200 protein-coding genes, 1 other RNA gene and 2 riboswitches (2 of these 203 only partly in view) are annotated in these 227,842 nt (G+C 67.0%); of the genes, 78 read left to right on the top strand and 123 right to left on the bottom strand.

Features of this window, described 5'->3' with window-relative positions; translation table 11 throughout:
* Both rsmH and ACSYS9_RS03200 read right to left on the bottom strand, forming a co-directional pair.
* A protein-coding gene (gene rsmH / locus ACSYS9_RS03205) for a 16S rRNA (cytosine(1402)-N(4))-methyltransferase RsmH (RefSeq protein WP_012510046.1) crosses the window boundary here: on the bottom strand, window positions 1-839 show its 5' portion. The gene continues 130 nt to the left of window position 1, outside the view; only the first 839 of its 969 coding nucleotides appear in the window; its start codon is at window positions 837-839; its stop codon lies off the left edge, out of view.
* A 14-nt stretch (window positions 840-853) separates the two neighbouring features.
* Window positions 854-1,255: a division/cell wall cluster transcriptional repressor MraZ gene (locus ACSYS9_RS03200; protein WP_008266948.1), complete on the bottom strand. Its 402-nt coding sequence runs from the start codon at window positions 1,253-1,255 to the stop codon at window positions 854-856.
* 368 nt (window positions 1,256-1,623) lie between these two features.
* Between ACSYS9_RS03200 and ACSYS9_RS03195 the strand changes: the two genes are divergently transcribed.
* Window positions 1,624-2,412, top strand: coding sequence for an NRDE family protein (locus tag ACSYS9_RS03195; protein WP_049461626.1), 789 nt, complete (start codon window positions 1,624-1,626; stop codon window positions 2,410-2,412).
* Window positions 2,413-2,773: 361 nt separating this feature from the next.
* Entirely contained in the window at window positions 2,774-3,253 is a 480-nt protein-coding gene (locus ACSYS9_RS03190) for a DM13 domain-containing protein (protein WP_049461627.1), read from the top strand.
* 123 nt (window positions 3,254-3,376) lie between these two features.
* Here ACSYS9_RS03190 and rnpB read toward each other — a convergent pair.
* Window positions 3,377-3,728, bottom strand: an RNA gene (gene rnpB / locus ACSYS9_RS03185) — RNase P RNA component class A.
* A 178-nt stretch (window positions 3,729-3,906) separates the two neighbouring features.
* Here rnpB and ACSYS9_RS03180 point away from each other — a divergent pair.
* A complete protein-coding gene (locus ACSYS9_RS03180) occupies window positions 3,907-4,566 on the top strand; it encodes a type IV toxin-antitoxin system AbiEi family antitoxin domain-containing protein (protein ID WP_177179501.1) in 660 nt (219 codons plus the stop codon).
* Entirely contained in the window at window positions 4,563-5,432 is an 870-nt protein-coding gene (locus ACSYS9_RS03175) for a nucleotidyl transferase AbiEii/AbiGii toxin family protein (RefSeq protein WP_197573250.1), read from the top strand. Before ACSYS9_RS03180 ends, ACSYS9_RS03175 begins: the two co-directional genes overlap by 4 nt.
* Window positions 5,433-5,584: 152 nt before the next feature.
* Here the strand turns inward: ACSYS9_RS03175 and rsmI are convergent, their stop codons facing one another.
* Complete coding sequence (gene rsmI / locus ACSYS9_RS03170) at window positions 5,585-6,403, bottom strand: 16S rRNA (cytidine(1402)-2'-O)-methyltransferase (RefSeq protein ID WP_005412235.1); 819 nt, start codon at window positions 6,401-6,403, stop codon at window positions 5,585-5,587.
* 81 nt (window positions 6,404-6,484) lie between these two features.
* Here rsmI and ACSYS9_RS03165 point away from each other — a divergent pair, with 81 nt between their 5' ends.
* From ACSYS9_RS03165 to ACSYS9_RS03145, 5 genes are all read left to right on the top strand, one after another.
* On the top strand, window positions 6,485-8,206 hold the full coding sequence (locus ACSYS9_RS03165; RefSeq protein WP_049462856.1) for a penicillin-binding protein activator: 1,722 nt from the start codon (window positions 6,485-6,487) through the stop codon (window positions 8,204-8,206).
* Window positions 8,196-8,564 (top strand): YraN family protein, encoded by a 369-nt coding sequence (locus ACSYS9_RS03160; protein ID WP_177179500.1) that lies wholly within the window; start codon window positions 8,196-8,198, stop codon window positions 8,562-8,564. Before ACSYS9_RS03165 ends, ACSYS9_RS03160 begins: the two co-directional genes overlap by 11 nt.
* A gap of 110 nt (window positions 8,565-8,674) precedes the next feature.
* A complete protein-coding gene (locus tag ACSYS9_RS03155) occupies window positions 8,675-9,394 on the top strand; it encodes a metal-dependent hydrolase (protein WP_049462854.1) in 720 nt (239 codons plus the stop codon).
* Entirely contained in the window at window positions 9,391-10,776 is a 1,386-nt protein-coding gene (locus tag ACSYS9_RS03150) for an FAD-binding oxidoreductase (protein WP_049462853.1), read from the top strand. Before ACSYS9_RS03155 ends, ACSYS9_RS03150 begins: the two co-directional genes overlap by 4 nt.
* 341 nt (window positions 10,777-11,117) lie before the next feature.
* On the top strand, window positions 11,118-11,303 hold the full coding sequence (locus ACSYS9_RS03145) for a hypothetical protein (protein WP_032128040.1): 186 nt from the start codon (window positions 11,118-11,120) through the stop codon (window positions 11,301-11,303).
* Between the two features lie 230 nt (window positions 11,304-11,533).
* On the opposite strand, the gene thiL is transcribed toward ACSYS9_RS03145, so the two are convergent.
* The 5 genes from thiL to ACSYS9_RS03120 form a co-directional block, all read right to left on the bottom strand.
* Window positions 11,534-12,496, bottom strand: a complete 963-nt coding sequence (gene thiL / locus ACSYS9_RS03140) for a thiamine-phosphate kinase (protein WP_080355242.1) — start codon at window positions 12,494-12,496, stop codon at window positions 11,534-11,536.
* Window positions 12,497-12,616: 120 nt separating this feature from the next.
* Window positions 12,617-13,096 (bottom strand): transcription antitermination factor NusB, encoded by a 480-nt coding sequence (nusB, locus tag ACSYS9_RS03135; RefSeq protein WP_049462852.1) that lies wholly within the window; start codon window positions 13,094-13,096, stop codon window positions 12,617-12,619.
* Window positions 13,093-13,560 (bottom strand): 6,7-dimethyl-8-ribityllumazine synthase, encoded by a 468-nt coding sequence (gene ribH / locus ACSYS9_RS03130; RefSeq protein WP_005408061.1) that lies wholly within the window; start codon window positions 13,558-13,560, stop codon window positions 13,093-13,095. Before ribH ends, nusB begins: the two co-directional genes overlap by 4 nt.
* Window positions 13,561-13,730: 170 nt before the next feature.
* Window positions 13,731-14,831, bottom strand: a complete 1,101-nt coding sequence (gene ribB / locus ACSYS9_RS03125; RefSeq protein ID WP_049425006.1) for a 3,4-dihydroxy-2-butanone-4-phosphate synthase — start codon at window positions 14,829-14,831, stop codon at window positions 13,731-13,733.
* Window positions 14,828-15,454 (bottom strand): riboflavin synthase, encoded by a 627-nt coding sequence (locus ACSYS9_RS03120; RefSeq protein WP_049462851.1) that lies wholly within the window; start codon window positions 15,452-15,454, stop codon window positions 14,828-14,830. Before ACSYS9_RS03120 ends, ribB begins: the two co-directional genes overlap by 4 nt.
* Window positions 15,455-15,528: 74 nt before the next feature.
* Window positions 15,529-15,674: riboswitch (FMN riboswitch) on the bottom strand.
* Window positions 15,675-15,861: 187 nt separating this feature from the next.
* Between ACSYS9_RS03120 and ACSYS9_RS03115 the strand changes: the two genes are divergently transcribed.
* The 3 genes from ACSYS9_RS03115 (at window position 15,862) to ACSYS9_RS03105 (ending at window position 18,049) form a co-directional block, all read left to right on the top strand.
* Window positions 15,862-16,482 (top strand): hypothetical protein, encoded by a 621-nt coding sequence (locus ACSYS9_RS03115; RefSeq protein WP_032128042.1) that lies wholly within the window; start codon window positions 15,862-15,864, stop codon window positions 16,480-16,482.
* Between the two features lie 152 nt (window positions 16,483-16,634).
* Window positions 16,635-17,519: a hypothetical protein gene (locus ACSYS9_RS03110; protein ID WP_049462850.1), complete on the top strand. Its 885-nt coding sequence runs from the start codon at window positions 16,635-16,637 to the stop codon at window positions 17,517-17,519.
* A 134-nt stretch (window positions 17,520-17,653) separates the two neighbouring features.
* On the top strand, window positions 17,654-18,049 hold the full coding sequence (locus ACSYS9_RS03105; protein WP_049462857.1) for a hypothetical protein: 396 nt from the start codon (window positions 17,654-17,656) through the stop codon (window positions 18,047-18,049).
* Window positions 18,050-18,084: 35 nt separating this feature from the next.
* Here the strand turns inward: ACSYS9_RS03105 and ribD are convergent, their stop codons facing one another.
* The 6 genes from ribD to ACSYS9_RS03075 form a co-directional block, all read right to left on the bottom strand.
* Window positions 18,085-19,170: a bifunctional diaminohydroxyphosphoribosylaminopyrimidine deaminase/5-amino-6-(5-phosphoribosylamino)uracil reductase RibD gene (ribD, locus tag ACSYS9_RS03100; protein WP_049462849.1), complete on the bottom strand. Its 1,086-nt coding sequence runs from the start codon at window positions 19,168-19,170 to the stop codon at window positions 18,085-18,087.
* A 131-nt stretch (window positions 19,171-19,301) separates the two neighbouring features.
* On the bottom strand, window positions 19,302-19,823 hold the full coding sequence (gene nrdR, locus ACSYS9_RS03095; RefSeq protein ID WP_004143350.1) for a transcriptional regulator NrdR: 522 nt from the start codon (window positions 19,821-19,823) through the stop codon (window positions 19,302-19,304).
* Window positions 19,824-19,972: 149 nt separating this feature from the next.
* Window positions 19,973-20,422 carry a hypothetical protein gene (locus ACSYS9_RS03090; RefSeq protein ID WP_049462848.1) on the bottom strand — a complete coding sequence of 150 codons (450 nt, stop codon included), beginning with the start codon at window positions 20,420-20,422 and terminating at the stop codon, window positions 19,973-19,975.
* 27 nt (window positions 20,423-20,449) lie between these two features.
* Window positions 20,450-20,869 (bottom strand): hypothetical protein, encoded by a 420-nt coding sequence (locus ACSYS9_RS03085; RefSeq protein ID WP_049462847.1) that lies wholly within the window; start codon window positions 20,867-20,869, stop codon window positions 20,450-20,452.
* A 123-nt stretch (window positions 20,870-20,992) separates the two neighbouring features.
* The gene (gene glyA, locus ACSYS9_RS03080) at window positions 20,993-22,246 is read right to left on the bottom strand and encodes a serine hydroxymethyltransferase (protein WP_010481990.1); all 1,254 of its coding nucleotides are present in this window, start codon (window positions 22,244-22,246) and stop codon (window positions 20,993-20,995) included.
* A gap of 189 nt (window positions 22,247-22,435) precedes the next feature.
* On the bottom strand, window positions 22,436-22,882 hold the full coding sequence (locus ACSYS9_RS03075; RefSeq protein ID WP_049462846.1) for an RcnB family protein: 447 nt from the start codon (window positions 22,880-22,882) through the stop codon (window positions 22,436-22,438).
* Between the two features lie 253 nt (window positions 22,883-23,135).
* Between ACSYS9_RS03075 and ettA the strand changes: the two genes are divergently transcribed.
* The 3 genes from ettA (at window position 23,136) to ACSYS9_RS03060 (ending at window position 27,319) form a co-directional block, all read left to right on the top strand.
* On the top strand, window positions 23,136-24,800 hold the full coding sequence (ettA, locus tag ACSYS9_RS03070) for an energy-dependent translational throttle protein EttA (RefSeq protein WP_005412220.1): 1,665 nt from the start codon (window positions 23,136-23,138) through the stop codon (window positions 24,798-24,800).
* A gap of 83 nt (window positions 24,801-24,883) precedes the next feature.
* The gene (locus ACSYS9_RS03065) at window positions 24,884-26,200 is read left to right on the top strand and encodes an NCS2 family permease (RefSeq protein ID WP_005408048.1); all 1,317 of its coding nucleotides are present in this window, start codon (window positions 24,884-24,886) and stop codon (window positions 26,198-26,200) included.
* Window positions 26,201-26,314: 114 nt separating this feature from the next.
* Window positions 26,315-27,319 carry a DUF4434 domain-containing protein gene (locus ACSYS9_RS03060; protein WP_177179499.1) on the top strand — a complete coding sequence of 335 codons (1,005 nt, stop codon included), beginning with the start codon at window positions 26,315-26,317 and terminating at the stop codon, window positions 27,317-27,319.
* Here the strand turns inward: ACSYS9_RS03060 and ACSYS9_RS03055 are convergent.
* The 8 genes from ACSYS9_RS03055 to ACSYS9_RS03020 all read right to left on the bottom strand — a co-directional run bounded on the left by ACSYS9_RS03055 (window position 27,313) and on the right by ACSYS9_RS03020 (window position 40,982).
* Window positions 27,313-30,147 carry an NfrA family protein gene (locus ACSYS9_RS03055; RefSeq protein WP_440568797.1) on the bottom strand — a complete coding sequence of 945 codons (2,835 nt, stop codon included), beginning with the start codon at window positions 30,145-30,147 and terminating at the stop codon, window positions 27,313-27,315. The genes ACSYS9_RS03060 and ACSYS9_RS03055 overlap by 7 nt on opposite strands.
* Window positions 30,144-32,291 (bottom strand): glycosyl transferase family protein, encoded by a 2,148-nt coding sequence (locus tag ACSYS9_RS03050; RefSeq protein WP_049462844.1) that lies wholly within the window; start codon window positions 32,289-32,291, stop codon window positions 30,144-30,146. Before ACSYS9_RS03050 ends, ACSYS9_RS03055 begins: the two co-directional genes overlap by 4 nt.
* A 6-nt stretch (window positions 32,292-32,297) precedes the next feature.
* Entirely contained in the window at window positions 32,298-34,499 is a 2,202-nt protein-coding gene (locus ACSYS9_RS03045) for a hypothetical protein (protein ID WP_440568795.1), read from the bottom strand.
* Window positions 34,496-35,680: a non-hydrolyzing UDP-N-acetylglucosamine 2-epimerase gene (gene wecB / locus ACSYS9_RS03040; RefSeq protein ID WP_049462842.1), complete on the bottom strand. Its 1,185-nt coding sequence runs from the start codon at window positions 35,678-35,680 to the stop codon at window positions 34,496-34,498. Before wecB ends, ACSYS9_RS03045 begins: the two co-directional genes overlap by 4 nt.
* Before the next feature lie 266 nt (window positions 35,681-35,946).
* Window positions 35,947-36,981, bottom strand: coding sequence for a fimbrial protein (locus tag ACSYS9_RS03035; protein WP_049462841.1), 1,035 nt, complete (start codon window positions 36,979-36,981; stop codon window positions 35,947-35,949).
* The gene (locus ACSYS9_RS03030; protein ID WP_049462840.1) at window positions 36,972-39,536 is read right to left on the bottom strand and encodes a fimbria/pilus outer membrane usher protein; all 2,565 of its coding nucleotides are present in this window, start codon (window positions 39,534-39,536) and stop codon (window positions 36,972-36,974) included. The genes ACSYS9_RS03035 and ACSYS9_RS03030 overlap by 10 nt, the downstream gene beginning before the upstream one ends.
* Before the next feature lie 92 nt (window positions 39,537-39,628).
* Window positions 39,629-40,357 (bottom strand): fimbrial biogenesis chaperone, encoded by a 729-nt coding sequence (locus tag ACSYS9_RS03025; protein WP_032128056.1) that lies wholly within the window; start codon window positions 40,355-40,357, stop codon window positions 39,629-39,631.
* A gap of 85 nt (window positions 40,358-40,442) precedes the next feature.
* Complete coding sequence (locus tag ACSYS9_RS03020) at window positions 40,443-40,982, bottom strand: fimbrial protein (RefSeq protein WP_049462839.1); 540 nt, start codon at window positions 40,980-40,982, stop codon at window positions 40,443-40,445.
* 459 nt (window positions 40,983-41,441) lie between these two features.
* Between ACSYS9_RS03020 and ACSYS9_RS03015 the strand changes: the two genes are divergently transcribed.
* Complete coding sequence (locus ACSYS9_RS03015; RefSeq protein ID WP_014645902.1) at window positions 41,442-41,807, top strand: hypothetical protein; 366 nt, start codon at window positions 41,442-41,444, stop codon at window positions 41,805-41,807.
* Between the two features lie 10 nt (window positions 41,808-41,817).
* Here the strand turns inward: ACSYS9_RS03015 and pncB are convergent, their stop codons facing one another.
* The 17 genes from pncB to purL form a co-directional block, all read right to left on the bottom strand.
* Window positions 41,818-42,996 (bottom strand): nicotinate phosphoribosyltransferase, encoded by a 1,179-nt coding sequence (gene pncB / locus ACSYS9_RS03010; protein WP_010482009.1) that lies wholly within the window; start codon window positions 42,994-42,996, stop codon window positions 41,818-41,820.
* Window positions 42,997-43,104: 108 nt separating this feature from the next.
* Window positions 43,105-43,944, bottom strand: a complete 840-nt coding sequence (locus tag ACSYS9_RS03005) for a glycosyltransferase family 2 protein (RefSeq protein WP_049462838.1) — start codon at window positions 43,942-43,944, stop codon at window positions 43,105-43,107.
* Complete coding sequence (locus ACSYS9_RS03000; RefSeq protein ID WP_049462837.1) at window positions 43,941-44,795, bottom strand: glycosyltransferase family 2 protein; 855 nt, start codon at window positions 44,793-44,795, stop codon at window positions 43,941-43,943. The genes ACSYS9_RS03005 and ACSYS9_RS03000 overlap by 4 nt, the downstream gene beginning before the upstream one ends.
* Before the next feature lie 760 nt (window positions 44,796-45,555).
* Complete coding sequence (gspD, locus tag ACSYS9_RS02995; protein ID WP_049461668.1) at window positions 45,556-47,757, bottom strand: type II secretion system secretin GspD; 2,202 nt, start codon at window positions 47,755-47,757, stop codon at window positions 45,556-45,558.
* A gap of 9 nt (window positions 47,758-47,766) precedes the next feature.
* Window positions 47,767-48,561 carry a hypothetical protein gene (locus tag ACSYS9_RS02990; protein ID WP_049461667.1) on the bottom strand — a complete coding sequence of 265 codons (795 nt, stop codon included), beginning with the start codon at window positions 48,559-48,561 and terminating at the stop codon, window positions 47,767-47,769.
* A complete protein-coding gene (gene gspM / locus ACSYS9_RS02985; RefSeq protein ID WP_032130127.1) occupies window positions 48,551-49,270 on the bottom strand; it encodes a type II secretion system protein GspM in 720 nt (239 codons plus the stop codon). The genes ACSYS9_RS02990 and gspM overlap by 11 nt, the downstream gene beginning before the upstream one ends.
* Window positions 49,245-50,390 (bottom strand): PilN domain-containing protein, encoded by a 1,146-nt coding sequence (locus ACSYS9_RS02980; RefSeq protein ID WP_049461666.1) that lies wholly within the window; start codon window positions 50,388-50,390, stop codon window positions 49,245-49,247. The genes gspM and ACSYS9_RS02980 overlap by 26 nt, the downstream gene beginning before the upstream one ends.
* The gene (locus ACSYS9_RS02975) at window positions 50,387-51,250 is read right to left on the bottom strand and encodes a general secretion pathway protein GspK (protein ID WP_049424963.1); all 864 of its coding nucleotides are present in this window, start codon (window positions 51,248-51,250) and stop codon (window positions 50,387-50,389) included. Before ACSYS9_RS02975 ends, ACSYS9_RS02980 begins: the two co-directional genes overlap by 4 nt.
* Complete coding sequence (locus ACSYS9_RS02970; RefSeq protein ID WP_071228220.1) at window positions 51,247-51,879, bottom strand: type II secretion system protein J; 633 nt, start codon at window positions 51,877-51,879, stop codon at window positions 51,247-51,249. The genes ACSYS9_RS02975 and ACSYS9_RS02970 overlap by 4 nt, the downstream gene beginning before the upstream one ends.
* Complete coding sequence (gene xpsI / locus ACSYS9_RS02965) at window positions 51,876-52,295, bottom strand: type II secretion system protein XpsI (protein ID WP_049461664.1); 420 nt, start codon at window positions 52,293-52,295, stop codon at window positions 51,876-51,878. Before xpsI ends, ACSYS9_RS02970 begins: the two co-directional genes overlap by 4 nt.
* Window positions 52,292-52,786 (bottom strand): type II secretion system protein XpsH, encoded by a 495-nt coding sequence (xpsH, locus tag ACSYS9_RS02960; RefSeq protein WP_032130132.1) that lies wholly within the window; start codon window positions 52,784-52,786, stop codon window positions 52,292-52,294. Before xpsH ends, xpsI begins: the two co-directional genes overlap by 4 nt.
* Before the next feature lie 6 nt (window positions 52,787-52,792).
* Window positions 52,793-53,236 (bottom strand): type II secretion system major pseudopilin GspG, encoded by a 444-nt coding sequence (gene gspG / locus ACSYS9_RS02955; protein ID WP_004142831.1) that lies wholly within the window; start codon window positions 53,234-53,236, stop codon window positions 52,793-52,795.
* A gap of 49 nt (window positions 53,237-53,285) precedes the next feature.
* Window positions 53,286-54,506: a type II secretion system protein XpsF gene (gene xpsF, locus ACSYS9_RS02950; RefSeq protein ID WP_032130133.1), complete on the bottom strand. Its 1,221-nt coding sequence runs from the start codon at window positions 54,504-54,506 to the stop codon at window positions 53,286-53,288.
* A gap of 24 nt (window positions 54,507-54,530) precedes the next feature.
* Window positions 54,531-56,255: a type II secretion system ATPase GspE gene (gene gspE, locus ACSYS9_RS02945; RefSeq protein ID WP_049424954.1), complete on the bottom strand. Its 1,725-nt coding sequence runs from the start codon at window positions 56,253-56,255 to the stop codon at window positions 54,531-54,533.
* A 136-nt stretch (window positions 56,256-56,391) separates the two neighbouring features.
* The gene (locus ACSYS9_RS02940; protein WP_049461663.1) at window positions 56,392-58,245 is read right to left on the bottom strand and encodes a S8 family peptidase; all 1,854 of its coding nucleotides are present in this window, start codon (window positions 58,243-58,245) and stop codon (window positions 56,392-56,394) included.
* A gap of 157 nt (window positions 58,246-58,402) precedes the next feature.
* Complete coding sequence (locus ACSYS9_RS02935) at window positions 58,403-65,581, bottom strand: ESPR-type extended signal peptide-containing protein (protein WP_049461662.1); 7,179 nt, start codon at window positions 65,579-65,581, stop codon at window positions 58,403-58,405.
* Between the two features lie 438 nt (window positions 65,582-66,019).
* A complete protein-coding gene (gene purL, locus ACSYS9_RS02930) occupies window positions 66,020-69,904 on the bottom strand; it encodes a phosphoribosylformylglycinamidine synthase (protein WP_143048192.1) in 3,885 nt (1,294 codons plus the stop codon).
* An 816-nt stretch (window positions 69,905-70,720) separates the two neighbouring features.
* Between purL and ACSYS9_RS02925 the strand changes: the two genes are divergently transcribed.
* The gene (locus ACSYS9_RS02925; RefSeq protein ID WP_049461831.1) at window positions 70,721-72,820 is read left to right on the top strand and encodes a glycosyl hydrolase family 18 protein; all 2,100 of its coding nucleotides are present in this window, start codon (window positions 70,721-70,723) and stop codon (window positions 72,818-72,820) included.
* 60 nt (window positions 72,821-72,880) lie between these two features.
* On the opposite strand, the gene ACSYS9_RS02920 is transcribed toward ACSYS9_RS02925, so the two are convergent.
* Window positions 72,881-73,666 carry a DsbC family protein gene (locus tag ACSYS9_RS02920; RefSeq protein WP_049461830.1) on the bottom strand — a complete coding sequence of 262 codons (786 nt, stop codon included), beginning with the start codon at window positions 73,664-73,666 and terminating at the stop codon, window positions 72,881-72,883.
* Window positions 73,667-73,766: 100 nt separating this feature from the next.
* Entirely contained in the window at window positions 73,767-74,744 is a 978-nt protein-coding gene (gene xerD, locus ACSYS9_RS02915) for a site-specific tyrosine recombinase XerD (protein WP_032128012.1), read from the bottom strand.
* A 56-nt stretch (window positions 74,745-74,800) separates the two neighbouring features.
* On the opposite strand from xerD, the gene ACSYS9_RS02910 reads away from it, so the two are divergent.
* A complete protein-coding gene (locus tag ACSYS9_RS02910) occupies window positions 74,801-75,292 on the top strand; it encodes an RDD family protein (protein WP_049461829.1) in 492 nt (163 codons plus the stop codon).
* A gap of 54 nt (window positions 75,293-75,346) precedes the next feature.
* Here ACSYS9_RS02910 and ACSYS9_RS02905 read toward each other — a convergent pair whose 3' ends face one another.
* From ACSYS9_RS02905 to lptF, 3 genes are read right to left on the bottom strand one after another with little or no spacing between them, the layout of a single operon-like run.
* Window positions 75,347-76,219 (bottom strand): hypothetical protein, encoded by an 873-nt coding sequence (locus ACSYS9_RS02905; protein ID WP_049461828.1) that lies wholly within the window; start codon window positions 76,217-76,219, stop codon window positions 75,347-75,349.
* Between the two features lie 54 nt (window positions 76,220-76,273).
* Window positions 76,274-77,380: an LPS export ABC transporter permease LptG gene (lptG, locus tag ACSYS9_RS02900; protein WP_032128009.1), complete on the bottom strand. Its 1,107-nt coding sequence runs from the start codon at window positions 77,378-77,380 to the stop codon at window positions 76,274-76,276.
* The gene (lptF, locus tag ACSYS9_RS02895; protein WP_032128008.1) at window positions 77,377-78,459 is read right to left on the bottom strand and encodes an LPS export ABC transporter permease LptF; all 1,083 of its coding nucleotides are present in this window, start codon (window positions 78,457-78,459) and stop codon (window positions 77,377-77,379) included. The genes lptG and lptF overlap by 4 nt, the downstream gene beginning before the upstream one ends.
* A 104-nt stretch (window positions 78,460-78,563) precedes the next feature.
* On the opposite strand from lptF, the gene ACSYS9_RS02890 reads away from it, so the two are divergent.
* The 5 genes from ACSYS9_RS02890 (at window position 78,564) to ACSYS9_RS02870 (ending at window position 84,566) form a co-directional block, all read left to right on the top strand.
* Complete coding sequence (locus tag ACSYS9_RS02890) at window positions 78,564-80,042, top strand: leucyl aminopeptidase (protein WP_049461827.1); 1,479 nt, start codon at window positions 78,564-78,566, stop codon at window positions 80,040-80,042.
* Window positions 80,043-80,124: 82 nt separating this feature from the next.
* Window positions 80,125-80,550 carry a DNA polymerase III subunit chi gene (locus ACSYS9_RS02885; protein WP_032128006.1) on the top strand — a complete coding sequence of 142 codons (426 nt, stop codon included), beginning with the start codon at window positions 80,125-80,127 and terminating at the stop codon, window positions 80,548-80,550.
* A 19-nt stretch (window positions 80,551-80,569) separates the two neighbouring features.
* Entirely contained in the window at window positions 80,570-80,761 is a 192-nt protein-coding gene (locus ACSYS9_RS02880; protein WP_012510005.1) for a YqaE/Pmp3 family membrane protein, read from the top strand.
* 33 nt (window positions 80,762-80,794) lie between these two features.
* Entirely contained in the window at window positions 80,795-83,623 is a 2,829-nt protein-coding gene (locus ACSYS9_RS02875; protein ID WP_049461826.1) for a valine--tRNA ligase, read from the top strand.
* Between the two features lie 121 nt (window positions 83,624-83,744).
* On the top strand, window positions 83,745-84,566 hold the full coding sequence (locus ACSYS9_RS02870) for an EamA family transporter (RefSeq protein WP_049461825.1): 822 nt from the start codon (window positions 83,745-83,747) through the stop codon (window positions 84,564-84,566).
* A gap of 104 nt (window positions 84,567-84,670) precedes the next feature.
* On the opposite strand, the gene rimI is transcribed toward ACSYS9_RS02870, so the two are convergent.
* From rimI to pssA, 3 genes are read right to left on the bottom strand one after another with little or no spacing between them, the layout of a single operon-like run.
* Complete coding sequence (gene rimI, locus ACSYS9_RS02865) at window positions 84,671-85,168, bottom strand: ribosomal protein S18-alanine N-acetyltransferase (RefSeq protein ID WP_049461824.1); 498 nt, start codon at window positions 85,166-85,168, stop codon at window positions 84,671-84,673.
* Complete coding sequence (locus ACSYS9_RS02860; protein ID WP_049461823.1) at window positions 85,165-85,674, bottom strand: hypothetical protein; 510 nt, start codon at window positions 85,672-85,674, stop codon at window positions 85,165-85,167. The genes rimI and ACSYS9_RS02860 overlap by 4 nt, the downstream gene beginning before the upstream one ends.
* Window positions 85,671-86,447 (bottom strand): CDP-diacylglycerol--serine O-phosphatidyltransferase, encoded by a 777-nt coding sequence (pssA, locus tag ACSYS9_RS02855; RefSeq protein ID WP_049461822.1) that lies wholly within the window; start codon window positions 86,445-86,447, stop codon window positions 85,671-85,673. Before pssA ends, ACSYS9_RS02860 begins: the two co-directional genes overlap by 4 nt.
* An 80-nt stretch (window positions 86,448-86,527) precedes the next feature.
* Here pssA and ACSYS9_RS02850 point away from each other — a divergent pair, with 80 nt between their 5' ends.
* The 3 genes from ACSYS9_RS02850 (at window position 86,528) to ACSYS9_RS02840 (ending at window position 89,776) form a co-directional block, all read left to right on the top strand.
* Window positions 86,528-86,902, top strand: coding sequence for a DUF4124 domain-containing protein (locus ACSYS9_RS02850; RefSeq protein ID WP_049461832.1), 375 nt, complete (start codon window positions 86,528-86,530; stop codon window positions 86,900-86,902).
* 564 nt (window positions 86,903-87,466) lie between these two features.
* A complete protein-coding gene (locus ACSYS9_RS02845; RefSeq protein ID WP_032128001.1) occupies window positions 87,467-89,170 on the top strand; it encodes a proline--tRNA ligase in 1,704 nt (567 codons plus the stop codon).
* 222 nt (window positions 89,171-89,392) lie between these two features.
* Window positions 89,393-89,776, top strand: a complete 384-nt coding sequence (locus ACSYS9_RS02840; RefSeq protein WP_005415203.1) for an H-NS histone family protein — start codon at window positions 89,393-89,395, stop codon at window positions 89,774-89,776.
* Between the two features lie 116 nt (window positions 89,777-89,892).
* Here the strand turns inward: ACSYS9_RS02840 and ACSYS9_RS02835 are convergent, their stop codons facing one another.
* Window positions 89,893-91,152 (bottom strand): threonine/serine ThrE exporter family protein, encoded by a 1,260-nt coding sequence (locus ACSYS9_RS02835; protein ID WP_049398420.1) that lies wholly within the window; start codon window positions 91,150-91,152, stop codon window positions 89,893-89,895.
* 92 nt (window positions 91,153-91,244) lie between these two features.
* Between ACSYS9_RS02835 and ACSYS9_RS02830 the strand changes: the two genes are divergently transcribed.
* The 4 genes from ACSYS9_RS02830 to ACSYS9_RS02815 are packed head-to-tail and all read left to right on the top strand — an operon-like array spanning window position 91,245 to window position 94,763.
* On the top strand, window positions 91,245-92,366 hold the full coding sequence (locus ACSYS9_RS02830) for an ABC transporter permease (protein ID WP_032127999.1): 1,122 nt from the start codon (window positions 91,245-91,247) through the stop codon (window positions 92,364-92,366).
* A gap of 1 nt (window position 92,367) precedes the next feature.
* Window positions 92,368-93,195 carry an ABC transporter ATP-binding protein gene (locus ACSYS9_RS02825; protein WP_049461378.1) on the top strand — a complete coding sequence of 276 codons (828 nt, stop codon included), beginning with the start codon at window positions 92,368-92,370 and terminating at the stop codon, window positions 93,193-93,195.
* A 3-nt stretch (window positions 93,196-93,198) separates the two neighbouring features.
* A complete protein-coding gene (locus tag ACSYS9_RS02820; RefSeq protein WP_014035909.1) occupies window positions 93,199-94,125 on the top strand; it encodes an MlaD family protein in 927 nt (308 codons plus the stop codon).
* Window positions 94,122-94,763, top strand: a complete 642-nt coding sequence (locus ACSYS9_RS02815) for an ABC-type transport auxiliary lipoprotein family protein (protein ID WP_049424921.1) — start codon at window positions 94,122-94,124, stop codon at window positions 94,761-94,763. The genes ACSYS9_RS02820 and ACSYS9_RS02815 overlap by 4 nt, the downstream gene beginning before the upstream one ends.
* Window positions 94,764-94,767: 4 nt before the next feature.
* Here the strand turns inward: ACSYS9_RS02815 and ACSYS9_RS02810 are convergent, their stop codons facing one another.
* From ACSYS9_RS02810 to ACSYS9_RS02800, 3 genes are read right to left on the bottom strand one after another with little or no spacing between them, the layout of a single operon-like run.
* Entirely contained in the window at window positions 94,768-95,355 is a 588-nt protein-coding gene (locus tag ACSYS9_RS02810; protein ID WP_049461376.1) for an alpha-ketoglutarate-dependent dioxygenase AlkB family protein, read from the bottom strand.
* A gap of 48 nt (window positions 95,356-95,403) precedes the next feature.
* Window positions 95,404-96,036 carry a CoA transferase subunit B gene (locus tag ACSYS9_RS02805; RefSeq protein WP_049461374.1) on the bottom strand — a complete coding sequence of 211 codons (633 nt, stop codon included), beginning with the start codon at window positions 96,034-96,036 and terminating at the stop codon, window positions 95,404-95,406.
* Window position 96,037: 1 nt separating this feature from the next.
* Window positions 96,038-96,769: a CoA transferase subunit A gene (locus ACSYS9_RS02800; protein ID WP_049461372.1), complete on the bottom strand. Its 732-nt coding sequence runs from the start codon at window positions 96,767-96,769 to the stop codon at window positions 96,038-96,040.
* A gap of 160 nt (window positions 96,770-96,929) precedes the next feature.
* On the opposite strand from ACSYS9_RS02800, the gene ACSYS9_RS02795 reads away from it, so the two are divergent.
* From ACSYS9_RS02795 to ACSYS9_RS02785, 3 genes are all read left to right on the top strand, one after another.
* A complete protein-coding gene (locus ACSYS9_RS02795) occupies window positions 96,930-100,247 on the top strand; it encodes a DEAD/DEAH box helicase (protein WP_049461370.1) in 3,318 nt (1,105 codons plus the stop codon).
* A gap of 96 nt (window positions 100,248-100,343) precedes the next feature.
* The gene (locus tag ACSYS9_RS02790; protein WP_049461368.1) at window positions 100,344-101,690 is read left to right on the top strand and encodes a phosphomannomutase/phosphoglucomutase; all 1,347 of its coding nucleotides are present in this window, start codon (window positions 100,344-100,346) and stop codon (window positions 101,688-101,690) included.
* A 12-nt stretch (window positions 101,691-101,702) separates the two neighbouring features.
* On the top strand, window positions 101,703-103,106 hold the full coding sequence (locus ACSYS9_RS02785; protein ID WP_049461366.1) for a mannose-1-phosphate guanylyltransferase/mannose-6-phosphate isomerase: 1,404 nt from the start codon (window positions 101,703-101,705) through the stop codon (window positions 103,104-103,106).
* 52 nt (window positions 103,107-103,158) lie between these two features.
* On the opposite strand, the gene rfbD is transcribed toward ACSYS9_RS02785, so the two are convergent.
* The 4 genes from rfbD to rfbB are packed head-to-tail and all read right to left on the bottom strand — an operon-like array spanning window position 103,159 to window position 106,560.
* Complete coding sequence (rfbD, locus tag ACSYS9_RS02780; protein WP_049461364.1) at window positions 103,159-104,052, bottom strand: dTDP-4-dehydrorhamnose reductase; 894 nt, start codon at window positions 104,050-104,052, stop codon at window positions 103,159-103,161.
* The gene (gene rfbC / locus ACSYS9_RS02775; protein ID WP_049461362.1) at window positions 104,049-104,606 is read right to left on the bottom strand and encodes a dTDP-4-dehydrorhamnose 3,5-epimerase; all 558 of its coding nucleotides are present in this window, start codon (window positions 104,604-104,606) and stop codon (window positions 104,049-104,051) included. Before rfbC ends, rfbD begins: the two co-directional genes overlap by 4 nt.
* Entirely contained in the window at window positions 104,603-105,490 is an 888-nt protein-coding gene (gene rfbA, locus ACSYS9_RS02770) for a glucose-1-phosphate thymidylyltransferase RfbA (protein WP_049461360.1), read from the bottom strand. The genes rfbC and rfbA overlap by 4 nt, the downstream gene beginning before the upstream one ends.
* A gap of 14 nt (window positions 105,491-105,504) precedes the next feature.
* Entirely contained in the window at window positions 105,505-106,560 is a 1,056-nt protein-coding gene (gene rfbB, locus ACSYS9_RS02765) for a dTDP-glucose 4,6-dehydratase (RefSeq protein ID WP_049461358.1), read from the bottom strand.
* A gap of 264 nt (window positions 106,561-106,824) precedes the next feature.
* Here rfbB and ACSYS9_RS02760 point away from each other — a divergent pair, with 264 nt between their 5' ends.
* Both ACSYS9_RS02760 and ACSYS9_RS02755 read left to right on the top strand, forming a co-directional pair.
* Window positions 106,825-107,571, top strand: a complete 747-nt coding sequence (locus ACSYS9_RS02760; protein WP_012509979.1) for an electron transfer flavoprotein subunit beta/FixA family protein — start codon at window positions 106,825-106,827, stop codon at window positions 107,569-107,571.
* On the top strand, window positions 107,571-108,512 hold the full coding sequence (locus ACSYS9_RS02755) for an electron transfer flavoprotein subunit alpha/FixB family protein (RefSeq protein ID WP_049461356.1): 942 nt from the start codon (window positions 107,571-107,573) through the stop codon (window positions 108,510-108,512). The genes ACSYS9_RS02760 and ACSYS9_RS02755 overlap by 1 nt, the downstream gene beginning before the upstream one ends.
* 50 nt (window positions 108,513-108,562) lie before the next feature.
* Here the strand turns inward: ACSYS9_RS02755 and ACSYS9_RS02750 are convergent, their stop codons facing one another.
* The 15 genes from ACSYS9_RS02750 to ACSYS9_RS02680 form a co-directional block, all read right to left on the bottom strand.
* Window positions 108,563-109,729, bottom strand: coding sequence for a nucleotide sugar dehydrogenase (locus ACSYS9_RS02750; RefSeq protein WP_049461354.1), 1,167 nt, complete (start codon window positions 109,727-109,729; stop codon window positions 108,563-108,565).
* Window positions 109,730-109,757: 28 nt separating this feature from the next.
* Window positions 109,758-111,791, bottom strand: a complete 2,034-nt coding sequence (locus tag ACSYS9_RS02745; RefSeq protein ID WP_049461352.1) for a hypothetical protein — start codon at window positions 111,789-111,791, stop codon at window positions 109,758-109,760.
* Complete coding sequence (locus ACSYS9_RS02740; protein WP_049461350.1) at window positions 111,778-112,377, bottom strand: hypothetical protein; 600 nt, start codon at window positions 112,375-112,377, stop codon at window positions 111,778-111,780. The genes ACSYS9_RS02745 and ACSYS9_RS02740 overlap by 14 nt, the downstream gene beginning before the upstream one ends.
* Entirely contained in the window at window positions 112,374-112,772 is a 399-nt protein-coding gene (locus ACSYS9_RS02735; protein WP_049461348.1) for a GtrA family protein, read from the bottom strand. Before ACSYS9_RS02735 ends, ACSYS9_RS02740 begins: the two co-directional genes overlap by 4 nt.
* Entirely contained in the window at window positions 112,756-113,703 is a 948-nt protein-coding gene (locus tag ACSYS9_RS02730; protein WP_049461346.1) for a glycosyltransferase, read from the bottom strand. The genes ACSYS9_RS02735 and ACSYS9_RS02730 overlap by 17 nt, the downstream gene beginning before the upstream one ends.
* A gap of 5 nt (window positions 113,704-113,708) precedes the next feature.
* Complete coding sequence (locus ACSYS9_RS02725; protein ID WP_049461344.1) at window positions 113,709-114,647, bottom strand: UDP-glucuronic acid decarboxylase family protein; 939 nt, start codon at window positions 114,645-114,647, stop codon at window positions 113,709-113,711.
* A gap of 21 nt (window positions 114,648-114,668) precedes the next feature.
* Complete coding sequence (locus tag ACSYS9_RS02720; protein ID WP_049461342.1) at window positions 114,669-115,868, bottom strand: glycosyltransferase family 4 protein; 1,200 nt, start codon at window positions 115,866-115,868, stop codon at window positions 114,669-114,671.
* A complete protein-coding gene (locus ACSYS9_RS02715) occupies window positions 115,865-118,384 on the bottom strand; it encodes a glycosyltransferase (RefSeq protein ID WP_049461339.1) in 2,520 nt (839 codons plus the stop codon). Before ACSYS9_RS02715 ends, ACSYS9_RS02720 begins: the two co-directional genes overlap by 4 nt.
* Window positions 118,381-119,808, bottom strand: coding sequence for an ABC transporter ATP-binding protein (locus ACSYS9_RS02710; protein ID WP_049461337.1), 1,428 nt, complete (start codon window positions 119,806-119,808; stop codon window positions 118,381-118,383). The genes ACSYS9_RS02715 and ACSYS9_RS02710 overlap by 4 nt, the downstream gene beginning before the upstream one ends.
* Window positions 119,798-120,613 carry an ABC transporter permease gene (locus ACSYS9_RS02705; RefSeq protein WP_049461335.1) on the bottom strand — a complete coding sequence of 272 codons (816 nt, stop codon included), beginning with the start codon at window positions 120,611-120,613 and terminating at the stop codon, window positions 119,798-119,800. Before ACSYS9_RS02705 ends, ACSYS9_RS02710 begins: the two co-directional genes overlap by 11 nt.
* 53 nt (window positions 120,614-120,666) lie before the next feature.
* Window positions 120,667-121,854, bottom strand: coding sequence for a cystathionine gamma-synthase (locus ACSYS9_RS02700; RefSeq protein WP_049461333.1), 1,188 nt, complete (start codon window positions 121,852-121,854; stop codon window positions 120,667-120,669).
* Window positions 121,855-121,977: 123 nt separating this feature from the next.
* Complete coding sequence (locus ACSYS9_RS02695) at window positions 121,978-123,348, bottom strand: pyridoxal-phosphate dependent enzyme (protein ID WP_049461332.1); 1,371 nt, start codon at window positions 123,346-123,348, stop codon at window positions 121,978-121,980.
* Between the two features lie 299 nt (window positions 123,349-123,647).
* A complete protein-coding gene (locus tag ACSYS9_RS02690; protein ID WP_004154075.1) occupies window positions 123,648-123,884 on the bottom strand; it encodes a YdcH family protein in 237 nt (78 codons plus the stop codon).
* Between the two features lie 324 nt (window positions 123,885-124,208).
* Window positions 124,209-125,093, bottom strand: coding sequence for a hypothetical protein (locus ACSYS9_RS02685; protein ID WP_440568792.1), 885 nt, complete (start codon window positions 125,091-125,093; stop codon window positions 124,209-124,211).
* On the bottom strand, window positions 125,090-125,455 hold the full coding sequence (locus ACSYS9_RS02680; protein WP_049398394.1) for a DUF4398 domain-containing protein: 366 nt from the start codon (window positions 125,453-125,455) through the stop codon (window positions 125,090-125,092). Before ACSYS9_RS02680 ends, ACSYS9_RS02685 begins: the two co-directional genes overlap by 4 nt.
* A gap of 121 nt (window positions 125,456-125,576) precedes the next feature.
* On the opposite strand from ACSYS9_RS02680, the gene ACSYS9_RS02675 reads away from it, so the two are divergent.
* The 3 genes from ACSYS9_RS02675 to ACSYS9_RS02665 all read left to right on the top strand — a co-directional run bounded on the left by ACSYS9_RS02675 (window position 125,577) and on the right by ACSYS9_RS02665 (window position 129,553).
* Window positions 125,577-126,704: a PilT/PilU family type 4a pilus ATPase gene (locus tag ACSYS9_RS02675; protein ID WP_032127971.1), complete on the top strand. Its 1,128-nt coding sequence runs from the start codon at window positions 125,577-125,579 to the stop codon at window positions 126,702-126,704.
* Between the two features lie 130 nt (window positions 126,705-126,834).
* Window positions 126,835-128,112: a putative DNA modification/repair radical SAM protein gene (locus tag ACSYS9_RS02670; protein WP_049461330.1), complete on the top strand. Its 1,278-nt coding sequence runs from the start codon at window positions 126,835-126,837 to the stop codon at window positions 128,110-128,112.
* Window positions 128,093-129,553 (top strand): UdgX family uracil-DNA binding protein, encoded by a 1,461-nt coding sequence (locus tag ACSYS9_RS02665; RefSeq protein ID WP_071227723.1) that lies wholly within the window; start codon window positions 128,093-128,095, stop codon window positions 129,551-129,553. The genes ACSYS9_RS02670 and ACSYS9_RS02665 overlap by 20 nt, the downstream gene beginning before the upstream one ends.
* 45 nt (window positions 129,554-129,598) lie before the next feature.
* Here the strand turns inward: ACSYS9_RS02665 and maiA are convergent, their stop codons facing one another.
* Together maiA and ACSYS9_RS02655 are read right to left on the bottom strand one after the other, a co-directional pair.
* Entirely contained in the window at window positions 129,599-130,267 is a 669-nt protein-coding gene (gene maiA, locus ACSYS9_RS02660; RefSeq protein WP_049461325.1) for a maleylacetoacetate isomerase, read from the bottom strand.
* 14 nt (window positions 130,268-130,281) lie between these two features.
* Entirely contained in the window at window positions 130,282-131,271 is a 990-nt protein-coding gene (locus ACSYS9_RS02655) for a fumarylacetoacetate hydrolase family protein (protein ID WP_032127967.1), read from the bottom strand.
* A 949-nt stretch (window positions 131,272-132,220) separates the two neighbouring features.
* Here ACSYS9_RS02655 and ACSYS9_RS02650 point away from each other — a divergent pair.
* A complete protein-coding gene (locus ACSYS9_RS02650; protein WP_049461652.1) occupies window positions 132,221-133,636 on the top strand; it encodes a DEAD/DEAH box helicase in 1,416 nt (471 codons plus the stop codon).
* Between the two features lie 539 nt (window positions 133,637-134,175).
* Here the strand turns inward: ACSYS9_RS02650 and ACSYS9_RS02645 are convergent.
* On the bottom strand, window positions 134,176-136,770 hold the full coding sequence (locus ACSYS9_RS02645) for a M14 family zinc carboxypeptidase (protein ID WP_049461653.1): 2,595 nt from the start codon (window positions 136,768-136,770) through the stop codon (window positions 134,176-134,178).
* A 74-nt stretch (window positions 136,771-136,844) separates the two neighbouring features.
* The gene (locus ACSYS9_RS02640) at window positions 136,845-139,484 is read right to left on the bottom strand and encodes a TonB-dependent receptor plug domain-containing protein (RefSeq protein ID WP_049461654.1); all 2,640 of its coding nucleotides are present in this window, start codon (window positions 139,482-139,484) and stop codon (window positions 136,845-136,847) included.
* A gap of 192 nt (window positions 139,485-139,676) precedes the next feature.
* Here ACSYS9_RS02640 and queD point away from each other — a divergent pair, with 192 nt between their 5' ends.
* The gene (queD, locus tag ACSYS9_RS02635; RefSeq protein ID WP_005407953.1) at window positions 139,677-140,039 is read left to right on the top strand and encodes a 6-carboxytetrahydropterin synthase QueD; all 363 of its coding nucleotides are present in this window, start codon (window positions 139,677-139,679) and stop codon (window positions 140,037-140,039) included.
* A gap of 116 nt (window positions 140,040-140,155) precedes the next feature.
* Window positions 140,156-140,503, top strand: coding sequence for a phasin family protein (locus tag ACSYS9_RS02630; protein ID WP_014035870.1), 348 nt, complete (start codon window positions 140,156-140,158; stop codon window positions 140,501-140,503).
* A 373-nt stretch (window positions 140,504-140,876) separates the two neighbouring features.
* On the opposite strand, the gene asnB is transcribed toward ACSYS9_RS02630, so the two are convergent.
* Window positions 140,877-142,778: an asparagine synthase (glutamine-hydrolyzing) gene (gene asnB / locus ACSYS9_RS02625; protein WP_049461655.1), complete on the bottom strand. Its 1,902-nt coding sequence runs from the start codon at window positions 142,776-142,778 to the stop codon at window positions 140,877-140,879.
* 350 nt (window positions 142,779-143,128) lie between these two features.
* Here asnB and ACSYS9_RS02620 point away from each other — a divergent pair, with 350 nt between their 5' ends.
* Window positions 143,129-143,818 carry a winged helix-turn-helix domain-containing protein gene (locus ACSYS9_RS02620; RefSeq protein WP_049461656.1) on the top strand — a complete coding sequence of 230 codons (690 nt, stop codon included), beginning with the start codon at window positions 143,129-143,131 and terminating at the stop codon, window positions 143,816-143,818.
* A complete protein-coding gene (locus ACSYS9_RS02615; RefSeq protein WP_049461657.1) occupies window positions 143,815-145,161 on the top strand; it encodes an ATP-binding protein in 1,347 nt (448 codons plus the stop codon). The genes ACSYS9_RS02620 and ACSYS9_RS02615 overlap by 4 nt, the downstream gene beginning before the upstream one ends.
* Here the strand turns inward: ACSYS9_RS02615 and ACSYS9_RS02610 are convergent.
* Both ACSYS9_RS02610 and ACSYS9_RS02605 read right to left on the bottom strand, forming a co-directional pair.
* On the bottom strand, window positions 145,158-146,627 hold the full coding sequence (locus ACSYS9_RS02610) for a sensor histidine kinase (RefSeq protein ID WP_049461658.1): 1,470 nt from the start codon (window positions 146,625-146,627) through the stop codon (window positions 145,158-145,160). The genes ACSYS9_RS02615 and ACSYS9_RS02610 overlap by 4 nt on opposite strands.
* On the bottom strand, window positions 146,624-147,343 hold the full coding sequence (locus ACSYS9_RS02605) for a response regulator transcription factor (RefSeq protein ID WP_012509950.1): 720 nt from the start codon (window positions 147,341-147,343) through the stop codon (window positions 146,624-146,626). The genes ACSYS9_RS02610 and ACSYS9_RS02605 overlap by 4 nt, the downstream gene beginning before the upstream one ends.
* Before the next feature lie 144 nt (window positions 147,344-147,487).
* Between ACSYS9_RS02605 and msrB (ACSYS9_RS02600) the strand changes: the two genes are divergently transcribed.
* The 6 genes from msrB (ACSYS9_RS02600) (at window position 147,488) to ACSYS9_RS02575 (ending at window position 152,711) form a co-directional block, all read left to right on the top strand.
* Window positions 147,488-148,060 carry a peptide-methionine (R)-S-oxide reductase MsrB gene (msrB, locus tag ACSYS9_RS02600; protein WP_049424854.1) on the top strand — a complete coding sequence of 191 codons (573 nt, stop codon included), beginning with the start codon at window positions 147,488-147,490 and terminating at the stop codon, window positions 148,058-148,060.
* A gap of 2 nt (window positions 148,061-148,062) precedes the next feature.
* The gene (locus ACSYS9_RS02595; RefSeq protein ID WP_049461659.1) at window positions 148,063-149,832 is read left to right on the top strand and encodes a cytochrome c biogenesis protein DipZ; all 1,770 of its coding nucleotides are present in this window, start codon (window positions 148,063-148,065) and stop codon (window positions 149,830-149,832) included.
* A 14-nt stretch (window positions 149,833-149,846) separates the two neighbouring features.
* Window positions 149,847-150,584: a peptide-methionine (S)-S-oxide reductase MsrA gene (msrA, locus tag ACSYS9_RS02590; RefSeq protein ID WP_049424850.1), complete on the top strand. Its 738-nt coding sequence runs from the start codon at window positions 149,847-149,849 to the stop codon at window positions 150,582-150,584.
* Between the two features lie 204 nt (window positions 150,585-150,788).
* On the top strand, window positions 150,789-152,237 hold the full coding sequence (locus ACSYS9_RS02585; protein WP_071227724.1) for an aminotransferase-like domain-containing protein: 1,449 nt from the start codon (window positions 150,789-150,791) through the stop codon (window positions 152,235-152,237).
* 39 nt (window positions 152,238-152,276) lie between these two features.
* On the top strand, window positions 152,277-152,474 hold the full coding sequence (locus ACSYS9_RS02580; protein ID WP_049461855.1) for a hypothetical protein: 198 nt from the start codon (window positions 152,277-152,279) through the stop codon (window positions 152,472-152,474).
* Between the two features lie 87 nt (window positions 152,475-152,561).
* Window positions 152,562-152,711, top strand: a complete 150-nt coding sequence (locus tag ACSYS9_RS02575) for a hypothetical protein (protein ID WP_177179489.1) — start codon at window positions 152,562-152,564, stop codon at window positions 152,709-152,711.
* Between the two features lie 75 nt (window positions 152,712-152,786).
* On the opposite strand, the gene bioD is transcribed toward ACSYS9_RS02575, so the two are convergent.
* A complete protein-coding gene (bioD, locus tag ACSYS9_RS02570; RefSeq protein WP_049463380.1) occupies window positions 152,787-153,470 on the bottom strand; it encodes a dethiobiotin synthase in 684 nt (227 codons plus the stop codon).
* Window positions 153,471-153,538: 68 nt separating this feature from the next.
* Between bioD and ACSYS9_RS02565 the strand changes: the two genes are divergently transcribed.
* Both ACSYS9_RS02565 and ACSYS9_RS02560 read left to right on the top strand, forming a co-directional pair.
* Window positions 153,539-154,021: a GAF domain-containing protein gene (locus ACSYS9_RS02565; protein ID WP_005407940.1), complete on the top strand. Its 483-nt coding sequence runs from the start codon at window positions 153,539-153,541 to the stop codon at window positions 154,019-154,021.
* Window positions 154,018-154,380 carry a TfoX/Sxy family protein gene (locus ACSYS9_RS02560; RefSeq protein WP_032128727.1) on the top strand — a complete coding sequence of 121 codons (363 nt, stop codon included), beginning with the start codon at window positions 154,018-154,020 and terminating at the stop codon, window positions 154,378-154,380. The genes ACSYS9_RS02565 and ACSYS9_RS02560 overlap by 4 nt, the downstream gene beginning before the upstream one ends.
* Before the next feature lie 91 nt (window positions 154,381-154,471).
* Here the strand turns inward: ACSYS9_RS02560 and ACSYS9_RS02555 are convergent, their stop codons facing one another.
* Window positions 154,472-155,050, bottom strand: a complete 579-nt coding sequence (locus ACSYS9_RS02555) for a histidine phosphatase family protein (protein WP_049462421.1) — start codon at window positions 155,048-155,050, stop codon at window positions 154,472-154,474.
* A gap of 142 nt (window positions 155,051-155,192) precedes the next feature.
* Window positions 155,193-155,415: riboswitch (cobalamin riboswitch) on the top strand.
* Between the two features lie 115 nt (window positions 155,416-155,530).
* Between ACSYS9_RS02555 and btuB the strand changes: the two genes are divergently transcribed.
* A complete protein-coding gene (gene btuB / locus ACSYS9_RS02550) occupies window positions 155,531-157,375 on the top strand; it encodes a TonB-dependent vitamin B12 receptor (protein ID WP_049462423.1) in 1,845 nt (614 codons plus the stop codon).
* A gap of 128 nt (window positions 157,376-157,503) precedes the next feature.
* Here the strand turns inward: btuB and gph are convergent, their stop codons facing one another.
* From gph to ACSYS9_RS02535, 3 genes are all read right to left on the bottom strand, one after another.
* Window positions 157,504-158,172: a phosphoglycolate phosphatase gene (gene gph / locus ACSYS9_RS02545; protein ID WP_049462426.1), complete on the bottom strand. Its 669-nt coding sequence runs from the start codon at window positions 158,170-158,172 to the stop codon at window positions 157,504-157,506.
* Window positions 158,173-158,236: 64 nt separating this feature from the next.
* Complete coding sequence (locus ACSYS9_RS02540; RefSeq protein ID WP_032128731.1) at window positions 158,237-159,028, bottom strand: class I SAM-dependent methyltransferase; 792 nt, start codon at window positions 159,026-159,028, stop codon at window positions 158,237-158,239.
* Window positions 159,025-159,954 (bottom strand): LysR family transcriptional regulator, encoded by a 930-nt coding sequence (locus ACSYS9_RS02535; protein ID WP_032128732.1) that lies wholly within the window; start codon window positions 159,952-159,954, stop codon window positions 159,025-159,027. The genes ACSYS9_RS02540 and ACSYS9_RS02535 overlap by 4 nt, the downstream gene beginning before the upstream one ends.
* Window positions 159,955-160,062: 108 nt before the next feature.
* Here ACSYS9_RS02535 and ACSYS9_RS02530 point away from each other — a divergent pair, with 108 nt between their 5' ends.
* Together ACSYS9_RS02530 and ACSYS9_RS02525 are read left to right on the top strand one after the other, a co-directional pair.
* A complete protein-coding gene (locus ACSYS9_RS02530; RefSeq protein WP_049462428.1) occupies window positions 160,063-160,701 on the top strand; it encodes an NAD(P)-dependent oxidoreductase in 639 nt (212 codons plus the stop codon).
* Window positions 160,702-160,786: 85 nt separating this feature from the next.
* Window positions 160,787-161,698, top strand: a complete 912-nt coding sequence (locus ACSYS9_RS02525; protein WP_049462430.1) for an MBL fold metallo-hydrolase — start codon at window positions 160,787-160,789, stop codon at window positions 161,696-161,698.
* Between the two features lie 291 nt (window positions 161,699-161,989).
* On the opposite strand, the gene dinB is transcribed toward ACSYS9_RS02525, so the two are convergent.
* The gene (gene dinB, locus ACSYS9_RS02520; RefSeq protein WP_049463455.1) at window positions 161,990-163,084 is read right to left on the bottom strand and encodes a DNA polymerase IV; all 1,095 of its coding nucleotides are present in this window, start codon (window positions 163,082-163,084) and stop codon (window positions 161,990-161,992) included.
* Between the two features lie 191 nt (window positions 163,085-163,275).
* Between dinB and fabA the strand changes: the two genes are divergently transcribed.
* Complete coding sequence (gene fabA / locus ACSYS9_RS02515; RefSeq protein ID WP_049463456.1) at window positions 163,276-163,791, top strand: 3-hydroxyacyl-[acyl-carrier-protein] dehydratase FabA; 516 nt, start codon at window positions 163,276-163,278, stop codon at window positions 163,789-163,791.
* The gene (fabB, locus tag ACSYS9_RS02510) at window positions 163,791-164,999 is read left to right on the top strand and encodes a beta-ketoacyl-ACP synthase I (RefSeq protein ID WP_049424825.1); all 1,209 of its coding nucleotides are present in this window, start codon (window positions 163,791-163,793) and stop codon (window positions 164,997-164,999) included. The genes fabA and fabB overlap by 1 nt, the downstream gene beginning before the upstream one ends.
* A gap of 207 nt (window positions 165,000-165,206) precedes the next feature.
* On the opposite strand, the gene ACSYS9_RS02505 is transcribed toward fabB, so the two are convergent.
* The 3 genes from ACSYS9_RS02505 to ACSYS9_RS02495 are packed head-to-tail and all read right to left on the bottom strand — an operon-like array spanning window position 165,207 to window position 167,649.
* Entirely contained in the window at window positions 165,207-165,890 is a 684-nt protein-coding gene (locus ACSYS9_RS02505) for an HAD family hydrolase (RefSeq protein WP_049463457.1), read from the bottom strand.
* On the bottom strand, window positions 165,887-166,588 hold the full coding sequence (locus ACSYS9_RS02500) for a pseudouridine synthase (protein ID WP_049463458.1): 702 nt from the start codon (window positions 166,586-166,588) through the stop codon (window positions 165,887-165,889). Before ACSYS9_RS02500 ends, ACSYS9_RS02505 begins: the two co-directional genes overlap by 4 nt.
* On the bottom strand, window positions 166,585-167,649 hold the full coding sequence (locus tag ACSYS9_RS02495; protein WP_032128737.1) for a class I SAM-dependent methyltransferase: 1,065 nt from the start codon (window positions 167,647-167,649) through the stop codon (window positions 166,585-166,587). Before ACSYS9_RS02495 ends, ACSYS9_RS02500 begins: the two co-directional genes overlap by 4 nt.
* A gap of 156 nt (window positions 167,650-167,805) precedes the next feature.
* Between ACSYS9_RS02495 and ACSYS9_RS02490 the strand changes: the two genes are divergently transcribed.
* On the top strand, window positions 167,806-168,069 hold the full coding sequence (locus ACSYS9_RS02490) for a hypothetical protein (protein WP_005407925.1): 264 nt from the start codon (window positions 167,806-167,808) through the stop codon (window positions 168,067-168,069).
* A 160-nt stretch (window positions 168,070-168,229) separates the two neighbouring features.
* Here the strand turns inward: ACSYS9_RS02490 and ACSYS9_RS02485 are convergent, their stop codons facing one another.
* The gene (locus ACSYS9_RS02485) at window positions 168,230-168,520 is read right to left on the bottom strand and encodes a DUF3247 family protein (RefSeq protein ID WP_049463459.1); all 291 of its coding nucleotides are present in this window, start codon (window positions 168,518-168,520) and stop codon (window positions 168,230-168,232) included.
* 43 nt (window positions 168,521-168,563) lie between these two features.
* Entirely contained in the window at window positions 168,564-170,552 is a 1,989-nt protein-coding gene (locus ACSYS9_RS02480; protein WP_032128739.1) for a hybrid sensor histidine kinase/response regulator, read from the bottom strand.
* A 244-nt stretch (window positions 170,553-170,796) separates the two neighbouring features.
* Here ACSYS9_RS02480 and ACSYS9_RS02475 point away from each other — a divergent pair, with 244 nt between their 5' ends.
* Window positions 170,797-171,360: a DUF3016 domain-containing protein gene (locus ACSYS9_RS02475; protein WP_049463461.1), complete on the top strand. Its 564-nt coding sequence runs from the start codon at window positions 170,797-170,799 to the stop codon at window positions 171,358-171,360.
* A 281-nt stretch (window positions 171,361-171,641) separates the two neighbouring features.
* Here the strand turns inward: ACSYS9_RS02475 and alr are convergent, their stop codons facing one another.
* The gene (alr, locus tag ACSYS9_RS02470; RefSeq protein ID WP_049463462.1) at window positions 171,642-172,712 is read right to left on the bottom strand and encodes an alanine racemase; all 1,071 of its coding nucleotides are present in this window, start codon (window positions 172,710-172,712) and stop codon (window positions 171,642-171,644) included.
* Window positions 172,691-173,995, bottom strand: a complete 1,305-nt coding sequence (locus ACSYS9_RS02465; RefSeq protein ID WP_032128742.1) for a D-amino acid dehydrogenase — start codon at window positions 173,993-173,995, stop codon at window positions 172,691-172,693. The genes alr and ACSYS9_RS02465 overlap by 22 nt, the downstream gene beginning before the upstream one ends.
* 149 nt (window positions 173,996-174,144) lie before the next feature.
* On the opposite strand from ACSYS9_RS02465, the gene ACSYS9_RS02460 reads away from it, so the two are divergent.
* Window positions 174,145-174,624 (top strand): winged helix-turn-helix transcriptional regulator, encoded by a 480-nt coding sequence (locus tag ACSYS9_RS02460; protein WP_005407919.1) that lies wholly within the window; start codon window positions 174,145-174,147, stop codon window positions 174,622-174,624.
* Between the two features lie 56 nt (window positions 174,625-174,680).
* Here the strand turns inward: ACSYS9_RS02460 and ACSYS9_RS02455 are convergent, their stop codons facing one another.
* Together ACSYS9_RS02455 and ACSYS9_RS02450 are read right to left on the bottom strand one after the other, a co-directional pair.
* Window positions 174,681-174,881: a hypothetical protein gene (locus ACSYS9_RS02455; RefSeq protein WP_049463463.1), complete on the bottom strand. Its 201-nt coding sequence runs from the start codon at window positions 174,879-174,881 to the stop codon at window positions 174,681-174,683.
* A gap of 144 nt (window positions 174,882-175,025) precedes the next feature.
* Window positions 175,026-175,403 carry a hypothetical protein gene (locus ACSYS9_RS02450; RefSeq protein ID WP_049398340.1) on the bottom strand — a complete coding sequence of 126 codons (378 nt, stop codon included), beginning with the start codon at window positions 175,401-175,403 and terminating at the stop codon, window positions 175,026-175,028.
* 141 nt (window positions 175,404-175,544) lie between these two features.
* Here ACSYS9_RS02450 and msrB (ACSYS9_RS02445) point away from each other — a divergent pair, with 141 nt between their 5' ends.
* The 5 genes from msrB (ACSYS9_RS02445) to ACSYS9_RS02425 all read left to right on the top strand — a co-directional run bounded on the left by msrB (ACSYS9_RS02445) (window position 175,545) and on the right by ACSYS9_RS02425 (window position 178,806).
* Window positions 175,545-176,012 (top strand): peptide-methionine (R)-S-oxide reductase MsrB, encoded by a 468-nt coding sequence (msrB, locus tag ACSYS9_RS02445; protein WP_049463465.1) that lies wholly within the window; start codon window positions 175,545-175,547, stop codon window positions 176,010-176,012.
* Window positions 176,013-176,103: 91 nt separating this feature from the next.
* Window positions 176,104-176,958 carry a flagellar motor stator protein MotA gene (gene motA / locus ACSYS9_RS02440; RefSeq protein WP_032128746.1) on the top strand — a complete coding sequence of 285 codons (855 nt, stop codon included), beginning with the start codon at window positions 176,104-176,106 and terminating at the stop codon, window positions 176,956-176,958.
* 3 nt (window positions 176,959-176,961) lie between these two features.
* On the top strand, window positions 176,962-177,900 hold the full coding sequence (motB, locus tag ACSYS9_RS02435; protein WP_049398339.1) for a flagellar motor protein MotB: 939 nt from the start codon (window positions 176,962-176,964) through the stop codon (window positions 177,898-177,900).
* Between the two features lie 128 nt (window positions 177,901-178,028).
* On the top strand, window positions 178,029-178,517 hold the full coding sequence (locus ACSYS9_RS02430) for a hypothetical protein (protein WP_049463467.1): 489 nt from the start codon (window positions 178,029-178,031) through the stop codon (window positions 178,515-178,517).
* A 13-nt stretch (window positions 178,518-178,530) separates the two neighbouring features.
* Window positions 178,531-178,806, top strand: coding sequence for a DUF4031 domain-containing protein (locus tag ACSYS9_RS02425; protein ID WP_049463469.1), 276 nt, complete (start codon window positions 178,531-178,533; stop codon window positions 178,804-178,806).
* A 39-nt stretch (window positions 178,807-178,845) separates the two neighbouring features.
* Here the strand turns inward: ACSYS9_RS02425 and ACSYS9_RS02420 are convergent, their stop codons facing one another.
* Window positions 178,846-179,388 (bottom strand): DUF6630 family protein, encoded by a 543-nt coding sequence (locus tag ACSYS9_RS02420; protein ID WP_005407911.1) that lies wholly within the window; start codon window positions 179,386-179,388, stop codon window positions 178,846-178,848.
* Between the two features lie 90 nt (window positions 179,389-179,478).
* Here ACSYS9_RS02420 and ACSYS9_RS02415 point away from each other — a divergent pair, with 90 nt between their 5' ends.
* Window positions 179,479-179,727 carry a DUF3297 family protein gene (locus ACSYS9_RS02415; protein ID WP_032128750.1) on the top strand — a complete coding sequence of 83 codons (249 nt, stop codon included), beginning with the start codon at window positions 179,479-179,481 and terminating at the stop codon, window positions 179,725-179,727.
* A 90-nt stretch (window positions 179,728-179,817) separates the two neighbouring features.
* On the opposite strand, the gene ACSYS9_RS02410 is transcribed toward ACSYS9_RS02415, so the two are convergent.
* The 3 genes from ACSYS9_RS02410 to ACSYS9_RS02400 all read right to left on the bottom strand — a co-directional run bounded on the left by ACSYS9_RS02410 (window position 179,818) and on the right by ACSYS9_RS02400 (window position 182,815).
* On the bottom strand, window positions 179,818-181,467 hold the full coding sequence (locus tag ACSYS9_RS02410) for a Na+/H+ antiporter (protein ID WP_032128751.1): 1,650 nt from the start codon (window positions 181,465-181,467) through the stop codon (window positions 179,818-179,820).
* A gap of 117 nt (window positions 181,468-181,584) precedes the next feature.
* Window positions 181,585-182,373: a dioxygenase family protein gene (locus tag ACSYS9_RS02405; protein WP_049463471.1), complete on the bottom strand. Its 789-nt coding sequence runs from the start codon at window positions 182,371-182,373 to the stop codon at window positions 181,585-181,587.
* Window positions 182,374-182,404: 31 nt separating this feature from the next.
* Window positions 182,405-182,815 carry a DoxX family protein gene (locus ACSYS9_RS02400; RefSeq protein WP_049424804.1) on the bottom strand — a complete coding sequence of 137 codons (411 nt, stop codon included), beginning with the start codon at window positions 182,813-182,815 and terminating at the stop codon, window positions 182,405-182,407.
* 96 nt (window positions 182,816-182,911) lie between these two features.
* Here ACSYS9_RS02400 and ACSYS9_RS02395 point away from each other — a divergent pair, with 96 nt between their 5' ends.
* Entirely contained in the window at window positions 182,912-183,793 is an 882-nt protein-coding gene (locus ACSYS9_RS02395) for a LysR family transcriptional regulator (protein ID WP_049424802.1), read from the top strand.
* 95 nt (window positions 183,794-183,888) lie between these two features.
* On the opposite strand, the gene ACSYS9_RS02390 is transcribed toward ACSYS9_RS02395, so the two are convergent.
* Complete coding sequence (locus ACSYS9_RS02390; protein WP_049463473.1) at window positions 183,889-186,951, bottom strand: bifunctional diguanylate cyclase/phosphodiesterase; 3,063 nt, start codon at window positions 186,949-186,951, stop codon at window positions 183,889-183,891.
* A gap of 176 nt (window positions 186,952-187,127) precedes the next feature.
* Here ACSYS9_RS02390 and ACSYS9_RS02385 point away from each other — a divergent pair, with 176 nt between their 5' ends.
* On the top strand, window positions 187,128-189,239 hold the full coding sequence (locus tag ACSYS9_RS02385) for a M13 family metallopeptidase (RefSeq protein WP_032128756.1): 2,112 nt from the start codon (window positions 187,128-187,130) through the stop codon (window positions 189,237-189,239).
* A gap of 354 nt (window positions 189,240-189,593) precedes the next feature.
* Here ACSYS9_RS02385 and ACSYS9_RS02380 read toward each other — a convergent pair whose 3' ends face one another.
* Complete coding sequence (locus ACSYS9_RS02380; protein ID WP_049460662.1) at window positions 189,594-190,766, bottom strand: MFS transporter; 1,173 nt, start codon at window positions 190,764-190,766, stop codon at window positions 189,594-189,596.
* Window positions 190,763-191,977: an MFS transporter gene (locus ACSYS9_RS02375; protein ID WP_049460663.1), complete on the bottom strand. Its 1,215-nt coding sequence runs from the start codon at window positions 191,975-191,977 to the stop codon at window positions 190,763-190,765. The genes ACSYS9_RS02380 and ACSYS9_RS02375 overlap by 4 nt, the downstream gene beginning before the upstream one ends.
* 133 nt (window positions 191,978-192,110) lie before the next feature.
* Between ACSYS9_RS02375 and ACSYS9_RS02370 the strand changes: the two genes are divergently transcribed.
* Entirely contained in the window at window positions 192,111-192,698 is a 588-nt protein-coding gene (locus ACSYS9_RS02370; protein WP_049460665.1) for a TetR/AcrR family transcriptional regulator, read from the top strand.
* A 228-nt stretch (window positions 192,699-192,926) separates the two neighbouring features.
* Here the strand turns inward: ACSYS9_RS02370 and ACSYS9_RS02365 are convergent, their stop codons facing one another.
* A complete protein-coding gene (locus tag ACSYS9_RS02365) occupies window positions 192,927-193,856 on the bottom strand; it encodes an oxygenase MpaB family protein (protein ID WP_049460666.1) in 930 nt (309 codons plus the stop codon).
* Between the two features lie 309 nt (window positions 193,857-194,165).
* On the opposite strand from ACSYS9_RS02365, the gene ACSYS9_RS02360 reads away from it, so the two are divergent.
* Window positions 194,166-194,780 (top strand): hypothetical protein, encoded by a 615-nt coding sequence (locus ACSYS9_RS02360; protein WP_032128761.1) that lies wholly within the window; start codon window positions 194,166-194,168, stop codon window positions 194,778-194,780.
* Between the two features lie 39 nt (window positions 194,781-194,819).
* Here ACSYS9_RS02360 and ACSYS9_RS02355 read toward each other — a convergent pair whose 3' ends face one another.
* From ACSYS9_RS02355 to ACSYS9_RS02295, 13 genes are all read right to left on the bottom strand, one after another.
* A complete protein-coding gene (locus tag ACSYS9_RS02355) occupies window positions 194,820-195,164 on the bottom strand; it encodes a hypothetical protein (protein ID WP_032128762.1) in 345 nt (114 codons plus the stop codon).
* Window positions 195,165-195,182: 18 nt separating this feature from the next.
* Entirely contained in the window at window positions 195,183-195,953 is a 771-nt protein-coding gene (locus ACSYS9_RS02350) for a LytR/AlgR family response regulator transcription factor (protein ID WP_032128763.1), read from the bottom strand.
* Window positions 195,943-197,202 (bottom strand): sensor histidine kinase, encoded by a 1,260-nt coding sequence (locus ACSYS9_RS02345; RefSeq protein WP_010484138.1) that lies wholly within the window; start codon window positions 197,200-197,202, stop codon window positions 195,943-195,945. The genes ACSYS9_RS02350 and ACSYS9_RS02345 overlap by 11 nt, the downstream gene beginning before the upstream one ends.
* Before the next feature lie 212 nt (window positions 197,203-197,414).
* Window positions 197,415-199,064: a M28 family metallopeptidase gene (locus ACSYS9_RS02340; RefSeq protein WP_049460669.1), complete on the bottom strand. Its 1,650-nt coding sequence runs from the start codon at window positions 199,062-199,064 to the stop codon at window positions 197,415-197,417.
* A gap of 551 nt (window positions 199,065-199,615) precedes the next feature.
* Complete coding sequence (locus ACSYS9_RS02335; RefSeq protein WP_049463530.1) at window positions 199,616-201,262, bottom strand: CsgG/HfaB family protein; 1,647 nt, start codon at window positions 201,260-201,262, stop codon at window positions 199,616-199,618.
* A gap of 16 nt (window positions 201,263-201,278) precedes the next feature.
* A complete protein-coding gene (locus ACSYS9_RS02330) occupies window positions 201,279-201,956 on the bottom strand; it encodes a hypothetical protein (RefSeq protein WP_049398327.1) in 678 nt (225 codons plus the stop codon).
* A gap of 99 nt (window positions 201,957-202,055) precedes the next feature.
* Window positions 202,056-203,156: a hypothetical protein gene (locus tag ACSYS9_RS02325; RefSeq protein WP_032128768.1), complete on the bottom strand. Its 1,101-nt coding sequence runs from the start codon at window positions 203,154-203,156 to the stop codon at window positions 202,056-202,058.
* Window positions 203,147-204,343, bottom strand: a complete 1,197-nt coding sequence (locus tag ACSYS9_RS02320; protein WP_049463531.1) for a hypothetical protein — start codon at window positions 204,341-204,343, stop codon at window positions 203,147-203,149. Before ACSYS9_RS02320 ends, ACSYS9_RS02325 begins: the two co-directional genes overlap by 10 nt.
* A gap of 107 nt (window positions 204,344-204,450) precedes the next feature.
* The gene (locus ACSYS9_RS02315; protein ID WP_032128770.1) at window positions 204,451-205,713 is read right to left on the bottom strand and encodes an RNA polymerase sigma factor; all 1,263 of its coding nucleotides are present in this window, start codon (window positions 205,711-205,713) and stop codon (window positions 204,451-204,453) included.
* A 45-nt stretch (window positions 205,714-205,758) separates the two neighbouring features.
* Window positions 205,759-206,115, bottom strand: coding sequence for a DUF1428 domain-containing protein (locus ACSYS9_RS02310; RefSeq protein WP_049463532.1), 357 nt, complete (start codon window positions 206,113-206,115; stop codon window positions 205,759-205,761).
* A gap of 23 nt (window positions 206,116-206,138) precedes the next feature.
* Window positions 206,139-206,549: a VOC family protein gene (locus tag ACSYS9_RS02305; RefSeq protein WP_032128772.1), complete on the bottom strand. Its 411-nt coding sequence runs from the start codon at window positions 206,547-206,549 to the stop codon at window positions 206,139-206,141.
* Between the two features lie 34 nt (window positions 206,550-206,583).
* Window positions 206,584-207,006 carry a VOC family protein gene (locus ACSYS9_RS02300; RefSeq protein ID WP_012509913.1) on the bottom strand — a complete coding sequence of 141 codons (423 nt, stop codon included), beginning with the start codon at window positions 207,004-207,006 and terminating at the stop codon, window positions 206,584-206,586.
* A 68-nt stretch (window positions 207,007-207,074) separates the two neighbouring features.
* Window positions 207,075-207,488: a YciI family protein gene (locus ACSYS9_RS02295; RefSeq protein WP_049463533.1), complete on the bottom strand. Its 414-nt coding sequence runs from the start codon at window positions 207,486-207,488 to the stop codon at window positions 207,075-207,077.
* A gap of 716 nt (window positions 207,489-208,204) precedes the next feature.
* On the opposite strand from ACSYS9_RS02295, the gene ACSYS9_RS02290 reads away from it, so the two are divergent.
* Complete coding sequence (locus tag ACSYS9_RS02290) at window positions 208,205-208,612, top strand: YciI family protein (RefSeq protein ID WP_049461400.1); 408 nt, start codon at window positions 208,205-208,207, stop codon at window positions 208,610-208,612.
* On the opposite strand, the gene ACSYS9_RS02285 is transcribed toward ACSYS9_RS02290, so the two are convergent.
* On the bottom strand, window positions 208,590-210,671 hold the full coding sequence (locus tag ACSYS9_RS02285; RefSeq protein ID WP_049461402.1) for a gluconolaconase: 2,082 nt from the start codon (window positions 210,669-210,671) through the stop codon (window positions 208,590-208,592). The genes ACSYS9_RS02290 and ACSYS9_RS02285 overlap by 23 nt on opposite strands.
* A gap of 165 nt (window positions 210,672-210,836) precedes the next feature.
* On the opposite strand from ACSYS9_RS02285, the gene ACSYS9_RS02280 reads away from it, so the two are divergent.
* Window positions 210,837-212,357, top strand: a complete 1,521-nt coding sequence (locus ACSYS9_RS02280) for a tetratricopeptide repeat protein (protein WP_049461404.1) — start codon at window positions 210,837-210,839, stop codon at window positions 212,355-212,357.
* Window positions 212,358-212,399: 42 nt separating this feature from the next.
* Here the strand turns inward: ACSYS9_RS02280 and ACSYS9_RS02275 are convergent, their stop codons facing one another.
* Together ACSYS9_RS02275 and cycA are read right to left on the bottom strand one after the other, a co-directional pair.
* Complete coding sequence (locus ACSYS9_RS02275; RefSeq protein ID WP_049461406.1) at window positions 212,400-213,176, bottom strand: lytic transglycosylase domain-containing protein; 777 nt, start codon at window positions 213,174-213,176, stop codon at window positions 212,400-212,402.
* Between the two features lie 218 nt (window positions 213,177-213,394).
* Window positions 213,395-214,768: a D-serine/D-alanine/glycine transporter gene (gene cycA, locus ACSYS9_RS02270; protein WP_049399140.1), complete on the bottom strand. Its 1,374-nt coding sequence runs from the start codon at window positions 214,766-214,768 to the stop codon at window positions 213,395-213,397.
* 228 nt (window positions 214,769-214,996) lie between these two features.
* Between cycA and ACSYS9_RS02265 the strand changes: the two genes are divergently transcribed.
* Entirely contained in the window at window positions 214,997-216,613 is a 1,617-nt protein-coding gene (locus tag ACSYS9_RS02265) for an EAL domain-containing protein (protein WP_049461408.1), read from the top strand.
* 324 nt (window positions 216,614-216,937) lie between these two features.
* On the opposite strand, the gene ACSYS9_RS02260 is transcribed toward ACSYS9_RS02265, so the two are convergent.
* Both ACSYS9_RS02260 and ACSYS9_RS02255 read right to left on the bottom strand, forming a co-directional pair.
* The gene (locus ACSYS9_RS02260) at window positions 216,938-218,122 is read right to left on the bottom strand and encodes an MFS transporter (RefSeq protein WP_049461436.1); all 1,185 of its coding nucleotides are present in this window, start codon (window positions 218,120-218,122) and stop codon (window positions 216,938-216,940) included.
* On the bottom strand, window positions 218,119-219,297 hold the full coding sequence (locus tag ACSYS9_RS02255) for a serine hydrolase domain-containing protein (RefSeq protein WP_049461438.1): 1,179 nt from the start codon (window positions 219,295-219,297) through the stop codon (window positions 218,119-218,121). The genes ACSYS9_RS02260 and ACSYS9_RS02255 overlap by 4 nt, the downstream gene beginning before the upstream one ends.
* Before the next feature lie 228 nt (window positions 219,298-219,525).
* On the opposite strand from ACSYS9_RS02255, the gene ACSYS9_RS02250 reads away from it, so the two are divergent.
* Both ACSYS9_RS02250 and ACSYS9_RS02245 read left to right on the top strand, forming a co-directional pair.
* Entirely contained in the window at window positions 219,526-220,425 is a 900-nt protein-coding gene (locus ACSYS9_RS02250; protein ID WP_049461440.1) for a LysR family transcriptional regulator, read from the top strand.
* 240 nt (window positions 220,426-220,665) lie between these two features.
* Entirely contained in the window at window positions 220,666-222,273 is a 1,608-nt protein-coding gene (locus tag ACSYS9_RS02245) for an ATP-binding cassette domain-containing protein (protein ID WP_049461442.1), read from the top strand.
* Between the two features lie 72 nt (window positions 222,274-222,345).
* Here the strand turns inward: ACSYS9_RS02245 and ACSYS9_RS02240 are convergent, their stop codons facing one another.
* Entirely contained in the window at window positions 222,346-223,671 is a 1,326-nt protein-coding gene (locus ACSYS9_RS02240; protein ID WP_049461444.1) for a GTP-binding protein, read from the bottom strand.
* A 69-nt stretch (window positions 223,672-223,740) separates the two neighbouring features.
* Between ACSYS9_RS02240 and ACSYS9_RS02235 the strand changes: the two genes are divergently transcribed.
* Window positions 223,741-224,112 carry a MerC domain-containing protein gene (locus ACSYS9_RS02235; protein ID WP_014645760.1) on the top strand — a complete coding sequence of 124 codons (372 nt, stop codon included), beginning with the start codon at window positions 223,741-223,743 and terminating at the stop codon, window positions 224,110-224,112.
* Window positions 224,113-224,237: 125 nt separating this feature from the next.
* Here ACSYS9_RS02235 and ACSYS9_RS02230 read toward each other — a convergent pair whose 3' ends face one another.
* Window positions 224,238-224,522 (bottom strand): metal-sensing transcriptional repressor, encoded by a 285-nt coding sequence (locus ACSYS9_RS02230; RefSeq protein ID WP_049461446.1) that lies wholly within the window; start codon window positions 224,520-224,522, stop codon window positions 224,238-224,240.
* Between the two features lie 48 nt (window positions 224,523-224,570).
* Here ACSYS9_RS02230 and dmeF point away from each other — a divergent pair, with 48 nt between their 5' ends.
* The gene (gene dmeF / locus ACSYS9_RS02225; RefSeq protein ID WP_049461449.1) at window positions 224,571-225,536 is read left to right on the top strand and encodes a CDF family Co(II)/Ni(II) efflux transporter DmeF; all 966 of its coding nucleotides are present in this window, start codon (window positions 224,571-224,573) and stop codon (window positions 225,534-225,536) included.
* A gap of 116 nt (window positions 225,537-225,652) precedes the next feature.
* On the opposite strand, the gene ACSYS9_RS02220 is transcribed toward dmeF, so the two are convergent.
* Entirely contained in the window at window positions 225,653-226,615 is a 963-nt protein-coding gene (locus ACSYS9_RS02220) for an IS110 family transposase (protein WP_132809226.1), read from the bottom strand.
* Window positions 226,616-226,859: 244 nt separating this feature from the next.
* A complete protein-coding gene (locus ACSYS9_RS02215) occupies window positions 226,860-227,144 on the bottom strand; it encodes a hypothetical protein (protein ID WP_032130412.1) in 285 nt (94 codons plus the stop codon).
* Window positions 227,145-227,234: 90 nt separating this feature from the next.
* On the opposite strand from ACSYS9_RS02215, the gene ACSYS9_RS02210 reads away from it, so the two are divergent.
* Window positions 227,235-227,651, top strand: a complete 417-nt coding sequence (locus tag ACSYS9_RS02210) for a hypothetical protein (protein ID WP_049399133.1) — start codon at window positions 227,235-227,237, stop codon at window positions 227,649-227,651.
* 69 nt (window positions 227,652-227,720) lie between these two features.
* Window positions 227,721-227,842 carry the start of a hypothetical protein gene (locus ACSYS9_RS02205; protein WP_049462916.1) on the top strand. The gene runs 202 nt beyond the window's last position, so 122 of the gene's 324 nt are visible here — the first part of the coding sequence; its start codon is at window positions 227,721-227,723; its stop codon lies beyond the right edge, outside the window.

Raw genomic sequence — 227,842 nt, 5'->3', positions numbered from 1 at the left:
GCCTCGGGCAGGCGGCGGTTGGCCGGCGGCGCCTTGGCCAGGCGGTTCATGTACTGCTTGACGATTCGATCTTCCAGCGAGTGGAAGCTGATGATCGCCAGGCGGCCGCCGGGCTTGAGCCGTTCCACGGCCGCATCGAGCCCGGCTTCCAGATCGGCCAGCTCGCGGTTGATGTGGATGCGGATGGCCTGGAAGCTGCGCGTGGCCGGGTGGATCTTGTCCTTGCCGCGCGGCATCACCGAGGCGATCAGCTCAGCCAGTTCGGCGGTGCGGGAGAACGGCTGTTTCTCGCGGCGGGCCACGATGGCACGGGCGATACGGCGGCTCTGACGCTCTTCGCCGTAGGTCCACAGCACGTCGGCAATCTCGCGATCTTCGACGCGGTTGATCCACTGCGCGGCGCTTTCACCGCTGTCCGGGTCCATGCGCATGTCCAGCGGGCCGTCCTTGCCGAAGCTGAAGCCACGCTCGGCCACGTCCAGCTGCGGCGACGACACGCCCAGGTCGAACAGCACGCCGTCCAGGCCTTCAGCCGTCGCATCCCACTGCAGCAGCTGGGCGAAGCTGCCACGGAAGATGGACACGCGCGGGTCCGGCGCGAAATCGCGCTCGGCTACGGCGATGGCTTCCGGATCCTTGTCCATGACCAGCAGGCGCCCCTCGGGACCGAGCTGGGTGAGCACGCCACGTGCATGACCGCCACGACCGAACGTGCCATCCAGATAACGTCCGTTTTCGATCACCCTCAGGCCTTCAAGGACCTGGGTGTACAGGACCGGCAGGTGCACCGCCGGCGACTGCGACACCGGAAGGTGACCGGCCTGCGCTTCTGGGCGCATCCGGGCACCCCGGCTCACAACTTCAGGTCGAGCAACCCATCACCCAGATCCTCGTCAGACAATGTCTGCTGGATCAGGGCCCGATGCGCCTGCTCGCTCCACAATTCGAACTTGTCGCCCATACCGAGCAATACCGCCTTCTTCTCAATGCCCACCGCACCGCGGTGGCTGGCGGGGATGCTGATGCGACCGTTGCCGTCCAGCTCAAGATGGGCGGCCGAGCCGACCAGCTTCTGCTGCAACAGGCGCACGACGCGCTGGGTGTTGGGCTTGGACATCACGTCGTCGCGGACCCGCTCCCATTCCGACTCTGCATACAGCCACAGGCAGCCGGCTTCGAACGGGTTGTAGGTCAGCACGAGACGGTTGTTGCTGGCGCGCGCGACGAGGTCGCGGTAAGCGGTGGGAACCGCCATGCGCCCTTTATCGTCAACTGTGATGGCCGTCTCGCCCTGGAACACGACGCGTGCACCTATCCTTCGCCCGGTGAAACATTGAACCACGAAAACCCACAAAACACCCGGATTTCCCTCTGATGCCCACCTTAGCAGCGGCCGAAGGGTTGTCAACAACTTTTCAGCGGGGAAATCGCCAGCCACATCAATGGCTTGCAACAACCTTTAGAGAATTGTTCAAGGCTTATCCACAAGTTGCTGATCCGTCTCAATTTTTGAGATTGAACGGAAGTTCAGGGCTGTGGACAGCGCGTGAAACATCGGCCGCGCATTCATCCAAAACGGGCCGGAAGCGGCGCCAGACTGCGCAAACCGTGCACAATGAGGCCATGTGCCTGCTCGCTCTTGGCTGGATGCACCACCCGCGCTGGCGGCTGGTGATGACCGGCAACCGTGATGAGTTCCACGCCCGCCCGACGGCGGCGCTGGCCGCCTGGCAAGATGAGACCTCCGTCATCGGGGGGCGCGACCTGCGCTCCGGCGGCGGCTGGGCGGGCGTCGGTGCCGTAGGCCGGATGGCAGTGGTCACCAATGTGCGTGATCCGCTGGCCGCCCAGACCGGCCCTTCACGGGGCGCGCTGGTGGCCGACTTCCTGCGCGGCCGCGACCCGGCCGCCGTGCATATCGACCGGTTGGCAACGGTGGCCGGCGCCTACGCGCCGTTCAACCTGTTGCTGGCCGACGGCCACAGCCTGGAGTTCCTGGGCAACCACCCCGCCGAGCGGCAGAGCCTGGGCCCGGGCGTGCATGGCATGTCCAACGGTGCGCTGGACGCGCCCTGGCCGAAGACCCGGCGGCTGATGGCGGCCCTTGAAGCCTGGCTGCAGGAAGACCGGGTCAGATCCCTTTCGCAAAGCGAAAAGGATCTGACCCCGGACCTGACCCCGCTCTGGGCCGCCCTGGCCGACGAACATCGCCCCGCCGACAGCGACCTGCCCGACACCGGCATCGGCCTGGAACGCGAGCGCTGGCTGAGCCCCGCCTTCATCCGCGGCGACGACTACGGCACCCGCGCCAGCACCGTGCTGCTGATCGACGCCGACGGCCACGGCCAGATCCACGAGCGCCGCTTTGGCCCACAGGGCGCAGCCAACGGACAGAGTCACGTCATTTTCTGACCGGGTCGTGCCGGCCGCTGGCCGGAATCTCTCTCCAGCAGGGGTATTGCCTACCGTTGGCCGGAATCTCTTTCCAGCAGGGTAGTGCCGGCCGCTGGCCGGCAACCTCCGGATCTTCGGGCAGGCCACGCCGCTGCCGGCCAGCGGCCGGCACTACCCGTCACTGCGATCCAAGGCTGCCAACGTCATTCAGCTTCCGGACGCAGCGCCTTTCCGCCCGCGCCACAGGGCCTGCGTTGCCGCAGCCACCCCACTGTGCCCTTTTTGCGCTTGGCACTGTGTCTATAAATGCCGCCCGCAACCTCCCAAGGTGGTCATGCCCGGCACCATGCCGCGCGATCCACATCCACATGGAGGCCCCATGCGCCGCACCCTCATCCTGCTCGCCACCCATCTGCTCACTCTCGGCCTCGGCTTCGGCCTGGGCGTCTACTTCCTGCCGATCCTGATCGCTCCTGATGATCCGCCCGCAGCACAGGTGCAGGCCGCCATGAACGACGCCACCCATCACACCACGTTCCGCCGCGACCTCAAGGGCAGCGACGCGGTGCACTGGGCGGAAGGCAAGGTCAGCGTCAGCGCACGCCAGGTGGCCTTCGACGGGAAGATGGGACCGGGACCGGACTACAAGGTCTACCTGGTCCGCGATTTCGTCGACAACAAAGCGGACTTCCTGAAGATCAAGGCGCAGGCCCGGCGCATCGGCGAGGTGAAGACCTTCAACCGTTTCCTGGTCGATGTACCCGATGACGTCAACGTCGACGACTACACCACGGTGGTGGTGTGGTGCGAGCGCTTCTCGCAGTTCATTTCCGCAGGGCAGTACCGTACGCCGGGCTGACGAACGCGCGACGTCGAGGTAGTGCCGGCCGCTGGCCGGCACTCTGTCCGCCCTGCAGGCATCGTGAAGCTGCCGGCCAGCGGCCGGCACTACCGATGCGCGGTTCACGCATATGGAAGAAAGAGGCGGAGCCGGCCGATAAGCCGGGTTCTGTCGTGGACAGTCATTCCTCTAGGCGTTACGTCACCGCAACGCTCAAGCAACCTACCCGGATCCAACGCGGGCCGCGCCAAAGGATCCCTATTTGGTCTTGCTCCAGGTGGGGTTTGCCGTGCCGGTCTGTTGCCAGACTCGCGGTGCGCTCTTACCGCACCATTTCACCCTTACCGGCCTTCCGAAGAAGACGTAGGCGGTATCTTTCTGTTGCACTTTCCGTCGGCTTGCGCCGCCCAGGCGTTACCTGGCACCTTGCCCTATGGAGCCCGGACTTTCCTCGGCATCCCCGAAGGGATGACGCGACTGTCTGGCCGGCTCCGCCAACGCACATTCTAGCCTACGAACGCCCTTCCTGCCGTGCTGATCGCGGCATCCGGTTCATCCATCCACGCATGGCGTGGATCTACCGATTCCGCTGCTCTGGTGGGTGCGGATTCCGCTCTGGTGGGTGCGGACCTTGGTCCGCACCATTTACTCGTCACTCGCCGCAGCCAACGATGTTCCTTTTTGTCGGTCGATATTCAAAACACCCGACGTTATGGAACAATGCCGTCATGGGAAACGCCGAGGCCAAGGCACGAAAGCTATTGCGACGCGCAGGCACCCTGCGCGCCCGCGAACTGGTGACTGCCGGGATCGCCCGCGCCCAACTGACCCGCCTGGTCGAGGCAGGCGCACTCATCCGGCTGTCCCGTGGCGTCTACGCGTTGGCGGAAAGAAAGAGCGACGACACCGATGATGGACTGCGGATCATTGCAGAACGCCTGCCACACCCCCGTCTATGCCTGTTGAGTGCCCTGCGCCTGCATGGCCTGACCACTCAGGCACCATTCGAACGCTGGGTCTCCATCGGCAACAGCGACCGCGTTCCGCGGATCGACTGGCCGCCCCTCCGTGTGGTCCGCATGTCGGCAACGACCCTCAATGCGGGGCTGGAAGAACGTCGCGTAGGCGGACGTCTCATATACGTCAGCAACGTAGCCAAAACCGTCGTCGATTGCTTCAAGTTCCGCAATCTCGTAGGGCTTGATGTCGCACTTGAAGCCCTGCGTGACGCGCTTCACAGCCGTGCAACCACGCCGGATGCGTTGATGGAGTATGCGCGGATCTGCCGCGTTGCCAGACTGATGAGACCGTACCTCGATGCCCTGGCTTGATCCCCTCTCCAACACCTCCCCACCGCGTTGCTTCCATCCGGCAACGGCTGCTCGATCTCGCACGCAAGCAGGGTGAGGACTTTCAGTTCGTGCTGGACAGGTTCGCCGTTGAGCGCCTGCTCTACCGGCTCTCCGCTTCTCGATACCGCAACCAGTTCCTGCTGAAGGGTGCCATGCTGTTCGCAGTGTGGTTCGACGCGCCGCACCGCCCTACACGGGATGCCGATTTCCTGGGATCCGGCAGCGCTGAGCCCGATCGCCTGCTACATATCGCACTTTCGCTCTGTGGAATGCCCGGGGACGACGGCCTGCGCTTCGATCCAGGCAGCATCGTCATCGAGGCCATACGTGAAGAAGCCACGTACGAGGGGCTGCGCATGCGCCTGATCGCACATCTGGGCCGGGCACGCTGCCATGTGCAGTGGGACGTCGGGTTTGGCGACGCGGTGATCACCCCGCCGCCGGAAATCACCTATCCGGTGATTCTGGAAGGATTCCCTCCAGCCTGCCTGCGCGTCTATCCACGCGAAACCGTGTTTGCCGAAAAGCTCGAGGCTATAGCGGCACTGGGCATCGCTAACAGCAGGATGAAGGACTTCTTCGACTTGCTGGCACTGATCCGCGAAGACGCCATGGATCGCCCGCACCTTGTTGCGGCCATTGGCGCGACGTTTGATCGACGAAGGACCCCGGCGCCAACGCCCCTGCCCTACGGACTGACTCAGTCATTCGCCGCAGATACCCAGAAGCAGACCCAGTGGCGCGCCTTCCTGCGCAGGAATCGCCTGATCGCGCCGGACCTCTCTTCGGTGATTGCCGAGATTGCCAACTATCTGGACACCCTCGACACACCCGTACAGTCCTGACGTCGCAAGGCCTGGCGCTATCGGTCCGCCCGGGTGGGTGCAGACCCCGGCGCGGCCCGTTCATCCACGCATGGCGTGGATCTACCGATTCCGCTGCTCTGGTGGGTGCGGATTCCGCTCTGGTGGGTGCGGACCTTGGTCCGCACGATCCATCAACTCCCGTACAACGCCTTGCGCGGTGCGCCGGTCAGCTCGGCAGCCAGCTTGGCGGCGGTCGACGGCGGCAGATGCTCGCTCAATTTGGCGTAGACACGGCGGCCATGCGCCAGCTGCGCTTCCTCATCGTCGCCAGCACCCTGCACCATCACCACGAACTCGCCCTTGCGCTGGTTCTCGTCAGCTTCCACCTTCGCCAGCAGGCCGGCCAGGTCACCATCAAGCACGGTCTCGAACAGCTTGGTCAGCTCGCGGGCCAACACCGCCGGGCGCTCACCGCCGAAGATCGCCGCCATGTCGGCCAGCGATTCGGCGATGCGGTGCGAGGATTCGTAGAACACCATGGTGCGTACTTCACCGGCCAGCGCCTGCAGGCGGTCGCGGCGGCCGCTGGCCTTGGCCGGCAGGAAACCCTCGAAACTGAAACGGTCGCTGGGCAGGCCGGCCACGCTCAGCGCAGCGATGGCGGCACAGGCGCCGGGAATCGGGCTGACCTTGATGCCCGCCGCGCGCGCAGCACGCACCAGGCGGAAACCGGGGTCACTGACCAGCGGGGTGCCGGCATCACTGACCAGCGCCAGCGATTCACCGGCCTGCAGGCGCGAGACCAGGCGCTGGGCCAGGGCCTCTTCATTGTGTTCGTGCAGGGCCACCAACGGCTGCTGGATGCCGAAATGGGACAGCAGCTGGCCACTGCGGCGGGTGTCTTCAGCACAGATGGCCGCCACCGACCGCAGCACCTCCTGCGCGCGCGGGCTCAGATCGGCCAGGTTGCCGATCGGGGTGGCGACGACGTACAGGGTTGGCACACTCATTTCAGCGGTACTCACGGGGCAAGGGTAGAATCGTAGCGTGTACCCGGCCAAGGCCGCTGCCCTCATCGCATGGACCCGATCATGAACAAGCCCGCCGCACGGATCTCCGCCCTGTCGCTGTCGCTGATGCTGCTGGCCGGTTGCGCCACCACCAGCCTGACCAGCACGCCCGATTCGCCGGCCCAGAGCCAGGCGCTGGCGCTGATCGAACAGGGCAAGCCCCGCGACGCCGCGCTGCAGCTGGAAGGCCTGGCCGCCACCCTGCGCGGCGGCGCTCGCAGCAATGCGCTGGCCGACGCGGCCTGGGCCTGGCACCTGGCCGGTGACAGTGCGCGCGCGCGCAGCCTGCTGGGCCAGCTCACCGCCCGCCAGCTGTCCGGCGCCAGCCTGCAGCGCTACCAGCTGACCGGCGCCGAGCTGGCACTGGCCGACAAGCAGCCGGCGCAGGCCCTGGCCCTGCTGAAGGACCACGGCGACAACGTGCTGCCGGCGCTGCGTACGCGCTGGTATCTGGCCCGCGCCAACGCGCTGCAGGGCACCGGCGATGCCTTCGGCGCCGCCACCGAACGTGCACGCGCCCATGCCAGCCTGACCGGCAGTGCGCGCAGCGAGAACCAGGCCGCCATCTCCGGCCTGCTCGGTACCCTCGACGACGCCACTTTGCGCAGCCGTGCCGCTGCCCTGCCGGCCAACGATCCTCTGTACAACTTCGCCGGCCGTGCGCTGATCGCGCGCGGCCTGCCGCTGCCGCGCCCGTTCGACCGCGATGGCGCGGCCCAGTTTGATACCAGCAAGCGTCCGCCGGCGATGAGCGACGGCTACCGACCGCCGGCCAAGCTGGCCGTGCTGCTGCCGCTCAGCGGCCGCCTGGCCACCGCCGCGCAGCCGGTGCGCGACGGCCTGTTGAGCGCCTACTACGGTGAAAGCCGTCGCCGCCCGGACATCAATTTCTTCGACACCGCTGGCACCCCGGCTGGTGCCCTCGCCGCCTACGACAAGGCCGTCGCCTCCGGTGCCGACTTCGTGGTCGGCCCGCTGGGCCGCGACGGAGTGGACGCCGTGTACGGCCGCCAGCAGCTACAGGTACCGGTGCTGGCCCTGAACCGCGGCAAGGATGCACCGCCGGCCGGCAGCGCTGGTTTCTCGCTGGCACCGGAAGACGACGGCATCGTCGCCGCCGAGTACCTGCGTGGCCGCGAGCGCAACCGCGCGCTGGTGATCAGCAGCAACGACGACACCGGCCGCCGTTCCGCCGCCGCCTTTGCCCAGCGCTTCGCACAGCGCGGCGGCCAGGTGGTGGCCACGGTCAATGTCAGCGAAGCCGTCGGCGATGTCGGCGCGCAGGTGCGCAATGCCGGTCAGGTCGATGCCGTGTTCCTCGCCGTGCGCGCCCCGCAGGCCCGACTGCTGGCGCCGCAGCTTGCGCTGGCCGGTGCCGGTGGCGCGACCCGCGTCGGCACCTCGCAGCTGACCGTCGGCAGCGGCAAGGTGGAAGAAGACGTGGCGCTGGACGGCATCGTCTACCCGAACGAAGCCTGGAATGTGCGCAGCGTGTCCGGCCTGCCGTCGGCCAGCCAGGTGGCCAGCGCGCTGCCCAGCGCTCGCGGCGCCGCTGGCCGCCTGTTCGCTTTCGGTGCCGATGCCTGGAAGATCACCGCCTATCTGGACAAGCTGTCCAACGAGGGCGGCCTGGACGGTGCCACCGGCACCCTGTTCCTGGACAGCAACGGCAACATCCTGCGCCAGCCGGCATGGTCCACCTTCAATGGCGGCCGGCCGATGCCGATCGTCGGTGGTCGCTGAGCGCAGCCAACGTGGCTCGGCGGTGGAAGCCGCCGCCGAGCAGCACCTGCAACAGGCCGGGCTGCTGCCGCGTGCGCGCAACGTGCGTTATCGCGGCGGTGAACTGGACCTGGTGATGGATGACGCCGGTACCGTGGTGTTCGTGGAAGTGCGCTATCGCGCGCGCTCCGATTTCGGTGGCGGCGCCGCTTCGGTGGATGCGCGCAAATGCCGGCGCCTGGCGCATGCCGCGCAGCTGTACCTGCAGGACAACCCGGCACTGGCCAATGCGCCCTGCCGTTTCGATGTGGTTGAAGCCAGTGGTGAACCGCCGCAGCTGCGGTGGCTGCGTGATGCGTTCCGGCTGGATGACTGCTGATGGTTAACGTCCGCTCTGGTAGAGGCCGAACTTGGTCGGCGCCTCTGTGCCAACCATGGTTGGCACCTACCAGAGCGCAGCCTGGCCGGCACGACCACGGTGCGTGACTGATGCCTTCGATCATCACCCATGCCGCTGTGCCGTTGGCGCTCTGGTGCGCCGCTGACCGTGGCCGCATCCCACCGCGCCTGCTGGCGGCCGGTGTGATCGCTGCGATGCTGCCCGATGCCGACGTGCTGGCCTTTGCACTGCATATTCCCTACGCCGATGCGTTCGGACATCGTGGTGCCAGCCATTCGTTGCTGTTTGCGTTCGTGCTGGCGGCGTTGGCCGCGGTGTTGGCGTTCTTCGGTAGCCGCCGGCCTTGGTCGGCGCCCCGCAACTCCGGTAGTCGCCGACCTTGGTCGGCGCTTCGGTGCCAACCAAGGTTGGCACCTACCGAAGAGGCAATGGCACGCTCTGGTAGTGGCCGACCTTGGTCGGCGGTTTCGTGCCAACCAAGGTTGGCACCTGCCAAGGCAGGGCCAACGATGGCATCGACCCTACAAGCGGCGGTGTTCGTCTTCGTCTGCGCCGCCAGCCACCCGCTGCTGGATGCGATGACCTCCGGCGGCCTCGGTGTCGCCCTGGCCTGGCCATGGAGTGAGCAGCGCTTCTTCGCGCCGTGGCGACCCATCCGCGTTTCTCCGTTCGCGCCACAGTTCTTCAGCGCGCGTGGCCTCGCCACCGTAATGTCGGAACTGCGCTGGGTGTGGCTGCCACTAGCCGGCGCCGTTGTTGCCTGGAAACTGATCCAACCCGCTCCCGTTGCCCCACGAGATCCGTCATGAGTCCTGCCCTGCCTGCTGCCCTGGTTGCCGAACTGTCCGCCCTGCTGGGCGCGGAGGGCTGGCGCATGGATGACGGCGCGCTGGAGGCGAACGCGCAGGACAACTCATGGCGTCACCAGCGCCCGGCGGCGGTGGCGCTGCCAGCCGACATCGAACAGGTGCAGGCTTTGGTGCGGGCCTGCCGTGCGCATGGCGTGGCCCTGGTCGCACGTGGCGCTGGTACCGGCACCACCGGCGCGGCGGTGCCGCTGCCCGGCAGTATCGTGCTGTCGTTCACCCGCATGGACCGCATCGTCGAGATCCGCGCCGGTGACCGTTGCGCGGTGGTGCAACCGGGCGTACTCAACGGCGCCCTGCAGCAGGCGCTGGCCCCGCATGGCCTGTTCTGGGCGCCGGATCCATCCAGCGCCGAGATCTGCAGCATCGGCGGCAACCTGGCCTGCAACGCCGGTGGCCCGCGCGCGGTGAAGTACGGCACCAGCCGCGACAACGTGCTGGGCCTGGTTGCCGTTACCGGCACCGGCGACGTGATCCGCTGCGGCGGTGCCTACACCAAGGACGCCACCGGCTATGACCTCACGCATCTGCTGGTAGGCAGCGAAGGCACGCTGGCATTGATCGTGGAAGCCACGCTGAAACTGACCCCGCTGCCGGTCAGCCAGGCCGGCCTGCGCGTGCTGTACCGCGATGCCGATGCCGCCGCGGCCGCCGTATCGCGATTGATGTCGCAACCGGTGGTGCCCACGCGCCTGGAATTCATGGACGCACGCAGCCTGGAGCTGCTGCGGCTGAATGGTGCCGACGTGCCGGAGGCCGGTGCGATGCTGCTGGTCGAAGCCGATGGTGACCACGACACCCTGCCCTACCTGCTGCAGGCACTGGCCAGCGCTGCCGAAGGCGACGGCATGATCGAGCTGGACGTCGCGATGGAAGGCCGCGCGCGTGACCAGCTATGGGCCGCACGCAAGGCGCTGTCGCCGGCGCTGCGCAGCGTTGCCCCGGGCAAGATCAACGAAGACGTGGTGGTACCGGTATCGCGCATTCCGGAACTGGTGGCCGGCGTGCAGGCATTGGCACGCGACTACGCGCTGACCATCGTCACCTTTGGCCATGCCGGCAACGGCAACCTGCACGTCAACATCCTGTACCACCCGGACGATGCCGACGAGAACGCGCGCGCCCATGCCGCGCTGCCAAAGATCTTCGAGCTGACGCTGGCGTTGGGCGGCACGCTGTCGGGAGAACACGGCATTGGCCTGGCCAAGCGAGATTTCATGGCGAAGGCCTTCACCGCAGAAACGCTGACGACGATGCGAGCGATCAAGGCCGCGCTGGACCCGGACGGCATCCTCAACCCCGGCAAGGTGCTGCCGCCGGTGTAGTGCCACTGCCAATGTGTTGACGACGACCCGCAGGAGCCCTCCCCAGCTGGAGGCGTCGCACTGTACCCGCTACGGACCTTCACGCTGCCAGCCGTCAACTGAAGCTCCATCCGGTGTCCAGTGTGCTTTGCAACTTGTTGCATGGGAAAACTGCTCCTTTGCCAGGAACATATCGCCAACAGCACCACACAGCTCTGACCCACACCCGTCGTGAGCGCCAGCTGCCTGGTCCAGCGAGCCTGCAGTGACAGCACCATCGGCATCTCTGTGAGCCGTTGGCAACCGCCGAACGGGTTGGGTCGAAGCAACAGCGCCCACGCCCTGCGAACAAGGATGCCGAGATGTACAAGCCTCTCTATCCCCATGTCATCACCACTCTTGGCGAAGCCGCTGCGCGCCTGCCACATGACCTCGCGCCGATCCTGGAGCAGGCCCTGGCCGCGGTCAACGATGCGCGGTCGCTGGCAACGGTCACGTGTGAGTCCTGCCTGCAGCAGCGTCGCGGCAGGCAGCCGCAGGCTGACTGAGTACTGGATGTGCAGTTGCAGGCAGCTTAGCGACATCTGCAGAGCCGAGCCCATGCTCGGCTGCCATGGGGCACATCGCGATGAAAGCCGCGCTTCGCGCGTGAGCCGAGCGTAGGCTCGGCTCTGCAGCGTCGATGTCATCCAGCAACCGCGCACCGATACGGCAGCACCCGGTCATGCCCGGCGGTTTCAGTCGCGTGGCAGCGCCGGGCCATGCCCGGCGTCATCAATCAGACGAAGTGCTGGTATCCGCCGTCGGCGGCTTCGCCATCCACGTGCACGCCCTGCCCTTCGGCAATGCGACCGATGCGGGTGAGCGGCACGTCCAGCGATTCGGCCAGGTAGTGCAGCGCGTCGCGCTGGTCGGCGGCGGCGGTGAAGCACAGTTCGTAGTCGTCGCCACCGCGCAGAGCGCAGTCGCGCGCGCCATCGCGGCCGAGCAGCTCACGCAGCGCGTGGGAGATCGGCAACGAATCGGCATCGACATGTGCGGCCACGTTGCTGCGCGTGGTGATGTGACCCAGATCGGCCAGCAGGCCATCGGACACATCCACCGCCGCGTGTGCGAACGCACGCAGGCGCAGGCCCAGGGTCACACGCGGAGTCGGCCGCAGCAGACGCAGGCGCAGGCTTTCGTAGTCGGCCAGCAGCGTGGCGGTGGCGATGCTCAGCGCAGCTTGCTGCCACAGGCGCAGCGCACCGGCGGCATCGCCGAGCGTGCCGCTCACCCAGATGTCATCGCCCACCTGCGCGCGGTCGCGACGCAGCGCCTGGCCACGTCCCACCTGGCCCATCGCGGTCACCGACAGCGACAACGGACCACGCGTGGTGTCACCGCCGATCAACGCGATGTCGTGCTGATCGGCCAGGGCGAAAAAGCCATCGGCGAACGCATCGATCCAGTCTTCGGAGGCTTCCGGCAGCGACAACGCCAGCGTGCACCACGCCGGGCGCGCGCCCATCGCGGCCAGGTCCGACAGGTTGACCGCCAGGGTCTTCCAGCCGATATCGAAGGCCGGGGTTTCCACCGGGAAGTGCACGCCGCTGTTGAGCGTGTCGGCAGTGACCACCAGTTGCTCATTGGCACGCGGCTGCAGCAGCGCAGCGTCGTCGCCGATGCCGAGCAGGATGTCGTCGCGCTCGAGGGTACGGGCGCGGATGCGGTCAATGAGGGCGAATTCGGCCAGGGACATGGGGCGTTCCCGCTGTTGTACGTGCCGCGCGGTGCGCGGTGGGCGGTAGTGCCGGCCGCTGGCCGGCAACCTCAGGATCCCTGCAGCTGCCGGCCAGCGGCCGGCACTACCACAGGTGGGTCAGTGACCCGATTCGACCTTGCGCCATTCCACGGCGGCACGATCCAGCACGCCGTTGACGTAGGTATGGCCATGCTCGGAACCGAAGCGCTTGGCCGATTCGATGGCTTCGTTGATCACCACGCGGTACGGCACGTCCAAGCGGTAGCGCAGCTCGTACGCCGCCAGGCGCAGCACCGCGCGTTCGATCGCGTCCACTTCTTCGATGCCACGGTCCAGGTACGGGCCGAGCGCTTCGTCGATGTCGCGGCGGTTGTCGAGCACGCCGTGCAGCAGTGCTTCGAAGTACGCCAGGTCGGCGATTTCGCGGGCCTGCTCGTGGGCGAACTGGGCGATCAGCGACTGGGCGTTGCCGCCGGAGATCTGCCAGGCGTAGACGGCCTGCACAGCACGACGGCGCGCGCGCGAGCGCAGCACCGGATCGACGCCATCACGGCGGACGGGTTTACCGGAGGGCTTGCCCTGGGTGTTCTTGTTCATGGCAGCTGCTCCAGAAGATTGACCATTTCCAATGCGGCGAGTGCGACTTCCTCGCCCTTGTTGCCGTGGCTGCCGCCTGCGCGGGCCTCGGCGTCTTCAACGCGTTCCACCGCCAGCACGCCGTTCAGCACCGGCACGCCGAAGTCCAGCTGCACGCGCATCAGGCCTTCGGCGCAGCGATCGGCCACGTGCTCGTAGTGGCGGGTATCGCCACGGATCACGCAGCCCAGGGTAAGGATGGCGGCGTGTTCGTGGGCGGCGGCCAGGCGCGCGGCCACCAGCGGCAGTTCCCAGGCACCCGGCACGCGGATCACGTCGATGTTGGCTTCGGTGATGCCGTTGCCAGCCAGGCTCTGGCGGGCGCCAGCGACCAGCGTGTCGGTGATGCGGGCGTTCCAGCGGCTGGCCAGGATGGCGAAGCGCGCCGATTCGGGAGTGCGAAGATCGCCTTCGAAGTGGCTCATATGCGGCTTGGGGGACTCGATAAGGGGGTAATTCTAGCGTGGATGGGCCCCGGCCGTGGCCGATGGGGGCCCGGGGCGTGCCGACCAACGGTCGCCACCCACCGGTAGTGCCGGCCGCTGGCCGGCAATCACGGGGACTGCGGTTGCCGGCCAGCGGCCGGCACTACCCATTACAGGGTCACCGTCTCCACCACTTCCAGGCCGTAGCCGGCCAGGCCGATCTGGCGGCGCGGGGTGCCCAGTACGCGCAGCTTGCCCAGGCCCAGGTCGGACAGGATCTGTGCGCCAGCACCATTGCGGCGCCACTGGCTCACGTCCTTGTCCTTGCCCGGTACCACCGGCGCCGGCTGCTGCCGCAGGCGGGCCAGCAGGGCCTCGCCGTCGCGCGGGGCCGACAGCACCACCATCACGCCGGCGCCTTCGGCATCGATCGCGCGCAGGGCATCGGTGGCAGCCACGCCGAAGTCATCACGGCGCCAGTGCAGCAGGTCGGCCAGCGGGTTTTCCACCTGCACGCGCACCAGGGTCGGCGTTTCGGCATCCGGGGTGCCGCGCACCAGGGCGAAATGCACGTCGTGGGCGATGCGATCGCGGTAGGTGACCAGCTTGAACGGGCCGAACTCGGTCTCGATCTCGCGCTCGTCCACACGCTCGACGGTCTTTTCGGTGGCCAGGCGGTAGGCGATCAGGTCGGCGATGGAGCCCATCTTCAGACCGTGCTCGCGGGCGAACACTTCCAGTTCCGGGCGGCGTGCCATGCTGCCATCCGGGTTCAGGATCTCCACCAGCACGCCGGCCGGTTCCAGCCCGGCCAGCATGGCCATGTCCACGGCCGCCTCGGTGTGGCCGGCGCGGGTCAGCACGCCGCCCGGCTGAGCGATCAGCGGGAAGATGTGGCCCGGCTGGTGCAGGTCCGACGGCTTGGCGTTGGGCTTCACCGCGGTACGGATGGTGTGCGCGCGGTCATGCGCCGAGATGCCGGTGGTGACGCCCTCGGCGGCCTCGATGCTGACCGTGAAATTGGTCTGGAACTGCGCGGTATTGGCCTGCACCATCGGCGCCAGGCCGAGATCGGCGGCGCGGGTGCGGTTCAGCGGCAGGCACACCAGGCCACGGCCATGGGTGACCATGAAGTTGATGTCGCTGGCCTTGACCAGCTCGGCGGCCATGATCAGGTCGCCTTCGTTCTCGCGGTCTTCGTCATCGACGATGACGACCATGCGGCCCAGGCGGATGTCTTCCAGGATTTCCGGAATCGGGGCGAAATTCATGCTGCATCTCCATGCGGGTGCTGGCCGTTGGCCGGCACGCTGATCAGGCGTTCGACGTAGCGGGCGACCAGATCGATTTCAAGATTGACCGCGCTGCCCACGCCTGCGGCGGAGAAGGCGGTGTTGGCCACCGTGTGCGGGATCAGGGCGACTTCAAAACCTTCATCGTCCACTTCGTTGACGGTGAGGCTGACGCCGTCCACGCAGATCGAGCCCTTCTTGGCGATGTAGCGGCGCAGCGAGGCCGGCGCTGCGAAACGCCAACGCTGGGCACGCGCGTCTTCGTGGATGGACAGCACCCGGCCGAGGCCGTCGACGTGGCCGCTGACCAGATGGCCGCCGAGGCGGTCGGTCGGGCGCATGGCGCGTTCCAGGTTGATGACCGCACCCTCGCCCAGCTGGCCCAGCGTGGTCAGGCCCAGGGTCTCGGTGGAGGCATCGGCCTGGAAGCTGCTGGCGTCGAATGCGATGACGGTGAGGCAGACGCCGTTGATGGCAATGCTCTCGCCCATCTGCACGTTGTCGAACGGCAGAGTCCCGACATTGAAGGTGAAGCGGACATCGCCGCCGATGGATTCGCGTGCGGCCAGACGGCCGACGCCTTCGATGATTCCAGTAAACAAGTAACGTTCTCCGCGAAAAGTGAGCGAAAAACGCCGCAAGGCAAACAGGCGCACGCAGGGCATGAGCCCTGTGGCACCGTCTTCTTTCATCCGGACTATGACCGTCGGCTCCGGCATTGGACCGGATCTGCTGACCCCCGGCCGTGGGCCGGGGCGCTCGCGGGCTCGTGCTTGCGCACCTACCGCCGGTGGGGAATTGCACCCCGCCCTGAAGACGTTTGTGTACCGGCGAACCGGCGTGGCTAGTGTACCAGCCCGTGCTGAACGGGGTCGGATGCCACAGCTGTGACGGCCGTCGCTCGCAATTTGTAAAACTTTCATTAAAATTCTGCCCCGGACGACATGAGGTCGCCACGGGCAGCCCGCTGGGCATGCCCGCCAAAGGACTGAAATTCACAGGAATTCCCATGCGCAAGATGCTGATCGTGGCCGCCCTGCTGGCCGCCGCCCCGCTCTCGGCTTCGGCCGACGCCCTGAGCTACACCTACGTTGAAGGCGGTTGGACGCAGGTCAAGGTTGACGACAACGCACTGGACGACCCGAAGGTCGACGGCGGCTACCTGCGTGGCTCCGTGGCCATCGCCGAACAGGTCTACGTGTTCGGTGGCTGGTCGCGCACCAGCAAGACCTATCACTACAGCGACGGTTCGCTGAAGGTTGAACTGAATCAGCCGGAGCTGGGCATCGGCTACCACATGCCGTGGACCGACCGCGTCGACTTCACCGCCGACATCGCCTGGGTGCGCCAGAACGCCGAGCTGACCGATCGTTATGACGGCTACAGCGACCGCTACAAGGACCACACCAACCTGGCCCGCGCCACCATGGGCATCCGCGGCAAGCCGTCGCGCATGACCGAAGCCTGGGCCAAGGCCGGTTACATGGACGGCGGCAACAACTACAAGGGCACCTGGGTCGGCACCATCGGTGGCCAGATCAACTTCACCAGGACCTGGGGTCTGGTGGGCGAGATCTCCGGCTACCGCGACGTCACCCAGTACTCGGCCGGCGTCCGCGCCAGCTTCTGATCCAGCGATCGCTTCTCGTGGTGCGATCGAACGGGCCCCGCAAGGGGCCCGTTTTTTTGGCCGGCATACACGACCACGTGACCCCATAGCGCCATCGAAAGCCCACGCAGATGCGCTAGGCTTGCGCGCCTCTGGAACAGGAAAACACCGTCATGAAGACCCCCACCCGTACTCTGCTGGCCAGCATGCTGCTGTGCGCCCCGCTGATCGCCACGGCCGCCCCGGCCACGCTGTCGCCCGAACAGGCGTTCGACCTGTATGCACGCACCCTGCTGGAAGACGACGCGGCCGCCACGCGCACGCTCAACGACGCACTGAAACCGGCATTCGAAGGCCAGGACGCCGTGACCCCGAACCCGGGTGCGCTGGCCAAGGCGCTGGCCGAACCCTGGCAGACCGTCCTCGCCAGCACCGGCGCCAAGGTCGACGCTGCGGCCACCGAAGCGCTGTATGCCAAGGCGCTGCGTGATTCGAAGTGCCGCGCGACCAAGAGCGTGATCGAAGACAACGAATACGTTGAAGACCAGAAGCTGGCACGGATCACCTTCAGCTGCCAGCTGCCCGACCTGGGCAAGGTGCGCCCGCTGTTCGCCGCCAGCCTCGCATCCGATGCCAGCCCGGCCTCGCGCAAGCAGTTCACCGATGCCTACACCCAAGCGCTGCAGAGTGGCGCGCGCGTGCCGGTCATCGGCACCTTCACCCTGTACCCGGCCAAGGACAACGGCTACTGGTACAGCGGCAACTTCGATGACCTGGTGGGCACCGTGGCCGGTGCGCTGGCACCGTTCGAGGACTGGATGCAGGACGCGCAGGCGGCCAACGCGCCGAAGGTGACCGGCGTACCGGGCTGCGACCTGTTGCTGCAGCAGCATCGTGCCTGCGTGGCGAAGGTCGCACCGGACCAGATCAGCGGCGTGGACGCCATGGCCGAGGAGCTGAAGGCCAAGGCACAGGTGCAGTCGGCCGATGAGATGACGCAGGAGTGCAAGGCACTGCGCCCGATCGCCGAGATGATGTGGACCGACGAGTGCGCGTGAGCCTCGTGTAGAGCCGAGCCCACGCTCGGCTCATTGTCGCCGACGACGAGGGCGGCCGCACTTTCAGAACCGTTGCATGGCCCTGCGTGGCCTGCATGGTCAATGCTGTTGCCCTCTTCCATCGGGGCAACCGCATGAAACACCGCACGACGTCGACCATGGTCATGTTGCTGACGCTGCTGGCGCTTGTGGCGTGCGGGCAAGCCAAAGCTCCCAAGTCCAGGATTACGACCTTCTCGGTCATCCCAGCGGTTGCCTTCGAGTCAACCCTGCTGAGCGACAGGCAGCTGGATGCGTGGATGAGCGAAGACGACGACTGCCACGCGTTCCTGATGTATCACGATCAGTGCGCAGTGCTGGTATTGCCGCATGAGTACGACGACGGTTTTACCCGTCACCAGCTGCGATTGAAGGCGAGGAAACTGCCGGGCGAGGCACTGGGCGCGTACTGCCGCAACCTGCATGGGCTGTGGAAGCAGCAGTGGAAGGGCCAGTGCCCCGTCGGCGAAGAAGACGACGAGGAAGCCTGACGACAAGGGCATCGCCCCTGCTTCGCGTCATTCCCTCACGGGCGCAGCAGCAGCCTGATGTCCTCACCGACCTGACGCTGGTCAACCACGCGCAGGCGGCGCTGCTGGTCCATGGCATCGATGCCGAGGCCAGCCAGCAGCGGGCGACCGGTATCGCCCAGCAGCGTGGGCGCCTGATACAGCAGCAGTTCGTCCACCCAGCCGCCGTGCAGCAAGGCACCGGCCAGCGTCGCGCCGGCTTCGGTATGCACCTCGTTGATGCCGCGTTCGGCCAGCAGTGCCAACACCGCGCCAAGATCGAGACGGCCGTCAACACTGGGCACGCTGGCGAATTCGGCATCGGCCGCATCCGGTGCACTCACTGCAGCATCGTGCAGGTACAGCGTCGGTGCCCCGCCCTCGCGCACGCGGCTGCATTCGAGCGAACGCAGGCGCGAATCGAGCACCACGCGCAGTGGCGGCATCACTTCGGTGTCCGCCAGGCGCACGGTCAGCATCGGATCGTCGGCCAGCACGGTTTCGGCGCCGGTCAGGATCGCACCTGCGCGCGCGCGCCAGTGCTGCACGTCTTCGCGCGCGGCCGGGCCGGTGATCCACTTGGAGCTACCATCGGCCATCGCGGTGCGACCGTCGAGGCTGACCGCCAGCTTCACCCGCAGCCACGGCCGGTTGCGCTCCACACGCGACAGGAAGCCCTTGTTGAGCTCACGTGCCTGCGTCGCCATCAGCCCTTCAGCGACTTCGATGCCGGCATTGCGCAGCAGATCGAAGCCACCCCCATCGACCTTCGGGAACGGATCGCGCATCGCGGCAACGACGCGCGACACACCCGCTTCGATCAAGGCCAGCGCACACGGCGGTGTGCGCCCGTAGTGCGCACAAGGCTCCAGGGTGACGTAGGCGGTGGCACCGCGCGCCTCGCTTCCTGCCTCGCGCAGCGCGAACACTTCGGCGTGCGGTCCACCGGCACGCTGGTGCCAGCCCTGCCCGACCACGCGTTCGCCGTGGGCGATCACGCAGCCGACCATCGGGTTGGGGCGGGTGGTGTAGGCGGCACGCTCGGCCAGACGCAGTGCGTTGGCCATGTGCAGGTGGTCGAGAACGGAGAACGGGGCGGTCATGCGGCCATGGTAGCGCCGTTGGTGGCGGTGTAGATCCACGCCATGCGTGGATGGGCGCCACTGTGCCAACCAAGGTTGGCACCCACCGAAGCAGATATCTGTGCCAACCAAGGTTGGCATCTACCGGGGCGTCAGCCCTTCTTCTTCTTGGTCAGGGCGATCACGTCGCCCAGCAGCTGCAGCTGTTCGGTACTGGATGGCAGGTCGCGCTCCAGCTTCTCGATCTCCTCGCGGAAATCGGCCACGTCCTCGAAGCTGCGGTAGACCGACGCGAAGCGCACATAGCCGACATGGTCGAGCTTGCGCAGTTCGTTCATGACGAACTCGCCGACCTTGATCGAGGGTACTTCGCGCTCACCGCTGATGCGCAGCTGATGGACCACGGCGCGTACCGCCGCTTCGATCTTGTCTTCGGCCACCGCACGCTTCTGCAGCGCGCGGTCGAAGCCAGCGCGGACCTTCCGCTGGTCGAATGCTTCACGGGTGCCATCGCTCTTGACGATGGCGGGCAGTTTCAACTCCACCGTTTCCATGGTGCTGAAGCGCTCGCCACAGGCTTCGCATTCACGCCGACGACGGATCGTCGCGCCGTCTTCGGAGACGCGCGAGTCGATGACCCGGGTATCGGCATGTTGGCAGAAGGGGCAGTGCATGGAACGCCTGGCTCAGGAAAGTACCTATTGCCACGGTCATGGCAGCGTCGCAAAGGTACCTGAGAAAGGGCCCCGCAGCAAATGCTGTCTGCGCGGAAGTGCCTGCATTTCGGCCGAACAGAACCGCCAGCGCGGTCAGCGCTGCGCGTTCAACCGGGTGCCGGCGGCGCCGAGGCCGCGCGCGCCCAACGCAGCCACGCCAGATGCCCTGCCATCACCAACAGCGGCGGGCCGAACCCGAAGAAGGCCAGGGTCGAGATCTCCCCGCGCTTGAAGGTGAAGTACAGCGTGGCGGCGACCACGCCCAGCGCGGCCAGGCTTCCCAGCGCCAGGCCTATCCAGGCGACAACCGGCGATTGGCGCAGGCCGGTAACACCGCGCCACAGGAACAGGCCGCTCAGCCACAACCACGACAGCAGGCCGATGATCCCGGCCGACGACCACAGCAGCAGGATCCTGTACTCGTCACCGGTCAGGTACTTGCCATCCCATACGACCATCAGACCCAGCACGGCACCCGTGCCTCCGGCGGCCACCGTGGGCAGGCCCACCAATAGGCCGGCAATGGCCATCCAGCGTTTGTGCAGACGCTCATCCATGCGTTCGGTTTCCTTCCCTGGGCCGCATCATCCGCAGCGTTTGATCCACACCAGCATCGCAGCCGGCACCAGCATCGACGGGCCCAGCAGCAACAAGCCGAGGCCTTCGCCGTGCACGGCGATGCCCCACCACAGCGCCAGCCCCAGCGGGGGCAAGGCGGCGAGACCGCCCGCCAGCAGCATCCACCACCAGAGGCGGTGCACGTGCAGCCCGGCACGCCCCTGCAACAGAAAACCCGCGCTCAGCCACAACCAGGCCAGGCAGCCGGCAATGCCGGCCAGGCCCCACAGCGGCATCACCGTTACCGAGACCAGCGTGCCATGACCAAACTGGCCCAGCCCCATCAGCAACAGCATCGTCGCCGCCGCGCCGCCCATCGCCAGGCTGGGCAGGCCGAACAGCACCGCCAGCGCGGCGTAGAGGTACTTGAGGTGGCGCTCATCCATGCGCGGTTGCTCCGATACCGGGGTCAGAGCCCTTCCCTGCGGGAAGGGATCCGACCCCTGCTTCGATCCGGGCTTCGGGGTCGGAGCCCTTCCCGGCGGGAAGGGATCCGACCCCTGCTGCGATCAGCCGTAGACCGGGTACTTGCGGCACTGCGCGCTGACGGCGTCGCGCACGCGGGCGATGACGGCGTCATCGTTCGGTGCGTCGAGCACGTCGGCGATCCAGTTGGCCAGGTCCACGCAATCCTGTTCGACGTAACCACGGGTGGTCACCGCCGGGGTGCCCAGGCGCAGGCCCGAGGTCACGAACGGCGAACGCGGATCGTTCGGCACCGAGTTCTTGTTGACGGTGATGTGGGCCTTGCCCAGCGCGGCTTCCGCGTCCTTGCCGGACACGTCCTTGCCGATCATGTCGACCAGCATCAGGTGGTTCTGGGTGCCGCCGGAGACGATCTTGTAGCCGCGCGCGATCAGCGTGTTGGCCATCGCCTGGGCGTTCTTCACCACCTGCTGCTGGTAGGCCTTGAAGCCCGGTTCCAGCGCTTCCTTGAAGGCCACGGCCTTGCCGGCGATGACGTGCATCAGCGGACCGCCCTGGATGCCCGGGAACACGATCGACTGCAGCTTCTTGACCAGGTCTTCGTCGGCGCCCTTGGCGACGATGATGCCGCCACGCGGGCCGCGCAGGGTCTTGTGGGTGGTCGAGGTGACCACGTGCGCGTGTTCCAGCGGGCTGGGATAGACGCCAGCAGCAACCAGGCCGGCGACGTGGGCCATGTCGACGAACAGGTAGGCACCGACCTTGTCGGCGATGGCGCGGAAGCGCGCCCAGTCGATCACCTGCGAGTAGGCCGAGAAGCCGGCCACGACCATCTTCGGCTTGTGCTCCAGGGCCAGGCGCTCGACTTCGTCGTAATCGATCAGGCCCTGGTCGTTCACACCATACTGCACGGCGTTGAACAGCTTGCCCGAGGCGTTGACCTTGGCACCGTGGGTGAGGTGGCCGCCGTGGGCCAGGCTCATGCCGAGGATGGTGTCACCCGGCTGCAGCAGGGCGAAGTACACGGCCTGGTTGGCCTGCGAGCCGCTGTGCGGCTGCACGTTGGCGTAGTCGGCGCCGAACAGCTGCTTCAAGCGGTCGATCGCCAGCTGCTCGGCGATGTCCACGTATTCGCAGCCACCGTAGTAGCGCTTGCCCGGGTAGCCTTCGGCGTACTTGTTGGTCAGCTGGCTGCCCTGCGCTTCCATCACCGCCGGGCTGGTGTAGTTCTCGCTGGCGATCAGCTCGACGTGGTCTTCCTGGCGCTGGGTTTCAGCGGCGATGGCCTTGGCCAGTTCGGGATCGTAGGATTCGATGCGGACGTCACGCGGGAACATCGGGTACTCCAGCAGGCAGGGAAAAGGGGGTACGGCTCAGCCCCCGATTGTAGCCCCGCACCGGGCCTGCCGGGGCCGAAACGGACGGGGCCGGCATCCCCGAAGGAATCCGGCCCCGTATGGTTTCGAGTGGCGTTGCGGGGGCAGAGCCCTTTGCGCTGCAAAGGGATCCGACCCCGACTGCGATCCTCAGCGGCTGCTGAGCACGTACTGGGCGATCACACCGGTGGCGATGGCCACCAGCAGCATGTTGCCGCGGTCATCGCGGATCCAGTGGTGGCCATATGGCGGGCGACGCAGGTGATAGCGCGGGTAGTCGTTCACCACATAGACCGGGCCACGGTAGTAGTCGCGGTAGCGATGGCCGACCTTCCAGCCGTAGCCCGGGCCATAGGCCGGGCGGTACACCACACGCGGCGGTGCCGGGCGGTAGTAGCGGTCATGGTCGCGGTGCCACTCGCGGCGATCCTGGCGGTAGTCGCGCCGGGCCTCGCGGCGGTCGCGTTCCCAGTCACGACGGTCCTGGCGCCATTCGCGGCGGTCCTCGCGCCACTCGCGGCGGTCGTGGTCGCGGCGGTGGTCGTTGTCGGCGAAGGCCGGGGCCACGGCGCCGGCCATTACTCGATTGATGCGCATGTCAGACCTCTGCTCGGGTGGGTGGTGAGCCCATATTGCGCACCCGATCTGAACCGTTTCCGGCTGGAAACGCTTCCCGCTACAGGACTGTGACCGGGTATTCAGGCCGCGGCCAGCCCGGCGCCCCTGCCCGGGCGCGGCCCGGAACCGGTTCCGGCTATAATTGGCGGTATTCCATTTCAGTCTGTGCCCGCTGCCGCAACGGGATGTTCCCGTGACGGGTCGGGCGCAGGGCCGCGCCTACGGAGACCGCATGTCCTCGCAATACATCTACACCATGAACCGCGTGTCCAAGGTGGTCCCGCCCAAGCGGCAGATCATCAAGGACATCTCGCTGTCCTTCTTCCCGGGCGCGAAGATCGGCCTGCTGGGCCTGAACGGCGCCGGCAAGTCCACCGTGCTGAAGATCATGGCCGGCGTGGACACCGATTTCGAGGGCGAAGCCCGCCCGCAGCCGGGCATCAAGGTCGGCTACCTGGCGCAGGAACCGGAACTGGACCCGACCAAGACCGTGCGTGAAGCGGTCGAGGAAGGCGTGGGCGAAGTGCTGCAGGCCCAGGCCGCGCTGGACGCGGTGTACCTGGCCTACGCCGAGGAAGGCGCCGACTTCGACGCGCTGGCCAAGGAACAGGAGCGCCTGGAGGCGATCCTGGCCGCTGGCGACGCGCACACCCTGGAGAACCAGCTGGACGTGGCCGCCGATGCGCTGCGCCTGCCGCCGTGGGATGCCGTGGTCGGCAAGCTGTCCGGTGGTGAAAAGCGCCGCGTGGCGCTGTGCCGCCTGCTGCTGCAGAAGCCGGACATGCTACTGCTCGACGAACCGACCAACCACCTCGACGCCGAGTCGGTGGAATGGCTGGAACAGTTCCTGGCGCGCTACACCGGCACCGTGGTGGCGGTCACCCACGATCGCTACTTCCTGGACAACGCCGCCGAGTGGATCCTGGAACTGGACCGCGGCCGCGGCATTCCGTGGAAGGGCAACTACACCGACTGGCTGACCCAGAAGGATGAGCGCCTGAAGCAGGAAGACAACCAGGAAAAGGCTCGCCAGAAGGCGATCCAGAAGGAACTGGAGTGGTCGCGCCAGAACGCCAAGGGCGGCCGCACCAAGGGCAAGGCCCGTCTGGCCCGCCTGGAAGAGCTGCAGTCGGTCGATTACCAGAAGCGCAACGAGACCAATGAAATCTTCATTCCGCCGGGCGAGCGCCTGGGCAATGCGGTGATGGAGTTCAAGAACGTCTCCAAGAAGTTCGGCGACCGCCTGCTGTTCGACAACCTGAGCTTCCTGGTGCCGGCCGGCGCCATCGTCGGCATCATCGGCCCGAACGGTGCCGGTAAGTCGACCCTGTTCAAGATGATCACCGGCCAGGAAAAGCCGGATACCGGCGAGATCGTGGTCGGCCCGACCGTGAAGCTGTCCTACGTGGACCAGAGCCGCGACGCGCTGGAAGGCAACCACAACGTCTTCCAGGAAATCGCTGGCGGCCTGGACATCCTCAACATCAACGGCATCGAGATCCAGTCGCGCGCCTACATCGGCCGCTTCAACTTCAAGGGCCAGGACCAGCAGAAGATGGTTGGTTCGCTGTCCGGTGGTGAGCGTGGCCGCCTGCACATGGCCAAGACCCTGCTGCAGGGTGGCAACGTGCTGCTGCTCGACGAACCGTCCAACGATCTGGACATCGAAACCCTGCGTGCGCTGGAAGATGCGCTGCTGGAGTTCCCGGGCAACACCTTCGTCATTTCGCATGACCGCTGGTTCCTGGATCGCATCGCGACCCACATCCTGGCGTTCGAAGGCGACTCGCACGTGGAGTTCTTCCAGGGCAACTACCGCGAGTACGAAGAAGACAAGCGCCGCCGCATGGGCGACGACGCTGCGCCGAAGCGCCTGCGCTTCAAGGCGCTGAAGTAAGGCAACAGGAAAGGCCGCGCTCGCGCGGCCTTTCTCCTTCTGTGGGTCGCCCGCTTGCTGGCGACACCTTCGCGAGAAGCCCCATGTCCCTGTTCGAGCGCCTGTTCCAGCTGCAGCAGCACGGCACCACCGTGCGCACCGAGCTGCTGGCCGGTGTCACCACCTTCCTGACGATGTCCTACATCGTCTTCGTCAATCCCGAGATCCTTGGCACCACCGGCATGGATGCGGGCGCGGTGTTCGTGGCCACCTGCCTGGCTGCTGCACTGGGTTCGGCGGTGATGGCGCTGGCCGCCAACTTCCCGGTCGGCATGGCGCCCGGCATGGGCCTGAACGCGTTCTTCGCCTTCACCGTGGTCGGCGCTGCCGGCCTGCCGTGGCAGCAGGCACTGGGCGCGGTGTTCATCTCCGGCCTGGTGTTCCTGGTGCTGTCGCTGACCGGTGTGCGTGCATGGCTGGTGTCGGGCATTCCTTCGTCGCTGCGCTCGGCCATCGTGGCCGGCATCGGCCTGTTCCTGGCGATCATCGCGCTGCAGAAGTCCGGCGTGATCGTCGGCAATGAAGACACGCTGGTGGCGCTGGGCCCGTTGAACACGGCGCCGCCGCTGCTGGCGCTGGCCGGCTTTCTGCTGATCGCGGTACTGGAAGCGCGCCGCATCCGTGGCGCGATCCTGATCGGCATCCTGGCCGTGACCGGCGCTGGTTGGGCATTGGGCGACGTGCAGTACCAGGGTCTGGTCTCGCTGCCGCCGAGCCTGGCACCCACCTTCCTGCAGCTGGACCTGCCGGGCCTGCTGCACCATGACGGCGGTGCGCCGATCGCGGTGCTGCTGCAGGTGGTGCTGGTGTTCGTGCTGGTGGAAGTGTTCGATGCCACCGGCACGCTGTACGGCGTGGTCGGTCGCGCCGGCCTGCTGAAACTTCCAGGCGCGCAGAAGCGCTTCGGCCGTGCGCTGCTGGCCGACAGCACCGCGATCGTGGCCGGCTCGATGCTCGGTACCAGCAGTACCACCGCGTTTGCCGAAAGCGCCTCGGGCGTGCAGGTAGGTGGCCGTACCGGCCTGACAGCACTGGTGGTATCGGCACTGTTCCTGGCCGCGCTGCTGTTCTCGCCGCTGGCGGCGATGGTGCCCAGCTATGCCACCGCACCGGCGTTGCTGTTCGTGGCCGGGCTGATGCTGCGTGAGCTGGTGGAAGTGGACTGGAGCGACCTGACCGAATCGGTGCCGGCGGCACTGTGTGCGCTGGCGATGCCGTTCACCTACTCCATCGCCAATGGCCTGGCGTTCGGCTTCATCGCCTATGCCGCGCTGAAGGCCGGTACCGGCCGCTGGCGCGAAGTGCATCCGGCGGTGTGGCTGGTGGCGGTGCTGTTCACCCTGCGCTACGCGTTGGAATAAGCGGTAGGTGATGCCGGCCAGCGGCCGGCACTACCGGAGCACGCTTCGGCCAGCGGCCGGCGCTACCGGGCGCTGGTTCACCTGCCGCGCACGGTGCTTTGGGATGATGCGGGCATGCCACCGCCAGTCCTTCCTGCTGATCCGTCCTCGCCGTTGCGCCGCCGGCTGCTGCGTGCGGCAGTGCTGGCGCCATTGGCCGGTACGCTCGCCACCCTGCCCGGCTGCTCGCTGCCGGTGCAGGTGGATGGCACCTTCCTGCAGCCCTGGCGCAGCCACCTGCAGTGGGGCCTGGCCGACTGGCAGCGATCCTTGAAGCTTGCACGTACGCTGGGCTGCAGGCAGCTGGTGCTGCAATGGACCGGCATCGTCGGTGGCAGTGACGGCGACTGGTCATTGCCCGACGGCAGCCTGCAGCAGCTGTTCACCGCTGCCAGCGAGAACGACATCCGCATCCGCGTCGGCCTGCCCTTCCAGCAGCGCTGGTGGCAGGCCATCGGCGCAGACGACGCAACGCTGCAGGCCTTCCTGGCCGAGAGCCTGGCGCACGCACGCAGCTGGTTGGCACAGGCACCCTGGGCGCAGCAGCCGGCCTTCGGGGGCTGGTACCTGCCCTACGAGCTGGAGCAGTACCACTGGGCCGATCCGGCCCGCCAGCAATGGCTGGCGCAGTGGCTGCACGGGCTGGTGCAGGCCGCCAGCGCACGCGGTGGCGACTGCGCGATGTCCTGCTACTTCAGCCGCCTGCAGACCGATGGCAACTTGGTCACGCTGTGGCAGGCGGTGTTGGCACAGACCGCGCTGCGGCCAATGGTGCAGGACGGCGTGGGGGTGGCCGGCGCCGGCAACGTGCAGCAGCTGCAACCGCTGCTCGATCATCTCCATGCCAACGGCATCGGTTTCGATGCGATCGTTGAACTGTTCCGCGAACTGCCCGGCGGCCCCGCCGACGGCAGCGGATTCAAGGGCGAAACGGCCGATGCCGCACGCATCCAGCGGCAGTTGGCATGGGCACGCGACAGCGGCGCACAGCACGTGCTGGTCTATGCATTGGAGCCATGGCTGACCCAGGACACACCGCAGGCCGCAGCGCTGCGGCGACGCTGGGGCCTTCCTCAGTAGTAGAGGATGGCGGTGGCGAACAGGCCCTTGGCACGCTGCGTATCACCACCGCCGATCGCGATGCGGTACTGCACGGTCAGGTCCAGGTAGGAACGCGGCGTGTTGTAGTGGTCCTCCCGGAACCAGTAACGCACGCCCACGCCTGGCCCTGCGCCAAGTGACCAGCTGCGCTGCGTATCGTTGAGCGCGAACGACTGCGCCGGGAACGGCGGATAACGGATGTCACGCACGCGCGAGCGCTGGTCCAGCCAATCGGCGCCAACCACGACATAGGGTGTCACCACCCAGTGCGTCTGCCCGGCACCGAAACGGAAGCTGCGCCCGGCACGCAGTTCACCGGCAGCGAACCACTGTTCGCGATGCAGGCGGCCATTGGCCTCGCCAAGGCGCCGCACCGGCGTGCCGTTGGCATCGAGCGCGTCGAGGGTGAAGGTGGCACCGTTGTCGTCCCAGGTATATCCCCCCTGCGCATAGCCACTGACCATCCACCACTGGTTCACATCGGTGCGCAGATCAGTGCCGTGGTAATAGCCGTAGGTCAGGTAGGACATCCATCCACCGGAACCGCTGGCCAAGCGGTAGCGCGCCAGCGTGCTGGCTTCCAGTGGCCGGTTCAGGGCCAGCTGCAGGCGGCACTGCACCGCTGCCGATGCGGGGTAGACCTCGCCCTGGCGGGTGGCACTGCCCAGGAACTGGCGGCGCTCGATGCCGGCGCTCAAACCGGTCTGGCCAAAGGCGTAGCGCAGGCCGAAAGAGGCGATGGTGGACGGCCAGCCGGTGGTCGAGCGCGAATGACTGAGGCGCTCGGCGCGTGCACGCGCATCCGGCGTTGATTCGCCGGTGCACGGATCCACCGCACGGATCGATTCATAGGTGCCGCCTTCGTCGTACAGCGTATTGAGCAGGCGTGCGTAGAGCTCCAGCGTGCCATGCTGGTCATTGAACGCTGGTGGCCGCCAGAACGCCTCCAGCGTGCTGAACACCGAATCGCCCGGCGTGCTGATCGCCGCACCGCCGACATTGGTTGCGGCCTGGCGCGCACCCCGGAAACCCGCCGAGGCGACCACGCCCCACTCGCGTGAATAGTTGGCGATGGCATTGCGCACGTTGTAGCGCTGATGCTCATCCAGCGGCAGCTCACCGACGTCGGCGCGATCAATGGCGCTACGCAGCAGCGTCACCGCCTGTGGATGATCGCCGTTGGCCGCACTCGCGTACGCCTGGTCCAGCACCACGCTCTTCGGCGCCTTGCCGGTGGCCTCGGCGGCACGGAAGTCGGCCAGTGCCTGTGCCGGATCCCTGGCCTTCTGGTTGAGGTAGCCGCGCTGCATCAGTGCTCCTGCGTCATCAGGGTGCTGTGCCAGCGCCGTATCCAGCCGCCGCCGCGCTTCGTCCTGCTGGGCACGGTTGCCCGCTGCCAGCGTGGTGGTCAGCAGGCCTTGCAGGTTCGCGTCGTCCGGTGCGTGCTGCACGGCCTGCCGTCCCTCATCGATGGCGTCAGCGTAGTCCCGCCGCGCATAGGCAGCGTAGGCGCGCTGTGCGGCACCGCCATCCCCCTGCAGGTCGGCCGGCATCAGCTCGCAGACATTGCCTGTGTCGCCGGACTGGCAGTGCTGGACCGGTGCCGGGTAGGCCTCGGCGCTGATGCGGGGAAGCGCGCGACTGGAGCGAATCGCCTTGGCGCGCTGCTCGATGCCCTGCTGCAACAGCAGCTGTGCCCGTGCGTCTCTCTCATCTGCTGGCACTGGCGCCTGCAACGGTGCCAGCAGTGCAGCCGCACGCACCCGATCGCCGGCAGCCAGTGCCGCATCCACCGCGAGCAGGCGCACGTTGCGCTGCTGCGCGGTTGATCCCGGCGTGGCAAGCGCGGCGTCGAAATCTTCATTGGCCCGCAACGTGCTGCCCTGGCGCTGGCGCAGGTAACCGCGCATGACCCGTGCATTGAGGTCGTTGGCATCTACCTGCAATGCCTGATCAGCACTGTGCTCAGCGTCGGCCAGCTGATCGCCCTGCAGCTGCGCGGTGATCAATAGCAGCCGGTATGAAGCCACGTCGGGGGCCAGTTCCACGGCAGCGTGTGCCTGCTCAATGGCGGCGGCATCCTCGCCTGCGGACAGCGATTGATAGGCCTGCTGGGCCTGCAGCAGGGCGCGTTGGCGACCCAGTGCCACGCGGCGCGCGCGCAGTTCCTCGACGTTGGGTGCCCCCAGCTGCAGCGCGGTGCCGATGGCGGCGTCGGCCTGTTCGGGCTGTTGCTGTGCCTCCAGTGCCGCCACCCACAGCAGGGCCCATGCGCTCTGTTTCGGCTGCTGCCGGAACGCCTGCTCGGCCTTGCTGGCCGCCTCTCCCATCCGCCCGGCGTCATAGGCCGCGTACGCCTCGGTGGCCAGCGCGTAGGCCTGCTGCCTGCTGCGGTCTGCGGCGCTGCCGACCGGACGCGATGGGGATGTCGTGCGCGCACCTTCGCCTCCGGTTGCCGCGCTACGTGCAGCGGTGGCAGCCGCCAGCGCCGGCAAGGCGGGATCCTTCAACCCCGCATCCAGCGCACGCCGCGCCTGCTGCTGCGCTTCTGCGCCACGCCCGAGCTTCTGCAGCGCATAGATCTGCAGCAGGCGCAGCCGCACCACATCCGGGCGCAGCCGGATCGCTTCAGTGGACTGCTGGTACGCCGCTCGGTAGTCACCACGCTCATAGGCGGCAAACGCCTGTTCGGCGATACGGTAGGCAGCTCCAGACAATGGCAGCTGCGCATCGGCCTGGGCCTGTACCGATACGCTGGCCGTGGCCAACGCGACGGCAATGACGGTGGACAGCAGCGTGGTCTTCATGCCGGCAAGGCTCCGGGAGGCGGTGACTGCAGCGCGGCCGCACGTCGACGCTGCTCCTGCATGGCCTGGGCCACGGCCTCCTCGGTGGTGATGCCCTGCTTGACCAGGTAATCGCCGATGCGGCCGTCGCGCTGCGGCATGTAGTCATCCAGTGCGATCTCGAAGCGCGCGTGGTCGATCAGGCGCATCTCCACCAGCAGGTCGCCCAGCAGCGGCACGTTGTCCAGGTGCCACTGCCGGTCGCCACCGATCAGGCGCAGGCCCGCGTTGATTTCGCTTTCGCGGGCGATGCTCTGTTCGACGTGCTCACTGCGGGTTTCCTGCTTCAGCAGTGCCAACGCCTCTTCGGGCAATGGGCTGGCCACGGCCAGCCGCAGGGTGCCTTGCTGGCGCGGTGGCAGCGGCAGCATGCGCCATTGCACACATGCATCGGCACTGACCGGGAACTGGCAGGCGCGCAGGTAGTCCACGTCGATGACCGCGCGTGGCAGGTCGCCCTGGAAGGCGATCGCCTCGGCCAGCGTTTCATCATCCAGCCAGCCCTGGGTGAGCAGGATGCGACCCAGCGGCTGCTGGCGCCCTGCCTGCTGCTGATCCAGCGCCTGCTGCAGGCGTTCGGGTTCCACCGCCTGCCAGGTGGTCAACAGCTCACCGAGCTGCTTGCGGGTCTGCACCAGCTGCGCCGCATCCGGGAAGTCGTGCATGGTCTTGTCCCAGACCATGCGCTTGCCGAACAGCAGGTAGGCCAGGAACACCTTCCACGCGCGTGCGGTGGCCATGAAATTGATCATGTTGCCGACCACCATGCGCGGGATCGACATCAGCGCGTGTTCCCAGCCATACAGCCGGTTGACGAAGTAGAAGCGCTGCACGACGCGGGTCGCCAGCGCCGCCGTGGTCAGCAGCGCCACGTTCATCTGCCAGGTACCGGCCTGGAACACGCTGGGAAACTGCATCGTCCACAGCCCGGTCATTTTCAGCAGCCAGAACAGCAGCAGCTGCAGGAAGATGAGGTAGGCGATGATGCTGACGAACGAGGTGATGATGCCCTTGCGGTCGCGCGCCAGCAGGTACTTGGTGGCCAGCGAGCCGCGCCAGCCCAGCGACTCCCAGCTCTGCAGCCCGATGCCCAGCACCCACCGCGCCTTCTGCCGGTACGACGCGCGGAAGTTGTCGGGGAAGTACTCGCGCACGCACAGCGCCATCTGCTGGGTGCGCTCGCGCACCGGTCCCCAACCGAACCAGGACGGGCGGCGCACGCGGAACTGCACCGGGAAGCGCGCGAAGATCGACTGCATGCCCATCGCCGCCAGCCGCGCACCGACGTCGTAGTCCTCGGTGAGGCTGTCGGTGTTGAAGGGCTGGTTGTCGGTCTGCGCGCTCAGCGCCAGCAGCGCGCGCCGCGAGAAGCAGGTACCGACGCCCGCCGACGGCACCATGCCGGAAACACTTTCGCGCACCACCAGATCCTTGGCATGCCATTCGGCGAACTCGTCCATGTAGACGCCGGCCACCAGTTCGTACCACTCGCGGTCCAGCGAGGTGACCGGCAACTGGATCATGTCCTTGCGCGGCAGCAGGTAGTTGTAGAAGCGCAGTTCCATCGGGTGCAGCACGTCCTCGCTGTCGTGCAGGATCACCCCGGCGAACTCGATGTCGTGGCGTTTCTCGTAATCGAAGATGGCCAGGATCAGCCAGTTCAGGCAGTCGGCCTTGCTGGTCGGCCCGTCATGCGGCACTTCCACGCGGCGCAGGCGCTTGTAGCGGCGGCGCATGCGCTCCACTTCGTCGATGGTCTGCTGGTCGTTGGGATAGGTGCCGACGAACACCACGTACTCGCGGTAGTCGAGCACGTTGATCATGTTCTCCACCATCTGCGCGATGACGTCGTAATCCATCCACGCCGGCACCATGATCGCCAGCGGCTGTTGCGGCCGCTGCAGCAGGTCTTCCTGGCTCAGTGGCCGGTACGCCGCGCGACGCTTGATGGTGAGCGCCCGCCAGCTCTCGCGCACCCAGTACCAGACATCGATGAACAGGTCATCGAGGCTGGAGATCAGGATCAGCACGGCCACCGCCGCCGCCGTGGTTTCCAGGGCAGCGTAGTAGTTGGCCAGCTGGATGTTCCAGAACAGACCGTCCACGGTGGATCAGTGCCCTGTGTTGGCGGACTTGCGGCGGCGCACCTGGGTGACGCGGGCGGCCAGCAGCGCGAACACGATCACGCCGACCAGCAGCAGCAACCAGATCATGTACCGTTCCCACTTCGATTGCGGATTGCCATCCTGGGCAACGCGACTCCCGTAAGGATCCTGGCGGTCGAACTCGCGCACGGCATCACTGCCGTCGAGCACGGCGAGATCACCGCGCAGCAGCCGGAACGGTGCGCCGAATGACGGTGCCTGTGCGCCCAGGTCGCTGTACAGCACGCCGAGCTGGCCGCCGGAGGTGCCGACCTGCACCACCGCGGCGCGGTCCAGGCCGCTGACATCCAGCAGCGGCTGCGGCTTCCCGCCGATCAGCAGATGACCGTCCTTCAGGCCGGCCACATCGACACCCGATGGCGCCACACCGAATGCCAGCCACGGTACGCCCGGGCTGACCGCCGCACCGGCATCGACCACCTTCAGTTCCGACGCCTCCGGCGAGGCACCCACTGCACTGGCCACCGCAATCACCTTGCGCAGCGATGCCGGTGCATCCTGCAGCCACGTGGCCGGCACGAACACCTGGTTGCCGCGCGACAGCTGACTGCTGGCGCCGACGAAATCACTGCCCAGCGACCGCTTGGCCAGGGTCAGGTGGCTGCTGGGCAGGATCGAGACCGGATAGGCGGTGGCCGGATCGTGGCAATAAGGTCGTGCCGGCTGGCGCAGGAAGCTGACGCGGATCTCGTTGCGCGCCGACAGCGCGTAGGCCGGCACCTTGGCCACCAGCCGTTGCGGCTGGCCATTGGCCGACAGCACCTTGCCGCCCAGCAGGTAATCGTTGAAATGGATCGTGGCCACCGCGCCCTGCCCGGCGGCGTTGGGCGCCGCCGAGACATCGATCACCACTTCCTCGGGCAGGCGCCCATCGGCCGACAGCACGCCGAGGTCGAAGGTGGCACTGCGGTCCGCGCGGGTGACCACATCCATCGTGCCGGCGATGTTGCCGAGCCGGCTCAGCAGCACCTGGTCTCCGTCCAGCTTCGGTGTTCCCGCCGCGCTGACCTGCAGGCTGCGGCCCAACGCGTAGCTGCGCCACTGTTCGGCGAACAACCCGGCGACCTTGCCCGCCGCCGCCGGGTCGACCACCAGCGTCGGACGGCCAGCAACGGCGACCACGCTGACCGATGCGTTGGCCGTGGGCTTTTCCAGGCCACCCATATCGGTACCGCGCCACGCGGCGAAGGCAGCGCCCGCATCGGCACCCGTAGCCGCAACCTGTACGGCCAGCGCGTCCAGTGCCGCGCGTACGCCGGCCCGCAGCGCATCACTGCCGATCATCACGTCAGCGGCCAAGGGCCCGCTGTCACGCAGCGACAGCAGCGCGCCAACTTCGGCCAGATCCTTGATCACATGCGCACGCTCGCCCGTCGCCAGCGCAGCGTAGGCCGGCACGCCCTGCAGGCTGGCCGGGATGCTGATGCCGGTCAGGTCGACACTGTCACCGACCTTGGGTAGCGCCACCACCTGCACCTGCTTGCCACCGCCCTGCAACGCGGTACCGACGCGCCAGGCGGCGTCGTAGGCGGGCGCCTGCAGCGCCTTGCCATCCACCAGCAGGCGCACCTGCGGTGGCAGCGCGCCCCAGGCCTTGGCCACGGTGTCCACGGCCCGGCCATCGAAGCGGTAGCTGAAACGCGAGTCCGGCGACAGCCGCAACACGTTGGCCGGCGCGCTCTGGTCGGCACATTGGTAGTCGGAGACGATCGACCACCAGCCGACGCCGACCCGCACGAAGCCGTTCTGGCGAGGTTCGCCATCGATGGCCAGCAGCTGGCTGGCGTCGCCCTGCGCGTCGGTAATCGAGCGCGCGGCGATCGGATCGCCATCGACCGACCACAGGCCCGAGGTGCGCCCGGCGTGACCGCGCACATAACGCCCATCCAGCTGCAGCTGCGCATCGCGGGTGGCGACGCCGGCCGGCACCGGCAGGTAGACCTCGCGCTGGCTCTCCTGCCCGCTCAGCACCAGCGGTTGGCGGAAACCAAGTTCGCGCAGGGTCATCTGCCGGTTCACCGTGCTGTCGCCGCTCCATTCGGCGAACTGGCCGGCGACGTTGTCGGCGGCATGGGCAGTGCCGACCACGCCCGACAGGACGAACGCGGCGGCGGAAACAAACAGGGCAGAGCGGCCGGTCTGGGTCATGGCGTCACTTCATGCGGATGGGGGTGGGCGGCACCGCCGCTGCGGAGACCGGGCGAGAATTCGGGAAGCGGCGTGCCGCGCAGGGCAGCGACGATGCGGGCGCTGGCGCGGCCGTCCCCGTAGGGGCTGGCATCAGGATCGAAGCGGGTCGGCTGCGGTGGCTGGGCCAGTGCCGCATTGACCCCCTCGACGATGCGCGAGGGCGTGGTGCCGACCAGCGTCACCACTCCGGCCTCGACCGCCTCCGGGCGTTCGGTGACGTCGCGCATGACCAGCACTGGCTTGGCCAGCGCAGGCGCTTCTTCCTGCACGCCACCGGAGTCGGTGAGGATGACGTCCGCACGCTGCATCAGGCGCACGAAGCGCAGGTAATCCTGCGGTGGCACCAGGTGCACGTTGTCGAGATGGCCGAGGTGGGCGTTGACCGGTCCCTGCACGTTCGGGTTGAGGTGCACCGGGTACAGCACCTGCAGGTCCGGCCGCCGCGCCAGCTCAGCCAGCGCACGGCAGATGTCCTCGAAGCCCTGGCCGAAGCTCTCGCGGCGATGGCCGGTGACCAGCAGCAGGCGACGATCGGGGTCAAGCATGTGGAAGGGTTCGTCAGCCCGCGCACGCAGCGCCGGGTCGGCATCCAGCCGCTCTACGGTCTGCTGCAGGGCATCGATGACGGTATTGCCGGTGACCAGGATCTGCCCGCCCAGGTGTTCACCGGCCAGGTTGGCGCGCGAGCTGGGCGTGGGCGCGTACAGCTGGTGGCCGACCACATCGATCACCCGCCGGTTCATTTCCTCCGGCCACGGCCGGTTGATGTCGCCGGTGCGCAGGCCGGCCTCGACGTGACCGATCGGAATGCGGTGGTGGAACGCGGCCAGTGCGGCGGTCATCGCCGTGGTGGTATCGCCGTGCACCAGTACCCGGTCCGGGCGAACCTGCGTGTAGAGCGCGTCAAGCCGTTCGAACAGCTTGGAACACAGGCCATTGAGGGTCTGGTTAGGCACCATGACATCGAGGTCATGGTCGGCGGTGATCGCGAACAGCGACATCACCTGGTCCAGCATCGCCCGGTGCTGGCCGGTGATGCAGACCACCGATTCGATGTCCGCAGCCTCCGCCAAGGCCCTTACCAGCGGCCCCATCTTGATCGCTTCCGGTCGCGTGCCGAACACCGACAGGACCTTCATCGCAGCGCTCCGAAAGGCCGGCGCGAGGGAATGCCAGGAGCTGTAGCCACGTCTGGATCCTTTCGGCGTTCCCGTCCAACACCCGCAGGCAGGAGACGGTCACCTCATGAGGAAACTCCAAAATCGCGACGTACATCACATTCGAATGATGGTACGCGCGTCGTGGCATTGATCTTCATCGTTGGAAGATCAAGACGCAGTCAACGCCGCCCGTGGAACGGGCGACGTTGCGGTGGAACGCAGCAGTGGCGCGGCCTGCGGCCGCCTTACTCGTACTGGATGGTGAAGGTGGCCTGGCCGTTTGCGACACCTGCACCCACAGTGCCGGCCTGGGTCTGCACATAGCGGGCACGCAGCGGCAGCGCCATGACACTGGTACCCGGCACGGTGGTACCGACGTTGACGGTCTGGCCGAAACGCACTTCGCGCTCGGTGCTGCCATCACGCTGGACCATCTGGATGCCGATGCGGGTGGCACTGTTGGTGGCCGCGCTGAGCTTCAGCACGCCCGGCATGTTCGAGCTGTCCTGGTCGGCGTCGAGGCGGATGCCGATCTTGCTCTGGTAGGCAGCAACGTTGCTGCCCTGGCAGTTCAGGCGGATCTCGAAATCGCGATCTACAGCCTTGGAACCGACACCGGTGAACGTGGTGTTGGGCACGCTGCCGAAATCGACGGCAATGTTGCGACTGCCCGCCTGCACTTCGCAGGTCGGGCTGACCACGGTGGTGCCCGAGCCCTTGAAGGTGGAGGTCAACACCGGGCGACGGCTGCCATCACCATCAAAATAGTATGTAGTGAAACGACCGTTCGGCGCGATCACGCCGGAACCGGTCTGCGCGGCTGTCTTGATCAGCTGGATACGGAATCGACCGCCATTGAGATTGATCCTCGCCCCACCGTTGAATGGAATGCTGTGCGGATAGTAGGCCTGGATCGCCCCTGAATCGCGGAATAGCTTGATGCCAACGCCAGGGACATCGGTTTCATAGGTATTGGCAAAACCGGGCACCGGGCGCTGCTGCGCCGCGTTGACATACTCGCCGCGCGAGTAGCCGCCACTCCAATCACAGCTGGCCACGCTATCACGCTGAGTGATCGATTCACTGATCTCCTTGATCACGCCGCCGACCGGCGTGCTGGGCAGGATCACGATCTGGCCCATGTCCATGGTGACGTCCTGTGCGGTGAACCACGAAGAGTTCAGGCTGCACGCGGCGCTGGCTTGCTGGGCCAGCAGCACGCCGCCCAGCAATGCAAGGGCACTCAGCGCCTTGCGGCCACGGGAAGAAATCATCGGCATGCTGCCTCCAGCGGGATGAAGCCGGTCTTGGACGCATCGGCGCCCGCCGGAACCTGGTAATCGACCGTGCAGCGCTGGTCGGCGCCGGCGCCCCACTCCACCAGCAGGCTGCCCTGGTTCTTGTCACTGCGCACGTACAGGCGGCCGCCCTGGCTGACCATGCCCACCGGCTGGCCCTGCTCGTCCTTGACCTGCGCACCGAACGGCATGGTGCGGCCATCGGTGTTGCGCACCTGGATCAGCAGCGCGTTGCCCTTGCGGGTATCGAAGCGCAGGTAGCTGATGGCACCGGCGAACGGCGCGATCGACTGGCTGGTGCTTTCCAGCTCGACGTCGTGAGCCATGCCCTGCGGGTCGAGGGTGACGGTGTTGAGGCGGTACGGCGACACGTACGGGACCACCGCGTAGCCGCGGCCGTCGACGCGCAGGCCCGGGGCGTTGCTGACGATCGCATCGCGCGCGCCCGGTGCTTCGACCAGCACCATGGTGTCGCCACGCTGCGGGGTGAAGGTGAAACCGCCCGGATGCACGACCACGCTGCCATTGGCACCCACCGACGCCTGGCGGAAGTCACGCGAGTGGCTGTAGCTGGCGTTCAATGCGGAATAACGGCTGCGGTATTCGACGTTGCCGATCGCGGTGGTGCTGCCCTCGCGGGAATCGGACAGGGCCGCGCCATAGCTGAAGTTGTTGTCGACACCGGCCGAACCGGTGATGCCAACGCGGCTGTTGTCGTAGCCCCCGCGGTCGCGCACGCCAAGATCAGCACTGAATGACACAGGGTGGGTACCACGGCCCAGCGGCACACTCATCGACAGCAGGTACTGGGTATCCGAGCGACCGAGTACGCCCTCTTCGGTGCGCAGCGCCGAGAAACCGTAGTTCACCGAACGCCAGGCGTTGTTGTAGCCGACCTGGTACTGCTTGGAGGTGCCGGAACGGTCGTAGAAGTCACGCACCGAACCGGTCACGTACAGCGCGCCGCCACGACGGCCCAGCGGCTGGTTCAGCGTTACCTGGAACTGGCTGCGCTGACGGCCACGTGTGGTCGGATCGATGCCGCGCTTGTCCGAATCACGGCCATACAGCGCGTCCTGCAGGCTGTAGAAGCCTTCGGTCGAATAGCGGTAGGCGGCCAGGGTCAGATTGGTCCCGGTCTCGCCGATCATGTTGCTGTAGCTCAAGCGCACGCTGGCACCGGTGTGGTTGCCGTAGTGGTCGAACGTCGTACGTGCATGGGTGACGTCGGCGGCGAACGCGCCAACCGGCGTGGACAGGCCGACGCCGTACAGCAGCGACAGGTAGCCGTCGCTCAGTGCACTGCCGCCATACAGCGTCAGCTGGTTGCCGATACCGCGCTGGTAGGTGCCCTGCACCAGCCACGGCTCATCGGCCAGCAGCTTGTTGCGCACCTGGCCGGCGGTCAGCGAGTAACGCGACACGCCTTCGCGCAGCATCTGCGGCACCGAACCGAACGGCACCTTGAATTCGCGGCGGCGGCCATCGGCCTCGATCACGCTCACTTCCAGGTCGCCGCCGTAGCCGGTCGGGTACAGGTCGTCGATGACGAAGCTGCCCGGCGACACGGTGGAGGAGTAGATCAGCTGCTCGTTCTGGCGCACTTCGATGCGTGCGTTGGTCTCGGCGATGCCGCGCACGACCGGCGCGTAACCGCGCAGCGAATCGGGCAGCATGCGGTCGTCGCTGGCCAGGCTGGCACCGCGGTAACCGATCGAGTCGAACAGTTCACCGGTGGTGTAGGCCTCACCGATGGTAAGCATGCCGCGCACCTGCGGGATGCCGCGCTGCGCATAGGTGGCGATGCTCTGCCAATGGCGGCCATCGCCCTCGGACCAGGTCAGGTTCGAATCGTGGCGGAACTGCCAGCCACCCAGGTTCATGCCGGCGTTGAGGCCGAGGTAGGCACTGCGGTTGCGCTGGCCACCTTCGACACGGCTGTCGCTGTCGATGGCATTGAAGCTGTAGCCGACGAAGCCGGCATTGATGCCGCGGTCCCACAGCGCCGGGTTGACGTAGCCGCGTGCCTCACGACGCAGGAACACCTGCGGGATGCTCAGGTCGTAGCGCAGGTTGCCGCTGTCATAGACACCATAGGCATTGGCCATGCGCTGCTGAACCGGCACGCAGCTGGTCTTGTCGGTCGGCACGGACGGATCCTGCTGCAGCAGCACGGCTTCGCTGTCCACGCCCATTTCTTCCAGCATCGGCAGCGGCAGGCAGGCGTCGACACGGCCCTGCGCATCGGCCTTGAACTGCAGATCGCGACGGCCCTGCCAGGCACCGTTGACGTAGACGTCGACACGGTAGTTGCCGGCCACCATCGGGTTGCCGTTGCTGAAGGCCGCCAGATCGACCTGCTTGGCCTGGCCAGACAGGAAGCTGGAGTTGAACTGGGCCGATTCCGGTGCACGCGCATTGGCCGCACCACTCTGCGCCATCAGCGCCTGTTCGCCGAGATTGGCCGGGGCAGCCAGCGCCCATCCTGGGCAGGCCACGCCAGCAACCAACAGGCAAAGCGCCTGATGGATCGACAATGTCAATCTGTTTCCGATCACACTGACATTCCTTCAATTCGCCGCACAGCGGCGGTGGCGGGATGCGCAGGCCCAAGGCCGGCGCGGCGCGTTCAGCCCCCGGTGCTGCCGAGGCGGATGGTGTGTTCCACCCGGCCGCCGTAGTCGTTGATGGTGATGAAGCGGACCTGGTCGGTGCCCGCCGGTGCGGCGAACTCCAGGCTCTGCTTGGGCGCGACCATCGCGCCCTTGTCCTCGACGGCCTTTTCACTGCTGCCGGTCACGGCATGTACTTCGGCCAGAGTGACGTGGAAGGGGCTCGGGTTTTCCACCCGCAGACGGTCGCCCGTGCGGGTCCAGCGCAGCGCTGCGGGCGCGTCGTTGGCGACGCCCTTCAGGCCCTGCGGCCGGTAGAAAAGCTTCAGGCGCGAACGGAACGCGACCTGCAGGTAATTCTGTTCGCCGCTGTCGGCGTTGTCCGGGGACGGCGGAACATCCAGCACATTGAGCCAGAACACCGACTCACGGTCGGTCGGCAGCTGCGCGCCGGAGAAGATCAGTCGCAGCGCCTGGCTGCGGCCCGGCTCGACGCGCGCGATCGGCGGCGTCAGCACGAACGGGGCATCGCTGGTATCAGCGGTCTGGTTGGCGTCGCCGCTGTCGATCCAGGCCTGCACCAGCGCCGGCGAATCGCCCACGTTGTCGACCTGCACGGTGACTTCGCGCGCCTGCGCCGGATAGATCACTCGCGTGCCATTGACCACCACGCCGGCCAGAGCGTTCTGGCAGAAGGGCAGCGTGAACGCTGCCAGCAGCAGCGCCCGGGGAAAGAATGCTTTCATCGGAAGTACTACGCTCGAGGTATGTGGCCAGGGGCCGCGATGCACTGGCCGGCGCGTACGCCGGCCAGCGCGGGTACGACTACGATCAGTTGTAGATGATCGTGTACTTGACGCTGCTGGTGACGTCGCCCGGGGTGGCGGCGTTAGTGGCGTAGTACTCAGCGTAATAGTTCAGATTGGCCGAGCCGTCGGTGCCGACGGTGACCCACTGCGAGTTCTCCTGGGCCAGACCGAGGCCAGCCGCCTTGATCGGCAGGAACGTGTTGTTCGAGCCCAGCAGCTGCAGCTGCACGTTGGTGGCAGCGTTGGCCGAAGCCTGATTGACCAGGCGGCCGCTGTTGAAGTCAACAGTGGAACCCGGCTCGAAGTAGGTGGCGACGTTGCCGGCGCTGCACTTGCTCAGGTTGATGGCGAACGGGGTACGGCCCGCAACGGCACCGGCGGTGGCCAGGGTGTTCTTGGACACGGTCGGCAGGTTGACGGCGAAGTCCTTGCCGCCCGGGGTCGAGATGGTGCAGGTCTTGTCGGTCACCTTGCCGTTGAAGGTGATGGTGCCGTCGGCGGCGTTGGCGGCCAGCGGAGCGGCGGCCAGCATCAGAGCGGCGATGATATTGATCTTGTGCATTCGCTTTTACCTAACCCTACTGAAGAGATGAGAAGTAGAGGAGGAAGCAAGGAGCACTGCCGGGCTATCAAGACCCATCCTTGCGTCTCACCTGTGGCCGGACTCGGACATACCTTCCCCTGAATCCGTGACGCAAGTATAGGCACAACTGTGATGAAAGTCTCATTATTTTTCTGAACGCCAATTCATTGACGCCTCAAATGTGACGTGGTAGGCGGAATGAGAGCCCGGCGGGCGTAGGGGATTTGACGGCAAGGCGATCAGGTCACAAACGACCCTGCATGACGCTTCCCGTGGCGCGTTCGGCATGCGCGAAAACAGGCTTTTTTCAGGTGGAAATCGCCTTATTTGATGCGCATCACTCTTTCTTGGTGATGGCCCTAGCAGATTCGGATTTGTCCTATTAAAGACGGATCGAACCTGTCGCTAACTAGGACACACCGAACCAGAGAACGTGTCATGAGGAACTCCATTCTGCTGTGTGTGGCCCTGATGTCCGTCAGTGCGCTGGCCCAGGCCAGCAGCGGCAGCATCCGTTTCAGCGGCCGTATCGCCGAGCCGGGCTGCACGACGAACCTGTCCCAGGGTGAGCTGAGCCTGGCCGCCTGCCCGCCCTCGGCCAAGGGCTCGACGGTGGCCGTGACGGCGCTGGCCGATGGCCAGGCCGCGACGCTGCGCGACGGCAAGCGCCAGGGCCAGAAGCTGTCGGTGTCGGCCAGCGCGATGCGCGCCGGCGATATCGCCTTCTCCGAGCGTTACAGCGTGCAGGCTTCGAAGCAGCAGCCGCTGCAGGGCGCCTACCTGGTGGTGGTCGACTACCTGTAAGCCGGCGTGTTTACGCCGGCGGCAGCTCGAAGACCTGGCGCAGATAGGCCAGGTAGCCCGGGTCGTCGCACATGCTCTTGCCCGGCGAATCGCTGAGCTTGGCCACCGGCTGGCCGTTGCAGCGGACCATCTTGATGACGATGTTGAGCGGCGTTGGCCCCAGATCATTGGTCAGGTGGGTGCCGACGCCGAAGGCGACCTGGCAGCGACCACGGAAGTAGTCGTACAGGCGCATCACCTTGGCGATGTCGAGCCCATCGCTGAACACCAGCACCTTGCTGCGTGCATCCACCCGGCGCTGCTGGAAGTGCGCCAGCATGCGGTCGCCCCAGTCGAACGGATCGCCGGAGTCATGGCGGACGCCGTCGAACAGCTTGCAGAAGTACATGTCGAAGTCGCGCAGGAACGCATCCAGGCCGACCACGTCGGACAGCGCGATGCCGAGGTCGCCGCGATACTCGCGTGCCCACGACTCCAGTGCCGCCACCTGCGAATCGCGCAGGCGCGGGCCCAGCGCCTGGAACGCCTGCAGGTACTCATGGGCCATGGTGCCGTGCGGGGTCATGCCGTACAGGCGGGCGAAATGCACGTTGCTGGTGCCGACCAGCTGCGGCCCGAGGGCGTCGCGCAGCAACGGCAGCAGGCGGGCATGCCAGTCGCGCGAGTAGCGGCGGCGGCTGCCGTAGTCGGCGATGCGGCACTGCTCGAAGCCGGGGGTATCACGCAGCAGCGCGGCCTTGGCCTGCAGGCGGCGCTCGCCCTCGGCGAAGTCGGCGGTGGTGGTGTTGCGGAACCAGACTTCGTTGATGATCGCCAGCAGCGGCACTTCGAACAGAATGGTGTGCAGCCAGGGCCCGGTGATGTCCAGTTCGATCTCGCCGGGCACGGTCTTCGACGCGCGCAGCTGGATGTACTTGCGGTCGAGGTGGAACAGGCCGAGGAAATCGGCGAAGTCCGGCTTCACGAAGCGCAGGCCACGCATGTAGTCCAGCTCCGCGTCGCTGAAACGCAGGCTGCACAGGTGGTCGATCTCTTCGTCGATCTGGTCGATGTAATGGGCCAGGTCGATGCCGGGCGTGCGGCACTTGAACCGGTACTGCACCTGGGCGCCGGGGTGCTGGTGGAGCACCGCCTGCATCATGGTGAACTTGTACAGGTCGGTGTCGAGCAGGGACTGGATGATAGGCATGGGGCGGATTATGCGCCCGGCAGGGTGAACCGGGGTGCCTGCGGCCACACTCAGCTCACGGGAAACAACATTGGTAGATCCACGCCATGCGTGGATGCTCTTGCGGCGCTACAGCGCCTTGCGCAGCAGCTTCGGCACCAGCATCAGCGCGTGCGCCCAGATCGCGCCCCACACCGCTACCCGCACCGGCAGCGAACGCTGCCTGGCCTCGAACTTCTGGAAATAGCGCCACAGGCCCTTGTGCTTGTGCCATTCAACGAAGAACGGCCGCGAGCGGCTGGAGACGCCACGAACGTGGGTGACCTGCAGGTCATTGGCGATCGCCACCACTGCTCCGGCTTCGCGTGCACGCCGGCACAGGTCCAGGTCTTCGGCATGCAGACGATAGCCGGCGTCCCAACCTCCGATGCAGTTGAACAATGCACGCGGCATCATCAGCAGCGCACCGGACAGCGCCGGCACCCGCTGCAGCGCCTGCTGCGGGTCACGCGGCACCGCCAGCTTCGAGCCCTTGCCCGGCGAGCGCAGCATCATCAGGAAATCCGGGTCGCGGCGGCGCACGGCTTCGTCGGCATGGCCCTGCTCGTCCACCTGCTCGACACCGAGCAGGCAGTCGCCCAGTCCTTCCGCGCGGCTGCGCAGTGCGGCCAACGTCTCCGGTTCAACCATCAGGTCCGGGTTGATGAAGGCCAGCCATGGACTGTGCGAATCGGCCACGCCCTGGTTGTTGGCGGCGGCAAAGCCGGGATTGTCCGGATTGCCGACGAGACGCACGCGCGGGTCGTGGCTGGCATGGCGCTGCACGATATCCAGCGTGCCATCCATCGAGCCATTGTCGATCACCCGGATCTCGGCCACGTCCTGCGCCTGGCGCAGACGCGAGAGGCAGGCGTCGATGGTGCTGCCGCTCTGGTAGGTGACGACGATGGCGGCAATGGCAACATTCAAGCAGGAGGCTCCGGCGCGGAAGACGAGACGAACAGGTCACCCTGTTCCTTCGGCATTATCGCCTGCCGCATGCGCTGCTGCAGATCGGCACGCAGGCCATGCAGCGGATCGTGCATGAGGAAGTCAGCCAACCGTGGCACCCACCCCGGCCAGCGCGCGGCCAGGGCCTCGAGATCGCCATCACGGCTGACCGCCTCCCCTTCCCGGCTGACGAAGGCGGTCTCGCACAGCACGTTGCGCCATCCCAGGCCAGCCATGCGCAGGCTCAGGTCCACCAGTGCCGCGTTCCAGCCGGCGTAGCTGTCCACGTCCAGGCCGCCGGCGCGGCGACGCGCGTTGCCGCGCACCAGTACCGCGTGGGTGACCGCCGAGGGCAGCTCCGGATGCAGCACCGGCAGCGTGGCACAGGTGTGTGCCAGCAGCGCCGGGTCCTCCGGTTCCGGATTGATCTCGCCCAGCCGCGGCCATGCAGCGGTTTCGCCGGCATTGCACCACGGGGTTGCGGTGGCGATGGCGGCGTCGCGGGCGAAGGCATCCTGCAGCTGCTGCAGCCAGCCCGGCGCGGGCACGCTGTCCGGCGCCAGCACCGCCACGTCCATGCCCTCGCAGGCGCGCAGCATCTCATCCAGATGGGCGACCTCGCCCAACGGCCGCGCGCGGCGGGTGTATTCGGCCTGCAACGGCGTATGCGCCAACCAATGCTCCACCACCGCCTGCGCACGCGGGCCGGTCTGCGCGTCATCGGCCAGCCAGACCGCGGTTCCCGGCGCGGTGCCGGCATCCAGCGCGGCCAGGCAGCGGTCGAGCGCGGCATCGTCCACGCACAGCGGCAACAACACGATCGCCCCCATCCCGCCTCCGTGGTTGTCGGTAGCCACAGCCTAGCACTGGGAGGGTATCGGCCGGGTTGCACCCGGCGCCTGCAGAGGCCAGAGCCAGAGCCGAAGCAACAGCCGGAGCAAAAGCTGGGTTCCTGGGGGATGGCGGGGTGGGTCCGGTTGCGGGGGCCGCTGCAAGTCCCCCTCCGGGGCCCGGCCCAGCCGCTGGCGGCTGTGCGTTCGGGCGCTTGCGAAGCAATGCTTCGCAAGCAAAGCGCCCTCACCCATGTAAGCTCGGTCGCCGCTTGCTCGTGTGCGCAGTCCTGCGCACACGGCAAGACCGGGGTTGGGCGTCCTGCTCAACCCGCCCGAGGCATGCCTCGGGCCCATGCGGCTCACGCCCCCACAACCGGACCCACCCCGCCTTCGACAGATCTCTGCGATCTGCAGTAGATCCACGCCATGCGTGGATGAATCTCCATCGGAATCGAATATTTCGAATTGGAATCGAAAAGCATCCACGCATGGCGTGGATCCAGCGTGTCGACCAAGGTCGACACCTACCAACAGCCGCGGGAATCTGTCAGAGGCGGGGCGGTGTGGGTTGGCAGGACCGTTGGCGCCATGGATGGCGCCATCGAGCCCCCATGGAAGGGTTTACGGCGTGTCCTGACAACCCACACCGCCCCGCCATCCCCCAGAAACCCGCTGTTGCTGTTGCTGTTGCTGTTGCTGTTGCTGTTGCTCCAGCTCTGGCCTCTGCGGGTGCCGGGCGCAGCCCGGCCGTAACCCCTTACTTCTTTGCGCGCGGCTGGTTCAGCGGTTCCATCGCGCGGAAGCGCTGGCTGTACTCGTCGGTCAGGGTGCGTGCCTCCTGCCCGTTGCGCACGATGCTCGGCGTCAGCAGCACGATCACCTCCGAACGGCGGCTGGTGCGGCTCTTCTGCCCGAACAGTGCGCCCACCACCGGAATCCGGCTCAGGCCGGGGATGCCGCTGCTGCCATCGGTGCCCGTGTCGGTGATCAGGCCGGCCAGCATGATGGTGTCCCCGCTCTGCACCGCCGCTTCGGTCGACAGCTTCTTGGTGGAAATACGCGGGTTGCAGTTGCGCTCCGTCGGATTGCAATTGTCCGGCACGTTGGAGGCACTGCTCACTTCCTGCACGATGTCGAGGAACACGGTGCCATCACGGGTCACGCGCGGCCGCACCTTCAGGATCACGCCGGTGTCGATGTACTGCACCGAACTGTAGGTGCCGGCGCCGATACCGGTGTTCACCGTGGTGGTGTTGATCGGCACCTTGTCACCCACGTTGAGCGTGGCCTCGGCGTTGTTGCGCACGAACACCGAGGGGGTCTGCAGCAGGCGCACATCGGTGACCTTGTCCAGCGCGCTGACCACCGCCGCGCCATTGTGGCCGGTGAACGCCCAGCCAAGGCCTTCGCCACCGGTCGCGGCACCGGCAAAGCTGCTCCAGGAGCCGCCGGCGGCGGCCGGCAGGGTCACGCCGGCCAATGCGCCGGTCAGCGCGCGCCCGGCCACCGCGTTGTCGAAGAACCAGTTCACGCCGTACTTCAGGTCACCCTCCAGTGCGACCTCGGCCACCTGCGCTTCGATATGCACCTGCAGCGGCATCACGTCCAGCTTCTCGATCACTTCGCGGATCGAGCGCCAGGCCTGCGGGGTCGAGCGCACCAGCAGGGTGTTGGTTTCCTCCACCGCCGACACGCCCACGCGATCGCCTTCCACTTCCAGGCTGACGCTGACGTTGCCGGACTGGCGCTGCGGCAGGTTCATGCTGCCGTTGCCGGTGCCACTGGAGCCACTGCCCGGCGTCGAACCGAAATTGCTGCTGTTGTTGCTGTCCATGCCACGCTCACCGTCGCTGCCCAGCTGCGACGGCATTGCACCCGGTGCCAGCGAGGCCGGGCTGGAGCCGCCGCGATTGCCGCTGCTGGCGAAGGCTTCACTGAGGCGTTCGGCCAGATCCCGCGCCTTGATGTAGCGCAGCTCATAGGAGAACAGGCGGGCGCTGCCACCGGCGGTATCGATGCGGTCCAGCCACTGCTGGATCTGGTCCAGGTAACGCACCTGCGGGGTGATCACCAGCACCGCGTTGGCGTTTTCCAGCGGCAGGAAGCGGAACATGCCGGCGCTGGGCGTCTTGCTCTCCTCGCCGAACACCTTCTCCAGATCGGCGGCCACCTGCTCGGCCTTCCCCGACTGGATCGGGAACACGCCCACCGACATGCCCGACAGCCAGTCGACGTCGAAGATCTCGACAGTGCGCATGTAGTTTTCCAGCTCGGCGCGGGTACCGCCCAGGGTGATCACGTTGCGGCCGCTGTCGACGTTGACGATGGCGTTGGGGCGCGCGTACGGCTCCAGCACCTTCTTCATTTCAGTTGCGGAGATGAACTGCAGCGGGATCACCCGCACCTCGAAACCGCGTGCGCTGGCCGCCGGCGCCGTACTCGGTGCGACGGTGCCGGCCAATGCCTGATCGGCGGCGACGATGTTGTAGCGGCCGCCGCTGTAGACCATGCGGGCATTGTTCCAGCCCAGCACCATCTCCAGCAGGTTCAACGCCTGCGCCGGCGACACCGGCTTGGGCGTGGCCAGGGTGACTGTGCCCTGCACCCCCGGTGCGATCACGTAGTTCTGGCCCAGCATGTCACCGAGGATGGCCTTGACCACCGCATGCACCGATTCGCCTTCGAAATTGAAGGTTGCTTCACCGGTGCTGGCGCCATGCAGTGCCGGAGCCGGTGCGCGTGCTGCTTCGCGGTTGATCATGGTGCCGGTGCCACGGCGGATCACCGCCTGCGGAGCGCCCTGGGCGTCACGGGCAGCATCAGCGGCGACTTCGGCCGCCTGGCCGGCCTCGGCAGTGGGCGACAGATTGCCCTTGCGCTGCACATGCGGTGCGGACACGGTGCTGCAGCCGACCAGCAGCGCGAGGGCAAAGGACCAGGGAAGGAAACGCAGGCTCATGCATTCACTCTATCGGTTGGTGCCATCGCCCGGGGGCGGCGACGGTTGTTGCTGCTGTTGTTGTTGCTGCAGCTGGCGGCGACGGGCCTGGATGCGTTCGCGAATGGCCTGCATCTGCGCTTCGCTGGGGCCGTTGTTGTTGGCAGGCGGTGTGGCGGCCGCCGCAGCCGAGGATGCCGGCGCACTGCCAGCAGGCGACGGCGATGCGGTTGCCGCAGCCGGCGGCGGTGCCGGCGGAGCGCCTGCCGGGGGCGGCACAACGATCGCACCGGCCGGTGGCGCACCGTTGGCGCCGCGCAGCACGGTCGGCGGTTCCCCCCCCTGCCCGTTGAATACCGCCAGTTCCAGCACCTGGTTGCCACCGGGGCCGATCACGGTGGCCTGGCGCGGCTGCAGTGCGACCAGCTGCCAGCCGTCGACGGCTTCACCGTTGAGGCGCAGGCGCAGCGAGCGGTTCTGTTCGGTGGTGAAGGTGGCCATGCCGAAGTCGCCGGTCAGCAGCACGCCGGTCAGGCGCAGCGCGGCGCTGGCGGCGGGCTCGCTGCCGCCGAGCAGGTAGGGCTTCGGCCTGCGGTCCTCGGCGAACAGCGGTCGCTCGCCGATCGCGCTGTAGCTGTCGGCACTGGCCATGCGTTCTGCAACCAACGGCGGCAGCACCGGCAACGAAGGCACCGCATCGGCATCACCGTCCGCACCTGGCAGCTGGCTGCCCAGACCGAAGCCGGTGGCCAGCCAGACCGCTGCCGCCCAGCCGGCCAGTGCCAGCAGGAAGCCGGTGCGAAGGCTGATCTGCTCAAGCTTCATCGGCCACCTCCTGCCCTTCTTCCGGCGCAGCCGGTGCGGCGGCCGGTGCAGGTGTGGCCGAAGGCGGTTGCGGCGCCGCGCCCGGTTCGGCTGCAGGTGCCGGCGCAGCGCCATCGGCCGCAGCACCGGGCAGCAGGTAACCGGCCAGTTCGAACGACACGTCCAGGCCGAGCCCGGACTCGTTGGGCGACTGCTGGAAGCGCTGCGCGATCAGGTTGAGGTTGTCGACGAACAGGCGCGGGCTGCCGGTTTCCAGGCTGTGCAGCACCGTGGCCAGTTCGGCCACACCGCAACGCAGGCGCACCTGCATGGCCACGCGCACGAATTCGGCGTCACGGCGGTTGTCGGTCAGTGGCGTGCGGTTGCTGATGGTGCAGCTGCGGTTGCCCGGGCTGGCCATCGCCACCGCATCCTGCAGCTTCGCGCCCAGCGCAGCGGCCGCAGCTTCGGCGGTGGCTTCGCGCAGGAAGCCCGGCCGCTGCTGCAGTGCCTCGCGGGTGGCGCGCAGGCGCTGTTCGATCTGCGGCTGCTGCTGCAGCTGCGCCTGCACGCGCTGCTCGCGCTCGCGCAGGGCAGCCACGTCGGCGTCGATTTCGCGCAGTGGCTGGGTGAACCAGGGGTGCACCAGCAGCAGGTACGCCAGACCCAGCACTGCCAGCAGCAGCGCCAGTGCCAGCCAGCGGTCACGGCGTGCGCTTGGCATCGGCATCGGCCGCCTCCCGTGTCGGGGCCGCAGCCGGCAACGGCTGCAGTTCGGCGGTCATGGTGAAGCGGTCACGGCCACTGGCTGCGCCATCGGCCTGCAGTACGCCGGTCAGGTTGACCTTGCGCCACTGCGGTGCGTCCTGCAGCAGCTGCACCAGCTGCGAGGCCTCGCGGCTCAGGCCGATCAGCTGCAGGTTGTTGTTCTCGATGGCCAGCTTTTCCAGGTAAGTGCCCTCCGGCAGGCGCCGGGTCAGTTCATTCCAGATTTCCACCGTTCCGGCGCGCTGGCTGCGCTGCTTTTCCAGGAATGCGGCACCATCGATCAGCGCCTGCAGCTGCGCGCGTTCGCTGGCGACACCACGCGCACTGCGTGCACTGCGCTCGACCTGCGCACGCAGTTCGTCGGCGGCGGCGCGGCGGTTGTCGAGCAGCTGCAGGGCCGCCAGCACCAGCATCACCAGCGCGGCCACGGCCAGCAGCACATTCCAGCGCCGCGTCGGGTCTGCCCGCAGCTGGCGCTGCCCCGGTGGCAGCAGATTCACCTGCAGGGATTCACCCTCGGTGTCGATGGCATCGACACCGGCCAGTGCATCGGCCCATTCGCCTACGCTGGCCCGCCACGCCTCAAGCTGGCGCAGTGGCCAGGCGATCAGTTCGACCTGCAGCTGGCCCTCGGCGGCGCCCCCGAGTTCACGCACGTCATAGCTGACCTGGCTGGATTCGAACGGCGTCTGGCGGTCGATCTCGAAACCGACCACGGCGCGCAGCCGGTCGGCCGCAGCCGCAGGTAGGCGCAGATGACGACGCAGTACCTCGCTGGCCGGCAGCAGCCACACCCGCGGCAGGCTGCGCAGTCGCGGTTCCAGCACGCGGTCCAGTTCGGCCGGCGACAGCGGCCATGGCACGCTGGCAACTGCTTCGCGGCGTTCTCCGGCCTCTCGCCAGACCTGCAGCTGCTCACCCTGGCGCTGCAGCAGCAGGCGCGCCTGTGCCCAGCCCAGTGCCCACTGCCAACGTGCCGGCACCCAGGCCAGCAGCGATTGCCGCCACCAGCGCAGGAAACGGCCGGCGCCAGGGCCGATCCGGCCCTGCACCTGCCGCACACTGTCCTGCCATGCCGTCATCTTGCTGTCATTCCCTGCTCCCAGCGAAGCACTGTGTAGGACCGCCCGGGAACCCCGCCCGAGCCATTGCGTACCACTGCCTGCAACACCGACCGGCGTCCACTGCCGTCGGTTGCACGAGACTCGATACTATAGGTGCCGCTGCTGCTGGCAAGCGTTGTCGCACCGCCAGCGGTATCTGCGTCACGCTCCTGCTGTGCGCGCTGCGCCAGCACGGTATCCGCATCCAGGCCCAGTGCGGTCAGCACCGGCGCGCTGGCGAACTGGGGATCCGGGCGTGCCTGGCGGCTGTACAGGGTCAGGTGCGGCAGCATGGCCTTGTACAGCGGGCCGCGCATGCCCAGTACCCGCTGCAGTTCACCGAGCGTCTCGAAACGCTTGTTGCGTGGGCCATACGGCAACCCCGCCGCCGCATAGTCCGGGGCTTCGGCACCGCCGCCCGGCTGCAGCAGGCTGTCTTCATCACGCCAGTCGACAATGGCACCGGCCAGCTGCCGGGCTGCCCCTTCGTCTTCGCCGAGCGCCTTGAGGAACGCGGTCAGCAAGGTCACGTCGACCAGGTTCAGGTTGATCTTGCCGTTCTCGTCCAGCACCTTGATCTCGATGCTGGCGTCATCGAACTGCCAGCGGTAGGTTCGGCCATCAGCGCGCCAGGGCGCCCGCAGCGGATCGGCGGACAGGCGCAGCAGCGCGTACTCCAGGCCGGCGCGCGCCCGTTCCTGGCCGCGTGCATCGTCATCCAGCACCCGCTGCTGCAGATGCTCGACCCGTGCGCTCAGCGCGAACGCACCGACCAGCGCGGTCATCAATGCGATCAACCACAGCACCAGTACCAGTGCCGCACCGTGTTGCCGGTTCATCGCGCGCCTCCGCTGCCACCGTTGCGCGGCGCCACCACCAGCGTCGGCCAGGGCGCGCCCCTGGCCGGGACGATCTTGATCTCCACCAGCATCGGCAGGCGGCGGGTATCGTCCCAGCGCGGCATCCAGTCGCTCACCTGGCCGGTACTGGCATCGATGCCGCGATAGCGAAGTTGTACCGACTTCAGGTTTTCCACCAGCACTTCCGGCGGGCGCGGCGGGTTCTCGGCGATGCGCTCGCCTTCCTGCAGCAGCACCAGGTCCAGCAGCAAGCGCTGCTGGCCATCGCGGCCGTCCACCTGCAGCGCGTGCAGGTAGGGTCCGCCGCGGCCGAGGTAGCCCGGCAGATCGGCGGCGAACAACATGCGCTGCTCTTCGCCCTGGAAGAAGATCGGTTCGCGGGTGGGATCGGGTACTTCCAGCGGCGCGCGCAGCGCACCGGCCAGCTGCCGCCGCAACAGCGCCTGCACCGCGCGCATGCGCTCACTCTCGGCCGCGATCTGCTCGCCACGCTGACTGACCGCCATTGCCGAGCGGACGCTGGCGAACGCCAGCGCCAGGCCACCGGCCAGCAGCACCGTGGCCAGCATCACTTCAACCAGCGTGAAACCCGCGGCGCGGCGCTTCATCGCGCGCTCTCCAGGTCCGGCGGCAGCAGGCGCAGGCTGCGCCAGCGCAGCTGCTCGCGTTCGCTGTCGCCCCAACGCACCTGCAGCTGCAGTTCGGCCAGCCAGGGGGCACCGGCCGACTGTGACTGCACGGCGTTGCCGGCACGTGGCTCCACCCACGGCTGCACCTGCAGCTCCCAGTGGTAGCGTCCCTGTTCCCAGTCGCCCTGCTGGCTACCCACCTGCAGTGGCGTGGCGACACCGGTTTCGGCCAGCAGCGACTGCGCATGCAGTATCGCGCGCGTGCGCAGCTCGGCCTCGCGCACCTGCCTGGCACCACCGGACAGACTGCCCAGCAGCAGGGTCAGCGCCAGCCCGAGCAGGGCAAAGGCGATGATCACTTCCAGCAAGGTAAAGCCGCGAATGTGCCGCTTCATTGTGCCCGCCAGGGGCCGGAGCGGACCTCACCGGTCAGCCAGCCCACGTCGATGCGCCATTCGGCATCGTCACGCTGCAGCCGGATGCGGCCACCGCTGGAGCCACCATCGGGATGGAACTCGATCACGCCCTGCCCTGGCGCGGTGGCCAGCTGCGCGGCGCCTTCGAACTGCACCTGCAGCTGTGCCGGCACGTCACCATGGCGCTGGTTGGCGCCTTCCCAGCGCCGCTTTGCCGGTTCGATGACAAAGCGCTGCGGCTCGCCGCGGGCGATCGCCTGCGCGCGTACTACCCGCAGCTGGTTGGCGATGTCCTTGCCGGCGCTGCGCAGCTGCATGCCGGCGAAGCCGCGCGACAGGCCGGCGGCGGTAATCAGGCCGATCGCTGCGATCAGCGCGATCACCAGCAGCATTTCCAGCAGCGACAGGCCTGCTGCGCGCCTGCCGTGCAGGCGCGGGCGAGGCAGCCGGCGCGGCAGGAAATACGTCATGCAGGATTACGGCTGGTAGCGGATGTCGGCATCGACGCTGCTGCCGCCGGCCTTGCCATCCTTGCCGAGGCTGATCAGCTCGTACGGCTGGCCTTCGCCCGGCGCACGGTACTCCAGCGCGTGGCCCCACGGGTCGTTCAGGTCAGCCGGCTTGGCATACGGCCCCAGCCAGCCACCGACACCCGCCGGTGCGGTCACCAGATCGTTGAGCGAGCCGGGCAGCTTGCCGGTATCGATCTGGTAATTGTCGACCTTGGACGCAACGGTCTGCACCTGCGCCTTGGCGATGTTGGCCTTGCCGCGATCGGCGCCGCCCAGCACGCGGCTGGCGACCAGGGTCAGCACCGCACCGATCAGCACGATGACGATGATGATTTCCAGCAGGCTCATGCCCGACTGGTTGCGCGCGGCGGTGAAGGAAAGGCGGATCGGTCGACGGGAAGCAATCATGGTCGGTCCTTTCAGTTGCGGAGTGTCGGGGTTGCGTAGGGATCCATCGTCAACCGATGGCATTGGTCAGGTCGTACAGCGGTACCAGCACGGCAACGATCACCGCACCGACCACCGAGGCCAGCACCAGGGTGATCGCCGGCACCATCGCCGCCAGCAGGCGGTCGATGCGCCGGGCGCTGTCCTGTTCGAAGGTATCGGCGGCTTTCAGCAGCATGGTATCGAGTGCACCGGATTCCTCGCCGACCTGGATCATCTGCAGCGCCAGGCGCGGGAAACGCTTGCCGCGCGACAGCGCCAGCGACAGGCCGGTACCGTTCTTCACTTCATCCGCGGCGGCTTCCACATCGGCGGCCAGCGCGCGGTTGCCCAGCACGTTGCGGGCGATGCCCAAGGCACCCAGCAACGGCACGCCATTGCGCAGCAGGGTGCCCAGCGTGCGGGCCAGCCGCGCGGTTTCCAGTTCGCCGAGCAGGCGGCCGATGCCGCGACGCTGCAGCAGCCAGCCATCCAGCGCCAGCCGGAAGGCCGGTTGCCGCGCCTTGCGTTCGAAGAACAGCGCAAGTATCCCTGGCACCACCAGCAGCAACACCCACCAGTCGCGCACGAACAGGCCCAGCTGCAGCACCGCGTTGGTGAACCACGGCAGCGCCACATCCAGGCTTTCGTACATCTGCGCGAACTGCGGCACCACGTAGCCGAGCAGGAACAGCAGCGCGCCACCCACCACCACCAGCAGGATGGCCGGGTACACCAGCGCGTTGATCACCTTGCCCTGCAACGCGCGGCTGCGTTCGAGGTAGTCGGCCAGGCGCTGCAGGGTTTCGTGCAGGCTGCCGCCGGCTTCACCGGCCCGCACCATGTTCACGTACAGGCGCGAGAACAACCCATGCTGGCGCTCCAGTGCGGTCGACAGCGGCGCGCCACCGCGCACCACATCGCGGATGTCGGTGATCGCGCGGCGCGAGCGTTCGTCTTCGGGCAACCCGAGCAGGATCGACAGCGCGCGATCCAGCGGCTGGCCTGCACCGAGCAGTGTCGCCAGCTGCTGGGTGAACTGCAGCAATGCCGCACCCTGCAGCGGCCGTTGGCGGAACAGGTTGCGCCAGGTACTGCCACCGATCGCACCGCCATCGGCCAGCTGGGTCTCCATCGGCAGATGGCCCTGGTCCTGCAGGCGCGCGACCAGCTCGGCCTCGCTTGCCGCTTCCATCTGCCCGTCGAAGATCTCGCCGTGCGGATTCAGTGCCTTGTAACGGTAGGTCGGCATGTCAGCCCCGGCGTCCTGCGCGCATCAGCTTTCCTCGGTGACACGCAGCACTTCCTCGATGGTCGTCTGACCACTGAGGGCCTTGGACAGACCATCTTCGTACATCGTGCGCATACCGGCTTCGCGGGCAATGCGTTCGATCTCGCCCATGCCGTCGCGGCGCATCACCGCGCGCCGCAGCGCGTCGTTCATCACCAGGAATTCCATGATGGTGGTCCGGCCGAGGTAACCGGTCGGCGCCAGCGCGGAGGGCTTCGGGCGGTACAGGTGGATCGGTCCTTCCGGCTGCAGGCGGCGCAGCTCGAAGCGTTCGATCTCCTCCGGCGAGGCTTCATAGCGCTCGGCATGGGTCGGCTCCAGCCGACGCACCAGGCGCTGGGCCAGGATGCCGTTGATGGTGGAGGTAAGCAGGTAGTCTTCCACGCCCATGTCGAGCAGGCGGGTGATGCCGCCGGCTGCGTTGTTGGTATGCAGGGTGGACAGCACCAGGTGGCCGGTCAGCGCCGACTGGATCGCGATGCGCGCGGTTTCCAGGTCGCGCATTTCGCCGATCATGATGATGTCCGGGTCCTGGCGCACGATGCTGCGCAGGGCGTTGGCGAAGTCCAGGCCGATCTGCGGCTTGGCCTGGATCTGGTTGATGCCTTCGATCTGGTATTCCACCGGGTCTTCGACCGTGATGATCTTGACGTCGGCAGTGTTCAGCTGGCTCAGCGCGGTGTACAGCGTGGTGGTCTTGCCTGAACCGGTCGGGCCGGTCACCAGCAGGATGCCGTGCGGCTGTTCCAGCACCTTGCGGAACTGCGGCAGGAAGGCGTCAGTGAAACCGAGACGATGGAAATCGAACACCACCGTTTCGCGGTCCAGCAATCGCATCACCACGCTTTCGCCGTGCGCGGTCGGCACCGTGCTCACGCGCAGGTCCAGCTCCTTGCCCTGCACGCGCAGCATGATGCGGCCGTCCTGCGGCAGGCGGCGCTCGGCGATGTTGAGCCGGGCCATGATCTTGATGCGGCTGATCACCGCAGCAGTGAGGTTGGCCGGCGGGCTTTCGCCTTCCACCAGCACGCCATCGACGCGGTAACGCACCTTCAACCGGCTTTCGAACGGTTCGACATGGATGTCCGAAGCGCGCAGCTCCACTGCACGCTGGATCACCAGGTTGACCAGGCGGATCACCGGCGCTTCCGAGGCGAGGTCACGCAGATGCTCGATGTCATCGACCGCACCGCCCTCGCCATCGGCGGTTTCGACGATCGCGCCCATCGCGCTGCGGCCCTGGCCGAACCAGCGTTCGACCAGGTCATCAATTTCTGCGCGCATGCCCAGCACCGGTGTCACCGGTACACCCAGTGCCAGCTGCACGGCCTGCTGCGGATAAGGATCATGGGCATCGGCCAGCCACAGCCGGACCCCCTGTTCATCCAGCGCCAGCGGGCAGACATGGAACTGCTTGAGGAAGCGCAGCGACAACGGCAAGCCTTCCGCCAGCCCTTGTGGCGGTGCTTCCGGCAGCTGTTTGCCTTCCAGCAGCGGCAGCCCCAGCACTTCGGCGCTGGCCTGGGCCTGGTCACGCTCGGAGACCAGCCCCAGCCGCACCAGCAGGCCCAGCAGGCTGCCGCCGGCCTCTGCGTGCAGCGGCCGCGCACGTGCCAGATCGCCTTCCTTCAGCCGGCCGCGCGCCAGCAGCGCATCCAGGATGCGGCCTTCAGCGTCGTCGGCAGCGGCGGTAGCAGCAAGCGCGTTCACATGACTCTCCTGTCAATCGGCTCGACTTTAACAGTTAAGCCATGATTTCCGCCGCCCCTGCGCCACCTTTCGTAAAAAGACGAAGCCCGTCACATGGGATGACGGGCTTCGGCCATTCAACTACGACAGTTCAAGCTTACTGCGTGGCGAGAATGCTCACCCCGTTGTAGGCCGCTTCACCCACCACCTTGATGTAGTAGGTGGCCGCCACCGGCTTGGTCACCCGCACCGTCTCGGAGGTGCCCGGACGGGTCGACTTGGCGTCGTTGTCGCTGGCACTGGGCTCACGGCCTTCAGCCACGTAGACCGAAACGTTGCCGGTGCCACCGTAGGTGATCACGCTGAACTGCTTGCCGGCAGCCGCTTCGAAGCTGTAGAGCTTGCTGCTGCCGGCCGCACCGGACAGGCCACCGACGGCGGCCTTGTTGGTCAGCGGCGTGGCCACCGGCCCGCAGTTCTCGGTGCACGGTTCTTCCAGTGCCTTGGCCAGCGCGGCCTTGGCATCGAGGATGCCGGTACCGATCGGCGTGGCTGCCGGGATGGCGACCGGGAACGGACGTGCGGTTTCCTTCAGCAGGGTACGCATCGCGGCCGGGGTCAGCGGATCCTTGCCCTTGGCGATCAGTGCGCTCTGCACCAGTGCAGCAACGGCGGCCACATGCGGCGAGGCCATCGAGGTACCGCCCATGCCCATGTAGCCCGGCGTGCCCGATTCCGGCGTGGTCGCCGCATTGGAGCCGGTCTGCCAGATGTAGCCACCCGGGTTGCCGTCGACACTGCCGCCGCCACCCGGACCGGACAGGTCCACGCGGGTGCCGTAGTTGGAGTAGTAGGTGATGCCGCCGGTGATGCGCGTGGCACCCACGGTCACCACGCCTTCGCAGCTGGCCGGACGGTACTTGGATGCGTTGTCGGCTTCATTGCCCGCCGCGACCACCACCGTGGTGCCACGCGAGATCGCGCCGTTGATGGCGTCCTGGTAGGTGCTGCCGCAGGTACCGCTGCCGCCCAGGCTCATGTTGATGATCTCGGCCGGGTTGGTGTTGGCCGGGATGCCGGTCACCGTGCCACCCGATGCCCAGACCACCGCGTCGGCGATGTCGGACAGGTAGCCGCCGCACTTGCCCAGCACACGTACCGGCAGCACCTTGGCCTTGTAGGCGACACCGGCCATGCCGACGCCGTTGTTGGTCTGCTCGGCCACGGTGCCAGCGACGTGGGTGCCGTGCCAGGAACTGTCCTCGGCCAGCGAGCCGTCATAGCACTCGTTGTCGTTCTCGACCCAGTCACCGTAGTCCTGCGCACCCGGCACACGATCGTTGGTCGGGCGCCGCGAGGTCTCCGCATCGCTGATGAAGTCGTAACCCTCCAGCAGGTTGCCGACCAGGTCCGGATGCTGCGGCAGGATGCCGGTATCGATCACCGCCACCACGATGCCCTCACCCTGCGAGACATCCCATGCCGCCGGTGCGTTGATGCCGCCGACCGCATTGTGCAGATGCCACTGGTTCTGCTGGTAGAAGGGATCGTTCGGCACCAGCGCCGGCTGTACGTTGCCGGCACGCAGTTCGGTGCGGCGCAGCTTCACGTCGGCTTCGGCGTACTGCACCGACGGGTCGGCCTGCAGTTCCTTCAGCACACGCTGCAGTTCGGCCGGGGCCAGGCGGCCCTGCACGCGGATCAGGTCCGCACCGGTAGCGAGCTTGCGTACCACCTGCGGGCCGAGGGTACTGGCACGTGAGGTACCGCCGGACAGGCTGGCCCGGGTCAGCGCCGACTGCACGGTGGACAGCTTCGCCGAGCGGTCGGTGGCGGCGGCAGCGCCGGCCCGGTACTTGACGATGATGCGCTCGGTGCCCGGCTGGGCGGTGCTGGCCTGGCGCACCGGTTCGCGGGTCGGCAGGCCGGCGGCGTGGACGGCACCGACGGCCGTCATCGACAGCACGGCGGCGGCAAGCACATTGATGCGAAGGTTCTGCTTCTTGATCACGTCGAATTCCTCTTCTGGGTCATGGATCGAACCAACACTGCGGCCATCATTCCTTGACGACTCCCGGCCGGCCCAGCCGGGATTGCCGTGACCTCCCCCCAGGCCCTCACTGCAGGTGCTGCGCCGGCGTGGGTGGCCGCCGGCGCGATGGAGTGGCTTACCAGCCGAAGCCGGCACCGACGCCAACCGAGCTGTCGTCGCTGCTGAAAGCACCGCCGAAGGTCACCGTGGCGCGATCGCTGATCGCACGCTGGTAGCCCAGCGACAACGCCGACTCGCCGCCCTGGAAACCAATGCCGACGCCGACCCGGTTCTGGGTGCGGATACCGGCGGCACTGGTGGCCATGTTGAGCATCGCCGCGCTCATCGCACCCTGGCGGTCGATGCGGCGATCCATGTGGCGCAGGCGTCCGTCGATCTCGCCCTTGAACACATCGAAGCTGTCGGCGACGGCCTGGACGCGGCTGTCGGTGTAGCTGTTGGCCGTGGCCATGCCACGGTCGAGCTGGCCCTTGTTGACCGCATCGGTGGCCGTGGTACCCGCCGCCACATTGGTGACCTGGCGCTCGTTGCCTTCACTGCCCACCGAGACCGTGTTGGCACGATCGGCAACCGAGCCCTGGCCCAGCGCCACGGCATTTGCCGCAGTGGCATTGGCGCCCTGGCCGATGGCCGTGGACGAAGCGCCACTGGCGACGGCGCCCTCGCCCATGGCGACGGCATTGAAGCCCGTCGCGGGAGTGCCAACCGGAATCCCGGCACCGGCGGCAGCAGCGGTCGGCGTGCCCTGCACACGCGCGGTGCTGGCCGGTGCCGCGTCGGCCGTTGCAGGTGCATCAGCGGTGCTTGCCAGCGGGCTCTCATCCAGCGAGGCACTCATCGCGCGCAGGTTGGCAGTCCCGGCACGCGAGCCACCGGCGGTTCTGCGGTCGATCTCGCTGACCTTGCGGTCCAGCGCGCCGAGCGCATCGCCGACGTTGCTGTAGGTGGCGCCCTGGATCACGTAGTTCGGGGCCACGAACACCCCCTGCATGCCGACGCTGGCACCACCGCCGAGGAAGCTGGCGGCATCGCTGAGCGACTGGAACAGCTGGCCGCCGTTGATCGCCTGGCGACTGCCCGCAGCGATGCTGCCGGCACCGACGTTGTCGATGGTGGTGCCCTGGAAGCCGGACAGGGTCAGGCGGTCACGGCTGGCGTCGTCGTAGCCGACCGCGCTGGCCGCGGTGGTTTCCACGGTGGCGATGCGCGAATCGAAATCGCCCACGCGCGTTTCCACCGCACCCACCCGCTGGTTGGTGACGTTGAGCTGGGAGCCGGTGATGGCATCGCTGCTGCCGGCGGCGATGCGGCCATCGGCCACATTGACGATGCGGCGCGTGGCCGGACCCTCGGTGCCGTTGCCACCGCCGACCGACACCACGTTGGCATCGAGCGCACGCGAACCTGCGCCCAGTGCCACCGAGTTGGCACCGGATGCGCCGGCGCTGGTACCCAGCGCAAGTGCACCATTGCCGATCGCCATCGCATTGGCACCCAGTGCATTGCTGCGTGCGCCGCTGGCGCTGGCCGCCGAACCGATCGCGGCGGCATCACTGCCGCTGGCGCTGGCGATACCTGCGCCGGTGGCCTTGACGTAACGCGCCGTGCCATCAGCGGTTGCGGCGACCGCATCAAGCTGGCCGCGATTGACCGCATCGGTGCGCTCGGTACCGGCGGCGACGCGGGTGATCTGACGATCACTGGTGCTGCTGCCCACCGACACGGTGTTGGCACGGTCGGCCACCGAGCCTGCGCCCAGTGCGATGCTGCCGGCCGCCGACGCGTTGGCACTGACACCCACCGCAGTGGCATTGGCGCCGGTGGCCTTGCTGCCGTAACCCACTGCAGTGCCAAGGCGACCACTGGCTTCGGCATAGCTGCCCAGCGCCGAAGCGCCGTCGGCCGAAGCATTGGCGCGGAAACCACTGGCCTGCGACTGGGTGCCGCTGGCCGTGGCCTGCGCGCCGCTGGCAGTGCTGTAAGCGCCCTTGGCCTGGGCGCCGGCGCCGGTAGCACTGGCGCCGAGTTCGCTGGCGCTGGCGCCACTGCCCACGGCTACGCTGTCGACACCAGCAGCCTGCGCCGCGTTGCCGAGCGCCGCCGCATTGTTGCCGGTGGCGAGCGCATCGAAGCCCACGGCCGTGGCATTGCCGGCCATGGCATTGGCACCACTGCCCAGCGCGGTGGCGCCGTTGCCGATGGCGTTGGCCGCGTTGCCGGCGGCCAGTGCGTTGTCACCGTCCACCAGGGCACCGGCCTCGCCATCGGCATTGCCGCTGGCCTGGAACTGCCGGCTGGTCTTGTCGGCGACGCTGGCGACTGCATCCAACTGGCCTTTGTTCACCGCATCGGTGGCTTCGGTACCGCCTGCGACATGGGTGACCTGGCGCTCACCGCCCGCCTTGCCGACGGCCACAGTGTTGTCACGGTCGGCCTTGGATCCGGCGCCGAGCGCGACGCTGTTGTTGCCATTGGCGGTGGCGTTGGCACCCAGCGCGGTGGCGCTGCTGCCCGCCGCCCACGAATTCCAGCCGATCGCCGTGGCGTAGTCTTCGGTGGCCCACGCGCCCGCACCGAATGCCGCGGCACCGGTGCCACTGGCACGCGACGGGATCAGGCCGAAGAAGGTGCTGCCACCGATCGCCACGCTTTCTTCGCCACTGGCTTCGCTGGACTGACCGACCGCTACTGCACCGGTACCGGCGGCGGCGGCACCGAAGCCGACCGCCGTGGTGTTGGCGCCACTGGCCGCCGAACCGTAGCCCAGTGCCGTGCCGAGCCGACCGCTGGCTTCGGCATAACCGCCGACAGCGGTAGTGCCATCGGCGGACGCGGCGCTGCGGAAGCCGCTGGCCAATGCCTGGGTGCCGCTGGCATTGGCTTCGGCGCCGCTGGCGGTGCTGTACGCACCACTGGCCTGCGCACGCGCACCGGTGGCTGTGGCGCCCAGTTCACTGGCGCTGGCGCCGGTACCGAGCGCCAGGCTGTCTTCGCCGGTGGCCTGTGCCGTGCTGCCCAGGGCAGCCGCGTTGCTACCGGTGGCCAGCGCATCGATGCCCACGGCGGTGGCGTTGGCGGCCAGCGCATTGGCACCACTGCCAAGCGCGGTGGCACCGTTGCCGATCGCATTGGCCGCGTCACCGGCCGCCAGCGCGTTGTCACCCTCGACCAGCGCCCCGGTTTCGCCATCGGCATTGCCACTGGCCTGGAACTGCCGGCTGGTCTTTTCCGCTGCCGCGGCTACGGCATCGAGCTGATTCCTGTTGACCGCATCATTGCCCTGGATGCCGTCGGCCACATTGGTGATCTGGCGGGTATTGCCACCGCCGCCCACCGATACGGTGTTGTCACGGTCGGCAATCGAGTCCGCACCCAGCGCCACGCTGTTGGCACCACGCGATTCGGCGGCGTTGCCCAGTGCGGTGCTGTTGATGCCCCCCGACCAGGCGCCACCACCCACCGCAGTGGAGTAGTTGCCCGATGCCTCGGTGGCCAGCAGACCGAACAGCGAGCCGCCAACGGCGACACTGTTGGTGCCGGTGGCCAGGCTGCCCTGGCCGGTGGCGGTGCTGTAGGCGCCGGACGCTTCCGAGTCGCCACCCACTGCCACGCTGTTGGAGCCGGAGGCGTTGGCGAAGTTGCCGAACGCGGTGGCATTGAACGCCGAGGCCTGCGCGTAGCCACCGATGGCGGTGCTGTAACCGCCGCTGGCTTCGGCACCGATACCGAAGGCCGCCGACGCCGTACCACTGGCTACGCTCTCGCTACCGACAGCGGTGGCCGCGTCACCACTGGCATTGCTGAAGTAGCCCACGGCCACGGCCTCTTCGCCGGACGCTTCGGACAGCACGCCATTGGCAGTGCTACCGGCGCCGCTGGCGATGCTGGCCGCACCGAACGCCGCGCTCTGCTCGCCGCTGGCTTCGCTTTCCGCGCCATGCGCGGTGGCGTACTCGCCCGTGGCCTGTGCGTTGGCACCAACAGCGCTGGCGTTGGCTGCGGTCGCCAACGCATTGAAGCCCAGCGCCTGTGCGTTGCTGGCCAGCGCGTTGGCGCCGCTACCCAGTGCGGTGGCGCCATTGCCGATGGCGTTGGCGGCATCACCGGCCGCCAGTGCGTTGTCACCTTCCACCAGCGCACCGGCTACGTCATCACCGTTGCCGCTGGCCTGGAAGAAGCGGCTGGTGGTGGTGGCCGTGGTCGCCACCGCATCCAGCTGCGCCTTGTTCACCGCATCGGTGGCCTGGGTGCCGGCGGCGACGTTGGTGACCTGGCGTTCGTTGCCGGCGCTGCCCACCGACACCGTGCGCGCTCGGTTGGCGACCGAACCGGCACCCAGCGCGACCGTATTGCTGGCGCTGGCATTGCTGCCCGCACCCAGCGCGATCGCGCTTTCACCACCGGCTACCGTGTTGGTGCCGATGGCGATGCTGTTGATGCTGTTGCCCAGCGCCTGGAAGCCCAGCGCCACGCTGTTGTCGCCATAGCCGAAGGCACCACGGCCGACCGCTGTGGAGCTGGCGCCGTTGGCCCAGCTGTTGTAACCGATGGACGTTGCGCCGCTGCCACTGGCCCAGGCCGCGTTGCCGAACGCCGAGGCATTGGTGGCAGTGGCCCATGCACCCGAACCGAATGCTGCTGCGCCACTGGCAGTCGCCCAGCTGTAACCGCCTACTGCAGTGCTGTCATCGCTGCTGGCGAATGCGCTGTCGCCGACCGCAACCGCATAGCTGCCGGTGGCGCGCGACTTGCCGCCTGCGGCGAAGCTGTTGTCACCACTGGCCTTGGCCGCGTTGCCGAAGGCGCTGCTGGCAGCCCCGGTGGCCTGCGCGCCGCTGCCGACTGCGGTGGCATCGGCAACAGCGGTGGTGCCCACCTGCTGCGCCGTGCCATCGGCACCGATGATCGGCTGGTTGAACTCGTCGTAGGCCTGGCCGAGGCCACCGATGGCGACACCGCCATTACCGGTGGCCGCGCTGTTGCGGCCCACGGCCACGCTGTCATCGCCGATGGCCGACGCGGCAGCACCATGTGCAATGGCACCTGCGCCGATCGCATTGCTCGACGAACCCACAGCGATGGAGCCTTCGCCATCAGCCAGTGCGCCAGCATCACTGCCCGCCTCCGGCTGTGCCTGGAAGAAACGCGCGGTGGTGTCGGCAGTGCTGGCCACGGCGTCGAGCTGGGCTTTGTTCACCGCATCGGTGGCTTCGCTGCCTGCAGCAACACTGGTGATCTGCCGCTCGTTGCCGGCGCTGCCGACGGCCACGCTGTTGGCGCGCACCGCTTCGGAATTCGCGCCGAGTGCCACACTGTTCGCGCCGCGTGCGGTGGCGTAGTAACCCACGGCCGTGCTCTGCGCACCGCTCGCCCAGGTCTGCGCGCCGAGGGCACTGGCGTTCTCGCCCGGTGCATAGGCGAAGTAGCCGACCGCGGTCGCTTCGGCGCCGGAGGCTTCGCTGAGGCTGCCGTTGGCCACGGCACGGTCGCCACTGGCGATGGCACCGGCACCGACGGCGGTGGCGGCTTCGCCACTGGCCTGGGTCTGCACGAAGAAGCCCAGGCCGGGGATCAGGTCAGCCGGACCACCGATGGCGACGCTGCTGGTGCCCGTCGCGTTGCTCTGCGTACCCAGCGCGGTGGAATAATCGCCGATGGCATTGGCCACGGCGCCGAAGGCCGACGCCTGCGCACCGGCCGCATAGGCGCCGACGCCGTAGGACGACGCCGCAAAACCACTGGCTTCGGCACTGGCGCCGACCGCAGTGCCGCCGACGCCTGCGCTGGTTGCGCCGGTTTCCACCGGCACGCCGCCGCTGGTGATCAGCGGGTTGCCGTCGGCATCCACCGCAGCGCCACCCACGGCAACGCTGCCCGGACCGTTGGCCTGCGCGTTGTTGCCGAACGCGGCACTGTTCTGGCCCGAGGCCAGCGCGTTGTTGCCAACGGCAGTGGCGTTCTGCGCGACGGCGGTGGCGCCGGCACCGACTGCAGTGGTGCCGTTGCCGATGGCATTGGCGGCCTCGCCGGCCGCCAGCGCCTCGTCGCCCTCGGCCAGTGCACCGGCATCGCTGTTGCTGCTGCCATTGGCCTGGAAGCGCTTGGCGGTGGAATCGGCCACGGCGGCGACGTCCTTCAGCTGACCGACATTGACTGCATCGTTGTCTTCGGTGCCTGCGGCCACGCTGGTGATCTGCCGGGTCAGCCCGTATTCGGCGGCACCAACGGACACGGTATCGACGCGGTCGGCCAGCGAGCCCGCGCCGAGCGCCACGCTGCCGGTGGCAACCGCAGCGGAATTCGAGCCCAGCGCGGTGCTGTATTCACCAACGGCGGTGCTGAATGCACCCACCGCAATCGACGCTTCGTTGGCGGCGGTAGCGCCGCGGCCCAATGCGGTGCTGCCCGGGCCCATCGCCACGGCACCGCCGCCCACAGCCGTGGCGCCATCGGCAGTCGCTTCGGACAGCGCACCCAGTGCGGTGGCCGCGCCGTTCTCGCTGGCGGCGGTCGCGCTTGCGCCAACCGCGGTGTCGCCAAGACCGAAGGCCGCAGCGCTCTGCCCGACCACCACGCTGGCATCGCCGATTGCCAAGGCGCCCTGGCCGAACGCGCTTGCGCCCAGGCCCGCGGCAATGGCCTGGGTACCGATGGCAGTGGTGGCATTGGCCAGCGACTGCGCGCCGGCACCGGCCGCGACTGCGCCCTGCCCGTCGATCTTCGCCGCGTCGCTGTCATCGCCTGCGCCATCGGCCTTGAAATAGCGGTTGCCATCTGCGGCAACGTCGGCCAGCGCAGCCTGGGTGGCGCGCGCCTGCGCGTCCAACTGCGCCTTGTTCACCGCATCGGTCGCCTGGGTGCCCGCCGCAACGTTGGCGATCTGCCGTTCCTTGCCGGCATCGCCGACGGACACGGTGTTGGCCCGCGTGGCCTTGGAGCCAGCGCCCAGCGCAACGCTGTTGGCGGCACTGGCATTGCTGTTGCTGCCGATCGCCACCGCGTTGCTGCCCTTGGCCGTGGCCGAGCCTTCGATCAGGCACTTTTCGAGCAGCTTGCCGCTGAATGCAACGCAGGTGGCGCTGCCGCCGATCTGCACCGACTGTGCTGCGGCGCTGCCGCTCATGCCCAACCCCATTGCCAGGCCCAGTGCCACTGCCAACAGTGCGGGCGTGGCCTGTGTCGCATCGCGGCGCTGGTCGACGACCCCGCCGCCGCTGTCGGAGGAGGCCAGTTCCGAGGCCACCACCAACTGACCCAATGCTTTGTTCCAGACCTTGCGATAAATCCGATTCATCGGTACGGCTCCTGATTGGACTGGTTTTGGGCAAAGCAACGCCACCGCTGGGCTTTCCGGCCCAACGTCCCCTGGGGGCGTTTATTCGCGTGATTTACTGCGGGGTATTGCCGAACGGCGCGCAGCGACAGAAAACCGAGCGCGTGCGCCAAGCGGTTACTGCGAAATGAATGATTCTGAAACGGGGCTCAAGTGTTAACGGCAACTTTGCAGATCGTCAAGACTTTGACACAGCAAATCCTATTGCCGTGAAGCACATCACTATTTCACGTGTTTATGAAAGTATTTTGTTATACATGCGTGACGATTCCTCGACGCATGAAAATGCATGTAACTAGCGGTCGCGACTGGAGTTTCAAGCGCGCAAAGAAAAACCCGCCGATCAACGGCGGGTTTTTCCATACGCGATGGCATTGAGGCCTGCGCGATGCAGTGCGATCAGCCGCACCACACCCGCGCGTTGCGGAACATGCGCATCCACGGCGAGTCACCCTGCCACTCGGTCGGAGCCCAGCTCAGGTTGAGCGCGCGCGGGGTGCGTTCCGGGTGCGGCATCATGATGGTGACGCGGCCGTCACTGCTGGTCAGGCCGGTGATGCCGTCCGGCGAACCGTTCGGGTTCAGCGGGTACTGGCTGGCGACGTTGCCATTGCCGTCGATGTAGCGCAGCGAGACGCGTGCGGCGGCCTGGTCAACGGCGTTGTCGAACACCGCCTGGCCTTCACCATGCGCCACCGCCACCTGCAGGCGTGATCCGGCCATGCCACGCAGCAGGATCGACGGCGATTCCACCACCTCCAGCAGCGCGGTACGGGCTTCGAACTGCTCGCTGGCGTTGCGGCGGAACTGCGGCCAGTGCTCGGCCCCCGGAATGATGCCCTTCAGCTGGCTCATCATCTGGCAGCCATTGCACACGCCCAGCGCGAAGCTGTCCTCGCGCGCGAAGAATGCGGCGAAGGCATCACGCAGCGCACTGCGCTCCAGGATCGAGGTGGCCCAGCCACGGCCGGCACCGAGCACGTCGCCGTAGCTGAAGCCACCACAGGCGACCAGGCCGGTGAAGTCCTGCAGGGCCACGCGGCCTTCGATCAGGTCGCTCATATGCACGTCGAACGCGCGGAAGCCGGCACGTTCGAAGGCGTTGGCCATTTCAATCTGGCCGTTCACGCCCTGCTCGCGCAGCACGGCCACGCGCGGGCGCGCACCGGTGCTGATGAACGGCGCCGCCACGTCTTCGTTGAGGTCGAAGCTGAGCTTGGGCTTCAGGCCCGGCGCCGTGAAGGAACGCGCAATCTCGCGCTCGGCGTCGGCGTTGGCCGGGTTGTCGCGGCGCTTCTGCATCGCGTGGGTGACCGACCACCAGGCGTCGAACAGCGCGTCCCAGCGCCACTCGGCCAGGTTCTCGCCGCCCAGCGACACGCGCACCACCGGCGCGGTGGTCGGCTTGGCGATGCGCTGTGCGCATTCGGTCAGTGCGTGGCGTTCGACCAGATCGGCGAACGCAGCACGGTCTTCGCGCGCGATCTGCACCACCGCACCCAGTTCTTCATTGAACAGGCTGCGGAACGGATCATCGCCCCAGGCATCGAGGGTGATGTCCAGGCCCAGGCGCGAGGTGAAGGCCATTTCGCACAGCGCAGCGAAGGCACCGCCGTCGCTGCGGTCGTGGTAGGCCAGCAGCAGCCCGGACTGGCGCGCATCGCGGATCAGTTCGAAGAAGCCACGCAGGCGCTGCGGGTCGTCCAGGTCCGGAGCGGCACCGGCGAAAGCCGGCAGTTCGCCGTGGTCGGCATGCACCTGGGCCAGGATCGAACCGCCCAGGCGCTGCTTGCCGGCGCCCAGGCCGATCAGCCACAGCTCGCTTTCCACGTCGCGGTCGAGCAGCGGCGTCAGCTGCTGGCGCACGTCGGCCACCGGCGCAAACGCCGAGATCACCAGTGACACCGGCGACACGCTCTTGTGCGCTTCGCCCTGGTCGTGCCACTGCGCCTGCATCGACAGCGAGTCCTTGCCCACCGGGATGCTGATGTCCAGCTGCGGGCACAGTTCCATGCCCACCGCCTTCACTGCGTCGTACAGCAGCGCGTCTTCGCCCGGGTGGCCGGCCGCGGCCATCCAGTTCGCCGACAGCTTGATCTCATCCAGCGCATCGACCGGGGCCGCGCACAGGTTGGTCAACGCTTCGCCCACCGCCATGCGTGCCGAAGCAGCGGCGTCGAGCAGGGCCAGCGGGGTGCGCTCGCCGATCGACATCGCTTCACCGGACACGCCTTCGAAGTCGGCCAGGGTGATCGCCACGTCGGCCACCGGCAGCTGCCACGGGCCGACCATCTGTTCGCGTGCGGTCAGGCCACCGACGCTGCGGTCACCGATGGTGACCAGGAAATTCTTTGACGCCACCGTCGGGTGCGCGAGCACGCGAAGGCCGGCTTCCTGCAGGTCCAGGCCGCCGGTCTTCAGCGCCGGCCAGCGCGGGGCCGACGGATGCGCGGTGTCGCGGTGCATCTTCGGCGGCTTGCCGAACAGCACATCCATCGGCAGGTCGATCGGCGCATCGGCCGGGGTGTGGCCCGGCACCGCACCGTAGGCCACCACCAGGTGTTCCTCGGCAGTCGCCACGCCAACCGCGGCGAACGGGCAGCGCTCGCGGGCACACAGTGCGGCGAACTCGGCCAGGCGCTCCTGGGCCACGCCCAGCACGTAGCGTTCCTGCGACTCGTTGCACCACAGCTGCATCGGCGACAGCGACGGATCATCGGTGGGCACCTTGCCCAGGTCGATGACACCGCCGACCTTGGAGTCGTGCAGCAGTTCGGGGATGGCATTGGACAGGCCACCGGCACCAACGTCGTGGAAGAATTTGATCGGGTTGTTGGCGCCCATCGCCACGCAGCGGTCGATGACCTCCTGGCAGCGGCGTTCCATTTCCGGGTTGTCGCGCTGCACGCTGGCGAAGTCCAGGTCCTCGGCGCTCTCGCCGGAGGCCACCGAACTGGCGGCACCGCCGCCCAGGCCGATCAGCATCGCCGGACCGCCGAGCACAATGACCGCATCACCGGCCTGCAGCTGGATCTTGTCGACCTGCACGCGGTCGATCGCGCCGAGGCCACCGGCCAGCATGATCGGCTTGTCGTACGCGCGCACCAGATCGGCGCCTTCCGGCAGCTCGAAGCTGCGGAAGTAGCCGAGCAGGTTCGGGCGGCCGAACTCGTTGTTGAACGCAGCGCCGCCAAGCGGGCCGTCGGTCATGATTTCCAGCGCCGGTGCCATGCGCGGGTTCAGCGCGCGCGGCGCTTCCCACGGCTGCGGCAGCTCCGGAATGCGCAGGTGCGAGACCGAGAACCCGGACAGGCCCGCCTTCGGCTTGCCGCCGCGGCCGGTCGCGCCTTCGTCGCGGATCTCGCCACCGTTGCCGGTCGAGGCACCCGGGAACGGCGCGATCGCGGTCGGATGGTTATGCGTTTCCACCTTGATCTGGAACGCGCTGGGCACCTGCGGCTCGCGGCGGTATTCGCCGCTGGCCGGATCCGGGCGGTAACGCGACGCCGGATGGCCTTCGATCACCGCGGCGTTGTCGCTGTACGCGCTGAGCGTGTGCTGCGGGGTCTGCTGGTGGGTGTTCTTGATCATCCGGAACAGCGAGCGGTCCTGCTCCTGGCCGTCGATGGTCCAGCTGGCGTTGAAGATCTTGTGCCGGCAGTGCTCGGAGTTGGCCTGCGCGAACATCATCAGCTCGACGTCGGACGGCGCGCGGCCGAGCGCGGTGAAGCGTTCGCGCAGGTAGTCGATCTCGTCCTGGGCCATGGCCAGGCCGAGGCGCTGGTTGGCAGCCTCCAGCTGGTCCACCGGCACGCGTTCCAGTTCACCGCGGGCCGGCGCCGAGAACAGCGCCTGGCCCTGTTCCACGGTCTCCAGCACCGACTGCGTCATCGGGTCGTGCAGCGCCTTGACCAGCGCCTGCTGGGCGGCGGCATCGGCCGGCCACCCCTGCACGTCGATGCGCAGGCCACGCTCGACCCGGCTGACCGGCTGCCCGGCACCACGGACCAGTTCGGTGGCCTTGCTCGACCACGGCGACAGCGTGCCCAGGCGCGGCACCACGATGCGGCTGACCGCGCCGTCGGCCACGGCCTCGGCCTGCGGCGCGGCTTCGAGGATGCGGCACAGGGTGGTCAGGTCGGGGGCGGCGCTGCCTTCGGGCTGCACGAAGTAGACGTGCCAGGCACCGCTGATACGCAGGGAGGGAGCGATGGACTGCAGGCGGGATTCAAGACGTTCGCGGCGGAACGGCGACAGGGCGGGCGCGCCCTCGAGGACCATCATGTCCGGGGAACCGTAGTTGGGAAACGGGCCCGACATTGTACCGGAAGCGGGGGAAGGGCTTTGGCCGGGCGGCGCCCGGCACCCGCCGAGGCCAAGGCAACGGCAACTGCCAAAGCAAAAGCGGGGTTCCCGTGGGATGGCGGGGTGGGTCCGGTTGCGGGGGACGCCGTGAATCCGTCCATGGAGGCTCGATCGCCGCATCCATGCGGCTCACGCCCCCGCAACCGGACCCACCCCGCCTTCGACAGATTTCCGAGATCTGCAGTAGATCCACGCCATGCGTGGATGCTCCCCGGTAATGCCGGCCGCTGGCCGGCAACCAGGGAAATCTCAGAAGTCAGGCATTGAAGAGCGAAGCGATCGGCTTCTGCTTTTGATTTTTTGTTCTGTCTTCCGTGGCTGGCCGCGCAGGAACCTGTCCGTGGCCGGGCGGGTGGGCTGCGCAGGGGCGTAAGCGCCATGGATGGCGCGCCCGAGCCTCCAGGGATGGATTCACGGCGTCCCCTGCGCAGCCCACCCGCACGGCCACCCCCCAGAAATCCGCTGTTCGCGGAAAGCCCCAGCCACGAGGGGGCTCCGCCGATGGCCGCCGACCGCGCACCAGCGCCGCTCTCCGCCAAATCCCCGAACCATGCACTCGCTCACGGATTGACCACACGATTGATGACAACGTTGTCCCTACCTGGTGCCGGACTCTCTCCCCGGCCTCCCAGGTACCTCCGTCCGCCCCCTCCGTCGCCTTCCCGGGCGACGCCCGGACCTGCGTCACGCGCGGCGCCATCGGGGCCCGCGCGCCCTTTGATCGGAGACTTACCCATGTACGACCCGATTGTGCGCAGTGCCGAACGTTCGACCCGAAGCTGTCGTCCCCGCCGCCTGGCCTGGCTGCTTGCCCTGGCCGCCGGTACCGCCGCCCTGCCCGGCCTGGCGCAGGCCGCCAGCTGTGCCGGCGTGGCCCAGTGGGACCAGGCCAAGATCTACCGGGCCGGCGATACCCTGCAGAAAGGAGGCGTCCTCTATCGGGCGAACCAGGACATCTGGAACGCGCCGCCGGACCATCCGGCCGGTGCGCCCTACTACACCAACCTCGGTGCCTGCGATGGCAGCGGCAGCAACCAGCCGCCGGTGGTCAGCCTGACCTCGCCGGCCAACGGCGCCACCTTCAGCGCCGGCAGCACGGTCAACGTGACCGCCAACGCCAGTGATCCGGACGGCAGCGTCGCCAAGGTCGAGTTCTTCCGCGATGGCAGCACGCTGGGCGTGGCCACCAGTGCGCCGTACGCGGCCAGCTGGGCCAATGCCAGCGCCGGCAGCCACACCCTGCGTGCAGTCGCGACCGACAACAACAACGCCACCACCAGCACCGCGACCATCACCATCACCGTCAATGCCGCCGGTGGCGATACCACCGCACCGAGCGTGCCGGGCGGGCTGGCGGTCGGCACCCGCACCGCCAACAGCATCGCGCTCAGCTGGAGCCCGTCCACCGACAACACCGGTGGCAGCGGCGTGGCCGGCTACGACGTGTACCGCAACGGCAGCCTGGTCGGTTCACCGTCCAGCGCCAGCTACATCGATGGCGGGCTGACTGCCTCCACCACCTACCGCTACCGGGTTCGTGCCCGCGACAACGCCGGCAACGCCTCGGCCCAGGGCACCGAGATCAGCGCCACTACGCTGGCCGGCGACGGCGGCACCACCGGCAAGCGGGTGATCGGTTACTTCACCCAGTGGGGCATCTACGGCCGCAATTACCGGGTCAAGAACATCGACAGCAGTGGCTCGGCCGCACGCCTGACCCACATCAACTACGCGTTCGGCAACGTGCGCAACAACCGTTGCGAAGTGGGCATCACCCAGCCGTCGGATCCGAACAGCGGTGCCGGTGGCGATGCCTTCGCCGACTACACCAAGGCCTTCAGTGCCGCCGAGAGCGTCAGCGGCAGTGCCGATACTTGGGACCAGCCGTTGCGTGGCAACTGGAACCAGCTCAAGCAGCTCAAGGCCAAGTACCCGGGCATGAAGGTGCTGATCTCGCTGGGTGGCTGGACCTGGTCGCGTGGTTTCTCCAGCGCGGCGCGCCCGGAAAACCGCCAGGCCTTCGTCGCCTCGTGCATCGACGCCTACATCAAGGGCAACCTGCCGGTGACCGACGGTGCCGGTGGCGCCGGTGCCGCACTGGGTGTGTTCGACGGCATCGACGTCGACTGGGAATACCCGGTGGCGTGTGGCATCGAATGCGGCAAGCCGGAGGACAACGCCAACTTCACCGCGCTGATGGCCGAGTTCCGCCGCCAGCTCGATGCGGTGCGTCCGGGCCTGCTGCTGACGGTGGCGGTGGGTGCCGGCATCGACAAGATCCGCGTCACCGATCCGGCCGCGTACCACCCGTACCTGGACTACATCAACGTGATGACCTACGACTTCCACGGCGCGTGGGATGCGAAGACCAATCACCAGTCGGCGCTGTTCGATTCGCCGAATGATCCGTCCACCGGCGACCAGAAGCTCTACAACAGCAACGACGCCATCGAGGCCTTCATCAGCCGTGGCGTGCCTGCCGCCAAGCTCAACCTGGGCATCGGCTACTACGGGCGTGGCTGGACCGGTGTGGCCAACGCCAACAACGGCCTGTACCAGACCGCGACCGGCGCTGCCCCGGGCACGTATGAAGCCGGCATCGAGGACTGGAAGGTGCTGAAGAACCTGGCGTGGCCGAGCTACACCGACAACACCGCCGGTGCCACCTGGATCTACAACGGCAGCACGCTGTGGAGCTTCGACACCCCGGCCAACATCACCCGCAAGATGGGTTACGTGAAGACCCAGGGCCTGGGCGGCGCGTTCGTCTGGGAGTTCAGTGGTGACGATGCACAGGGCACGCTGACCAAGGCGGTCAGTGATGGCCTGAAGTAAGAAAAAAGCCGGGGATGCGGCACGCATCCCCGGCCTCCCACCTGTAGAGGTCGGCGGCGATCAGCGCTTGGCCGACAGCTTTTCCAGCGCCGCACGCAGCTGCGCCGGCGGCAGGTAACCGCCCAGCTGGGTGCCATCCGGCGCGAAGATCGCCGGCGTGCCGTTCACGCCCAACTGCTGGCCCAGCGCGTACTGCATCGCCACCGGGTTGGTGCAGTTCTTGGCCGGCACACTGCCACCGCGCTTGGCGTTGGTCAGGGCCTGGCGGCGATCCGCTGCACACCAGACCGAAATCATGTCGGTGTAGTCCTTGCTGCCCAGGCCCATGCGCGGGAATGCCAGGTACTCGACCGAGATGCCGTTGCGGTTGAGCTCCGCGATGTCCTGATGCAGCTTGCGGCAGTAGCCGCACTCGATGTCGGTGAACACGCTGATGGTGTACTTGGCGTTGGGCGCAGCGAATACGATGCGGTCGCCGTGGTTGGCCTTGGCCAGCAGATCGCGGCGGTAGCCGAGCAGGCCTTCGCTGTTGGCCGGGCCCTTGGCACGCGTGTCGTAGGGCTGCGACTGGAACAGGTAGCGGCCATCGTCGGACACGTACAGCAACTGGCCGGAGACCACGACCTCGCGGAAGCCGGGGAACGGCGCAGCGCCGATGTAGTCCACCTGGAAGCCGGGATTCAGGGCGGTCAGCACGGCGCGTACGGCCTGGTCGGCCGAAGCGTTGGCGGCCGGGACGGCCTTGGCCGCGGCCGCGGCGGGTGCCTTGGCGGCCGGCGGAGCCGGCTGGGCGCAGGCGGTCAGGCTGAGCGCACCGAACACGGCGGCGATGGCAAATCGGAGCATGGAGCGGTCCGCGACAGAAGAAGACCCCGGATTCTGACACAGCCGCCGCTACCGGGCCGCGACACCGCCCACCGTCCGAGGCCGGGGTTCAGGCCGCTGCTCAGCCGCGCGGATGGTGGCGCGCGTGCAGCTTCTGCAGGTGTTCGCGGGCCACCAGGGTGTAGATCTGGGTGGTCGACAGCGAGCTGTGGCCGAGCAGCATCTGCAGCGCGCGCAGGTCGGCGCCGCGGTTGAGCAGATGCGTGGCGAAGCTGTGGCGCAGGCCATGCGGGCTGATCCGCACCGGATCGATACCGGCCACCTGCGCGTGGCGCTTGACCAGATGCCAGAACGCCTGGCGGGTCAGCGCATGCAGCGTCGGCTCGACAAACAATGGGGTCTGCCCATCGGCCAGCGCCTGCACCTTGCCCTTGCCGACCAGCTGCGGGCGCGACGCCTGCAGATAGCGCTCCAGCCAGTGCTGCGATTCCTCGCCCAGCGGCACCAGCCGCTCCTTGCTGCCCTTGCCCGTGACCCTCAGCACGCCCTGGCGCAGGTTGACTGCCGTGGCCGGTAGCAGCACCAGCTCGCTCACGCGCAGGCCGGCCGCATACATCAGCTCCAGCATGGCACGGTCGCGCAGGCCCAGCGGACTGTCGATGTCCGGCGCCGCCAGCAGTGCGTCGATCTGGCTTTCGGCCAACGCCTTCGGCAACAGCCGCGGCAGCTTCGGCGGGTCCAGCAGGGCACTGGGGTCCTCGCTGCGTTCACCACGGCGCACGCCATCGGCGAAGAACGCGCGCAGCGCCGACAGCAGGCGCGCATTGCTGCGCGGTGACCAGCCATGCCGGGTGCGCCAGGCCAGGTAATCGAACAACCCCGGGCGCTCGATGCCGGCCAGGCCACCGTCGCGTCCATCCATCCAGCGCGCCAGCCCTTCCAGGTCGCGCCGGTAGCTGTCGAGGGTGGCGCGGGCCAGGCCGTTCTCGGCCCAGATCGCATCGAGGAAGCGCTGGATGCGCGCGCTGTCGTCGGCGCGCAGCTCGGGCAGTTGCTGCACCAGCTGGCGGCGTTCGGCGGGGGTGGAAACAAGGGCCATGGGTGCAGGATACGAGGGCCACTGCGGACGCGGCCAGCTTTGCGTATGCTCGGCGCATGTCCCGCCCCGCCACCGACACGGCCCCTGCGGCCGCTACCGAAATGCCCCGCCCACGTGCCTTGTTGGCCTGGCGCGTGCTGGCGATGGTCTACGACGCACTGCCGGTGCTGGCGCTGTGGATGCTGGCCGGCACGCTGTTCACCCTCGCCTACACCTTCAGCGGCCACGCGCAGCGCGAGAACATCGCACCGTTCAGTGCCTGGCAATGGCTGCTGTGGGCGGTGTGCTGGGGAATCACGGGGTGGTACGCCACGGCCAGCTGGCGCCGTGGCGGACAGACGCTGGGCATGCGACCGTGGCGGCTGAAACTGCAATCGAGCGATGGCACGCCGCTGCGGCGCGGCCAACTGTGGCTGCGCTTCGCGGTGGGCTCACTGTCGCTGCTGCTGGGTGGACTGGGGTTCTGGTGGGCATGGGTCGACCGCGACCGCCTGACCTGGCACGACCGCGCCAGCGGCACCCGCCTGATGCGCATGCCGAAGCGGTGATGCACCACGTGTAGAGCCGAGCATGGGCTCGGCTCCACACGATCAACGCAGCGATCAGCCAGCAGGTGCCGGATCCGGCAGGATCACCGCCGGCTGCGTCCAGAGGTCGAAAAAGGCGGACGCAAACGCATTGGCCTGCACATCGTCAGCCGCCGGCGACTGTCCGCTCAACTGCGCACGGGTCTTCACGAACTCCTGCCACAGTTTCAGGCTGGCCTTCTTCAGGCGCTTCTGCTCGCCTGCATCGGTTGCGGCAAGGTACTGCGCGTACAGCTCGCGCATCGGTTTGCCCTGGGCCTCATAGGCCGCCGGAAGCGGCGGCAGCTGGGCGGCAGTGAAAGCCACCGATGCTGCCGGCGGCCGGTAGCCATCCGGCCCGAAAGCCTCCTTCAGCTCGTCCCCGGCATCCAGGTATTCGAAGAAGCCAGGCACGTTGTAGAGCTTGGTCCGGTAGTCGGACGAGGTATCCGGGCTGCTGGAGACCACCGTGTCAGGCAGTTCGCCCTTCAGTCCTGCGTCCCAACGGCGCGGAATGAAGAAGCCGGTCGCCTTCACGTAGGGACCCTCGATCTCCACATCGTTCAGTTCGATCTTCGACGCCAGGTTGCCGGTATTGGTTTTGCTGGTGACGTACTGCTCGGTGACGATCACGTACTCGGCCATGGCCGGGTTGATCAGCCCGCCGATCCCGTCGGCGTAGACAACCATGCGTACGCTGCCGATCTTCTCGCTCTGCAGCCGGTACTGGCCCGGCTCCAGGACCAGGGGCATGGAGGTGTGCGGCGGCAGGGTATGCACCTGCTGGTCGACCGACAAGGTCAGCGGTGCATCCGTCGGGTTGTCGATCTCGAAGTCGACGGTGGACCGGCTGCAGCCGGCAGAAAGCAGCACGGCCGCGATGTACGGCAGAAAGCGTTGGAAGCTCATGTTCGTCCTTGAAGTGAAACGGAAACAGCCGGGCCTTGCCCGGCTCCCTGGGAATCAACCTGATTTGCGCCGGAACAGCAATCCGGACACTGCCAGCATCACGATCGGTGGCAGCGCATAGGCAATGCGGTAATCGAACTTCAGCGCGCCGGCCATGCGCCCGAAGAACAGCTGCAGCAGCCAGAAGCCCAGCGCGAACAGGATGCCCAGGAACAGGCGCTTGCCCATGCCGCCGCTGCGCAGCGAGCCGAACGCGAACGGCACCGCCGCCAGGCACAGCGCCAGCACGTTCAACGGGTAGAACCAGCGGCTCCAGTACACGTCCTCGAAGTCACGCGCGTCCAGCCCGTTGCGCTGCCGGTAGGTGATGCTGGTGCTCAGTTCGGCGAGGCTGAGGTTGCGCGGCTTGGCGATGCCGGTGGCCAATGCGGCCGCATCCAGCTTCGAATTCCACGGTTCGCGCGCGATTTCCTGGCGGGTCGCCGAGCGCTCGCCGAAGGTATCGCGACGTACCCCTGTCAGCACCCAGCCATCCTTGTCATGCTCGGCGGTGTCGGCATGGGTCAATGAGGCGATGCCCCCGTTCTCGGCGATGCGGTACAGGCGCACGTCTCGCAGGATCAGGCGCGTGCCCTTGTCGCCGACCAGCTGCTCCTCGCCGCTCTGCGCGTTGAGGAAGGTATCGCCCTCGCGTGCCCACAGGCCCGAGTAGCGGCTGGTGGCGATATCCCGCCCCCACTTGGCGCTGGACTTCAACGCATCGGCGCGGTCCTGGCCCCAGGGGCCCAGGGTCTCCGCGCTGAACACCATCACCGCGGTCAGCAGCGACAGCGCGATCGCCACCGAAACGCTCAGGCGCTTGCGCGACAGGCCCAGCGCTCGCAGCGCGGTCAGCTCCGAGGTCGCCGCCAGCTGGCCCAGGCCCATCAGTGCACCGATCACCGCGGCGGTGGGGAACATGGTGTAGGCGCGGCGTGGCACCGTGTACAGCACCCAGGCGGCGGCATGGCCCAGCGTGTAGCCATTCTTGCCGATGTCCTTGAACTCGCCGGAGAACGCCATCACCACGTCCAGGCCGACCAGCACGGCCCAGGTCAGCAGCACCGTGGTGAACACCGACCGGCCCAGGTACAGGTCGAAACGCATCGGGCGCAGCCTCATGCGCGGGCTCCCTTCGGGCGGCCCAGGCGGCCATCACGTGCATACATCCAGATTGCCAGCGCCAGCAACGGCAGGGTCAACCACCACAGGCCGAGCGCTGGGGGGATCTTGCCGTTGGCGATCCAGCCGCTGCCGATGAACATCAGATTGGTACCGACCATGTAGGCCATCAGCGCCAGCATCATGCGGCCGTAGCGCTGCTGGCGCGGCGAGCTGCGGCCCAGCGGCACGGTCAGCAGGGCGAACGCCAGCGCGATCAGCGGCGGCGCCAGGCGGCGGTGCAGCTGCGCCTGCGCCTGCGGACGCTCATCGCCGATCAGCTGCAGGGTCGGCATCAGTTCCGGGTCATCCTCGGTGCGGGTCTGCGCGCCATCGGGCAGGGCCACGTCATTGCGGGCGAAGGTCGCCAGGCGGTAGTCCAGGCCACCGGCCACCGGCCCTTCCACCTGGTGGCCGTCATCCAGCTCCAGGAAGCGCTGGCGGGTACCTTCGAAGAACATGCGGCCGCCATTGGCCGACACCACCTCCAGGCGGTCATCCTTCTGGCGCTGCAGGAACACCTTGCCCAGCTGGGTGCCATCGGGCGAGATCGAGGACAGGTAGACCACGCCGCCGTTGGGCAGGGGGGTGAAGCGGCCCGGCTCCAGACCGGCCATCAGCACGCTGCGGTTGGCCTCGATGATCATCTGCTCGGCCACCCGGCCGGCCCACGGGCCCAGCCACAGCGAGCAGGCGCCCACCAGGGCCACCACCGGCACCACCAGCATCAGCAGTGGCCGCAGCAGTCGCTTGGGGCCGACACCAATGGCGGTGATCACTGCCATTTCCGAGTCGCGGTACAGGCGCGCGATGGCCAGCAGCAGGCCCAGCATCAGCGCCAGCGGCAGGATCAGCGGCAGGTAGGCGATGAACTGCAGGCCCAGCTGCGAGAACAGCAGCTTGGCCGGCAGGCGCCCGTCGGCGATGTTGCCGAGGATGTCCACCAGCACGCCGCCCACGCTGACCACCAGCAGGACGATCAGGGTAGCCAGGAAACTCTGGACGAAATCGCCCAGCAGGTATCGGTCGAGCTTCAGCATGGGGCGGTGGTTTAAACTCTGGGGTTCGTTCGCGGTGCCGCCCAGTCTACTGTCTGGGCGTAAACGGCCTGCGATTGTACGGACTCGCCAATGGAATCTGCTCAATGGCCCTCGAATTCACCCTGAACCACGTTGCTCCGGCCGCCGCCACCGTCGATTGCCTGGTGGTTGGCGCGTATGCCGACCATACCCTGACCCCGGCCGCACAGACCCTGGACGCCGCCAGCGGTGGCCGCCTGGCCGCCCTGGCCCAGCGCGGCGACCTGTCCGGCAAGACCGGCGCCACCACCCTGCTGCATGACCTGCCGGGCGTGACCGCCCCGCGCGTGCTGGTGGTCGGCCTCGGCGAAGTCGCCCGTTTCGGCGTGCCGCAGTACCTGAAGGCCGTCGGCGACGCCGTGCGCGCGCTGAAGGCCGGTGCTGCCCGCAGCGCACTGTTCACCCTGTCCGAAGTGGCGGTGAAGGACCGCGACGCGGCTTGGGCGATCCGCCAGGCGGTGATCGCCGCCGATCATGCCGCGTACCGCTACACCGCCACCCTGGGCAAGAAGAAGGCCGACGACGCCGGCCTGGCCCAGCTGGCCATCGCCGGTGACGACGCGCAGGCCCTGGCCCAGGGCCAGGCCATCGCCGCCGGTGTCGAGTTCGCCCGCGAGCTGGGCAACCTGCCGCCGAACTACTGCACCCCGGCCCATCTGGCCGAGGTCGGCGTGAAGTTCGCCGGCGAGCACGACGGTGCCGAAGCCGAGATCCTCGACGAGCACCAGATGGAAGCGCTGGGCATGGGCTCGCTGCTGGCCGTGGCCCGTGGTTCGGCCAACCGCCCGCGCCTGGTCGTACTGAAGTGGAACAATGGCGGCGACGCCAAGCCGTACGTGCTGGTCGGCAAGGGCATCACCTTCGATACCGGTGGCGTCAACCTGAAGACCCAGGGCGGCATCGAAGAGATGAAGTACGACATGTGCGGTGGCGCCAACGTCATCGGCACCTTCGTCGCTGCGGTCAAGGCCAAGCTGCCGCTGAACCTGGTGGTGGTGGTGCCGGCGGTGGAAAACGCCATCGATGGCAACGCCTACCGCCCGTCCGACGTGATCACCTCGATGTCGGGCAAGACCATCGAAGTGGGCAACACCGACGCCGAAGGCCGCCTGATCCTGTGCGACGCGCTGACCTACGCGCAGCGCTTCGAGCCGGCCGCGCTGGTCGACGTCGCCACCCTGACCGGTGCCTGCATGGTCGCCCTCGGCCACCAGACCGCCGGCCTGATGAGCAAGCACGACGACCTGGCCAACGAGCTGCTGGCCGCCGGCGAGCAGGTGTTCGACCGCGCCTGGCGCCTGCCGCTGTGGGACGAGTACCAGCCGATGCTGGATTCGACCTTCGCCGACGTCTACAACATCGGCGGCCGCTGGGCCGGCGCGATCACCGCTGGCTGCTTCCTGTCGCGCTTCGCCGAAGGCCAGCGCTGGGCCCACCTGGACATCGCCGGCGTGGCCAGCGATGAAGGCAAGCGTGGCATGGCCACCGGCCGCCCGGTCGGCCTGCTGAGCCAGTGGCTGCTGGACCAGGCCGCCCGCGCCTGATGCCGTACCCGACCCTGGCCGGCGCCCGCCGGCCAGGGCCTCGCCCGGCACTGCCGGGCCCCTGCCTGACCCGGACCCTGCCATGCCCCGCGCCGACTTCTACCTGATCGCCAAGCCCCGCTTCCTGACCGAGCCGTTGCGCCTGGTCTGCGAGCTGGCGCGCAAGGCCAACGACGCCGGGTTGTTCACCCTGGTGCTGGCCCGCGACCAGGCCCAGGCCGAGGAGCTGGACGAACTGCTGTGGGCGTTCGACAACGATGCCTACATCCCGCACCAGATCGCCGGCGAGGACATGGACGAGGAAGAAGCCCTGGTGCTGATCGCCGTGCCGGGCACCGAGGCACCGGCGCGCCCGCTGGTGATCAACCTGCGCGATGAACCCTGGCTGGGCGAGTGCGAGCGCGTGCTGGAAGTGGTTCCGGCCGACCCGGAAGCGCGCGAACCGCTGCGCGAACGCTGGCGCCAGTACAAGACCGCCGGTTACGACCTGAACAAGCACGACATGTAAGTCCAGCGAGGACCCCTTGATGCGCCTGTTGATCGCCCTGATTCTTCCCTGGCTGTCCTTCTTCACCATCGGCCGGCCGTTTGCCGGCATTGTCTGCCTGATCCTGCAGATCACCCTGATCGGCTGGCTGCCCGCCGCCATCTGGGCCGCCTACGCGGTCAGCCAGTACCACACCGACCAGAAGATCCGGCGCGCCCTCGGGCCGCGCTGATCTCCCTTCCGCCTTGATTACCGGTTCCCCCGCATGACCCAACTCGCCTCCAGTTACGACCCGAAGTCCTTCGAGACCGACCTCTACGAGGCCTGGGAGAAGGCCGGCCACTTCAAGCCGTCCGGCACGGGCGAGCCTTACACCATCCTGCTGCCGCCGCCGAACGTGACCGGCACCCTGCACATGGGCCACGCCTTCCAGCAGACCCTGATGGACGCGCTGGTGCGCTACCACCGCATGCGTGGCTACGACACGCTGTGGCAGGTCGGTACCGATCATGCCGGCATCGCCACCGAAATGGTGGTCAGCCGCAACCTGGCGCTGGAAGGCAAGGGCGAGACCCGCGATTCGCTGGGCCGCGAAGGCTTCATCGGCAAGGTCTGGGAGTGGAAGCAGCAGTCCGGCGACACCATCGAACGCCAGATGCGCCGCCTCGGCACCTCCGCCGACTGGTCGCGCAGCACCTTCACCATGGACCCGCAGCCGTCGGCGGCGGTCAACGAGGCCTTCGTGCGCTGGTACGAGCAGGGCCTGATCTACCGCGGCCAGCGCCTGGTCAACTGGGACCCGGTGCTGAAGACCGCCATTTCCGACCTGGAGGTGGAGAGCGCCGAGGAAGACGGCTTCCTGTGGTCGATCGCCTACACGCTGGATGAGGGCCTGAGCTACGAACACGTCGAGCGCGATGCCGACGGCGTGGAAACCCTGCGCGAAACCCGCGACTACCTGGTCGTCGCCACCACCCGCCCGGAAACCCTGCTGGGCGATACCGCGGTGATGGTGCACCCGGAAGACGAGCGCTATGCACATCTGATCGGCAAGAGCGTGGTGCTGCCGCTGACCGGCCGCCGCGTCCCGGTGATCGCCGACGACTACGTGGACCGTGCCTTCGGCACCGGCGTGGTCAAGGTCACCCCGGCGCACGATTTCAACGACTATGAAGTGGGCGTGCGCCACAGCCTGCCGATGATCAACCTGTTCACCCCGGTGGCGGCGCTGAACGAGAACGCGCCGGAGCGTTTCCAGGGTCTGGACCGCTACGCCGCGCGCAAGGCCGTGCTGGCCGAGCTGGAAGACCTGGGCATCCTGGTCGAGACCAAGGCGCACAAGCTGCAGGTGCCGCGCGGCGACCGTACCGGCCAGGTGATCGAGCCGTACCTGACCGACCAGTGGTTCGTGAAGATGGACGACCTGGCCAAGCGCGGCCTGGAACTGGTCGAGGATGGAAGCATTTCCTTCGTGCCGCCGAACTGGATCAACACCTACCGCCACTGGATGAACAACATCCAGGACTGGTGCATCAGCCGCCAGCTGTGGTGGGGCCACCGCATTCCGGCGTGGTTCGACGAAGCCACCGGCAGCTGCTACGTCGGTCGCAGCGAAGAGGAAGTGCGGGCGAAGCACAACCTGGGCAGCGACGTGGTGCTGAACCAGGAAAGCGACGTGCTGGAGACCTGGTTCTCCTCGCAGCTATGGCCGTTCTCCACCCTGGGCTGGCCCAACGAGCAGGCCATGGCCGAGCGCGGCTTCGACCGCTACCTGCCGTCGTCGGTGCTGATCACTGGCTTCGACATCATCTTCTTCTGGGTGGCGCGCATGATCATGGCCACCGACAACCTGGTCGGGAAGATCCCGTTCAAGGACGTCTACTTCACCGGCCTGATCCGCGACGGCCAGGGCCAGAAGATGTCCAAGAGCAAGGGCAACGTGCTCGATCCGCTGGACATCATCGACGGCATCACCATCGACGATCTGGTCGCCAAGCGCACCGGCGGCCTGATGCAGCCGAAGATGGTGGAGAAGATCGAGAAGGCCACCCGCAAGGAATTCCCGGACGGCATTGCTGCCCACGGTGCCGATGCGCTGCGCTTCACCATCGCCGCGCTGGCCACCCACGGCCGCGACATCAAGTTCGACATGAACCGCGCCGAGGGCTACAAGAACTTCTGCAACAAGCTGTGGAACGCCAGCCGCTTCACCCTGATGAACACCGAGGGTGCAACGTTCACCGGCGTGCCGACGCCGCGCACCGATGCCGAGCGCTGGATCCTTGCGCGCCTGGCGGCGGTGTCCACCGAGGCGCAGGGCCACTACGCCAACTACCGCTTCGACCTGCTGGCGCAGTGCCTGTACGAGTTCGCCTGGAACGAGTTCTGCGACTGGTTCCTGGAGCTGAGCAAGCCGGCACTGAATGGTGCCGATGCCGCCGACGCCGAAAGCACCCGCCACACTCTGCTGTACGTGCTGGAAGCGCTGCTGCGCCTGCTGCACCCGCTCACGCCGTTCATCACCGAACAGCTGTGGCAGCAACTGGCCCCGCGCCTGGGCTTGGCCGAAACCACGCTGTCGCTGCGTCCGTACCCGACCGCCGCCGAGTTCGAAGGCGATTTCGCCCAGGCCGAGGCCGACGTGGAATGGCTGAAGGCCGTGATCAGTGCCGTGCGCCGCGTGCGCAGTGAGCTGAACGTGGCCCCGTCCAAGCTGGTGCCGCTGCGCCTGCAGGCCGGTCTGGAGCAGGACCGCGTGCGCATCGAACGTTTCAGCGCCTCGCTGTCGTTCCTGCTCAAGCTGGACAGCATCCAGTGGCTGGCTGAAGGCGAAAGTGCACCGCCGGCTGCCGCCGCGATTGTCGGTGAGCTGAAGCTGCTGGTGCCGCTGGAAGGCCTGGTTGATCTCGACGCCGAGCGTGCGCGCCTGGACAAGGAGATCAAGCGCGTGGAAGGCGAGCAGGAGAAGAGCGAAACCAAGCTCGCCAAGTTCACCGACAAGGTGCCCCCGGCGGTGGTCGAGCAGGAACGCGTGCGCTTGGTCGACTGGAACACCCAGCTGGCCGGCCTGCGCGAGCAGCGCGCGAAGCTGTAAGTGCAGGGAAACGCCGGGTACTGCCCGGCGTTTCCTTTTGTAGAGTCGAGCCGTGCTCGACTCATGACAGCAGTCGAGCATGGCTCGACTCTACATTTCCCGCGCATGGCATCATCGCTGGATGCCGCTTTCCATCTTCCTGCTGGTTCTCGCCGCTGCCGCGCTGCATGCCAGCTGGAACGCAATCGTCAAGCGCGGGCCGGACAAGTTCCTCGGCACCGTACTGGTGACCGGCAGTGCCGCGCTGCTGTCGGCTGCCGGCCTGCCCTTCCTGCCATTTCCCGCCGCGCACAGCTGGCCGTGGCTGGGCGCGTCGGTGCTGCTGCAGGTGACCTACTACGGCCTGGTCGCACGCTGTTACCAGCAGGTCGACATGAGCCTGGCCTACCCGCTGATGCGTGGCAGCGCGCCGATCCTGGTCGCGCTGGCGGGCACTCTGCTCGGTGAGCAGCTGCCGCCTGCGGCGTGGCTGGGCGTGGTGCTGGTCAGCACCGGCATCCTGTGCATGGCGCTGGGCGCGCGTGGCGGTCAGCTGCGCCTGCCGCTGCTGACCGCGGCGATGATCGCCACCTACACGCTGGTCGATGCGCAGGGCGCGCGTCAGTCCGGCAGCGCACTCAGCTATACGTTGTGGCTGTTCCTGCTGTCGGGCATTCCACTGCCACTGTGGGCGCTGTACACGCGCCGCGGCGCGGTGCTGGACTATGCGCGGCAGCACTGGCCGCTGGGGCTGGCCGGTGGCGTCGGCACCACCACCTCGTATGCGATGGCGTTGTGGGCAATGACCCAGGCGCCGGTGGCGATGGTCTCGGCGTTGCGCGAATCGTCGATCCTGTTCGCGTTGCTGATCTCGGTGTTCCTGCTGCGCGAACGGATTCCGCGCGCGCGCTGGCTGGCGGCGGCGTTGATCGTCGGGGGTGTGTTGGCACTGCGGCTGGCGTGAGGAAAGCGTGCCAACCAAGGCTGGCACCTACCACGGTAGGTGATGTGTCGATGACAGCGGAGATCCATCGGTAGTGCCGGCCGCTGGCCGGCCCCCCTTCTCCGTTACAGCGGCGGCATCGCCTGCAGGTCGCCGTCGACCAGTTCGATCGCCATCACCACCGCGTCTTCGCGGCCCTGTGCGGCCGGGTAGTAACGCGGGCGGCGACCGATCTCGTTGAAGCCTTCTCTGTGGTACAAGGCCAGCGCGGGTGTGTTGGACGGACGCACTTCCAGGAACACACGCTGCGCACCCCGGTCGCCGGCCAGCTGTACCAGCGCGCGCAGCAGCTGGCGCCCGAGCCCACGCGACTGCGTCAGCGGGTCGATGCAGACGTTCAGCACATGGGCTTCGTCGGCCGCGATGCTGAGTACGCCATAGCCGATCAACTGGCCATCGCGCTCCATGGCCAGGCCCGGATAGCCCGCACGCAGACAGTCGACGAAGATGCCGCGGGTCCAGGGAAACGGATAGCCGCGTACTTCAATCGCCATCACCGCGTTGAGGTCGCTCTCGCGCAGCGCGCGCAGGCTGACCGGACCGGGCTGGCTGACCGCACTCATGGCGCGCCCCGCTTGCGCAGGGCGCGCAGCTGCGGCCACAGCGCGCGCTTGGCGGCCGGGTCCTGACGCAGCTGGTCCAGCGGCCAGCTGTCCATCAGCGCCTGCGTGGCCGGATCATTGGGATTGCAGCCGGACGCGCGCAGCAAGGCGATCTGCAGGCGATCCGGCAGGCGCACCACCGGCTGCCGGGCATTGCCGCCAGGCAGCGGCCGGGCAGCCGCGGGCGCGGTGTCCGGTGCGCTGATCGGGGTCTCGCGACGCGCTGGCGCCGGGCGTTCCTGGCGGGAAACCGGTGCGGCCGCAGCCAGAGGTTCGCGCGCGGGTGCGGTCGACGCCCGCGCCTGCTCCGCCGCTGGTGTGGCAGCCGCCTCGGCTTCGGCCACGCTCAGCTGCAGCGCGGCATCCAGCTCGGCGGCCAGCTGGCCGTCGTGATAGACGGTGTAGCCCATGGCCTGCAGCCAGGCCTGCTGGGCCGGTGACCACAGCACGGGCAGGTCCTCGCTCACGCGGCCTCGGGCTTCTTGCTCAGGCGCTGCACGGCCCACATCACCGGGCCCGACAAGGCGTACAGGATGCCCACCGCGAACAGCACGCGCGGCAGGTCGATGACCGCAATGGCGATCGCCACTGGCACCAGGGCCAGTACCAGGAACGGCACGCGGTCGGAGCGGGTGCCCTTGGCGCCGCCGCCCTTGAAGCTCCAGAAGCGGATGCGGCTGACCATCAGCAGCGCCGCGATGATCGTCACCGCCAGCGCCACGTAGCGCAGCTGGTTGCCGTCCCAGCCCAGGTTGCCATCGGCGAACGCCCAGACGAAGGACATCATCAGGCCGGCCGCGGCCGGGCTGGCAAGGCCGACGAACCAGCGCTTGTCGACCACCGCTACCTGGGTATTGAAGCGGGCCAGGCGCAGCGCCGCGCAGGCGGCATACAGGAAGGCCACGGCCCAGCCGACGCGACCCAGCAGCGGGTCGTCGAACTTCAGCCACGACAGCGACCAGTGGTACATCACCAGCGCCGGGGCCATGCCGAAGCTGACCAGGTCGGCCAGCGAGTCGTACTGCACGCCGAATTCGCTGCTGGTGCCGGTCAGGCGCGCCACGCGCCCATCCAGGCCATCCATCACCGCCGCCACGAACACGGCGATGCTGGCGTTGACGAAGTCCCCGTTGGCCGCGGCGATGATCGCGTAGAAGCCGGCAAACAGGCCGGCGGTGGTGAACAGGTTGGGCAGCAGGTAAATCGTGCGCGAACGCGGCGGCGGTGTGATCGGGTCCATGGAATCCAGTTTAATCGACTTGCCAGTGCTCGGCGCCAATGCTGCAATCGGCGTTCTACGCCCATTCCGTGGAGTTTGCCATGCGTGCCCTGTCCTGCCTTGGATGCCTGCTGTTGTTGGCCAGTGCCAACGCCGTGGCCGGCCCGGTCTATAAATGGAAGGACGCCAATGGCGTGACCCAGTATTCGGAGACCCCGCCGGCGGGCAGGAAGTTCGAGACCCGGGCGCAGGCGCGCAGTCCCCAGGCGGCGGCCAGCGCCGAGACCCCGGCCGCGCCGGTGCCCGAGCAGTGCAGCACCGCCCGCGCCAACCTGGCCCTGCTGGAGGGCGGCGGCCAGGTGATGCAGGACACCGATGGTGATGGCAAGGCCGATACCCCGTTGGCTCCGGAGCAGCGCAGCGCGCAGAAGGGATTGGCTGAAGCCGCCATCAAGGCCTACTGCCCGGCGGAGTGAGGGTTATCGGCAGGGCTTGCAGCCCTGCACCGACAGAGGCGGTAGCAAGGGCAACGTCAAAAGCGGGCATTCCGTGGAATGGCGGGGCGGTGTCGGAGTGCGGGGACGCCGCAAGTACGTCCCTGTAGGCTTGGCAGCCGCATCCATGCGGCTGACACCCCGCAATCCGACACCGCCCCACCCCCGACAGATTCCCGGTGGTCAGTAGATCCACGCCATGCGTGGATGAATCTCCATGGAAATCGAATAGTTCGAGAATTGATCGAACAGCAGCCGAGCATGGCTCGGCCCTACAAAAGGGCGACAGATCGCGGAAAACTGTCGAAGGCGGGGTGGGTCCGGTTGCGAGGGCGTGAGCGCCATGGATGGCGCGACCGAGCCACAGGGACGTATTTACGGCGTCCCCCGCAACCGCCCCCCCCGCCATCCCACGGGAAGCCCGCTGTTGCAGTTGCAGTTGCAGTTGACGTTGCTTGAGGCGGGTGCAGGGCGCAGCCCTGCCGATACCCCTCCCCCCGGCCGGGCTGGCAGAATAGGCGTCTCTGCCGTTATCCGAAGCCGACGATGCGCCTCTCCCAGTTCCACCTGCACACCACCAAGGAAACCCCCAGCGACGCCGAGCTGACCAGCCACCGGCTGATGCTGCGCGCGGGCATGATCCGCAAGCTGGCATCGGGCCTGTACACCTGGTCGCCGCTGGGCCTGCGCGTGCTGCGCAAGGTCGAGCGCATCGTGCGCGAGGAAATGGACCGCGCCGGTGCCGTGGAATTCCAGATCCCGACCATCCAGCCGAAGGAACTGTGGGAGCAGACCGGGCGCTGGCAGAAGTTCGGCCCGCAGCTGCTGAAGATCAAGGACCGCAAGGACCAGGTGTTCTGCTACAGCCCGACCGCCGAAGAAGCCGCCTGCGACTTCGCGCGCAGCGAGCTGTCCAGCTACAAGCAGCTGCCGGTCAACTTCTACCAGGTGCAGACCAAGTTCCGCGACGAGATCCGTCCGCGCTTCGGCGTGATGCGTTCGCGCGAGTTCCTGATGAAGGACGCCTATTCGTTCCACCTGCACGATGAGTGCCTGGTGCGCGAGTACGAGAACATGAAGTCGGCCTACAGCCGTATCTTCACCCGCCTCGGCCTGGATTTCCGCATGGTGCAGGCCGACTCCGGCGCGATCGGCGGTGATGCCTCTCAGGAATTCCACGTCATCGCCGATTCCGGCGAAGACGCGCTGGTGTTCTCCACCGGTTCGGACTACGCGGCCAACATGGAAGCGGCGATCGCTGCCGATCCGGCACCGCGTGCGGCCGCCAGCGAAGCCATGCGCAAGGTCGATACCCCCACCCAGAAGACCTGCGAGGATGTCGCGGCGCTGCTCGGCATCGACCTGCAGCGCACGGTGAAATCGGTGGCGCTGATCGCCGGCGAAGGCAAGGCACAGCAGTTCGTGCTGCTGCTGGTACGCGGCGACCATGAGGTCAACGAGATCAAGCTGGCCAAGGTTGCCGGCCTGGACGAACAGCGCTTCGCCAGTGAGGCGGAAATCGCCGAGCACCTGGGCAGCGTGCCGGGCTTCCTCGGCCCGGTCGCCCCGGCCAAGGCCATCCGCGTGGTGGCCGATCGCGAAGTGGCGGCGATGTCCGACTTCGTCGTCGGCGCCAACGAAGCCGGTTTCCACCTGGCTGGCGTCAACTGGGGCCGCGACCTGCCGGAACCGGAAGTGGCCGACATCCGCAACGTGCGTGCCGGTGACCGCGCGCTGGACGGTGGTGAACTGAAGATCGCCCGTGGCATCGAAGTCGGCCACGTGTTCCAGCTCGGCCGCAAGTATGCCGAAGCGCTGGATGCCACCGTTCTGGACGAGAACGGCAAGGCCGCGGTGATGGCGATGGGCTGCTATGGCATCGGTATCTCGCGCGTGGTGGCTGCCGCGATCGAACAGAACCATGACGATGCCGGCATCATCTGGCCGGACGCGATGGCGCCGTGGCAGGTGGTGGTATGCGTGATCAATCCGAAGGGCGACGCCGCCGTGGCCGACGCCGCGGCCAACCTGCTGCAGGAGCTGCGCGATGCGGGCCTGGACGCGGCACTCGACGACCGTGGCCTGCGCCCGGGCGCGATGTTCGCCGACATGGAACTGATCGGCATCCCGCACCGCGTGGTGGTCAGCGAACGTGGCCTGGCCGCCGGCACCTACGAGTACCGTTCGCGCCGCGCCAGCGAAGCGGAAAGCCTGGACAAGGCCACCCTGCTTCAGCGCCTGCAGGGTTGATCAGGAAAAGACCGGGGCATGCCCCGGTCTTTTTTTGCCTGACGCCCATTTGAGCAATATTGCAGCGGACATAATCCGGTCAAAATCGACGCAATGCAGCCGGGATGCTGCCAGGCCATGACCGGTCTGCATTTGTGCTGCGATTAATTCATCTTTATTCTGTCCCGCGACGCCAGGGACTGGCTCGTCCCGTCCACTTATTAGTTTCCGGAGTAACCGTAAATGAGCATTGACCTGACCGGCCTGTCGGCACGCGAGCTGGGCGCCCTGATCCGCACCGCCAAGAAACAGCAGACCATCGTCGCCAAGCGCCGGCCGATCACCAAGGTCCGGGCACAGCTGACCAAGCTGGCCAAGACCGAGGGTTACACCATCGAGGAACTGTTCGGCGACGCCCCGGCCCCGCGCGCGCGCAAGGTGGCCAAGGTTGCCAAGGCACCGTCGAAGACCGCTGGCCGCAAGCTGGGCAAGGTTGCGCCGAAGTACCGCAACCCGGCCAATCCGAAGGAAACCTGGACCGGCCGTGGCAAGCAGCCGCGCTGGATGGCCGAGCTGACCGCCAAGGGCAACAAGAAGCCGGAAGATTTCCTGATCAAGAAGGCCTGAGGCCGGATCGGGATGCAATGAAAAACGCCGGCGAAAGCCGGCGTTTTTTCATTCCCCGGAAAGGAAAGGTGTGTGGACCAACGGTCCACACCCACAGGAAGCAGCCCAGAGGGCGATTACAGGGTTTTGCGGGCCGGCATCAGCAGGTTGCCGAACAGCAGGCCAGCGACCAGCGCCATCACCACGTTGAGCACGGTGAGGAACACGCTCTGGCCGGCGCCCACGTCCTGCTGCTGGACCAGGGTCAGCACGCCGCGCAGGCTGGTGCTGCCGGGCACCATCATGATGATGCCGGGCAGGCGGATGATTGCGCCCGGGCGGCCGACGAGGCGGCCGAACAGATTGCCACCGGCGGTCAGCAGCATCGCCGACAGGAAGATGCCAGCCGGCGCTCCCCAGGCGTGGCCACCGAACTTGGAGATCGCATAACCAGCGACCGAGGCCGCGATCACCCACGGATAATCGCGGCGGTTGGCCTTGAACAGCATCGCGAAGGCAAACGCCGCGGTCAGCAGTGAGCCCCACTCCACCCACGGCCCCTGCGGCCGCGTGGCGCGGATCACCGGATCGAGGCCGAGCACATCGGCCAGGGTCACCGCGATCATCGCGCCGACGCTGAGCTTCATGATGGTGGTCAGCGCACCGGCAAAGCGCGCGGTACCCGACACCCAGTGCTGGCTGGCCAGCTCATTGACCGCATTCGTCAGCGACATGCCGGGCAGCAGCACCACCAGCGAGGCGATGATCACCGTGTTGAGGTTGAGCGCGCCGATGAAGGACGCCACCAGGGTGGCGACCAGGCCGGCCAGCAGCGCAGCCAGTGCCTCGGCGGCTTCGCGGGTGGCCGGGCGACGGTCGGTGACCATGCCGAGCAGGCCGATCATCAGGCCGATGACACCGGCGGTGGCAATGTCCAGCCACGGCAGCTTCCACATGCCGGCCACGCCGGCCGCGCCGAGGGTGAACGAAAGGATGGTGCGCAGCTTGCCGCGCCGGCCCGGATCCTTGTCCAGCTGGCGCAGCGCGGTGTGGCCCTGGGCGATGCTCATCCGCCCGTTGGCCACTTCCTCGGCGATATGATCGGCCACGCTGAGCTTGTGCAGGTCGTTCTCGCCGGGGGCCAGGCGGATCACGCGGGTGATGTCACTGGAGCCGATCGCCTGCGCAGGGTCGCTGAAGCTGAGGATGATACCGGTGGGATTCGACCACGGTTCACAATCCAGATCGAGCTGGCGGGCCAGTGCCACCACTGCCGTTTCCAGGCGCTGGGCCGTTGTGCCGTAGCTGTGCAGGCGTCCGGCGATCTCGGAAACGAAGGCCACGCGCTGCGCGTAGGTGGCCTGGGGCGTGGGGATCGTGTGAGCGTCTGCGGACATGCGCCGTAGTATTACCTAGGCTGGGCCTTACCGGAGAAATTCATCCGAGTTCGACGCGATGCCCAATACAGAACGGTTATGCTGCGACCCGAATGGCCCAAGTGACCCCGAACCACGCCCCCCAGCTCGAACAGGATGCCCATGACCCGGGCGTGATCCGCCTGTCCGGCACCTGGACCTTGAAGACCGCGCTGGCCGCGGCCGAAGTCCTGCGCGGCGTTCCCGACACGCTGACCGGCATCGATGCCACCGCCATCGAGAAGATGGATTCGGCCGGCGTGCTGCAGGTGCTGCGCGTAGCCCACCGTGCCGACCTCGGCGAGGACGCACTGAAGTTCCGCCCGGACCACCAGGCGCTGGTGTGCACCATCGAGGAAGTGGCCGACGACCGGCCCAAGCCCAAGCGCGACTTCGGCGTGCTGGCTGCACTGGAACGGCTGGGTGTCAGCGTCCATGCCACCGGCCACAACATCAAGGCGCTGTGTAGTTTCCTCGGCGAGAACCTGGTCAAGGCCGCGCGCCTGGTCAAGGAACCCCGCCGTTTCCGCCTGACCGCCACCGTGCACCAGATGGAGCAGGTCGGGCTGGATGCGGTACCGCTGGTGGCACTGCTGTCCTACCTGGTTGGCGCGGTGATCGCCTTCCTCGGCTCGACCATCCTGCGCGACTTCGGCGCCGAGATCTATGTGGTCGAACTGGTCAACATTGCCTTCCTGCGCGAATTCGCGGTACTGCTGACCGCGATCGTGCTGGCCGGCCGCACCGCCAGCGCCTTCACCGCGCAGATCGGTGCGATGAAGGCGCGCGAGGAAATCGATGCGATGCGCACTCTGGGCCTGGACCCGATCGACCTGCTGGTGCTGCCACGGCTGCTGGCCCTGCTGGTCACCCTGCCCCTGCTGACCTTCATCGCCATGGTCGCCGGCCTGGCCGGCGGCATCACGGTGGGTGCGTTCGACCTGGATATTCCGCCGCAGATGTACATCGCACGCATGCACGAGACGATGGAAGTGCGCCACATGCTGGTCGGCCTGTCGAAGGCGCCGGTGTTCGCGCTGGTGATCGGCCTGATCGGCTGCCTGGAAGGCCTGAAGGTCGAAGGCACGGCGCAGTCGGTCGGCGAACGCACCACCTCCAGCGTGGTGCAGACCATCTCGCTGGTGATCATCATCGACGCCTTCGCGGCGTTGTGGTTCATGCACATGGACTGGTGACATGAGCACGCATCCGACCCCCGAAGAAGTTCCCATGCAGGACGACAACGGCCACGAGCTGGCCATCCGCGTGCGCGGGCTGGTCAACCGTTTCGGCAGCCAGACCGTGCATGAGGACCTGGACCTGGACGTGCGCCGCGGCGAGATCCTGGGCGTGGTGGGTGGTTCGGGTACCGGCAAATCGGTGCTGATGCGTTCGATCCTCGGCCTGCGCGTGCCCGATGCCGGGCAGATCCAAGTGCTCGGCCGCGACGCGCGTGCCGACGATGCTGAGAGCCGCCTGCACATCGAGCGCAACACCGGCGTGCTGTTCCAGGACGGCGCCCTGTTCTCCTCGCTGACCGTGGGCGAGAACGTGCAGGTGCCACTGAAGGAGCACCATCGCGAACTGCCCGAGCGCTGGCACTACGAGCTGGCGCTGCTGAAGGTGAAGCTGGCCGGCCTGCCCGCCGATGCGATCAACAAGCTGCCCTCGCAGTTGTCCGGTGGCATGCGCAAGCGCGCCGGCCTGGCCCGAGCGCTGGCGCTGGATCCGCCGCTGCTGTTCCTGGACGAACCGACCGCAGGCCTCGACCCGATCGGTGCGGCTGCATTCGACCGCCTGATCAAGACCCTGCAGGAAGCGCTGGGGCTGACCGTGTTCCTGATCACCCACGACCTGGACACGCTGTACGCGATCTGCGACCGGGTCGCGGTGATCGCCGACCGCAGGGTGGTGGCCAACGCACCCTTGCCTGACATCGAGAAACTGGATCATCCGTGGATCCAGGAATACTTCCACGGACCCCGCGCGCGCGCCGCGCGTGGCGAACAGATCGAGAGTGCCTGAGCCATGGAAACCAAAGCCAACTACGTGCTGATCGGCGCGTTCACCCTGATCACCGGCCTGGCCCTGCTGGCCTTCGGCCTGTGGGCCGCCAAGTACTCTTCCGACCGCACCTGGCAGGAATACCGCGTGGTGTTCCGCGAAGCGGTGACCGGGCTGTCGGTGGGCAGCCCGGTGCAGTACAACGGCATCGCGGTGGGCTCGATCACCGAACTGAACCTGGTACCGGACGACCCGCGCCAGGTGGTCGCGCGCATCCGCCTGAACTCCAACACGCCGGTCAAGACCGATACCCGCGCCAAGCTGGCGATCACCAGCCTGACCGGCCCGTCGATCATCCAGCTCAGCGGTGGCACGCCGCAGTCGCCGGCGCTGACCACGGTCAACAAGGACCCGGCGCCGATCATCCCGACCACGCCCTCCGCGCTGCAGAACATCACCGACGTCGCCAACCGCATCGTCGAGCGCATGGACCAGATTCTCAGCGACCGCAACGTGGCTTCGATCAACGCGACACTGGCCAACCTGGAAACCATCAGCGGTGGTCTGGCCGACCGTGACCAGGGCACGCAGGCGCTGCTGCTCAGCGCGCGCGACGCCGCCCGCAGCCTGGACACCACGCTGAAGACCACCAACGGCACCATCGAGCGCCTGGACAAGAACCTGGTGCAGCAGCTGCCGGGCATCATCGACAAGCTCGACGGCACTCTGGCCAAGCTTGATTCGGCCGCAGGCAACGCCGATTCGATCCTTGGCGAGAACCGCGCTGCCATCAACAGCTTCGCCAACGATGGCCTCGGCCAGCTCGGCCCGACGCTGACCGAACTGCGCGGCCTGATCCGCGACCTGCGCCGGGTCAGCGACCGCCTCGAGAACAACCCCGCGCGCTACCTGCTGGGCCGCGACGCACCGAAGGAGTTCGAACCCAAATGAGCCCGACCACCCTTCCGCGCCTGCTGCTGGCCGCTTCGATGGTCACCCTGCTGGGCGGCTGCTCCATCCTTGGCAGCAGCGAGAAAACCGCAGTGACGCTGTACTCGCCGTCCGTGCAGGTCAAGGCGGACCCGGCGTGGCCACAGGCCAGCTGGCAGCTGGTACTGGCCAAACCCAGCGCCGCGCGCATGGTCGACAGCCCGCGCATCAACGTGCGGCCGACGCCGTCGCAGCTGGAGATCTACAAGGGCGCCAGCTGGGCGCAGCCGGCCACCGACATGATCGAGGACACCCTGCTGCGCGGCTTCGAGGATTCCGGCCGCATCCGCGGCGTGGCGCGCAGCACCGCCGGCATCCGCGCCGACTACAAGCTGTCCACCGACGTGCGCCGCTTCGAATCGGACTACCAGGGACAGGCCACGCCGACGGTGGTGATCGAGGTCAACGCCAAGCTGATCCACGTCGCCGACCAGCGCGTGGTCGCCGACCGCACCTTCCGCCAGGCGCAGCCGGTCGGCAGCACCGATGTTCCTGCCGTCACCGCCGCCTTCGAACGTGGCCTGCAGCAGCTGGCGCAGGACGTGGTGGGCTGGACGCTGACCAGCGGACAGGCCGACCAGCCGACCGTCGCGCGCTGATCGATCAGCGCGGCGTGATCCAGCGGAACGTCAGGTTGATCCGCTCCCCCTGCACGCGTGCCATCTTCGGCAGCGCGTGCTGATAGAACTGTTGGGTCTGACCGGCCATCACCAGCAGATCGCCATGGCCGAGCAGATACTCGGCCTTCCGCGCCGGGTCATCGCGCCGGCGCAGCAGGAAGCGCCGCGCCGCGCCCAGGCTCAGCGAAGCAATCACCGGGGCCGGCCCCAGTTCCGGCTCGTCATCGCTGTGCCAGCCCATGTAATCACCGCCGCCGCGATAGCGGTTCAGCAGCACGCTGTTGAAGCGGCCGAGGCCCTCCACCTGCAGGCGATCACGCATGGCCTGCAACGCGGGTGGCCAGGGGTGCGGCACGAATTCAGCCCCGGAATAGCGGTAGCGCGCCTGCGGATCGCCGATCCAGCAGCTCAGCCGCGGCGAATCCACCCAGTTGCCGAACATGCGGATGCGGTGGACTTCCCAGAGGACTTCGGCCTGCAGCACGGACAGGAGCCGGTCTGCATCGGTCGCGGCCAGCCAGCCCGGCAGGTGCTGGACATCGGCATCGGGCAGGTCGTGAGGGAAAAGCATGGCGCTACCTGAGAATGGGGCGTCCCTGAGCCGGGCCGCCCCAGACCTTCAACCGCGAACGAACGCCACGCCCGTCTTTTCCTTCAACTCGTCATCGCTGACACCCGGCGCGGCTTCCACCAGCAGCAGGCCCTTGTCAGTCACGTCGAACACGGCCAGATCGGTGATGATGCGGTCGACCACGCCCACACCGGTCAGCGGCAACGTGCATTCGGGCAGGATCTTCTGCTCGCCGTTCTTGGCGGTGTGCTCCATCAGCACCACCACGCGCTGCACGCCGGCCACCAGGTCCATCGCGCCGCCCATGCCCTTGACCATCTTGCCGGGCACCATCCAGTTGGCCAGGTCACCCTTGTCGGTGACCTGCATGGCGCCGAGGATGGCCAGGTTGACATGGCCGCCGCGGATCATCGCAAAGCTGTCGTGGCTGCCGAAGTAGCTGGCACCGGCACGTGCGGTCACGGTCTGCTTGCCGGCGTTGATCAGGTCGGCATCGACTTCGGCATCGGTCGGGAACGGGCCGATACCGAGCAGGCCGTTTTCCGACTGCAGCCACACATCCACGCCTTCGGGGATGTGGTTGGCAACCAGGGTCGGCAGGCCGATGCCCAGGTTCACGTAGGCACCATCGGTCAGTTCGCGGGCGGCGCGTGCCGCCATCTCATCGCGGGTCCACGCCATGTCAGTTGCCCTCCGCGCGGATGGTGCGCTGTTCGATACGCTTTTCAGGATGCGGGTTGTGCACGATACGGTGCACGTAGATGCCCGGCAGGTGCACCTGGTCGGGATCGATCGTGCCGACCGGCACCACCTCTTCAACTTCCACGATGCAGACCTTGCCGGCCATCGCGCAGGCCGGGTTGAAGTTGCGTGCGGTCTTGCGGAACACCAGATTGCCAGCCTCGTCGGCCTTCCACGCCTTGACCAGCGCCACGTCGGCACGCAGCGCGGTCTCCATCACGTAGTGCTTGCCGTCGAACTCGCGGGTTTCCTTGCCCTCGGCCACCACCGTGCCGTAGCCAGTGGCAGTGAAGAACGCCGGGATGCCCGCGCCACCGGCACGCAGGCGCTCGGCCAGGGTGCCCTGCGGGTTGAATTCCAGCTCCAGCTCGCCGGCCAGAAACTGGCGCTCGAATTCCTTGTTCTCGCCCACGTAGGACGAAATCATCTTCTTGATCTGGCGGGTTTCCAGCAGCTGGCCCAGGCCGAAACCATCGACGCCGGCATTGTTGGAGATCACGGTCAGGCCCTTGGCGCCACTGTCACGCAGCGCGGCGATCAGGGCCTCGGGAATGCCACACAGGCCGAAGCCGCCCACGGCCAGCGTCTGGCCATCGGCGACCACCCCTTGCAGGGCCTCCGCCGCACTGGCGAAGCGCTTGCCGCGCTTGCCGGTGGAAGTCGATTGCTGCATTGCTGTACTACCCTGCACGTTGAGGATGACCGCATTCTAGCTGGAGGGCGGCGAAGGGCCTGGATGCGCCGCAGCATTGACGGAGGACCAGGCGGGCATTGGGTAGAATGGGCGATTCCACGCAGAAGGGTGCTTCAGCGCCTACGCCCCTCGATCTACGATGACGCCGACCTTCACAGACGAAGACCTGTTCCGCTGGATCGACGAATGGACACTGCAGAAAAGCGAGCAGTGCCTGGGTGGCGTGCGCAACCGGCAACTCCGCGATGGCCTGCTGACGGCCGAGGTACAGGGTTCGGCCAGGCATCCCTACTACGTGGAGATCGATCTGACGGCCAGTACGCGCACCGCGCGCAGCCGCCTGCAGAGTGCCTGTTCCTGCCCCGTCGGCCGCACCTGCAAGCATGTGGCGGCGGTGCTGGTCTCGTACATGCTGGATTCGCTTGCCATGGACGACGAGAGCCCCCTGACCGAACAGGACCTGACGCAACCGCCGCGTCCTGAACTGCTGGCAGAGCTTTCGCGTTGGCAGAGCGCGCGGATCCGGCCGGCCCAGCCACGCCGAAACGGTGTCATCTTCGAACTGTCCACCTACAACCACCACCCCGCCGTGCTGGTCCGGCGCGTCAAGTACGGGACCGATGGTGCGATCAGCACGGGCAAGTGGATGGATATCACTGCGGACCTGCTGCTGGATCCTCCGGCCTATCTCACGCCGACTGATCTGGCGGTGATGATCCAGCTACGCACCCAGCGGCAGCCCGCGACGAAGGACGAATGGATCGACTTCGCGGCCACCCTGCAGTTGATCGTCTCCAGCGGCCATGGCTGGGTCTCCTGCGGTACGCACGGCGACGTGCCGGCCCGGTCAGGAGCTCCACGCCGCGGCGAACTGGGCTGGACCGTTGGCATGACGCAGGGCGCAACGCTGCTGGAACCCGCGTTGAGCGTGGAGGGCGGCGCCAGAGGCGTGGTCCTGGGCCGGAGTGCGTGCTATCTGGACCCGGTCACCGGCGAGGTCGGTCCGCTGCTGCTGGATGTCAGGGCCGAGGACGCCGACGCCTTCCTGAGCCTGCCCAATCTGTTACCCAACGAAGAAGCGGTGGTCGCACAGATGCTGCAACAGATCGACCCTGCCCTGCCGCGCCCCGGTGCAAGCGACACGCTGCCTACCCTGCAGATCAGCGCGATGATCCCCGTGCTGCGCCTGCATACGATTGAGTTCCGGCCGGCATGGCTCGGTCGCCGCGACCCGTCGCAATGGGCCGATATCGCGACCGTGGCCTTCGAGTACGACGAGCACGTGCGGTTCCTGGATGATCCGAGCCTGTTCGCACTCGATCCGGAGGGCCAGCTCGCCCTGCTGCCCCGTGACCTGGCTGAGGAATCACGGCGCGAGGCCCAGCTGCGCACGGTGGGACTGTATCGCGACACGGACCCGCGGGCGCCATTGGACGGCGCTGGCCCGCAGTTCCAGCTGCGCACCCATGACTGGACACGGTTCCTGCTGGATGACGTGCCGCGCCTGGAAGCCTTGGGCTGGAAGGTGGAGACGGACGACGATTTCCGCCATCGCATCACCCGGGTGGATGAGATCGACCTGGACATCCAGGCGGACCCGACGGATGCGGGCTGGTTCAACCTGGGTCTGGACATCCAGGTGGAAGGCCGCAACGTATCGATGGTTCCGCTGCTGCAGCAGGTGCTGCAGTCCGATCCCCGCTGGATGCGTGGCCAGCTGGACGCCATCGGCGACGACGAGAACGTCCTGTTGATGGCAGGCGACAACACCCGCCTGGCACTGCGGGCCGCGCGACTGAAGCCGATCATGGCCCTGTTGGCGGACCTGTTCGCCCAGCGTGGCGCGCCGCTGCGCTTGTCAGCGCTTGACCGTGGCCGCCTGCAGGCACTGCAGGACACGGCGCGCCTGCAGTTCCGGGGCCGCAAGGATACCCAGGCGCTGGTGCAGCGGCTGATGCAGGCACCCGCACTGGGCGAAGTGCCGCCACCGGCGGGGCTGGTGGCAACGCTGCGTCCCTACCAGCTGGAGGGCCTGTCGTGGCTGCAGTACCTGCGCCAGCAGGGGCTGGGCGGGGTGCTGGCCGATGACATGGGGCTGGGCAAGACCCTGCAGACACTGGCGCATCTGCTGGTCGAAAAGGAAAGTGGCCGCCTGGACCAGCCGGCGCTGCTGGTGGTGCCGACCTCGCTGCTGCACAACTGGCAGAGCGAAGCGGCACGCTTCACTCCGGGCCTGCGCGTACTGACCCTGCACGGACCGGCACGTGAAGCACTGTTCGAGGCGATCCCCGAGCACGATCTTGTACTGACCACGTATCCCCTGCTGTGGCGTGACGAGCAGGCGCTGCAGGCACATGCCTACCATCTGCTGATCCTCGACGAGGCCCAGCAGGTGAAGAATCCGAAATCGCGTGCGGCCGTCACGCTGCGCACGCTGCAGGCGCGTCATCGCCTGTGCCTGACCGGTACGCCGCTGGAAAACCATCTGGGCGAACTGTGGACGCAGTTCGATTTCCTGCTGCCCGGCCTGCTCGGCAGCGAGAAACAGTTCAACCAGCATTGGCGCCATCCGATCGAACGCGGCAGCGACCACCGCCGCGCCACGTTGCTGGCGCAGCGTCTGCGTCCCTTCATCCTGCGCCGTCGCAAGGACCAGGTCGCGTCAGAGCTTCCGCCCAAGACCCTCATTACCCGCGCGGTGGAGATGGAGGGTGGCCAGCGTGATCTCTATGAAACCGTGCGTGCTGCGATGGAAAAGCAGGTGCGCGAGGCCATCAGCGGCAGCGGGTTGGCGCGCAGCCATATCGTGGTGCTGGATGCCTTGCTGAAGCTGCGCCAGGTCTGCTGCGATCCGCGCCTGCTGCCGGGCGACGCCCCTGCACGCAATGCCGGCTCGGCCAAACTGGAGCTGCTGCGCGACATGCTGCCGTCGATGGTCGAGGAAGGCCGGCGGATCCTGGTGTTCTCACAGTTCACCGGCATGCTGGCGCGGATCGGGCAGGCGCTGGAGGAGCTCGGGCTGGCCTATGTGACGCTGACCGGCGACACCCAGGACCGGGCCACGCCGGTGCAGCGTTTCATGCAGGGCGAGGTACCCGTGTTCCTGATCAGCCTGAAGGCCGGTGGCGTCGGGTTGAACCTGACTGCTGCAGACACCGTCATCCACTTCGATCCCTGGTGGAACCCGGCGGCCGAAAACCAGGCCAGTGACCGCGCCCATCGCATCGGCCAGCAGCAGCCGGTGTTCGTCTACCGGCTGATCGCCGCAGGCAGCATCGAAGAACGGATTGCCGAGCTGCAGGAACGCAAGGCCCTTCTGGCGGAATCGATTCTGGAAGGCGGCGGCAGCACGGGTCCACGCTTCAGTGAGGAAGACGTCCAGGCGCTGCTGGCGCCGTTGCCGGGCCTGCCGGCCAAGCGCACCGGCCGGCCAGGCCGACGATCGCCGCAGGCCTGATCCGTGGCGCCAGTCAGGTGGCGTTCTCCGATGGAAACGATTCCCATACGGGACTGGGGCTACAATTGAGCGCTGAGCTCACAAAGGATCTGATCGATGCCCCTGCCCGCCTTCAAGGCCTACGATATCCGCGGCCGCGTGCCGGAAGAACTGAACGAAGACCTGGCGCGCCGCATCGGCGTCGCCCTGGCTGCGCAGCTCGCTCCCGGCCCGGTGGTCCTCGGCCACGATGTGCGCCTGACCAGCCCGGCGCTGCAGGATGCACTGGCCGCAGGCCTGGGTGGTACCGGTCGTGAGGTGATCGACATCGGTCTGTGCGGTACCGAAGAGGTCTACTTCCAGACCGATCACCTCGGCGCAGCCGGCGGTGTGATGGTGACCGCCAGCCACAACCCGATGGACTACAACGGGATGAAGCTGGTCAAGGAGAACGCCCGCCCGATCAGCTCCGATACCGGCCTGTTCGCGATCTCCGATGCGGTCGCCGTCGATACGTCCGAGGCCCAGCCGCCACGCGCCGGGCAGACCGCCCAGCATGACAAGAGCGCCTATATCCAGCATCTGCTGAGCTACGTCGACGCCGCCAAGCTCAAGCCGCTGAAGCTGGTGGTCAATGCCGGCAACGGTGGTGCGGGCGCCATCGTCGACCTGCTGGCACCGCACCTGCCGTTCGAGTTCATCCGCATCTGTCACGAACCCGATGGCAACTTCCCCAACGGCATTCCCAACCCGCTGCTGCCGGAAAACCGCGCCGCCACCGCCAATGCGGTGCGCGAACACGGCGCCGACTTCGGCATTGCCTGGGACGGTGACTTTGACCGCTGCTTCTTCTTCGACCATACCGGCCGCTTCATCGAGGGCTACTATCTGGTCGGCCTGCTGGCCAAGGCCATCCTGGCACGCAATCCCGGTGGCAAGATCGTGCATGACCCGCGGCTGGTCTGGAACACCGTGGAAATGGTTGAACAGGCAGGTGGCGTGCCGGTGCTGTGCAAGAGCGGCCACGCTTTCATCAAGGAAAAGATGCGCGCCGAAGATGCGGTGTACGGCGGCGAGATGAGCGCACACCACTACTTCCGCGAATTCGCCTATGCCGACTCCGGCATGATCCCGTGGCTGCTGATCGCGCAGCTGATCTCCGAGAGCGGCCGCTCGCTGGCCGACTGGGTCGAAGACCGCATGGCGGCCTATCCCTGCAGCGGCGAGATCAACTTCAAGGTGGCCGATGCCAAGGCCGCCGTGGCCCGCGTGATGGAGCACTTCGCCGCGCGGTCGCCCGCGCTGGACCATACCGATGGCATCAGCGCCGATTTCGGCGACTGGCGCTTCAACCTGCGCAGTTCCAACACCGAGCCGCTGCTGCGCCTGAACGTTGAAGCCCGCGGCGACGCAGCGCTGATGCAGGCGCGCACCGACGAAATCTCCCATCTCCTCCAGCAGTAATCAAGGAAGACCATGAGCAACATCCAGCCCGTCATCCTGTCCGGTGGTTCCGGCACCCGCCTGTGGCCACTGTCGCGCGAGGCGTATCCGAAGCAGTTCCTGCCGCTGGCAGGCGAACTGACGATGCTGCAGGCCACCTGGCAGCGCGTCGCGCCCATCGCCACCCACGGCCCGTTGGTGATCGCCAACGAAGAGCACCGCTTCGTCGCTGCCGAGCAACTGCAGCAGGTCGGCGCCGAGCCGGCTGCCATCATCCTGGAACCGGTTGGCCGCAATACGGCGCCGGCGATTGCGGTCGCAGCCCTGGAGGCCACCCGCGACGGCGCCGATGCGCTGCTGCTGGTGCTGCCCTCGGACCATGTAATCACCGATGAGGCTGCATTCCGTGCAGTCGTGCAGGCTGCAGCCAGCGCTGCCGAGTCCGGCAAGCTGGTGACCTTCGGTATCGTGCCGACCGGTCCGGAAACCGGCTACGGCTATATCAAGGCCGCCACTGGGCAGGGCCTGCGTGCGGTCGAGCGCTTTGTCGAAAAGCCCGACCTTGAGACCGCCACCGGTTACGTCAGCAGCGGTCAGTATTACTGGAACAGCGGCATGTTCCTGATCAAGGCCTCGCGCTACCTGCAGGAACTGGAGCGCTTCCAGCCCGACATGATGGCCGGCAGCCGCCAGGCCTGGCAGCAGGCCCGTCGCGATTCGGATTTCACCCGTCTCGACAAGGAGGCGTTCGCAACCGTTCCCTCCGATTCCATCGACTATGCCGTGATGGAAAAAACCGCAGACGCCGTGGTGATTCCGCTGGACGCCGGCTGGAACGATGTCGGCTCGTGGACAGCCCTGCGCGATGTCTCGCATCAGGATGGCGATGGCAATGCGCATCAGGGTGACGTGATCGCGATCGACTGCCGCAACACCTATGCCTATGCACAGCGCCTGGTGGCACTGGTCGGTCTGGATGACGTGATCGTGGTCGAGACCGACGACGCGGTGCTGGTCGGCAAGGCCGACCGCATGCAGGAGGTCAAGACCGTGGTGGCGCAGCTGAAGGCCGACGGTCGCAGCGAGGCCACCTGGCATCGCAAGGTCTACCGCCCGTGGGGCGCCTACGATTCGATCGACAACGGCGAGCGTTTCCAGGTCAAGCGCATCACCGTCAAGCCCGGCGGTACGCTCAGCCTGCAGATGCATCACCATCGCGCCGAGCACTGGATCGTGGTCAGCGGCACCGCCGAGGTGACCCGCGGCGACGAGGTGATCCTGCTCAGCGAGAACCAGAGCACGTACATCCCGCTGGGCGTGACCCATCGCCTGCGCAACCCGGGCAAGCTGCCGCTGGAGCTGATCGAGGTGCAGTCCGGCAGTTACCTCGGTGAAGACGACATCGTGCGTTTCGAGGACACGTACGGGCGTAGTTGATCCGACGACCTGCGGCGGGTGCCGACCGTTGGTCGGCACTTCGCCTGCCGGGTCAGGCAATCTCCGCCATCACCCGCTTCAGGCCGTCCTGCCAGTTCGGCAGCACGATGCCGAAATCCTGCTGCAGCTTGCGGTTGTCCAGCACCGACCAGGCCGGGCGCTTGGCCGGGGTCGGGTATTCGGAACTGGGGATGGCTTCAACCGACGGCACCTTGGCCAGCACGCCCGTCGCCAGCGCTTCAGCGAAAATCGCTTCGGCAAAGCCATGCCAGCTGGTCTGCCCCGACGCCGTCAGGTGCCACGTTCCCGACAGCGCGCGCGGATGCTGCAGCGCCTGCACGGTGACATCGGCAATCAACGCGGCCGGTGTCGGCGTGCCGATCTGATCGGCCACCACACGCAACTGGTCGCGCTCGGCGCCCACCCGCAGCATCGTGCGCAGGAAATTGGCGCCATGCGAGGCATACACCCACGCCGTGCGGAAGATCAGATGACGACCGCCGGCCGCGCGAACCGCATCCTCGCCATCGCGCTTGCTGGTGCCGTACACGCCCAATGGCGCGGTCGGCTCGTCTTCGCGGTAGGGCGCGCTGCCCTGTCCATCGAACACGTAGTCGGTGGAGTAATGCACGAACGGCACGCCGTGCGCCGCACACCAGCGCGCGATCATGCCCGGCGTCTGCGCATTGGCGACGAAGGCGGCCTCGGCATCCTGCTCGGCACGATCAACCGCCGTATAGGCGGCCGCGTTGACCACCACCGATGGCTGCAGGCGATCCAGCAATGCCGGCAGGCTGTCGGGCTGGCCGAAATCGGCGGTTTCGCAGCCACTTCCGTCGGGCAGTTGCCCGCTGCGGGTCGTTGCGACCACCTTGCCCAGCGGCGCCAGCGCGCGCAGCAGCTCCTGGCCGACCTGGCCATTGCCGCCGAACACCAGCACCGTCACGGGATGTAGACCGGCAGGCGGTCTTCGGCAATGTCCTTCAGGAACGGCGCGTTCTCGTCCTTGGCCGACAAGGTCGGTGCGCTGACCGGCCAGTCCACCGCGATATCAGCATCGTTCCAGCGGATACCCGCATCCGCCTCCTTGACGTAGACATCGGTGCACAGGTAGCTGAACAGCGCACGTTCGGACAGCACGGCAAACCCGTGCGCGAAGCCTTCCGGAATCCAGAACTGCTTCCTGTTTTCCGCACTCAGCACCACCGCTTCCCACTGGCCGAAGGTCGGCGAGCCACGACGGATGTCCACGGCCACGTCATAGACCTCGCCCTCCAGCACGCTGACCAGCTTGCCCTGTGGGCGCGGCCACTGGTAATGCAGGCCACGCAGCACGCCCTGTGCGGACGTCGATACGTTGCTCTGCACGAAACGGTCCGGCAGGCCCAGTGCAGCGAAGCGCTCGGCATTCCAGGTTTCGAAAAAATAGCCACGCGCATCGCCAAACACGGCCGGCTCGATGATCTTGCAGCCGGGAAGCTTGGTTTCAATCACTTTCACGGAACGACTCCACGCAGCGCGAGTTTATGCAGGTACTGGCCGTAGCCATTCTTGATCAGCGGCGCAGCCAGCGCCTCCAGCTGCTCGGCATTGATCCAGCCCTGACCGAACGCGATTTCTTCCGGGCAGCACACCTGCAGGCCCTGGCGGGTCTGGATGGTCTCGATGAAGTTGGATGCCTCCAGCAGCGACTGATGGGTGCCGGTATCCAGCCAGGCATAGCCACGGCCGAGCGCTTCCAGGTGAAGATTGCCTTCCTCCAGGTAGCGCTTGTTGAGATCCGTGATCTCCAGCTCGCCGCGCGGCGACGGCTTCAGTTCCTCCGCGTAATCGCTGGCCTTGCCGTCATAGAAGTACAGGCCAGTCACCGCATAGTTCGAGCGGGGATTTTCCGGCTTCTCCACCAGATCGATGACCTTGCCGCTCGTGTCGAACTCGGCCACGCCGTAGCGCTCCGGATCATTTACCCAGTAGCCGAACACGGTCGAACCATCCACGCGCTCATCGGCGCGCTTCAATACTTCGCGCAAACCGTGACCGTGGAAGATGTTGTCACCCAGCACCAGGCAGCTCGGCTTGCCGGCCACGAAGTCGCGGCCGATCAGGTAGGCCTGGGCCAGGCCATCCGGACTCGGCTGCACCGCATACTGGATGTCCATGCCCCACTGAGAGCCGTCGCCCAGCAACTGCTGGAACAGCGCCTGTTCGTGCGGGGTATTGATGATCAACACTTCGCGGATGCCCGCCAGCATCAACACGCTGAGCGGGTAGTAGATCATCGGCTTGTCGTACACCGGCAACAGCTGCTTGCTGACGCCCTTGGTGATCGGATAAAGGCGGGTGCCGGAACCACCGGCGAGGATGATGCCCTTGCGCTGGGTCATGGTGTCTCCTGGGTTCAGGCTGCAGTGCCGATGCGCTGCAGGCGGTAGCTGCCGTCGAGCACGCCGTTGACCCAGTTCTGGTTGTCCAGGTACCAGTCGACGGTGAAGGCGATGCCCTGCTCGAAGGTGTAGGCCGGTTCCCAGCCCAGGTCGTTCTTCAGCTTCGACGCATCGATTGCGTAACGGCGGTCATGGCCCGGGCGGTCGGTGACGTAGGTGATCTGGCTGCTGCGCGGCAGGCCATCCTCACGCGGGCGGCGCGCATCGAGCAGCGCGCAGATGGCCTGCACCACTTCGATGTTCTGCTTTTCCGAGTTGCCGCCGACGTTGTAGGTCTCGCCGACCTGGCCTTTGGCCAGCACGGTGCGGATCGCCTCGCAGTGGTCGGACACGAACAGCCAGTCGCGCACCTGCTTGCCATCGCCGTACACCGGCAGCGGCTCGCCGGCCAGCGCCTTGGCGATCACCAGCGGGATCAGCTTCTCGGGGAAGTGGTAGGGGCCGTAATTGTTCGAACAATTGGTGGTCAGCACCGGCAGCCCATAGGTGTGGTGGAACGCACGTACCAAGTGATCCGACGCAGCCTTGGACGCCGAGTACGGCGAATTGGGCGCGTACTGGGTCGTTTCACTGAATTTGCCGGTCTCACCCAGCGTGCCGTACACCTCGTCGGTGGACACGTGCAGGAAACGGAACGCCGCGCCCTGTTCGGCCGGCAGCGCCTTCCAGTAGTCGCGGACCGCTTCCAGCAGGCCCAGGGTGCCCACAACATTGGTCTGGATGAAGGCGCTGGGACCATCGATGGAGCGGTCAACGTGGCTTTCAGCTGCAAAGTTCACGACCGCGTCCGGCTGATGCTCGGCCAGCAGGCGGGCGACCAGATCACGGTCGCCGATGTCGCCCTGCACGAACAGGTGGTTCGGGTTGCCATCAAGGCTGGACAGGGTCTTCAGGTTGCCGGCGTAGGTCAGCACATCGAGGTTGATGACCTTGACGCCGCGCGCGACGGCCTCGAGAACGAAGTTACCGCCAATGAATCCGGCGCCGCCGGTGACAAGCCATGTGGGCACTACCTGTTCTCCTGATCGAGATTCGTGGGACGGGGCCTTCATGGCCACGACAATGCAACGTTGAAGGATACAACGGGCCTCCGGTAACACGCGATCACACAAGTGAACTCAGGCCGACTGCATTGCTGCATCGCAACAGCCGGAGCTCCCACCATACGCATTCGCATGGTCACCCCAAGCCAGCTAGAATCGGGGTCCCACCCCCGAACCGGTTGCTGCTCCAGGACCGGACGTTCTCTCCGTTATTGAAGGACCCCGTACCAGATGAAAATCCTCGTCGCGTACAAGCGCGTGGTGGACTACAACGTCCGCATTCAGGTCAAGCCGGACGGTTCCGGCGTGGTCACCGACGGCGTCAAGCTGTCCCCCAACCCCTTCGATGAAATCGCTCTGGAAGAAGCCCTGCGCCTGCGCGACAAGGGCATCGCCAGCGAAGTCGTGGTTGCCACCATCGCCCCGGCCGACGCCCAGGCGCACCTGCGCAACGGCCTGGCCATGGGCGCCAACCGTGCCATCCACGTCGTCACCGACCAGGCGATCCAGCCGCTGACCGCGTCGCGCACCCTGCTCAAGCTGATCGAAAAGGAGCAGCCAGATCTGGTGATCCTCGGCAAGCAGGCCATCGACGACGACGCCAACCAGACCGGCCAGATGCTGGCCACGCTGTGGGGCCGCCCGCAGGCGACCTTCGCCAGCAAGCTCGAAATTGCCGATGGCAAGGCCACGGTGACCCGTGAAGTCGACGCCGGCCTGGAAACGCTGGAAGTGGATCTGCCGGCCGTGGTCACCACCGATCTGCGCCTGAACGAGCCGCGCTTCATCAAGCTGCCGGACATCATGAAGGCCAAGGCCAAGCCGCTGGAGACCCTGCAGCTGGCCGACCTCGGCGTTGAAGCCGCCGACACCTTCAAGACCACCCAGTACGCCGCGCCGTCCAAGCGCAGCAAGGGTGTGATGGTCAAGGACGCGGCCGAACTGGTTGCCGCACTCAAGCAGAAGGGGTTGCTGTAATGAGCAGGATTCTCGTCATCGCCGAGCACCACGACGGCAAGCTCAATGCCGCCACCGCCAAGACCGTCAGCGCCGCCGCCGCCATCAGCGGTGCCAGCATCGACGTGCTGGTGCTGGCCGCCGATCCGGCCGCTGTCGCCGCTGAAGCCGCGAAGATCGCTGGGGTCGCCAAGGTCCTGACCGTCGCCAACGCGGCCAACGCGCAGGCCATCGCCCAGGTGCTGGCGCCGCAGATCGCACAGCTGGCCAAGGGCTACACCCACGTATTCGGCCCGTCGACCACCTTCGGCAAGGACCTGATGCCGTGCGTGGCCGCCCTGCTCGGCGTCAACCAGGTCTCCGACCTGATGAGCGTTGAAGGCAGCCACACCTTCAAGCGCCCGATCTACGCCGGCAACGCGATCATCACCGTGGAAGCCCCGGCCGACCAGATCGTGGTCGCCACCGTGCGTGCCGCCTCGTGGCCGGAAGCCGCCCAAGGTGGCAATGCCGCCGTTGAAGCAGCCAGCGTCGACGCTGCCCTGCCGACCCATACCCGCTTCGTCGGCCTGGCCGCCGGTGCCAGCGACCGTCCGGACCTGCAGAGCGCCAAGCGCGTGGTTTCGGGTGGCCGTGGCGTCGGTTCGGAAGAGAACTTCAAGGTCATCTTCCAGCTGGCCGACAAGCTCGGTGCTGCCGTCGGTGCCTCGCGTGCGGCGGTCGATGCCGGCTACGTGCCCAGCGACCTGCAGGTCGGCCAGACCGGCAAGATCATCGCGCCGGAACTGTACGTGGCCGTTGGCATCAGTGGTGCGATCCAGCACCTGACCGGCATCAAGGATGCCGGCACCATTGTCGCGATCAACAAGGACGGCGACGCGCCGATCTTCGAGATTGCCGATATCGGCCTTGTGGGGGATCTGTTTGCGATCCTGCCGGAGCTGGAAGAGGCGCTGGCCTGAAGCAACAAGGCAGGCCGGTCTGTCACCGGCCTGCCTTGTTCGATCATTTTTCAGTTGTCGCCGAAAAGATCGCGGGTATACACCTTGTCCTTCACATCCAGCAGGGCGTCGGCCATCCGGTTGCTGATGATCAGGTCCGCTTGCTGCTTGAAGGATTCCAGGTCGTTTACCACCCGCGAGCGGAAGAACGCGTCTTCATGAAGTTCCGGCTCGTGCACGATCACCTCAACGCCCTTAGCCTTCAAGCGCTTCATGATCCCTTGAATGCTGGATGAGCGGAAGTTGTCCGAACCGGCCTTCATGATCAGGCGATAGATACCCACCACCTGGGGATTGCGCCGCAGGATATCGGCCGCGATGAAGTCCTTCCGCGTAGTGTTCGAATCGACGATGGCCCGGATCAACGTCTGAGGGACGCTCTGGTAGTTGGCCAAAAGCTGCCGGGTGTCCTTGGGCAGGCAATAGCCACCGTATCCGAAGGATGGATTATTGTAGTGCCCGCCGATGCGTGGATCGAAGCTGATGCCTTCGATGATCTGCCGCGAGTCCAGCCCATGCGTCAACGCGTAGCTATCCAGCTCGTTGAAGTAGGACACGCGCATGGCAAGGTAAGTATTGGCGAAGAGCTTGATGGCCTCGGCTTCGGTCGGTTCAGTAAACAGGACGGGCACGTCCTGCTTGATGGCGCCCTCTTGGAGCAGGCGTGCAAACGCCTCGGCCCGGGGCGAACGCTCGCCCACGATGATGCGGGACGGGTGCAGGTTGTCGTACAGCGCGCGGCCCTCGCGCAGAAACTCCGGCGAGAAGATGATGTTGTCCACGCCGAACTTCTCACGTGCCTTGAGCACGTAGCCGACCGGGATAGTGGACTTGATCACCATCGTGGCCGATGGATTAATGGCCAGCACGTCAGCGATGACCGACTCGATCGAACGGGTATTGAAGTAATTGGTGTCGGGGTCGTAGTCGGTGGGCGTGGCGATGATGACGAACGACGCGCCTTCGTAAGCCTCCCGGGGCTCGAGCGTCGCGCGGAAATCCAGCGCGTCGTGTGCCAATGCCTGTTCCAGCTCGGCGTCCGCGATGGGAGACCTGCGCGCATTGAGCGCTTCTACCTTAGCGGGCATGATGTCGACAGCGACAACCTCATGTTTCCGCGCAAGCAACACGCCGTTGGATAGGCCTACGTACCCGGTACCTGCAATTGCGATCTTCATCCGTGTGTCTTCTGTGGGGAGAATGGATTCAAGGAACTTCGACGTGGACTGACGGGATCCGCATGCCTTCATCGTGGAACCAGAACATCGTCTCTTGGACCAGCGACGCCTCCAGGGTGTAGCTCCCCGATGCGACGGGCGCCTTGACGTGCAGCTCCGCCTGGTCACCGGGCGCCAACTCCAACACCAGCGCTTGGCGTGCATCCCAGTCGACGGCTCGTTCGTCGCGACCGTCGGGGATGAACCGCCACGACAGCAGCACGTCGCGCCCCAGGACCTCGCGGGTCGAGAGGACGCCATCCGAGCCATTGGCCAACGTGAGCGTGAACGCAACCTGACCCGGCTGGATCGTGGTGCCAGTGATGTCCAAGCGCAGGTGTTCTGCAACACCGGACGCCACTCGCCCGGACATCCTGCTCATGCGGCCACCGGAGCAGTCCCCGAGCGGCACTAGTACTAGGCGGTGGCTAAGCGCTTCGATGGCAGGAGCAGCGAGGCCGTTGACGGCGCCGAACGCGCGCGCAAACCCTTCGGGCGACTCACAGGGGCCCGACACGCCCGCGCCCTTCGGCACGTAACCCGAATAGCCGTTCACGGAGAACATCCCGTGGTCCTGCGCGTAAATCATGGCATCTAGGTCGTCAAGATACGGGGCCTCGGCCGACCTGTCGGCGAATAGGACGTCACCCTGCCGTGCAGAAGCGGGAACGCGGGCAGCGAACGCTACCTGCCGTTGTTGCCATTGGGCAAAGGTCGCATGGCCAGCCTGGAAGGTCACGGACTCGGCAGTCAGCAACACAAAGGCAACCACACAGGCCAGGGCGCCCGTCCAGGTACCGCGACGCGAGGCCAGCAGCAGGACACGCTGGAATCCGATGCCGGCAAGCAGGCCTATCGGCATCACCATGACGAGCATCACGCGTGTAACGGCACGGATGGAATCAATGCCGGGAAGATGCAGGAAGACACGATAGAGCGACACATTGCTGACGTTGAGCGTGCAGATCACCAGCACCAGCGTGGCCAAGCCGGCCAGCATGCCCAGTTCTGCATCGGCGATGCGCCGCAGGGCGAGGAGCAGCCCCACGACGGCGAACAGCAGGACGCCCAGGCCCAGGAAGAGCTGGTGCTCGTGGCGCATCGAGATGTCACCAATCGAGCCGCCGATGAACCGCGTCAGCGGTGAGAAGTCCGCGATCAGGTAGCTCCACACCCGCGGCAACATCCCCAGGATTTCGTCGCGCGGCCTGACGAACCCCTGTACCTCAGTTACCGCGTGATAGCTGCGCAGCAGGGCGAGTACTGCGATGGCAGACGCGAGCACGACGGCAAGGCTGGCCAACGTGCGCCCCAACTCGTTCCTGCCGAAACTGGCCCGGACTTGCGCTGCTAGGGTTCGGCCACGCCCCAACAGCAACCAAGCGGCCGTCATCGCCAGCAGTAGGTAGGCCGCGAAGACACCCGTGTAAATGGCACAGTAGACTTGGGCAGCGAACAGCAGGGAGCTCCAGGCCAGGGATGAGGGGCGGCCGTGCTGCAGCCATCGGGAGAAGGTTAGGAACAGCAGAGGGACGAACATCCGGAATGCGAACTGCGCATGCGCCTGCTGTGCCAGAACGGGAAGGGAAAACGCAAATACGAATGCCGCCGCTCCCGCGCCGGAAGGACGCAGCCCCAAACTACGGGCGGCGACGTAGGCGCATGCGTAGTTGAGTACGCCCCCCAGCATTAGCCAGGCCGACAATGCCTCCGAGCGATCCAGCCCCCACCAGCGGAAGGCCGCATAAGGAAGGATTGAGCCGAAATGGTTGTCGCTCAGGGCCAGTACGTTGGCCACCGGGTAGAAGAAGCCCGGGCTCCACACATCGGGCGTGGCGCCGGTCAACCAAAGGTAGACATGCTCAAGGACCACCGAGTTGAAACGGGCGTCGATAAGATCGCCGGGGACCGCCGTGAAATATGCGTTCGCCTTGAGTTGGTAGAACACGACCCCGACGAGCAGGAAGACCGAGGCAGCGAACAGGTCGTTGCGCCAGCGGCCTGCGCTCTTACTGGCACTCATAGTCGGTCACCTGCTTGCTGGAGCGGAACGGATCGGTCAGTGCATCCGTGTACTGGCCCATCAGCAGACGTTGGCGTGGAAGGAAGTTCTGTCGATAGAAACGGCTGGCGGTTGCCAAAGCCTGGCCACGGGGCGTGAGCCGCACGCAACCATCGTGGATGGCGATGGTGCCCGACTGTTCCTGCTCCGTCAGCCGCACCTCCACCAAATGGTGCTCCGGGAGGTACTCATCAGTGAACACGCGTGCGAAACCATCCTCACGGATACCGCCTCCGCGTTGTTGGATCTTCTCCAGAATATAGAAGGACAATGATCGATCAATCACAGTCGGGACGGATATGGCGAACAGGTAGCCGCCCAACAGCCAGATCGTGATCAGCTGGACTTTCTCCAGCACCGAGAACCCGGAAAGCGCGCCCACCCCTCGTGCCGCCACGCCGACGATGAGAGCCGCCAGGAAGCCGTCGAAAATACTGGCGTACAGGACGACATCGACCTTGAACCAGCGCATGTGCACGATGTAGACGACAATCAGTGTAACGACGTACGCCAACGTCAGGAGCAACGCTTTGACCAGCTTGTTCATTTGAAGACCACCAACTTGTTTGCAAGAAAACTACAGGCCACCTGCACGCAAGTCGCCACGAGGAAGCCCAGACGGTAATCCCAGCCCGCTCGATCGGACCACAGGTAGAGCACGAGTGCATGGAGGAGCGCGATGACGGCGTAAAGCGCTACGAACCGGACACCCTGGCCGACGAAACTGCCCGAGGAGGCGCGGAAGACGAAGTAACGGCTGCCCAGGAACGACGCGGCAATGCCCACGCAGGCTGCGGCGCCATTGGCAAGTCCCGCTGATCGAAAGCCCCATACTTCCAGCGCGCAGTAGAGGACCATGAAGTGCAGCGCGGTCGCCAGCAAACCGTTGATCCCATAGCGGACGACCTCGCTGGCCAGCATGCGCTCACTCAGTGCGCGCATGCAGGATCTCGGCGATGAACGCCCTGTAGCCACCGACTTCAAGAATGCCGCCATTGCGCAGCGTTCCGGAGAGCATCAGGATGATCAGCGTCAGCGCACCGGTCTGCAGGAACACCAGCAACAGGATGCCGGTCACCAGCGAGAACCAACCCGGTGTAGCGAATCCGACCGCCTTGAGCCCGAGTGCAAGGACAGTGCCAAGCACTGACAATCCGGCGATCGCGGTGCAGGCGATGCCCACGCGTACCAGCACATCCTCGGCAAACACCATCAGCGCGCGAAAACCGTGCAGTGCCAGCCCAACGAAGTTCATCTTGCTCTTGCCGGCGTAGCGCGGGCCACGGTCGACAGCTACCGATGCCACCCGCAACTTGGATGTCAGCACGCAGGCCGCAACGTGCACCCAAAGCTCCTGCATCACCGCCAGGCGCTTGATCGCATGCAGCTTGGCCGCCATGAAGTTGCCGAAGCTGATGCGCCGGCCGCTGAGCATCGCGAACAACCACTTGTACACGACGTAGAACGCACGGAACTTCAAGGTTTCCACCCGGCTCTTGCGCGAGGCCACGACGATATCGACGTCGGGGGACTCCAACGCCTCCAGGAGCTCGCTGATGCTGCGCGGCGTATCTTCGCCGTCCGAGTCCATGACGACCACGCGCTGCCTATCGACGAAGTGTTCGGATACGTAGCCGATCCCGATCGCGATGGCTTTCTGATGCCCGACATTACGCCGCAGCTTCAGGACCACGCCATCGAGACCCGCAGCGGCGATCGCGGCGGCGTCCACCGGCTGCCGCACGGAGCCATCGTCGACTGCGACGATGTAGACATCATTGCCCTGGTCCCGTGCCAAAGCCCTGAACAACATGGACGAAGCCTCGACATCTTCGTAAACAGGCATCACGACGACCAGCGACGAGCTTTTCATATCCGTCATTCCTGCAAGCGCTTGCGGAAGTAGGCGATGGTCTCCTTCAGGCCGTCCTCCAGGCTCACGCGAGGCTCCCAGCCAAGCGCCGCCCGTGCCATCGAGATGTCCGGCTGGCGCTGGCGGGGATCGTCCGAGGGCAGGGGCTTGAACACGAGCTTGGAGTGGCCGCCCACCAGCCGGATGACCGTTTCGGCCAGTTCCAGCATGCTGTACTCGCCCGGATTGCCGATGTTGACCGGCCCGGTCAGCTCTGCGGGGCTGTCCATCAGGCTGATCATGCCGCTGATGAGATCGTCGACATAGCAGAAGCTGCGCGTCTGCTGCCCATCGCCATAGATCGTGATGTCATCCCCGCGCAGTGCCTGCACGATGAAGTTGCTGACCACCCGGCCATCTTCTGGATGCATGCGGGGGCCGTAGGTGTTGAAGATACGCATCACCTTGATTTCCAGCTGGTGCTGGCGCCAGTAGTCGAAGAACAGAGTTTCGGCACAGCGCTTTCCTTCGTCGTAGCAGCTGCGTATGCCGATCGGATTCACCTTGCCCCAGTAATCCTCCACCTGCGGATGGATCTCCGGATCACCGTAGACCTCGCTGGTGCTGGCCTGCAGGATGCGTGCACGCGTCCGCTTGGCAAGCCCCAACATGTTGATCGCGCCGTGGACGCTGGTCTTCGTCGTCTGCACCGGATCGTGCTGGTAGTGCACGGGGCTTGCCGGGCATGCCAGGTTGTAGATCCGGTCCACCTCGACATACAACGGGAAGGTCACGTCGTGACGCATCATCTCGAAGCGCGAGTTCGAGAGCAGGGACTCGACGTTCCGCTTGGAGCCCGTGTAGAAATTATCGACGCACAGGACTTCGTCGCCCCGTTCGACCAATCGATCGCACAAGTGCGACCCAAGGAATCCCGCACCACCTGTAACCAGTACTCGTGCCATATGCCTGCCCTAAATCTGTGATCAAGCGATCGTGTTGAAGAATTTGATGAAGACGGCCCGGAAATTCGCCTGCGAATACTTCTGGACGCTGGCACGTGCGCGGGCGGCCCACTGCGCCAGTTCGGGCGTCCCATAGAGCTTCATCAAGGAAAGGGTGCGCTCCTGGAGTTCCCTGGCGTCACTGAAGTAATAGCCATCGACGCCGTCGGTGACGACCTCGCGTGGCCCGCCCAACGGCTGCACGATGGGTACGACGCCGGCGGCCATCGCTTCGCAGGCGGTCATTCCGAAGTGTTCCAGTTTCTCGGGCTCCTGGTCACCACGCTCCCCCCAGCCCGCACCATGCCAGAAGATAGATGCCTCCGCATACTCCTGCAGCAGCTCCCGTGATCCAAGGTTTCCGAGAATACGGATCGGATAGCCCTCCGCCAGTGCGTTGACCTTCTGGAAGTAGCGGCGATGCTCCTCGCTTTCCGCATGGACGCTGCCGGCGAGATGGTACTCCCAACCCTCCGGCACGAGGCCCTTGTCGTGCATTTGCCGGAAAGCAGTGATCATCTCGATATGCTTTTTGTTGTGGCCGCCGGAGAAGAAGCGGCCGACACTCAGAATGACCTTCTTCTTGTTCGACAGGTCCACCGAGCCGAAGCGCTCCACGTCGATTGGCGGAGGAAGCACCACGGCATCACGCGCCCAGCGCTTGCGAATCCACGCTGCCGTGAATTCAGAGTTCGCCATCGGATCTTCGTAACTGTCGATGAACGGGCGCCGACTGGACGCCACGCCACGACGCAGCGTGCGCTGCGCCAAACTCGACATACGCGAAAGCCAAGGGTGTCCGGTACGATCAAATCTTCCCGCCGCACGCTGAAAAAGCCTGGGAAGCGGCGCGGCCTCGATGAGTTCATGGGGAAAGAATGCCAGGTACAGCGATTTTCTGGCCTGCGGGACCATCGAAGAGCAGTAAGTGGAATTGATGAATACATCGTACCCGGCCGAGCGTGGCGCGAGCTCGCTGCAGGAGGAGCCGGGCCACTCGACCCAGTGTGCCCCCGCCAAGTTGAGGTTCATCCTGCTACTGAACTCTGCTTCGTCGACGGGGCCGACGCGGATCAGGTCCACCTGGTGGCCTTCGGCCAGCAGGATCTCCGCGATCGTGCCGACGTGTTTTTCACCGCCGCCCATCGTGGCCCAGTAACGATTATAGATGCCTACTTTCATGCGGGGACGGCCCCGATGCGATCCTTGCAGGACGGCAGGCCGCCCCAACGTTGCCGCAGTACGACTGGAAGCAGCTTGAACAGGTCACGCTGGATGCGCAGACGCAGCCCGAACTCCGCGTTCAGGCGCTTGTCAGTGAAGCCGCGACGCGCTGCCGCGACTGCAGAGCGCAGGCATCTCAGTACTTCCCTTCCGTAGGCCCGGCCCGCGACGGCGGCCGGGGCATGTTTGATCTTGATCAGCACATGATTCCTGGAGACGTGGAAAACAAAGACTGGCGACCATTCGACGCTGGATCCCGTATGCACATGGCGTACGACGCTGGCCGGCACGTAACGCAGGCGCCCCCCGCCCTTGCGCAGGCGCCAGCTCAGGTCGGTGTCCTCGTAGTACATGAAAAAGTTCGAATCAAAGAGCCCCGCCTGTACCAGAGCAGAGCGGCGCATGAGCATGGCGGCGCCACAAAGGGCCTGCATGTCCTCCGGCTCATCATACTGACCACGGTCGTCCTCGTAGATTCCACGGTCACCCGCCTCGCCATTGCCATCGAGCAGCGTGCCAGCGTTATTGATGACGTCACAGGCAGCGCCATCGAGCAGGGCGGCCGGGCAAGTAAACACATGCTTTGCATAATCCGCTGCAAGAACACCCGTGCCCAGCACCGTACCCGCGAGGCTCACCGTGAATTCACGGCCCGCTGCGGCATTCGTCCCGGAGACATCCAACTCAAGAACATACCGTCCATCAACCGGATCCGGCGGTAGCGGCAGGCGGATCGTGCCCCGCCCGCTCGTCCAGCGCACGCTCCGGTCTCCGTGCTGTTCCCTGCCCCAGAAGCCCTCCCCGTACAAAGGCTTCTTGTAGCCACTTTCGACAAAACCACTGGCTTCGTCAACAAGCATCCCAAGCTCGCGCGTATCGCTGGACTGGCCCCCCGCACTGGGCTGGAACGGCAGGCTTTCTATCGTCAGCTCGACGTATCGCCGGAAGAACAGGATCTTTGAACCCGCCGCCGTGACATCCGGCTCGTCCATCAGTGCCCGGACAAGCGCCGACAACCAATCGGGATCAACGACGGTGTCGTTGTTGATCAGGCCGATCAGGTCGCCACGAGCCACTTGCATCCCAAGGTTGTTGCCTCCTGCGAATCCAAGGTTGCCTCCCGACTCCACGATCCTTACCCACGGGAAGGCGGAGCGGACGAAGTCCACCGAGCCGTCAGACGAGGCATTGTCCACCATGACGACCTCATAGCGCGGATAGTTCAAGGCGCCAAGGCTCGCCAACAAGGGCTGGAGATAACGCATGCCGTTGTAGTTGACTACGATCAGACTGACCAAGGGCAACATGCCGGTCCAATCGCCCGCGCCTCCCGCGCCAGCACCATCGTCGGAATCGATCGCCAGCGACCCAGCACCATGCCCTGCCGGCACCGTCGCCGGCGCGGCTTCCATGCGGGCCGTCGGCCCCGCGCTGTCGCCGCCTGCGGTACCAGCACCACGGGCATCCTCATACTCCCGAGCGACTTTCCTGAGCTCTGCCTCCCAGGCAGCGTCCTTGTCGGCCAGCGCTTGGTCACGCTCGGCCGCTATGCGGCTTATCTCGGACCGGTAATCGGCAGCCACCTGCTCGACCCGCGCTTCCCACGCCACATCCTTGTCGCGCAGCATACCGTCGCGCTCTTGGCCAATACGTGATATCTCCCGCCGGTAATCGTCCGCGACCTGCTGCACGCGCGATTCAAAATAGCCGGGAACTTCAAACACGGAGTCCGGCAAGCTGGGCAAGGCTCCGGCGGACGCCAGTACGATGAAATAGACCGGCTCGCGCGGCATGCTGCCCGAGCGGACGCTCTCCAGCCCTTCGCTCTCGGTCCAGTAATGGATTCCTGGCGCTACCGGCTCGGCCGCGCCACCGCCATCGGCAACGCGGCCGATCATGGAGGCCATCGTGGTGCGCTGCCCGAGCAGTCGGTAGTTGGGGAAGTAATCCCCCACCAGCGCCTCCAGTTCCTGCCTGTAGAGCTCCTTGACGTGGAACTCATTGCGGAAACCAGGACGATCGGAGTACTCGTAGCGATCCGGGCTGGACATCATGAGCACGCCACCAGGACGCAGCACTCTCACGATCTCCGCCATCATCTCCTGGTGCTGGTTGTGGTGCTCGATGGTCTCGAAGCTGACCACCACATCCACGCTCGCATCGGGCACCGGGATGGCGGCGCACGAGCCGAGCTTGAACTCCAACCCCTCGCGCGGATAGGTCGCTGCCGCATGCGCCACCGCCACGGCATCGATGTCCACGCCGGTGACACGCGCCGCACCGATCGACAGGAGGGCAGATCCATATCCTTCGCCGCAGGCGATATCCAGAACATCCTTGCCGGCGACAATGCGCGATGCGAGCTGGTAGCGGTGGTAGTGCTCCATCTCGATTTCGCCGCTAACGCCCGGCAGAAACCGTTCGCCGGTGAAGCTCATCTCGCCGTCAGGCACCTGGGAACGATCATGGCTCACGACGTTGCCTCCAGTTCAATAGTTCGCATTGGCACACCAAATAGCCCCAGGCAGACGGCGCTGGACTGCACGTGGAGGATCAGCGCATCGTGCACCCACTCGTGCTGGACATGGTCGGCCTGGGTGCCCTCGGCGATGGCTGGGGAAATGCTGTATTCGCCCGCTGGAAGTACCGGAAATCTGAAATCAAACGTCGCCACGACCTCGCCGTTGCGCGGAACCACGATGGCACGGTCGCGGTGCGCCAGGTATGTGTTGTCGGCAAAGATTATCTGCCCCAGCTTGTCCTTCACGACGAACCCCACGATGGGCCGGCTGATCTGTTCGTTGGCGCGCGCGATGATCCGAAGCTTGACGTCCTGCCCGCCTATCGCCCAGTTCACCTTCTGGCCCTGCGCATCCAGTAGATGCACCGCGGTGATGCGCGCAGCGCCCGTCCCGAACGAAGCACGGTTCTCGTCGAACTGGAAGACCTCGATGTCGTTCCGGAGCATCGACGCATCGATGAGCGTCTGTCTCATATCCACATAGGCGGGTTCCGCGGTCAACTCCAACGGGGAAGGCTGGCCATCCGCGGACGTGTCTTCGACTTCGACTTCGCCTCCACCGCCTTCGACCAGAGCAGTCTCTGCCATGCTGCCATCCTCCGGTTCGAACAGCGACGCCAGGTACTCCTGCGACAGTTCCTTGGGCGCGCCGTTCATGCGCATGACACCCTTGTCGAGCCAGATTGCGCGCTCGCACAGGTTGATGATGGCCCCCATGTCGTGGCTGCAGAAGAGCAGCGTCCCTCGCTTCATGAAAGAGCGCAGGAAACGCATGCACTTCTGCGTGAAGTAGGCATCTCCCACCGAGAGCGCCTCATCCACGACCAGGATATCGGCGTCGACGTGGGCGATCACGGAAAACGCAAGCCGCACGACCATGCCGCTGGAGTAAGTTTTAACCGGTTGGTCGATGAAATCCGGGATGCCGGAGAAGGCCACGATGTCGTCGTAGCGTTCCTCCATCTGCTGGGCCGTCAGCCCGAACAGCGCTCCGCTCAACATGATGTTCTCGCGACCGGTGAACTCCGGATTGAAGCCCGAACCCAGCTCCAGCAACGCGGCGATGCGGCCCGTGGTGCTCACCTGTCCGCTGGACGGCGTCAGCGTGCCGCAGACAAGCTGCAGGAGCGTCGACTTTCCGGAGCCATTGCGTCCGATGATTCCAACGGTCTCGCCGCGACGGACCTTGAAGGAAACGTCCCTCAGTGCCCAGAACTCACGGTGGTACTGCTTCGGTTCGCCACCCAGCGCCCGATCAAGCACCGGCAGGACGAACTGCTTGAGCCGGTCCTTGGGATCGGCGTAGATCTCGTAATACTTGCCCAACCCGGTCACTTCGATGGCGAGTTCGGGCTGGCCCGGATTTTCACATGACATCGGCAAACCCCTTGCGCATCTTCTGGAACACGGCGAACCCTGCGAAAGCAACGAGCAGCGCGATCGACAGGTATGCCGCCAGGCCGACGAAATCAGGGAGCTTGCCCCACACCAGCACTTGGCGCGATTGCTCCATGATGAAGGTAAGCGGGTTGAGCAGGAAGAGTTTCTGGTATTTCTCTGGCCACGCCGATTGCGGATAGAACACCGGCGACAGGAAGAGCATTGCAGTGGTGACGAACGTGGTGGTCTGCTTCAGGTCTCGGATGAACACGCCCAGCGCGGCGAGTATCCAAGTTATCCCCACAGCCATCACCAGCAATGGCGCCAACACCACGGGGAACAACAGCGCATGCCAATGGAGGCCGCCATTGCAGATCAACAGGCCCACCAGCAGCACCAAGGCGCTTGCCAGCGTATGGAACAGCGCGGAGCCGAGGCTGATCACCGGCAGCGCTTCAAGCGGGAAGACGACCTTCGTAACGTAATTCGTGTTCTCGAAGATCATGCCCGGCGCACGATTCACCATCTCGGCGAAGAAGCCATGGATGATGACGCCGACGAACATCACGAGCGCGAACTGGGCCCGACTGTCCCCTACCTGGCCATGCCAGCGGGCCTTGAAGATCACTGCAAAGACGAAGGTGTAGATGAGCAGCATCAACAGCGGATTGATCAGTGTCCATAACAAGCCGCCGAACGATCCCTTGTACTTGTTCTGGACGTCGCGTTTCCCGAGCAGCCAGATGATGCCGCGATTGCTCCAGAGTGACCGGAGCATGGCAGCAGGTGTTATCGCATTCATGACGCGTGTATTCCAGTTGGCAGTCTGATTCCCATGGGGTGGCGTAGGCAGGCTCAGGTCGCCGCGTTCCCGCCCAACGCCCGTTCCAGATCCACCTGCAGATCCCCCAACTCCTCCACACCCACGCTCAGCCTTACCAGCGCGTCGCTGATGCCCAGCTGCTCCCGCCGCGCGACCGGAATCGAGGCATGCGTCATCACCGCCGGGTGGTTGACCAGGCTTTCCACGCCGCCCAGCGACTCGGCCAGAGTGAACAGTTCGGTCTTCTCGCAGAAGCGCTTGGCCGCCTCGAAACCGCCCTTGAGCACGATCGAAACGATGCCGCCGTAACCGGCCATCTGCTTGCCGGCCAGCTCATGCTGCGGGTGCGAGGCCAGGCCCGGGTAGATCACTTTTTCCACGGCCGGGTGCTTCTCCAGCCACTGTGCCAGGGCCAGCGCATTGGCGCAGTGCGCCTTCATGCGCAGCGGCAGGGTCTTCAGGCCACGCAGGGCCAGGAAGCTGTCGAACGGGCCCTGCACGCCACCCACCGAGTTCTGCAGGAAGGCCATCTGCTCGGCCAGTTCGGCGTTGTCGCCGACCACGACCATGCCGCCGACCATGTCCGAGTGGCCATTGAGATACTTGGTGGCCGAATGCAGGACCAAGTCAGCGCCCAGCTCCAGCGGGCGCTGCAGCATCGGCGAGGCGAAGGTGTTGTCGACGACGACGATCAGGCCATGGCGCTTGACGATGGCAGCGACCGCGGCGATGTCGACGATCTTCAGCATCGGGTTGGTCGGGGTCTCGATCCACACCATCTTCGTCTTCGGCGTGATGGAGGCCTCGAACGCGGCCAGATCGGTCAGGTCGACGAAGCTGAAATCCAGCCCGGCGGTGCGGCGACGCACGCGCTCGAACAGACGGAAGCTGCCGCCGTAGATATCGTCCATTGCCACCACATGGCTGCCGGCGTCCAGCAGCTCGATCACGGTCGAGCTGGCCGCCATGCCCGAAGCGAAGGCGAAGCCACGGGTGCCGCCTTCCAGCGACGCCACGCAACGCTCATAGGCGAAGCGGGTCGGGTTGTGGGTACGCGAGTACTCGAAGCCCTGATGCTCGCCCGGGCTGGACTGGGCGTAGGTCGAGGTGGCGTAGATCGGCGGCATCACCGCGCCGGTGCTGGGGTCGGGCGACTGGCCACCGTGGATGGCCAGGGTAGCCAGGGCCAGGGCGCGATCCTGGGAAGTTGCGTTGGACATGTTCTTTCCTGAGGGGCGCCGACGCACGGCGCCATCGAAGGTGCGGAAGTCTACCAGCGCGGCCTTAACGACCTTTGACGCGGATAAACCAGGATTCAGCGGTGAACGTCGGCGATCAGCGGCTTACTGCACGCGACGGCGCAGATAGTTCAGCAGGTCGATACGGGTGATCAGGCCCAGGAAGGCGTCGCCGTCCATCACGATCGCCACCTGGCCGCGGTCGAACACCGGCAGCAGCGCCTCGATCGGCGACTTCACGTCCAGCCGGTCCAGCTTGCTGACCATCGCGGTGGCGACGGTGTCGCGGAAGCGTGCCTCATCGCCATACACGTGCAGCAGCACGTCGCTTTCGTCGACGATGCCGACCAGCTGCTCGCCGTCCATCACCGGCAGCTGCGACACGTCGTACAGCTTCATGCGCTGGTAGGCAGTGGTCAGCAGGTCGTTCGGACCGATCACCACGGTGTCGCGCTGGCCGTAAGGGCGCAGGATCAGGTCGCGCAGGTCGCCGTGCTGCGGGCGCTGCAGGAAACCGTTGTCCAGCATCCAGTAGTCGTTGTACATCTTCGACAGGTACTTGTTGCCGGTATCCGGCACCAGCACCAGCACCTTCTTCGGCGTGGTCTGCTCCTTGCAGTACTTCAGGCCGGCGGCCAGCAGGGTGCCGGTGGACGAACCACCCAGGATGCCTTCCTTGCCCAGCAGTTCGCGTGCGGTGTGGAAGCTCTCGGCATCGCTGATGGCATAAGCCTTCTTGACGCGGCTGAAATCGGAGATCGACGGCAGGAAGTCCTCGCCGATGCCTTCCACCAGCCAGCTGCCCGATTTGTCGTTCAGATTGCCGTCGTTGATGTACTCGGCCAGGATCGAACCGACCGGATCGGCCAGCACCAGTTCGGTCTTCGGCGACAGCTTGGCGAAGGCACGCGACAGGCCGGTCATGGTGCCGGAGCTGCCGCAGCCGAACACGATGGCGTCAAGGTCGCCGCCCATCTGCTCGAGGATTTCCGGGCCGGTACCGAATTCATGCGCGGCCGGATTGTCCGGGTTGCCGAACTGGTTGATGAAGTAGGCGCCCGGGGTCTGCTCGGCGATGGTCTTGGCCAGGTCCTGGTAGTACTCCGGATGGCCCTTGGCCACGTCAGAGCGGGTCAGGCGCACTTCGGCGCCCATCGCCTTCAGATTGAAGATCTTTTCCCGGCTCATCTTGTCGGGAACGACCAGAATGAGCTTATAGCCCTTCTGCTGGGCCACCAGCGCCAGGCCCAGGCCGGTGTTGCCAGCCGTGCCCTCGACCAGGGTGGCACCGGGCTTCAGGTCGCCGCGCTTTTCCGCCGCCTCGATCATCGACAGGCCGATGCGATCCTTGATCGATCCGCCCGGGTTGGCGCTCTCCAGCTTCAGGTAGAGCTCGCAGACGCCGGTGTCCAGGCGCTGGGCCTTGACGATCGGGGTCTGGCCGATGAGTTCGAGGACGGAAGAATGGATGGGCATTCGGAGGACTTTCGGTTCGCGCCGCACAGGGCCGGACCGATGATTATCCGACGGATGGCGATGAAAGTCAGGTCGGCAGGGCCGCAGCCCGTCCACCGTAAAAAGAGATGCGGACAGCCCCGGATCGACGAGGAGACCGGTACCGCCCGCATCGATGAGCTGTGCCTGCAGGCCAAGGCACCACGGCCTGTGGTGCCTTGGCGCGGCCGCCTCATCGGCGGTGCCGCGATGCCGGGGCAGGAGCGCCCGGCGGGGCCATCGATGGCCGGGTCACGCCGTTCCGGGCGTGACGGGGTGCGTCAAAGCGTGGGGGACGTCATTGGGAGCGGTGTTTCGTACATTCGCAGAAGTCGTTGCTTGGCCAGCAGCTTCTCGCGCTTCATGCGACCCAGGGTGACATCATCGATCGGGAGTACACCCAACTCCGCGTCCATGCACTTCTTGTTCAACTTGCGGTGCTGGTCATGGAGTGCCCTGAACTCCGGATCACGCGCGCGACGGGCGTCGATCTCGCTCTGGGGCTGATCTTCAAACATGATGGACCTCCTTCGACAGATACACGAACGCCCCGGCCGCAAGGCACGGGGCGTTGTTCATGGAGGAGCGCCGGTCGATGGCCACCTGGACGCCTGCAACGACCTGCGGCACTGGCCTGCGCACGTCGATCTGCTGCGGTTCGCGCCCTGTTTGCATCGGCCCGGCCCTCCCATCGTCCGGTCCGCGGCATTGCGTCCCGGACGATTGACCCTACGCCTGCTCAAGGCGGGGTACAAGACCCCTGCGGCAAAAAGACCGAACCCCGCCGGGGCGGGGTTCAGGCTGAATGCTCATTGCAACGAAAAACAAACAATATCAAGCAATTACGGGGCGATGATGACCTCGGCCGAGCGTCCCCGGGTGGACGCCGCCTTCTTGCCGCTGAGCTGGATCCGGTTGCTCGCGACACCCGCCGCGACCAGGGCATCGCGCAGGGCCTCGGCACGCTTCTGACCGACCCCGTTGGCGCTGTCATAGGCCTCGATGCGCAGGCGGCCCTTCTTGCCGATGTTCAGGTACTCGGCCAGTGCCTTGGTCTGGTTGCGGGCCCCACCGGACAGGCTGGCGGCGCCAGCGGCAAATGCGTCACCATTGAAGGTGAAGACTTCGCCACGGCCATCGAACTTCGAACCCGGCAGCTTCTGCCCGGATACCAGCTCGGCTTCCTCGCGGGCCAGCTTGGCGGCGTTCTGCTGGGCGGCGCTGAGGCGCTGCTGCTGCTTGCCGGCCACGCTGGTCAGGGCATTCTCGGCATCCTGGCGGGCCAGGGTCTCGGCCTCGGCGGCCTGGCGCAGGCGCTCAGCCTCCTCGGCCTGCATCTGCGCCTGCATGCGCAGCTGCTCGGCCTCCTGGCGGGCACGGGCGGCATCGCGGCGGCTGGCCTCGATCAGCAGATCACTGCGGGTGCGCTCGAGGCGATCGACCTCACGCGCGGCCAATGCGGCACGCACGGCAGTCTCGGCAATCTCCACCCGGCGCTCGGCCAGGTAGGTGGCCAGCTCCTGGTCGCGGCGCTTGGCCTTGTCCAGGGTGGCGATGGCCTGCTGGGCCTGCATGCGCTCGAAGGCGCCCAGCTCAGCCGTGTCGGGATTGGCCTGGATGGCCATCAGACGCTGGCTCAGCTGCGCCACCATCGGGTTGTCGGCGGCCAGGGCCAGGGTCGGCAGCGTCAGCAGGGCAGCCAGGGTTGCGGCAGTCATCGGCTTCACCGGCGGTCCTCCCCGGTCGACAGCTGGCGTTGCAGCTGGTTGACCTCGTTGCGGCGCAGTTGCAGCTGCGCGGTGACGGTGGCTTCCTCGCTGCGGGCGCGGGCCAGGTCGGCATCGGCAGCGGCGCGCAGGGCGATCGCCGGGGCGTTCTTGCGCTCACGGCGGTCGCCGGCAGCACGCTGGGCCTGTTCCAGCCCCTGCCGGGCCAGCCCGATCAGGTCCGGGGCGTACTGGTCGGCGTCGGCCTGGGTGGCCTTGTCGACCGCCTGCCGGGCCTGGGCCAGTTCCAGTGCGCCGTCCTGCGCCCAGGCGGGGGCAGACAGTGCGAATGCAAACGCCATCACATACAGGCCATGGCGCATTCGTGCGAAGCTAAGTCGTTTCATTGGGGAGGCCGTACCGGTTGTCGGTTCACGGCCATTGTCGTCAAGCCGACACCGTGCTTGCAACGGGCGTCGGCCGTTTCGTTGGGGAAAATTCGCAATGGATATCGGCTACTTCCTGAAGCTGATGACCGAAAAGAACGCTTCGGACATGTTCCTGACCACCGGAGCACCGGTCTACATCAAGATCGAGGGGAAGCTTTATCCGCTGGGCAACACCGGCCTGCCGCCGGGCATGGTCAAGAAGATCGCCTACTCGCTGATGGACGAAGGCCAGGTGCCGCAGTTCGAGCGCGAGCTGGAGCTCAACATGGCCATCGCCCTGCCCGATGCCGGGCGCTTCCGCGTCAACGTGTTCAAGCAGCGGGGCGAAGTGGGCATGGTCATCCGCGCCATCCGCAGCCGCATCCCGAGCATCGAGGAGCTGAACCTGCCGCAGGTACTGAAGGACGTCATCATGACCCCGCGCGGGCTGGTGCTGGTGGTGGGGTCCACCGGTTCCGGCAAGTCCACCTCGCTGGCGTCGATGATCGACCACCGCAACAGCACCACCACTGGTCACATCCTCACCATCGAGGACCCGATCGAGTACCTGCACAAGCACAAGATGTCGATCGTCAACCAGCGCGAGGTCGGGCTGGACACCCATGCCTTCCACAACGCGCTGAAGAACGCGATGCGTGAAGCGCCGGACGTGATCCTGATCGGCGAGATCCTGGATGCGGAAACGATGGAGGCAGCGATCGCCTTCGCCGAAACCGGCCACCTGTGCCTGGCCACCCTGCACTCCAACAACGCCGACCAGACCATCGAGCGCATCCTCAACTTCTTCCCGGAAAGCGCGCACAAGAACGTGCTGATGAACCTGGCGCTGAACCTGCGTGCGGTGATCAGCCAGCGCCTGGTGAAGAACAAGGAGGGCCGTCGCCTGCCGGCCACCGAGGTGCTGATCAACACGCCGATGATCCGTGACCTGCTGCGTCGCGGCCAGGTGCACGAGATCAAGGCGGCGATGGAAGGCTCGCTGGAGGAAGGCATGGAGAGTTTCGACCAGTGCCTGTTCCGTCTGGCCAAGGCCGGCATCATCGAGCAGGAGGAAGCGCTGCGCGCGGCCGACTCGCGCGATGGCCTGGCCCTGAAGTTCCGCCTGTCCGAAGGCAGCAGCGGCGAGCACGACCCGTATGCGGATTTCTCGGCCGGGCAGCCAAGCATCACTCACGGGTTCTGACCGCACGAAAAAGGGGACGGTGGGGATTAAGTCGTAAGTGCATTTACGACTTAATCCCCACCGTCCCCTTTTTCTGAAGAATTCAGGGGCGGTCTCATCCAATGAGACCCCTCATCCGTAGGTTTCCTCAATGGAAACCATCCGCAAGCTGGCCATCCTGGCCGATGCCGCCAAATACGACGCCTCCTGCGCCTCCAGCGGCTCGGGCAAGCGCGATTCGCGCGCCAGTGGCGGCATCGGCAGCACCGAGGGTATGGGCATCTGCCACAGCTATACACCCGATGGCCGCTGCGTTTCATTGCTGAAGATCCTGCTGACCAACTTCTGCGTCTACGACTGCGCCTACTGCGTGAACCGGGTCTCCAGCAACGTAGCCCGTGCACGTTTCAGCGTGGACGAGGTGGTCGCACTCACCCTGGACTTCTACAAGCGCAACTACATCGAGGGGCTGTTCCTGTCCAGCGGCATCATCCGCAATGCGGACTACACCATGGAACAGATGGTGGAAGTGGCCCGGCAGCTGCGCGAAGAACACCGCTACGCCGGCTACATCCACCTCAAGACCATTCCCGAGGCCTCGCCGGAACTGCTGGCCAGTGCCGGGCGCTATGCCGACCGCCTGTCCATCAACGTGGAACTGCCGACCGAAGCCGGCCTGAGCGCCTTGGCGCCGGAGAAGACGGTGCATTCGATACGCGGCGCGATGGGCGAACTACGCTGGCGCATCGAGGAAGCCAAGGAGGCGCGCAAAGCCCCCGCAGCGGTGGCGCCGAGGGCCAGCCGCAGTCCACACCCTCCCCGTTTCGCACCCGCCGGGCAGAGCACGCAGATGATCGTCGGCGCGGACGGGGCCAACGACCAACAGATCCTGGCCAGCGCCGATGCGCTGTACGGCAACTATCGGATGCGCCGGGTGTACTACTCCGCGTTCAGCCCGATTCCGGACGCCAGCCGGCAGCTGCCACTGCAACCGCCTCCGCTGCAGCGCGAACATCGCCTCTACCAGGCCGACTGGTTGCTGCGCTTCTACGGTTACGGCGTGGATGAGATTACCGATACCACCCAGGACGGCATGCTCGACCTGGACATCGACCCGAAAATGGCTTGGGCGATCCGTCACCCCGAGCGCTTTCCCGTGGATCTCAACCGCGCGCCGAAGGAAATGCTGCTTCGCGTACCCGGGCTGGGCGTGCGCAACGTGAAACGGGTGCTGATGGCACGCCGCCACGGTCGCCTGCGGGTTGCCGATGTAGCACGCCTGAAGGCACCGATGAGCAAACTGCTTCCGTTTGTGCAGCTGGCTGACCACCATCCACGCAAATCGCTGGACGATCCGGCGGCGCTGCGCGCGCAGTTGGCCCCACCGCCTCGTCAGGGATCGCTGTTTGATGCACCGCCCGCCGCCTGACGCGCAGCGCTGGTCGCTGCGGGTGGACCCGCAGTGGTCGCTGCAGGCCTGGCGCGACGCTGCGCGCGAAGCGTTGCTGCGAGGCGTGGCCCCGCCTCAGCTGGACTGGCTGGAAGGGAGCGAAACGTCGTTGCTGGATGCGCCGGCCGTGCAGCGGGCGCCGATGCTGGCTGATGCCAGTGCACCCAACGTGCCCCGCGATTTCCTGGAACTGGCGGCCACCTGCCTGTGCCATCGCGACCCCCAGCGACTGGCCTTGCTGTATCGCCTGCTGTGGCGCATCGTCCATGGCGAGCGTTCGGTGCTGAGCAACCCCGCCGACGCCGATGTCCTGCGCGCAACGGCGCTCGCCCAGGCCGTCCGCCGTGACACGCACAAGATGAAGGCATTCGTGCGCTTCCGCGAGGTGCCTGGCCAGCCTGATGCGTTCATCGCCTGGTTTGAGCCACAGCACCACATTGTCGACCGGGTCGCGCCCTTCTTCGCGCGCCGCTTCACCGGCATGCGCTGGGCGATCCTCACGCCTTCGCGCAGCGTCGCATGGGATGGGCAGGCGCTTGCCTTCGGCCCCGGCGCACGGCGCGAGGATGCCCCGGCCGAGGATGCGCGCGAATCACTGTGGCAGACCTACTACGCCAACATCTTCAATCCGGCGCGACTCAATACACGGATGATGATGCAGGAGATGCCGGCAAAGTACTGGCGCCACCTGCCGGAGGCCCAGCTGCTGCCACGCCTGGTGCGCGATGCGGCCGACCGCGTGCAGGAAATGCATGACCGTCCCGCGCAGGCGCCGCAGCGCAGGATCCCCCTGCGTGCAGGTGTTGCGATGCCAGCAGCGGATGCCAGCAGTCTGGAGAATCTGCGCGGACAGGCCAGCACCTGCCGCCAGTGCCCGCTGTGGGAGCAGTCCACGCAGACCGTGTTCGGGCAGGGGCCTGCAGACGCCCGCATGATGCTGATCGGGGAACAACCTGGCGACACCGAGGATCTGCGCGGACAGCCGTTCATGGGTCCTGCCGGTCAGCTACTGGACCGTGCGCTGACCGAACTGGGAATCGATCGCGCGACGCTGTACCTCACCAACGCGGTGAAGCACTTCCATCATGAACGGCGCGGCAAGGTACGGCTGCACAAACGACCGGAAAGCCGGCACATCCAGGCCTGCCGCCCCTGGCTGATGGGCGAGATCGCGCGCGTGCGGCCCCAGGTGATCGTGTGCCTCGGCGCAACCGCGGCAGCCTCGGTATTCGGCCGTGATTTCGACCTGTCACGTGACCGCGGACGCTGGCACACCCTCGAGGACGGCACCCGCGGCTATGCCACGGTGCACCCGGCATGGGTATTGCGGCAGACCGACGATGCGCGCCGCGAGGATGCCTATCGGCTGTTCCGCGATGATCTGGCCCGATTGCAACAAAAAGGGGACGGAGGGAATTAAGTCGTAAGTGCACAAACGACTTAATCCCCTCCGTCCCCTCTACTTTCAGGCGGCGTCGGGCTGGTTTTCCGGGCGTGCGCGGTCGAAGGCGTCCACTGCCTGGCACGCCGCTTCGATGCGGCGCAGGGTCGGGTACGGCGTCAGGTCCAGGCCGAAGCGATGCGCGTTGTACAGCTGCGGCAGCAGGCAGATATCGGCCAGGCCGGGACGGTCACCGTGGCAGAAGGTGCCCGTCGCGCTGCTGTTGGCCAGCATCGCTTCCATCGCAGTGAAACTCTCGGCGATCCAGTGCAGGGTCCACTGCGTGCGGGCGTCGGCCGGCAGCTGCAGGGTGCGCTCCAGGTACTGCATCACCCGCAGGTTGTTGATCGGGTGGATATCGCAGGCCACCAGCTGGGCCAGCGCACGCACCCGCGCACGGCCGGCGGCATCGGCCGGCAGCAGCGGCACCTGCGGGAAGCGCTCGTCCAGATACTCCAGGATCGCCAGCGACTGGGTCAGTGCATGCCCGTCATGCAGCAGGGTTGGCACCAGCTGCTGCGGATTGAGCGCGCGATAGGCGTCAAGGTGCTGCTCGCCACCATCGCGTACCAGGTGCACCGGCCGGGCTTCCCAGGCCAGGCCCTTCAGCTCCAGACCGATGCGCACGCGGTAGGCGGCGCTGGATCGCCAGTAGGTGTACAGCACGATGCCGTCGTCGACCGGGATCTCCATCGCCGCCTCTCTGCTCAGGGCCTGGTCGCCTGTTCGATGCGCTGCTCGATCGCACCGAAGATGCTGTTGCCGGCGGCATCGAGCATCTCGATGCGGACCACGTCGCCGAAGGACATGAACGGCGTGCTCGGCTTGCCGTCGCGCAGGGTCTCCACCACGCGCTGCTCGGCGAAGCACGAGGCACCCTTGCTGGTGTCTTCGTTGGCGATGGTGCCCGAGCCAACAATGGTGCCGGCGCTGAGCGGACGGGTCTTGGCCGCATGCGCGACCAGCTGGGCGAAGTTGAACTGCATGTCCACGCCGGCTTCCGGCGCGCCGAACCACTGGCCGTTGATGTGGGTCAGCAGCGGCAGGTGCACCTTGCTGTCCTGCCACGCGGCGCCCAGCTCGTCGGGGGTGACGAACACCGGCGACAGCGCCGAGCGCGGCTTGGACTGCAGGAAGCCGAAGCCCTTGGCCAGCTCGCCCGGAATCAGGTTGCGCAGCGAGACATCGTTGACCAGGCCGACCAGCTGGATATGGCCTGCGGCCTGTTCCGGGGTGGCGGCCATCGGCACGTCGTCGGTGATCACCACGATCTCTGCTTCCAGGTCGATGCCATAGTCCTCGCTGACCACCTTGACCGCGTCGCGCGGACCGTAGAAACCGGCGCTGGTCGCCTGGTACATCAGCGGGTCGGTGTAGAAGCTCTCCGGCACCTCGGCGCCACGGGCGCGGCGCACGCGCTCGACATGCGGCAGGTAGGCGCTGCCATCGACGAACTCATAGGCACGCGGCATCGGCGCGGCCAGCGCCTGCGGGTCCAGGTCGAACACGCCATCGGCGTCGCCCGCGTTGAGCGATTCGTACAGGGCGTTCAGGCGCGGCGCGATGTGGCTCCAGTCCTCCAGGGCCTGCTGCAGGGTGGCGGCAATGCCGGTGGCGCGCACGCCGTGGCGCAGGTCACGCGAGACGACGATCAGGGTGCCGTCGCGGCCGCCTTCCTTCAAAGAACCAAGCTTCATGGGTGGGTGTCCGGAGTCGTGGGCAAACAAGTTTCAAGTGTAATCAAATCTGCGTCGACGCCAAGCTGCAGCGCGGCATCGGCCCACCCTACCGTAGTGGGGGGTTCGGCAGGGTTGCACCCTGCACCTGCTTCAAGCCAGGGCAACGTCAACAGCAACAGCCGGCTCTGGGTTGTCTGTGAGCTGGGCGGGACGGTGTGGGTGGGCAGGACACGCCGTAAACCCGTCCCTGGTGGCTCGATGGCGCCATCCATGGCGCCAACGGTCCTGCCCACCCACACCGTCCCACCCCTGACAATTTCCCGATGACGGATCGAACATCCACATCATTCATCGTCGAAATCCGTCAGATATCGAAATTGATCGAATGAGATTCGACAGATCGCGGAAAACTCTCGAAGGCGGGGTGGGTCCGGTTGCGGGGGCGTGAGCCGCATGGATGCGGCGACCGAGCTTACATGGGTGAGGGCGCTTTGCTTGCGAAGCATTGCTTCGCAAGCGCCCGAACGCACAGCCGCCAGCGGCTGGGCCGGGCCCCGGAGGGGGACTTGCAGCGCCCCCCGCAACCGGACCCACCCCGCATCCCTCAGGAAACCGGCTTTTGACGTTGACGTTGACGTTGCTTCGGCCTCTGCGGGTGCAGGGCGCAGCCCTGCAGAGAGCCCCCTACCTGAACAGGCCTTTTTGCGTGAAGTCTCAAACATCGTTTAGACTTGCAGGGTCTGCAGCGGCCGTCCGTTTCCCTCCGGGACCGCCGGCGACCAGGGTCCGCCCTCTTCGCCCGCCCCCACTCCGACGCCGTTCGTCACGCATTCCAGCCTGCGCTCCGTGCCGGCTGCACCCAATTCTCGCAGCGCGGTTCACGGGAACGCTCCGAGTCAGCCGATCAGTTTGATCTGCCCCCGTCTGTCCGTTCGGACAGGCGTTTCTTGTACTTGGAGCAATCTCAATGTCTTTTGAATCGCTGGGCCTGGCGCCCTTCCTGCTGCGTGCGCTCGCCGAGCAGGGCTACGAAAACCCGACCCCGATCCAGCAGCAGGCGATCCCGCTGGCGCTGGCCGGTCGCGACCTGCTGGCCGGCGCTCAGACCGGCACCGGCAAGACCGCCGCCTTCGGCCTGCCGCTGCTGCAGCACCTGGGCACCGCCTCGCAGGAAGTGCGCAGCGGCCCGCGCAAGCCGCGCGCGCTGATCCTGGCCCCGACCCGCGAGCTGGCCACCCAGGTGCATGACAGCCTGCGCGGCTACAGCAAGTACCTGCGCATCCCCAGCGCCTGCATCTACGGCGGCGTCGGCATGGGCAACCAGCTGGACATCCTGCGCCGTGGCGTGGACCTGCTGGTGGCCTGCCCGGGCCGCCTGATCGACCACCTCGAGCGTCGCAGCATCGACCTGTCCGGCATTGAACTGCTGGTGCTGGACGAAGCCGACCGCATGCTCGACATGGGCTTCCTGCCGTCGATCAAGCGCATCCTGGCCAAGCTGCCGAAGCAGAACCGCCAGACCCTGCTGTTCTCGGCCACCTTCGAGGACAACATCCGCCAGCTGGCGCTGGAGTTCATGCGCAACCCGGAACAGATCCAGGTCACGCCGAAGAACACCGTCGCCGAAACCATCACCCATCGCGTGCACCCGGTCGATGCCGGCCGCAAGCGCGACCTGCTGCTGCACCTGCTGGCGCAGGACAGCCGCGAGCAGACCCTGGTGTTCGCCCGCACCAAGCACGGCAGCGACAAGCTGGCCACGTTCCTGGAAAAGTCGGGCATCAAGACCGCGGCGATCCACGGCAACAAGAGCCAGGGCCAGCGCCTGCGTGCGCTGGGCGACTTCAAGGCCGGCCGCGTGACCGTGCTGGTGGCCACCGATATCGCCGCGCGCGGCATCGACATCAACGAGCTGCCGAAGGTGATCAACTTCGACCTGCCGATGGTGGCCGAAGATTACGTGCACCGCATCGGCCGCACCGGCCGCAACGGCGCGACCGGCCAGGCGATCTCGCTGGTGGCGCAGGATGAAGTGAAGCTGCTGCGCGCGATCGTGCGCCTGCTGGGCCGCGACATGGACATCCGCGATGTGCCGGGCTTCGAGCTGCAGACGCCGATCCGCTGGGGCAACAGTGCGCCGGGCAAGGCCGAGCACGATACCGGCGAGCGCGCACCGCGCAAGAGCCACGCACGCCGTCCGCACGGCGATGCGCCGCGCCATGCGCATGCGGGCCCGAAGAAGGCCGGTGGTGGCCGTCGCGAGGGCGGTGGCAATGGCCAGCAGCGTGCAGGCGCCGGTCAGGGCCAGCGTCGTGGCGGTGGCGGCAATGGTGGCGGCCGTGGCCGCGGCCAGGGTGGCAACGGCGGCGGTCGCGCCGGCTGATCGCAGCTGACATGGAGGGTGCTTCCCGCTGCGCGGGGGCTATCGAGGGACGGCGCTGACGCGCCGTCCTTTTTTTGTTGCGGGCTACCGGGTGATAAAGCACGCGGTGGCAGTACCGAGGGCGGATGGGCATGGGGGCAGCGCAGAACACGCTGTAAATACGTCCATGTAAGCTCGATGGCGCCATCCATGGCGCCAACGGTTCTGCGCTGCCCCCATGCCCATCCGCTTCAAGCATTGCCTGCACCTTCTTCTCCCGCCGGGTAGCCGGGAGAAGAAAGATCAAATTCAAATTCAAATTCAAAGGCAAAAGCCGAAGTCGCAATTCCTGGTTCTGCTTTTGCTTTCGCCCTTGCTCCCGCCTTGGGGTTCGATGCGTCCGCGCCCGCAGGAAACTGTCGAGGGGAGGCCGGGCGGGCTGCGCAGGACCGTGAGGCGCATGGATGCGCCGATCGAGCTTACATGGACGTATTTACAGCGTGTCCTGCGCAGCCCGCCCGGCCTCCCCCCCACACGCATCAATCGAGGCGCGCAAAGCCTCAACCCCGCGCTTTACTCGGATTCACCAGATTCCCGAAGAAGATCGCGTTGATCAGCAGTCGATCCGTCCCGTGCCAGTACTTGCGATGCGCCGGATCATCGGCGAACAGCACCACGTTGCCCTGCCCCTGCGCCGACACCAGCAGCCACGCGCTGCCCGCCACCCGCGTGCGATTGCGCTCGGACAGATAGCCATTCACCCGCGGCGGCGTGTCGATGCGTACCACCGTCGAGAACGGGTTAGCGCTTGGCTGCAGCGTCACCGTGTTTTCCTTGTTGATCGCCAGCTGCCGGCGTGGCACGCCAAACGCCAGCGGATGGCTGGTATCCACGTCGGCACTGAGGATGTTGCCGCTGACCCGCTCGATCGCGGCGATGTCGCGCTGGTCGCCGAACGCACGGCGGCTCTCGTCCGCGGTCTCTTCTTCCTTGCCAAGCTTCTCGCCGTCGGCGAGCTTCTGTTCGATCGCCCACTTCGAGGCACTGCCATAGGTAACCAGTGAACCACCGGCCTGCACCCAGCGCTTCAGTGCAGCCACCGCCGTGGCATCGATGCCTGTGTAGGTTCCACCGGACAGCACGATGGTGGTGTAACGATCCAGCGGTGCTTTGCCCAGCTGCTGCGGATCCAGCTTGCTGGCGGGCAACCGCAGCTGCTGGTCCAACAGGAACCAGGCCGAGCCGATCTCGGTGGCGGCCACGCCCTCGCCCATCACCAGCGCAACCGCAGGTTTGCGCAGCGCTTTGACGCCATCACTGCCGAGGTCGATGCCCTTACGGCTGCGGCCGCTGGACAGCGCGTGCACCTGCACACCGGCAGCACGCGCGGCAGACGTCACGGCTTCAAGCAACGCCGTGCCCTGCAGTGATTGCCCGGCCACCGGAATCACCAGGCTGCCGGCGGCGAAGTTGACCTCGCCCTGCGTGGTCGCGGTGGTGAACGGCTGGAATGCCGCGCGTGCATTCACGCCCTTGCCCTGCAGCGCGGCCAGCGCGCGCCCGGCATTGTAGTCGCGCCAGTCGATCGCGTAGGCGAATCCTGCCTGGCCGCCCAGCAGGGTGCTCTGCTCCGCCGGCAGCGCCGCCACGCGTGCGCCGCCGTCGATGCGGCTGCGGCTACCGGCGAAGGCCACACCGTAGGCCGGTGCAATCGCGTAGCTGGTGCTGCCGTAGAACACATCGCCCTTGATCGGCGGCGTCTCGGCAAAGATCGAATGCACCAGGCGGAACTGCGCCTGCTGCACCGGCACCACGTAGGCGCTGCCGGCATCGAAGCGCTGGCCATCGACACTGACGTCACGTTCCAGCGCGCGCACCTCGATGCGATGCAGCAGCAACAGTTCCAGCAAACGACGGGTCAATGCGGGGTCATGCGCATCGCCGAATACGAAGCTCTTCACCGGCTGCTGTGCGGCCTGCTTCAACGCGCTCTGGAAGAACTGCTTCTGCAGGTCGAACAGGCCGCTGCGCTCGGCTACCGCGCCGCGCACCGTGCCCAGCCCGGTAGCCACCTGGTTGCGGATGGTGAACGGGAAGGTCAGCAGGCCGTTCACCGATTCCTGCACGCGGCCGCGCGAGCTGGCCTGCTCGACGGTAACGCCGACGGCACCGTGGAAATCAGGATAGGTCGAGCCGTACACCGGCGAGAAGTTGTCGAAGTTCTCGCCGGTGTAGTACAGCGAGCCCAGCGCATCCAACGCCTGCGCGTGGTACTTGGCCAGGGTCTTGTTGAATTCATACGACGCCGCTGGAATCAGCGGGCTGTGCATGCTCTTCGGCGACGGTTCGAAGTAATAGGTGCTGTCCTTGCCCATCTCGTGGAAATCAATCTGCACGTTCGGGTACCACTGGTGGAACACCTCCACCTTCGGCCGCGAGTCCTGCTGGGTCAGGGCCAGCCAGTCGCGGTTGAGATCGGTGAAGTAGTGGTTGGTGCGGCCCTGCGGGAACGGCTCAACGTGTTCCTTGTCGGCCGGGTCGGCCGAGGCCGGATCAGAGGCCCAGGCGTTGTGCCAGTTGGCGGCACGATCACGGCCATCCGGGTTCTGCGCCGGGTCGAACAGCACCACCGCCTGCTGCAGCCACTGCTGGGTTTCGGCGCTGCGGTTGGCCACCAGGTAGTACGCCGTCAGCATCGCCGCTTCGGCACTGGAGGTCTCGTTGCCATGCACGCTGTAGCCCAGCCACACCACCACCGGGCTGTCACCGGCGGCGCTGCGCGGCTGCGCCGGATCGGCCAGGGTCGCGTGCTGCTGGCGGATCTGTTCCAGCCGCGCGTGGTTGCCTGCAGCAGTGACGGTGGCGATCAGCAGCGGGCGACCTTCATAGCTGCGGCCGATCTCGCGCACGCTGATCTTGTCCGAGCGTTTCGCAAGTTCCTGGAAGTACGCCACCAGCTGGTCGTGCCGGGTGTAACGGCTGCCGATCGGGTAGCCGAGGAACTGCTCCGGCGTGGGCACCGCTGCATCGAACGCCGCTGCGTCGGTCACCTGCGGGAAGAAGTACGCGCTCTGTGCCTGCGCCGGCTGCGGCGAGGACAGTGCGGTGGCGGCGGCAAGCAGCAACGGAAGAACGGCACGGCGATGCAAGGACACGATGACTCCCCTGGAACACAACGGCAGACAGTCGCGCGGCCGGTCCCTTCAGGTGACCGGCCGCGGCGGATGGATCAGAAGCGGTAATCGAAGCCCAGCGTGAAGTAGCGGCCACGCAGGTCGTACTGGCTGAAGTCGTACGGCGCGCGGATGCCCGGGAACGAGGCGTCGTACGGCGGCGTCTTGTCGGCCAGGTTCTGCACCTTGGCGTACACGGTCAGCTTGTCGATGCCGGTGTAAGCCAGGTACAGGTCGTACTGGCTGTAGCTGCCGACACGCTGCTGCACGGCCTTGGCGGCGGTACTGGCTTCCTGGCGGTAGCTGCTGGTGTAGTACCAGGTCACGGCTGCGTTGAAGTCGCCGTACTTCCAGTCCAGCGTGGTGGTGGCCTTGTCCTTGGGCAGGGTTGCGCCCAGGTTGCTGCCGGCGTAGTCCACCAGTGGGCCGCCGACCACGGTCGGGCGACGGTAGTCGCGCACGTGGGTGTAGGCCGAGGACACGGTGAAGTCACCCAGCGCAGCGGTCGGGATGCGCTGGCGCAGCTCGACGTCGATGCCCGAGGTCTTCAGCTCGCTCAGGTTCTGGTAGCGGTTGTAGACCGCCTGCAGCTTGCCGCGCTCATCGCGCTGCACGGCGCCGGCCACGTTGTCGTTGACCAGGGTCTGGGTGTTGTTGGTGCCGACCAGGTTGTCCAGCTGGATGCGGTAGTAGTCCACGCTCAGGTTGGTGTTGGCCCACGGCGACAGCACCACGCCGAAGTTCACGCTCTTGGTGCGCTCGGGCTTCAGTTCGTTGTTGCCGACGGTGAAGAAGGTGGGGTTCTGACGCGAGCCCGGCACGTCCGGGTCACGCGGATCGACCACGCTGCCGTAGGCGATGCTGGTGCTGTTGGAGTTCTCCGACAGCGACGGCGCACGGAAGCCCTTCGAGGCCGAGGCACGCACCAGCAGGAAGTCGAGCGGCTGCCAGCGCAGGCCGATCTTCGGCGAGAACGCATCGCCGAAATCATCGTAGTGATCGGCGCGCGCGGCAGCGGACAGCTCCAGCGTCGATGCCAGCGGCACGTTCACTTCGGCGTAGGCCGCACTGACCTGGCGCTTGCCGTGCACTTCGGCGATGGCCGGGCGCACCTGCAGGCCTGCGTCGATCTGCCACGGGTTGTTGGAATCGAGCTTCTCGCGGCGCCACTCGGCACCGGCGGCGAAGCCGATCTCGCCGGCCCAGGTATGGCCCAGGCTGCCGGAAATCTTCGCATCGATGCCCTGCAGCTTGGACTCGGCCGGACGCAGCGTGGCGATGTTGATCGAGTCGCGCACCGACTGCGGGGTGGCGGCCGGGTTCAGCAGGTTGTAGCTGCCCGTTGCCAGCGCATCGGCCAGCGCCCAGCGGTTGGCGAAACCGCCAGAGACACTCTCACGCTCGCTGCTGCGCGCGCCGAACGCGGCCACTTCCCAGTCCCACTTCGCGGTGGTGCCACGCAGGCCGAACACGCCGCGGTAAGCGGTGGAGCGGTTGGTCTTGAGCGTGCCGCCCAGGTCGAAGAAGGTGTATTCGATCGGGATCGCACGGCCGTACGGGTTGTACGGATTGTTGGCCGGCAGCAGCGACGACACCGGCTCGGCCAGGCCACTGTCCGCGTTCAGTGCGAAGCGGCCGCTCTCCAGGGTGAAGAACGGGCTGCTGCCGAACCACGCGGTGCTCTTGATCTGGCTGTACAGCACTTCGCCGAAGGCTTCGACGTTGTCGTTCAGGCGGAAGGTACCGTTGGCATAGGCCTGGTAGCGCTTGGTCGAGGGAATCAGCGTGGTGAACGGCGCCTGGTTGAAGCCGCAGGTATCACCGGCCAGGCCGTCGATCGGTGCGCTGGCGACGCGGGTAGTACCGGCCGGGCAGTTGCCGCTGGCATCGAGCATCGGCACCGACACACCGTTGACCAGATAGCGCGCGCCCTTGGCCGACCAGCCGTTCCAGCGGCCACCGGGCTTGTCGGTGTAGATGCCGCTCTTGGTCAGGTTGCGTTCGTCCTGGTCCAGGCGCTCGCGGTTGTAGCCCTGCAGGCTGAAGAGGATGTTGTAGCCATCGGTATCGAGATCACCGAGGCCGCCGACGAACTTCAGGTTCTGCTCGTGCAGGCCGCCCTGGTCGGCGCCGCCGAAGCTGCCGCCGATCTCGGCGCCTTCGAAGTTCTGCCGGGTGATGATGTTGACCACACCGGCCACGGCGTCGGAGCCGTAGACCGCCGAGGCGCCATCCTTGAGCACTTCGATGCGTTCGACCGCGACCAGCGGAAGCGCGTTGAGATCGACAAAGGTGTCGGACAGGCCACCGGCCGGGAAGCCGTAGTTGGCCAGGCGACGGCCATTGAGCAGCACCAGCGTGTTCTTCTGCGACAGGCCACGCAGGCCGATGCCGGCCGAGCCGGAGGCCCAGCCGTTGTTGGTGGTTTCGTTGCTGGCGTTGCCGGTGTTCGCCGAGATCGAGCGCAGCACATCGGCCACGGTGGCCTTGCCGGTCTGTTCCAGCTGCTGGCGGCCGATCACCTGCACCGGGTTGGAGGCCTCGGTATCGGTGCGCTTGATGTTGGAACCGGTGACGCGCACGGCAGCCAGGGTGCTGGCTTCGCCACTGGCGTCGGCGGAGGTTTCGGCGGCGGCGGACAAAGGCGCGGCCAGAGCGACGGCCAGGGCCGCCACGAGCAGGGTGTGCTTGGGCATGACGATGTGGGGGAGGTGGTAAGGGCGACGAAGTTCCGCAGTAGTCCATGCTTGGCCGGGGTCCGGCCAATAACATCTCTTCATACGGATATAAGAGAAACTATCATCTCTTCATCCGGATGGAAAGAGTTGCTTCACGAAAGTCCAACATCCGCTCAGGCTGGCCGGCCATCTGCGGCGTACAATCGCGTCATGGAAATCTTCAAAGTCTTCATGCTCGAGGCGGCGCACCGCCTCCCCAACGTGCCGCCGGGGCACAAGTGCGCGCGCCTGCACGGCCACTCGTTCCGGGTGGAACTGAAGGTCGAGGGCGAGCCTGGCGCGCAGACCGGCTGGATCATGGATTTCGGCGACGTGAAGGCGGCCTTCCAGCCGATCTACGACCGCCTGGACCATCACTACCTCAATGACATCCCCGGCCTGGAGAACCCGACCAGCGAGAACCTGGCGGTGTGGATCTGGAACGAGCTCAAGCCGAGCCTGCCGGCGCTGAGCGAGATCACCGTGCACGAAACCTGCACGTCGGGGTGCCGCTACCGTGGCCCCACTGCCTGATCAACCCATTGATCTGAAAGGTGTTTCAAAGGCGCCTCGGGCGCCTTTGTTATTTTTGTTGCATTGCCGCATCAAGGGCGTATGCTGCATTGCATCAAGCCACTCCCTGATGCCCCATGGCCGCCGCCTTCAGCGATCGCTTCAGTGATGCCACCCGCCAGCTCGCCGCCGCGGCAACGCGTGCGAACCGGTTGGCGTTGGAGAACGCGGAAAGCATGTTCGGCGTGCAGCTGAAGGTGATGGAGCGCAACCTGACCGCGACCGGCGGCTGGCTGGGTGAACTGGCCCGCGGCGAGGATGCGGCCGGGACGCTCTCCAAGGGTGCGCAGCTGTGGCAGGACAACCTGCAGCGGCTGGGCCAGGCCCAGCAGGACGTGGTTGGTCTCGGCCTGCAGGCCAGCAAGGCCTGGTCCGAACTGGTGCAGGGCTACAACGAATCAACGGCGGACGCGAACAACCACTGACGCGACGCAACGCTCATTGCGTGGGTCCCTCCCCCCACGCAATCCGGACCCGGCAGATCCCTCCCTCTGCCGGGTCTTTTTTTACCTGGCGTTTGGATTGAAGAGCGCTTCTTCGCCTGGATTCCCTGCGAGCTGAGGGGCCCCGCCGGGGCAGGCAGGGGCCTGGGCAAATGTCCCCCGGCGCCGGCCGTTGGCCGTCACCTCCTCCTTTACTTTGCCCAGACCCCTGCCCGCCCCGACGAGGCTCGGCTTACGGCAGGTAAAGCGCAGCGCTCGTGGCGCCTTTCAACTAGGCGCCGGAGGACATTCGTACGCAAGGGCCTCCGCCCCGCGCCACGCTGATTCAATCCGCTGCACGCAATGCAGAAACGGCTCAGCGCCCGCGACCACCGTGCCAATGCTGGTGCCACGCCTGGAACATCAGCACGTTCCACAGGTGCGTGTGCCACTTGCGCTCGCCACGCAGGAACGCCTCCCAGATACCGCGCACGCGTGCCACATCGAAGCAGCCCTGGTTGCGCAGCAGCTGCGGATCCAGCAGCGCCTCCGCCCAATCGCGCAGCGGGCCCGCCAGCCAACGCGCCATCGGCGGGCCGAAGCCGCGCTTGGGACGGTACACCAGCGGTTCCGGCAGGTAGCGCGCCAGCAGGTGCTTGAGGATCCGCTTGTGCTCACCATCGTGGTACTTCAGGTGCTGCGGCAGGCGCCAGGCCAGACGCACCACCTCCATGTCCAGCAGCGGCGCACGCGTCTCCACGCCCGCCGCCATGCCGGCACGGTCGACCTTGGCGAGGATGCCCTCGGCCAGATCCATGCGGAAATCCAACAGCTGGATGCGCGCCTCGGCCGGCAGCGCAGAGTCCTGCTGCTGGAAGATCGTCATCGGCTCACGTGCGCCCAGCACCACCTGCGCCGGCTGCCGCCAGCGGGTGACACGTTGCAGGTAATGCCCTTCCACATCGTTGGCGGCAACCTCGGCCACCAGCGCACGCCAGCCGCCGAGGCGGCCACGCTCGACGTTCATGCGGTTGCCACTGCGCCGCGCCAGATCACGCACCCAGTCCGGCAAGCCACCACAGAGGCGTGCATTGCGCAGCGCCCGGCCATAGCTGGGATGACCGAAGAACAGTTCATCGCCACCGTCGCCGGTCAGCGCCACCGGCTTGCGCGCGCCCAGCAGTTCACTGGCCAGCAGGGTCGGCAGCTGCGAGGCATCGGCGAACGGTTCGCACCAGACCTGCGGCAGGCGCTGCAGCAGGTCCAGGCCCTGGCGCGCATCCATCCGGTGCAGATGGTGCTGCACACCCAGGTGGCGAGCGACCTGCGAGGCCCAATCGCTTTCGTCGTGGCCGGGATCGTCGAAGCCGACCGTCCAGGCCTCGATCGGCAGCGTCGACTGCGCCTGCATCATCGCGGTCACCAGCGACGAGTCGGTGCCGCCGGACAGGAACGCACCGCAGGCCAGCGGCGAATGCATGCGTGCCGCGATCGCCTTCTGCAACACCACTTCCAGCTGGTCGGTGGCCTGTTCCAGGCTCGGCGCCGGCTGCAGGGGTTCCTGCAGCGCACTCTGCATCGCATCGCGTGCGCACCAGTAGCGCGCGCCCCCTTCCGCCGCCTGGCTGGAACCGCCGGCAGCGTGGTCATCCAGATCGACGCGCAGCACCGCGCCGGCCACCAGCTTGTGGATGCCCCGGTAGATGGTGTGCGGCGCCGGCACATAGTCGTGGCGCAGCAGCAGGCTCAGCGCATCCTGGTCGATGCTCGGCGCGAAACCGGCGAAGGCCTGCAGCGCCTTCATTTCCGAGGCGAACAGGAACTGGCCCTGGAACCAGCCGTAATACAGCGGCCGCTCGCCAACCGGATCACGCGCCAGCCACAACTCACGCGATTCGCGGTCCCAAACACTGAAACCGAACGCGCCTTCGATACGCGACAGCGCCCGCTCTACGCCCCATTCAACGATCGCCTGCAGCAGCAGCCGGGCGTCACTGCAGCTGCGTGGCAGCTCGCGCAGCTGCGCCTGCAGGTCGGCGCGGTTGTACAGGCGGCCGTCCAGGCACAGCACGTAACGGCCACAGTCCGAGCTCAGTGGCTGCAGCGGAGTGTCGGTCGGCGCCCGGCAGTGACCCAGCGCCAGACCGGCCTCGGCGTCGGTCCAGTAACCGATGCGGCCCCGGCCACGCTGCTGCAGGGCGCGCAGCATCGGCGCCAGCTGCTGCAGCAGGTGTTCGTCCTCGGCGGGCGGCAACCAGGCCCCGACCACGCCGCTCATCGGGCACCTCCGTAGCGGCAGCGGCGGGACGGGTTCAGCAGGCAGGGGGCGGCGAGCGACATGGGAACGGCACGCGGAGCGGAGGAGACTCCATGCTCGGCGCCCCACCTGCCCCGCGTCAGTCGCTTTGCTGTCAGCGATGGTCACCAGACGTATCACGAAGGTAACGTTTTGTAACGGCAACAAGCTATGCTGGGCGCCAAGTTGTTGCCAGGCCTGAGGCCCGGCCCGAGCGCCAGCAACCCCGGCTGAATGGCGCCCGCCCCCGGGACCCGGGCGGCCCGCAGGCTGGGATAGCATCGCCGCGCTCGTGCCGTGGCGGTACGTTTGCGCCCACGGAGGCCTTGAAAATGCTGGATATCGTACTGGTTGAAGACGATGCCCGCCTGGGTACGATGGTCAGCGACTATCTGCGGCGGCATGGCTACCAGGTGGCCCATGAGCGCAGTGGCGAGCGCGCGGTGGCCCGGATCCTGGCCGAGAAGCCGGCCCTGGTCCTGCTCGATGTCGGCCTGCCCGACCAGGATGGTTTCGAAGTGTGTCGGCAGATCCGGCCCCACTATGACGGCATCATCTGTGTGCTGACCGCCCGCACCGACAACATTGACCAGGTGCTGGGACTGGAGCTGGGGGCCGACGATTACATCGGTAAACCCATCGAACCGCGGGTGCTGCTCGCCCGCCTGCGTGCCCATCTGCGCCGCCACCGCCGGGTCGAACCGCGCGACGGCAGCCTGCGCTTCGGCGAGCTGAACATCGACCCGTCCACCCGCAACGTGCACCTGCAGGGCGGCCTGCTGGAGCTGACCACGGCCGAGTTCGACCTGCTGTTCCTGCTGGCCAGCAACGCCGGCCAGATCCTGGACCGCGATGCGCTGCTGCGCGGCCTGCGTGGCATCGCCTTTGACGGCCTGGACCGTTCGATCGATGCGCGCATCTCGCGCCTGCGCCGCAAGCTGGGCGACAACCCTGAACAACCGGAGCGGATCAAGACCGTCCGTGGACGCGGCTACCTGTTCAGCCGCTCGGCATGGGGATGAAGCGCACGCACTCGGCGATGCGCGGCCACGCCTTCCACTTCCTGCGCTACGGCATCGGCTTCCTGGTCGCCCACCTGCTGCTGATCGTGCTGGGCCTGTGGGCCTGGGATGCGCTGCTGGAAGACCGCACCGAAGCCAGCCTGCTGGCCGAGATGCGTGGCACCCATGCGCTGCTGCAGCAACGCTTCGCGGAAACACCACGTGACCAGTGGCCGGCGCTGGCACGAGGGCTCGACGCCGACTTCGCCTATGCCCTGCGAATGGTGCCGCTGGCCGAGGCGGAGAAGGCGCTGTCGGCCAGCCAGCGACCGCCGTTCAACAACGGCCGTGTGCAGATCGACCTGGAACACATGCGCAGCCTGCAGCGGATCGGCGACAGCAACTATGCCGTGATGCTGGGGCCACTGGATGAAGCGTTGCCTGAGGAAGGCTGGCAGGACAGCGAAGTGTCCGGCGTGGCGATCCTGCTGCTGATCCTGATGGTGGCCGTGGCGCTGCCGATGTACGTGATGGTCTACCGCCTGTGGCGCGACGTCTCGCAGCTGGCCCAGGCCGCCCGGCAGATGCGCGATGGTCAGCTGGACACGCGTGCGCCGCGCGCCGGCACCGCGCTGGTGCGGCCGCTGGCCAATGCCTTCAACCACATGGCCGAGCAGCTGCAGCAGCTGCTGGAAAGCCAGCGCGTGCTGGCGCAGGCGGTGGCGCACGAAGTCCGCACGCCGTTGGCGCGGATGCGCTTCGGCCTGGCCGACCTGGAGGACACCGCGCTGGACGAGATACAACGCGATGCGCTGGGTGGCCTGCGCACCGACGTCGATCGCCTGCAGCACCTCACCGATGCCGGCGTCGAGTACGCCGCGCTGGGCCGCTGCCATCAGCTGACCCGCCAGCGCCTGCAGCTGGCCGCGCTGGTCCGTGGCGTGGTGGCCCAGTTCGCACCGCTGCCGCTGCCGGTACAGCAGGCGCTGTCGCCAGCAGGCCTGGTCAACGTCAACCGGCATATGCTGGAACTGGCGCTGCGCAATCTGCTCGGCAATGCCTTGCGCTATGCGCGGCGGCAGATCCGCATCGCCAGCACGGTCAACGATGGCTGGCTGTGCCTGCAGGTGGAGGACGACGGCCCCGGCATTGCGCCCGAACTGCGCGGCCAGGTGCTGCAACCCTATGTGCGGCTGGACCCGGGCAGCCCCGGTTTCGGTCTCGGCCTGGCACTGGTGCAGGTGGTGGCCGACAAGCATGGCGGCCACGTTGAAGTGACCGACTCCGAACTGGGCGGTGCCTGCATCCGCCTGCACCTGCCTCTGGAAAGCGGCGGTGCCGTGGTGAGCGAGGCGGCCTGCTAGGCCGCCGGCTCCGCGCGCGGCAACGCGAACACGAACAGCGCGCCACGCTCACTGTCGCGCAGTTCGATGCGGCGGCCATGCAGCTGCACGATACGCTGCACGATCAACAGGCCGAGGCCACCGTTCTCGCCACGCCGTGCGCCCAGTGCGGCCGGCGCCTGGAACAACTGTGCGCGCAGCGCCGCTGCCACACCGGGACCATCATCGGCCACGCTCACCTCGATGCTGTCCGCGGTCGCACGCAGGCACACTTCGATCCGCCCACCTTCCGGCGCGTGCCGCAATGCATTGTCGAGCAGGTTGGTCAGCACCCGCTCGACCAGGCCCAGGTCGGCACGTACCAGCGGCAGGCCGGGCGGAAATTCCGCGTGCAGGCGCTGGTTGCGCGCCTGCGCGGCCAGCTCGAACTTCTGCAGTACGTCCTGCAGCAGCTCCGGCAGCGCGAACACTTCCCACTCCAGACGCACTTCACCGTGCTCCAGCCGCGCCAGCTCGAACAGCGCGCGCGCCAGCCGGCCAACCTTGGCGCTCTGTGCCAGCGCGATACCGAGGTAGCGGCGGCGCTCGTCCGGTGACAGCGTGGCGTCCTTCAGCGCCAGCGTTTCCAGGTAGCCATGCAGCGACGACAACGGCGTACGCAGGTCGTGCGAGATGTTGGCAACCAGCTCGCGCCGCTGCAGGTCCTGCTGGCGCAGCTGCTGCCACTGCTCCCCCAGCCGCTGCGCCATCTGCGCATGTGCATGTTCGAGAATTACCAGCTCGTCGCGCTCGCCCGGGCGCAGCGGTTCGGGCGGCGGCAACGGTGTCGGCGCATCGATATCGAAGGCTTGGATGCGCCGGGTCAGCCGCCGCAGCGGACGCGTCACCCAGTAGAACGCCACCAGCCCGGCCAGCAGGCCGAGGCTTCCGACCAGCATCACCGACCACCATGTGGTGTTCCACTGGCTGCCGGCCGCGAGGTCGTCGGCCAGCATCTGCCGGTGTTCGCCCACCAGCACCACGTACACATAACCGGCCTGGCGGCCCTGCACGATCAACGGTGCAGCACTGAACACCTTGCGGCCATCGGCGCTGCGCGGGTCATCGCCGAGGATCGGCAGTGGCGCACCCGACAGCAGGCGGCGTAGCGGTGCCACGTCCACCTTGTTGCGCACCAGATGGCCGCTGGGCGCGTCGTGGCCGAGAATGCGGCCTTGGTCGTCCAGCAGGTAGACCTCGACGCTGGGATTGACCGCCATCAGCTGGCCGAACAGCGCACGCACCGCAGCATCGCGCATGCCGCTGGTGTCCATCAGTTCGCTGCGTTGGGCGATGTGTTCGGCCAGGCCCAGCGACAGCCGCTGCACCACTTCCTGCTCATGGCGGGTGTTGGCGCGCATCTGCAGTGCCAGCAACGCCATGCAGCACATCAGCATCAGCGCGGCGATCACCGCCGCCAGCTTCTGCCACAGATTGGGCTTGATCATGCCGCCGCCCCGGCCGGGTCGACCAGCTTGTAGCCGCGGCCCCACACCGTCAGCAGCCGCCGCGGGTTGGCCGGGTCCGGCTCGATCTTGCTGCGCAGGCGGTTGATGTGGGTATTGACCGTATGCTCGTAACCATCGTGCTGGTAACCCCAGACCTGGTTGAGCAGTTCCATGCGTGCGAACACCTGGTCCGGGTGGCGGGCGAAGAACAGCAGCAGGTCGAACTCGCGCGGGGTCAGTTCCAGCGCATTGCCATCCACCGAAGCGGTGCGCGCGACCGGATCCAGCTGCAGCCCGCCCAGCTCGATCGCGCCCGCATCGATGCGTGCGCTCTGTGCCATCGCCTCGGCGCGGCGCAGCAGGGCGCGCACCCGTGCCACCAGTTCCGGCATCGAGAAGGGTTTTGCCAGGTAGTCGTCCGCGCCCAGCTCCAGGCCGACAATGCGCTGGGTCTCACTGCCGCGCGCGCTGATGATAATGATCGGCACGTAGCGCGCCATCGCGCGTGCACGCTGGCACACCTGCAGGCCGTCGACACCGGGCAGCATCACGTCCAGCACCAGCGCATCCCATGGGCCGTCCTGTTCCAGCAGGCGCAGGCCACCGTCACCGCTGGCGGCGTGGGCCACGTCATAGCCTTCATCGCCCAGGTGCATGCGCAGCAGGTCAGCGATGTGGGCATCGTCTTCGACGATCAGCACGCGTTTGGTCGACATCGGCAGCTCGGAGCCAGTGGGGAAGCTGGCTGCATTGTGGCGCGGGACGGCCGCCGATACCTCACGAAAAATTGAATCCTGCGTGAGGATTCGTTGACCCGGGCGGGCGCAGCATGGCCCCGTCGCCCCTTCCCGGAGTCCGCCATGTCCCTCTCCCGCCGCCATCTACTCGGCCTGGGCGGTGTTGCCACCGCCGCCGGCCTGCTCGGCCTGGGGGCCTGCAGCCGCGCCGCCCCGGCCGCCGCCGAAGCGCGTCCGTCGCGACAGTTCGAGGTCATGCGCAGCGATGCTCAGTGGCGCCAGCAGCTGACCCCGGCGCAGTACGCGGTGCTGCGCCAGCAGGCCACCGAGCGCCCGTACAGCAGCCCGCTCAACAAGGAACATCGGCAGGGCACCTTCGCCTGCGCCGGCTGTGCACTGCCGCTGTTCTCCTCGTCCACCAAGTTCGAGAGCGGCACCGGCTGGCCCAGCTTCTGGGCACCGCTGCACAACGCCATCGGCGAAGACCGCGACGTCACCTTCGGGATGCTGCGGGTGGAGGTGCATTGCCGCCGCTGCGGCGGCCATCTCGGCCATGTGTTCAACGATGGGCCACGCCCGACCGGGCTGCGCTACTGCATGAACGGTGCGGCGATGGTGTTCGTTCCCGGTGCCACTGATGGCACTGCCGACGGCTGGCGGGTGCCGGTCGGTTCTTCCCCTGCTTCCGGAGCCTGACGATGCTGCTGTTGCTGCTTGCCTATCTGGGGGGCGCGCTGACCCTGCTCAGTCCCTGCATCCTGCCGGTGCTGCCGTTCGTGTTCGCGCGTGCCGATCGCCCGTTCCTGCGCAGCACGCTGCCGTTGCTGCTGGGCATGGCGCTCACCTTCACCGTGGTCGCCAGCCTGGCTGCGGTGGGCAGCCAATGGGTGGCGCAGGCCAACCAGGTTGGACGCTGGATCGCCCTGCTGCTGATGGCGTTGTTCGCGGTCGCCCTGCTCTGGCCGCGGCTGGCCGACCATCTGCTGGCGCCGTTCCAGCGTGTGGGTGCACGCCTGAGCGCGCGTGCCGATGCCGCTGATGCTGCTGGGCATGGCGGCGCATGGACCTCGCTGTTGATCGGCATCGCCACCGGCCTGCTGTGGGCACCGTGCGCCGGGCCGATCCTCGGCCTGGTGCTGACCGGTGCTGCCCTGCATGGCGCCAGCGTCGGTACCAGCACCCTGCTGCTTGCCTATGCATCGGGTGCGATCACCGCGCTGGCGCTGGCGGTGTGGGTCGGCGGCCGCGTGTTCCGTGCGCTGCAGGCGCGGCTCGGCCTCGGCGATGTCCTGCGCAAGGTGCTGGGTGTAGCCGCGCTGCTGGCCGTCGTGGCGATCGGCCTCGGCTGGGATACCGGCCTGCTGACCCGCCTGTCCACGGTCAGCACCGCGCGCATCGAGCAAAGCCTGCTGGACGCAGTGCCCGGCGCGCAGCCGGCGGCACCGCCGATGATGATGATGGCCGGCGCCAATGCAGGTGCCGATGCACCGCTGCCGGTGGAAGGCGCCCTGCCCGCGCTGGATGGTGCCACCGGCTGGCTCAACAGCCCGCCGCTGAGTGCACAGCAGCTGCGCGGCAAGGTGGTGCTGGTCGATTTCTGGACGTACTCCTGCATCAACTGCCTGCGCGCGATGCCGTTCGTGCACGAATGGGAGCGCCGCTACCGCGACCACGGTCTGGTGGTGGTCGGCGTACACACGCCGGAGTTCGCGTTCGAGCGTGACCCACGCAACGTGATGAAGGCGGTGCAGCAGCTGAAGGTCGAGTACCCGGTGGCGCTCGACAACCAGTACACGATCTGGCGCGCCTTCAACAACCGCTACTGGCCGGCACAGTACTTCGTCGACGCGCAGGGCAACATCCGCGGCCATCAGTTCGGCGAGGGCAAGTATGCGCGCTCGGAACAGATGATCCGTCGCCTGCTGACCGAAGCCGGGCAGACCAACCTGCCACCACCGGCCGATCCCGCTGCCGCCGACCTGAAGGGCGTGGCCGTGCAGGCCGACATGGGCAACCTGCGTTCGCCGGAAACCTACCTGGGCCACGCCCGCGCCGAGCAGTTCGCCTCGCCCGGCGGGCAGCGCAGCGACACCGCGTTCGACTACAACCTGCCGGCCACCCTGGCGTTGAACCGGTGGGGACTGTCGGGGCGCTGGACCGTTACCGACGAAGCTGCGCAGCTGCAGCAGGCCGGTGGCCGCATTGCATTCCAGTTCCATGCGCGCGACCTGCACTTGGTGCTGGCACCGAGCGAGGACGGCAAGCCAGTGCGCTTCCGCGTCTGGCTGGATGGCAAGCCGCTGCCCATCGCCGATGCCGGCAGCGATGTCGGCGCCGATGGCAGCGGCGTGGTCAACGAACACCGCTTGTACCAGCTGGTGCGCCAGCGCGGCGCGGTCGGCCCGCATCGCTTCGAGATCGAATTCCTCGATGCGGGCGTGCAGGCCTATGCCTTCACCTTCGGTTGAAACGGGAGCACACGATGAAACTCTCTTTTGAACAAGGTATCGCCGCCGGTGTCGCCGGCTTGGTAGCTACTGCATTGATCGCTGGCGTGCTGCTGGTCGACCACGGCGCAGTCGCGGCACCGCTGGAAGCCAGCGCGCAGGCCAAGGCACTACCGGCGCCCAGCGGCGACGCCGCGTTCCGCGATGACGCCACCCATGCCAGCGTGGTGTTCGCCGGCGGTTGCTTCTGGGGCGTGCAGGGCGTGTTCCAGCACGTCAAAGGCGTGAGCAATGCGGTGTCCGGCTACATCGGTGGCAGCGCGGCCAATGCGCGCTATGAGCGCGTCAGCGGTGGCCAGACCGGTCATGCCGAGGCGGTGAAGATCGACTACGACCCGCGCCAGGTCAGCTATGGCCAGCTGATGCAGGTGTTCTTCTCGGTGGTGCACGATCCGACCCAGCTCAATCGACAGGGGCCGGACCACGGCAGCCAGTACCGCTCGGCGATCTTCAGTGATGACGCACGCCAGCAGGCGGCCAGCCGCGCCTACATCGCCCAGCTCGGCCAGGCCGGCAGCTACCGCGCACCGATCGTCACCCAGCTGGTCAGCGGCCAGCACTTCTACCCGGCCGAGAGCTACCACCAGAACTACATGACCAACTACCCGCAGGCGGCCTACATCCGCTACTACGACGCACCGAAGCTGGCTGCACTGGGCAAGCAGTTCCCGGCGCTGTACCGGCGCGACGCGGCACTGGTGCCGATGCGGTAACGACCCGGGTAGTGCCGACCGCTGGCCGGCTCCTGCGGATCTGGGGATCGCCGGCCAGCGGCCGGTACCACCTCCAAAAAAAGACGCACGGCCATCCAGCCGTGCGCTTGGGAAGTATCGGCCGTGCCCCGATCAGGCCCGTCCGACAACGACATGCTAGGCTCGCCATCATCATGGGTACAGAACCAGATGGCGGGAAGTTCGATGGATACAGATAACCAGAGCGCGATGATCCCACCCCGCTACCAACGGCTGTCCGATGAACTGGCCGAAGCCATCCACGGCGGACGTCTCCCGGTCGGCAGCCGCCTGCCTTCACTGCGGCAGATGGCCCTGCAGCGAAGGCTCAGCCTGAACACGGTGATCGCGGCCTATCGCCAGCTGGAGGACGCCGGCCTGGTCATTCCGCGGCCAAAGGCCGGCTTCGAGGTGGCGCCGCGATTGTCGGTGCCAGAGCGTTCGCTGCGTGATACCCCGTCCGCACCCACCGCACCACTGCAGCAGGTGCTGATGGCGCGCGTGCTGGAGGCACAACGTCGCTCCGGAGTGATCGACCTGGCCTTCGCCGGTCCGCGCGGGCGCCAGTTCTATCCGGGCGCGCAGCTGGCCCGGCATACCGCGCAGGTGCTGCGGCACGGCCAGCAGACAGTGGAATCCTACGCGCGCCCGAACGGCTCCCCCAGGCTGCTGGCGCAGATCGTGCGTCGCGGTCCACGCATGGGCCTGCACACCCATAGCGAGCGGCTGCTGCTGACCCACGGCGCGATGGAGGCCCTGCAGCTGGCACTGCGCGCGGTCACCCAGCCCGGTGATGCGGTGGGCATCGAGGCGCCGTCCTACTTCAACCTGTACCCGTTGCTGGCCAACCTCGGCCTGCAGGCCATCGAGCTGCCCACCCACCCGCAGCACGGCCTGGATGTCGATGCACTGGAAGCGATGCTGGAGCACACGTCGCTGGCCGCACTGGTGGTGATGCCGACCGTACACAATCCGCTGGGCTGTACCATGCCGACACCCGCCAAGCAACGCCTGGCCGAACTGGTCAACGCGCGCCAGCTACCGCTGATCGAAGATGCGGTGTATGCCGAGCTGCAGTTCTGCGAACCGCCGGCGCCCTTGCTGAAGGCCTTCGATCGCGATGGCTGGGTGATGGTGGTCGGTGGGTTCTCCAAGACACTGGCACCGGATTACCGTATCGGCTGGCTGGATGGCGGCCGCTTCGCCGAGCGCATCGCGCTGCTGAAATTCCAGTCCACCGGTGGCGAGCCTCAACTGCTCGGCGATGCGGTGGCGGCGTATCTGGAAGCCGGAAGCTACGAGCATCACCTGCACCGCATGCGCCGGCTGTACCGCGAACAGGTGGGACGGCTGCGCCAGCTGGTGGCCGAACACTTCCCGGCCGGCACCCGTGCCACCGAGCCGCAAGGCGGCTTCCTGCTGTGGCTCGAACTGCCGGGCGTGGATACGCGTGAGCTGTTCGAACGTGCGCTGGTAGAGGACATCGTGTTCATGCCCGGCCAGGTGTATTCGCGTGGTGCGCGTTACCGCCACTGCCTGCGGCTGTCGTGCTGCCAGACCTTGGATGCGCGCTTCATCGGTGCGGTGGAGCGGCTGGGTGCGATCGCGCGGGAGCTGGCGGCTGCAGCACGGTAACGCCGGCCGCTGGCCGGCAACCTCGGGATCGCCAGGTGGATGCAGTTGCCGGCCAGCGGCCGGCACTACCTAGGATCACTCAAGCAGGTGCACGCCCAGCGCCGCGTGTACTCGCGCGGCGCGCGCTATCGCCACTGCCTGCGGCTGTCGTGCTGCCAGATGCTGGATGCGCGCTTCATCGGCGCGGTGGAGCGGCTCGGTGCGATCGCGAAGGAGCTGGCAGCTGCAACACGGTAGTGCCGGCCGCTGGCCGGCAACCTCGGGATCGCCGGGTGGATGCAGTTGCCGGCCAGCGGCCGGCACTACCCAGGATCACTCAAGCACGTGCGCGCCCAGCGCCGCGTGTACTCGCGCGGCGCACGCTACCGCCAATGCCTGCGGCTGTCGTGCTGCCAGACCTTGGATGCGCGCTTCATCGGTGCGGTGGAGCGGCTGGGTGCGATCGCGAAGGAGCTGGCGGCTGCGGCACGGTAACGCCGGTCGCTGGCCGGCAACCTCGGGATCGCCGGGTGGATGCAGTTGCCGGCCAGCGGCCGGCACTACCCAGGATCACTCGAGCAGGTACGCCGACAGCGCTTCGCCATCCTCTCCCGGCAGATACGGCAGCCGCCCCCAGCACGGCATCGGCAGGCGCTGCTGCAACGTCGCGATGTTCTCATCCTGGCGCTGCATCACCGGGTCGATGTGGTTGCCGATCCAGCCCAGGCACTCCACGCCGCTGGCCTGCAGCGACTGCGCAGTCAGCCGTGCGTGGTTGACGCAGCCCAGCCGCATGCCGACCACAAGTACTACCGGCAGATGCAATGCACGCACCAGGTCGAGCTGGTCGAGCGTGGCCGAGACCGGCGCCAGCCAACCGCCAACGCCCTCCACCACCACGACATCGGCCTGAGCACGCAGGCGCGCGAACGCTGCCACGATCGGCGCCAGTTCCACCTGCACGCCATCCTCGGCAGCGGCCAGCTCCGGCGCCAGCGGTTGCCGCAGCGCGTACGGATTCAGGTCGGCATAGACCGGCACCGGCCAACTGGCCGCCTGCAGCGCCAGCGCGTCCTCGTTGCGCAGGCCCTGCCCCAGGTCTTCGCTGCCGCTGGCCACCGGCTTCATGCCAACCGCGCGCAGGCCGCGCCGGCGCAGTGCATGCAGCAGCGCGGTGCTGGCCGCGGTCTTGCCGATCTCGGTATCGGTGCCGGTGACGAACAGGGCAGGCGGCAGCGTGGCGGGCAACGGCATCGATAAGCTCCAGCGGGGCAACAGAGCCTGCATTATCGCCGGCCCGGCGCGCTTGCTAGACTGCGGGCATGTTCGCCAATGCCTCGCTCACCGGCAGCAAGCCGGAACAATACGCCCAGCTGCTGGAACAGGCCCGCGGCCTGGTCTACGCCGAGTCCGACCGCATCGCCAACGCGGCCAACCTCTCCGCGCTGGTCTATCACGCTCTGCCCGACCTGAACTGGGTGGGCTTCTACCTGTACGACGGCAAGGAACTGGTGGTCGGGCCATTCCAGGGCCTGCCGGCCTGCGTGCGCATCCCGCTGGACAAGGGCGTGTGCGGTGCCGCCGCCAGCCAGCGCGTGACCCAGCGCGTGGAGGACGTCGATGCCTTCCCCGGCCACATCGCCTGCGATTCGGCCTCGCGCTCGGAACTGGTGGTGCCGTTGCTGCGCGGCGATGAACTGATCGGCGTGTTCGACATCGACAGCCCGAAAGTCGGCCGCTTCGATGCCGACGACCAGGCTGGCCTGGAAGCCATCGCCCGCGTGTTCGTCGAGGCGCTGGGATGAGCGCACCGAAGCTGCGCAACATCGGCCCGAAGAGTGCGGCGTGGCTGCGTCAGGTCGGCCTGCGCAGCCGCGAGGATCTGGTTGCGATCGGCGCGGTCGGCGCCTTCGTCAAGGTCAAGCGCGCCGGCTTCAAGCCCAGCCTGAACCTGCTCTATTCACTGGAAGGCGCGCTGCTGGACTGCCATTGGCAGGAACTGAGCGAGCCGCAGCGTGAGGCACTGGTGCAGGATTACGAAGCGCGCATCGCTGCGCATCCGCTGAAGGCGGCCGGCCCCGCTTCGGGCCCGGTGCATGAGCAGCGCTTCGATGCTGACGACGACGCTGAGGACAGCGTGGCCGAGCGCGCGGACGAGGATTGAGGCCTCCGCGTTCCTGGGGATGCCGGCCAGCGGCCGGCACCACCACTGCGATGCGGGATCGGTAGCGCCGGGTCATGCCCGGCGAGTGCGGTCAGGGCTGCTGCAGCTCCTGCAGTTCGCCCACCAGCCCGACCTCGCCGCGCTCCAGCCACACCCGCAGGCGTGTGCCGTGGTCAATACGCAGGGCCCAGCACAGCGACATCGGCAGGCCGCAGACCTGCGACAGCACCATGCGCAGCGGGCCGCCGTGGCTGACCACCAGCGTCGGCACCGGATCGTCATCATCAAGCAGGCGATCCAGCGCGCGCGCGATGCGCCGCTCGAAGTGGCCCCAGCTTTCGCCGTTCGGCGGCGGGAATGCATGCGGGTCGGCATGGAAGGCCGCCAATGCGTCCTCCGGCAGGTCGAACAGCGACTGCCCGTCCCAATCGCCGAAATCCAGCTCTTCCCATTCCTCGTCCGCTTCCACGTCCAGCCCGCGCGGCGTGGCCAGGGCCATCGCCGTGTGCAGCGAGCGCAGCCGCGGCGAACTGATCACCCGCTCCCAGGGCTGCGCAGCGTAGGCGTCGACCAGTTCCTGCGGCAGGCGGGCCAGCTGCGGTGGATCGCTGCGGCCATCGAGGAACTCATCGCGACCGTTGCCGGCATGGCGGACCAGGTCGAGGATCATGCGTGCGTCCTGTACAGGCAACGCGGGAACAGCGGAAAACGGGCGGACATCGGCAACGGCACCACGGGATCGAGGGACCATTCTAAGGGCACAGCAAAGGCAGTCGAGCACGCTCGACGCTACGGGCCGCCTGCGATGCCGTAGACTGCGCGCACTTCCAGGTGACCTGCGGCCACGGCCGGCAGGTTGAAACGGGAAGCCGGTGACGCGTGATTCCACGCCAGGCCGGCGCTGCCCCCGCAACGGTAAGCACGTCAGTTCCAGGCAACAACGCCACTGTGCCGCAGGCATGGGAAGGCGCCTGGACGGTGGCCTCGCGCCACCCGGCGGCAAGCCCGGAGACCGGCCAGGAAGCCTCAGGTCGCGATGCGGTGGGCATGGCGCTGGATGACCGCAGCCTGCGCTGCGGCGTCGGCGCATGCCTGCCTTCGCGGCTCCTCCCCTTCGCCACGCGGGCGTGCGTGGCACCTGGAGTCCCCCATGAAGCTGCAGTCCCGAATGCTGTCCCTGGCCGTGCTGGCCGCCCTGCCCGCGCTGGCCCAGGCCGCCGATGACACCACCGCGCTCGACCAGATCCTGGTCACCGCCACCCGCACCCCGATCGCCCTGCAGGACAGCATCGCGCCGGCCCAGGTGATCGACCGCGCGCAGATCGAATCCAGCCAGGCCACCTCGCTGCAGGAGCTGCTGCGCGGCCGCGCCGGCATCAACCTGACCAACTCCGGCGGCCTCGGCAAGCAGAGCTCGCTGTTCCTGCGCGGCACCAACTCGGGCCACACCGTGGTGCTGGTGGATGGTGTGCGCATCAACAGTGCCGACCTCGGCCTGGCCATGTACCAGGACCTGCCGCTGGCGCAGATCGAGCGCGTGGAAATCGTGCGCGGCCCGCAGTCCAGCCTGTACGGTGCCGACGCCATTGGTGGCGTGATCCAGATCTTCACCCGCCGCAACCAGGGCGATTTCGCTCCGCACTTCCAGCTCGGCGGTGGCAGCAACGGCCTGCGCGAAGCCAGCGGCGGCATCGGCGGTGGCACCGAACGCGGCTGGTTCGGCGCCGACATCGCCTACCAGCATTCCGACGGCATCGATGCCTGCCGCGGCTCCGCCTCGGTGTTCACCGCGGGCTGCTTTGCCGACGAGCACGACCGCGACGGCTACCGCAACCTGTCCAAGAGCCTGCGCGGCGGCTACAGCTTCAACGACCAGTGGACCGTGGAAGGCAGCGCACTGCGCGCCGACGGCAAGAACCACTACGACGGCTACTACAACTACTCGGAGACCCGCCAGCAGGTGCTGGCCGGCAAGGTGCGCTACACCCCGTCTGAACGCCTGGCTTTCACAGCCAACGTCGGCCGCAGTGACAACGAGTCGGACAACTTCGGCGACTTCGGCGCACGCGGCAGCGCGCAGACCCACCGCGACAGCGCCTCGCTGCAGGGTGACTTCACCTTGGCCGAAGGCCAGCTGTTGAGCACCGGCGTGGACTGGAGCGAAGACAACCTGGATGGCAGCAGCGCGGGCTACCTCGTCGACAGCCGTCGCAACACCGGCGTGTTCGTGCAGTATCAGGGCCGCTTCGGCCGCCACCAGCTGCAGGCCAGCGCACGCAACGACGACAACCAGCAGTTCGGCAACCATGCCACCGGCAGCGTGGGCTGGGCGATGGAACTGGAGCACGGCCTGCGCGTCAATGCCAGCTACGGCACTGCGTTCAAGGCGCCGACCTTCAGCGACCTGTACGACCCGTGGAGCGGGGTGCCGACGTTGAACCCGGAGAAGTCCAAGAGCGCCAATCTCGGTGTTTCGCAGCAGGGCCAGGGCTGGCATTGGGGCCTGGATGTGTACGAGACCCGCATCGATGACCTGATCACCTACGATGCGTCCACGATGAAGATGCAGCAGGTGGAGAAGGCGCGCATCCGCGGTGCCGAGCTGACCGGTGGCGTGCTGTTGGCCGGTTTCGACATCAACGCGCAGCTGAGCTACACCGACCCGCGCAACCGCACCCATGGCAGCACCCAGTTCGACAACTGGCTGCCGCGCCGTGCGCAGCAGACCGCGCGCCTGGACGTCGACCGCCGCTTCGGCGATTTCCGCGCCGGCCTGACCGTGCAGGGTGCGGGCAAGCGCTATGACGATGCGGCCAACGCGGTGAAGGTCGGTGGCTACGGCACGCTGGACCTGCGCGCCGAGTACGCGCTGACGCCGTCGTGGTCGCTGCTGGCGCGCGCCGCCAACGTATTCGACCGCACGTATGAAACCGTGGCGTGGTTCAACCAGCCGGGCCGCGAGTACCAGCTGAGCGTGCGTTACCAGCCGAAGTGACCGCGACGGTCATGGTAGTGCCGGCCGCCGGCCGGCAACATCATGACCTTCGACAGCGCATCGCGGGTTGCCGGCCAGCGGCCGGCACTACCCATTGCGTCGGCCCGGTTACCGCCCGGCGACCGGCGTTATCCGTTGCACCAGCCCTGCAACCCCGGCAGTTCACGCAGGTCGTCGATCACCGCCACCGCATGCGCGGTGGCCAGGTCCAGGCCGCGCGGATAGCCGTAACGCACCAGCGCGATCGGCATGCCTGCATCTTCGGCGGCACGGTAGTCGGTCAACGAATCACCGACCATCAGGCACGCCTCTACAGGCAGCCCGAAGTGCGCGGCGATATGCCGCAGCGGTTCACCACTGGGCTTGCGCTGCGGCAGGGAGTCGCCCCCCAGCACCAGCGCGAACGCATCACCGATGCCCAGATGCTGCAGCAGCGGTGGCACCAGCGCTTCGGGCTTGTTGGTGCAGATCGCCAGCGGCACGTTGCGCGCACGCAGTTGCGCCAGTGCTTCAGCCACGCCATCGAACAGACGCGGGCTGCGCAGCAGGCACTCACGGTAGTGCACCATGAACACCGGCATCACTTCGGCCAGGTCCACCTCGCGGCCGGCCGCATGCACGGCCTGTTCGACCAGGCGGCGCACACCGTCGCCGATCCAACCGAGCACCGTGGTTTCCGGCACGCGTGCCACACCGATGTCCTCCAGCGTGCGGTTCAGTGCTTCGGCGATATCAGCTGCGCTGTCGACCAGCGTGCCATCAAGGTCGAACACGACCAGCGGATAGGGATACGACAAGGGACGGCACCTGCATGACGTGGGGCCGTCCATTGTACGCCGCAGGTTTTTGCGCCGATCCGCCTCAGCCGATCCGGCGCGCGCGGGTCGCCAGGAAGGTGGGCAGATAGCGATCGATCAGGAATCGCGGCTGCGGCTGCCAGTCTTCCATGAAGCGATCGATGATGAAGCCGGCATCGAGCTGCCCACCGATCAGTTCGGTCAGGCTGTGGCCGAAGGTCAGCGCGTCACCCCGTGCCAGCTTCGCCTCGCGCTCGGCCGGCGCCAGGTCTTCCAGGTCCGAATAGGGAATGGCGTACTGTGGCCGGATCAGGCCCTGTGCATCCAGCTGCGGATCGCGCGCGCCGACGAACAGCACCGGGTTGTAGAAGCTGGCCATCAGCATGCCATCGCGTGCCAGCACGCGGCGGCATTCGGTCCACACCGGGCGCACATCAGGCACGTACAGGTTCGAGATCGGGTGGAACACCACATCGAAACTGTCGTTGGCAAACACGTGCAGATCGCGCATGTCGCCCTGCACGGTGCGCAGCTGCAGGCCATCGCGCGCGGCGACCCTGCGGTCCTGTTCCAGCTGCCCGTCGGAGAGATCGAACACGGTGACGTCAGCGCCCGCAGCGGCCAGCACCGGTGCCTGCTGGCCACCGCCTGAGGCCAGGCACAGGATGCGACGGCCGCGCACATCACCCATCCAGTCCAGTGGCAACGCGCGGGGCGTCAGGTGCACCTGCCAGCGGCCTTCGCGCGCGGCGGCAATCGTTGAACTTTCCACCGGGCGCGACCATTCGCGCACTTCGCTGGCCTGGCGGTCCCAGGCAGCACGGTTGTGGTCGATCAAGGCCTGTCCATGGTTCATGTGTTCTCCTTGCCCGGTGGGCGCCAATCCAGATCCTGGAAGGCCGGGCTGGCGAAACACTCGCCCAGGAAATCCAGGAATCGCCGCATGATAGCGGGCTGCTGGCGCCGTGACGCGTACACGGCATGAATGCCGAGTTCGTCCAGGCTGAATTCGGGCAGCAGTTCGATCAGCTCGCCACTGCGCAGCAGCGGCGCCACCTGGTAGGTCGGCAGCATGGCGATGCCGGCACCGGCGCGCACCGCCTCCAGCAGCAGCGAGGCCTCGTTGGCGCTGATGTTGCCACCCACCGCCACCGACAGCGAACGACCGTCGCGGTGCAGCTGCCACAGGCTCTTGCCGACGTAGTGGTGGGTCAGGCAGTTGTGCGCGGCCAGGTGCTCGGGAGCGGTCGGTGTGCCACGCGCCTGCAGGTAGGACGGCGTCGCGCACAGCACCGAACGGCAGGTGGCCAGCCGCCGCGCGATCAGGCTCGGGTCGATCTGGCGGGCGATGCGCACCGCCAGATCCACGCGCTCTTCCACCAGGTTCACCGTGCGGTCGACCAGCAGCAGCTCGATGCGCGCCGCCGGATGGCGCGCGACGAAGCCAGCCACCGCCCGTGCCAGATGGCTCTGCCCGAACGAGACGCTGGCGGTCACCCGCAACGTGCCATGCGGCTCGGGATCATCGCTGGCCAGTTCGCCCTGCAGTTCTTCACCGATCGCCAGCATCTGCCGGAAGCGCGCCAGTGCCGCCTCTCCAGGACCGGTCAGGCTGACCCGGCGCGTGGTCCGGTGCAGCAGCCGTGCGCCCAGCCAGCCCTCGACCTCGGCCAGGTAGCGGCTGACCATCGCCCGCGACATGTCCAGCACCTCGGCGGCGGCGGTGAGGCTGCCGCGCTCGGCCACCTCGACGAAGACGGTCATGGCGGTCAATCGGTCCATATGCTCGATCCATGCAACAAACAAGCGCGTTATACGCTGTTTTTCGATCAACTGCAGCAGCCTAGAGTGGCCCCATTCCCACCCCACACCGCCCCACGGAGTCCTGCCATGAAGATCGCCCTCGTTGGTTCCACCGGCAACATCGGCCGCCAGATCGCCCGCCACGCGCTGGCCCGCGGCCACGAACTCACTGTCATCGTACGCAGCGCGCAGGACCTCCCGGCCGAGCTGGCCGGTGCCCATCCGGTGATCGCCTCGCTGGATGACCAGGACGCGCTGGTTGCCGCCATCACCGGCCACGACGTGCTGGCCAGTGCCTACGGCCCGCGCCCGGGCGATGACATCGGCCGCGTCGGCGAGGTCGCCGCGCAGCTGGCCGCCGCCGCACGCAAGGCCGGCGTGCCCCGCCTGGTGGTGGTCGGTGGCGCCGGCAGCCTCGAAGTCGCACCCGGCGTGCAGCTGGTCGATACCCCCACCTTCCCGGAGGCCTACAAGCCGTACGCACTGGCCCACCGTGAGGCGTTCAACCGCCTGCAGGCGGTGGATGACCTGGACTGGACCTTCTTCTCGCCGGCCGCCGAAATCGGCCCGGGCGAAGAGCGCGGCCAGTACCGCGTACAGCCCAAGGCCTTCCTGGCTGATGCCAGCGGCCACAGCCGCATCAGCTACGCCGACTACGGCGCGGCGTTCGTCGCCGAGCTGGAAGCGCACCAGTACCCGAAGCAGATCATCACTGCGGCGTACTGATGCCAGGCCGCCGGGCATGGCCCGGCGCTACCCACCTGTGAGCCAGGCCCACGCCCGGCTCGCCGTCCGCCACAAGGAATGCCCCATGCGTACCGCTGCCCTGCTGCTCCCCCTCGCCCTGGCCGCCAGCTTCACCAGTGCGCCACTGCTCGCCGCGCCGGCCGCCGCGGCGCCGGCCACGGCCACGAAATCCCAGCTGCACCTGCAGACCTTCCATCCCGGCCCGCAGGCGATGTTCTCGGTGTCCTCGGTGCTGATCGAAGGCCGCCACGACGCGATCCTGGTCAATGCGCAGTTTGGTGCCAGCGACGCGCGCAAGCTGGTCGAGCTGATCCGCACCAGCGGCAAGCAGCTGACCACCATCTACATCAGCCACGGCGATCCGGACTACTACTTCGGCCTGGCCACGCTGCAGGACGCGTTCCCGCAGGCGCGCGTCGTCGCCACTGCGCAGACCGTCGCCCACATCCAGCAGACCCAGGCCGGCAAGCTGGCCTACTGGGGACCGAAGATGGGCGCCGACGTGCCGGCGCGCATCGTGGTGCCGCAGGTGCTGGACGGCGATGCCCTGCAACTGGAAGGCCAGCGCCTGCCGCTGATCGGCCTGGATGGACCCACGCCGGACCGCACGGTGCTGTGGGTGCCGTCGCTGCGCGCGATCGTCGGTGGCATTCCGGTGGTGGCCGGTGAACACGTGTGGATGGCCGACACGCAGACGCCGAAGTCGCACACCGACTGGCTGCAGACCCTGCAGCGGCTGCAGGCACTGAAGCCGAAGGTGGTGGTGCCGGGGCATTACGCGCCGGGTGCGGCGTTGGATGCCAGTGCGCTGCGCTTCACCTCGGACTACATCCGCGCGTTCGATGTTGAGGCGGCAAAGGCGAAGGACAGTGCGGCGCTGGTGAAAGCAATGCAGGCGCGGTACCCGAAGCTGGCGGGCGTGGAGTCGCTGGAGCTGAGTGCGAAGGTGGCCAAGGGCGAGATGCAGTGGCCATGAGGTAGGGAGTTTTCTTTTGCAGGGCTGCGCCCTGCACCTGCTCAATGCAACGGCAACAGCCGAAGCAACAGCTGGCTATCCGTGGGATGGCGAGGTGGGTCCGGTTGCGGGGGACGCCGTGAATCCGTCCATGGAGGCTCGGTCGCGCCATCCATGGCGCTCACGCCCCCGCAACCGGACCCACCCCGCCTTCGACAGTTCTCTGCGATCTGCCTGGATGGCATGTCTCCGCAACCTGTCTGGATGGCATGACCTGCTCTTGGTAGGTGTCGACCTTGGTCGACACGAAGATCAGCTACGTGGGGACTCGTTCGGCCCGTGCTCGAACAGTTCCCCCTGCACCACCGGCTCCTTTTCGCGGAAGCCACCGAGTCCGACACCCACCAGCCGGTAGCGGGTCTCCGCCGGCAGGTCGACGCGGGCGCGCAGGGCCAGGGCGATGTCGCGCAGTTCTTCCATCGATTCCGGCGGGCGCTCCGGGGTGAAGCTGCGGGTGAGGATGCGGAACTGCGCGGTCTTCAGTTTCAGCACCACGGTGTGGCCGACGCGTTCGGTCTTGCGCGTGGCATTCCAGGTTTTCTCTGCCAACTGCACGATCGCCTCCCCCAGGTCTTCCAACGGCAGGTCTTCGGCGAAGGTGTCTTCGGAGGAAATCGACTGCACCTGTTGGTCCGGCTCCACCGGCCGCTCGTCGATGCCGCGTGCGCGGTTGTACAGGCTGCGGCCGAAACTGCCGAACGCCTCTTCCAGGTCGATCAGTGCCCACTGCCGCAGGTCGCCGCAGGTGACGATGCCGCGCGCGGCCAGCTTGCCTTCCATCACCTTGCCGACGCCGGGCACGCGGTTCACCGGCAGTGGCAGCAGGAAGGCGTCCACCCGCTGCGGTGGAATCACGAACTGGCCGTCGGGCTTGCGCCAGTCCGAGGCGATCTTGGCCAGGAACTTGTTCGGCGCGATCCCGGCTGAAGCAGTCAGGTTCGTTTCCTCGCGGATCTGCGCGCGGATGGTGCGGGCGATGTCGGTGGCCAGTTCAATGCCACTCTTCGGCTCGGTCACGTCCAGATAGGCCTCGTCCAGCGACAGCGGCTCGACCAGGTCGGTATGGCGCAGGAAGATCGCGCGTACCTGCTGTGACACCGCCTTGTAACGCGCGAAGTCCGGCGGCACGAAGATCGCGTCCGGGCACAGGCGCTCGGCACGCACGGCGGGCATCGCCGAACGCACGCCGAACACGCGCGCCTCGTAGGACGCCGCACACACCACCGAGCGGGCACCCCGCCATGCCACGACCACCGGCTTGCCGCGCAGTGACGGATCGTCGCGCTGCTCCACCGACGCGTAGAACGCGTCCATGTCAACGTGGATGATCTTGCGCAGTCGGGTCATGTCAGGTGGGAAAGGCGGGGCCGGGCCGGGTGGGCCACACGCCGAAGTATGGTCGTTGCACATCAACAGGATGCGCGTATTCCCTTGAAAACACTACGGTTGCGTACGGTTGAAATGTTTGATCGGCGCAGTTTCCACGGGCATCCTCGAGCGCTTGTTTCCCTGTTTCCCCGCTTCCAGGATTGTGCTTCATGACCCGTCTCCACGCGTTCAACCGCGAACAGCTGCTGGCCAGCGCACGCGGTGAACTGTTCGGCACCGCCGCCGGCCGTTTGCCCAACGATCCGATGCTGATGTTCGACCGCATCACCGACATCCGCGAGGACGGCGGACCGCATGGCAAGGGCATGGTACGCGCCGAACTGGATATCCGCCCGGACCTGTGGTTCTTCGGCTGCCACTTCACCGGCGACCCGGTGATGCCCGGCTGCCTCGGCCTGGATGCCATGTGGCAGCTGACCGGCTTCTTCCTGACCTGGCTGGGCGCCCCCGGCAAGGGCCGCGCACTGGGCTGCGGCGAGGTGAAGTTCACCGGCCAGGTACTGCCGGAGGCCAAACTGGTGCGCTACGAGATCGACATCAGCCGTGTCATCAACCGCAAGCTGGTGATGGCCCAGTCGGACGCCCGCATGTACGTGGATGACCGCGAAATCTACAGCGCGCGCGACCTGCGCGTCGGCCTGTTCACTGAAACCGGGAGCTTCTGATGCGTCGCGTCGTCATCACCGGCATGGGCATCACGTCCTGCCTCGGCAATGATCTGGATACCGTTTCGGCTGCGCTGCGCGAAGGGCGCTCGGGCATCACCGCCCTGGCCGACCACGCCGAAGCGGGCCTGCGCAGCCAGGTAGGCGGTCGCGTCGACCTCGACCTGGAGGCGCTGATCGACCGCAAGCAGAAGCGCTTCATGAGCGATGCGGCGGCCTTCGCCTACCTGTCCATGCGCGATGCGATCGCCGATGCCGGGCTCAGCCCCGAGCAGGTCAGCAACCTGCGCACCGGCCTGATCGCCGGTTCCGGCGGCGGCTCCAGCGAATGGCAGATCGGCGCAGTCGACCTGCTGCGCGAACGCGGTGTGCGCAAGGTCGGCCCGTACATGGTGCCGCGCACGATGTGCTCGACGGTCTCGGCCTGCCTGGCCACGGCCTACCAGATCAAGGGTGTCAGCTACTCGCTGTCGGCCGCCTGCGCGACCTCGGCGCACTGCATCGGCGCCGCCGCGGACATGATCCGCCATGGCGCGCAGGACATCATGTTCGCCGGTGGCGGTGAAGACCTGCACTGGTCGATGAGCGTGATGTTCGATGCGATGGGTGCGCTGTCGACCAGCTTCAACGAGACCCCGGCCAGCGCCTCGCGTCCATACGACAAGGACCGCGACGGCTTCGTCATCGCCGGTGGCGGCGGCATGCTGGTGCTGGAGGACTACGACCACGCGGTTGCGCGCGGTGCGCACATCCATGCCGAGCTGATCGGCTATGGCGTGACGTCCGATGGCGCCGACATGGTCGCGCCGTCCGGTGAAGGCGCGGTGCGCTGCATGAAGATGGCGCTGCAGGACGTCGATCGTCCGCTGGACTATCTCAACACCCACGGCACTTCCACGCCGCTGGGCGACGTCACCGAGCTCAACGCGATCCGCGAAGTGTTCGGCGATGCGGTGCCACCGCTGTCCTCGACCAAGGCGCTGTCCGGCCATTCGCTGGGTGCGGCCAGCGTGCATGAGGCGATCTACTGCCTGCTGATGATGCGCGATGGCTTCGTTGCCGGTTCGGCCAACATCGGCGAACTGGACCCGAAGGTGGAAAGCTTCCCGATCCTGCGCGAGAGCCGCGAGCAGAAGCTGGATACGGTGATGTCCAACAGCTTTGGCTTCGGTGGCACCAACGCTGCACTGGTGTTCGGGCGGGTGTGATGGGGCAGGTGTGCCGACCAACGGTCGGCACCCGTAGAGTCGAGCTTGCTCGACTGCATTGAAAAGCGTGCCAACCAAGGTTGGCACCTACCGGGGCGTTTGGGCGTGCCAACCAAAGTCGGCACCTACCAGGGCGTTTGGGCGTGCCAACCAAGGTTGGCACCTGCCGGGGCATTGGGTGTGCCGACCCACGGTCGGCGCCCACCGTTACCTCGGCAGCAGCGGCAGCAGCAGCGCGTGCGCGTCCACCAGCGAGCCGACGATGCGGTGACCCAGTGCGCGCAGCTCTTCATCCGGATGCACCAGGTCCGGCACCTGGATCACGGTCATGCCGGCAGCCAGCGCTGCACGCGTGCCGGCCGGTGAGTCTTCCAGCGCCAGGCAGCGCTCGGGCACCTGGCCCAGCCGCTGCGCGGCCAGCAGGTAGATATCCGGCGCCGGCTTCGGCCGCGCCACATCACCACTGGTGATCACGGCATCGAAATACGGCAGCAGGCCGGCAGCGGCCAGCTTGCGGTTGGCCCGCGGCTGCCGCGTGGTGGTTGCCACCGCGCGCGGTACCGCGTGCGCTTTCAGCAGCTCCAGCAGCTCCAGAATGCCCGGACGCAGCGGCAGGCCGGTCTGTGTGCGTGCTTCGTACAGCTCATGGCAGCGTGCGGCCACCGCTTCGATCACGCTGTCCTCGATGCCCTGCGCACGCAGCAGCGCGTGCGTGTCACGGTCACCGAGGCCGACCATGCGCAGGAACACCGCCTCGTCCAGGCCCAGTCCGAACTCGTCGGCGGCCTCGCTCCAGCAGGCCAGCGAGACCCGCTCGCTGTCGATCATCAGGCCGTCCATGTCAAAGATGACGGCGTCGGGCAGGAACGGCAGCGCAGCGATGGTGGTCATGGAGCGAACAGCGTATCCAGATCGGTGGAGGTGAGCTGCCGCCATTGCCCCTCGTCCAGTCCCTGCAGGTCCAGCCCGCCGACGCGGCTGCGGTGCAGGGTCTGCACGTGGTTGCCGGTGGCGGCGAACATGCGGCGTACCTGATGGTAGCGGCCTTCATGCAGTACCAGGCGTGCGCGACGCGCATCCAGCACTTCCAGTTCAGCCGGCAGCAGGGGGGTCTTCTCGGACTCCAGCATCAGCGTACCGCTGGCGAACAACGCCACTTCGTCGCCGCGCAGGTCGTCGCTCAGTTCCACTTCGTAGACCTTGGGCAGCTTCGACTTCGGCGAGATGATCCGGTGCAGCAGGCCACCATCCTCGGTCAGCAGCAGCAGGCCGCTGGTCTCGCGGTCGAGGCGGCCCACGGTGGACAGCACCGGATCGCGGTCACGGAAGCGCGGCGGCAGCAGGTCGTAGATCAAGCGGCCGGTGTCCTTGGTCGAACAGGTGTAGCCGGCCGGCTTGTGCAGCGCGATCGACAGCCCCACCGGCGGGTCCAGCGGCTCGCCGTCGACCCGGATCGCCTCGTGCGGCACCTGGTCGTCGGCATACAGCACCTCGCCGTCGGCGTCGGTGACGCGGCCTTCGCGGAACATCCACTGCACCTGCTTGCGGCTGCCATAGCCCAGGTTGGCGATGAGCTTGACCAGCTTCACTTGCCCTTCCCCTTCACCGCTTCCACCAGCTTGAAGCCATCACGCTCGGCGATCACGCGCACCGCGCCAAAGCTCTCGTTGAGCGTGTACTCGTACGGCAGGTGGCGGTTGGCCACCACGTACAGGCGTCCGCCCGGGCGCAGCGCCTGCGCGGCCACGGCGATGAAGCGCTGGCCGATGTCCGGGCGATCGGCGCGCGACGGCGTGTGGAACGGCGGGTTGCTGATGATGACGTCGTAGCCCGGTTCGATACCCGCGGTGACGTCCTGCCACAGGAAGCGCAGCGGCAGCGCGCGCGGCGGCGGCGCCAGGTTCAGTTCGGCCAGGGCCAACGCACGCTGCTCGGCTTCGTACAGATCCAGCGCGGTGATCTTCGGGCAGCGTTCCAGCAGCTCGCGCGACAGGTAGCCATAGCCCGCGCCGAGGTCGGCGGCACGCCCGGCCAGGTCGGCCGGCAGGTGCTCGGCCAACAGCGCCGACGCCGGGTCGATGCGATCCCAGGCGAACACGCCCGGGCGGCTGAGGAAACGGCCGCCGACGATCGGCCGCACCGCATCCAGTGCCGACCAGCGCTTGGCCAGGTCGGCGTCGTGCTGGCCCTGCATCGGGGCGGTCCAGTACACGCGACAGTGGTTCTTGGTCAGGCTGCCGCCGAGGCCGGTCAGTTGCTTGAGGTCACCCTCGCCCGAACGTGCACCTTCGTTGTTGGACTGGCAGGCGACGATGCGGCCGCCGTCGGCGACCAGCGCCAGCGCGCGCGCGAACAGGGCACGGGCCTCCTCGCGCTGGCGCGGCGGCAGCACCAGCACCAGCGGGTAGCGGCCCTTGCCGGCCACATCATCCAGCTGGCCGCTGACGGTCCAGCCGGCGGCCTGCTGCAGCGGCTGCGCGAACGGGGCAAAGCTCTGCTCGCAATGCACTTCGCGGTTGCCGGCCACTTCGCGCAGCGGCCAGCCGTCGCGGGCACGCAGGAAGGCCACCGGGCCCTCCGGCCAGCGCAGGGCGCCTTGGGAGAACGGCAGGAACAGGGTCTGCAGGGGGGCGTCGTCGCTGGAGGCCATCGGCGCGGGTACTTCAAGCGTGAGGGCCGTCCATTGTACCGGCTTGGCCGGGCCGGCCCCGGCGGCCGCTTTGCGAAACCCGAACGGGGCCTTGATCTGCCAGCAACATTGAAACGTTCAGGGTAGAGGCTCCCCCGGAAACCCAGGAGAACCTGCATGCGAGCCTTGTTCGTCGGTGGCGTGGTCGACAACAGTGAAATGGACCTGGAAGGCAGCCATCCGCCCGTGCATTACCCCGAGGACACCGGCGGTGGCCACTCGCGCTACCGGCTGCACCAGGTCGGCCATGGTGCCGACGGAAGCGTGGCCTATGCGGTGTACGGCGCACCGGACCTGGCCGACGACGAGGTGGCGAGGGTGGCGGAAGAACGCGCCTATGCGCGCCGGTTCGAGGCGACGCCTACGTTGTTCGAGCATTGATCCCAACAGCCACGCATGGCGTGGCTCTACTGCAACCTCTGGAAAATCCACGCTGTGCGTGGACGGCATGAGGCCTGGCCGATGACGAGGTCACGCACATCCATGCGTGGCCCTTTCCAGTAGATCCACGCCATGCGTGGATGGGGTTGGCAGGTTGCCGTCAGACCCTGGGCGGCAACCTGCGGATGCTGGCGATCTCATCCAGCCACACATGGTGCTGCTGCACCGGCGTGTCGTAGTCATCCAGGCGCAGCTGGCCGTTGCTGCCTTCGTCGCCGGCCTCGTTGCGGTATTGCTGCACCGTCGGTTTCACGGCGACGGTGCCGAGCAGTCGGCGACCATCGTGCAGGGTCAGTTCCACCTGCGTTTCGCCTTCCAGCTGCGGCAGCAGGGCTTCCAGGCGCGCGATCTGCGCCGGATCGGTGTGGATGCGGGGAGCTGTACGGGACATCGGCGACCTCCTGCGTGCAGGGTCGCCGATCGGCCGTGAATGCTCAGTGCAGCGCGCTGTCCGCGCGTGGCACCTGCACTTTGCGTACCGCAGCCACCAGCTGTGCCACCGAGTACGGCTTGGCCACGTGTTCCTGGAAGCCCGACGCCAGCGCTCGGCGCCGGTCATCGGCACGTGCCAGCGCGGTCACGGCAACCGCCGGCAGGGTCATCGCATCCACGCCCATGTCCTCGCGCAGCGTGCGCACCAGGCCATAGCCATCCATGCCCGGCATGCCGATGTCGGTCAGCATCACGTGGTACTGCAGGTGCCCGGTATCGGCCAGCAGCGCCAGCGCTTCACCGGCCGAGCTGGCTGCCGACACGCTTGCGCCCTGCTCTTCCAGCATGCGCCGCAGGTACTCCAGCACTTCCGGCTGGTCTTCCACCGCCAGCACGTGCATGCCACGCAGCGGATACGGCTCGACGATCACCGGCTCCAGGATCGGTCCGCTGATCACTTCGCGCAGCGGCCGCCGTTCGGCATCGGGAATGTGCTGCGGCAGGCGCACGGTGAAGGTGGCGCCGTGGCCATGGCCCTCGCTGGCGGCGGCGACGGTACCGCCATGCAGTTCGACCAGCTGCTGCACGATTGCCAGACCCAGGCCGAGGCCGCCATGCCGTCGGGTGGTGGTGCCATCGGCCTGGCGGAAGCGGCTGAACAGATGATTGAGGAATTCGGGCGCGATGCCGTCGCCGGTGTCGCGCACGGTGATCACCCAGTGGTTGCCGTCGGCCTGCAGCTGCAGATCGATGCGGCCTTCGGCCGGGGTGAACTTGATCGCATTCGACAGCAGGTTCCACAACACCTGCTGCAGGCGGGTGGCATCGCCCAGCACCAGGCTGGGCTGCTCCGGCAGCTGCAGGCTCACGTCCAGCGCCTTGCCTTCGGCGACCAGCTCCTGCGCGCCGATGGCTTCGCCCAGCAGGTCGCGCAGATCCAGTATCTCCACCTCCAGCTGCACCTTGCCCAGCAGCATGCTGCTGAGGTCGAGCATGTCCGAGATCAGCCGCTTCTGCGCACCGGCGCTGTTGGCGATCACGTTCAGGCCCTTGTACAGCGGGCTGGTGTTGTCCACGCGCTGCAGCAGCAGTTCGCTCCAACCGAGGATGGTGGTCAGTGGCGTACGCAGTTCATGCGACAGCGTGGCCAGGAACTCGTCCTTCAGCCGCGCCATGTTCTCGGCTGCGCTGCGCGCGGCACGCTCGGACTGCAGCAGCTCCTCGCGGGCCAGTTCGATCTCGCGGCGTTCGGTCACGTCCGGGCTGCTGCCGGCCAGGCCGATGAAGCGGCCCATCCGCGAGAAGCGCGGACGCGCGTTCATCTCCAACCAACGCCAGTCGCCATCGGCGCGTCGGGCCCGCACCAGCGCATGCATCGACCGCTGCGCCTTCAGCGCTTCCTGCAGTTCGTACTCGAACACCGACGCATCGTCCGGGTGCACCAGGCCACGCCAGACATCTTCCGGCACGCGCGTCTCGTCGCCGCCGAAGAACTCACTGAAAGCGCTGTTGACGAAACGGGCATGGCCGCGCTCGTCGAGCACCCACACCGGCATCGGCAGGCCATCGGCCAGCGCACTGAAGCGGGCTTCGCTTTCGCCCAGCTCCACTTCCATCTGCTTGCGCGCGGTGATGTCGAAGAACAGGATGCCGACCTTGTCCTCACCCGGGCGGCCCACGCGCACCGCATCCACCGCGAACGAGCGGCCCAGCGCACGCGCTTCCATCTCGAACTGTGCCGGCCGGCCACTGCGGGCAACTTCGCCGTAGATGCGGAACCAGTCTTCCTCGTGGCCCGGTTCCAGCGCCGTCATGCGCTGGCCACGCGCATCCTTCAGGCCGGTGTGGCGCTCGAATGCGTCGTTGACCTCGATGAAACGATAGTCGACCGCACGATCGCCCTCGAACAGCACCTGGATCACGCAGAAACCGGCGTTGATGCGCTCAAGCACGCCATGATGCAGGTCGGGTTCGGGCGCCGGCACCATCATCGGTGGGCGCTCCACGAGGGGCGGCAGTGTGGACAAGGGCGTCAGTGCAGGCCGGGTTGGAGGCACAGCATCTTCCAAAGGGCGTATTCACAGCGTCAAGCGCCGTCAGTCATGGTTGACGACGATGAATTGGCGGCAACCACTCTTGCGCATGACGCAATCTGCCATTGCGGCGCCCCGGCCGCAGGATCACACTCGATCTGTGATCAACATCGTCCCCATCGCGGGGACGCAGGAGACCGTCATGAAACGCTCACTCGCGATTGCCCTGCTGGCAGGCGCCCTGGTGGCGGGCGGCGCCGCCGCTGCACCGCGCACCGTGACCGATGCGGACGCGCCACGTGCGTTGCAGGCCGATGGCCCGGTCAGCGTGAAATGGGAGGACCCGGCCAAATTCACCGAGATCCGCCAGAGCACCAACCGCTTCGAGGCCGAGCGTGGCGACTGGGTACAGCAGCTGGCACGCTACCTGCAGACCACCGCCGCCAAGCCGCTGCAGCCTGGGCAGACCCTCGATGTGACCCTGGTCGACATCAAGCGCGCCGGTGACTACGAGCCGTGGCATGGCCCGCGTGGCCGCGACATCCGGATCATGCGTGACATCTACCCGCCGCGGATCAGCCTGCAGTACACGTTGAAGGACGCCAGCGGCCGTATCGTCAGCGAGGGCGATGTGCGCCTCAGCGATACCGGCTACCTGCACAACCTGGGGCTGAAGAGCGACAGTGATCCGCTGCGCTACGAGAAGCGCCTGATCGATGACTGGGTGAAGCGGCAGCTGGCCAGCCAGGCCACCGCCGCGCGATGATCCCGGGCGGCGCGACTCACCGGTAGGTGTCGACCTTGGTCGACACGCATTCAAAGCGCCGACCAAGGTCGGCCGCTACCAGTGCCGAGCACGCCGACCAGTCCCTACCGGTAGGTGTCGACCTTGGTCGACACGCATTCAGAGCGCCGACCAAGGTCGGCCGCTACCAGAGCCGTGCGCGCCGACCGGTCCCTACCGGTAGGTGTGGACCTTGGTCGACACGCATTCACAGCGCCGACCAAGGTCGGCCGCTACCAGAGCCGTGCACGGCCAGCGTTCGGTCAGTCCTGATAGACCTTCGCCACGCGCTTGACCGCGCAGGGCAGCTGGTACGCACTCACGCCGCAGCGCGGCGCCAGTTCGGACAGCGTCGGTGCACTGCCCCACAGTTCCACCACACTGCCGATGCCGGCCTGCGCGTGCGCGGTCAGGTCCACGGTCAGCATGTCCATGGACACGCGCCCGATCAGGGCACCGGGCTGACCATCGATCAGCGCCGGGGTGCCATTCGGGGCAAACTGCGGATAACCGTCGGCATAGCCGAGCGCGACCACGCCCACGCGGGTGCGTGCCTTGGCCACGAAGCGCGCGCCATAGCCCACCGGCTCACCGGCCTCGATCCAGCGTTCGGCGATCACCTTCGACTGCATCGTCATCACCGGGCGCAGGCGCTCGGTCAGCGCGGTGTTGTCAGGCAGCGGATTGGCGCCGTACAGCATCAGGCCCGGGCGCACCCAGTCGCTGCGTACATCTGGCCAGCCCAGCAGCGCCGGCGAGTTGCACACGCTGGTCTCGCCATCGAGGCCGTCGATGGCCCGCGCGAACGTCGCCGCCTGCTCGTGGGTGCGTTCGCTGTCCAGTTCGTCGGCACGCGCCAGGTGGGTCATCAGCACGATGCGTTCGACCTGCGGCAGCGCCAACAGGCGTGCATGCGCCGCGCGGAAGCTGTCCACGTCCAGGCCGAGGCGATGCATGCCGCTGTCCAGCTTCAGCCACACCGTCAGCGGGCGCGGGCTGTCGAACGCGACCAGGGCTTCCAGCTGCCACGGCGAGCCCACCGCGAACCAGAAATCGTGTTCGGCCACCAGCGCCATGTCGCTGGGCTCGAAGATGCCTTCCAGCAGCAGGATCGGCGCACGGATGCCGGCCTGGCGCAGTTCCAGCGCCTCTTCGATGGTGGCCACGCCGAAACCATCGGCCTCGCCTTCCAGTGCCTGCGCACAGCGCACTGCGCCGTGGCCATAGGCATCGGCCTTGATGATCGCCAGGGCCTTGCCACCGCCCAGTTCACGGGCGAGCCGGTAGTTGCTGCGCAGGGCGCCCAGATCGATCAGCGCGCGGGCAGGACGCATGTGCGGTTCTCTTGTTGCGGCGCGTGACCGTACTGGCCGTAGCGGAAAATATCCAGGCCTTCGGTGCTGATCTGCGGCTGGCGCGCGCTCATCAGGTCGGCCAGGTAGCGGCCCGAGCCGCACGCCATGGTCCAGCCCAGCGTGCCGTGCCCAGTGTTGAGGTACAGGTTGCGGAACGGCGTGGCGCCGATCACCGGCGTACCGTCCGGCGTGGCCGGGCGCAGGCCGGTCCAGAACTGCGCGCGCGACAGGTCACCGCCCTTCGGGTAGAGATCGCTGACCACCAGCTCCAGGGTCTCGCGACGGCGCTGCGACAGCGACAGGTCGAAGCCGGCCACTTCGGCCATGCCACCGACGCGGATGCGGTCGTCAAAACGGGTCACCGCCACCTTGTAGCTCTCATCGAGGATGGTCGAGGTCGGCGCCATCGCCGGGTCGGTGATCGGCAAGGTCAGCGAGTAACCCTTCAGCGGATACACCGGCAGGCGCATGCCCAACGATGCGACCAGCGCCGGCGAGTAGCTGCCGAGCGCGACCACGAAGCGGTCGGCGGTTTCCAGCTTGCCGTCGATGCGTACGCCGGTGATGCGGTCGCCATCGAATTCCAGGCCGGTGATGTCCTGGTCGAAACGGAACTCGACACCGGCATCCACGCACATCTGCGCCAGGCGGCGGGTGAACAGCTGGCAGTCGCCGGTCTGGTCACGTGGCAGGCGCAGCGCGCCGACCAAGCCATCGACATGGGCCAAGGCCGGTTCGGCCTGGATGATGCCGGCGCGGTCCAGTACCTCGTACGGCACGCCGTACTGGGCCAGGATCTCGATGTCCTGCGCCGAGGCATCCAGCTGCTGCTGGGTGCGGAACAGCTGGGTGGTGCCCAGGTCGCGGCCTTCGAACTCGATGCCGATCTGCGCGCGCAGCTCGTTCAGGCAGTCGCGGCTGTACTCGGACATGCGCACCATGCGCGCCTTGTTGATCGCGTAGCGCTCGTGGGTGCAGTTGCGCAGCATCTGCCACAGCCAGCGGTACTGGGCCAGGTCCATGCCCGGCTTGATCGCCAGCGGCGCATGCTTCTCGAACAGCCAACCGATGGCCTTCTTCGGCACGCCCGGGGCGGCCCACGGCGAGGTGTAGCCGAACGACAGCTGGCCGGCATTGGCAAAGCTGGTTTCCAGCGCCGGGCCGGGTTGGCGGTCGATGACCGTGACTTCAAACCCGGCCTGTCGCAGGTACCAGGCACTGGTGGTGCCGATCACGCCGCTGCCGAGAACTAGGACTCGCATGGGACTTCTCCAACCCGATCATTCCCTGCACTGGAGCGTGCCGGGACCATAATTGGGGAAGTATAGACAGCCATTCCCAGTTGATTTGCCTGATTTGCGATCAACCGGCAGGATGTTCCCCTGCAATTCATTCCCCAAGGTTGACGGCCATGGCCACCCGTACCCGCGAACTGGACAAGATCGATCGCAAGATCCTGCGCATCCTGCAGGCCGAGGGCCGTATCTCCTTCACCGAACTGGGCGAGCGGGTCGGCCTGTCCACCACCCCGTGTACCGAGCGCGTGCGCCGGCTCGAGCGCGAGGGGGTGATCACCGGCTACCACGCCCACTTGGACCCGGCGGCGGTGAAGGCCAGCCTGCTGGTATTCGTGGAGATCAGCCTGGCCTACAAGTCCGGTGACATCTTCGAGGAGTTCCGGCGCGCCGCCCTGAAGCTGCCCAACGTGCTGGAGTGCCATCTGGTCTCGGGCGACTTCGATTACCTGCTGAAGGCGCGGATCAGCGAGATGGCCTCCTACCGCAAGCTGCTCGGCAGCACCCTGCTGACACTGCCGCATGTGCGTGAGTCGAAGAGCTACATCGTGATGGAAGAAGTGAAGGAAACGCTGAGCCTGCCGATTCCGGATTGAGTCCGGAACGGTAGTGGGGCCAGATCCCGTGCAGCGGGCTCTGACCCCCGGGTCCGTCAGCGCTGCTGCGGATGCTTCTGCGAGCGCTGTTCCTGCTGCTTGCCACCCTTGTGCGGCTGCTGCGGCTCCATCTGCTGCTGTTGCTGTTGCTGTTGCTGTTGCTGCTGTTGTTGCTGCGGGTTGCGGCCCTGCGGTTCCTTGCCGGGATGACGGTTCTGCTGGTTTTTCATGATCGCGATCCAGTGGACGAAGGACATGCGGCGGCGCAATGCCGGCGCACGGTCACGTTGGTCCCGGAACGGTTAATCGCAGGCGAAAAAGCAGTGATCTGCAGCGGGTTGTTTTCGTGCGTTCAGGCCGGACAGCGTGCGGTAGCCGCCAACCTCGTTTGGCACCCGAGATCAGCGCTTGATCTGCTGGCCATCGCCGGCCGGCACGCTGTCGTAATAGCGGCCGGTACGCGAATCGAACACGCGGTTCGGACCGGCCGGGCGTACCCCGGGGACGATGCGGCCATTGCGGTCGTACACCTTGTCGGCCGGCTTCGGCGCCGGGGTGGGCGCGATCTGGGCGGGACCGGTGGACCTGATCGGCTGCGCCGGCTGCGGCGACGGCAGGACCTGCGGCTGCGGGCGAGCGGCCTGCGGCGGCGGCATCACCGGCTGCGGTGCCACGGTGGTGGCACTGCGGGTGGCGGTCGGGCTCGACGACGTCGGTACCTGGGCCTGCGCGACCAGGGGCAACAGGGCCATCAACAGCAGGGAAAGGGTCGGTTTCATGTCACGCTCCGGCGTGGATCACATTTACCTTGCGCCTGCACCTGTGTGCCGGCCATGAACGGCCATCACACTTGCAAGCGCGCGCCGGCACCCCCACGTTTTCCGCCATCCCCAGGCCATCAACCCCCACGGAGCGCCGCCATGACTGCCTTCGACCTGACGCCCCCCACCGCCACCCAGACCGAGGCGCTGATCGCCGGCCTCAGCAGTGAAGAGCGCCGCGTGCTGCTGCAGCACGGTACCGAGGCGCCGTTCTGCGGCGTGTTCCTCGACAACAAGCGCGAGGGCGTCTACTGCTGCCGGCTGTGCGCACTGCCGCTGTTCCGCTCCAGCACCAAGTTCGATTCCGGCACCGGTTGGCCGAGCTTCTTCGCCCCGTTCGACCCGGCACACGTGCGCGAAATCCGCGATACCAGCCACGGCATGGTCCGCACCGAGATCACCTGTGCGCGCTGTGGCAGCCATCTGGGCCACGTATTCCCGGACGGCCCGCCGCCCACCTACGAGCGCCACTGCCTGAACTCCGTCTCACTTTTGTTCACCGGCAATGGCGAGCCCTGGCCCGACCCGTTGCAGCGTGGCGGCGCCGAAAGCGGCGTGGCGGGCTGAAACACCCCGCTGACCGATTTCACAGAATTCCCTCTTCAGAAAACCGGGCGACGGGCCGACAAGGAGATATCCCCTCTCCTTGCGTCGCCCCATGCTCATCATCGTTGGATTCCTGGTCGTCATCGTCAGCGTGATCGGGGGCTATCTCGGTGCCCACGGCCGCCTGGGTGCCCTCTGGCAGCCCTACGAGCTGGTCATCATCGGTGGCGCCGCGCTCGGCGCCTTCCTGGTCGGCACCCCGGCCAAGACGGTCAAGCAGACCCTGCAGGCCATGGTCGGCGTGTTCAAGGGCCCGCGCTACAAGCAGCAGGACTACATCGATGTCCTCAGCCTGCTCTATGAACTGCTCAACAAGGCCCGCCGCGAAGGCTTCATGGCGCTGGAAGACCACGTCGAGCGCCCGGCCGAAAGCGCGCTGTTCGGCAACTACCCCAAGGTGCAGGCCGACCACCACCTGATCGACTTCATCACCGACTGCCTGCGCCTGATGATCGGCAGCAACATCGAGCCACACGAGCTGGAGCCGCTGCTGGAACTGGAGCTGGAAAAGCACCACGCCGAGGCCATGGCGCCGTCGCAGGTGCTGACCAAGGTCGCCGACGGACTGCCCGGTTTCGGCATCGTCGCGGCGGTGCTCGGCATCGTCATCACCATGGGTTCGATCGGCGGGGATATCGTCGAGGTCGGCGGCCATGTGGCCGGCGCGCTGGTCGGTACCTTCCTGGGCATCCTGCTGGGCTACGGTTTCGTCGGCCCGATGGCGGCAGCGATGGAAGCGCGCGCCGAGCAGGACAGCCGCATCTACGAATCGGTGAAGACCGCGCTGCTGGCCTGCCTGCGTGGCTACAACCCGAAGATCGCGCTGGAATTCGCCCGCAAGACGCTGCCGTCGAACGTGCGCCCGGCCTTCTCCGATTTCGAGCAGCACCTGAAGACGGTCAAGTAAGCCATGGCCGAGACCAAGCCCACCGTCATCGTCCGTCGGGTCAAGAAGGCCGGCCACGCCGCCCATCATGGCGGTTCGTGGAAGGTGGCGTATGCCGACTTCGTGACCGCGATGATGGCGTTCTTCCTGGTGCTGTGGCTGATGGCCACCACCAACAAGAACGACCGTGCGGCCATTTCCGAGTACTTCCGCAACCCCAGCCCGCTGAGCGGGCAGAACGCCACGCCGGCGCCCGGCATGGCCGGCCCGGGTGGCGCCAGCACCTCGATGATCAAGCTCGGTGGTGCCACCGACATCTCGCGGGGCAGCAGCAACGATCCCTTCCAGAACCAGAAGGAAGCGGTGCCGCAGCCGGTGGACCAGCAGCAGCGCGACAAGCAGCAGCTGGAAGCGCTGATGAAGGAACTGCAGGAGGCGATCAGCAAGAGCCAGGCGCTGGAGCCGTTCAAGGACCAGCTGCTGCTGGATCTGACCCCGGAAGGCCTGCGCATCCAGATCGTGGACAAGCAGAACCGGCCGATGTTCGACCTCGGCAGCGCCACGCTGAAGCCGTACACGCAGCAGATCCTGCACGAGTTGGCCAACTACCTGAACCACGTGCCGAACCGGATCAGCCTGACCGGCCACACCGACATCACCGCCTATTCGGCCGCGCGCGGCTACGGCAACTGGGAACTGAGCGCCGATCGTGCCAACGCCGCACGGCGCGCACTGGTGGACGGCGGCCTGGAGGACAGCAAGATCACCCGCGTGGTCGGCCTGTCTTCGTCGGTGCTGTTCGACAAGGCCGACCCGCAGAATCCGATCAACCGCCGCATCAGCATCGTGGTGATGACCCAGGCCGCCGAAGCAGCCGCCCTGGCCGGTGCCGGCCCGCAGGTGGGGCTGTCGGCCCCCGCCGCCGACCCGGACGTGCAGGCCGCGCAGGGTCCGGCAAAGTAAACGGTAGGTGCGGACCTTGGTCCGCACATCCGGGAAAAGCGTGCGGACCAAGGTCCGCACCCACCAGGGGCATGACCCGGCGCACCCGCTACAATGGTGGTCTTTCCGTTTCCAGGTGACCCCACCCCATGTCCCAGAACTCCAAGGCCAAGCGCGACAAGCGCAAGAAGCAGCAGGCCAAGCGCCCGTTCCTGCGCCTGAACGCGCAGCAGCAGGTGCAGAACCATGCCGTGCTGACCAACGAAGACGGCCAGGTGGTCGCGGCCATCGGCCTGCAGGGCCGTGAGTGGCTGCTGGCCATCGGCGGCCAGACCATGGGCAACGCCGAGAACCCGGTGCCGATGCTGGCCATGCTCAAGCACCTGGCCAACGTGCAGGAGAAGGAAGGCCGCAAGGTCAACCTGGAGTACTCCGAACTGCTGCAGAAGCTGCTGGACACCCTGGCGGCCGAATCCGAGCAGACCGCCGACGAGTACCTGGACAAGCTGGTTGCCGAGTTCGAAGGCGTCGACGCTGCTGAAGGCGAGGAAGGCGAAGCCGCCGAGGGCGACGTGGCCGAAGAAGCCGCTGCCGAGGCCACTCCGGCCGCTGACAGCGACAGCAAGCCGCAGGCCTGAACCGGCCGCGGCGGTGACAGTCTACGTCGATGACGCGGTGCATCCCTGGCGCGGACAGCGCTGGGCGCACCTGATGGCCGACACCCTGGCCGAGCTGCACGCGATGGCGGCGCAGCTCGGCATTCCCCCGCGGGCCTTCCAGAACAAGGCCAGCGGTGCCCACTACGATGTCACTTCCGAGCTGCGCGCACAGGCGATCGCGCTCGGTGCGCGGGCGATCTCAAGGCACACCGACCGCGCGCTGGTCAAAGCGGTGATCGCCAACGCCAGGGCGCAGTACCGGCCGTAGATGGGAGCGCCGGGCATGGCCCGGCGCTACCGATCAATCTCAGAACGGGTCGCTGCCCAGCCGGATTTCCACGTTCAGCAGCGAGCACAGCGCCAGCATCGCGTCGTCGTCGCGGGTCAGCGCCATCACGCCGGTGAAGCCGTCGCTGCCGGCATCCACGCTCCACAGCGTGTAATTGTGCTCGCGCAGGCGGTCGAATGCGGTGGACATCAGCTGCACGCCGTCCAGGTCTTCGGCGAAGTCCTCGTCGTCCAGGTCGCCGCCCCAGTCCAGCTGCAGGTTGAAGCGCGCCGACAGCTCGTTCACCGCCGACTGCAGCGATTCCAGGTCATCTCGTTCCACCTCGAAACCGGACTGCCAGGCAATGGCCGTGAACAGCGCTGGCAGCCAGTCGCTGTCCGCTTCCAGCGGCTGCCCGTCCTCGGCCAGGTGCTCGCGCCAGCGGTTGAACTGCTGCAGGGCCAGCTCTTCGTCGCCCGGGTTGATCAGTACCAGCAGGTTCCAGACCCGCGCCTCGAAGCCGTCTTCGTCGAAGTCGTGGATGTCTTCCTCGAAGTCGAAATAGTCGCTGTTGTCGGGCATGGCGGAACTTCCTCTGGGGCAGGCCGGCATTCTACGGTTTATCCTGTGCCGCTGAAGCCGGCCTTGGTGGCCGTCACTGTGAATGAAGCGATGAGCGATACCCCTCCCGACCACCTGGCGATCAACCCGGCCAGCCCCTTCCATGATGCGCAGGCGCTGGAGCGCGGCGTTGGCGTGCGTTTCAACGACGTCGAGCGCGACAACGTCGAGGAATACTCGGTCAGCGAAGGCTGGATCCGCGTGCAGGCCGGCAAGGCCCGCGACCGCCGCGGCAACCCGATGACCATCAAGGTCAAGGGCAAGGTCGAGGCGTATTTCCTGGACCAGAAGCCGGAATAACCCGCGCCGTGGGATCGGTAGAGTCGAGCTTGCTCGACTGCTTTGCGAAAGAGCAGTCGAGCAAGCTCGACTCTACGCTTCGGGGCAGGGTCACTCGCGCTTGCGCGATTCCAGCAGGTCCAGGTTGCGGATCAGGCGCCGCGAGATCTCATCGGAGATCACCCCGCGCCGGGTCAGCCGGAACAGCTCCTCGCGCTCGGCATTGAGGCCGGCACTGCGCAGCTGGCGGTAGCCCAGTTCCATGCGCCGCACCTTCTCCGGGTCCACGTCGGGCCCGTCGCTGTCCTTCTCCAGGTGGCGCTGGTACAGCAGGCTGACCCGCGAGGCGGCGTCGTTGTACAGCTGCACGTTCTCGGTGTTCTGGTTCATCACCATCTGCTGGCGCATGCGCTCGACCCCGGCCAGCGCCGCCTTCGACGACAGCCGGCGCGCCAGATCCTCTTCCTTGCGCTCACCCGAATCGGACGGCAGCTGCAGGCCTTTCAACAGCCGCGGCAGCGCGATGCTGGCGCCCAGCAGCGAGAACAGGATCACCGACGCGGCCAGGAAGATCACCAGGTCACGCGCCGGGAACGCACTGCCGTCGGGCAGGAACAGCGGCAGGGTCAACACGCCGGCCAGGGTGATCGCACCGCGCACGCCGGCCACCGAGGTCGCCACCACGATGCGCCAGTTCGGCGCCTCGCCCCGCTCCAGGCCGCGACGACGCGCGCGCAGCAGGTTCCAGCGCAGCGACAGCCACACCCACAGCAGGCGCAGCACGACCAGTGCCAGATTGATCACCACCACATACACCAGCAGCCACCACGCACTCTGGTGGCCGGTCTCGTTCATGGTGGTGGTGGCGCGTTCGACGATGCCCGGCAGCTGCTCGCCCAGCAGCACGAACATGATGCCGTTGAAGCTGAACTGCAGCATGTTCCAGACCCCGGCACGCTGCACGCGCATGCTGCCGGAGACACGGCCGGTCAGCTCGACATAGCTCATCGCGATACCGGCAGCGACCGCGGCGAGGATGCCCGAGGCATGGATCTCTTCGGCCAGCAGGTAGGCCGCGAACGGAATCAGCAGGTTGACCAGCATCGCCGCGCCAGGCTCTTCGCCGAAGCGGCGCCACAGCCAGCGCTGGAAGGTGGACACACCCAGCGTCACTGCCACTCCCACAGCAAGGCCGGCCACCGCCACCCACACGAAGGTCAGCGAGGCGGTGGCCAGCGAGAAGGTGCCGGTCATCACTGCCGCCACCGCGAAGCGGAAGCAGACCAGGCCCGAGGCATCGTTCAGCAGCGACTCGCCCTCAAGGATGTGCATCAGGCGCTTGGGAATCGGCGCCTTGGAAGCGATGGCCCCGACCGCCACCGGGTCGGTCGGCGACACGATGGCCGCCAGCGCGAAGCACACCGCCAGCGGCATCACTGGAATCAGCCAGTGGATGAGGAAGCCGGCGCCGATGACGGTGAACACCACCAGGCCGAACGCCAGCTCGAGGATCGCGCCCTTGTCGCGGAACAGGCCCTGTTTGGGAATGCGCCAGCCATCCAGGAACAGCAGCGGCGGCAGGAACAGCAGGAAGAACACCTCCGGCTCCAGCGCGTGGCCGCGGTTGAACACGCCGGCGATGACCGCACCCAGGCCGATCTGCACCAGCGGCAGCGGCAACGAGAACGGCAGGACACGAACCAGGTAGCCGCTGGCGACAACGGCCACCAGCATCGCCAGGACGACTTCAATGGTATGCATGCTTCTTCCAGGAAGCGGCGCGCGGGGAGGCTCGCAAGCCAGCGCCGGAAACCCGGAAAAAACTACCACATGCGGCCATGACCGCGACGGCCGGGGCCGCCGCGCGTCAGCCCCGGCTCATGCCCCGTCGAAGCGGTACAGATCCATGGCGAGGAAGCCGGCATCGATACCGGCGTCGATGCGGCGTGCACCGAAGCCGCCCTCGCCGGCCGCGCCCATCGCGAAGAACAGCGGCAGCAGGTGCTCGTCGGTCGGGTGCGCACGTTCGGCGAACGGCGCCTGCCGACGGTAATCGAGCAGGGCCTGGCGGTCGTCGGCGGCCAGGCGCTGCTCCACCCACTCGATGAAGGGCCGCACGTACGGCGCTTCCTTGCCGTCCTGGTAGTCGCCCCAGTCGTGCAGGTTGTGGGTGATGCTGCCCGAGCCGACCAGCAGCACGCCCTGCTCGCGCAGCGGCGCCAGCGCGCGGCCGAGCGCGAACTGGTGCTCGGGGCCGAGCATCGGCTGGATCGACAGCGGCACCACCGGGATGTCGGCCTGCGGGCGCAGCAGCCGCAGCGGCACCCAGGCACCGTGGTCGAGGCCACGCTGCGGGTCGAGTGCCACCGGCAGGCCAGCGGCGGCGATGCGGCCGGCCACCTCTTCGGCCAGCGCCGGATCGCCCGGCGCCGGGTACTGCAGTTCAAACAGCGCGCGCGGGAAGCCGCCGAAGTCATGGATGGTCGGTGGCTGCGGATGCGCGCCGACCAGCGGCTGCCGGCCCAGCCAGTGCGCCGAGGCCATCACGATGGCGCGCGGCGTCGGCAGGTCGCGCGCCAGCTCGGCCAGGCGCACGCCAACCTGGCCCGGATGCAGGGCGGTCATCGGCGAACCATGCGAGATGTACAGCGAAGGCAGGCGGGACATGGAATTCTCCAGTTGCAGGGTCAGGCGGCGATCAGCGCGAACGCAGGGTCCACTTGCCATCGCCGACCAGGAACAGCACTACCAGCGCCAGTGCCCAGAACGCCGGGTATTCCCAGCCGCCGCCGGCATTGGCGAAACCGAAGCCGTTGGCGCCGTGCACGGTGACGATGGTGCCCAGCAGCAGCGGCACACCGACAAGGCCCACCCAGCGTGCGTAGATGCCCAGCAGGAGCGCGACGGTGATCACCAGCTCGACGCCGATGGTGAGGTAGCCGAGCACGCCGGGCAGGCCCAGCGACTCGAAGAACGCCGCCGTGCCGGCCGGGGTGAATACCAGCAGCTTGATCAGCGCATGGACCAGGAACAGCACGCCCAGGGCCAGGCGCAGCAGGGTGGCGCCGTACGGGGCCAGCGGCGAAACAGGAGCGGTCGTGGTGTGCATGGGGAAACACCTTGAAGGGAGTAGGCACAGGTTATTGCGCCTTCGTGGACCAATAAATACGATGGATTGACCGTATTTATTTCAAAAGGCGCAACAATGGACACCCTCGAGGCGATGCGCGTGTTCGTGGCGGTGGTCGAGCGCAACGGCTTCAGTGCCGCCGCCCAGGCCCTGGATATGTCCACTGCCGGCGTCACCCGCCAGGTCGCCGCGCTGGAAAAGCGCCTGTCCACCCGCCTGCTCCACCGCACCACGCGCCGGGTCAGCCCGACCAGTGCCGGTGCCGCCTACTACGCCCAGTGCGTGCGCCTGCTGGCCGAGTTCGACGCGCTGGAGGCCAGCATCGGCGCGCAGGCGCTGGAGCCCTCCGGCACGCTGCGCATCAACGCACCGGTCAGTTGGGGCATCGCCCGCCTCGGCCCGCTGCTGGCCAGCTACCGCGAACGCTTCCCGCAGGTGGAACTGGACCTGGCCCTGTCCGACCGGCTGGTGGACATGGTCGAGGAAGGCTACGACGTCGCCATCCGCATCACCCGCGAGCCGGGGCCGACGTTGATCGCGCGACGTCTGGGCGAATCGCGGGTGAGCCTGTGCGCCGCGCCGGCCTACCTGGCCGCACGCGGTACGCCACAGACGCCGCAGGAGCTGCAGGCCCACGCCTGCCTGAGCTACAGCTACTGGGCCGCTGGCGACCATTGGCCGCTACAGGGACCGGGCGGCGAAGTGAAGGTGGCGGTAAGCAGCCTGCTGCACGCCAACAACGGCGACGTGCTGCGCGAAGCGGCGATCGCCGGTATGGGCGTGATCCTGCAGCCCGATTTCCTGCTGGAAGACGCGCTGGCCGATGGCCGCCTGGTGCGCATCCTGCCCGAATGGGAGGCCTCGCCGATCGGCATCTTCGCGGTCTATACCAGCCGCAGCCATCTGGCACCGAAGGTGCGCAGTTTCATCGACCATCTGGTGGAGGCCGGGGTGTAGCCGAATCTGGCGCTTGCCGGTAGTGCCGGCCGCTGGCCGGCAATCAGACACATCCCGGTCCTGGGCGAATGCCGGCCAGCGGCCGGCACTACCACTTAGGCGGCAACCTCATCCAGCGCCTCGATGATCCGTTCCAGCGGCGCCGGCCGCCCGAGCAGGTAACCCTGCACCTGGTCGCAGCCGTGCGCAGCCAGCCAGTCCAGCTGCCCCGGCGTTTCCACGCCCTCGGCGATGATGGTCAGGCCCATGCTGTGGCCCAGCGACAGCAGCGCGCGGCAGATCGAGGCATTGCGCGGATTGGTTTCCACGTCGGCGACGAAGCTGCGGTCGATCTTCAGGATGTCCAATGGCAGGTGCTGCAGGTAGGACATGCTGGAATAGCCGGTACCGAAATCATCCAGCGACACGCTGATGCCCTGCTCGTGCAGGCGTTGCATGGTCTGCATCGCCTGCGCCGGCTTGCGCATCAGGCTGCTCTCGGTCAGCTCCACGTGCAGCGCGCCGCGGGCCAGGCCGAACTCCTGCTGCGCGCGGGTGAACTCGGCCACCAGATCGCTGTTGAAGAACTGCACCGCCGATACATTGACCGCGATCGGCAGCTCGCCCCAACCGGCCTCGACCAGCCGGCGCTGCGCCTTCGCCGCCGCACGGATCACCCAGCGCCCCAGTGCCAGGATCAGCCCGGTGTCCTCACACAGCTGGATGAACTCGTTGGGCGGGATGAAGCTGCCATCGGCCTGCGGCCAGCGCAGCAGAGCCTCCAGCGCGGCCGGGCTGCCATCGCTGGCGTGCCGGATCGGCTGGAAATACAGCTGGAACTCGTTGTCGATGGCGGCGTGGATGCGTCCGGCCAGGCGCAGGCGGTCGGCCAACCGCGTGGTCACCGCCGCGTCGAACCAGACCACCACGTTGCCTTCGGCGCGCGCGGCATGCGCGGCCTGTGCGGCCATGCCGATCACCTGCTCGGCGCTGTGGCCGTCGCCGGCAATGTGCACGGCCACGCCGATGCGCGGCTCGAACTGGTGCAGCGAATCCTTGCCGCGCATCGGCGCCGACACGATCTGCAGCAGGTCGTCCAGCACGCGCTGGGTATCGTGCTCGGCACCGATGGCGAACACGAAGTCCTCCGCCGGCTGGAATGCCAGCGTGCCGCAGCGCGCGCCCAGGCCACCGAGCCGGGTCGCCATCGACTGCAGCACCGCATCGCCGATCTCGCGGCCCAGCGTGTCGGCCACCAGCTGCAGTCCTCGCAACTGCACGAAGGCGATGGTGTAGCCCTCCTGCTGTTCGTCCAGCTGTTCGGTCAACGCACGCACGTTGAGCAGGCCGGTGGCCGGGTTGTGCCGCGCCTGGTAGGCCAGGTCGCGCTCGTAAGCCAGCCGCTCGCTCACATCCTCGGCCAGCACCAGGCAGGCGGGCTGGCCATCGAAATCGAGCTTGGACAGGTGTGCGCGCACTTCGAACACACTGCCGTCCTTGCGCCGGTGCAGGCGCACGGTGGCATCCTGCAGCTCGCCGACACGGGCCTTGGCGATCGCACCCTTCACCTCGTCCCAGCCTTCGCGCGGGCGGATGTCGAGGATGCTCATCGCCAGGAATTCCTCGCGGCTGTAGCCATACTGGCGCACGGCGGCATCGTTGACCTCGATGAAGCGCAGCGTATCCGGATCGAACACCCAGAACGGCGCTGGATTGCGGTCGAACAACAGGCGGAAGCGGCGTTCCACTTCGCTCATCTGCTCGCGGGCCTGGTAGCGTTCGCTCAGGTCGGTCAGGGCACCGATCATGCGGCGCTCGCTGTCGGCCACCTCCACCCGCTGCCCGCGTGCGCCCACCCAGCGCACTGCGCCTCCGGGCAGCACCAGGCGGAACACCTGGTCGAGCACCGCGCCACCGGCGAAGGCCTGGTCGAAGGCCTGCTGCAGGCGCGCTGCATCATCACGATGCACGCGCGCGAAGAAATCGGCCACCGGCAGCGCATCGGTCTGCACGCCGAAGATCTCACGCGCCAGCGGTGACCAGCGCAACAGTGCGGCATCCTCGTCCACGTACCAGGTGCAGACGCGCCCAACCTGGTGGGCCAGGCGCAGTTCGGCATGCCCGGTCTTCAGTTCCTCCGCCATCGACTGCTGGCGGCGGGTGCTGCGGCGCACCGCGTACAGCAGGACCAGCAGCACCCCGACGTAGGCCAGCACGATTGCTACTGACGCCTGCAGGTAGGGCCACCATGGCGCCAGCACGTCCTCATCGGCCAACCCGACCTGCACCGCCAGCGGGCTGCGCTCCAGCGTGCTGATGGTGATGATGCGCTGCACACCATCGACCGCGCCCGGCAGGCTGCCCAGCTCGACCACGGCCTGCTTGCCGAGCAGGTCGCGATGCGCGAGATCGTAGCGTCGGCCGACCGTGCCGTGCGGGTCCGGTACGCGGGCCAGCATGTAGCCTTCCGCATCGCTGATCGACACCAGCCCGTTCGGGCCAACATCGAGGCCGCCGATGATGCGCTGCAGTTCGCCGCAGCGCAGCCGCGCCAGCAACCAGCGGTCACCGGCCATCGGCAGCGCCAGCGGCACCACCCAGCCACCGTCGCTGGCGCGCAGCGGCGGGCCGATGTACAGCGAACTGCCCAGGCCGCGGCGCTGCGGATCGGTCCACAGCGGCAGGTTCAGGTCACCTTTGCCGGCCGTCAGGGCGCGGCCATAGCTGTCCAGCACCACGATGCTGTGCAGCTCGGCATGCCGGCGCAGCACGCCGCCGATGGAGGCATCAAGCAGCGCCGGCGCCTGCGCGGGCACGCTGCGGAACACTTCAACGGCATCGGCGGCGATGCCGGACATCGCCCGCTCCAGGTTGCGCAGCTCCAGCGCCAGCAGGCGCTCGCTGCCCACCGCCAGTGCACGGCTCTGGCGCTGTGCGGCCTCCAGCCGGCGGTGATGGTCGTTGGCCAGCATGGTGGTCAACCCGGCCACCAGCAGAATGCCCAGCAACACCCCGCCCCAGGTAATGGCGCGCAGCGGCCGGGCCAACGCCCGTTTCAGCGCGGGCATCGGTTGGTCTTCCTTGTGCAGTCGGCTGGCTTCATGCGCGAACGAATCCTCCACATCCCCGACCTCAACGGCCGGCGGACGCCATTCTTGACGCCTGACCCGCCCCCGCATGGCCACCTCCCCGTGTCCGCGCAGGGCTCCTGAGGCCAGCATGCACCACACCGGTGACGGCGTGAAGATCGCTTCCGCGCGTTCAGCCAGATCCCGCACAGGGCGGGCGGCACTACGGGAGGGCCAGCCGGGGCGGAGCGGATTAGACTTGGGGTTTTCCGCTGCAAGAGAAGTCCATGTCCAAGCTGCGCCGTCCCACCCTGGCACTGGCCATCGTTGCCAGCCTGTCCCTGGCCGCCTGCGACCGCCCGGCCGATCCGGCTGCCGGCACCGCCGCGCCTGCCGATGCCGCACCTGCGGCCGCCAAGCCGATGCTGGGCAGCTTCGGCTTCGATGCCAGCGGCATGGACCGCAGCATCAACGCCGGCGATGATTTCTTCGGCTTCGCCAACGGCACCTGGGTGAAGAACACCGAGATCCCGGCCGACCGCTCGCGCTTCGGCAGCTTCAACGTCATCGCCGAGAAAACCCTGGCCGACACCCGCGCCATTCTCGAAGGCGCCGCCGGCAACACCCAGGCCAGCGGTGACGACAAGCTGATCGGCGACTACTACGCCGCCTACATGGACGAAGCCGGCATCGAGCAGCACGGCATCGCGCCGGTGCAGCCGCAGCTGAAGGCCATCGATGCGATCGCCGACAAGGCCGGGCTGGCCCGTGCCCTGGGCGGCGACGTGCGTGCCGACGTCGACCTGCTCAATGCGACCAACTTCTACACCGACCGCCTGTTCGGCCTGTGGGTGTCGGTGGACCTGCTGCAGCCGGACCGCAACGCGCCCTACCTGGTGCAGGGCGGCCTGGGCATGCCCGACCGTGACTTCTACCTGGGCGGCGGCCGCATGGCCGAGCTGCGCAAGCAGTACCAGGCCTACATCGCACAGATGCTGCAGCTGGCCGGTGTCGCCGATCCGGCGGGCAAGGCGCAGCGCATCCTCGCGCTGGAGACGAAGATCGCGCAGGCGCACGCCACCCAGGAAGAAACCAATGATGTGACCAAGGGCGCCAATCCCTGGACCCAGGCCGACTTCAATGCCAAGGCGCCGGGCATGGACTGGAACGCCTTCCTCGACGCGGCCGCGCTGGGCAAGCAGCAGGACTTCATCGTCTGGCAGCCCAAGGCCGTGGCCGGCCTGTCCAAGCTGGTCGCCACCGAGCCGCTGGATGTCTGGAAGGATTACCTGGCCTTCCACGCGCTGGACCGCGCCGCTGCCTACCTGCCGAAGAAATTCGCTGATGCCCGCTTCGCCTTCCACGGCACCACGCTGAGCGGCACGCCGCAGCAGAGCGACCGCTGGAAGCGTGCAGTGGACGACGCCAACCATGCCATCGGCGAAGCGATCGGCAAGCGTTACGTCGAGAAGCACTTCGACGCCAAGACCAAGGAACGCGCGGACGAGATGGCGAAGAACATCATCGCCGCCTTCGCCAAGCGCATCGACGCGCTCGCGTGGATGTCGCCGCAGACCAAGGCCAGCGCCAAGGCCAAGGTGGCCGGCCTGACCGTGGGCATGGGCTACCCCGAAAAGTGGCGTGATTACACCGGCCTGGAGATCCGCCGTGATGACGCGCTGGGCAATGCGCAGCGCGCCGAACTGTTCGAGTACCAGCGCAACATCGCCAAGCTGGGCAAGGCGGTCGACCACAGCGAGTGGGCGATGCTGCCGCAGACCATCAACGCGATGAACGTGCCGCTGGAGAACCGCCTGGTGTTCCCGGCCGCGATCCTGCAGCCGCCGTTCTTCGACGGTGCTGCCGACGACGCGGTGAACTACGGCGCCATCGGCGCAGTGATCGGCCACGAGATCAGCCACGGCTTCGACAACGCCGGTGCGCTGTTCGACGAGACCGGCAAGCTGCACAACTGGTGGACCGCTGAAGACCTGAAGCAGTTCAACGCCGCTGGTGATGCGCTGGCCGCACAGTTCAGCAGCTACGAGCCGTTCCCGGGCGTGCATGTGAACGGCAAGCTGACCCTGGGCGAGAACATCGCCGACGTGGCTGGCCTGGGTACCGCCTACGATGCCTACCAGCTGTCGCTGCAGGGCAAGCCGGGGCAGACCCTGGAAGGCTTCACCCCCGACCAGCGCTTCTTCCTCGGCTTCGCCCAGGCGTGGCGCAGCAAGAGCCGCGAGCAGGCGCTGCGCAACTCGCTGCTGACCGATGTGCATGCACCGGGCCAGTTCCGCGCACTCACCGTGCGCAACATCGACGCCTGGTACCCGGCGTTCGAAGTGAAGGAAGGCCAGAAGCTGTACCTGGCCCCGGACAAGCGGGTCAAGGTGTGGTGATGTAACCGGAACGGGCGCCGAAAGGCGCCTGTTTCATTTCCCGGTAGCTGCCAACCCTGGTTGGCAAATGCCCCGCTCTGGTGGGTGCCAACCCTGGTCGGCACATGCCCCGCTCTGGTAGCTGCCAACCTTGGTTGGCAAATGCCCCGCTCTGGTGGGTGCCAACCTTGGTCGGCAAATGCCCCGCTCTGGTAGCTGCCAACCTTGGTTGGCAAATGCCCCGCTCTGGTGGGTGCCAACCTTGGTCGGCAAATGCCCCGCTCTGGTAGCTGCCAACCTTGGTTGGCAAATGCCCCGCTCTGGTGGGTGCCAACCTTGGTTGGCACGGAGCAGGAATCCACGCATGGCGTGGATCTACCTGCGGGTGGTGGCAACCATCAGCAGAGCGCTCGCAGCCAACACCGCAGCAGCCCAAAGCGTGGCGTACGGCCCGACACCATCCAGCAGCCGTCCCCCGCCCCACGCGCCAAGTGCGATACCGATGTTGAACACGCCTACATACAGGGCGGTGGCGATCTCCACGGCCTGCGGCACCGCTTTCATCATCCAGCTCATCAGGCCCACCGATACGCCGCCATAGGCCAGGCCCCATAGCAGCAGCACCGCAATGCCACCGCTCGGCGTGCCCCCCACCCACAGCAACAGCAGCGGCGTCAGCAGCAGGCCCGATGCGATCGCCAGCAACGTACCGCGCGGATGGCGTGCTGCCAGCGGCCCGGCGATGAAGTTGCCGGCGATGCCGGCCAGGCCGTAGGCAAACAGCAGTGCACCGATCCACGACGCCTCCACGCCCGAGACGGACGTCAGCAGCGGCCGCACGTAGGTGAAGGCGATGAAGTGCCCGGACACCAGCAGCACGGTCAGCCACAGCCCACGCCGCAGGTCGCGCTGGCCAAGCTGCTGTACGAACTGCCGCGGCTGCGCCGATGTACTTACAGGTAACGCGGGAACCACCCGCAGATGCAGCAGCATCACCGCCGCACTGAACAACGCCATCGCCGCAAAGGCGCTGCGCCAACCCAATGCATCCCCGATCAGCGCGCCCAACGGAACGCCCAGCACCGACGCTGCGGCCACGCCGCCGAAGATGATCGAGGTAGCCAGGCCGATGCGGTCAGCCGGCACCAGACGCGCAGCCAGACCGCCGGCGATGGCCCAGATGCCGCCCATGCAGAACCCCACCAGCACCCGTGCGGCCAACAGCCAGCCGATGCCCGGTGCCAGCGCCGACGCGAGGTTGGCGACCAGCAGGAGCGCAAGCAGCGCGCACAGGATGCGACGGCGATCGATGCCACCGGCTGCGATCACCACCAGCGGTGCGAACACTGCCGCCAGCAGGGCCGGCAGCGAGATCATGAGGCCGGCTGTGCCGGTGGACGCGCCGAGATCTTCGGCGATCGGGGTCAGCAGGCCGACCGGCAACATTTCGGTGGTGACCACCGAGAACGTGGCGAGGCCGACGGCGGAAACCGCCCACCACGGATGACGAGGCACAGGCGCGGCGTGCGCAGGCGATGAAGCGCTCACGGGACGATTCCTTCAGGGGATGTGGTCGAGGCAGACGGGCGCAGTGCACGGTGCGCGAGCACGGCGAACAGCAGCACGCCACCGCCTGCCACCAGCGCAACAGCAAAACCGCTGCGCACGCCCCCCGCATCGACACCCTGCCCGGACAGTGCCGCGCCCAGCGCCACGCCGATGTTCAATCCGGCCAGCAACCAGGTCATGCCTTCGGTCAGGCGCGATTCGGGCACGTACTGTTCGACCAGCGACATCGCCACGATCATCGTCGGCGCGAAGAACACCCCGGCCAGCAGCACGGCAACGGCCAGGGCAGGCAGGCTGCCGACCCACAGCAGCGGTAGCGTGGCCAATGCAGTGGCCGCTGCTGCGGTCAGCAACAGGCGCGGCAACGGGATCTGCAGCTTCAGTGCACCAAACAGCAGGCCCGCCGCGCAGCTGCCCAGCGCATAGGCCGACAGCACCCAACTGGCAGCCAGTGGCTGCCCGCGCTGTTCGGCGAAGGCCACGCTGGTGATGTCGACGGTACCGACAATCACACCCATCGCCAGCATCAGCAACGCCAGCAGGCGGATCTCCGCTTGCCGCAGCAGCGAGCGCGAGGGTGTTGCGCCTTCGCAGCGCTGCAGCGGTGGTTCGGTACCACGCTGCAGGAACAGTGCGGTCACTCCGATCACCAGCAGAAGGGCTGCAGCCAGCACGCCGGCCTGTGGCCATACCGCTACCGACAATCCGACTGACAACGGTGGCCCGGCGATGAAGGTGACCTCGTCGAACACCGTCTCCAGCGAGTAGGCGGTCTGCAGTTGCGGGCGCCCGCGATGGATCGCGGTCCAGCGCGCGCGCACCATCGCCGACACACTGGGCATGCAACCGGCCAGCATCGCCGCAATGAACAGCGTCCAGTCCGGCGCGGCCAGCAGCGTGCACGCAAGCAGCAACAGCAACCCGGCCGCACTGGCCGCGGTGGCCCACGGCAGCACCCTGCCCTGCCCGCGCCGGTCGACCCAGCGCGATACCTGCGGCGACAGCAACGCGTAGGTCAGCACGAAGGTGGCCGACACCGCACCGGCCAGTGCATAGCTGCCGCGCAGCTGGGACAGCAGGGTGATGATGCCGATACCGGTCATCGGTAGAGGAAGGCGTGCCAGCAGCCCGGCCAGGGCGAGGCCGGCGGTGCCGGGGGCCGCGAACAGGTCGCGATAGGGGGTGGCCATCAGGTTCTCCAGGGCAGCGACTTGCCTGGCGCACTGGGCGCCACGACAATACATACAGAGTGTATGAATAAGAGGCTACATTCATACGCACCGTATGTAAATAATCATGCACTGTGTATGTAAGGAGCTCCGGATGGTTCGTCGCACCCGCGCCGAGATGGAAGAAACCCGCGCCACCCTGCTGGCCACCGCCCGCCGGGTGTTCAGCGCGCATGGCTATGCCGCCACCTCGATGGACGACCTGACCGCCCAGGCCGGGCTGACCCGCGGCGCGCTGTACCACCACTTCGGCGACAAGAGGGGTCTGCTGGCGGCTGTCGTCGCCCAGCTCGATGCCGAGACCGACCTGCGTCTGCAGGCGATCAGCGATGGCGCGGATGATGCCTGGGACGGCTTCGTGCAGCGTTGCCGCGCCTATCTGGAGATGGCACTGGAGCCGGAGATCCAGCGCATTGTGCTGCGCGATGCGCGCGCGGTACTGGGTGGTGCCTCACCGGAATCGCAGCGCCACTGCGTGCACTCGATGCAGCACCTGATCGAACATCTGGTGGCGCAGGGCGTGGTGGCGCCGGTGGACGCGCAGGCGCTGGCGTCGCTGATCTACGGCAGCCTGGCCGAGGCCGCGTTCTGGATCGCCGAGGGCGAGGATGGCGACGCGCGCCTGCGGCAGGCGACGGCGGCGCTGGAGATGCTGTTGCGTGGGTTGAAGTCGGCCGGGTGAAGCCCATCCGCGCATGGCGTGGATCTACTGCGGAATCCGCTCTGGTAGAGGCCAACCTTGGTTGGCGCTTCTTCGGCACCGCGCGAAATGCGTGCCGACCAAGGTCGGCAGCTACCAGAACCAAGGTGTCAGTAGATCCAGCTACTGCGGAATCCGCTCTGGTAGAGGCCAACCTTGGTTGGCGCTTCTGCGGCACCGCGCGAAACGCGTGCCAACCAAGGTTGGCACCTACCTGGGAACGGTGGGCCACCCGCGCAACACCGCCACCGGCACGCCCATGCGCGTGCAGGCGCGGCTGGCCAGGCCATCGGGTAGCGCGCGGCGGAACAGCGGCGCCATGCCCTGCATCAGCTTCGCCGACGCGGCCGCCTGCGCCCGTTGGCGGCCATTGCGCTCGAGCATGCCTTCGGCCCAGTCCGGCAGCAGCGCGGCACCGGCCCCCAGAAACACTTCGCGCGACAGACCCGGCACCGGTACCGGCAGGCGCACGCCGGACAACACCTCCAGCACTTCGCGCGAGCGTTCGTCGACGCGCAGTTCCGGCTGCCGCGCGCAGAAGTACGCGGCCACTTCGGCTTCACTGCGTGGCACATCCACCGCACCCAGTGCCTCGGCCACGCAGCGGTACTCGTCGTAGTAGCGATCGGCGATGTGCGCCGGCACCTCGCGCCCGTAGCGGCGGAAGCCTTGCAGGAAGCCAAACGCCTCGGTCACGTGCACCCACGTCAGCAGCTGCGGATCGTCCGCCGCATAGGGCTCCCCCTGCGCGGTCTGGCCCCGGATCTGCGCATGGATGCGGCGTACCTTGGCCACCAGCGCCTCCACCTCGCCGCTGGGCGCATAGCTGGTGCCGGCAACGAAGGCGGTGGTGCGACGCAGGCGTCCCACCAGGTCCTGGCGGAAATTGGAGTGGTCGTAGACGCCGGCCAGCGCGCGCGGGTGCAGGGTCTGCAGCATCAGCGCACACAGGCCACCGGCCAGCATCGACGGGAATTCCGCATGCAGCCGCCAGGTGACGCTGTCCGGGCCGAACCAGCCCGGGTCTCCCAGCGGGTGGTCGTAATCGATGCCGCTCTGGCCACGCGGGAAGGCCTCCAGCACCCAGCGCCGGATAGGCGCGGTGACGGGGCGGGAAAGTCGCTGCAGCAGAGCCGGCATCACAGGTCCAGGAAAGGCGGAAGAGCGGCCGCAGGTTGCGCGGTCGGCCCCGATTCTGGGCGATCACGACGCCGACGGCGAGTCTCCGCGCTCAGCCACGGTTTCATGTGCAGCCGCAGCACGTTTCACCCTGCGACATCCTGTCGCAGGCTGCGACCATGATGTTGCAGTGCAACAACATTCACCCATTCAGACAAAACCCTTACGCCGCTAGGCATTGCGCCCATTGCACGGCTCGCTGGAAGTGCTAGAACTGAACCCGCCACACCGTCCAACGCTGATCGACGCACGTTCCACAAGGAGCCAGCCATGATTGCTTTGTTCAAGGGTTTGGGACTACTGCTTCGCGACAACGAGCTCTACAGCAGCCCGTTCGAAAAACAGGTCGCGCACTGGCGCAGCCTCAGCGAGCAGCAGATCCGCGATGAAGTGGCTGTGCTGGCCCAGGCTAAGTGCCAATGGCTGATCGCCTCGATCGTCGGCTGGCAGGCGGCCTCGCTGCTGATCCTCGGGCTGATCACCAACTACCTGTGGCGCGACGATTACCACATCACCTTCACCCGCGTGGTCGTGGTGTTCGGCTCATGGATCTCGATCCTGTTCGTGATCTGGTTCATGGCCAACATGTTCGACCGCACCGCCGGTTTCGAGCGTTGGATGAAGGCCTTCAACAGCCGCGCCCGCATCAGCTCCAAGGCCGACAGCGTCGAGAACGTGGCCGAGGCACTGGACCTGGCCGAGCACTACCCGGAAGTGCTGGACTACAAGCAGGCCGTCACCGCCAAGCGCGAGCTGCGCCATGAGGACATCCGCATCATGACCGAGATCGGGCGCATGAAGCAGCACTCAGAACTGGTCGGCCGCCTGAACCATGTGGGTGAGAACGAGCACCACCACGACCTGACACTGCAACCTGCCTACTGACCCTTCAGGGAAGCGGGGGGACCCACAATGCCACCGTGATCACTCACGGTGGCATTGTTCTATCGGGTCCTGGCTGACGCATTGGTGGAAGCCCCTGGGCAGGTCACGCATCGCCTCGGTCTTTCCCACCGCCACCGCGAACCGACGCAACGGCGGCGTGGCACACGCGGCCCCGCTGCTGCATGCAGGGTCCAGCACCACGTAGTGGCAGTGGCCACTGCTGCTGGCGATGCACTGGAACCGCGCCTCGCCATCGACCACGGTGCGTTTGCTGTACAGCGTGTCCACGCCGTTGGCATTGGTACGGGTGATCGAGGTTTCGCTGGACTTCTCGCAGCCGGCCAACGACAGCGCAGCAACGCAGGCAAACAGGAACAGGCGCATGGTGCCTCCAGGGTGCGGCTACATGCCGCGGAACAGGCTCATGAAGGGTTGGCTGACCACCAGCGTCTCCGTACGCCCACGCAGGCGCAGCACCCCGCGCCCGGTATCGTCGCGGCTGACCGCTGCCACCGCCTTCATGTTGACGATGGTCGAGCGATGGATCTGGCGGAAGTGCTGCGGATCGAGCACTTCCAGCAGCTCGCGCAACGGTGTGCGCAGCAGGCTCTCACCGGCCGCGGTCATCACGGTGGTGTACTTGTTGTCAGCACGGAAATAGGCCACGTCTTCCAGCATGATCAGCTGCGTCTCGCGGCCGTTGCTGGCGGTGATCCAGGCCAAGGGCGGGCGCTCTGCCGCCCTCTGCGACGGCCCCAGGCGCTGAAGCAGGCGTTCGAGTACGGCATCGTCCTGGCGCGTTGATGGCAGCCGCGACAGGATGCGTTCGCGCGTGGCCAGCAGGCGCTCATCGCTGACCGGCTTCAGCAGGTAGTCCATCGCACCCTGCTCGAACGCGTCGATGGCGTACTGGTCGTAGGCGGTAACGAACACCACCTGGGTGCGCGGGCTCAGTTCGGACAGCGAACGGGCCACTTCAATGCCACTGATGCCGGGCATGCGGATATCGAGGAAGGCGATGTCCGGCTGTTTCTCGGCCAGCTGTTCCAGCGCACTGGCGCCATCCTCGCACTCGGCCACCAGCTTCAGGTCCGGCCACAACCGGCCCAGCTGCTCGACCAGCGACTGCCGCAGCAGTTCCTCGTCTTCGGCAATGAGCGCCTCAAGCGGCATGGCTGCGCTCCTTGCTCGACTGCGGCAGGGTCATGGTCGCGGCCACGCCGCTGGGGAAGTTGGCGACGATCGCCACGCCGGCCTGTTCGCCGCAGGTCAGGCGCAGGCGCTCGCGCAGGTTCTTCAGGCCGATGCCGGTACCGCTGGTGCCCTGGCCGAAGCCGAGGCCATCGTCGGCCACCGTCACCGTTACATGGTCATCGAAGCCACGCGCCAGGATCCAGATCGTGCCACCGCCGGGCTTCGGTTCCAGGCCATGCTTGATCGCGTTCTCCACCAGCGTCTGCAGCGCCATCGCCGGCAGCTGCACGCCGTGCAGTTCGTTCGGTACCTGCACCTCCACCCCCAGCCGTGCGCCCATGCGGATACGCAGGATCTCCAGGTAGGCACGGGTGCGCTCCAGCTCCACGCCCAGCGTGGACAGCGATTCGTCCACCTGTGGCAACGAGCTGCGCAGGTACTGGATCAGGTGGCCCAGCATCTGGTCAGCACGTGCCGGGTCGGTGCGGGTCAGCACCTGCGCGTTGGCCAGCGTGTTGTAGAGGAAGTGCGGTTCCACCTGCGCGTGCAGCAGGTTCAACCGGGCCACCGACAGCTCCTTTTCCACCTGGGTCTGCTCGGCCGCGGCCTGCTCGTCGCGACGCTGGTCGGCAACACGGCGGCTGATCGCGCGGGTGACCGCTTCGGCGTTCTCGAAGTTGCTGCCCTCATCCAGTGCCAGCAGGTCGGCCCACCAGCCGGCATCCGGCTCAAACAACAGGGTGACGGTACTGGTGCCCTGCCCCGGCGTGACCGTCGCCAGCACGCTGTTGCGCTTGATCGCCAGCCGTGCCGGCAGGTTCCAGCGCGATGGCTGGCGGCCGTTCCAGGCATCCACGCGGCGCACGTAGGCCCGCACCTGCAGGCTGCCGGCCGAACTTTCCACGTCTTCAACGCGCGGCAGTTCAGCGATGGCCGCTTCCACCACCGAGAATGCCTGGCCGGCATCCATCGGCAGTTCCACCTGGCGGCGCTGGCGGCCGGAGAGCGTGGTCGAATCCAGCCGGCCGGCGACCAGCCAGACGCGGCGTACATGGGTAATCGCGCTGCCCAGCGCGGAAATCATCAGAAACATCGCCAGCAGGCCGAAGATCCAGCCGGGGCCATCGTTCATGCCGCTGAAGATGCCGCTCCAGACCATGCCGGCGACGAACAGCGCCGCAGCCCAGGCCAGCAGGTGACGAAGCAGGAGAGAGAGGCTGGCGAACACGGCGGCGCCTTGGAGGAAGGGGGTGAGCCGAGCATAGGGCGGCCCGCCGGGCAAACAAGCGGGTTGCGACGAAGGGCCGGAAAGCGGGGATGGAAGCCATTCTGGTAGAGCCGGCCGCTGGCCGGCTCCCCATGACCTCCACAAGCATCACAAGGTTGCCGGCCAGCGGCCGGCACTACCCGGGAGGCGCCGGGCGAACCCGGCGCATTCCCTTACTTGCGCTGGTCGGCGCTGGCGTCACGCACGGCGCGGAACGATTCGTCCTTGCTCCAGTTTGGCCAGCTGCGCGAGTTGGCCAGCTGGTTGCCCAGCGTGTACAGCACCTCCAGGTCGCGGGCGGCACCGGCGAACACCCAGTCCGGCTGCCACTCGTCGCCCTGCTGGTGGTAGCGCTTGGCGGTGTAGTCCTCGGAGGCCTTCTTGCCTGCGGCCACGCCACCGTCCACCCAGTCCTGGCCGGCCGACCAGGACAGCGCCGGCACGCCACGCTTGGCGAACGGGAAGTGATCGGAGCGGAAGAACAGGCCCGCTTCCGGCTTCGGGTCCGGCGTGTAGCGGATATCCCAGCCCTTGGCCACGTCCTTCAGCTGGTCCAGCAGCTCGAAGCGCGCGGCACCGTAGATGCCGAAATCACGCGACGGCCCGAACGGCGCCATGCCATCCATGTTGATCACCGCCACGGTCTTTTCCAGCGGATACAGCGGATGGGTGGCGTAGTACTCCGAACCCAGCAGGCCCTTTTCCTCGGCGGTGACCGCCAGGAACAGCAGCGAACGCTGCGGGCGCTTGGCCTTGGCGAAGCCACGGGCCAGTTCGATCAGCGATGCGGTGCCACTGGCGTTGTCCAGAGCGCCATTGAAGATCCGGTCGCCACGTGCGTCGGGCTCGCCCACGCCGATGTGATCCCAGTGCGCGCTGTAGACGATGGTCTCGTCCGGGTGGCTGCTGCCCTCCAGGCGTGCGGCCACGTTGTGCGAGGTGATCACTTCGGTCTTCACCGCGTACTTCGCGTCCAGGCTGGCGCCGGTCAGCGGCACCGGGGTGAAGTCGCGCTGCTGCGCCTTCTTCTTCAGCGCCTCGAAGTCCTGCCCGGCCGAGCGGAACAGCTCCACGGCCAGGTCGCGCTGGATCCAGCCTTCCAGCAGCGGGTGGCTGTCGGCCGGGTTGTCGCGCACCACGTCGAACATGGTGTTGGTGTTGGAACCGGCCACGGTGGCCCAGCCGTACGACGCCGGTGCGGTCTCGTGCACGATCAGCACGCCCAGCGCCCCCTGGCGGGCGCCTTCTTCGTACTTGTAGGTCCAACGGCCGTAGTAGGTCATGCCCTTGCCGTCGAAATCACCCTGGCCGGTCTCGAAGTCCGGGTCGTTGATCAGCACGACGGCGATCTTGCCCTTCAGGTCCACGCCCTTGAAGTCATCCCAGTTGCGCTCCGGGGCCTTCACGCCGTAGCCGAGGAACACCAGCGGGGCCTTGCTGATGTCGACGTTGCTGGCGCCGTTCATGGCAGCGCGCACGGCGATCTGCTTGCCCTGTTCCAGCGCAACGGTCTTGCCGCCCTGGTGCAGCGCCAGCTGCGGTGCGCCGACGATGTCGCCCTTGCGCAGCGGCACCGCCTGGGTCCACAGGCGCTTGCCGTCCTTGAGGTCGCCGCCCGGCTGCAGGCCGGCGTCGGCGAACTGCTTGCTGAGGAAGGCGATGGTCTTCTCTTCGCCGGCGGTGGCCGGGGAGCGGCCTTCGTAGGCGTCGGAGGCCAGTTCCTTGACGTCGGCGGAGATCCGCACGCCATCGAATTTCGGGGTGGCCGCCATCAGTGCGCTCGACACCGAAAGGGCCAGCACGCCCAGTACTACTCGTTTCATTGCTCTCTCCAGCAGGGAAATCCTTCTGGAGTGTAAGGGGTTCGGCAGGGCTGCGCCCTGCACCCGCAGAAACAACGGCAACGGCCGAAGCAACAGCAAAAGCTGGGTTCCTGAGGGTAGGCGGGGTAGGTCCGGTTGCGGGGGACGCCGTGAATCCGTCCCTGGAGGCTTGGGCGCGCCATCCATGGCGCTTACACCCCCGCAACCGGACCCACCCCGCCTTCGACAGGTTCCCGCTGCTGTTGGTGGGTGTCGACCTTGGTCGACACACCGCTGTTGGTAGGTGTCGACCTTGGTCGACACGCCGCTGTTGGTAGGTGTCGACCTTGGTCGGCACGCCGCTGTTGGTAGGTGTCGACCTTGGTCGACACACCGCTGCTGGTAGGTGTCGACCTTGGTCGACACACCGCTGCTGGTAGGTGTCGACCTTGGTCGACACACCGCTGCTGGTAGGTGTCGACCTTGGTCGACACGGACGGAAACAAGAAGGGGTCAGTTCCCTTTCCCAGCGGGAACGGTCTCTGACCCCATCGGTGTGTTGCTTGAGCCTGTTACCAGTTCGGGTCTTCGGCCGGGGCGGCAGCGGGCTTGGGCTTCGGCTTGGCCGCCGGGCGCGCGGCGGCAGCCGGTGCAGCCGAGGCCGTTGCGCCAGCAGCGGCAGCAGCCGGCTTGCTGCCCAGCTTCTGGCGCAATTCAATCTGGCCCGGACGGAAGCCGCCGCGCATGGCGTCGACGCCGTCTTCGATGGTGCCGTACGAGGTCTGTGCAGCCACGCGGTCGATGCGGATGGTGCAGCACGGGTGTTCGCTGCGGCCCAGCGAGCGACCGGTCTGCGGGTCCTTCAGTTCTTCGCCCAGGCGCACGGCCTGCCAGCGCTGGCCGGCCTGCACGGTGTCACCGCCCTGGCTCAGCACCACCTGGTCTCCGTCCACCGAAACCACCGACACCGGGAACAGCGTGGTGACGATGGCGGTGCCGATCTGGCCGGACAGCGATTCCATCATCGCCGCGGCCATGTTGCGGCCATTGACCACGCGCGGCAGGGTGCTCGGGCCGGTCGAGGCCAGCTGGTGATCGAAGCTGTCGGACATCACCACCTGGCCGGTGGTGGCGTTGATCAGGCGCAGGGTAATGCGGCCGCCACCGGAGTACGAGGTCACCTGGCGGTCGGACATGCGCAGGTTGCGCACGCTGCGCGGGTACTCGAAACGTTCGATGGTCGGGATCAGGATCAGGTCGGTCGCCAGCTGCTGGCCCACGCGTGCGGTGTCCTGCAGGCGCACGTTGCCACTGTTGATGTGATCGATCTCGGCCTGCAGTTCGTCGCCGAATTCGCGGTCCAGCACGATGAAGCGCTGGGTCTGGGTCAGCGTGTCGGACAGCCGTGCGCGGATCGCATCGGCCACTTCATCGGCATCCACGCGGCCGTCTCCGACGGCGTAGCTGCCGGCCTTGGTGCGCGGCAGGGCAACCACGATCTTCGGCTTGCCCTGCTCGTCCGGCGCGCGGTACTGGGCAATCTGTGCGCGCACGCGCACCTTCCAGTAGCTGCGCATGCTGCGATGGGTCACGTCGGAATCGAACGAACTGGCGCCACGCTTGGCATCGACGTTGACCTTCTCGTCGTAGCTTTCCCTGACGCTGGCCGAGGCCGAACCGCTCTTGGCCGATGCTTCGCCGGAGGCACTGGCCGACGCCGAGCCCTTGAAGCTCCAGCCTTCGTCGCTGGCGCGCACGCGGGCGATGGTTTCCTCGTCCAGCTGCCGCACTTCATCCTGCGACAGGATTTCATAGCCCAGCACCGCGCCCTGCGAGCCGGCGATCATCTGCTGGGTGAACGCGTCGGCGCGGATATCGCCGACGTGTTCGTCATCCACATCCACATGCAGGCCTGCACGCAGGCTCTGCATCTGACTGGCCACGCGTACGCCGTTGACCTGCGCCACCGCCGACTGCAATGCCGCCAGCACCGCCAGTTCCGGGGTGCTGCCAATGCCGTCGGCTTCGCGCGCGACCTGGGTGATGCCGCCGAAATCCGGCGTGCCACGCAGGGGCGCTGCTTCCACTGGCGCATTGCTGGCCAGTGCACTGGTTGCCTTGTCCTTGGCGGGCGCGGCGGCCGGGGTGTCCTGCTTGCCACAGGCTGCAAGCAGCGTGGCAGCCAGGCCCAGGCCGATCAAACGGTAGGTCATACGCATGGAGATTCGCCTCGGATCAGAGCGTGTCGAGCATCGAATCGGCGTTGGACGGCACCTTCACCTTGCTCTTCTTGGCGAAGGTCACGGCCGACTTGGTCGAACCGTACAGGCCCTGGATGAAGCCCGGCGATTCCTTGGCCACCCATGCACCTGCTGCCAGCTTGCGGCCGACGGTGGCCAGCTGGGTCGCGCCCAGGTTCTTCATGCCGGCGGTGAAGTTGCTGGCTTCGCCGCCCAGCTTCTGTGCTTCGGCCGCCGAGGACAGCAGCGAGACCAGGCCTTCGGCGTAGTGCTGCTTGGATTCAGCGTTCAGTTCCGGCTGTGCGGCCTGGCGCTCGTTGATCGCCGCCTGCGCAGCTTCACTGACCGACACCGACTTCTTCATCGCATCGACGCTGACCGAACCCGACGACAGCGCCTGGCGCTCGGCTTCCAGCAGCTGCACCTGCTCGGCCAGGCCGAAGGCGCGGGCAAACGAGGTCTGGGCCTGCAGCGAGTGCGACTGCGAGCTGACGAAACGACGCACCAGCGCTTCCTGCGCGGCTTCGTCCGGAGCGGCGGCGCTGGAGGCGCTGCTGCTGGAGGTGCCGGTAGCGGCGCCAGCCAGGTCCTTCAGCTTGCCCAGGCCAGCGTGGGCCGGCATCGACAGGGTGGCGGCCGCGATGGCCACGACAAGAGCGGTATTGCGGATCATGTGAGTGTCCTTTTGGGAGAGACGGCCGCGAAGCGGCACGTGGGAAATCGGTAACCCCGGGCGATGCCGAGCGAGCTCGGCACCCACCGGGGTGGCGGATCAACGAACTGCCTTGACGTTCAGTTCGTTGATCATCTGCTGGGCAGCCTTTTCAGCCGCCAGCTGCAGCGCGTTGGTACGGGCGACGGTTTCGTTCGGGCCGGTACCGGAGAACTGCACCGGGCCCACCGACGACACGGTGCGCGGGAAGCGACCGGTCACGTCCAGCACCTTGCCGGTGACCGTGACGAACACGCGGGTGTTGCCGCTGGCCGGGTCGCGGTCGCGCATGCCGACGTCGAGGGTGCCGACGGCGATGTACGGGATGTTGGCCGCACGGATGCCGTTGGCGGTATCACGCAGGGTGGCCGGGGCCAGGTCGTTGCCGGTGCTGAAGTCCTTGCGGATACGCTCGATGCTGAGCAGACCGCGCGACTCGCCTTCCACGTATTCGGCTTCAACCACTTCGTAGCCGGCGGCGCTGAAGGCGCCGGTCATCGCGGTGTTCACTTCGGCGGCGTTGGCCACCTTCCAGCTGATGTTGTCGCTGCGCTGGGTGGTGCTGCCACCGCTGGTGACCGACATCGAACCATTCTGGTTGATGCTGCCGTTGGTGCTGACCGAGTTGCCGCGGAAGCTGTCGCCTTCACGGGTGTTCTCGCTGTAGCTGCTGCTGGCGTCGACGCGACGGTATTCCTTGTCCTGGAACGACTGCACGGTGTCCTGCGAGCGCGCCATGAACAGGAAGGTCAGCAGCGAGCGCTGCGCGGCGGTGGCACCGGCCACGGCCGAGCCGGCATCCAGCTTGGTCTGCAGCAGTGTGGTGTTGATCTCGGCGCGGACGGTGACGGTGTAGGTCTTGGCCTTCTTGTCTTCAATGTCCGACAGCTGCACGGCGCTGAGCACGTAGCGGTCGATCTCGCCGATGAACTCGGAGCGACGTGCTTCGAACAGGCGCAGCTTGGCCGCACCGGTTTCGGCGATGTACGCCTCCAGTGCATTGACCTTGGCCTTGTTCAGGGCCTGGGCGCGGGTGTCGGCACTCAGGCGCAGGCCGTAGCTGGCCGAACCGGTACCGCGTGAACTGGCGGTCTGTGCAGCGACCGGGGAGGCCACCACCAGGGCGATGAGGATGAGCAGGATGGTACGCATCAACGACATGACTTGATCAACTCCTGGAGGGCTTGGGTCTGCTGCTGCAACGGGCGGCCGCCCGGCTTCTGTTCGTCCAGCCAGCCGCGCGAATCGGCGCGCTTGGCGGCGGCGCCGGCGAAGGCGTCGAAGCCGGCCAGCAGGGTTTCGTAGCTGGCCGACCACTGGTCGACCTGCCACTGCGTGACCGGCACCACCTTGGTGGCACCCTTGCGCAGCGGCTGTTCGAAATAGACCTTGCCGGAGAACGGCTCGGTCACCTTGGCGGTGAAGAACGCGCCGAACAGCATCGTCTTCATCGCCGGCGTTTCTTCGATCACGCCGTTCTTCAGCGCATCCACCTGCAGGTTGATGACGTAGTCCGGCTCGGGAATCTTCAGCTGGTAGACCTTGCCGTCGGCAAAGCGCGCCGCCATCGCACCACCGATCGCCTGGCCCGAGGCCGGCGGCAGCAGGCCGACGCCGGTATTGGACGACAGCGTCTTGGACAGCTCATGGGCCAGCGTGGCGCGCAGCGGGGCTTCCCACTTCGGGTCGGGCAGCTTGGCGCGGACCGCGTCGGACAGGGTTACGCCACCGACCTGCAGGCGACGCACGGCGGCATCGGGCAGCTTGGCCTGGGCGAGGCTGGCGGCCAGTACCTGCGACAGGCTGGTCGCAGCGTTGCCGTACAGCAGATCGGCGACGATCGCATCGATATCGTCGTTGTCGGGGCGGTAATCCTGCACATCGATGCGCTGCAGGGTGAGCGGATAGGACGCGATCACCTGGCGCTCGCGGAAATCGAAGAACAGCGCCTGCAGCGCCACTTCCACCAGCACCTTGTACTGGTCGCCGATCGGCTCGACCGAGACCAGTTCGCGGTCCAGTGCCGCGGCCAGCACTGTCGCACTGGTGGTGCCGTCGAGCATCGCCACCGGCTGGTCGATCAGTTCCAGATTGGCCGGCGGGCGACGCTTGAGCCCCTGCCCCAGGGTCTGGTTGAGCGGGATCAAGCCACGCTTTTCCAGCACGGCGTGCGCATGCGGCGTGGTCGCCTGCACGGCAGCGGCATCAGCGGTATAGGCAAAACCGGCCCAATAGGCCTGCTGTGATTTGTCTGCCGCCTGCACGGCCATCGGCCATACGGCCAGGCACAGGGCACAGGCAAGCAGGCGCGCAAAAGCGCGCGATGCGCTCTTCGTCCTTGAATACATCCAACCGCTCCTCGGTCAATACGCATGGAAAGTGGACGCTGACGCGTCCGCTGGGCGCGAAACATAACGGCTCGCGGGCCCGCCGACAAGTGCTGCCTTCGTCGAGGTCACTCCGTGGGAGGCAGGCCGGCCCGTTGCCGCAGCAGGCCCCGCTCTGCCTGGTTCTGGCTGAGTCTGGCGGCTTCCGCAAAAGCGTGACGTGCGTCCAGGTCGCGCCCCAGCGCCTGTAGTAACTCCCCGCGCACCACCTGCAGCGGCGCGTACTCGCGCAGTCGCGCGTCCACCAGCAACGGCTGCAGCTGCGCCCACGCCGCGAAGGCACCGTCACTGCGCAGCACCGCCACGACCCGGTTCAATGCAACAACCGGCGAGGGCTGCACCTGCAGCAGCTGCGTATAGAGCGCTGCGATGCGCGGCCAGTCGGTATCCTCGGGGCGGCGCGCCGCTGCATGGCACGCTGCGATACGCGCCTGCAGTACATAGGGATCATCAGCGCCACCGGCGGCCAGCGCGCGCGCCAGCACCTGCTGCCCGCGTTCAATCTGCAGCCAGTCCCAGCGCGCGCGGTTCTGCTGGTCCAGCAGTACCGGCACGCCCTGCGCATCGGTCCGTGCCGCGGCACGCGAGGCCTGCAGCTCCATCAGCGCCAGCAGGCCCAGCACCGGCGGCACCGGCAGCCGGTGCGCCAGGATGCGCGCGAGCCGCAATGCCTCCTCGCACAGCGCCGGACGCATCCAGTCATCACCGGCACTGGCCGCATAGCCTTCGTTGAACACCAGGTAGATCGCCTCCAGCACCGAAGTGAGCCGCTCGGGCATCGCGTCAGCACGCGGGACCTCGTAGGGCACCTGCTTCTGCGCCAAGGTGCGCTTGGCGCGCACGATGCGCTGGGCGATGGTCGGCTCGGGCTGCAGGAACGCGCGCGCGATCTCGACAGTGGTCAGGCCACCGAGCAGGCGCAGGGTCAATGCCACCCGTGCATCGGCCGGCAGCACCGGATGGCAGGCCACGAACATCAGCCGCAGCAGGTCGTCACCCAGATCATCTTCCAGCGCTTGACTGTCGTCGGGCGCCGGCAGCGGCGCCGGATGCAGTTCCTCGCCCCACTGCGCATGCTGCTGCGCCACCCGCTGGTGCTGGCGCAGTACATCAATGGCACGGTTGCGCGCAGTGGTCATCAGCCAGGCTCCGGGGTTGTCCGGGATGCCCTGCTCCGGCCAGCGCTCCAGCGCGGCCAGCCAGGTGTCCTGGGCCAGCTCCTCGGCGCGGCCGACATCGCCCCCGAGCAGCCGCGCCAGGCGCGCGATCAACACCGGCGACTCCATCCGCCAGAGGGTTTCCAGACGCTGCGTCAGTGCGGGCTCGAGCATGCGCCGATCACAGCACGCACGCCCGGCCCGCACAAGCGCCGCAGCTCACGCTTCAACAATCGGCTTGAAGCCGCCCCAGAACATGCGTTTGGTGTCGAACGGCATGTCCTTCGGGCCCAGCGACGCCAACCGCGGGTCCACCATCACTTTCGCGTTGATACGGTCGCGCGCCGCGCGCGAACGGAACACCACGAAGGCGACGATCACCGTTTCGCCAGGTTTGGCCTTGACCGCACGCGGAAACGACGTGCTCTTTCCCGGTTCCACATCGTCGGCCACGCATTCCATGTACTGCAGCGCGCCATGGTCCTTCCACACCGCACCGGCCTTGCGGGCAAGGCGGCGGTAGGCCGCCACCTTGTCCTGGGGGCACGGCAGCACGTAAGCATCCACGTAAGCCATGAGGATTCTCCCTGCGGCGGCCGTCAGCCCGGTTCGCCGTCCATGTGTGCGATTTCCCAGAGATGGCCATCCAGATCCTGGAAGCCGCGCTGGTACATGAAGCCCAGGTCGCGCGCCGGCTGCGGTTCGCTGCCGCCGGCGGCCAGTGCCTTGTCCACCAACTCGTCAACTGCCTTGCGACTGGGTGCCGAGAGTGCGTTGATCACTTCCGTGTGGGTGTGCGCATCGGCAATCGGCTTGTTGGTGAACTGCTGGAAAAAAGGTTGGGTCAGCAGCATCACGTAGATGCTCTCGCTGATGACCATGCCTGCCGCGTCATCGTTGGTGTAAGTTGGATTGAAGCTGTAGCCCAGCGCGGTGAAGAAGGCCTTGGATTTCTCCAGGTCCTTCACCGGAAGATTGACGAAGATCATCTGCGGTTGCGGTGCATTCATCGGTGAAGCTCCTTGTGGATGAAAAGAAGAGGGATCAGGGCTGCTTCATGCAGTTGACCATCCACGGCTTGCCGTAGCGGTCGATCAACATGCCCCAGCGGTGCGCCCAGAACGTTTCGGCGATCGGCATCTGCACCTGGCCACCGTCGGCCAGCGCGGCGAACACGCGTTCGGCTTCTTCGATGCTGTCGACGTCGACATTGATGGTGGTCGAGCCACCCTCGCCACCGCCGGGACCGTCGGCCGCCATCACGATGGCGCTACCGATTTCCAGCTGGCTGTGCGCGACGTGGTCCAGGGTTTCCGGCGGCATCTCGTTGCAGCCCGGCGAGCCATCGGAGGGCGGCATGTCGCGGTATTTCATTTCCGAGGTGACCTGGCCACCGAGTGCCTTGGCGTAGAACGCCATCGCCTCATGGGCCTGGCCGCTGAAGCCGAGGAAAGGAATCAGTTTCATGGCAATACTCCGTCGTGGGTTTCAGGGGGGTAGCGCCGGGCCATGCCCGGCGGGGGAAATGAATCGGGTCAACCTTCCAGCTGTGCACGCAGACGCTGTTCCTGCTGCTGTAATTCGGAGGTGAAGGCTTCACCGAAGTCTTCGGCGGAGATCAGCGGGCGCAGCTCCAGCGTGCCACCACTGTTGAACGGCGCGCGGCTGGCCCATTCAACGGCCTCGTCCAGCGAGCGCACGTCCCACAGCCAGAAGCCGGCGATCTGCTCGCCCGCAGGGCCAAACGGACCGGCCTCGACCTTGGGCGCGCCACTGCCGAAATGAATGCGACGTCCGCGCTGGGTGGCATGCAGGCCTTCACCGGCCAGCATGATGCCGGCGGCCACGAGTTGTTCGTTGAAGGCGCCCATTTCGGACAGTTCCTGTTCACTGGGCATGCGGCCGGCTTCGGAGTCGGCGTTGGCCTTCACGATCACCATCACTTTCATTGCGGTCTCCCGTGGGGACGCGTGGTGCGTGCCCTTCACTGGGTACAACGAACCAGGGGGCTGGGAATCGACACGTCTTTTGAAAATTATTTCTTCCGTGGAAAGCGCGCCTTCGGCGGGCGTCGGCGAACGGCGGAGCCCCTCCGTGGTGGGGTGGGCTGGTCGCTGAAAGCTGGTTTCCTGTGGGTGGGCCGGGCGGGTGGGATTGGCGGGGACGCCGTAAACCCGTCCATGGGGGCTTAGCCGCGGCATCCATGCCGCGGATACCCCGCCAACCCCACCCGCCCGGCCCCAGACAGATTCCGGTGGCCGAACCACCACGGGAAGATCAAGAAAAAAGGCAGAAGCAACAGCAACAGCGGGTGGCTGGCGACCTCGGCTTTGCGAGCGGAGCGACCCGCTTTTGCTCTTGTTGTTGATCTCCCGTGGTGGGTCAGCCGCAGAGATCTGTCCAAGGCCGGGTGGGGAGGCAGGGCAGGGGCGTGAGCCGCATGGATGCGGCGACCGAGCTTACATGGACGTACTTGCAGCGCCCCCTGCCCTGCCTCCCCACCCGGCCAAATCCAAGAACCCGAGCTTTCAGCAACCAACCCACCCCACCACGGAGGGGCTCCGCCGTTCGCCGATCGCCCGCCGCAGGCGGCTTTTCGCGCTGCAGCATGCTGGCAGGCAAACCTGCGCCATCATGGACACCTCGCCCCCGCCAGGACCGTCCCATGCAGCAGTACCTGCTTCTGATCTACATCGAGCCTGCCCTGCTGCAGGCCCTGCCCACCGAAGAATTCAACGCGCTGATGCGCGACTGCCTCGCCCACGCCGACAGACTGCAGGCGGAAGGCACGCTGCTGGCCGCGCAGAAGCTGCAGCCGGTTGACACCGCGCAGACCCTGCGCGTGCGTGATGGCCACAGCCGTGTATTGGATGGCCCGTTCGCGGAAACCCGCGAACTGCTGGCCGGCTTCAACCTGATCGTCGCCCGCGACCGCGACGAAGCCATGCGCATCGCCCGCGATTTCCCGTGGGCACGCTTCGGCAGCATCGAGGTGCGGCCGCTGGAAGACATGGACGCCGAGCGCGAACGCTGCGGCGCCCCGGCTGCGGCTATGGCAGCAGCCGTACCCTGATCTCGCGCGGACCCACGCCTTCGTTGCCGCTGTAGTCGCGCACGCTGGCGCGCACGGTGTACTCGCCCGGTGGCAATGCCGCCGGCTGCCAGCGCCCGGTTTCCATCAGGCCGTCACGCACGGTGTTGGTGGCCAGGTAGCGGAAACGGGTCACCGCGCTGCCATGCACGGTGATGCCGCTGTCCGGCGCGTAGGCCACGCGCACCGCTTCGTTCTGCGGCGGCATGCGGTTGAACACGATGTTCCAGCGTGGCTGTTCGTAGCCCTGCAGCGGCTGTCCGCCGGCATCGAGGATCTGGTAACCCACCTGGTACATGCCCAGCCGGCGCCGCGGCAGGTTGTTGTCGACCTGGTCCCAGGCCTCGACCACGATCTGCACGCCACGTCCCTGCCGCGCCACCATCACCACGCCGTCGCTGCCTGCGGTCATCGGCTGGTCGTTGTCGTCCAGCAGGGCCACATCGGTGATGCGCGGTGCGAAGTGGTCGGCGTAGTTGTGGAAGCCCAGCGCCACCGCGTTGGTTTCGAAACCGCCGGTACCCACCGCCAGATGCACGTGCGCCTGGTTGTTGATGCTGCCCAGGCGATCACCGACGTGGATGCGCATGCCACGACGCACGCGCATCCGCTCCAGCTTGCCCTGTTCGTCGTACAGCGCCTGCCAGCGCGCATCGAACGGCTGGTCGCGCGGGGTGCGGCCGACCCGCATGTGGATGTACTTGAGACGGTCCACGGCCAGGCCCTCCGCCTGCCCACCCAGGCTCCACGCCGCTACCGGGCTGCTGATCTTGCCATCGGCGATCGCCAGCACGGTCTGGCCGACATCGCCGCGCACATCGAAACCGCCGTGCAGGTGGTGGCGGCTCTCGCCCTTGAAGTTGCCGCGCACCTCGCCCAGCGTGCCGACCACTTCATGCCAGCCATCCTGGGGTGCCAATGGCCAGCGCCCACCGGTGTCCGGCAACGCTGCATCGGCAGCGGGCCCGACCAGCGCCGGTGCCGGCAGGTCACCCACCGGCAGCGGGCGCAGGCGGTGCAGGCGATAGCTGGCGGAATCGGCGACCAGCACGCTGCCATCGGCATCCATCGCCAACCCACTGGGGCGGGCCAGGCGTGGCAGGCGGCCGTTGCCCACCAGCGCGATCTGGTGGCCCTGCGGTGTTACCTGCACGATGCGGCCATCAAGGTCACCCACGTAAAGCACGCCGTCGTGCGTGGTGGCCAGCGACAGCGGCCCATTGATCACGCCGCCATCGCCCAGCAGCGTGCTGACCATGCCGTCGGCACCGACCCGACGCACCGCGTTGTTGAACAGGTCGGCCACCAGCAGCGCGCCGTGCGCATCGAAGGCCAGTGCCACCGGTGTATCGAAGCGTGCATCACCCGCCAGGCCATCGGCCAGCCCCGGGCGCTCGCCGCCAGCCAGGGTACGCACGTTGCCGTCGGTACCGATCACCCTGATGCGGTCGTTGAAGGTGTCGGCCACATAGACCTGGCCCTGCGCGTCCACCGCGATGCCCATCGGTGCATCGAAGCGCGCCTGCGCGGCAGGGCCATCGGCGTAGCCCTGTTCGCCACCGGCCAGCGTGGTCACCTGGCCATCGGTGCCGATACGGCGGATCGCGTGGTTGCCGGTGTCGGCCACATACAGGTTGCCCTGCGCGTCGGCGGCGATGCCCGAGGGCGTATTGAAACTGGCCTGCAGTGCCGGGCCATCGATACGCCCCTCGCCCTGCCCGGCCACCGTTTCAACGCGGCCATCGGGAAGGCGGCGACGGATCCGGTTGTTGTCACCGGCATCGGTGAAATAGACGCTGCCATCGGCACTGCGCAGCAACGCGTACGGATCGGCGAAACGCGCCTGCGCGGACGCGCCATCGCGGTCACCCGGGTGGCCATCGCCGGCCAGCGGCTCGATCTGCGCGGTCCACGCCAGCGGCGTTGGAACCGGGCCTGCCGGTTCAGCCGGCGTATGCAGCGGCGTCTCCCACCAGGTCGCGGCCAGTGCCACTACGGTCGCCAACGCTACGCCTGCCGCCATCCATTGCCACCGTGCCATCGTGCTGTGCTGCCTGCCTGCTGTCTGAAGAGGCACTGACAATAGACGCTGAACGCAGGATCCGCCACGGCCAAACGTACTGCCGGATACCAGAGTTCCATGCGTTGCGCTTGTTCTCCCTGGCTACAGCGGGTTCAATGCTCTTCCCACGGATGGAGATCCTCCATGCCCCGCATCTTCCCCCTCGCCGCCCTGCTGGTGGCCGCACTGGCCAGCACGCCGGCCTCCGCCTCGATCTCGGTGGCACCACAGAAGCCGTCAGTCACCGCCGATGCGATGCACCAGGCCTATGCCACGCGATGGGATGAGGCGATCCAGCAGTCACGCAGTGGCAACACGCTGGGCGCACTGATCGCGATGGAACGGCTGATGGAAGATCCGATGCTGGATGACTTCGATGCTGAACATCGCGGCCGCGCCGCGCAGGTGGCCGGCTGGACCGCGATGGTGCAGAAGAAGCCGGACCAGGCTCGCCGCTATCTGCAGCGCGCGCAGGAGGCACTGCCGGACGATGCGCAGATCCTGCTGACCCTGGTCTCGGTGGAACTGTCCGAGAACCAACCGGCGCCTGCCACCAAGCACCTGGTGCAGGCGCTGAAGCATGCCGAAGCGCCGTTGCCGGTGGACCACCACGCGATCAACTACCTGCAGTTCCGCCTGCGGGACCAGCCGCAGCAGCGCATGGAACTGCTGCAGGCACTGTTCGACAACGGCTGGAAGAGCGGCGGCCTGGAACCCACCGGACTGTGGCTGGCACTGGCCACGCTGCAGGCCGACAACGGCCGTGGCGAGGCCATCCCCGCGACCCTGGCCCGCATCTCCGCGCCCGCCGAAATCATCCGGCTGCGCAGTGACAAGCGCTTCGATCCCTATGTCGACCGCGCCAACCCGCGCTTTGATCCCGTGCAGGCTGCACAGAAGCACCTCGACGAACTGCGGGTTTCCGGCCTGCTCGACCGGGCGCTGGACGCGCGCATGGCCGAGTTCAGCAGCACGCTGCTGATGCTGGACCGCAACGAGGAAGTGCTGGCGCTGACCGATGGCATGGCCGCTGCGGCCGCCGAAGGCGAGGCGCCTTCGGCAGCGGAAGCCGAATGGGTGGCATGGCTGCTCAACAGCCGGCTTACGGCGCTGCGCCGGCTGGGTCGCAACGAGGATGCGCTGGCGGCAGCCAAGCTGGCCGCACGCATCGGTGCACTGGGCCCCGATGGTGCCGAGCACCAGTTCAACGTCGGCTTCGTGTTCAGTTCGCTGGGCCGCATGCAGGATGCCGCCACGGCAGTGAATGACATACCGGGCCTGGCCGGTTACGGCAAGGCGGCCCAGGCACTGCTGCAGTTCGTTGCCGCCCGTGAACGTGGCGATGCCAAGGCCGAACAGGCCGCGCGTGCAGCGATCCTGGCCCAGGGCGATGACGCGCGCCTGTTCCAGCGCGAAATGCTGCTGGACGAGGGCAATCTCGACGGCGCAGCTGCCGTGCTGATCGAACAGTTGCGCTCACCCGTTGAACGCGGTGAAACGCTGGCCAGCCTGCAGGACATGCGCACCTATCCGTCGCTGCCCGGTGACGTGAAGATCGATGCGGCCTGGCGTGCGCTGAAGCAGCGCGCCGACGTGCAGGCCGAGGTTGCCCGCCTGGGCCGCATCGAACGCTACGAACTGGTCAGCACCTCCACCTCGCGCTGAGCAAGCTCCCATGTAGAACCACGTGCGTGCAGCACCACCCGCCTAGCGCGCCGGCACCTCGGTACGGATGCCCATCGCCTCGCGGTAGCGTGCGTACAGGGCCATCACCTTGTCCACGTAGGCCAGGGTTTCGGCATAGGGCGGCACGCCCTTGTAGCGGGTGACCGCGCCGATGCCGGCGTTGTAGGCGGCCGCTGCCAGCGGCCGATCACCGTTGTAGCGACGCAGCAACGCGCGCATGTAGCGGGCGCCGCCATCGATCGACTGCTGCGGCGAGAACGGATCATTCACCCCGTACTCCTGCGCGGTGTCCGGCATCAACTGCATCACGCCCTGTGCGCCCTTGCTGGACACCGCCAGTGCATCGAAGTTGCTTTCGGCATGGGCGATCGCGCGCAGCCACGCGTCATCCACGCCGGTGGCCTTGGCGGCGGCCTTGAACTGTTTGGCATGCTGCGCCAGCTGCGGCTTGCCCACCTTGCCCAGGCCTTCGTGGGCAGGTTCACCCGCCGGCGTGGCCATGGTGAACTTCAGGAACACCCGCGAGCCGGGCAGGTTGCGGGTGGAGTAGACCAGCGCGCCATCCTGCTCGCGCTCGTACAGCACGCCGCTGAACACGCCCATGTTGCCCCACAGATTCGGGGTCTGGATGGCGTTGTCGTCGATTTCCTTCGGGGTGCAGCGTGAACCGGGTTCCGGCGCGGTGGCCAGGCTGACGGTGTTGCCCTGCACGCAGCGGTAGACGGTGCGCGCGGCGGCCAGCCCGGGCCACAGGCTGGGCAGCAGCAACAGCGCAAGCAGGAGAGGGCGACGGAACATGGCGGCCGGATCATCCGGCCGCGCCCGCTAATGCTGGGTGAATGGGGGTCGGCAGGGCTGCGCCCTGCACCCGTGGTAGTGCCGGCCGCTGGCCGGCAACCTCAACAGCAACGGCAACGGCCGATTTCCTGCGGGGGTCGGATCCCGTTGCTGCGCAACGGTCTCTGACCCCACTCCAGAGAGATCTCTGGATCAATCGATGGAACGCAAATGCTGGATTACTTCGCGGTCCTCCGCCGCACCCAATACCCCACGCCCAACAGCACGAACCACACCGGGCTGGCGACCAGCGCCTGGCGGGTGTCGGCCTGCAGGCTCAGCAGCACCAGCACGGCGGCGAAGAACACCAGGCAGGCCCAGCACATGGCGACGCCGCCGGGCATCTTGAAGATCGAGGCGGCGTGGCGTTCCGGGTAGCGGCGGCGGTAGGCCATGTAGGCCACCAGGATCAGCGACCAGACGAAGATGAAGAGCACGGTGGCCAGCGTCGTCACCAGGGTGAAGGCGGTCACCAGGTTCGGGATCAGGTAGATCAGCAACGTGCCGCCCAGCAGGCACAGGCACGAGAACAGCAGGCCACGGGCGGGCACTGCGGCGCGCGACAACTTCGACAACCCGCGCGGTGCGTGGCCCTCTTCGGCCAGACCGTACAGCATGCGGCTGGTGGAGAAGATGCCGCTGTTGGCCGAGGACGTGGCCGAGGTCAGCACCACGAAGTTGATCAGGCTTGCCGCGGCAGGAATGCCGGCCAGCACGAACAGCTGCACGAACGGGCTCTTGTCCGGCACCACCTGGCGCCACGGGGTGACCGCCATGATCGCGATCAGCGCCAGCACGTAGAAGATGATGATGCGCACCGGGATCGAGTTGATCGCCTTGGGCAGGTTGCGCTCGGGGTCTGCGGTTTCAGCGGCGGTGGTACCCACCAGCTCGATGCCGACGAAAGCGAACACCGCGATCTGGAAACCGGCGAAGAAGCCGACCAGGCCCATCGGGAACATGCCGCCGTCATTCCACAGGTTCGACAACGACGCGGTGTGGCCACTGGGCGAGGTGAAGCCCCACGCCACCAGCCCGGCGCCGGTGATGATCAGTGCACAGATCGCCACGATCTTGATCAGCGCGAACCAGAATTCCATCTCGCCGAACAGCTTCACCGTCACCAGGTTCAGTGCCAGCAACAGCAGCACGCAGGCCAGTGCCGGTATCCAGGCATCCAGCCCAGGGAACCAGAACTGCGCGTAGGCGGCAATCGCGATCACGTCGGCGATGGCGGTGACGATCCAGCAGAACCAGTACGTCCATCCACAGAAGAAGCCGGCCCAGGGACCGAGCAGATCGGTGGAGAAATCGATGAAGGATTTGTACTGCAGGTTGGACAGCAGCAGCTCGCCCATCGCGCGCATCACGAAGAACAGCATCGCGCCGATGATCAGGTAGACGAAGACGATGGACGGGCCGGCCAGGCTGATGGTCTTGCCCGAGCCCATGAACAGGCCGGTGCCGATGGCACCGCCGATGGCGATCAGCTGCAGGTGGCGGTTGGACAGGCTGCGGCGCAGGTGCTCGGGGGGCGTTGCGGGCTCGGTCATGGGCGTGCATTGGGGCGGGCGAAGCGTTCGACGTTAGTCCTCCCCGGCCCGGAGCGCCAGCGCTGGACGGCCCGATTGCGTCAATCATGGTCGCTTTCATCACATTGTGACCGAATACCGGATTCGTCCCATTCCGCCCGGCCCGGCGTCATGCTCAGATAGCCGCACCTGCCCAAGGATCGGCCCGACCATGTGCCCTGCCCTGCCCGCCCCGCTGGAGCTCCGGCCTTGAGTCGGCTGCGCGTGATCATTGGTGGCACCGCGCTGGCGCTGCTGGCCGCGGCCGTGCCGATCGCGGTGATGGCCTATGCCACCTGGGACCGTGCAGTCAGCGTCGAGCAGCAGCGGCTGCGCGACATCGCCGGTCGCGCGCTGCGCCGCGCCGACCAGTCCTACCAGGAAGCGCTGGCGGCACTGCAGTCGGCCGAGGTCGGCGCCCACGACGCCTGCGGGCCCGAGCATATCCGGCGCATGCAGACACTGGTGATGACCTCGCCGTCGGTCGACCAGATGGGCTACTTCGAGGGTGGCAAGCTGCGCTGTACGTCGTGGGGGCCGTTCCTGTCCGACGTCAACCAGCCCAAGGCCGACCACGTCACCAGTGATGGCGCCGGCATCGCCGTGGATGTGCGCCCCGAGGCCAGCGGACGGCGCCAGGTCCTGTCGTTCCTGTACGGCAACTACGACGTGCTGGTCGATCCGCGCCGCTTCGTCGATGTCATCGCCGACCCGAACGTGCGCCTTGCCCTGGCCAGCCCCGATGGGCGTCTCCTGGCCAGGCAGGACGGCATGGATCCGGCATTGCTGGAGACCCTGCTGCGCGCCCCCGATGAAGGCCTGGACCACCACACCCTGTATGCCACCGCCCGCAACGAAGAGTGGTTGGCGATCGCGACCATGCCGCGTACCGCGCTTGCCGCGACCTTCCGCCAGCAGGCGTGGCTGTTCGTGCCGATCGGCGTTCTGCTGGCCGCTGCCGGTGCCGGCCTGGTGATCTGGCTGTCGCGTCGCCGCCTGTCCCTGCGCGGCGAGCTGGCCACAGCGATCCGCCGCCGCGAGCTGTACCTGCACTACCAGCCGATCATCGAGCTGGATACCGGCATCTGCGTCGGCGCCGAAGCGCTGGTGCGCTGGCAGCGCCCGGATGGCACCCAGGTGCGGCCGGACCTGTTCATTCCGCTGGCCGAAGAGGCCGGCATGATCGGCGCGGTCACCGATCTGGTGATCGAGAACGTGGTGCGCGACATGCGTGAACTGCTGGTGGCCGACCGCAGCGCGCACATCGCGATCAACCTGGCCGCCGAAGATATCAGCAGCGGCCGTGCGCTGAAGATGATCTCCAAGCACATGGCCGGCAGCGGCATCCTGCCGCAGCAGATCTGGATGGAGGCCACCGAGCGCGGCTTCCTGGATCTGGACCGCGCCCGCACGATGCTGGCGCAGGCGCGTCGGGCCGGGCACAGCGTGGCCATTGACGATTTCGGCGTCGGCTTCTCCAGCCTGCAGTACCTGGAACAGCTGCCACTGGACGCGTTGAAGATCGACAAATCATTCATCGATGCGATCGACACCGAGAGCGCCACCAGCCCGGTAACCCCGCACATCATCGACATGGCCAAGGAGCTGGGCCTGTGGGTGGTGGCCGAGGGCGTGGAGACCGAGGCACAGCTGGCGTATCTGCATACCCGGAAGGTCGAGTTCGCGCAGGGTTGGCTGTTCTCGCGGCCGCTGCCGCGGGATGAGTTCGTGGTGTTCCATCACAAGCGGCAGCAGCGCTATGGCGCGGCGCGGGAGCACATGCAGAATCCGCGCAGCGTGCCGATCGAGCGTGAGGGGATCGAGTAGGACGGCCAACGGCGGAGCCCCTCGTGGTGAGTCGCGTACAGTGGATCCATCAGTTGGGGCCGGGTGGATGGGTCGCGCAGGGGGCGCTGCAAGTACGTCCATGTAAGCTCGGTCGCCGCATCCATGCGGCTCACGCCCCTGCGCAACCCATCCACCCGGCCACGGACACATTGCGGCGGCGTCCCACCACGGAATCAACAGAAGAAAGCAAAAGCAAAAGCAAACGCGGGTCGCTGCGCTCGGCAGATCCACGCCATGCGTGGATGGCGTGGACCACGGTAGTGCCGGCCGCTGGCCGGCACCTCGGTAACGTCTGGTCTGCGCCTACGCCCAGGCCTTCGGCCGTGCCAACAGCCACGCCGCGCTCACCGCCAGCAACAGCAACGGCAACCAGCCCAGCTGGCTCGGGCCGCTGACCTGCAACAGCACACCGCCTGCTACGCCACCGGCGGCAATCGCCAGGTTCCAGCCGGTCACCAGCATCGACTGCGCCAGGTCGGCAGCAGCACCGGCACGGCGTGCGAGCGCGGTCTGGAACAGGGTCGCAACCGACCCGAACGCCACGCCCCACAGGATCGTTGCCAGCAGCAGCGGTGTGGCCTGTCCTGGCCACAACAGCAGGGCCAACACCGGAAGAATGAAACCGATCACGGCCGCCCACACCAGCGTGCGCAGATGACGGTCCACGCCCCAACCGGCAATGCCGATACCAACGATGGCAGCCACGCCGAAGGCCAGCAGCAGGCGGTCCAGCCACGGGCCGGCGCCGGCCTCCACCGCCAGCGGTTCGATGTAGGTGTACAGCACGTTGTGCGCCAGCACGTACAGCACCATCACCGCCAACGCGCTGCGCACGCCGGGCATGCGCCACACCGTACCCAACGACGTGCGCTGACCGGCCGCGGCCGCCGGTAACGCCGGCAATGCCCAGCGCGCGTACGCCAGCAGGCCGACCCCCAGCACGCTCATCAACGCGAACGCCCAGCGCCAGCCGATCTGCTGGCCCAGCAACGTGCCCGCCGGTACGCCCAGCGACAGCGCCAACGGCGATCCAACCATCGCCACCGCAATTGCCCGGCCCTGCAGCGACGGCACCACCATGCGCGCCGCGTAGCCGGCCACCAGCGACCACAGCAGGCCACCACTCACACCGGCCAGGAAACGCGCGGCCAGGATCAGCGGATAGCTGCTGCTCACGGCGGTCAGCGTGTTGACCACCACGAAGCCGGCAATGGCGGCCAGCAACAAGGGGCGTCGCGGCAGGCGCTGGGTCAACGCGGTCATCGGCAGTGCGGCCATCACCGATCCCAGCGCGTACACGCTGACCAGCTGGCCCACCGCCGCATCACTCACGCCCAGGCTCTCGCCCATCGGCCGCAGTACACCGGCCGGCAGGGTTTCGGTCAGCAGGGTGATGAAGCCGCCACCTGCAAGCGCCAGCAGGCCGGCCCACGGCAGGCGTGTAGCTTCGCCGGCAGGACTCGCCGCATCAATGGCATGGCCGCTCATCGCGCAGCCTCCAGATCGGCGTAGACCGCGTCACGCAGCTCATCAACGAAGGCACCGTCCATGCCTTCGTACAGGGTGTTGGTCAGCGCCACCACGCTCAGCCCACGCGCAGGATCGACAAACCAGCTATGGCCGTAGGCACCGCCCCAGCGCCAGGTGCCTTCGCTCTGTGGCGTGCCACTGGCGGCGGCATCGCGCAGCACCGCAAAGCCCAGCCCGAAGCCCCAGCCGGCCGGTTCCGGCGGCCCCTGCTCGCCCACCTGCGGGGTGGCCATCGCCGCCACCAGCGCGGGCGGCAACAGATTCGAAGCTTGCACATCGCGCAGGGCCTCCAACACCGCCATCACCTCGTCGGCGCTGCCAATCAGTCCAGCACCGGCCGAAGGGAAACGGCTGGCATCGGTAGCACGGGCGAGGCTGTACTCGATGCCGACGGTACCCTCGAATGGAGCGACCACCTCGCCTTCCTGCAGGCGATGCGGCTGCGGCGCGTCGGTGACATAGGGCGTGGCCAGCCGTGCGGCATCGTCGATGGCAAACGCGGTATCGCGCAGGCCCAGCGGCGTGGCCAACAGGCGTGCGAACAATGCCTGCAGCGTTTCACCAGTCGCGGCTTCAGCCACGGCGCCCGCGACGTCCACGCCCAACGAGTACAACCATTGGCTGCCCGGCGCGAACAGCAGCGGCGCCTGCGCGATGCGATGCACGTTGTCGGTCAGCGTCAGCGGATTCGCATCCATGCCATCGCTGACGCCGGCCTGTGCGTACGGGCCATCCGCATCGGCTTCGAGGAAGCGGTAACCCAGCCCGCTGCTATGGCTGAGCAGTTGGCGCAGGCTGATCGGCGGCGTGCTGCCATCGGCCAGCGCCGGGCGGAAGTCCGGCAGCCAGCGCTGTACCGGCGCATCCAGGTCCAGCACGCCTTCGGCTACCAGGCGCAGGATCACCGTGGTCAACAGCGGCTTGCTGACCGATGCCAGCCGGAACAACTGGTCGCGCAGCATCGGCGTGGCCGACTCGCGATCGGCCAGCCCGGTCGCGCTGGCGTGGCGCAGCACACCGTGCTCGCGCACCAGCACTACCGTACCGACCAGGCGCTGTGGGTGGACCTGCTGCAGCAGCCGCTGCACCGACGGCAGCGTCGGCGCAGGTGCAAGGGAAGGAACAGCGTTCATCGCGGTGATCCGTGGGGAGAGGCCCGCCACGTTAGGCACCACGCCCTCGTGCAAAAAGCCGGTTGCGGCTCCGGGCATCATGGACCCTGCAGTCCGCAATCGGCATGATGGCCGGAACTGCAAGGCCGCAACGGGCTCCACACCACTTCGCACCACAGTGTTGCGATGGCGGAGCCGTCCGCTACAGCCGCGCCGACCTACCCTGCCGCTTTCATTGCCCGCACGCCCATGTCAGTCCTGGACAACCTCGCCAATCTGCAGACCTTCGTGCACGCGGCCGACACCCGCAGCTTCGTCGAGACCGGGCGCCTGCAGGGCATCTCGGCCTCGGCCGCGGGCAAATGCGTTGCCCGGCTGGAACAGGCACTGGGCGTGCGCCTGTTCCACCGCAGCACGCGCAGCATCACCCTCACCGCCGAGGGCCAGCTGTTCCTGGCACGCTGCCGGCGCATCCTCGACGAACGCGATGCCGCACGCACCGAGCTGGCGCAACCGCATGCCGCACCGAGTGGCACGCTGCGCATCAGCCTGCCGCTGGTGGGCGATCTCACCCTGCCGCTGATGGCCGAGTTCATGACCGCGTATCCGGACATCCGCCTCGACCTCGATTTCTGCGACCGCCTGGTCGATGTCATCGAGGAGGGTTTCGATGCCGTGCTGCGCGTCGGCGAGCCCAGCGACTCGCGCATGAACGCCCGACGCCTGGGCGTGTTCCCACGCCGCATCGTCGCCTCGCCGGCGTACCTGCAGCGGCGCGGCACGCCGCGCACGCCGGCCGATCTGATGCAGCACACGCTGCTGCACTATCGCTTCCCCAGCACCGGCAAGCTGGAACTGTGGCCGATCCACTGGCCCGACCATGAAACACCGCAGGAACTGCCGGTACACATGGTGGCCAATACCATCGAAGCGCGGGTGGCGCTTGCATTGCGCGATATCGGCCTGGCCTTCGTGCCGGTGCACTCGGTGCGCGATGCACTGGCCGACGGCCGGCTGCTGACCGTGCTCGACGAGCATGTGCACTCCTGCGGCATCTTCCACCTGCTGTGGCCCTCCGGCCGCCACGTGCTTCCGAAGCTGCGGGTATTCATCGACTTCGTCAGCGCGCGCCTGGAAACCGTGCCGTAGGCCGGTAGATCCGCGCTCGATGGCCGTGCCACGTAGAGTCGAGCTTGCTCGACTGCTCCTCAAAAGCAGTCGAGCAAGCTCGACTCTACAATTCGCATGCCCTGCGGGCGGTATAATCTCCCCTCATCCCTCCCAGAGGCTCGCGACCAATGCGCCATTGATGCCGCCGTCTTCGCAACAGACGGCCTGACTCTTCCCGCCCCTGCGCGCAGGGGAGAACCCGGCATCCATGGAGGTCGCATGACCCCGCATTCCCTCACGCTCGATCGCGTGTCGTATCGATTGGCCGACGGCCGCCCGCTGTTTTCCGATCTGACGTTTTCCTTCGAACCGGTCGCCACCGGCCTGGTCGGTGCCAATGGCGCTGGCAAAAGCGTGCTCGCACGCCTACTGGCCGGGCGTCTGTCGCCCGATAGTGGCCAGGTGCGTGGCAGTGGCCGCGTGTTCCTGTTGCCGACACCCGGTTATCCACCCGCCGGCACGGTCGGTGAACTGGCCGGCGTCGGCGCGGAACTGGCCGCACTGCAACGCATCGAAGCCGGCAGCGTCGATGAGGCCGACTTCACCTGCCTAGGCGAGCGCTGGGACCTGCGCGAACGCCTGCAGCAGCAATGGCGTGCGCTGCAGCTTCCCGACGACCTCGATCCCGCCCAGCCGGCCGCGCGCCTCAGTGGCGGCCAGGCCATGCAGGTGGCGCTGTCCGGCGCCTGGGCCAGCGGTGCCGACTGGCTGATCCTGGACGAACCCAGTAACCACCTCGACGCACGCCATCGCCAACAGCTGTACGAACAGTTGCAGCAGTGGCGCGGTGGCCTGCTGGTGATCAGTCATGATCGCGAACTGCTGGGCCGCATGCAGCAGATTGTCGAACTCGATGGGCGTGGCCTGCATCGCTATGGCGGCGCATGGCAGCACTACGCCGACACACGCGCCGCCGAACGTGAAGCCGCCACCGCCCAGCTTGACCATGCGCGTGCGCAGCACCGGCAACAGCAACGCAGCGCGCGCGAACAACACGAACGCCAGCAGCAACGCCAGGCACGTGGCAACCGTGATGCGAAGCAGGCCAACCAGGCCCCCATCCTGCTCGGCCGGCAGAAGCAGCGCGCCGAGGCCAGCCACGGCCGCGCGCAGCAGGTGCAGGCCGAACGCCTGCAGGCCAGTGCAGAGCAGCTGCGCGCAGCGGCGTCGGCGGTTCATGCGGCACCGGAACTGGCGCTGTTTGCCACCGATGGCGAGCGTGGCAGCGCACGCCTGCTGCAGGTACAGGATCTGGTCCTGCCACATGGCTGCAGCGCACCATTGCAGCTGGAGATCCGTCGAGGGCAGCGCATCGCCGTGGTCGGTGACAACGGCAGTGGAAAATCAACCCTGCTGCGTGTGCTGGCCGGCCAGCTGCCGGCGCGCAGCGGCATCGTGCAACGGCATGCGCCACTGGCTCTGCTCGACCAGCAGCTGCTGGGGCTGTCCGGCGAATGCAGCATCCTCGACAGCGTGCAGGCCGCCAACCCGAGTGCCGACCCCGGGGAGCTGCGCACGCGCCTGGCCCTGTTGGGTCTGGACGCACAACGCATCCAGCGCCCCGCCCGCAGCCTCAGCGATGGCGAACGGGTGAAGGGCACACTGGCCAGTGTGCTCTACGCCGATCCCGCGCCCCAACTGTTGCTGCTGGACGAGCCCGGCAATGCACTGGACCTCAGTGCATTACAGGCGCTGGAAGAACTGCTTGCGGCATGGCCGGGCGCACTGGTGATGGTCAGCCACGACCGGCACCTGCTGCAGGCGTTGCGGCCGACCCAGGTGCTGCACGTGAGCACCGAGGGCTGGCAGTGGCATGACGCCTTGTAGATCCACGCATGGCGTATCGACCCGGGGTAGTGCCGGCCGCTGGCCGGCAGCCCAGGAAACCTCAATGCACCGTCAGCGCTTCCACACCGGGAACGCCTGTGGCATCTGCTGCCACAGCAGCGGCCCCGCCCGCAGCTCCTGGTCATTGAGCAGGCACGCATCCAGCTCCGCGCGCACCGCACGCTCATCCATGTGCACACCAATCACCACCAGCTCCTGGCGGCGATCACCCCACAACGGGTGCCACAGCCGCTGCATCGCCGTGTGCGCGGCTGCATCCGGAAACTCTTCCAGCCCCGGCAACGGTGCGCTCCAGCAATCGGCCTGCTGCCGCGCCCAGCCAAGGTCGCTGTAGGGCAGCGGTGTCGGCGGCAACAACGGTGCGGTGTCTTCCAGGCCGGCACGCACGCGGTCGCGCGCGGCATACCAGAAACCCGCCGCCTGCGTCCGCGTCGCGGCGCCCACGGTGTTCAACTCGCCTACCCAATCCATGCGGTTGGCCAGCCAGAACCAGCCCTTGCTGCGGATCACGCCGGGCATGCCGGACTGCAGCGCGCGGGCGAATCGCGCGGGGTGGAACGGACGCCGCGAACGGTAGACGAAGCTGCCGATGCCGTACTCTTCGGTTTCCGGTGTGTGCTCGCCACGCAGCTCCTTCACCCAACCCGGCGCGCGTTGCGCACGCTCCATGTCGAAGCGGCCGGTATCCAGCAGCTCGGCCAACGGCACATCACCGAAGCTGGACAGCAGCAGCTTCGCATCCCGGTTCAAGCCACGCAGTACCGCCAGCGTGTCCTGCAACACTTCGTCATCCACTTGGTCGATCTTGCTGACCACGATCACGTCGGCGAACTCCACCTGCTCGCACAGCAGGTCGACCACACCGCGATCATCGTCCGGCCCGGCCTGCTGGCCGCGCTCGGCCAGGCGCAGGGTCGAACCGAAGTCGGCAAGGAACGCGCTGCCGTCGACCACCGTCACCATCGTGTCCAGCCGCGCGATATCACTCAGGCTGAAGCCGTGCTCGTCGCGCACCGCGAACGTGGCCGCCACCGGCATCGGTTCACCGATGCCCGTCGATTCGATCAACAGATAGTCATAGCGGCCGGCCTCGGCCAGGCGCTGCACTTCCTGCAGCAGGTCGTCGCGCAGGGTGCAGCAGATGCAGCCGTTGCTGAACTCCACCAGCGTCTCTTCGGTGCGGCGCAGCTCGGCGCCACCTTCGCGCACCAGCTGCGCATCGATGTTGACCTCACTCATGTCGTTGACGATGACTGCCACGCGCAGGCCCTCTCGGTTGCGCAGGATCTGGTTGAGCAGGGTGGTCTTGCCGGCCCCAAGGAAGCCGGACAGCACGGTGACCGGAAGGCGACGGTCGGCGCGGGAAACAGTGTTCATGTCGGAGCGGGTTGGCTGCGGAACGGAAATGTTACTGTATAACAGTTGCCGCGCAAGGAACCTCCCCTGATGAAGTCGCCTTCTGCCGCCCTGCTCGATGCCGGCGCGGTCGCCCTGTCCAGCCTGTGCCTGCTGCACTGCTTGGCGTTGCCCCTGCTTGCCGCCGCGCTGCCGCTGTTCGGCACCTGGGCCGAAGCGGAATGGGTCCACCTGCTGTTCGTGGCCATCGCCCTGCCACTGACCGGCTACGCGCTGTGGCGGGCCGAGCGCCGTCACCCACTGCCCGTGCTGGCCTGGGCCACCGCCGGCGCCGGGCTCGGCCTGCTGCTGGCCGGCGCGCTGGCCTTGCCCTCACATGACTGGGAAACGCCGATGACGGTCACTGGCAGCCTGCTGCTGGCCGCCACGCATATCTGGAACGCGCGGCACCGGCACGGGTAGTGCCGGCCGCCGGCCGGCAACCGCATGAGCTTCGGACGCCACGGGTAGTGCCGGCCGCTGGCCGGCAACTGCATGAGCTTCGGACGCAACCTGCAGTTGCCGGCCAGCGGCCGGCACTACCCCTGCTATTTGCCGTAGCGGCGCAGCAGCTCCACCAGCACCGCAGCCTCGTCCGCCCGCTGCTGCGGGTCATCGGCACCCACTACGTGTTCCTGCAGATGCTCGTGCAGCAACTCCATCAGCAGGCTGTGGGCGGCACCGCGCACCGCGGCGACCTGCACCAGCACGCCCGCGCAGTCCCCCGCTTCCCCCTCGGGCTTGTCCAGCGCCTGCTCCAACGCCGCCACCTGACCCGCGATACGGCGTACCCGGGTCCGCAGCTGCTTTCGATTCTTATGTACATGGGCCATGGCGGGATCATATACCCTATGGGGGTATCCACTCCAGCTCCCGCCGCCATGCACTTGGACGCCCTCGCCGCCGCCCGTCGCCACGAACACCGCTTCGACGACGGCAACCCGCTGGCTGAACGCAATACCCGCCGCGCCCTGTGGCTCACCGTCAGCATGATGTTGGTGGAGATCGTCGGCGGCTGGTGGTTCAACTCCATGGCCGTGCTCGCCGACGGCTGGCACATGAGTTCGCACGCGCTGGCGCTGGGCCTCTCGGTGTTCGCCTACCGCTGCGCGCGCCGCTACGCGCACGATCCGCGCTTTGCCTTCGGTACGTGGAAGATCGAGATCCTGGCCGGCTACACCAGCGCCATCGCACTGCTTGGCGTCGCCGCGCTGATGGCCGTGCAATCGCTGGAACGGCTGTGGGTGCCGGCACCGATCCATTACGACGAAGCCATCGCCATTGCAGCGTTGGGCCTGGGCGTGAATCTGCTCTGCGCCTGGTGGCTGCACGACAGCCCGGGCCACGCGCATCACCATCATGGGCATGGGCATGACCATCATCACGGGCACGACCACGATCACAGCCATGCGCACGGTCACGACCTCAACCTGCGCTCGGCCTACGTGCACGTGCTGGCCGACGCCGCCACCTCGGTGCTGGCCATCGTCGCCCTGCTTGGCGGCAAGCTGCTGGGCCTGACCTGGCTGGACCCGGTGATGGGCCTGGTCGGCGCCGTGCTGGTGACGGTCTGGGCGATCGGCCTGCTGCGCGATAGCGGCCGCATCCTGCTCGACGCGCAGATGGATGCACCTGTGGTGGCCGAAGTACGCGAAGTGATCGAACAGGGCCCGTGGCCGGCACGCCTGGCCGACCTACACGTCTGGCAGGTGGGTCGCGGCAAGTACGCGGTCAGCGCCAGCGTGGTCACCAGCGACGTCAGTCTGGATGCCGATACCGTGCGCAACGCGCTGGCGATTCATGAGGAGCTGGTGCACGTGACGGTGGAGATTCACCGCAGCGCCTGACCCGCATCCGGTAGTGCCGGCCGCTGGCCGGCATGGCATGCTCCGGCCGCCGCTGACCAGTAGAGCCAGGCCATGCCTGGCTGCGTTGCCCACAAGTCGAGATCCTATGTTCGTGGTCAAGCCTGCTGGAAGCAGGCTTGACCCACCTTCAGCATGGCCGGATCGAAGTCCCGGCCGCTTTTGAAGACACCCCAGGCGATCCTGGCCAGCTTTCTGGCCAGGATGTTGAAGACGGCGGTGCTGGGGTGACCGCGTTTTGACAGCTCGTCGTAGAGCGGTTGCCCCTGGCGACACCGCTTGAGCCCCATGGCGGCCATGTAGAGCATCTGGCGCAGCACTGGCGCGCCCTGTTTGGACAGCCGACGCCGTCCCGTTCTGCCGCCAGACTCGTTGGGCCGGGGATCCAGGCCCGTGCAGGCGATCCACGCGTTGGCGTTGGCCAACGGCCAGCGCGTCATGTAGTAGATCAGGTGAGCGGCGACGGCGGGGCCGATACCAGGGATGGTCAACAGGCGCTTGTAGAGCGTGCCATGCTCTCCATCGCGACCCAAGCGCTGCAGTTCGCTTTCCAGCTCGGACAGCGTCCCAGCCAGAGCGCAGAACAGATCTGACAGCTCCCCGGGGGCACTTTTGCTTACCCCGAAGGATTGCTCCAGGCGCGCGCGTGTCTTTACCAGCGTCTGCCGCTTGCGCAGCAAATCGTGCATCTGCTGCTGCTCATCGGTACGCGGTACGTATTCACGCAGGCGATCGTTCTCCTTCTTCACGTACCGGGCGATCGCTTCGGCGTCCATGGCGTCCGTCTTGCCACGCGAGCCCGTCGCCCGGCCGTAGTGCTTGATCAGACGTGGATTGATCACATAGACAACGTGGCCTGCCTGGCCAGCCATCCGAGCCAACAACTCGTAGTATCGCCCCGTCGCCTCCATGCCAATCCGGCATCGCTGGGGCAAGGTGTTGAGCCACTGGGCTATGCCGGCCCGGGTGTTGGCGATCCTGTCGCCGGCCTTGCGGTCGGCCACTGCCGGTACGAACTCCTTGGAGTCCACGTCCACGCCAATATCGAGAGAATCAGACATTTGTACGGCTCCCAGCTATCTTTAAGGGGCTGGGGTGGTACCGCACCGACGTTAGCTTGCCTACATCGACGATCCCCTTTGGGGGCCGTACGATCCTTTATCGACGTTCGTGTGCGGGATGGGGATCGCTCGACTCGTCTGTCGGCTAGTATCCGCAGATGCATGCTTGACGGTCCCTCCACCCTGGCTCCTACATACCTCGTAGGAGCCGGGAGGAACATACAAGCATGGCTCGACTCTACAACTACAGCTTCAACATCATCCGCAGCAGGTACATCAGCAGCGGCAGCGCGCTCAGCACTGCACCACCGATGCCGATCCACGGCCAGCGCTCGCCGCGCACGCGCGAAGCCACCGCCAGACCGCAGCCCACCAGCGCCGCGCCCAGCACCCCCACGCCCAATCCCGCAGCCATGCCATTGCCGCCTGCGGCCACCGCCGCCTGCGCAGCGAGGCTGCCCGCGCCCCAGCCCACCACGATCCCCAGCCAACTGGCCACGCCGCACCACGGTGCCTTGTCCTTCGCCATCCGAAAACCCCTGTGTCCTTGCCGAATTTCTGTACGGACCACGCCCGTGCACTGCCTACACTAGCCGCACCTGCCCCGTCGGGACATCCCATGCGCACGCTCCGCCTGCTGCTGCCCGGTGCCCTCCTGCTGCTCACCGCCTGCAGTGGTGATGCCGGGCTTCCTTTCAGCGCCGACCCGTTGCAGGGCTGCTTCGCCACCGGCGCGCGCAAACCGGCCGATTTCCGCATCGACAAGGAAGGCGGCCAGTACTTCGTCTCCTTCAGCCGCGGTGACCAGTGGCAGCGCGAACCCAACGCCCTGCACAAAGCCACCCGCAGCGAGATCAGCCGCTACTTCCGCGATGACGCCGAGCAGATCGACAGCGCGTTGATCCGCATGGCCGGTGGCTTCGGCATCTTCCACTTCAACAAGGGCGCGACGCTGAAGGGCAAGGCCAGTGATAGTGACTACATGGCGCTGATGCTGATCGGGGCTGGGCCCGTATACGCGGTCAAGTGCCCGTAAGACGCAATGATTCTGATGGCGGCTCAGGGCAATATGAGCACATCCTGTCTTCTTTGAGGAGCGATGCCAATGCTGCTGTTTCTGCTGCTTGCGTTAAGCGCGCCGAAGACCCAGGGTGCCTATGACGAAGTCCGGGAACTGCCCGACGGCCAGACACTGATATTGCGCACCCTGGACTGGGATCTCGGCGA

The organism is Stenotrophomonas sp. STK17_22, assembly GCF_051983905.1.
GTDB lineage: Bacteria > Pseudomonadota > Gammaproteobacteria > Xanthomonadales > Xanthomonadaceae > Stenotrophomonas > Stenotrophomonas maltophilia_A.
The sequence above is the reverse complement of the archived record's forward strand: the minus strand, read 5'-3'. Positions and strand labels throughout refer to the sequence as shown.

Coding starts and splice junctions, on each gene's coding strand:
- ACSYS9_RS03200 (WP_008266948.1), bottom strand. CDS start 1,255: ATGGCGGTTCCCACCGCTTACCGCGACCTCGTCGCGCGCGCCAGCAAC.
- ACSYS9_RS03195 (WP_049461626.1), top strand. CDS start 1,624: ATGTGCCTGCTCGCTCTTGGCTGGATGCACCACCCGCGCTGGCGGCTG.
- ACSYS9_RS03190 (WP_049461627.1), top strand. CDS start 2,774: ATGCGCCGCACCCTCATCCTGCTCGCCACCCATCTGCTCACTCTCGGC.
- ACSYS9_RS03180 (WP_177179501.1), top strand. CDS start 3,907: ATGTTCCTTTTTGTCGGTCGATATTCAAAACACCCGACGTTATGGAAC.
- rsmI (WP_005412235.1), bottom strand. CDS start 6,403: ATGAGTGTGCCAACCCTGTACGTCGTCGCCACCCCGATCGGCAACCTG.
- ACSYS9_RS03165 (WP_049462856.1), top strand. CDS start 6,485: ATGAACAAGCCCGCCGCACGGATCTCCGCCCTGTCGCTGTCGCTGATG.
- ACSYS9_RS03155 (WP_049462854.1), top strand. CDS start 8,675: ATGCCTTCGATCATCACCCATGCCGCTGTGCCGTTGGCGCTCTGGTGC.
- ACSYS9_RS03150 (WP_049462853.1), top strand. CDS start 9,391: ATGAGTCCTGCCCTGCCTGCTGCCCTGGTTGCCGAACTGTCCGCCCTG.
- ACSYS9_RS03145 (WP_032128040.1), top strand. CDS start 11,118: ATGTACAAGCCTCTCTATCCCCATGTCATCACCACTCTTGGCGAAGCC.
- thiL (WP_080355242.1), bottom strand. CDS start 12,496: ATGTCCCTGGCCGAATTCGCCCTCATTGACCGCATCCGCGCCCGTACC.
- nusB (WP_049462852.1), bottom strand. CDS start 13,096: ATGAACAAGAACACCCAGGGCAAGCCCTCCGGTAAACCCGTCCGCCGT.
- ribH (WP_005408061.1), bottom strand. CDS start 13,560: ATGAGCCACTTCGAAGGCGATCTTCGCACTCCCGAATCGGCGCGCTTC.
- ribB (WP_049425006.1), bottom strand. CDS start 14,831: ATGAATTTCGCCCCGATTCCGGAAATCCTGGAAGACATCCGCCTGGGC.
- ACSYS9_RS03115 (WP_032128042.1), top strand. CDS start 15,862: ATGCGCAAGATGCTGATCGTGGCCGCCCTGCTGGCCGCCGCCCCGCTC.
- ACSYS9_RS03110 (WP_049462850.1), top strand. CDS start 16,635: ATGAAGACCCCCACCCGTACTCTGCTGGCCAGCATGCTGCTGTGCGCC.
- ACSYS9_RS03105 (WP_049462857.1), top strand. CDS start 17,654: ATGAAACACCGCACGACGTCGACCATGGTCATGTTGCTGACGCTGCTG.
- ribD (WP_049462849.1), bottom strand. CDS start 19,170: ATGACCGCCCCGTTCTCCGTTCTCGACCACCTGCACATGGCCAACGCA.
- nrdR (WP_004143350.1), bottom strand. CDS start 19,823: ATGCACTGCCCCTTCTGCCAACATGCCGATACCCGGGTCATCGACTCG.
- ACSYS9_RS03090 (WP_049462848.1), bottom strand. CDS start 20,422: ATGGATGAGCGTCTGCACAAACGCTGGATGGCCATTGCCGGCCTATTG.
- ACSYS9_RS03085 (WP_049462847.1), bottom strand. CDS start 20,869: ATGGATGAGCGCCACCTCAAGTACCTCTACGCCGCGCTGGCGGTGCTG.
- glyA (WP_010481990.1), bottom strand. CDS start 22,246: ATGTTCCCGCGTGACGTCCGCATCGAATCCTACGATCCCGAACTGGCC.
- ACSYS9_RS03075 (WP_049462846.1), bottom strand. CDS start 22,882: ATGCGCATCAATCGAGTAATGGCCGGCGCCGTGGCCCCGGCCTTCGCC.
- ettA (WP_005412220.1), top strand. CDS start 23,136: ATGTCCTCGCAATACATCTACACCATGAACCGCGTGTCCAAGGTGGTC.
- ACSYS9_RS03065 (WP_005408048.1), top strand. CDS start 24,884: ATGTCCCTGTTCGAGCGCCTGTTCCAGCTGCAGCAGCACGGCACCACC.
- ACSYS9_RS03060 (WP_177179499.1), top strand. CDS start 26,315: ATGCCACCGCCAGTCCTTCCTGCTGATCCGTCCTCGCCGTTGCGCCGC.
- ACSYS9_RS03055 (WP_440568797.1), bottom strand. CDS start 30,147: ATGAAGACCACGCTGCTGTCCACCGTCATTGCCGTCGCGTTGGCCACG.
- ACSYS9_RS03045 (WP_440568795.1), bottom strand. CDS start 34,499: ATGACCCAGACCGGCCGCTCTGCCCTGTTTGTTTCCGCCGCCGCGTTC.
- wecB (WP_049462842.1), bottom strand. CDS start 35,680: ATGAAGGTCCTGTCGGTGTTCGGCACGCGACCGGAAGCGATCAAGATG.
- ACSYS9_RS03035 (WP_049462841.1), bottom strand. CDS start 36,981: ATGCCGATGATTTCTTCCCGTGGCCGCAAGGCGCTGAGTGCCCTTGCA.
- ACSYS9_RS03025 (WP_032128056.1), bottom strand. CDS start 40,357: ATGAAAGCATTCTTTCCCCGGGCGCTGCTGCTGGCAGCGTTCACGCTG.
- ACSYS9_RS03020 (WP_049462839.1), bottom strand. CDS start 40,982: ATGCACAAGATCAATATCATCGCCGCTCTGATGCTGGCCGCCGCTCCG.
- ACSYS9_RS03015 (WP_014645902.1), top strand. CDS start 41,442: ATGAGGAACTCCATTCTGCTGTGTGTGGCCCTGATGTCCGTCAGTGCG.
- pncB (WP_010482009.1), bottom strand. CDS start 42,996: ATGCCTATCATCCAGTCCCTGCTCGACACCGACCTGTACAAGTTCACC.
- ACSYS9_RS03000 (WP_049462837.1), bottom strand. CDS start 44,795: ATGGGGGCGATCGTGTTGTTGCCGCTGTGCGTGGACGATGCCGCGCTC.
- gspD (WP_049461668.1), bottom strand. CDS start 47,757: ATGAGCCTGCGTTTCCTTCCCTGGTCCTTTGCCCTCGCGCTGCTGGTC.
- ACSYS9_RS02990 (WP_049461667.1), bottom strand. CDS start 48,561: ATGAAGCTTGAGCAGATCAGCCTTCGCACCGGCTTCCTGCTGGCACTG.
- gspM (WP_032130127.1), bottom strand. CDS start 49,270: ATGCCGATGCCAAGCGCACGCCGTGACCGCTGGCTGGCACTGGCGCTG.
- ACSYS9_RS02980 (WP_049461666.1), bottom strand. CDS start 50,390: ATGACGGCATGGCAGGACAGTGTGCGGCAGGTGCAGGGCCGGATCGGC.
- ACSYS9_RS02975 (WP_049424963.1), bottom strand. CDS start 51,250: ATGAACCGGCAACACGGTGCGGCACTGGTACTGGTGCTGTGGTTGATC.
- ACSYS9_RS02970 (WP_071228220.1), bottom strand. CDS start 51,879: ATGAAGCGCCGCGCCGCGGGTTTCACGCTGGTTGAAGTGATGCTGGCC.
- xpsI (WP_049461664.1), bottom strand. CDS start 52,295: ATGAAGCGGCACATTCGCGGCTTTACCTTGCTGGAAGTGATCATCGCC.
- xpsH (WP_032130132.1), bottom strand. CDS start 52,786: ATGACGTATTTCCTGCCGCGCCGGCTGCCTCGCCCGCGCCTGCACGGC.
- gspG (WP_004142831.1), bottom strand. CDS start 53,236: ATGATTGCTTCCCGTCGACCGATCCGCCTTTCCTTCACCGCCGCGCGC.
- xpsF (WP_032130133.1), bottom strand. CDS start 54,506: ATGCCGACCTACCGTTACAAGGCACTGAATCCGCACGGCGAGATCTTC.
- ACSYS9_RS02935 (WP_049461662.1), bottom strand. CDS start 65,581: ATGAATCGGATTTATCGCAAGGTCTGGAACAAAGCATTGGGTCAGTTG.
- purL (WP_143048192.1), bottom strand. CDS start 69,904: ATGATGGTCCTCGAGGGCGCGCCCGCCCTGTCGCCGTTCCGCCGCGAA.
- ACSYS9_RS02925 (WP_049461831.1), top strand. CDS start 70,721: ATGTACGACCCGATTGTGCGCAGTGCCGAACGTTCGACCCGAAGCTGT.
- ACSYS9_RS02920 (WP_049461830.1), bottom strand. CDS start 73,666: ATGCTCCGATTTGCCATCGCCGCCGTGTTCGGTGCGCTCAGCCTGACC.
- xerD (WP_032128012.1), bottom strand. CDS start 74,744: ATGGCCCTTGTTTCCACCCCCGCCGAACGCCGCCAGCTGGTGCAGCAA.
- ACSYS9_RS02910 (WP_049461829.1), top strand. CDS start 74,801: ATGTCCCGCCCCGCCACCGACACGGCCCCTGCGGCCGCTACCGAAATG.
- ACSYS9_RS02905 (WP_049461828.1), bottom strand. CDS start 76,219: ATGAGCTTCCAACGCTTTCTGCCGTACATCGCGGCCGTGCTGCTTTCT.
- lptG (WP_032128009.1), bottom strand. CDS start 77,380: ATGAGGCTGCGCCCGATGCGTTTCGACCTGTACCTGGGCCGGTCGGTG.
- lptF (WP_032128008.1), bottom strand. CDS start 78,459: ATGCTGAAGCTCGACCGATACCTGCTGGGCGATTTCGTCCAGAGTTTC.
- ACSYS9_RS02890 (WP_049461827.1), top strand. CDS start 78,564: ATGGCCCTCGAATTCACCCTGAACCACGTTGCTCCGGCCGCCGCCACC.
- ACSYS9_RS02885 (WP_032128006.1), top strand. CDS start 80,125: ATGCCCCGCGCCGACTTCTACCTGATCGCCAAGCCCCGCTTCCTGACC.
- ACSYS9_RS02880 (WP_012510005.1), top strand. CDS start 80,570: ATGCGCCTGTTGATCGCCCTGATTCTTCCCTGGCTGTCCTTCTTCACC.
- ACSYS9_RS02875 (WP_049461826.1), top strand. CDS start 80,795: ATGACCCAACTCGCCTCCAGTTACGACCCGAAGTCCTTCGAGACCGAC.
- ACSYS9_RS02870 (WP_049461825.1), top strand. CDS start 83,745: ATGCCGCTTTCCATCTTCCTGCTGGTTCTCGCCGCTGCCGCGCTGCAT.
- rimI (WP_049461824.1), bottom strand. CDS start 85,168: ATGAGTGCGGTCAGCCAGCCCGGTCCGGTCAGCCTGCGCGCGCTGCGC.
- pssA (WP_049461822.1), bottom strand. CDS start 86,447: ATGGACCCGATCACACCGCCGCCGCGTTCGCGCACGATTTACCTGCTG.
- ACSYS9_RS02850 (WP_049461832.1), top strand. CDS start 86,528: ATGCGTGCCCTGTCCTGCCTTGGATGCCTGCTGTTGTTGGCCAGTGCC.
- ACSYS9_RS02845 (WP_032128001.1), top strand. CDS start 87,467: ATGCGCCTCTCCCAGTTCCACCTGCACACCACCAAGGAAACCCCCAGC.
- ACSYS9_RS02840 (WP_005415203.1), top strand. CDS start 89,393: ATGAGCATTGACCTGACCGGCCTGTCGGCACGCGAGCTGGGCGCCCTG.
- ACSYS9_RS02835 (WP_049398420.1), bottom strand. CDS start 91,152: ATGTCCGCAGACGCTCACACGATCCCCACGCCCCAGGCCACCTACGCG.
- ACSYS9_RS02830 (WP_032127999.1), top strand. CDS start 91,245: ATGGCCCAAGTGACCCCGAACCACGCCCCCCAGCTCGAACAGGATGCC.
- ACSYS9_RS02825 (WP_049461378.1), top strand. CDS start 92,368: ATGAGCACGCATCCGACCCCCGAAGAAGTTCCCATGCAGGACGACAAC.
- ACSYS9_RS02820 (WP_014035909.1), top strand. CDS start 93,199: ATGGAAACCAAAGCCAACTACGTGCTGATCGGCGCGTTCACCCTGATC.
- ACSYS9_RS02815 (WP_049424921.1), top strand. CDS start 94,122: ATGAGCCCGACCACCCTTCCGCGCCTGCTGCTGGCCGCTTCGATGGTC.
- ACSYS9_RS02810 (WP_049461376.1), bottom strand. CDS start 95,355: ATGCTTTTCCCTCACGACCTGCCCGATGCCGATGTCCAGCACCTGCCG.
- ACSYS9_RS02805 (WP_049461374.1), bottom strand. CDS start 96,036: ATGGCGTGGACCCGCGATGAGATGGCGGCACGCGCCGCCCGCGAACTG.
- ACSYS9_RS02800 (WP_049461372.1), bottom strand. CDS start 96,769: ATGCAGCAATCGACTTCCACCGGCAAGCGCGGCAAGCGCTTCGCCAGT.
- ACSYS9_RS02795 (WP_049461370.1), top strand. CDS start 96,930: ATGACGCCGACCTTCACAGACGAAGACCTGTTCCGCTGGATCGACGAA.
- ACSYS9_RS02790 (WP_049461368.1), top strand. CDS start 100,344: ATGCCCCTGCCCGCCTTCAAGGCCTACGATATCCGCGGCCGCGTGCCG.
- ACSYS9_RS02785 (WP_049461366.1), top strand. CDS start 101,703: ATGAGCAACATCCAGCCCGTCATCCTGTCCGGTGGTTCCGGCACCCGC.
- rfbA (WP_049461360.1), bottom strand. CDS start 105,490: ATGACCCAGCGCAAGGGCATCATCCTCGCCGGTGGTTCCGGCACCCGC.
- ACSYS9_RS02760 (WP_012509979.1), top strand. CDS start 106,825: ATGAAAATCCTCGTCGCGTACAAGCGCGTGGTGGACTACAACGTCCGC.
- ACSYS9_RS02755 (WP_049461356.1), top strand. CDS start 107,571: ATGAGCAGGATTCTCGTCATCGCCGAGCACCACGACGGCAAGCTCAAT.
- ACSYS9_RS02750 (WP_049461354.1), bottom strand. CDS start 109,729: ATGAAGATCGCAATTGCAGGTACCGGGTACGTAGGCCTATCCAACGGC.
- ACSYS9_RS02745 (WP_049461352.1), bottom strand. CDS start 111,791: ATGAGTGCCAGTAAGAGCGCAGGCCGCTGGCGCAACGACCTGTTCGCT.
- ACSYS9_RS02740 (WP_049461350.1), bottom strand. CDS start 112,377: ATGAACAAGCTGGTCAAAGCGTTGCTCCTGACGTTGGCGTACGTCGTT.
- ACSYS9_RS02735 (WP_049461348.1), bottom strand. CDS start 112,772: ATGCGCGCACTGAGTGAGCGCATGCTGGCCAGCGAGGTCGTCCGCTAT.
- ACSYS9_RS02730 (WP_049461346.1), bottom strand. CDS start 113,703: ATGAAAAGCTCGTCGCTGGTCGTCGTGATGCCTGTTTACGAAGATGTC.
- ACSYS9_RS02725 (WP_049461344.1), bottom strand. CDS start 114,647: ATGGCACGAGTACTGGTTACAGGTGGTGCGGGATTCCTTGGGTCGCAC.
- ACSYS9_RS02720 (WP_049461342.1), bottom strand. CDS start 115,868: ATGAAAGTAGGCATCTATAATCGTTACTGGGCCACGATGGGCGGCGGT.
- ACSYS9_RS02710 (WP_049461337.1), bottom strand. CDS start 119,808: ATGTCATGTGAAAATCCGGGCCAGCCCGAACTCGCCATCGAAGTGACC.
- ACSYS9_RS02705 (WP_049461335.1), bottom strand. CDS start 120,613: ATGAATGCGATAACACCTGCTGCCATGCTCCGGTCACTCTGGAGCAAT.
- ACSYS9_RS02700 (WP_049461333.1), bottom strand. CDS start 121,854: ATGTCCAACGCAACTTCCCAGGATCGCGCCCTGGCCCTGGCTACCCTG.
- ACSYS9_RS02695 (WP_049461332.1), bottom strand. CDS start 123,348: ATGCCCATCCATTCTTCCGTCCTCGAACTCATCGGCCAGACCCCGATC.
- ACSYS9_RS02690 (WP_004154075.1), bottom strand. CDS start 123,884: ATGTTTGAAGATCAGCCCCAGAGCGAGATCGACGCCCGTCGCGCGCGT.
- ACSYS9_RS02680 (WP_049398394.1), bottom strand. CDS start 125,455: ATGCGCCATGGCCTGTATGTGATGGCGTTTGCATTCGCACTGTCTGCC.
- ACSYS9_RS02675 (WP_032127971.1), top strand. CDS start 125,577: ATGGATATCGGCTACTTCCTGAAGCTGATGACCGAAAAGAACGCTTCG.
- ACSYS9_RS02670 (WP_049461330.1), top strand. CDS start 126,835: ATGGAAACCATCCGCAAGCTGGCCATCCTGGCCGATGCCGCCAAATAC.
- ACSYS9_RS02665 (WP_071227723.1), top strand. CDS start 128,093: ATGCACCGCCCGCCGCCTGACGCGCAGCGCTGGTCGCTGCGGGTGGAC.
- maiA (WP_049461325.1), bottom strand. CDS start 130,267: ATGGAGATCCCGGTCGACGACGGCATCGTGCTGTACACCTACTGGCGA.
- ACSYS9_RS02655 (WP_032127967.1), bottom strand. CDS start 131,271: ATGAAGCTTGGTTCTTTGAAGGAAGGCGGCCGCGACGGCACCCTGATC.
- ACSYS9_RS02650 (WP_049461652.1), top strand. CDS start 132,221: ATGTCTTTTGAATCGCTGGGCCTGGCGCCCTTCCTGCTGCGTGCGCTC.
- ACSYS9_RS02640 (WP_049461654.1), bottom strand. CDS start 139,484: ATGCCCAAGCACACCCTGCTCGTGGCGGCCCTGGCCGTCGCTCTGGCC.
- queD (WP_005407953.1), top strand. CDS start 139,677: ATGGAAATCTTCAAAGTCTTCATGCTCGAGGCGGCGCACCGCCTCCCC.
- ACSYS9_RS02630 (WP_014035870.1), top strand. CDS start 140,156: ATGGCCGCCGCCTTCAGCGATCGCTTCAGTGATGCCACCCGCCAGCTC.
- asnB (WP_049461655.1), bottom strand. CDS start 142,778: ATGAGCGGCGTGGTCGGGGCCTGGTTGCCGCCCGCCGAGGACGAACAC.
- ACSYS9_RS02620 (WP_049461656.1), top strand. CDS start 143,129: ATGCTGGATATCGTACTGGTTGAAGACGATGCCCGCCTGGGTACGATG.
- ACSYS9_RS02615 (WP_049461657.1), top strand. CDS start 143,815: ATGAAGCGCACGCACTCGGCGATGCGCGGCCACGCCTTCCACTTCCTG.
- ACSYS9_RS02610 (WP_049461658.1), bottom strand. CDS start 146,627: ATGATCAAGCCCAATCTGTGGCAGAAGCTGGCGGCGGTGATCGCCGCG.
- ACSYS9_RS02605 (WP_012509950.1), bottom strand. CDS start 147,343: ATGTCGACCAAACGCGTGCTGATCGTCGAAGACGATGCCCACATCGCT.
- msrB (WP_049424854.1), top strand. CDS start 147,488: ATGTCCCTCTCCCGCCGCCATCTACTCGGCCTGGGCGGTGTTGCCACC.
- ACSYS9_RS02595 (WP_049461659.1), top strand. CDS start 148,063: ATGCTGCTGTTGCTGCTTGCCTATCTGGGGGGCGCGCTGACCCTGCTC.
- msrA (WP_049424850.1), top strand. CDS start 149,847: ATGAAACTCTCTTTTGAACAAGGTATCGCCGCCGGTGTCGCCGGCTTG.
- ACSYS9_RS02585 (WP_071227724.1), top strand. CDS start 150,789: ATGGATACAGATAACCAGAGCGCGATGATCCCACCCCGCTACCAACGG.
- ACSYS9_RS02580 (WP_049461855.1), top strand. CDS start 152,277: ATGCAGTTGCCGGCCAGCGGCCGGCACTACCTAGGATCACTCAAGCAG.
- bioD (WP_049463380.1), bottom strand. CDS start 153,470: ATGCCGTTGCCCGCCACGCTGCCGCCTGCCCTGTTCGTCACCGGCACC.
- ACSYS9_RS02565 (WP_005407940.1), top strand. CDS start 153,539: ATGTTCGCCAATGCCTCGCTCACCGGCAGCAAGCCGGAACAATACGCC.
- ACSYS9_RS02560 (WP_032128727.1), top strand. CDS start 154,018: ATGAGCGCACCGAAGCTGCGCAACATCGGCCCGAAGAGTGCGGCGTGG.
- ACSYS9_RS02555 (WP_049462421.1), bottom strand. CDS start 155,050: ATGATCCTCGACCTGGTCCGCCATGCCGGCAACGGTCGCGATGAGTTC.
- btuB (WP_049462423.1), top strand. CDS start 155,531: ATGAAGCTGCAGTCCCGAATGCTGTCCCTGGCCGTGCTGGCCGCCCTG.
- ACSYS9_RS02540 (WP_032128731.1), bottom strand. CDS start 159,028: ATGAACCATGGACAGGCCTTGATCGACCACAACCGTGCTGCCTGGGAC.
- ACSYS9_RS02535 (WP_032128732.1), bottom strand. CDS start 159,954: ATGGACCGATTGACCGCCATGACCGTCTTCGTCGAGGTGGCCGAGCGC.
- ACSYS9_RS02530 (WP_049462428.1), top strand. CDS start 160,063: ATGAAGATCGCCCTCGTTGGTTCCACCGGCAACATCGGCCGCCAGATC.
- ACSYS9_RS02525 (WP_049462430.1), top strand. CDS start 160,787: ATGCGTACCGCTGCCCTGCTGCTCCCCCTCGCCCTGGCCGCCAGCTTC.
- dinB (WP_049463455.1), bottom strand. CDS start 163,084: ATGACCCGACTGCGCAAGATCATCCACGTTGACATGGACGCGTTCTAC.
- fabA (WP_049463456.1), top strand. CDS start 163,276: ATGACCCGTCTCCACGCGTTCAACCGCGAACAGCTGCTGGCCAGCGCA.
- fabB (WP_049424825.1), top strand. CDS start 163,791: ATGCGTCGCGTCGTCATCACCGGCATGGGCATCACGTCCTGCCTCGGC.
- ACSYS9_RS02505 (WP_049463457.1), bottom strand. CDS start 165,890: ATGACCACCATCGCTGCGCTGCCGTTCCTGCCCGACGCCGTCATCTTT.
- ACSYS9_RS02495 (WP_032128737.1), bottom strand. CDS start 167,649: ATGGCCTCCAGCGACGACGCCCCCCTGCAGACCCTGTTCCTGCCGTTC.
- ACSYS9_RS02490 (WP_005407925.1), top strand. CDS start 167,806: ATGCGAGCCTTGTTCGTCGGTGGCGTGGTCGACAACAGTGAAATGGAC.
- ACSYS9_RS02485 (WP_049463459.1), bottom strand. CDS start 168,520: ATGTCCCGTACAGCTCCCCGCATCCACACCGATCCGGCGCAGATCGCG.
- ACSYS9_RS02480 (WP_032128739.1), bottom strand. CDS start 170,552: ATGATGGTGCCGGCGCCCGAACCCGACCTGCATCATGGCGTGCTTGAG.
- ACSYS9_RS02475 (WP_049463461.1), top strand. CDS start 170,797: ATGAAACGCTCACTCGCGATTGCCCTGCTGGCAGGCGCCCTGGTGGCG.
- alr (WP_049463462.1), bottom strand. CDS start 172,712: ATGCGTCCTGCCCGCGCGCTGATCGATCTGGGCGCCCTGCGCAGCAAC.
- ACSYS9_RS02465 (WP_032128742.1), bottom strand. CDS start 173,995: ATGCGAGTCCTAGTTCTCGGCAGCGGCGTGATCGGCACCACCAGTGCC.
- ACSYS9_RS02460 (WP_005407919.1), top strand. CDS start 174,145: ATGGCCACCCGTACCCGCGAACTGGACAAGATCGATCGCAAGATCCTG.
- ACSYS9_RS02455 (WP_049463463.1), bottom strand. CDS start 174,881: ATGTCCTTCGTCCACTGGATCGCGATCATGAAAAACCAGCAGAACCGT.
- ACSYS9_RS02450 (WP_049398340.1), bottom strand. CDS start 175,403: ATGAAACCGACCCTTTCCCTGCTGTTGATGGCCCTGTTGCCCCTGGTC.
- msrB (WP_049463465.1), top strand. CDS start 175,545: ATGACTGCCTTCGACCTGACGCCCCCCACCGCCACCCAGACCGAGGCG.
- motA (WP_032128746.1), top strand. CDS start 176,104: ATGCTCATCATCGTTGGATTCCTGGTCGTCATCGTCAGCGTGATCGGG.
- motB (WP_049398339.1), top strand. CDS start 176,962: ATGGCCGAGACCAAGCCCACCGTCATCGTCCGTCGGGTCAAGAAGGCC.
- ACSYS9_RS02430 (WP_049463467.1), top strand. CDS start 178,029: ATGTCCCAGAACTCCAAGGCCAAGCGCGACAAGCGCAAGAAGCAGCAG.
- ACSYS9_RS02420 (WP_005407911.1), bottom strand. CDS start 179,388: ATGCCCGACAACAGCGACTATTTCGACTTCGAGGAAGACATCCACGAC.
- ACSYS9_RS02415 (WP_032128750.1), top strand. CDS start 179,479: ATGAGCGATACCCCTCCCGACCACCTGGCGATCAACCCGGCCAGCCCC.
- ACSYS9_RS02410 (WP_032128751.1), bottom strand. CDS start 181,467: ATGCATACCATTGAAGTCGTCCTGGCGATGCTGGTGGCCGTTGTCGCC.
- ACSYS9_RS02405 (WP_049463471.1), bottom strand. CDS start 182,373: ATGTCCCGCCTGCCTTCGCTGTACATCTCGCATGGTTCGCCGATGACC.
- ACSYS9_RS02400 (WP_049424804.1), bottom strand. CDS start 182,815: ATGCACACCACGACCGCTCCTGTTTCGCCGCTGGCCCCGTACGGCGCC.
- ACSYS9_RS02395 (WP_049424802.1), top strand. CDS start 182,912: ATGGACACCCTCGAGGCGATGCGCGTGTTCGTGGCGGTGGTCGAGCGC.
- ACSYS9_RS02390 (WP_049463473.1), bottom strand. CDS start 186,951: ATGCGGGGGCGGGTCAGGCGTCAAGAATGGCGTCCGCCGGCCGTTGAG.
- ACSYS9_RS02385 (WP_032128756.1), top strand. CDS start 187,128: ATGTCCAAGCTGCGCCGTCCCACCCTGGCACTGGCCATCGTTGCCAGC.
- ACSYS9_RS02375 (WP_049460663.1), bottom strand. CDS start 191,977: ATGGCCACCCCCTATCGCGACCTGTTCGCGGCCCCCGGCACCGCCGGC.
- ACSYS9_RS02370 (WP_049460665.1), top strand. CDS start 192,111: ATGGTTCGTCGCACCCGCGCCGAGATGGAAGAAACCCGCGCCACCCTG.
- ACSYS9_RS02365 (WP_049460666.1), bottom strand. CDS start 193,856: ATGCCGGCTCTGCTGCAGCGACTTTCCCGCCCCGTCACCGCGCCTATC.
- ACSYS9_RS02360 (WP_032128761.1), top strand. CDS start 194,166: ATGATTGCTTTGTTCAAGGGTTTGGGACTACTGCTTCGCGACAACGAG.
- ACSYS9_RS02355 (WP_032128762.1), bottom strand. CDS start 195,164: ATGCGCCTGTTCCTGTTTGCCTGCGTTGCTGCGCTGTCGTTGGCCGGC.
- ACSYS9_RS02350 (WP_032128763.1), bottom strand. CDS start 195,953: ATGCCGCTTGAGGCGCTCATTGCCGAAGACGAGGAACTGCTGCGGCAG.
- ACSYS9_RS02340 (WP_049460669.1), bottom strand. CDS start 199,064: ATGAAACGAGTAGTACTGGGCGTGCTGGCCCTTTCGGTGTCGAGCGCA.
- ACSYS9_RS02335 (WP_049463530.1), bottom strand. CDS start 201,262: ATGCGTATGACCTACCGTTTGATCGGCCTGGGCCTGGCTGCCACGCTG.
- ACSYS9_RS02330 (WP_049398327.1), bottom strand. CDS start 201,956: ATGATCCGCAATACCGCTCTTGTCGTGGCCATCGCGGCCGCCACCCTG.
- ACSYS9_RS02325 (WP_032128768.1), bottom strand. CDS start 203,156: ATGTCGTTGATGCGTACCATCCTGCTCATCCTCATCGCCCTGGTGGTG.
- ACSYS9_RS02320 (WP_049463531.1), bottom strand. CDS start 204,343: ATGTATTCAAGGACGAAGAGCGCATCGCGCGCTTTTGCGCGCCTGCTT.
- ACSYS9_RS02315 (WP_032128770.1), bottom strand. CDS start 205,713: ATGCTCGAGCCCGCACTGACGCAGCGTCTGGAAACCCTCTGGCGGATG.
- ACSYS9_RS02310 (WP_049463532.1), bottom strand. CDS start 206,115: ATGGCTTACGTGGATGCTTACGTGCTGCCGTGCCCCCAGGACAAGGTG.
- ACSYS9_RS02305 (WP_032128772.1), bottom strand. CDS start 206,549: ATGAATGCACCGCAACCGCAGATGATCTTCGTCAATCTTCCGGTGAAG.
- ACSYS9_RS02300 (WP_012509913.1), bottom strand. CDS start 207,006: ATGAAACTGATTCCTTTCCTCGGCTTCAGCGGCCAGGCCCATGAGGCG.
- ACSYS9_RS02295 (WP_049463533.1), bottom strand. CDS start 207,488: ATGAAAGTGATGGTGATCGTGAAGGCCAACGCCGACTCCGAAGCCGGC.
- ACSYS9_RS02290 (WP_049461400.1), top strand. CDS start 208,205: ATGCAGCAGTACCTGCTTCTGATCTACATCGAGCCTGCCCTGCTGCAG.
- ACSYS9_RS02285 (WP_049461402.1), bottom strand. CDS start 210,671: ATGGCACGGTGGCAATGGATGGCGGCAGGCGTAGCGTTGGCGACCGTA.
- ACSYS9_RS02280 (WP_049461404.1), top strand. CDS start 210,837: ATGCCCCGCATCTTCCCCCTCGCCGCCCTGCTGGTGGCCGCACTGGCC.
- ACSYS9_RS02275 (WP_049461406.1), bottom strand. CDS start 213,176: ATGTTCCGTCGCCCTCTCCTGCTTGCGCTGTTGCTGCTGCCCAGCCTG.
- cycA (WP_049399140.1), bottom strand. CDS start 214,768: ATGACCGAGCCCGCAACGCCCCCCGAGCACCTGCGCCGCAGCCTGTCC.
- ACSYS9_RS02260 (WP_049461436.1), bottom strand. CDS start 218,122: ATGAGCGGCCATGCCATTGATGCGGCGAGTCCTGCCGGCGAAGCTACA.
- ACSYS9_RS02255 (WP_049461438.1), bottom strand. CDS start 219,297: ATGAACGCTGTTCCTTCCCTTGCACCTGCGCCGACGCTGCCGTCGGTG.
- ACSYS9_RS02250 (WP_049461440.1), top strand. CDS start 219,526: ATGTCAGTCCTGGACAACCTCGCCAATCTGCAGACCTTCGTGCACGCG.
- ACSYS9_RS02245 (WP_049461442.1), top strand. CDS start 220,666: ATGACCCCGCATTCCCTCACGCTCGATCGCGTGTCGTATCGATTGGCC.
- ACSYS9_RS02240 (WP_049461444.1), bottom strand. CDS start 223,671: ATGAACACTGTTTCCCGCGCCGACCGTCGCCTTCCGGTCACCGTGCTG.
- ACSYS9_RS02235 (WP_014645760.1), top strand. CDS start 223,741: ATGAAGTCGCCTTCTGCCGCCCTGCTCGATGCCGGCGCGGTCGCCCTG.
- ACSYS9_RS02230 (WP_049461446.1), bottom strand. CDS start 224,522: ATGGCCCATGTACATAAGAATCGAAAGCAGCTGCGGACCCGGGTACGC.
- dmeF (WP_049461449.1), top strand. CDS start 224,571: ATGCACTTGGACGCCCTCGCCGCCGCCCGTCGCCACGAACACCGCTTC.
- ACSYS9_RS02220 (WP_132809226.1), bottom strand. CDS start 226,615: ATGTCTGATTCTCTCGATATTGGCGTGGACGTGGACTCCAAGGAGTTC.
- ACSYS9_RS02215 (WP_032130412.1), bottom strand. CDS start 227,144: ATGGCGAAGGACAAGGCACCGTGGTGCGGCGTGGCCAGTTGGCTGGGG.
- ACSYS9_RS02210 (WP_049399133.1), top strand. CDS start 227,235: ATGCGCACGCTCCGCCTGCTGCTGCCCGGTGCCCTCCTGCTGCTCACC.